Source organism: Pseudomonas sp. NPDC088444 (assembly GCF_044900175.1).
In the GTDB taxonomy this organism is placed as follows: domain Bacteria; phylum Pseudomonadota; class Gammaproteobacteria; order Pseudomonadales; family Pseudomonadaceae; genus Aquipseudomonas.
In genome coordinates this window covers 1-230,686 of the sequence record NZ_JBJDNK010000010.1, presented here as the reverse complement: position 1 = coordinate 230,686, position 230,686 = coordinate 1, and the positions used below count along the sequence as shown (strand labels likewise).

At 59.3% G+C, this 230,686-nt stretch carries 199 protein-coding genes, 1 tRNA gene and 1 pseudogene (1 of these 201 cut by a window edge); 83 read left to right on the top strand and 118 right to left on the bottom strand.

All coding sequences use genetic code 11. From position 1 onward, the window contains the following. The 7 genes from dsbC to ffh all read right to left on the bottom strand — a co-directional run. On the bottom strand, positions 1-619 hold the 5' portion of the coding sequence (gene dsbC / locus ACI2KB_RS20690) for a bifunctional protein-disulfide isomerase/oxidoreductase DsbC (protein WP_404637392.1). It extends 125 nt beyond the left edge of the window; the window shows 619 of its 744 coding nt (coding positions 1-619); it begins with the start codon at positions 617-619; the stop codon falls past the left edge of the window. A 168-nt stretch (positions 620-787) separates the two neighbouring features. After that, positions 788-1,684 carry a site-specific tyrosine recombinase XerD gene (gene xerD / locus ACI2KB_RS20685; RefSeq protein ID WP_404637390.1) on the bottom strand — a complete coding sequence of 299 codons (897 nt, stop codon included), beginning with the start codon at positions 1,682-1,684 and terminating at the stop codon, positions 788-790. Positions 1,685-1,941: 257 nt separating this feature from the next. Then, positions 1,942-2,292 carry a 50S ribosomal protein L19 gene (gene rplS / locus ACI2KB_RS20680; RefSeq protein ID WP_404637388.1) on the bottom strand — a complete coding sequence of 117 codons (351 nt, stop codon included), beginning with the start codon at positions 2,290-2,292 and terminating at the stop codon, positions 1,942-1,944. A gap of 43 nt (positions 2,293-2,335) precedes the next feature. After that, positions 2,336-3,088 carry a tRNA (guanosine(37)-N1)-methyltransferase TrmD gene (gene trmD / locus ACI2KB_RS20675; RefSeq protein ID WP_404637386.1) on the bottom strand — a complete coding sequence of 251 codons (753 nt, stop codon included), beginning with the start codon at positions 3,086-3,088 and terminating at the stop codon, positions 2,336-2,338. A gap of 3 nt (positions 3,089-3,091) precedes the next feature. Continuing rightward, positions 3,092-3,628, bottom strand: coding sequence for a ribosome maturation factor RimM (gene rimM / locus ACI2KB_RS20670; protein WP_404637384.1), 537 nt, complete (start codon positions 3,626-3,628; stop codon positions 3,092-3,094). A 5-nt stretch (positions 3,629-3,633) separates the two neighbouring features. Then, positions 3,634-3,885, bottom strand: coding sequence for a 30S ribosomal protein S16 (rpsP, locus tag ACI2KB_RS20665; protein WP_404637382.1), 252 nt, complete (start codon positions 3,883-3,885; stop codon positions 3,634-3,636). 246 nt (positions 3,886-4,131) lie between these two features. Next, positions 4,132-5,511, bottom strand: a complete 1,380-nt coding sequence (gene ffh, locus ACI2KB_RS20660; RefSeq protein ID WP_404637380.1) for a signal recognition particle protein — start codon at positions 5,509-5,511, stop codon at positions 4,132-4,134. A 252-nt stretch (positions 5,512-5,763) separates the two neighbouring features. On the opposite strand from ffh, the gene ACI2KB_RS20655 reads away from it, so the two are divergent. From ACI2KB_RS20655 to ACI2KB_RS20645, 3 genes are all read left to right on the top strand, one after another. Further along, positions 5,764-6,576 carry an inner membrane protein YpjD gene (locus ACI2KB_RS20655; RefSeq protein WP_404637378.1) on the top strand — a complete coding sequence of 271 codons (813 nt, stop codon included), beginning with the start codon at positions 5,764-5,766 and terminating at the stop codon, positions 6,574-6,576. A 12-nt stretch (positions 6,577-6,588) separates the two neighbouring features. Then, positions 6,589-7,827 (top strand): CNNM domain-containing protein, encoded by a 1,239-nt coding sequence (locus tag ACI2KB_RS20650; protein WP_404637376.1) that lies wholly within the window; start codon positions 6,589-6,591, stop codon positions 7,825-7,827. A gap of 302 nt (positions 7,828-8,129) precedes the next feature. Then, a complete protein-coding gene (locus ACI2KB_RS20645; protein ID WP_404637374.1) occupies positions 8,130-9,452 on the top strand; it encodes an MFS transporter in 1,323 nt (440 codons plus the stop codon). Between the two features lie 102 nt (positions 9,453-9,554). Here the strand turns inward: ACI2KB_RS20645 and purT are convergent, their stop codons facing one another. The 4 genes from purT to ACI2KB_RS20625 all read right to left on the bottom strand — a co-directional run bounded on the left by purT (position 9,555) and on the right by ACI2KB_RS20625 (position 12,306). After that, positions 9,555-10,736, bottom strand: a complete 1,182-nt coding sequence (gene purT, locus ACI2KB_RS20640; protein ID WP_404637372.1) for a formate-dependent phosphoribosylglycinamide formyltransferase — start codon at positions 10,734-10,736, stop codon at positions 9,555-9,557. A 159-nt stretch (positions 10,737-10,895) separates the two neighbouring features. Next, a complete protein-coding gene (locus ACI2KB_RS20635; RefSeq protein ID WP_404637370.1) occupies positions 10,896-11,114 on the bottom strand; it encodes a DUF1289 domain-containing protein in 219 nt (72 codons plus the stop codon). Then, positions 11,114-11,638 carry a gamma carbonic anhydrase family protein gene (locus ACI2KB_RS20630; RefSeq protein ID WP_404637368.1) on the bottom strand — a complete coding sequence of 175 codons (525 nt, stop codon included), beginning with the start codon at positions 11,636-11,638 and terminating at the stop codon, positions 11,114-11,116. Before ACI2KB_RS20630 ends, ACI2KB_RS20635 begins: the two co-directional genes overlap by 1 nt. Positions 11,639-11,694: 56 nt before the next feature. Then, positions 11,695-12,306: a CoA pyrophosphatase gene (locus ACI2KB_RS20625; protein WP_404637366.1), complete on the bottom strand. Its 612-nt coding sequence runs from the start codon at positions 12,304-12,306 to the stop codon at positions 11,695-11,697. Positions 12,307-12,453: 147 nt separating this feature from the next. Here ACI2KB_RS20625 and ACI2KB_RS20620 point away from each other — a divergent pair, with 147 nt between their 5' ends. The 7 genes from ACI2KB_RS20620 to ACI2KB_RS20590 all read left to right on the top strand — a co-directional run bounded on the left by ACI2KB_RS20620 (position 12,454) and on the right by ACI2KB_RS20590 (position 20,982). Continuing rightward, complete coding sequence (locus ACI2KB_RS20620; protein ID WP_404637364.1) at positions 12,454-13,005, top strand: NUDIX hydrolase; 552 nt, start codon at positions 12,454-12,456, stop codon at positions 13,003-13,005. A 52-nt stretch (positions 13,006-13,057) separates the two neighbouring features. Continuing rightward, positions 13,058-13,621, top strand: a complete 564-nt coding sequence (locus ACI2KB_RS20615) for a murein L,D-transpeptidase family protein (RefSeq protein WP_404637362.1) — start codon at positions 13,058-13,060, stop codon at positions 13,619-13,621. 212 nt (positions 13,622-13,833) lie between these two features. Next, a complete protein-coding gene (locus ACI2KB_RS20610; RefSeq protein ID WP_404637360.1) occupies positions 13,834-14,565 on the top strand; it encodes a GntR family transcriptional regulator in 732 nt (243 codons plus the stop codon). A gap of 17 nt (positions 14,566-14,582) precedes the next feature. Beyond that, positions 14,583-15,689 (top strand): N-acetylglucosamine-6-phosphate deacetylase, encoded by a 1,107-nt coding sequence (nagA, locus tag ACI2KB_RS20605; protein ID WP_404637358.1) that lies wholly within the window; start codon positions 14,583-14,585, stop codon positions 15,687-15,689. Continuing rightward, positions 15,682-16,692 carry an SIS domain-containing protein gene (locus ACI2KB_RS20600; protein WP_404637556.1) on the top strand — a complete coding sequence of 337 codons (1,011 nt, stop codon included), beginning with the start codon at positions 15,682-15,684 and terminating at the stop codon, positions 16,690-16,692. Before nagA ends, ACI2KB_RS20600 begins: the two co-directional genes overlap by 8 nt. Before the next feature lie 39 nt (positions 16,693-16,731). Further along, positions 16,732-19,263, top strand: a complete 2,532-nt coding sequence (gene ptsP / locus ACI2KB_RS20595) for a phosphoenolpyruvate--protein phosphotransferase (protein ID WP_404637356.1) — start codon at positions 16,732-16,734, stop codon at positions 19,261-19,263. An 81-nt stretch (positions 19,264-19,344) separates the two neighbouring features. After that, positions 19,345-20,982, top strand: coding sequence for a PTS transporter subunit EIIC (locus ACI2KB_RS20590; RefSeq protein ID WP_404637554.1), 1,638 nt, complete (start codon positions 19,345-19,347; stop codon positions 20,980-20,982). Between the two features lie 26 nt (positions 20,983-21,008). Here the strand turns inward: ACI2KB_RS20590 and ACI2KB_RS20585 are convergent, their stop codons facing one another. Further along, positions 21,009-21,320, bottom strand: coding sequence for an NGG1p interacting factor NIF3 (locus ACI2KB_RS20585; protein WP_404637354.1), 312 nt, complete (start codon positions 21,318-21,320; stop codon positions 21,009-21,011). Positions 21,321-21,326: 6 nt separating this feature from the next. Then, a complete protein-coding gene (purL, locus tag ACI2KB_RS20580; RefSeq protein ID WP_404637352.1) occupies positions 21,327-25,226 on the bottom strand; it encodes a phosphoribosylformylglycinamidine synthase in 3,900 nt (1,299 codons plus the stop codon). A gap of 214 nt (positions 25,227-25,440) precedes the next feature. On the opposite strand from purL, the gene mltF reads away from it, so the two are divergent. Beyond that, complete coding sequence (mltF, locus tag ACI2KB_RS20575) at positions 25,441-26,901, top strand: membrane-bound lytic murein transglycosylase MltF (protein ID WP_404637350.1); 1,461 nt, start codon at positions 25,441-25,443, stop codon at positions 26,899-26,901. A 145-nt stretch (positions 26,902-27,046) separates the two neighbouring features. Here the strand turns inward: mltF and tadA are convergent, their stop codons facing one another. The 6 genes from tadA to ACI2KB_RS20545 form a co-directional block, all read right to left on the bottom strand. Then, complete coding sequence (gene tadA / locus ACI2KB_RS20570; protein WP_404637348.1) at positions 27,047-27,529, bottom strand: tRNA adenosine(34) deaminase TadA; 483 nt, start codon at positions 27,527-27,529, stop codon at positions 27,047-27,049. Beyond that, positions 27,529-28,902 carry a multicopper oxidase family protein gene (locus tag ACI2KB_RS20565; RefSeq protein WP_404637346.1) on the bottom strand — a complete coding sequence of 458 codons (1,374 nt, stop codon included), beginning with the start codon at positions 28,900-28,902 and terminating at the stop codon, positions 27,529-27,531. The genes tadA and ACI2KB_RS20565 overlap by 1 nt, the downstream gene beginning before the upstream one ends. A gap of 259 nt (positions 28,903-29,161) precedes the next feature. Further along, complete coding sequence (gene guaA, locus ACI2KB_RS20560; RefSeq protein WP_404637344.1) at positions 29,162-30,739, bottom strand: glutamine-hydrolyzing GMP synthase; 1,578 nt, start codon at positions 30,737-30,739, stop codon at positions 29,162-29,164. A gap of 100 nt (positions 30,740-30,839) precedes the next feature. Then, positions 30,840-32,309 carry an IMP dehydrogenase gene (gene guaB / locus ACI2KB_RS20555; protein WP_404637342.1) on the bottom strand — a complete coding sequence of 490 codons (1,470 nt, stop codon included), beginning with the start codon at positions 32,307-32,309 and terminating at the stop codon, positions 30,840-30,842. 125 nt (positions 32,310-32,434) lie between these two features. Next, entirely contained in the window at positions 32,435-32,983 is a 549-nt protein-coding gene (locus ACI2KB_RS20550; RefSeq protein WP_404637340.1) for a sugar ABC transporter ATPase, read from the bottom strand. 71 nt (positions 32,984-33,054) lie between these two features. Then, positions 33,055-33,840 (bottom strand): sulfite exporter TauE/SafE family protein, encoded by a 786-nt coding sequence (locus tag ACI2KB_RS20545; protein ID WP_404637338.1) that lies wholly within the window; start codon positions 33,838-33,840, stop codon positions 33,055-33,057. 352 nt (positions 33,841-34,192) lie between these two features. Here ACI2KB_RS20545 and xseA point away from each other — a divergent pair, with 352 nt between their 5' ends. The 3 genes from xseA to leuA all read left to right on the top strand — a co-directional run bounded on the left by xseA (position 34,193) and on the right by leuA (position 38,450). After that, the gene (gene xseA, locus ACI2KB_RS20540) at positions 34,193-35,572 is read left to right on the top strand and encodes an exodeoxyribonuclease VII large subunit (protein ID WP_404637336.1); all 1,380 of its coding nucleotides are present in this window, start codon (positions 34,193-34,195) and stop codon (positions 35,570-35,572) included. A 3-nt stretch (positions 35,573-35,575) separates the two neighbouring features. Beyond that, the gene (locus tag ACI2KB_RS20535; RefSeq protein WP_404637334.1) at positions 35,576-36,418 is read left to right on the top strand and encodes a peptidoglycan DD-metalloendopeptidase family protein; all 843 of its coding nucleotides are present in this window, start codon (positions 35,576-35,578) and stop codon (positions 36,416-36,418) included. A gap of 349 nt (positions 36,419-36,767) precedes the next feature. Then, a complete protein-coding gene (leuA, locus tag ACI2KB_RS20530) occupies positions 36,768-38,450 on the top strand; it encodes a 2-isopropylmalate synthase (RefSeq protein WP_404637332.1) in 1,683 nt (560 codons plus the stop codon). Positions 38,451-38,669: 219 nt separating this feature from the next. Here the strand turns inward: leuA and ACI2KB_RS20525 are convergent, their stop codons facing one another. The 23 genes from ACI2KB_RS20525 to trmJ form a co-directional block, all read right to left on the bottom strand. After that, a complete protein-coding gene (locus ACI2KB_RS20525) occupies positions 38,670-39,059 on the bottom strand; it encodes a hypothetical protein (protein WP_404637330.1) in 390 nt (129 codons plus the stop codon). Between the two features lie 122 nt (positions 39,060-39,181). Beyond that, positions 39,182-39,622, bottom strand: coding sequence for a hypothetical protein (locus ACI2KB_RS20520; RefSeq protein ID WP_404637328.1), 441 nt, complete (start codon positions 39,620-39,622; stop codon positions 39,182-39,184). 59 nt (positions 39,623-39,681) lie between these two features. Next, a complete protein-coding gene (locus ACI2KB_RS20515; protein ID WP_404637326.1) occupies positions 39,682-40,473 on the bottom strand; it encodes an amidohydrolase in 792 nt (263 codons plus the stop codon). Beyond that, complete coding sequence (locus ACI2KB_RS20510) at positions 40,461-41,609, bottom strand: pyridoxal phosphate-dependent aminotransferase (RefSeq protein WP_404637324.1); 1,149 nt, start codon at positions 41,607-41,609, stop codon at positions 40,461-40,463. Before ACI2KB_RS20510 ends, ACI2KB_RS20515 begins: the two co-directional genes overlap by 13 nt. A 117-nt stretch (positions 41,610-41,726) precedes the next feature. Then, positions 41,727-43,196, bottom strand: a complete 1,470-nt coding sequence (gene der, locus ACI2KB_RS20505; RefSeq protein ID WP_404637322.1) for a ribosome biogenesis GTPase Der — start codon at positions 43,194-43,196, stop codon at positions 41,727-41,729. Positions 43,197-43,347: 151 nt separating this feature from the next. Further along, the gene (gene bamB / locus ACI2KB_RS20500; protein ID WP_404637320.1) at positions 43,348-44,499 is read right to left on the bottom strand and encodes an outer membrane protein assembly factor BamB; all 1,152 of its coding nucleotides are present in this window, start codon (positions 44,497-44,499) and stop codon (positions 43,348-43,350) included. Next, complete coding sequence (locus tag ACI2KB_RS20495) at positions 44,492-45,133, bottom strand: YfgM family protein (RefSeq protein ID WP_404637318.1); 642 nt, start codon at positions 45,131-45,133, stop codon at positions 44,492-44,494. Before ACI2KB_RS20495 ends, bamB begins: the two co-directional genes overlap by 8 nt. Positions 45,134-45,178: 45 nt before the next feature. Then, complete coding sequence (hisS, locus tag ACI2KB_RS20490) at positions 45,179-46,468, bottom strand: histidine--tRNA ligase (protein ID WP_404637316.1); 1,290 nt, start codon at positions 46,466-46,468, stop codon at positions 45,179-45,181. Positions 46,469-46,489: 21 nt separating this feature from the next. Next, positions 46,490-47,599 (bottom strand): flavodoxin-dependent (E)-4-hydroxy-3-methylbut-2-enyl-diphosphate synthase, encoded by a 1,110-nt coding sequence (ispG, locus tag ACI2KB_RS20485; protein ID WP_404637314.1) that lies wholly within the window; start codon positions 47,597-47,599, stop codon positions 46,490-46,492. 1 nt (position 47,600) lies between these two features. Continuing rightward, positions 47,601-48,566 (bottom strand): RodZ domain-containing protein, encoded by a 966-nt coding sequence (locus ACI2KB_RS20480; RefSeq protein WP_404637312.1) that lies wholly within the window; start codon positions 48,564-48,566, stop codon positions 47,601-47,603. Further along, positions 48,566-49,324, bottom strand: coding sequence for a type IV pilus biogenesis/stability protein PilW (gene pilW / locus ACI2KB_RS20475; RefSeq protein ID WP_404637310.1), 759 nt, complete (start codon positions 49,322-49,324; stop codon positions 48,566-48,568). The genes ACI2KB_RS20480 and pilW overlap by 1 nt, the downstream gene beginning before the upstream one ends. A gap of 26 nt (positions 49,325-49,350) precedes the next feature. After that, the gene (rlmN, locus tag ACI2KB_RS20470) at positions 49,351-50,499 is read right to left on the bottom strand and encodes a 23S rRNA (adenine(2503)-C(2))-methyltransferase RlmN (protein WP_404637308.1); all 1,149 of its coding nucleotides are present in this window, start codon (positions 50,497-50,499) and stop codon (positions 49,351-49,353) included. Positions 50,500-50,526: 27 nt separating this feature from the next. Further along, positions 50,527-50,952 (bottom strand): nucleoside-diphosphate kinase, encoded by a 426-nt coding sequence (ndk, locus tag ACI2KB_RS20465; RefSeq protein WP_404637306.1) that lies wholly within the window; start codon positions 50,950-50,952, stop codon positions 50,527-50,529. Between the two features lie 89 nt (positions 50,953-51,041). Next, a complete protein-coding gene (gene iscX, locus ACI2KB_RS20460; protein WP_404637304.1) occupies positions 51,042-51,242 on the bottom strand; it encodes a Fe-S cluster assembly protein IscX in 201 nt (66 codons plus the stop codon). Positions 51,243-51,255: 13 nt separating this feature from the next. Beyond that, positions 51,256-51,597, bottom strand: coding sequence for an ISC system 2Fe-2S type ferredoxin (fdx, locus tag ACI2KB_RS20455; protein ID WP_404637302.1), 342 nt, complete (start codon positions 51,595-51,597; stop codon positions 51,256-51,258). A gap of 3 nt (positions 51,598-51,600) precedes the next feature. Continuing rightward, entirely contained in the window at positions 51,601-53,463 is a 1,863-nt protein-coding gene (gene hscA / locus ACI2KB_RS20450; protein ID WP_404637300.1) for a Fe-S protein assembly chaperone HscA, read from the bottom strand. Between the two features lie 45 nt (positions 53,464-53,508). Continuing rightward, a complete protein-coding gene (hscB, locus tag ACI2KB_RS20445) occupies positions 53,509-54,027 on the bottom strand; it encodes a co-chaperone HscB (protein ID WP_404637298.1) in 519 nt (172 codons plus the stop codon). 8 nt (positions 54,028-54,035) lie between these two features. After that, a complete protein-coding gene (iscA, locus tag ACI2KB_RS20440) occupies positions 54,036-54,359 on the bottom strand; it encodes an iron-sulfur cluster assembly protein IscA (protein WP_400598025.1) in 324 nt (107 codons plus the stop codon). Between the two features lie 37 nt (positions 54,360-54,396). Then, positions 54,397-54,783 (bottom strand): Fe-S cluster assembly scaffold IscU, encoded by a 387-nt coding sequence (iscU, locus tag ACI2KB_RS20435; protein WP_062383507.1) that lies wholly within the window; start codon positions 54,781-54,783, stop codon positions 54,397-54,399. 83 nt (positions 54,784-54,866) lie between these two features. Continuing rightward, a complete protein-coding gene (locus ACI2KB_RS20430; protein WP_404637296.1) occupies positions 54,867-56,081 on the bottom strand; it encodes an IscS subfamily cysteine desulfurase in 1,215 nt (404 codons plus the stop codon). Between the two features lie 44 nt (positions 56,082-56,125). Further along, the gene (gene iscR, locus ACI2KB_RS20425) at positions 56,126-56,617 is read right to left on the bottom strand and encodes a Fe-S cluster assembly transcriptional regulator IscR (RefSeq protein WP_404637294.1); all 492 of its coding nucleotides are present in this window, start codon (positions 56,615-56,617) and stop codon (positions 56,126-56,128) included. Between the two features lie 170 nt (positions 56,618-56,787). Further along, a complete protein-coding gene (gene cysE / locus ACI2KB_RS20420) occupies positions 56,788-57,576 on the bottom strand; it encodes a serine O-acetyltransferase (protein WP_404637292.1) in 789 nt (262 codons plus the stop codon). Then, positions 57,576-58,337, bottom strand: coding sequence for a tRNA (cytosine(32)/uridine(32)-2'-O)-methyltransferase TrmJ (gene trmJ, locus ACI2KB_RS20415; protein ID WP_404637290.1), 762 nt, complete (start codon positions 58,335-58,337; stop codon positions 57,576-57,578). The genes cysE and trmJ overlap by 1 nt, the downstream gene beginning before the upstream one ends. Positions 58,338-58,563: 226 nt before the next feature. On the opposite strand from trmJ, the gene suhB reads away from it, so the two are divergent. Continuing rightward, positions 58,564-59,379, top strand: a complete 816-nt coding sequence (gene suhB, locus ACI2KB_RS20410; protein WP_404637288.1) for an inositol-phosphate phosphatase — start codon at positions 58,564-58,566, stop codon at positions 59,377-59,379. Positions 59,380-59,640: 261 nt separating this feature from the next. Here suhB and ACI2KB_RS20405 read toward each other — a convergent pair whose 3' ends face one another. Further along, positions 59,641-60,585, bottom strand: a complete 945-nt coding sequence (locus tag ACI2KB_RS20405) for a LysR substrate-binding domain-containing protein (RefSeq protein ID WP_404637286.1) — start codon at positions 60,583-60,585, stop codon at positions 59,641-59,643. 132 nt (positions 60,586-60,717) lie between these two features. Between ACI2KB_RS20405 and ACI2KB_RS20400 the strand changes: the two genes are divergently transcribed. Next, a complete protein-coding gene (locus tag ACI2KB_RS20400) occupies positions 60,718-61,971 on the top strand; it encodes a cation:dicarboxylate symporter family transporter (protein ID WP_404637284.1) in 1,254 nt (417 codons plus the stop codon). Positions 61,972-62,004: 33 nt separating this feature from the next. Here the strand turns inward: ACI2KB_RS20400 and ACI2KB_RS20395 are convergent, their stop codons facing one another. The 8 genes from ACI2KB_RS20395 to queA form a co-directional block, all read right to left on the bottom strand. Beyond that, positions 62,005-63,603, bottom strand: a complete 1,599-nt coding sequence (locus ACI2KB_RS20395; RefSeq protein WP_404637282.1) for an argininosuccinate lyase — start codon at positions 63,601-63,603, stop codon at positions 62,005-62,007. A gap of 66 nt (positions 63,604-63,669) precedes the next feature. Beyond that, positions 63,670-64,914, bottom strand: a complete 1,245-nt coding sequence (locus ACI2KB_RS20390; RefSeq protein ID WP_404637280.1) for an OprD family porin — start codon at positions 64,912-64,914, stop codon at positions 63,670-63,672. 292 nt (positions 64,915-65,206) lie between these two features. Then, complete coding sequence (locus ACI2KB_RS20385) at positions 65,207-65,752, bottom strand: glycine zipper 2TM domain-containing protein (RefSeq protein WP_404637278.1); 546 nt, start codon at positions 65,750-65,752, stop codon at positions 65,207-65,209. A 119-nt stretch (positions 65,753-65,871) separates the two neighbouring features. After that, a complete protein-coding gene (secF, locus tag ACI2KB_RS20380) occupies positions 65,872-66,783 on the bottom strand; it encodes a protein translocase subunit SecF (protein ID WP_404637276.1) in 912 nt (303 codons plus the stop codon). Between the two features lie 9 nt (positions 66,784-66,792). After that, positions 66,793-68,661: a protein translocase subunit SecD gene (secD, locus tag ACI2KB_RS20375; protein WP_404637274.1), complete on the bottom strand. Its 1,869-nt coding sequence runs from the start codon at positions 68,659-68,661 to the stop codon at positions 66,793-66,795. A gap of 62 nt (positions 68,662-68,723) precedes the next feature. Further along, positions 68,724-69,062, bottom strand: coding sequence for a preprotein translocase subunit YajC (gene yajC, locus ACI2KB_RS20370; RefSeq protein ID WP_108235905.1), 339 nt, complete (start codon positions 69,060-69,062; stop codon positions 68,724-68,726). A gap of 55 nt (positions 69,063-69,117) precedes the next feature. Further along, complete coding sequence (gene tgt / locus ACI2KB_RS20365) at positions 69,118-70,233, bottom strand: tRNA guanosine(34) transglycosylase Tgt (RefSeq protein WP_404637552.1); 1,116 nt, start codon at positions 70,231-70,233, stop codon at positions 69,118-69,120. Between the two features lie 14 nt (positions 70,234-70,247). Further along, entirely contained in the window at positions 70,248-71,318 is a 1,071-nt protein-coding gene (queA, locus tag ACI2KB_RS20360) for a tRNA preQ1(34) S-adenosylmethionine ribosyltransferase-isomerase QueA (RefSeq protein ID WP_404637272.1), read from the bottom strand. A 107-nt stretch (positions 71,319-71,425) separates the two neighbouring features. Between queA and ACI2KB_RS20355 the strand changes: the two genes are divergently transcribed. Then, positions 71,426-71,510, top strand: a tRNA-Leu gene (locus ACI2KB_RS20355). A gap of 178 nt (positions 71,511-71,688) precedes the next feature. Here ACI2KB_RS20355 and ACI2KB_RS20350 read toward each other — a convergent pair. After that, a complete protein-coding gene (locus ACI2KB_RS20350; RefSeq protein WP_404637270.1) occupies positions 71,689-72,132 on the bottom strand; it encodes a Bro-N domain-containing protein in 444 nt (147 codons plus the stop codon). 590 nt (positions 72,133-72,722) lie between these two features. After that, positions 72,723-73,466: an SDR family oxidoreductase gene (locus ACI2KB_RS20345; RefSeq protein WP_404637268.1), complete on the bottom strand. Its 744-nt coding sequence runs from the start codon at positions 73,464-73,466 to the stop codon at positions 72,723-72,725. A 137-nt stretch (positions 73,467-73,603) separates the two neighbouring features. Here ACI2KB_RS20345 and ACI2KB_RS20340 point away from each other — a divergent pair, with 137 nt between their 5' ends. The 5 genes from ACI2KB_RS20340 to ACI2KB_RS20320 all read left to right on the top strand — a co-directional run bounded on the left by ACI2KB_RS20340 (position 73,604) and on the right by ACI2KB_RS20320 (position 77,980). Next, positions 73,604-74,512, top strand: a complete 909-nt coding sequence (locus tag ACI2KB_RS20340; RefSeq protein ID WP_404637266.1) for a LysR family transcriptional regulator — start codon at positions 73,604-73,606, stop codon at positions 74,510-74,512. Positions 74,513-74,642: 130 nt separating this feature from the next. Then, entirely contained in the window at positions 74,643-75,305 is a 663-nt protein-coding gene (locus ACI2KB_RS20335; protein WP_404637264.1) for a hypothetical protein, read from the top strand. A 115-nt stretch (positions 75,306-75,420) separates the two neighbouring features. Next, on the top strand, positions 75,421-75,999 hold the full coding sequence (locus ACI2KB_RS20330; RefSeq protein WP_404637262.1) for a DedA family protein: 579 nt from the start codon (positions 75,421-75,423) through the stop codon (positions 75,997-75,999). A gap of 78 nt (positions 76,000-76,077) precedes the next feature. Then, on the top strand, positions 76,078-76,863 hold the full coding sequence (locus ACI2KB_RS20325) for a transporter substrate-binding domain-containing protein (RefSeq protein ID WP_404637260.1): 786 nt from the start codon (positions 76,078-76,080) through the stop codon (positions 76,861-76,863). Between the two features lie 148 nt (positions 76,864-77,011). Then, entirely contained in the window at positions 77,012-77,980 is a 969-nt protein-coding gene (locus tag ACI2KB_RS20320; RefSeq protein ID WP_404637258.1) for an ATPase, read from the top strand. Positions 77,981-78,003: 23 nt separating this feature from the next. On the opposite strand, the gene ACI2KB_RS20315 is transcribed toward ACI2KB_RS20320, so the two are convergent. The 9 genes from ACI2KB_RS20315 to hmpA all read right to left on the bottom strand — a co-directional run bounded on the left by ACI2KB_RS20315 (position 78,004) and on the right by hmpA (position 87,074). After that, positions 78,004-78,627 (bottom strand): CatB-related O-acetyltransferase, encoded by a 624-nt coding sequence (locus tag ACI2KB_RS20315; protein ID WP_404637256.1) that lies wholly within the window; start codon positions 78,625-78,627, stop codon positions 78,004-78,006. Between the two features lie 37 nt (positions 78,628-78,664). Further along, entirely contained in the window at positions 78,665-79,567 is a 903-nt protein-coding gene (locus ACI2KB_RS20310; protein WP_404637254.1) for a glycosyltransferase family 2 protein, read from the bottom strand. A gap of 240 nt (positions 79,568-79,807) precedes the next feature. After that, complete coding sequence (gene cyoE / locus ACI2KB_RS20305) at positions 79,808-80,698, bottom strand: heme o synthase (protein ID WP_404637252.1); 891 nt, start codon at positions 80,696-80,698, stop codon at positions 79,808-79,810. A 10-nt stretch (positions 80,699-80,708) separates the two neighbouring features. Continuing rightward, on the bottom strand, positions 80,709-81,041 hold the full coding sequence (cyoD, locus tag ACI2KB_RS20300) for a cytochrome o ubiquinol oxidase subunit IV (protein WP_404637250.1): 333 nt from the start codon (positions 81,039-81,041) through the stop codon (positions 80,709-80,711). Then, the gene (locus tag ACI2KB_RS20295; RefSeq protein ID WP_404637248.1) at positions 81,042-81,668 is read right to left on the bottom strand and encodes a cytochrome o ubiquinol oxidase subunit III; all 627 of its coding nucleotides are present in this window, start codon (positions 81,666-81,668) and stop codon (positions 81,042-81,044) included. 3 nt (positions 81,669-81,671) lie between these two features. After that, positions 81,672-83,690 (bottom strand): cytochrome o ubiquinol oxidase subunit I, encoded by a 2,019-nt coding sequence (cyoB, locus tag ACI2KB_RS20290; protein ID WP_404637246.1) that lies wholly within the window; start codon positions 83,688-83,690, stop codon positions 81,672-81,674. A gap of 3 nt (positions 83,691-83,693) precedes the next feature. After that, positions 83,694-84,629, bottom strand: a complete 936-nt coding sequence (gene cyoA, locus ACI2KB_RS20285; protein ID WP_404637244.1) for a ubiquinol oxidase subunit II — start codon at positions 84,627-84,629, stop codon at positions 83,694-83,696. Positions 84,630-85,097: 468 nt separating this feature from the next. Next, positions 85,098-85,607 (bottom strand): disulfide bond formation protein B, encoded by a 510-nt coding sequence (locus tag ACI2KB_RS20280; RefSeq protein WP_404637242.1) that lies wholly within the window; start codon positions 85,605-85,607, stop codon positions 85,098-85,100. 285 nt (positions 85,608-85,892) lie between these two features. Beyond that, positions 85,893-87,074, bottom strand: a complete 1,182-nt coding sequence (hmpA, locus tag ACI2KB_RS20275) for an NO-inducible flavohemoprotein (protein ID WP_404637240.1) — start codon at positions 87,072-87,074, stop codon at positions 85,893-85,895. A 291-nt stretch (positions 87,075-87,365) separates the two neighbouring features. On the opposite strand from hmpA, the gene ACI2KB_RS20270 reads away from it, so the two are divergent. From ACI2KB_RS20270 to ACI2KB_RS20255, 4 genes are all read left to right on the top strand, one after another. Beyond that, positions 87,366-88,262 (top strand): chemotaxis protein CheV, encoded by an 897-nt coding sequence (locus ACI2KB_RS20270; protein ID WP_404637238.1) that lies wholly within the window; start codon positions 87,366-87,368, stop codon positions 88,260-88,262. A 131-nt stretch (positions 88,263-88,393) separates the two neighbouring features. Next, on the top strand, positions 88,394-88,774 hold the full coding sequence (locus ACI2KB_RS20265; RefSeq protein ID WP_404637236.1) for a GNAT family N-acetyltransferase: 381 nt from the start codon (positions 88,394-88,396) through the stop codon (positions 88,772-88,774). Positions 88,775-88,818: 44 nt separating this feature from the next. Next, positions 88,819-89,142, top strand: coding sequence for a hypothetical protein (locus tag ACI2KB_RS20260; RefSeq protein WP_404637234.1), 324 nt, complete (start codon positions 88,819-88,821; stop codon positions 89,140-89,142). A 41-nt stretch (positions 89,143-89,183) separates the two neighbouring features. Further along, entirely contained in the window at positions 89,184-90,146 is a 963-nt protein-coding gene (locus tag ACI2KB_RS20255; protein ID WP_404637232.1) for a GlxA family transcriptional regulator, read from the top strand. A gap of 20 nt (positions 90,147-90,166) precedes the next feature. On the opposite strand, the gene ACI2KB_RS20250 is transcribed toward ACI2KB_RS20255, so the two are convergent. Genes ACI2KB_RS20250 through ACI2KB_RS20240 form a run of 3 tightly spaced genes read right to left on the bottom strand, consistent with a single transcriptional unit; the run spans position 90,167 to position 94,355 of the window. Further along, complete coding sequence (locus tag ACI2KB_RS20250; protein ID WP_404637230.1) at positions 90,167-91,159, bottom strand: fimbrial protein; 993 nt, start codon at positions 91,157-91,159, stop codon at positions 90,167-90,169. Between the two features lie 2 nt (positions 91,160-91,161). Further along, positions 91,162-91,923 carry a molecular chaperone gene (locus ACI2KB_RS20245; protein ID WP_404637228.1) on the bottom strand — a complete coding sequence of 254 codons (762 nt, stop codon included), beginning with the start codon at positions 91,921-91,923 and terminating at the stop codon, positions 91,162-91,164. After that, complete coding sequence (locus tag ACI2KB_RS20240; RefSeq protein WP_404637550.1) at positions 91,920-94,355, bottom strand: fimbria/pilus outer membrane usher protein; 2,436 nt, start codon at positions 94,353-94,355, stop codon at positions 91,920-91,922. Before ACI2KB_RS20240 ends, ACI2KB_RS20245 begins: the two co-directional genes overlap by 4 nt. Here ACI2KB_RS20240 and ACI2KB_RS20235 point away from each other — a divergent pair. Beyond that, the gene (locus ACI2KB_RS20235) at positions 94,294-94,485 is read left to right on the top strand and encodes a hypothetical protein (RefSeq protein WP_404637570.1); all 192 of its coding nucleotides are present in this window, start codon (positions 94,294-94,296) and stop codon (positions 94,483-94,485) included. The two genes, ACI2KB_RS20240 and ACI2KB_RS20235, sit on opposite strands and share 62 nt — an antisense overlap. A gap of 169 nt (positions 94,486-94,654) precedes the next feature. On the opposite strand, the gene ACI2KB_RS20230 is transcribed toward ACI2KB_RS20235, so the two are convergent. The 3 genes from ACI2KB_RS20230 to ACI2KB_RS20220 all read right to left on the bottom strand — a co-directional run bounded on the left by ACI2KB_RS20230 (position 94,655) and on the right by ACI2KB_RS20220 (position 96,704). Beyond that, on the bottom strand, positions 94,655-95,404 hold the full coding sequence (locus tag ACI2KB_RS20230; protein WP_404637226.1) for a molecular chaperone: 750 nt from the start codon (positions 95,402-95,404) through the stop codon (positions 94,655-94,657). A 58-nt stretch (positions 95,405-95,462) separates the two neighbouring features. After that, entirely contained in the window at positions 95,463-96,044 is a 582-nt protein-coding gene (locus tag ACI2KB_RS20225) for a fimbrial protein (protein ID WP_404637224.1), read from the bottom strand. Positions 96,045-96,374: 330 nt separating this feature from the next. Continuing rightward, entirely contained in the window at positions 96,375-96,704 is a 330-nt protein-coding gene (locus tag ACI2KB_RS20220) for a hypothetical protein (RefSeq protein ID WP_404637222.1), read from the bottom strand. Positions 96,705-96,970: 266 nt separating this feature from the next. Here ACI2KB_RS20220 and ACI2KB_RS20215 point away from each other — a divergent pair, with 266 nt between their 5' ends. The 4 genes from ACI2KB_RS20215 to ACI2KB_RS20200 are packed head-to-tail and all read left to right on the top strand — an operon-like array spanning position 96,971 to position 103,355. Next, positions 96,971-98,134, top strand: a complete 1,164-nt coding sequence (locus ACI2KB_RS20215) for an efflux RND transporter periplasmic adaptor subunit (protein WP_404637220.1) — start codon at positions 96,971-96,973, stop codon at positions 98,132-98,134. Further along, on the top strand, positions 98,131-101,265 hold the full coding sequence (locus ACI2KB_RS20210; protein ID WP_404637218.1) for a multidrug efflux RND transporter permease subunit: 3,135 nt from the start codon (positions 98,131-98,133) through the stop codon (positions 101,263-101,265). Before ACI2KB_RS20215 ends, ACI2KB_RS20210 begins: the two co-directional genes overlap by 4 nt. A 43-nt stretch (positions 101,266-101,308) precedes the next feature. Continuing rightward, on the top strand, positions 101,309-102,001 hold the full coding sequence (locus tag ACI2KB_RS20205) for a heavy metal response regulator transcription factor (RefSeq protein ID WP_404637216.1): 693 nt from the start codon (positions 101,309-101,311) through the stop codon (positions 101,999-102,001). After that, positions 101,991-103,355, top strand: a complete 1,365-nt coding sequence (locus ACI2KB_RS20200; protein ID WP_404637214.1) for a heavy metal sensor histidine kinase — start codon at positions 101,991-101,993, stop codon at positions 103,353-103,355. Before ACI2KB_RS20205 ends, ACI2KB_RS20200 begins: the two co-directional genes overlap by 11 nt. Before the next feature lie 154 nt (positions 103,356-103,509). Here ACI2KB_RS20200 and ACI2KB_RS20195 read toward each other — a convergent pair whose 3' ends face one another. The 7 genes from ACI2KB_RS20195 to pmbA all read right to left on the bottom strand — a co-directional run bounded on the left by ACI2KB_RS20195 (position 103,510) and on the right by pmbA (position 109,365). After that, the gene (locus tag ACI2KB_RS20195; protein ID WP_404637212.1) at positions 103,510-103,848 is read right to left on the bottom strand and encodes a zinc ribbon domain-containing protein YjdM; all 339 of its coding nucleotides are present in this window, start codon (positions 103,846-103,848) and stop codon (positions 103,510-103,512) included. 107 nt (positions 103,849-103,955) lie between these two features. Beyond that, the gene (locus ACI2KB_RS20190; RefSeq protein ID WP_404637210.1) at positions 103,956-104,843 is read right to left on the bottom strand and encodes a ZIP family metal transporter; all 888 of its coding nucleotides are present in this window, start codon (positions 104,841-104,843) and stop codon (positions 103,956-103,958) included. A gap of 26 nt (positions 104,844-104,869) precedes the next feature. Continuing rightward, positions 104,870-105,481, bottom strand: coding sequence for a superoxide dismutase (locus tag ACI2KB_RS20185; RefSeq protein WP_404637208.1), 612 nt, complete (start codon positions 105,479-105,481; stop codon positions 104,870-104,872). 1 nt (position 105,482) lies between these two features. Continuing rightward, positions 105,483-105,944 carry a hypothetical protein gene (locus ACI2KB_RS20180; protein ID WP_404637206.1) on the bottom strand — a complete coding sequence of 154 codons (462 nt, stop codon included), beginning with the start codon at positions 105,942-105,944 and terminating at the stop codon, positions 105,483-105,485. A 41-nt stretch (positions 105,945-105,985) separates the two neighbouring features. Further along, positions 105,986-107,362 carry a class II fumarate hydratase gene (locus ACI2KB_RS20175; protein WP_404637204.1) on the bottom strand — a complete coding sequence of 459 codons (1,377 nt, stop codon included), beginning with the start codon at positions 107,360-107,362 and terminating at the stop codon, positions 105,986-105,988. Continuing rightward, a complete protein-coding gene (locus ACI2KB_RS20170; protein ID WP_404637202.1) occupies positions 107,355-107,750 on the bottom strand; it encodes a FagA protein in 396 nt (131 codons plus the stop codon). The genes ACI2KB_RS20175 and ACI2KB_RS20170 overlap by 8 nt, the downstream gene beginning before the upstream one ends. Positions 107,751-108,018: 268 nt before the next feature. Then, positions 108,019-109,365 (bottom strand): metalloprotease PmbA, encoded by a 1,347-nt coding sequence (pmbA, locus tag ACI2KB_RS20165; protein ID WP_404637200.1) that lies wholly within the window; start codon positions 109,363-109,365, stop codon positions 108,019-108,021. Positions 109,366-109,458: 93 nt separating this feature from the next. On the opposite strand from pmbA, the gene yjgA reads away from it, so the two are divergent. Next, positions 109,459-109,980, top strand: a complete 522-nt coding sequence (gene yjgA / locus ACI2KB_RS20160) for a ribosome biogenesis factor YjgA (RefSeq protein ID WP_404637198.1) — start codon at positions 109,459-109,461, stop codon at positions 109,978-109,980. A 108-nt stretch (positions 109,981-110,088) separates the two neighbouring features. Here yjgA and tldD read toward each other — a convergent pair whose 3' ends face one another. The 8 genes from tldD to mreB form a co-directional block, all read right to left on the bottom strand. Continuing rightward, positions 110,089-111,528: a metalloprotease TldD gene (tldD, locus tag ACI2KB_RS20155; protein WP_404637196.1), complete on the bottom strand. Its 1,440-nt coding sequence runs from the start codon at positions 111,526-111,528 to the stop codon at positions 110,089-110,091. Positions 111,529-111,530: 2 nt separating this feature from the next. After that, the gene (locus tag ACI2KB_RS20150) at positions 111,531-112,382 is read right to left on the bottom strand and encodes a carbon-nitrogen hydrolase family protein (RefSeq protein ID WP_404637194.1); all 852 of its coding nucleotides are present in this window, start codon (positions 112,380-112,382) and stop codon (positions 111,531-111,533) included. Positions 112,383-112,530: 148 nt separating this feature from the next. After that, on the bottom strand, positions 112,531-116,346 hold the full coding sequence (locus ACI2KB_RS20145) for a YhdP family protein (RefSeq protein WP_404637192.1): 3,816 nt from the start codon (positions 116,344-116,346) through the stop codon (positions 112,531-112,533). A 200-nt stretch (positions 116,347-116,546) separates the two neighbouring features. Next, a complete protein-coding gene (gene rng / locus ACI2KB_RS20140; RefSeq protein ID WP_404637190.1) occupies positions 116,547-118,004 on the bottom strand; it encodes a ribonuclease G in 1,458 nt (485 codons plus the stop codon). Beyond that, complete coding sequence (locus ACI2KB_RS20135) at positions 118,001-118,612, bottom strand: Maf family protein (RefSeq protein WP_404637188.1); 612 nt, start codon at positions 118,610-118,612, stop codon at positions 118,001-118,003. Before ACI2KB_RS20135 ends, rng begins: the two co-directional genes overlap by 4 nt. Before the next feature lie 159 nt (positions 118,613-118,771). Next, positions 118,772-119,263 carry a rod shape-determining protein MreD gene (gene mreD / locus ACI2KB_RS20130; RefSeq protein ID WP_404637186.1) on the bottom strand — a complete coding sequence of 164 codons (492 nt, stop codon included), beginning with the start codon at positions 119,261-119,263 and terminating at the stop codon, positions 118,772-118,774. Beyond that, positions 119,263-120,390: a rod shape-determining protein MreC gene (mreC, locus tag ACI2KB_RS20125; RefSeq protein ID WP_404637548.1), complete on the bottom strand. Its 1,128-nt coding sequence runs from the start codon at positions 120,388-120,390 to the stop codon at positions 119,263-119,265. Before mreC ends, mreD begins: the two co-directional genes overlap by 1 nt. Positions 120,391-120,609: 219 nt before the next feature. Continuing rightward, a complete protein-coding gene (gene mreB, locus ACI2KB_RS20120) occupies positions 120,610-121,647 on the bottom strand; it encodes a rod shape-determining protein MreB (protein WP_020292894.1) in 1,038 nt (345 codons plus the stop codon). A gap of 207 nt (positions 121,648-121,854) precedes the next feature. Here mreB and gatC point away from each other — a divergent pair, with 207 nt between their 5' ends. The 5 genes from gatC to ACI2KB_RS20095 all read left to right on the top strand — a co-directional run bounded on the left by gatC (position 121,855) and on the right by ACI2KB_RS20095 (position 126,700). Then, positions 121,855-122,142, top strand: coding sequence for an Asp-tRNA(Asn)/Glu-tRNA(Gln) amidotransferase subunit GatC (gatC, locus tag ACI2KB_RS20115; protein ID WP_404637184.1), 288 nt, complete (start codon positions 121,855-121,857; stop codon positions 122,140-122,142). Between the two features lie 15 nt (positions 122,143-122,157). Beyond that, positions 122,158-123,609, top strand: a complete 1,452-nt coding sequence (gatA, locus tag ACI2KB_RS20110) for an Asp-tRNA(Asn)/Glu-tRNA(Gln) amidotransferase subunit GatA (RefSeq protein ID WP_404637182.1) — start codon at positions 122,158-122,160, stop codon at positions 123,607-123,609. 11 nt (positions 123,610-123,620) lie between these two features. Beyond that, positions 123,621-125,066 (top strand): Asp-tRNA(Asn)/Glu-tRNA(Gln) amidotransferase subunit GatB, encoded by a 1,446-nt coding sequence (gatB, locus tag ACI2KB_RS20105; protein WP_404637180.1) that lies wholly within the window; start codon positions 123,621-123,623, stop codon positions 125,064-125,066. 146 nt (positions 125,067-125,212) lie between these two features. Beyond that, positions 125,213-125,587 carry a septal ring lytic transglycosylase RlpA family protein gene (locus tag ACI2KB_RS20100; protein WP_404637178.1) on the top strand — a complete coding sequence of 125 codons (375 nt, stop codon included), beginning with the start codon at positions 125,213-125,215 and terminating at the stop codon, positions 125,585-125,587. A 60-nt stretch (positions 125,588-125,647) separates the two neighbouring features. Continuing rightward, positions 125,648-126,700 (top strand): calcium/sodium antiporter, encoded by a 1,053-nt coding sequence (locus ACI2KB_RS20095; RefSeq protein WP_404637546.1) that lies wholly within the window; start codon positions 125,648-125,650, stop codon positions 126,698-126,700. A gap of 73 nt (positions 126,701-126,773) precedes the next feature. Here the strand turns inward: ACI2KB_RS20095 and ACI2KB_RS20090 are convergent, their stop codons facing one another. From ACI2KB_RS20090 to ptsP (ACI2KB_RS20070), 5 genes and pseudogenes are all read right to left on the bottom strand, one after another. Then, a complete protein-coding gene (locus tag ACI2KB_RS20090; RefSeq protein WP_404637176.1) occupies positions 126,774-127,715 on the bottom strand; it encodes an AEC family transporter in 942 nt (313 codons plus the stop codon). Positions 127,716-127,945: 230 nt separating this feature from the next. Beyond that, positions 127,946-129,508: pseudogene (locus tag ACI2KB_RS20085) on the bottom strand (alkaline phosphatase D family protein). Between the two features lie 190 nt (positions 129,509-129,698). Continuing rightward, positions 129,699-131,432 (bottom strand): PTS fructose-like transporter subunit IIB, encoded by a 1,734-nt coding sequence (locus ACI2KB_RS20080; protein ID WP_404637174.1) that lies wholly within the window; start codon positions 131,430-131,432, stop codon positions 129,699-129,701. Positions 131,433-131,445: 13 nt separating this feature from the next. Then, positions 131,446-132,402, bottom strand: coding sequence for a 1-phosphofructokinase (gene pfkB, locus ACI2KB_RS20075; protein ID WP_404637172.1), 957 nt, complete (start codon positions 132,400-132,402; stop codon positions 131,446-131,448). After that, positions 132,402-135,278, bottom strand: coding sequence for a phosphoenolpyruvate--protein phosphotransferase (gene ptsP / locus ACI2KB_RS20070; protein ID WP_404637170.1), 2,877 nt, complete (start codon positions 135,276-135,278; stop codon positions 132,402-132,404). The genes pfkB and ptsP (ACI2KB_RS20070) overlap by 1 nt, the downstream gene beginning before the upstream one ends. Before the next feature lie 284 nt (positions 135,279-135,562). On the opposite strand from ptsP (ACI2KB_RS20070), the gene cra reads away from it, so the two are divergent. The 7 genes from cra (at position 135,563) to ACI2KB_RS20035 (ending at position 141,377) form a co-directional block, all read left to right on the top strand. Next, entirely contained in the window at positions 135,563-136,558 is a 996-nt protein-coding gene (cra, locus tag ACI2KB_RS20065) for a catabolite repressor/activator (RefSeq protein WP_404637168.1), read from the top strand. 3 nt (positions 136,559-136,561) lie between these two features. After that, a complete protein-coding gene (locus ACI2KB_RS20060; protein WP_404637166.1) occupies positions 136,562-137,341 on the top strand; it encodes a TatD family hydrolase in 780 nt (259 codons plus the stop codon). A gap of 165 nt (positions 137,342-137,506) precedes the next feature. Then, the gene (locus tag ACI2KB_RS20055) at positions 137,507-137,704 is read left to right on the top strand and encodes a hypothetical protein (RefSeq protein WP_404637568.1); all 198 of its coding nucleotides are present in this window, start codon (positions 137,507-137,509) and stop codon (positions 137,702-137,704) included. Then, the gene (locus ACI2KB_RS20050; RefSeq protein WP_404637544.1) at positions 137,695-138,681 is read left to right on the top strand and encodes a DUF6861 domain-containing protein; all 987 of its coding nucleotides are present in this window, start codon (positions 137,695-137,697) and stop codon (positions 138,679-138,681) included. Before ACI2KB_RS20055 ends, ACI2KB_RS20050 begins: the two co-directional genes overlap by 10 nt. An 8-nt stretch (positions 138,682-138,689) precedes the next feature. Beyond that, a complete protein-coding gene (locus tag ACI2KB_RS20045; protein ID WP_404637164.1) occupies positions 138,690-139,331 on the top strand; it encodes a GAD-like domain-containing protein in 642 nt (213 codons plus the stop codon). Positions 139,332-139,501: 170 nt separating this feature from the next. Then, the gene (locus tag ACI2KB_RS20040) at positions 139,502-140,623 is read left to right on the top strand and encodes a DUF3182 family protein (protein ID WP_404637162.1); all 1,122 of its coding nucleotides are present in this window, start codon (positions 139,502-139,504) and stop codon (positions 140,621-140,623) included. Further along, entirely contained in the window at positions 140,607-141,377 is a 771-nt protein-coding gene (locus ACI2KB_RS20035; RefSeq protein ID WP_404637160.1) for an alpha/beta hydrolase family protein, read from the top strand. Before ACI2KB_RS20040 ends, ACI2KB_RS20035 begins: the two co-directional genes overlap by 17 nt. 139 nt (positions 141,378-141,516) lie before the next feature. Here ACI2KB_RS20035 and ACI2KB_RS20030 read toward each other — a convergent pair whose 3' ends face one another. Beyond that, positions 141,517-142,728 carry a zinc-dependent alcohol dehydrogenase gene (locus ACI2KB_RS20030; RefSeq protein WP_404637158.1) on the bottom strand — a complete coding sequence of 404 codons (1,212 nt, stop codon included), beginning with the start codon at positions 142,726-142,728 and terminating at the stop codon, positions 141,517-141,519. Positions 142,729-142,944: 216 nt separating this feature from the next. Here ACI2KB_RS20030 and ACI2KB_RS20025 point away from each other — a divergent pair, with 216 nt between their 5' ends. Next, entirely contained in the window at positions 142,945-143,949 is a 1,005-nt protein-coding gene (locus tag ACI2KB_RS20025) for a ketopantoate reductase family protein (RefSeq protein ID WP_404637156.1), read from the top strand. A 173-nt stretch (positions 143,950-144,122) separates the two neighbouring features. Here ACI2KB_RS20025 and garD read toward each other — a convergent pair whose 3' ends face one another. The 7 genes from garD to ACI2KB_RS19990 form a co-directional block, all read right to left on the bottom strand. Next, positions 144,123-145,676, bottom strand: a complete 1,554-nt coding sequence (garD, locus tag ACI2KB_RS20020) for a galactarate dehydratase (RefSeq protein ID WP_404637154.1) — start codon at positions 145,674-145,676, stop codon at positions 144,123-144,125. Positions 145,677-145,686: 10 nt separating this feature from the next. After that, positions 145,687-147,063 carry an MFS transporter gene (locus ACI2KB_RS20015; protein ID WP_404637152.1) on the bottom strand — a complete coding sequence of 459 codons (1,377 nt, stop codon included), beginning with the start codon at positions 147,061-147,063 and terminating at the stop codon, positions 145,687-145,689. 251 nt (positions 147,064-147,314) lie between these two features. Continuing rightward, positions 147,315-148,226, bottom strand: coding sequence for a 5-dehydro-4-deoxyglucarate dehydratase (kdgD, locus tag ACI2KB_RS20010; protein ID WP_404637150.1), 912 nt, complete (start codon positions 148,224-148,226; stop codon positions 147,315-147,317). A gap of 367 nt (positions 148,227-148,593) precedes the next feature. Continuing rightward, positions 148,594-149,343, bottom strand: coding sequence for a FadR/GntR family transcriptional regulator (locus ACI2KB_RS20005; RefSeq protein ID WP_404637542.1), 750 nt, complete (start codon positions 149,341-149,343; stop codon positions 148,594-148,596). Positions 149,344-149,460: 117 nt separating this feature from the next. Further along, positions 149,461-151,197 (bottom strand): ABC transporter ATP-binding protein/permease, encoded by a 1,737-nt coding sequence (locus ACI2KB_RS20000; protein WP_404637148.1) that lies wholly within the window; start codon positions 151,195-151,197, stop codon positions 149,461-149,463. A 99-nt stretch (positions 151,198-151,296) separates the two neighbouring features. Next, a complete protein-coding gene (locus tag ACI2KB_RS19995) occupies positions 151,297-151,857 on the bottom strand; it encodes a response regulator transcription factor (protein WP_404637146.1) in 561 nt (186 codons plus the stop codon). After that, the gene (locus ACI2KB_RS19990) at positions 151,854-153,113 is read right to left on the bottom strand and encodes an ATP-binding protein (protein WP_404637144.1); all 1,260 of its coding nucleotides are present in this window, start codon (positions 153,111-153,113) and stop codon (positions 151,854-151,856) included. Before ACI2KB_RS19990 ends, ACI2KB_RS19995 begins: the two co-directional genes overlap by 4 nt. 233 nt (positions 153,114-153,346) lie before the next feature. Between ACI2KB_RS19990 and ACI2KB_RS19985 the strand changes: the two genes are divergently transcribed. The 12 genes from ACI2KB_RS19985 to ACI2KB_RS19930 all read left to right on the top strand — a co-directional run bounded on the left by ACI2KB_RS19985 (position 153,347) and on the right by ACI2KB_RS19930 (position 171,485). Beyond that, the gene (locus ACI2KB_RS19985) at positions 153,347-154,063 is read left to right on the top strand and encodes an SIMPL domain-containing protein (protein WP_404637142.1); all 717 of its coding nucleotides are present in this window, start codon (positions 153,347-153,349) and stop codon (positions 154,061-154,063) included. 253 nt (positions 154,064-154,316) lie between these two features. After that, a complete protein-coding gene (locus tag ACI2KB_RS19980; RefSeq protein WP_404637140.1) occupies positions 154,317-156,515 on the top strand; it encodes an HET-C-related protein in 2,199 nt (732 codons plus the stop codon). A gap of 29 nt (positions 156,516-156,544) precedes the next feature. Further along, positions 156,545-158,710, top strand: a complete 2,166-nt coding sequence (locus ACI2KB_RS19975; protein WP_404637138.1) for an HET-C-related protein — start codon at positions 156,545-156,547, stop codon at positions 158,708-158,710. A gap of 105 nt (positions 158,711-158,815) precedes the next feature. Then, positions 158,816-160,414, top strand: coding sequence for an ABC transporter substrate-binding protein (locus ACI2KB_RS19970; protein WP_404637136.1), 1,599 nt, complete (start codon positions 158,816-158,818; stop codon positions 160,412-160,414). 284 nt (positions 160,415-160,698) lie between these two features. Continuing rightward, positions 160,699-162,327, top strand: a complete 1,629-nt coding sequence (locus ACI2KB_RS19965) for an ABC transporter substrate-binding protein (RefSeq protein WP_404637134.1) — start codon at positions 160,699-160,701, stop codon at positions 162,325-162,327. Positions 162,328-162,661: 334 nt separating this feature from the next. After that, complete coding sequence (locus ACI2KB_RS19960; protein WP_404637132.1) at positions 162,662-164,263, top strand: ABC transporter substrate-binding protein; 1,602 nt, start codon at positions 162,662-162,664, stop codon at positions 164,261-164,263. A gap of 156 nt (positions 164,264-164,419) precedes the next feature. Further along, positions 164,420-165,802: an OprD family porin gene (locus ACI2KB_RS19955; protein WP_404637130.1), complete on the top strand. Its 1,383-nt coding sequence runs from the start codon at positions 164,420-164,422 to the stop codon at positions 165,800-165,802. Between the two features lie 157 nt (positions 165,803-165,959). Continuing rightward, a complete protein-coding gene (locus ACI2KB_RS19950) occupies positions 165,960-167,522 on the top strand; it encodes an ABC transporter substrate-binding protein (RefSeq protein WP_404637540.1) in 1,563 nt (520 codons plus the stop codon). 77 nt (positions 167,523-167,599) lie between these two features. Next, complete coding sequence (locus tag ACI2KB_RS19945) at positions 167,600-168,610, top strand: ABC transporter permease subunit (protein WP_404637128.1); 1,011 nt, start codon at positions 167,600-167,602, stop codon at positions 168,608-168,610. Between the two features lie 10 nt (positions 168,611-168,620). After that, positions 168,621-169,532: an ABC transporter permease subunit gene (locus ACI2KB_RS19940; RefSeq protein ID WP_404637126.1), complete on the top strand. Its 912-nt coding sequence runs from the start codon at positions 168,621-168,623 to the stop codon at positions 169,530-169,532. A gap of 10 nt (positions 169,533-169,542) precedes the next feature. Next, a complete protein-coding gene (locus ACI2KB_RS19935; protein WP_404637124.1) occupies positions 169,543-170,511 on the top strand; it encodes an ABC transporter ATP-binding protein in 969 nt (322 codons plus the stop codon). Beyond that, complete coding sequence (locus ACI2KB_RS19930) at positions 170,511-171,485, top strand: peptide ABC transporter ATP-binding protein (RefSeq protein ID WP_404637122.1); 975 nt, start codon at positions 170,511-170,513, stop codon at positions 171,483-171,485. The genes ACI2KB_RS19935 and ACI2KB_RS19930 overlap by 1 nt, the downstream gene beginning before the upstream one ends. 150 nt (positions 171,486-171,635) lie before the next feature. On the opposite strand, the gene ACI2KB_RS19925 is transcribed toward ACI2KB_RS19930, so the two are convergent. Continuing rightward, positions 171,636-174,197: a PepSY domain-containing protein gene (locus ACI2KB_RS19925; protein ID WP_404637538.1), complete on the bottom strand. Its 2,562-nt coding sequence runs from the start codon at positions 174,195-174,197 to the stop codon at positions 171,636-171,638. 305 nt (positions 174,198-174,502) lie between these two features. Continuing rightward, the gene (locus ACI2KB_RS19920; protein WP_404637120.1) at positions 174,503-176,833 is read right to left on the bottom strand and encodes a TonB-dependent receptor; all 2,331 of its coding nucleotides are present in this window, start codon (positions 176,831-176,833) and stop codon (positions 174,503-174,505) included. A gap of 199 nt (positions 176,834-177,032) precedes the next feature. On the opposite strand from ACI2KB_RS19920, the gene ACI2KB_RS19915 reads away from it, so the two are divergent. The 5 genes from ACI2KB_RS19915 to ACI2KB_RS19895 all read left to right on the top strand — a co-directional run bounded on the left by ACI2KB_RS19915 (position 177,033) and on the right by ACI2KB_RS19895 (position 181,873). Beyond that, complete coding sequence (locus ACI2KB_RS19915; protein WP_404637118.1) at positions 177,033-177,713, top strand: Fe2+-dependent dioxygenase; 681 nt, start codon at positions 177,033-177,035, stop codon at positions 177,711-177,713. A gap of 3 nt (positions 177,714-177,716) precedes the next feature. Then, complete coding sequence (locus ACI2KB_RS19910; RefSeq protein ID WP_404637116.1) at positions 177,717-178,511, top strand: tetratricopeptide repeat protein; 795 nt, start codon at positions 177,717-177,719, stop codon at positions 178,509-178,511. A gap of 278 nt (positions 178,512-178,789) precedes the next feature. Continuing rightward, positions 178,790-179,974 carry an alpha-xenorhabdolysin family binary toxin subunit A gene (locus ACI2KB_RS19905; RefSeq protein WP_404637114.1) on the top strand — a complete coding sequence of 395 codons (1,185 nt, stop codon included), beginning with the start codon at positions 178,790-178,792 and terminating at the stop codon, positions 179,972-179,974. Position 179,975: 1 nt separating this feature from the next. After that, positions 179,976-180,974, top strand: coding sequence for an alpha-xenorhabdolysin family binary toxin subunit B (locus ACI2KB_RS19900; RefSeq protein WP_404637112.1), 999 nt, complete (start codon positions 179,976-179,978; stop codon positions 180,972-180,974). Between the two features lie 89 nt (positions 180,975-181,063). Then, positions 181,064-181,873: a hypothetical protein gene (locus tag ACI2KB_RS19895; RefSeq protein WP_404637110.1), complete on the top strand. Its 810-nt coding sequence runs from the start codon at positions 181,064-181,066 to the stop codon at positions 181,871-181,873. Between the two features lie 64 nt (positions 181,874-181,937). Here the strand turns inward: ACI2KB_RS19895 and ACI2KB_RS19890 are convergent, their stop codons facing one another. The 5 genes from ACI2KB_RS19890 to ACI2KB_RS19870 all read right to left on the bottom strand — a co-directional run bounded on the left by ACI2KB_RS19890 (position 181,938) and on the right by ACI2KB_RS19870 (position 187,098). After that, entirely contained in the window at positions 181,938-183,101 is a 1,164-nt protein-coding gene (locus tag ACI2KB_RS19890; protein ID WP_404637108.1) for a type III PLP-dependent enzyme, read from the bottom strand. Positions 183,102-183,560: 459 nt separating this feature from the next. Continuing rightward, positions 183,561-184,727, bottom strand: coding sequence for a betaine/proline/choline family ABC transporter ATP-binding protein (locus tag ACI2KB_RS19885; protein WP_404637106.1), 1,167 nt, complete (start codon positions 184,725-184,727; stop codon positions 183,561-183,563). After that, positions 184,724-185,377, bottom strand: a complete 654-nt coding sequence (locus ACI2KB_RS19880) for an ABC transporter permease (protein WP_404637104.1) — start codon at positions 185,375-185,377, stop codon at positions 184,724-184,726. Before ACI2KB_RS19880 ends, ACI2KB_RS19885 begins: the two co-directional genes overlap by 4 nt. Next, a complete protein-coding gene (locus tag ACI2KB_RS19875) occupies positions 185,374-186,342 on the bottom strand; it encodes a glycine betaine ABC transporter substrate-binding protein (protein WP_404637102.1) in 969 nt (322 codons plus the stop codon). Before ACI2KB_RS19875 ends, ACI2KB_RS19880 begins: the two co-directional genes overlap by 4 nt. A 42-nt stretch (positions 186,343-186,384) precedes the next feature. After that, positions 186,385-187,098 carry an ABC transporter permease gene (locus ACI2KB_RS19870; protein WP_404637101.1) on the bottom strand — a complete coding sequence of 238 codons (714 nt, stop codon included), beginning with the start codon at positions 187,096-187,098 and terminating at the stop codon, positions 186,385-186,387. A gap of 331 nt (positions 187,099-187,429) precedes the next feature. On the opposite strand from ACI2KB_RS19870, the gene ACI2KB_RS19865 reads away from it, so the two are divergent. Continuing rightward, positions 187,430-189,013 (top strand): peptide chain release factor 3, encoded by a 1,584-nt coding sequence (locus tag ACI2KB_RS19865; RefSeq protein WP_404637099.1) that lies wholly within the window; start codon positions 187,430-187,432, stop codon positions 189,011-189,013. Positions 189,014-189,177: 164 nt separating this feature from the next. Here ACI2KB_RS19865 and ggt read toward each other — a convergent pair whose 3' ends face one another. The 3 genes from ggt to ACI2KB_RS19850 all read right to left on the bottom strand — a co-directional run bounded on the left by ggt (position 189,178) and on the right by ACI2KB_RS19850 (position 192,960). Further along, the gene (ggt, locus tag ACI2KB_RS19860) at positions 189,178-190,845 is read right to left on the bottom strand and encodes a gamma-glutamyltransferase (protein ID WP_404637097.1); all 1,668 of its coding nucleotides are present in this window, start codon (positions 190,843-190,845) and stop codon (positions 189,178-189,180) included. Positions 190,846-191,065: 220 nt separating this feature from the next. Beyond that, positions 191,066-191,965, bottom strand: a complete 900-nt coding sequence (locus ACI2KB_RS19855; protein ID WP_404637095.1) for an NAD-dependent epimerase/dehydratase family protein — start codon at positions 191,963-191,965, stop codon at positions 191,066-191,068. A 143-nt stretch (positions 191,966-192,108) separates the two neighbouring features. Next, positions 192,109-192,960, bottom strand: a complete 852-nt coding sequence (locus ACI2KB_RS19850; RefSeq protein WP_404637536.1) for a DMT family transporter — start codon at positions 192,958-192,960, stop codon at positions 192,109-192,111. Between the two features lie 194 nt (positions 192,961-193,154). Here ACI2KB_RS19850 and ACI2KB_RS19845 point away from each other — a divergent pair, with 194 nt between their 5' ends. After that, the gene (locus ACI2KB_RS19845; RefSeq protein WP_404637093.1) at positions 193,155-194,033 is read left to right on the top strand and encodes a LysR family transcriptional regulator; all 879 of its coding nucleotides are present in this window, start codon (positions 193,155-193,157) and stop codon (positions 194,031-194,033) included. 156 nt (positions 194,034-194,189) lie between these two features. On the opposite strand, the gene ACI2KB_RS19840 is transcribed toward ACI2KB_RS19845, so the two are convergent. Then, positions 194,190-195,086, bottom strand: coding sequence for a LysR substrate-binding domain-containing protein (locus ACI2KB_RS19840; protein WP_404637091.1), 897 nt, complete (start codon positions 195,084-195,086; stop codon positions 194,190-194,192). Between the two features lie 55 nt (positions 195,087-195,141). After that, positions 195,142-195,678: a TetR/AcrR family transcriptional regulator gene (locus ACI2KB_RS19835; protein WP_404637089.1), complete on the bottom strand. Its 537-nt coding sequence runs from the start codon at positions 195,676-195,678 to the stop codon at positions 195,142-195,144. A gap of 121 nt (positions 195,679-195,799) precedes the next feature. On the opposite strand from ACI2KB_RS19835, the gene ACI2KB_RS19830 reads away from it, so the two are divergent. Continuing rightward, on the top strand, positions 195,800-196,444 hold the full coding sequence (locus tag ACI2KB_RS19830; protein ID WP_404637087.1) for a glutathione S-transferase family protein: 645 nt from the start codon (positions 195,800-195,802) through the stop codon (positions 196,442-196,444). A gap of 47 nt (positions 196,445-196,491) precedes the next feature. Here ACI2KB_RS19830 and ACI2KB_RS19825 read toward each other — a convergent pair whose 3' ends face one another. Beyond that, on the bottom strand, positions 196,492-197,076 hold the full coding sequence (locus ACI2KB_RS19825) for an NAD(P)H-dependent oxidoreductase (protein WP_404637085.1): 585 nt from the start codon (positions 197,074-197,076) through the stop codon (positions 196,492-196,494). A 189-nt stretch (positions 197,077-197,265) separates the two neighbouring features. Next, positions 197,266-198,030 carry a sulfite exporter TauE/SafE family protein gene (locus tag ACI2KB_RS19820; protein ID WP_404637083.1) on the bottom strand — a complete coding sequence of 255 codons (765 nt, stop codon included), beginning with the start codon at positions 198,028-198,030 and terminating at the stop codon, positions 197,266-197,268. Between the two features lie 345 nt (positions 198,031-198,375). On the opposite strand from ACI2KB_RS19820, the gene ACI2KB_RS19815 reads away from it, so the two are divergent. Then, on the top strand, positions 198,376-199,299 hold the full coding sequence (locus ACI2KB_RS19815) for a LysR substrate-binding domain-containing protein (protein WP_404637081.1): 924 nt from the start codon (positions 198,376-198,378) through the stop codon (positions 199,297-199,299). 61 nt (positions 199,300-199,360) lie between these two features. Beyond that, a complete protein-coding gene (locus tag ACI2KB_RS19810) occupies positions 199,361-199,705 on the top strand; it encodes a cupin domain-containing protein (protein ID WP_404637079.1) in 345 nt (114 codons plus the stop codon). Between the two features lie 153 nt (positions 199,706-199,858). Here ACI2KB_RS19810 and cynR read toward each other — a convergent pair whose 3' ends face one another. Further along, on the bottom strand, positions 199,859-200,752 hold the full coding sequence (cynR, locus tag ACI2KB_RS19805; RefSeq protein WP_404637077.1) for a transcriptional regulator CynR: 894 nt from the start codon (positions 200,750-200,752) through the stop codon (positions 199,859-199,861). A 112-nt stretch (positions 200,753-200,864) separates the two neighbouring features. On the opposite strand from cynR, the gene ACI2KB_RS19800 reads away from it, so the two are divergent. Both ACI2KB_RS19800 and cynS read left to right on the top strand, forming a co-directional pair. Next, entirely contained in the window at positions 200,865-201,245 is a 381-nt protein-coding gene (locus ACI2KB_RS19800; RefSeq protein ID WP_404637075.1) for a carbonic anhydrase, read from the top strand. Between the two features lie 30 nt (positions 201,246-201,275). After that, positions 201,276-201,746 carry a cyanase gene (gene cynS, locus ACI2KB_RS19795; protein ID WP_404637073.1) on the top strand — a complete coding sequence of 157 codons (471 nt, stop codon included), beginning with the start codon at positions 201,276-201,278 and terminating at the stop codon, positions 201,744-201,746. Positions 201,747-201,995: 249 nt separating this feature from the next. On the opposite strand, the gene ACI2KB_RS19790 is transcribed toward cynS, so the two are convergent. Then, positions 201,996-202,814 carry an isocitrate lyase/phosphoenolpyruvate mutase family protein gene (locus ACI2KB_RS19790; RefSeq protein ID WP_404637071.1) on the bottom strand — a complete coding sequence of 273 codons (819 nt, stop codon included), beginning with the start codon at positions 202,812-202,814 and terminating at the stop codon, positions 201,996-201,998. A 146-nt stretch (positions 202,815-202,960) separates the two neighbouring features. On the opposite strand from ACI2KB_RS19790, the gene ACI2KB_RS19785 reads away from it, so the two are divergent. The 8 genes from ACI2KB_RS19785 (at position 202,961) to grxC (ending at position 210,583) form a co-directional block, all read left to right on the top strand. After that, a complete protein-coding gene (locus ACI2KB_RS19785; RefSeq protein ID WP_404637069.1) occupies positions 202,961-204,070 on the top strand; it encodes an alpha/beta hydrolase in 1,110 nt (369 codons plus the stop codon). A gap of 27 nt (positions 204,071-204,097) precedes the next feature. Then, positions 204,098-205,027, top strand: a complete 930-nt coding sequence (locus tag ACI2KB_RS19780) for a ThiF family adenylyltransferase (RefSeq protein WP_404637067.1) — start codon at positions 204,098-204,100, stop codon at positions 205,025-205,027. A gap of 45 nt (positions 205,028-205,072) precedes the next feature. Continuing rightward, positions 205,073-206,296 (top strand): MFS transporter, encoded by a 1,224-nt coding sequence (locus ACI2KB_RS19775; protein WP_404637065.1) that lies wholly within the window; start codon positions 205,073-205,075, stop codon positions 206,294-206,296. Then, positions 206,271-206,936: an N-acyl amino acid synthase FeeM domain-containing protein gene (locus ACI2KB_RS19770; protein ID WP_404637063.1), complete on the top strand. Its 666-nt coding sequence runs from the start codon at positions 206,271-206,273 to the stop codon at positions 206,934-206,936. Before ACI2KB_RS19775 ends, ACI2KB_RS19770 begins: the two co-directional genes overlap by 26 nt. A 20-nt stretch (positions 206,937-206,956) precedes the next feature. After that, the gene (ectB, locus tag ACI2KB_RS19765) at positions 206,957-208,270 is read left to right on the top strand and encodes a diaminobutyrate--2-oxoglutarate transaminase (RefSeq protein ID WP_404637061.1); all 1,314 of its coding nucleotides are present in this window, start codon (positions 206,957-206,959) and stop codon (positions 208,268-208,270) included. Then, positions 208,270-208,980, top strand: a complete 711-nt coding sequence (locus tag ACI2KB_RS19760; RefSeq protein ID WP_404637059.1) for a TenA family transcriptional regulator — start codon at positions 208,270-208,272, stop codon at positions 208,978-208,980. The genes ectB and ACI2KB_RS19760 overlap by 1 nt, the downstream gene beginning before the upstream one ends. A 261-nt stretch (positions 208,981-209,241) precedes the next feature. Further along, positions 209,242-210,165, top strand: coding sequence for a LysR family transcriptional regulator (locus ACI2KB_RS19755; RefSeq protein ID WP_404637057.1), 924 nt, complete (start codon positions 209,242-209,244; stop codon positions 210,163-210,165). 163 nt (positions 210,166-210,328) lie between these two features. Further along, positions 210,329-210,583, top strand: a complete 255-nt coding sequence (grxC, locus tag ACI2KB_RS19750) for a glutaredoxin 3 (protein WP_404637055.1) — start codon at positions 210,329-210,331, stop codon at positions 210,581-210,583. Between the two features lie 259 nt (positions 210,584-210,842). Here grxC and mmsB read toward each other — a convergent pair whose 3' ends face one another. From mmsB to ACI2KB_RS19735, 3 genes are all read right to left on the bottom strand, one after another. Continuing rightward, positions 210,843-211,727 carry a 3-hydroxyisobutyrate dehydrogenase gene (gene mmsB / locus ACI2KB_RS19745; protein WP_404637053.1) on the bottom strand — a complete coding sequence of 295 codons (885 nt, stop codon included), beginning with the start codon at positions 211,725-211,727 and terminating at the stop codon, positions 210,843-210,845. A gap of 64 nt (positions 211,728-211,791) precedes the next feature. Beyond that, a complete protein-coding gene (locus tag ACI2KB_RS19740) occupies positions 211,792-213,318 on the bottom strand; it encodes a CoA-acylating methylmalonate-semialdehyde dehydrogenase (protein ID WP_404637051.1) in 1,527 nt (508 codons plus the stop codon). Next, entirely contained in the window at positions 213,315-214,655 is a 1,341-nt protein-coding gene (locus ACI2KB_RS19735; RefSeq protein ID WP_404637049.1) for an MFS transporter, read from the bottom strand. The genes ACI2KB_RS19740 and ACI2KB_RS19735 overlap by 4 nt, the downstream gene beginning before the upstream one ends. Positions 214,656-214,919: 264 nt before the next feature. On the opposite strand from ACI2KB_RS19735, the gene ACI2KB_RS19730 reads away from it, so the two are divergent. The 6 genes from ACI2KB_RS19730 to ACI2KB_RS19705 all read left to right on the top strand — a co-directional run bounded on the left by ACI2KB_RS19730 (position 214,920) and on the right by ACI2KB_RS19705 (position 221,099). Beyond that, a complete protein-coding gene (locus tag ACI2KB_RS19730) occupies positions 214,920-215,867 on the top strand; it encodes a LysR family transcriptional regulator (RefSeq protein WP_404637047.1) in 948 nt (315 codons plus the stop codon). A 393-nt stretch (positions 215,868-216,260) separates the two neighbouring features. Beyond that, positions 216,261-217,112, top strand: a complete 852-nt coding sequence (locus tag ACI2KB_RS19725; protein ID WP_404637045.1) for a sugar phosphate isomerase/epimerase family protein — start codon at positions 216,261-216,263, stop codon at positions 217,110-217,112. 14 nt (positions 217,113-217,126) lie between these two features. Further along, positions 217,127-218,191, top strand: a complete 1,065-nt coding sequence (locus ACI2KB_RS19720; protein WP_404637043.1) for an isopenicillin N synthase family dioxygenase — start codon at positions 217,127-217,129, stop codon at positions 218,189-218,191. Between the two features lie 59 nt (positions 218,192-218,250). Next, positions 218,251-219,054 carry an ABC transporter substrate-binding protein gene (locus tag ACI2KB_RS19715; protein WP_404637041.1) on the top strand — a complete coding sequence of 268 codons (804 nt, stop codon included), beginning with the start codon at positions 218,251-218,253 and terminating at the stop codon, positions 219,052-219,054. 181 nt (positions 219,055-219,235) lie between these two features. Continuing rightward, on the top strand, positions 219,236-220,786 hold the full coding sequence (locus ACI2KB_RS19710) for an amino acid ABC transporter permease/ATP-binding protein (RefSeq protein WP_404637039.1): 1,551 nt from the start codon (positions 219,236-219,238) through the stop codon (positions 220,784-220,786). A gap of 40 nt (positions 220,787-220,826) precedes the next feature. Next, a complete protein-coding gene (locus ACI2KB_RS19705) occupies positions 220,827-221,099 on the top strand; it encodes a Rho-binding antiterminator (protein ID WP_404637037.1) in 273 nt (90 codons plus the stop codon). Between the two features lie 144 nt (positions 221,100-221,243). Here ACI2KB_RS19705 and recD read toward each other — a convergent pair whose 3' ends face one another. From recD to recC, 3 genes are read right to left on the bottom strand one after another with little or no spacing between them, the layout of a single operon-like run. Further along, positions 221,244-223,331: an exodeoxyribonuclease V subunit alpha gene (gene recD / locus ACI2KB_RS19700; RefSeq protein WP_404637035.1), complete on the bottom strand. Its 2,088-nt coding sequence runs from the start codon at positions 223,329-223,331 to the stop codon at positions 221,244-221,246. Further along, positions 223,328-227,026, bottom strand: coding sequence for an exodeoxyribonuclease V subunit beta (recB, locus tag ACI2KB_RS19695; RefSeq protein WP_404637033.1), 3,699 nt, complete (start codon positions 227,024-227,026; stop codon positions 223,328-223,330). The genes recD and recB overlap by 4 nt, the downstream gene beginning before the upstream one ends. After that, complete coding sequence (recC, locus tag ACI2KB_RS19690) at positions 227,023-230,508, bottom strand: exodeoxyribonuclease V subunit gamma (protein ID WP_404637031.1); 3,486 nt, start codon at positions 230,506-230,508, stop codon at positions 227,023-227,025. Before recC ends, recB begins: the two co-directional genes overlap by 4 nt. Positions 230,509-230,686: the final 178 nt, after the last annotated feature.

Below are 230,686 nucleotides of genomic sequence, written 5' to 3'. Positions count from 1 at the left end.
ACTGTTTGGTCACCGGGTTATCGCACTTGGGTGCCTTGATGTTCTTGCCATCGACCATGCGGTCCATGGCGTCACGGCGATCCTTGGAGCACCACACCGCCTGCAACTGCTCGTCACCCGGCGACCCCAGGCCCTGACGCGGGAAGGCGACATAGCGCACTTCGATGCCGCGCTTGTTCAGCTCCGGCACTTCGCCGTGCAGTTTGTGGCAATACGGGCAGGTGGTGTCGGTGAACACGGTGATGTGCGACTTGGTTTCGCCCACGGCCGGATAGACGACCATTTCAGCGGTCGGGATGCCGTTGATGGTCTTGGAAATCGCCAGACGCTCGACCTTTTCGGTCAGGTTGACCGGTTTGCCGCCTTGAATCTGATACAGGTTGCCCTGCATCACGAACTGACCGTCAGCACTGGCATACAGCACGCGACCGCCCTTCAGGTTGACCTCATACAGGCCGTTGAGAGGACTGCTGGAAATGCTCTCTACAGGGATTTCCAGGTTCAGTGATTCCAGTGTCTTGCGGATAGCCTTGTCGGACGCTTCGTCAGCAGAGGCAAACAGGCTGAAAGTACTGGCCAGCGCTACGACAGCAGCACCGATAAAACGAGTCACGCGCATGAAAACTCCTCGAGCGGTGGGCAGACGGGCGGAATTGAAAACGGCGGACGCGGACGTACCGGGAAATTTTCGGGGCTCCAATCTGCGAAACCGGCAAAGCCTATCACATTAGGCCCGCGAGGCCGACGCCGACTGATGTAAGACTCGTCGTAAATTCCTGCCCCCCGATCACCCACGAGGGTGGTGTTTGGCGTGCAATTCCTGCAAGCGGGCTCGCGCGATGTGGGTGTAGATCTGGGTCGTCGACAGGTCACTGTGGCCCAGCAACATTTGTACGACTCGAAGATCGGCGCCGTGATTGAGCAGATGAGTGGCGAAGGCGTGACGCAGCGTGTGGGGTGAAAGGCTTTTACCGATACCCGCGACCTTGGCCTGCAGCTTGATGCGGTGCCAGAAGGTCTGGCGCGTCATCTGCTCGCCTCGCAGGCTGGGAAAAAGCACATCGCTGGGGCGACCGCCCAACAGCTCTTGGCGAGCGTCTCGCAGATAACGCTCAACCCAGACAATGGCCTCCTCGCCCATCGGCACCAGGCGCTCCTTGCTACCCTTGCCCATGATGCGCAAGACACCTTGACGCAGATTGACCTGTTCAAGCGTCAAGCTGACCAGTTCCGTCACCCGCAGCCCACAGGCGTAAAGCACTTCCAGCATCGCTCGGTCGCGCTGGCCGATGGCTTCACTCAGATCCGGCGCCGCGAGCAGCGCCTCGACATCGGCCTCGGACAGCGATTTGGGCAATGGCTTACCGAGCTGAGGCATATCCACCTGGAGCGTCGGGTCGACGGAAATCAGCCTCTCTCGCAAAAGATAACGATAAAAACCTCTTACACCGGAAAGAAAACGTGCAGACGATCGTGCCTTGTAGCCGTTGTCCACACGCCAGGCCAGATGATCAAAAATCACCTCACGCCCCACCCCCATCAGATCAACACCCCTTTCCTGCAACCAGCCATTGAACAAGGCCAGATCGCTGCGGTACGAATCACGCGTATTATCCGACAGCCCCTTTTCCAGCCACAGGGCATCGAGGAAGCGGTCAATCATGGGGTGGTCTAAGGCGGGCATGGGATCAGGCTTGAGCGAAGGAAAACAGAGGAAGTCTTTCATATCTCCCAAGTCGACACAAAGCCCTCGGCTTTGCACATGAACTTGTGGGAGCGAGTTCATTCGCGAGAGGGTGCCACGACCAATCCTACTCCGTCGGCTGAAACACCGCTTCGCGAATGAATTCGCTCCCACAGATTCGGCGTGGCCTGAGCCTTTCATCCAGGCATAAAAAAAGCAGCCCGAAGGCTGCTTCCTTTTGAATCGAAAAACGGCGATTAAGCCAGTTTTTCCTTGATGCGTGCTGCTTTACCCGACAGGTCGCGCAGGTAGTACAGCTTGGCTTTACGTACGTCACCGCGACGTTTCACAGCCATGCTGTCGATAGTCGGGCTGTAGGTCTGGAAAGTACGTTCAACGCCAACACCGTTGGAGATTTTACGAACAGTGAAAGCACTGTTGATACCACGGTTGCGCTTGGCGATTACAACGCCTTCGAAGGCTTGCAGACGGGAACGGTCACCTTCCTTTACTTTCACCTGAACGACGATGGTGTCGCCCGGGGCAAAAGGAGGGATCTCTTTGGTCATCTGCTCTGCTTCGAGGGCCAGAATGATTTTGTTTGTCATGTTGTGCTCCTAAGGTAAATCAGTCGGATCTACCATCGATACGTTAACTATCGTCCCGCTCGCGGAGGTATTCCGCCAGCAGCTTGTTCTCTTCTCCAGAAAGCGAGCGCCTTTCCAGAAGATCGGCACGTCGTTCGTAGGTCCTGCCTAGGGACTGCTGCAAACGCCAACGCCGGATATGTGCATGGTTGCCACTCAGCAACACGTCGGGTACACGCTGATCCGCATACACCTCAGGTCGGGTGTAATGCGGGCAATCGAGCAGACCATCCGTGAAGGAATCTTCCTCCGCGGAGTCCGCATGCCCTAAAGCTCCGGGCAGCAGCCGTGTAACCGCATCGATCAGGACCATGGCCGGCAGCTCGCCGCCAGACAACACGTAATCCCCTATCGACCACTCTTCATCGACATGAGCCTCAATAAAGCGCTCGTCAATGCCTTCATAACGACCGGCAATCAGGATCAGTGCTTGCTCCTGCGCCAGTTCGCGTACCGCAGACTGTTCCAGTTTGCGGCCTTGTGGCGACAGGTAAATCACCTTCGCCGCATCCCCTGCTGCCTGCCTGGCCTGAACCAGAGCGTCTTCCAGAGGCTTGATCTTCATCACCATGCCGGGGCCGCCGCCAAAAGGGCGATCATCCACCGTGTGATGTCGATCCGTGGTGTAATCCCGCGGATTCCAGCACGTGAGCTGCAACAGCTCCTGCTTTACCGCACGGCTGGTAATGCCGTATTCGCTGATGGCGGAAAACATCTCGGGAAACAGCGTGATGACTTCAATGCGCAGGCTGGCCATTGCTTAGAAATCCGCGTCCCATTCCACCTTCATCTCGCCTGCAACCAGGTCGACGGCCAACACGCATTGATCCGTATAGGGCAACAGGCGTTCACGATCGTCCAGACTGCCTGCGCAGGGCTTGACCACCATTACATCGTTCGAACCGGTTTCCAGGAGGTGATCGATTTTCCCGAGCAATTGCCCGAGGTGGTCGATGACCTTCAAGCCGACAAGCTGGTACCAGTAGTACTCACCGTCGTCCAGACCCGGCAGCAGGTGGCTTGGCACGCAGATCTCGTAACCGGCCAGAAGACGAGCTTCTTCACGATCATCAAGACCCTTGAGCTTTGCGACCAGGAACTTGTCGCTCCCGCGCCCACTGACCAGCTCAACCTGCTTCACATTACCTTCGCGCTTGAGCGTCCAGGTTTTGTACTTCAACAGGTTTTCAGTTGGATCGGTAAAGGAATACACCTTCACTTCTCCACGCACGCCATGTACCGAATAGATCTTGCCGATAACGATCAGATCGTCGGCAGAAGCTGGCGTCGCGCTCATATTGCTCAGGCCGCAGCCTTCGCAGCTTCCTTCAACAGCTGAGCAACGCGCTCAGATGGCTGTGCACCAACGCTCAACCAGTAGTTGACGCGCTCTTGGTTCACGGACAGACGGATTTCCTGACCACGGGCAACCGGGTTGAAGAAACCGATTTGCTCTTTGTGCGAACCGTCGCGTGGGTTACGGCTGTCGGTCACAGTCAGGTGGTAGAACGGGCGCTTCTTGGAGCCGCCAAGGGCCAGACGGATTGTTAGCATTGAACAATTTCCTGTTAGTGTGCTGCAAATCTAAGGTGCACAAACGGGCACGGGTGCCCGAAAGGCCGCATATTCTAAGGAATATCCGGACGATTGCAAATGACTTTTTCCGGCGCGAGGCGCAGGGTCATTCGCATCTGCAAGGGTGCCATCGTTTTCAATGGCCTGTTTTCGCTCGTATTCACGAGCCTATGGGAGGTCATCCCAAAGAAGGTTGCGCGGACGAACGGTCCGCGTAGTGACCGATCAAAGGCGAGGCATGCCACCGCCGCCGGGCATCATGCCACCCAGGCCGCGCATCATTTTGGCCATGCCGCCCTTGGCGGAGAATTTCTTCATCATCTTCTGCATCTGTTTGTGCTGCTTGATCAGACGCCCGATGTCCTGCACCTGAGTGCCGGAACCCATCGCGATACGGCGCTTGCGTGAGCCGCTGATCAGCTCGGGATCGCGACGCTCGGCCGGGGTCATCGAGTTGATGATGGCTTCCATCTGTTTGAACTGCTTTTCTGCCGCGTTCTGCGCGTTGCCCATCTGCGACAGGTTGACGCCGCCGATGCTCGGCAGTTTGTCCATGAGGCCGCCCAAGCCGCCCATGTTCTTCATCTGTTGCAGCTGGTCACGGAAGTCTTCGAGGTCGAAGCCCTTTCCTTTCTTCAGCTTCTTGGCCAGTTTGTCGGCCTTTTCCTTGTCGAGGGTCTGCTCGGCCTGTTCGATCAGGCTGAGCACGTCGCCCATCCCGAGGATGCGCGATGCGATACGGTCCGGATGGAACGGCTCCAGCGCTTCGCTCTTCTCGCCCATACCGATGAACTTGATCGGCTTGCCGGTAATGGCGCGGACGGACAGCGCGGCACCGCCACGGGCATCACCATCGACCTTGGTCAGGATCACACCGGTGAGCGGCAGCGCATCACCAAAGGCCTTGGCCGTGTTGGCGGCGTCCTGACCGGTCATGGCGTCCACCACGAACAGCGTTTCGGCCGGTTTGACAGCGGCATGCAGTGCCTGAATCTCGCCCATCATCTCGGCGTCGATGTGCAGACGGCCGGCGGTGTCGAGAATCACGACATCGATGAATTTGAGTTTGGCTTCTTTGATGGCCGCTTCTGCAATGGCCACAGGCTTCTGACTGATATCGGAAGGGAAGAACGTCACACCGATGTCGTTGGCCAGGGTTTCAAGCTGCTTGATCGCCGCAGGGCGATACACGTCAGCCGACACCACCATCACGCTTTTCTTTTTGCGCTCTTTGAGAAACTTCGCCAGCTTGCCTGCGGTGGTGGTTTTACCCGCCCCCTGCAGACCCGCCATCAGCACCACTGCCGGAGGCGCAACATTGAGGGACAGCTCTTCATTGGCTGCCCCCATCATGTCTTCCAGCTCGGCCTGCACGATCTTCACGAACGCCTGACCTGGCGTCAGGCTGCGAGACACCTCAGTGCCGACCGCACGTTCCTTGATGCGATTGACGAACTCTTTGACAACCGGCAGGGCCACGTCGGCTTCGAGCAGCGCCATGCGCACTTCACGCAGCGTGTCCTTGATGTTGTCCTCGGTCAGCTTGGCTTTGCCGGTGACCTGGCGCAGCGTCTGCGAGAGACGTTCTGTCAGATTTTCAAACATGCGTGATCCTTTGAGTTCGCGGCGAACCCCAGTGGGTGCGGCCCTGTGCCCGTTGGCAAGCACCTGACGCGGTGTCGGCGTGCTGCCTATATAAAGAAGGAACAGTGCTCGGCAAGGCGTTGGCGTGAGCAGGTCGCGGATTATAGCGAAGACTCTGACGCACGGACACCATGACGTCTGCTTCTGTGGTCTTTCGTGCCGTGCCGGTTCTATGCCACACTCAGCGGCTTTCGGGCACGCCCATCAGGATCTATGTTCGCCTTGTCACCGAGTTTGCCATTCAGCCTCGCCGCCGCCGTGCTTTACGCCGCTGCGACCCTCTACCAAGGTATTCGCCTGCGCCAAGGCAAAAAGGCCGACAAATGGCTGCTGTGCCTGATCGGCACCCTCGCCGTCGCCTGCCAGGCCAGTGCGCTGTTCAGCCAGTTGGTGCGCCCGATCGGCCTGGGCCTGGATTTTTTCAGCGCCGCCAGCCTGATCGCCGTTGCGGTGATCATCGTGACCATGCTGGCCTGCATTCGCATTCCCGTGGAAATCCTGCTGGTTCTGTTGTTCCCGCTGGGCTTGCTCACCACCTTGATGGCGCAGTTCGCCCCGGCGGGCACGCTGCAACCGATCATCGGTGAACAGGGCTTGATCGGGCACATTCTGTTGTCGATCCTGGCCTATGGCATGTTCACCATCGCGGTGTTTCAGGCCTTGCTGCTTCTGCTGCAGAACCATCAGCTCAAGAACAAGCACCCCTCCGGGCTGATTCGCAGCTTCCCGCCCCTGCAAACCATGGAAAGTCTGTTGTTCGGCTTCCTCTGGGCGGGCTGGACATTGCTGTCGATGTCGCTGATTTCCGGCTGGCTGTTCGTCGAAAACCTGTTTGCCCAGCATCTGGTGCATAAAACGCTGCTGTCGATCCTCGCCTGGATCGTGTTCAGCGTCCTGCTGTGGGGCCGCACGCGCCTGGGCTGGCGTGGGCACAAAGCGATTCGCTGGACCTTGGGCGGCTTTCTGCTGCTGATGCTGGCCTACTTCGGCAGCAAGCTCGTCCGCGAATACATCCTGCACATCTGACAGGCGCTGACCATGGAAAACCTGCCCACCGGCACGATGCTCGCGCTCCTCGCCCTGCTCACCCTGTGGTCGGGGCTGTTTACCGCTGTCGAAGCGGCGCATCACAATCTGCGTGCCGCCCGCATCAATCCGCGCTCGACCGAGCCAGCCAAACCCACGCTGGGTTTTAATTTCAACAGCCTGGTGCTGGGCAATACCCTGCTGAAAACCCTGATCACCATTCTGGCGACCCTGCTCGCGATCGGGCAGTGGTATTCCCATGGCCCACTGATCGCATGGGTTGTCGTCGCCAGCTTGCTGATCATCGTCACCGAGTTCATTCCGCGCAAGCTGGCGGCACGGCGCCCGGAGGCGATTCTGCTGCTGGGGAACAACGTCCTGCGCATTCCCATGCGTCTGTTGCGCCCGTTGACGTGGTTCTACAAAAACCTCGCCAAACTGTTGTTGCGCCCCTTCCTGTCCAAACGCCGCCCCGACACGGCTGCCGATGACGACGATCAGGGCGCCCTGATCTATCAGGACAACGAAAGCCAGTTTGGCCGCTCCCGCGTTCTGTCCGGCATCCATGCGCTGGACAGCATGACCGTCAACGACATTCTGGTGCCGCGCAGCGAAGTGGACGGTATCAATCTGGACGAGACCATCGAAGAGATCACCGACAAGTTGATCATTTCCCGTCACACACGTCTGCCGGTCTATCACAACGACATCAACCAGGTCGAAGGCGTGCTCAACACACGCATGATCAGTCACCTGCTGCCTCGCGGACAGCTGACCAAAGAAGCGTTGAAAGCTGCCTGTTACGAACCCTATTTCGTGCCGGAGAGCACGCCGTTGCAACTGCAATTGCTGAACTTCCACAAACAACAGCGGCGCATGGGCGTGGTGGTGGACGAATACGGCGAGGTGCAAGGCATCGTCAGCCTTGAGGACATCCTTGAAGAAATCGTCGGTGAATTCGAAAGCGAACAAACCCTCGACAATCCGCACATTCATCCGCAGCCGGATGGACGTCTGGTGGTTGAAGGCGCGGCGTCGATTCGCGACCTGAACAAGAGCCTTGGCTGGCACCTGCCCGCCGATGGCCCGAAGACCGTCAACGGCCTGATCACCGAGGCGCTGGAAACGATTCCCGACAGCTCGGTGTGCCTGAAGATCGGGCCTTACCGGCTGGAAACCCTCGAAACCGAGGACAATCGGGTGACCCGCGTGCTGATGTGGCAGAACAGTCGGACCAAAGACGTGATCTAAAGCGCGCCAGCCTGTTTGAAACACTTGTTTCCGCGTTGACGCCCTTTCTATAATCGACCCGCTTACCCAGCCCCGCCGACCCGCGTGCTACCCGCACAATGCGAGCGTCGGCCAGTCACTCAGCCTGACGTCTTCACGCGACACCTCTGGCGCCTGCTCTCATCCCGAGCGATGCCAGCGCCCTCCCCCGCATCCGGGCTAGTCTGTTCAGCGCTGTACCCACAATAATTAACGTTTGCTTCAGCGCGCGCAGGACGTTTCGTCTCCCGCTGACAGGCAAGATGACTGCCAGGGATACTCGCATGACCAGTACCTCCACTTATCCATCCAGCGATGAGCAGGCGGCGCCGCCCGCCAATTCCGCCGCCCGTGTCGCCACCGCCAGTTTCATTGGCACCGCCATCGAGTTCTACGACTTCTACGTCTACGCCACCGCCGCCGCGCTGGTGATCGGCCCGGTGTTCTTTCCACAGACGTCCAGCACCGCACAGATGCTGTCGGCATTTCTGACCTTCGGGATCGCCTTTCTCGCGCGCCCACTGGGTTCGGCGCTGTTCGGTCACTTCGGTGATCGCATTGGTCGTAAATCGACACTGGTGGCGTCGCTGCTACTGATGGGCATCTGCACCACGTTGATTGGCGTGCTACCGGGCTATGAGACCATCGGTTCGTGGGCGCCGATTCTGTTGTGCGTGCTGCGCTTCGGCCAGGGTCTTGGGCTGGGGGGTGAATGGGGCGGTGCTGCATTGCTGGCCACTGAAAACGCCCCCAAAGGCAAGCGCGCGTGGTTCGGCATGTTCCCGCAGCTTGGCCCTTCGATTGGCTTTCTCGCAGCCAACGGCCTGTTTCTGACACTGGCAATGACACTGAATGACGAACAATTCCGCTCCTGGGGCTGGCGCATCCCGTTCCTGCTCAGTGCGGTGCTGGTCGTCATCGGTCTCTACGTGCGCCTGAAGCTGGAAGAAACACCGATTTTCGCCAAAGCCATTGCCCGTCACGAACGCCTCAAGATGCCGATTGCCGAGCTGTTCGCACAGTATTGGGCGCCAATGTTGCTGGGCGCTGCCTCGATGGTGGTGTGCTACGCGCTGTTCTACATCTCGACGGTGTTCTCGCTGAGCTATGGGGTCAAGAGCCTGGGTTACAGCCGGGAATCCTTCCTCGCCATGCTGTGCTTTGCGGTGTTGTTCATGGCGTTGGCAACCCCGTTGTCCGCGTGGGCGAGTGACCGTTTCGGGCGCAAGCCGGTGCTGATTGTCGGCGGCGTGCTGGCGATTTTGTCGGGCTTCCTGATGCACCCCCTGCTGACCCACGGCTCGACCTGGGCAGTGACGCTGTTTCTGTCCATCGAGCTGTTCCTGATGGGCGTCACGTTCGCACCGATGGGCGCAATGCTGCCTGAACTGTTTCCGACCCGCGTCCGTTACACCGGCGCGTCGGCGGCCTATAACATCGGCGGGATCGTCGGCGCCTCGGTCGCGCCATTTTTCGCTCAGCAATTGGTGGAAATGGGCGGTTTGAGCTGGGTGGGCGGTTATGTGTCGGCGGCCGCGCTGCTGAGCCTGATTGCCGTGTTGTGCCTGAAAGAAACGCGGAATGCGGATCTCGATGCCATCAAGTGATGCTTGATCGGTAGGAGCGTGGCTTGCCCGCTCCTACCGGGGTCGCATTGACAAATAAAAACGGCGCCTCCGAAGGCGCCGTTTTTTATTTGCGGCTGAGGCTTACAACTGCACCTTCACCGCCATCGACGCGCGGGTCGCCTTGCGACGGGCCGCTTCGATGGATTCGTCACGCGCCAGGGCCACACCCATGCGACGCTGGCCGTTGACTTCCGGCTTGCCGAACAGGCGCAGCGCGGTGTCTGGCTCGCTCAGAGCCTGTTCCAAGTTGGCGAAGGCGGTCTGGGTCGATTGGCCTTCCACCAGAATCACCGAAGACGCCGATGGGCCGAACTGGCGAATCAGCGGAATCGGCAGGCCCAGGATCGCGCGGGCGTGCAGTGCGAACTGCGACAGGTCTTGAGAAATCAGGGTCACCAGACCGGTGTCATGGGGACGCGGCGACACTTCGCTGAACCACACTTGATCGCCTTTGATGAACAGTTCGACGCCGAACAGACCCCGACCGCCCAGTGCCTCGGTCACCGCTTTGGCGACACGCTCGGATTCTGCCAGCGCCACTGGACTCATGGCCTGTGGCTGCCAGGATTCCTGGTAATCGCCCTTCTCCTGACGATGCCCCACAGGTGCACAGAAGGTGGTGCCACCGACATGGCGCACGGTCAGCAGGGTGATTTCGTAGTCGAAGTCGATGAAACCTTCAATGATCACGCGGCCTTTGCCCGCGCGACCGCCTTCCTGCGCGTACTCCCAGGCCTTCTGAACATCGGCCTCGGTTTTCAGCAGGCTCTGACCTTTGCCCGACGAACTCATGACCGGCTTGACCACGCACGGGAAGCCCAGGTCTTCGACGGCCTTTTTGTAGTCTTCGAAGGTGTCGGCAAAGTGGTACGGCGAGGTGGGCAGGTCCAACTCTTCAGCGGCCAGACGGCGAATGCCTTCGCGGTTCATGGTCAACTGTGCGGCACGTGCCGTCGGAATCACGGTAAAGCCTTCGGACTCCAGTTCCACCAGGGTCGCAGTGGCGATGGCTTCGATTTCCGGGACGATGTAATGCGGCTTCTCGGCCTCGATCACGGCACGCAGCGCGGCGCCGTCGAGCATGTTGATCACATGACTGCGGTGCGCGACCTGCATGGCCGGAGCATTGGCGTAACGGTCGACGGCAATCACCTCAACGCCCAGGCGTTGCAGTTCGATCACCACTTCCTTGCCAAGCTCGCCGCAACCGCAGAGCAAAACGCGGGTCGCGGTCGGCGACAGTGGAGTTCCGATTTGAGTCATCTCAGGTCCTCGTGGAGCAGATATCGAGGGCAACCCGCCACAGGCGAGCAACCGCAGGGGAGAAAGGCGCGCAATTTACCATGAAGGCGGGGGGATGGGGTGTGGCAGCGGACAGGTGATCCCGAGAATGACGCAATTGCCGGCTCCCACAAATCGGTGTCAGCCCCTCGGTACCGATAACATCATCCCACTGGCCTTCGCGCGCTCGTCGCACAGCGCCAGCACCGCACGACGCTCATCGTTGGTCATGCGGCTCCAGCCGGTGATTTCGGCGACCGTACGCTGGCAGCCGACACAGATGTCGGCCTCGTCCAATGCGCAAATGCTGACGCAAGGCGAACGCACCGGTTTTTCGCGAATAGGGAGTTCAGTGGACATCAATCTTCCTGCGGGGCCAGTTCCCGTGCATAACGCTGCGCATTGTGCACGTAATGAGCGGCGCTGGCTTCGAGCATCTTCTTTTGCGCGTCGCTCAGTTCACGCACGATCTTGCCCGGCGAGCCCATGACTAACGAGCCATCGGGAATGACCTTGCCTTCGCCAATCAGAGAATTGGCGCCAATGATGCAGTATTTGCCGATCTTCGCGCCATTGAGGATCACCGAGTTGATGCCGATCAGGGTGTTGTCGTCGACCGTGCAACCGTGAAGCATGACGTTATGACCGATGGTCACGTTCTTGCCGATGGTCAGCGGTGAACCCATGTCGGTGTGCATCACGGTGCCATCCTGCACGTTGCTGTTCTCGCCAATGTCGATCAGCTCGTTGTCGCCGCGCAGAACCGCGCCGAACCAAACGCTGGCATTGGCCTGCAAACGAACCTTGCCAATCAGCGTGGCGGTGGGGGCGATCCAGCTTTGCGAGTGGGCTTCGACACGGGCATCGCCCAGGCGGTATTTCATCTTGTTTTCCTCATGGCTCGGCTCTTTGGCCGTGGGTCGAGCGCGGGGGCTCACGGTCAGGATTTCAGCGTCAGAATGGCCGAACGCTGCGGTGGATGGTGCAAATTGATATTGCTGTCGAACAGCACGTTCATCAGTTCCACGATCATGATTGCCGTCAGGCCCCAGATCTTGTACTCGCCAAACCGATAGCTCGGCACATACCAGCTACGGCCCTGATAGTCGATGCGATGGGTATGTTCACGGGCGTCTTCGCGAAAGAACGCCAGTGGAACGCTGAAAACGGCAGCAATTTCGCCATCGTTGGGGGTGTACTCGACAAAATCCGGGATGACGCCAACGTAAGGCGTGACCCTGATGCCGTGTTTGGAAATCAGCGGACTCAGTGGCCCGACGATTTCGACAAGACCCGGCGCCAGACCGATTTCCTCTCGCGCCTCACGCAACGCAGTGAACACCAGATCAGGGTCTTCAGGGTCTCGCCGTCCTCCGGGAAATGCGACTTCGCCGCCATGGGTCGACAGGCCGCTGGCGCGCAGGGTCAACACCAGTTCAGGGTCGTCGCTACGGGTGATCGGCACCAGCACGGCCGCTTCAGGAAAGCGCCCGTCGTTCTCCAGGGTGCCTGGCGTGTGGCTGTTGATACGGCGAAGTAGCTCGTCCAGCATGGGCGTTCTCGATCTAATGCCTGTCCGGCATGATGCACCAAAGCCGCGACGCGCCCAACCCCTCCTCCGTCGGTCGAAACACGGGCCTTGCTCCACACCCGCGCGGCACGCCAAGATAGCCGCTGACTTCAAGAACGCGATCCGATCATGAAATTCTGCAGCCACTGCGGCGAACAGGTCACCCAGCGCATCCCCGAGGGCGACAGTCGCCCCCGTTACGTGTGCGATCACTGTCACACCATTCACTACCAGAACCCCAATATCGTCGCTGGGGTATTGCCGGTCTGGGAGGGCAAAGTGTTGTTGTGTCGCCGCGCCATCGAGCCTCGGCTGGGCTACTGGACCCTGCCTGCCGGTTTCATGGAAAACGGCGAAAGCGTCGAACAGGCCGCACGCCGGGAAACGGTCGAAGAAGCCTGCGCCGTGCTGGAGGACCTGCACCTTTACGCAATGATCGATGTGCCACACATCAGCCAGGTGCACATTTTCTACCGCGCCAACATGGCCAGCGCCGACTTCGCTGCCGGGGTGGAGAGCCTTGAGGTGAAACTGTTCGAGGAGGCGGATGTACCATGGTCCGAGCTGGCTTTCCAGACGGTCCGGCGTACCCTAGAATGCTTCTTCAGCGACCGGCGGCATCAAGAATTCCCCGTGCGGACCGATTGCCTGTCTATCACCCCTCCTCTTAAAACCACTTGATCAGATGATGACGCGCGTTCGCCGATGCGCAGGCTTCAGGGATATTGTTGAAATGCGTGTGTTGCTTGCTGCTCTGTGCCTGTCGTTCGTTCCGTTGTCGCACGCTGCGTTTACCCAGACTATCGTGCCCAAGGGCAGCGAGCAGAAGTTCGTCGACGGCAAGGTCGTGGACACCCAGGACATCGCCAACCGCACCATCGACAAGGTGCTGGTGCTCAAGTCGGCGCATCAACTGCAACTGATGAGCAAGGGCGAGGCATTGAAGACCTACCGCATCTCGCTGGGCAAATCCCCCAAAGGGCCGAAGTTGCAGGAAGGTGACCAGCGCACCCCTGAAGGTTTCTACTGGCTGGACTGGCGCAAGACCAGCGATGCCTTCAATCTGTCGATGCACATTTCTTACCCGAACATCTCCGATTCCGCCCGCGCCCGCCGCGAAGGCGTGAACCCCGGCAGCATGATCATGATCCACGGCACGCCGATCAACGAAGAGTACCCGGAATGGTATTTCCACACGCTGGACTGGACCAATGGCTGCATCGCCATGAAGAACAGCGACATTCGTGAGGTGTGGGATCTGGTCAAAGACGGCACGATGATCGAGATCCGGCCATAGGCCAGTTTAATACCACTCAACGCGATTCACTGCTGCCAACGGCATAAATACGCGCCCACCACCACCACCACCACCACCACCGCCACCAAAACGTCACCACCCTGTGACCAAAAACCCTCCCATCTGATACCAATCCCGTTGACGTGGTATTCAAGTGGTATTACTTTCGACTGCATCTCCGAACATAAAACCAACCCCTTCGGACTCTTTTCATGCCATCGATCCTCGCCCTGCGTCCCGACGACAGCCAGCCCACGCCGCTTTATCTGCAACTGGCGCGCAATCTGGAAGCGGCCATTCATGCCGGTCAGTGGAAAGCCGAACAGGCGCTGCCGTCCGAACGCAACCTCAGCGAAACCCTGAACATTTCCCGGGTCACCGCCCGCAAGGCGCTGGAAATCCTGCTGGAACAAGGCCTGATCCGCCGCAGCCAAGGGTCAGGCACCTTTATTACGCCACGCCTCGAACAACCGCTGTCGCGACTGTCCAGCTTCAGCGAAATGCTGCGCCTGAAGGGATTCACCCCCAGTTCGCAGTGGCTGGAACGCAACATCGCCCTGCCCACCCACGAAGAACTGATCCGTCTCAGCCTGTCGCCGACCGAGAAGGTCGCCCGCCTCAAGCGCCTGCGCAAAGCCGATGGCATCGTCATGGCCGTGGAGTTAAGCACGTTGCCTGCCGCGTTGTTGCCCGACCCGCAAGCCATTGGCGATTCGCTGTACGCCCATCTGGATGCCATTGGCCGCCCCGTGGTGCGCGCGCTGCAACACATTCGCGCCATCAACGCCTCAGAGGAAATGGCCGCACTGGTCGGCATCGAAACCGGCACCGCCATGTTGCTGATGACCCGGATCGGTTATCTGGCCGACAACACCCCCATCGAGCTGACCGACACCTACTGCCGCGACGATTACTACGATTTCGTCGCCGAGCTTCGTCGATGAGCCAGCACGGAGCCTCCATGCCCGATTTCAACATCCTCACCCCCACCGGCTGGATACTCGGCGAATTGCAGCACCGTGACGGTCGGGTGATGAGTATTCACGGCGTCCCCTGCGACCCACAGGACAATGATCGGCCCTATCTGCTGCCCGGCTTCATCGACCTGCACGTCCATGGCGGTGGCGGGCGCGACATCATGGAAGGCGCCGACAGCTTCGCCACCATTGCCCGCACCCACCTGCGCTTCGGCACAACGTCGATGCTGGCCACCACCATGACCGCGCCGTCCGCCGAAATCGCTCAGGTGCTCGAACAATTGGGTGGGTTTTGTCAGCAGCGCGCACCGGAAACCGCCCGCGTATTGGGCGTACACCTGGAAGGCCCCTACATCAATCCCGGAAAACTCGGTGCCCAACCCAACCATGCCCATGCCGCGTTGCTGAGCGAGGTCGAGGCGTACCTGCGTCTGGCGCCGATCAAGGTCATCACCATCGCCCCTGAGATTTCCGGGCATGTCGAACTGATCAAGACCCTGTCATCCCGTGGTGTGCGGCTGCAAATCGGCCACACCTTGGGCAGCTATGAAGAAGGCGTCAAAGCCCTCGACGCCGGGGCGACCAGCTTCACTCACCTGTACAACGCCATGAGCCCGCTGCACCACCGCGAGCCAGGGATCGTCGGTGCGGCGCTGGCCCACGCCCGCTACGCCGAACTGATTCCCGACCTGCTGCATGTTCACCCCGGTGCAATCCGTGTCGCTTTGCGCTCGATTCCCTGCCTTTACTGCGTCACCGATTCGACCGCCGCCACCGGTATGCCGGACGGCGAGTACAAGCTCGGCAGCCACACCGTGACCAAATGCCTGGGCGGCGTGCGCCTGCCCGACGGCACCCTGGCGGGCAGCACCCTGACCATGGACCAGGCGCTGCGCAATCTGGTGAAGATTGGCCTGCCCTTGGCCGAAGCCTCACAACGCCTGTCGCAATTCCCTGCGGATTATCTGGGCATCGAAGAACGCGGCCGCCTGCAAATCGGCAGTTGGGCCGACGCCGTTTACCTGGACCGCGATCTGAAACTCACTTCCGTCATGGTCGAAGGAGAGACCCTTGAACTCGAAAATGCTTGATGAGGCACTGGCCTCTGCGCACGCAGTTCAGCGCCAACTGGAGGTGCTGGAACCCCGCCTGATCGACCTGGCCGCGTGCCTGCGTGAGTCAAATCCGCAGGTGATCCTGACCGTGGCGCGGGGCAGCTCTGATCACGCCGCCAGCTACTTCGCCTACCTGGCCATGCAATTGACAGGCGTGCCGGTGGCGTCGCTGCCGATGTCAGTGGTCACACTGCACGACGCCCCCATGCAGGTAAAAAATCAGCCGGTCATCGGCTTCTCACAATCTGGCCAAAGCCCGGACCTGGTGGGCAGCCTGCGCACGTTGCGCGAACGCGGGGCATTGAGCATTGCGATGGTCAACGCTGAAGGCTCGCCACTGGAACACGCCTGTGAGTACGTGCTGCCCCTCAGTGCCGGACCCGAGTTGAGCGTTGCCGCGACCAAAAGCTTCATCGCCACCCTGAGCGCCAGCGCCCGTTTGGTGGCTCACTGGCAGCAAGATACCGACCTGCTCGACGCGGGCAACACCTTGCCCGAGCGCCTGCGCCACGCGGCGCGTCAGGACTGGTCGACCGCGATCAATACGTTGCGTGGCTGTCAGCGGCTGATGGTCATCGGCCGTGGCACCGGCTTCGCCATCGCTCAGGAAGCGGCACTCAAGTTCAAGGAAACCTCCGGCATTCAGGCCGAGGCGTTCAGCAGCGCTGAAGTGCGTCATGGCCCAATGGCCCTGGTGGACAATCACTACCCGATGCTGATTTTCGCGCCCCGTGGCGCCGAACAGGCCAGCCTGTTGGCCCTCGCTGTCGACATGCGCTCGCGCGGCGCGAGTGTGTTGCTGGCCGCGCCCGAGAACATCGCCGAGCGCGACCTGACGTTGAGCTGCGCCGATCACCCGGCCCTCGACCCGATCCTCGCCATCCAGAGCTTCTACGTGATGGCCGCAGGCCTCGCCCGCGCCCGAGGGCTGAACCCCGATCAACCCAGGCACCTGAGCAAAGTCACCAAAACCCATTGATTCCGCGCCGCCTCGACCGACGCCAGCAAGGACGATGTCATGCATAACAATAAACAAATGACGTTCAGCGCCCCGTTCAGCGGAGCCGTACTGAAACGGGCGCAGATTCCCGACCCGGTCTTCGCCGAGGGCGCCATGGGCGACGGCCTGGCCATCGACCCACTGGATGACGTGCTGCATGCGCCGTTCGCCGGGGTGGTGATCAACGTCGCGCGCACCCGCCATGCGGTCAATCTGCGCGCCGACAATGGCAGCGAATGGCTGCTGCATGTGGGCATCGACACCGTCGGACTCAACGGCGACGGATTTGAAGCGCTGGTGACGGACGGTCAGCGGGTCGAGCAAGGCCAGCCATTGCTGCGCTTCGATCTGGACAAGGTGGCTTGCAAAAGCCGCAGTCTGATCAGCCCCCTGATTCTGCTTAACGGCGATCAGTTCGCGCTGTCCCCCGTCCGTGGGCCAGGCGCAGCCAACGTCGGAGAGCCACTGCTGGTCGTCACTTCGTTGGCCCAAAACACACAAAACACCTCAGATAGCGGTGTTCAGGCCAGCCAGGCCCGCGGTCGTATTCGCGTGGCCCACTCCGGTGGCCTGCATGCCCGCCCGGCAGCTTTGGTGCGTCAGACCGCTCGCCAGTTTGCCAGCCAGGTCGAGCTGCACTTTGCCGGGGTCAGTGCATCCACCGACAGCGTGACCGGCCTGATGGGACTGGGCGTGGCGGAGCAGGATGAAGTGGAAGTGGTGTGCCTGGGGCATGACAGCGACATCGCGTTACAGGCGCTGCTCAAGGCACTGTCGACACCTTCCGCTGACGAAACATCCCACGCCCCGCTGGCAGCCATCCCTCCTCGTGCCCACCCGAATACCGAGCAAGGCGTCATGCACGGCGTCATTGCCTCCCCCGGCCTGATCAGCGGGCCGCTGTTTCGGCTGGACACAATCGAACTGGATGAAGACACCGGCGATCACCGACCAGAAGAACAACGCCAGATTCTGAGCCACGCACTGGTAGAGGTCCGCGCCGATATCAGCGCATCGGTCGACTCTGGTCATCACGAGCAAAGCGCGATTTTTGCCACCCATTTGGCAATGCTCGAAGACCCGGCCTTGCTCGACGCCGCGTACGATGCCATCGATCAAGGCCGCAGTGCCACCCATGCCTGGAGCCAGGCAGTATTGGCCCAGTGCACAATGCTGGAAAAACTCGACAACCCGTTGCTCGCCGAACGTGCCAACGACCTGCGCGATCTTCGCCAGCGGGTGCTGTTGAACTTGTTGGGTGACGCTCGCGATGTGGAGATACCACCAGGCGCCATCATCGTCGCCCATGAGCTGACACCCTCGGACCTGTTGATGCTGGAACGCTGCGGTATCGGCGGCATCTGCATGGCCAACGGCGGCGCCACATCCCACGTCGCCATTCTGGCTCGCGGCAAAGGTTTGCCCTGTCTGGTGGCGATGGGTCCCGAGTTGCTCAATGTCGCGCAAAACCATGAAACCGTACTGGATGCCGATAACGGGCGCCTTGAACTCAAGCCTGATGACGCTCGCCTGCGGGAAATTCAGACACTTCGTACACAACGTTTCGAGCGACGCCAGCTTCAGCAGCAACAGGCCCACCCACCTGCGCTGACGCGAGACAGCGTGATTATCGATGTCGCTGCCAACGTCGTGTCCCGTGCTGATGCCGAGAACGCTCAACTTAACGGCGCGGACGGCGTGGGCCTGCTGCGCACGGAATTCCTGTTCGTCGACCGCAGCACCGCCCCGACCGAAGAGGAGCAATTGTCGGCGTACCAATCGGTGCTCGACGCCATGCCCGAGAAGTCGGTGATCATTCGCACCATCGACATCGGCGGCGACAAGCAACTGGATTACCTGCCCCTCCCCGCCGAAGCCAATCCGGTGCTCGGCCTGCGCGGCATTCGTCTGGGCCAGGCACGTCCCGAACTGCTCGATCACCAACTGCGTGCGCTGCTGCGGGTTCGCCCCTTGGCGCGCTGCCGAATCCTGCTGCCGATGATCACCGAAGTCAGCGAGTTGCTGGCGGTGCGGGCGCGCATCGACGAACTCGCACAGGAAACGGGACTCACCGAACGTCCCGAACTGGGCGTGATGATCGAAGTGCCATCCGCTGCGCTGCTCGCCGAGCAATTGGCCGAACACGCTGATTTTCTTTCCATTGGCACCAACGACCTGTCGCAGTACACCTTGGCGATGGACCGTGATCACGCCGGGCTCGCCGCGCGTGTCGACGCTCTGCATCCGGCCTTGCTCAGATTGATCGCCATGACCTGCTCTGCCGCCGACGCGAAAAGCCGTTGGGTTGGCGTGTGTGGCGCGTTGGCGTCAGACCCGCTGGCAACGGCTGCGCTGATCGGGCTGGGCGTGCGCGAGTTGTCGGTCAGCCCGCCACACGTCGCTGAAATCAAGGCACAGGTGCGCAATCTGGACACCCGGCAATGTCAGGCACTGGCACAGCACCTGTTGACCCTGACCAGCGCGCAAGCCGTCCGCGAGGCCTGTCGGACGTTTCAGACTCAAGTCCTGCCTCGCGCAGTCATCGCCTGAATAACAAGAACGAACAACCCAAGGAGAGACGCCGTGTATCAACACTTCATCGAGGGGTTACAGCGACTGGGGCGCGCGTTGATGCTGCCCATCGCCATTCTGCCCATTGCCGGATTGCTGCTGCGCCTGGGCGACACTGACCTGCTGGACATCGCAATCATCCACTCGGCGGGCAATGCGATCTTCAGCAACCTGGCATTGATCTTTTCCATCGGAATCGCCGTGGGGTTTGCCCGCGACAACAACGGCACTGCCGGGCTGGCCGGCGCGATTGGCTATCTGGTGATGACCTCGACGCTCAAGGTGCTCGACCCGCACATCGACATGGGCATGCTCGCCGGGATCATTGCCGGGTTGCTGGGCGGCGCGATGTACAACCGCTTCAAGGACATCGCCCTGCCCGAGTACTTGGCATTCTTTGGCGGACGGCGCTTCGTGCCGATTGTCACGGGTCTTTCGGCGGTGGCACTGGGCCTGTTGTTCGGCCTGATCTGGCCGCCGGTTCAGCAGAGCATCAATGGGCTGGGCCAACTGATGCTGGAAAGCGGGAGCATCGGCGCGTTCTTCTTCGGGGTGATGAACCGCATTCTGATCATCACCGGCCTGCACCATATCCTGAACAATCTGGTGTGGTTCGTCTTCGGCACTTTCTCGGACCCGGACACCGGACGCGCGGTGACGGGCGATCTGGCGCGTTACTTCGCCGGCGATCCCCACGCAGGCCAGTTCATGACCGGCATGTTTCCCATGATGATTTTCGGCCTGCCTGCGGCTTGCCTGGCGATGTACCGCAACGCGCTGCCGGAGCAACGCAAGCTGATCGGCGGAATCCTGCTGTCGATGGCCCTGACCTCGGCGCTGACGGGTGTGACCGAACCCATCGAATTCGCCTTCATGTTCCTTGCGCCCCTGTTGTACGTACTGCATGCGCTGTTGACCGGCCTTTCGATGGCGCTGGCGAACCTGCTGAATATCCATTTGGGCTTCACGTTTTCCGGTGGCGCCATCGACATGGCGCTGGGCTGGGGCAAGTCCACCAATGGCTGGCTGGTCTTCCCGCTGGGGCTGGCCTACGCGCTGGTGTACTACGTGGTCTTCGATCAGTGCATCAAGCGCTTCAACCTGAAGACGCCGGGCCGCGAACAGGCGGCGACCAGCGCCTCTCATATGACGCAAAGTGATCGTGCAGGGGCGTATATCAAGGCGTTGGGCGGCGCCGACAACCTGCTGAGCATTGATGCCTGCACCACGCGCCTGCGCCTGCAACTGGTGGACCGCAGCAAGGCGCAGGACAGTGAGTTGAAAACCCTCGGCGCGATGGCGGTGGTGAGGCCAGGCAATGCAGGGAGCCTGCAGGTGGTGGTGGGGCCAATGGCGGATGGGCTGGCGGATGAACTGCGTAATGCCCTGCCGCATGCGACAGGAGCTTCGGTGACTATCCCGACCGTTGATGCTGCAACGGGCCAGTTCATCAACCGCGTTCAAGCAGAGCAATGGTTCACCGCACTGGGCGGCAAGGCGGTGATGAGTGTCGAATGCGTGGCCCTGACGCGCCTGCGCGTGCAATTAAAGGAAGGACAAACGCTAGCGGTCAATCAACTGGACGCACTGGGCTCTCAAGGGGTGAGAAATCTGGGGGATGGCGTGTGGCATGTGTTGGTAGGGAATGACGCTCAAGGGCTGAGCGAGGCGTTGCGGGGGATGGTTAACGGAAGGTGACTGCTACAGAGAATTTGCGGTGGACGCTAGAAATCCGCGAGCTTCCACACTTCATAAGCCGGGGTTTCGTAGGGGTGGGTGCTTTTGAGGGCCGCCACCGCCTGCTGAATCAACTCATCGGCCACCACAAGCTCGACCTTCCACTCGTCCACCGTCTCGACCTGGCCAGCCTGCCCAATGAACGGCTGGCTGCCGTCCAGCGGGCGGAACTGGCCTTGACCGAGCACCTGCCATGAGCAGCTGTCATACGCGCCGATTCGCCCTGCACCGGCGGCGAACAACGCGCTTTTGACCTGCTCCACATGGCTCGGCGGCACGAAGAAGGCGAGCTTGTACATCGCGTATCAGTTCACCCAGACGCGCGCGTTTCTGAACATACGCATCCACGCGCCGTCTTCGTTCCACTCATCCGGACGCCACGAGTTGTTCACGGCACGGAACACACGCTCAGGGTGCGGCATCATGATGGTGACGCGACCGTCGCGAGTGGTCAGGCCGGTGATACCGCGCGGCGAGCCGTTCGGGTTGGCCGGATAGGTTTCGGTAACCTTGCCGTGGTTGTCGACAAAACGCATGGCCACGGTGCCCGACACGTCGGTTTCCAGCAGCGCTTCTGGCGATTTGAATTCCGCATGGCCCTCGCCGTGGGCGATGGCGATCGGCATACGCGAACCGGCCATGCCTTGCAGGAAGATCGACGCCGACTTCTGGATTTCCACCATCGCCACACGCCCTTCGAACTGCTCCGAACGGTTGCGCACGAAGTGCGGCCAGAACTCACTGCCCGGAATCAATTCGCTGAGGTTCGACATCATCTGGCAACCGTTACACACGCCCAGGGCGAAGCTGTCGGTACGCTCGAAGAAGCCTTGGAACGCGTCACGTGCGCGAGCGTTGAACAGCGCGGACTTGGCCCAGCCTTCACCGGCACCCAGTACGTCGCCGTACGAGAAGCCACCGCATGCCACCAGACCTTTGAACGCGTTCAGGTCAACGCGGCCCGCCAGGATGTCGCTCATGTGCACATCAACCGAGGCGAAACCGGCGCGGTCGAACGCAGCAGCCATTTCCACTTGGCCGTTCACACCCTGCTCACGCAGGATCGCCACTTGTGGGCGCACACCTTTCTTGATGTAAGGCGCAGCGATGTTGTCGTTGACGTCATAGCCCAGCTTGACGTTCAGGCCCGGGTTGTCTTCTTCCAGCAGTGCGTCGAATTCCTGATCGGCGCAATCGGCGTTATCACGCAGACGCTGGATCTGGTAGCTGGTTTCCGCCCACTGGCGTTGCAGCAAACGACGGTCGCCCTTGAACAGTTCTTCGCCGTTCAGACTGATAGTGATTTCGCTGTTGTTGATTGGCTTGCCGATGACCGCCACGCAGTCTTCGCCCAGACCGGCTGCGCTGAACTGCGCGAGCACGACAGGGGTCGCGTCCTGACGCACCTGAATCACGGCACCCAGCTCTTCGTTGAACAGGATGGCAGCGGCTTTCTCAACCTTGCTGGTCAGGGTTTCCAGCTTCAGGTTCAGACCGCAGTGACCGGCGAAGGCCATTTCCAGCGCGGTGGTCATCAGACCGCCGTCGGAACGGTCGTGATAGGCCAGCAGATGGCCGTCGGCGTTCAGGCCCTGGATCACGGCGAAGAACGCTTTCAGGTCTTCGGCGTTGTCCACGTCCGGCGCAGCCTGGCCCAGCAGACCGTGGGTCTGCGCGAGAATCGACGCGCCCATGCGGTTCTTGCCACGGCCCAGGTCGATCAGGATCAGGTCCGTTTCGCCCTTGTCCATGCGCAGTTGCGGGGTCAGGGTCTTGCGCACGTCAGTCACCGGCGCAAAACCGGTGATGATCAGCGACAGCGGCGAGGTCACGGTTTTCTCGGTGCCTTCGTCGCTCCAGCGGGTTTTCATGGACATGGAGTCCTTGCCCACCGGAATGGTGATGCCCAACTCAGGGCACAGTTCCATACCCACAGCCTTGACGGTGTCGTACAGACGCGCGTCTTCGCCAGGGTGACCGGCAGCGGACATCCAGTTGGCCGACAATTTGATGTCGGAAATCTTCTCGATGCGCGACGCCGCGATGTTGGTGATGGTTTCACCAATCGCCATGCGCCCGGACGCCGGAGCATCCAGCAGCGCCAGTGGGGTACGCTCGCCCATCGCCATGGATTCGCCGGTGTACACGTCGAAGCTGGTGGCGGTTACGGCCACGTCCGCCACCGGCACCTGCCATGGACCGACCATCTGGTCGCGGTTGACCAGACCGGTAATGGTGCGGTCGCCGATCGTGATCAGGAAGCTCTTGCTGGCCACGGCGGGGTGACGCAATACGCGCTGAACGCTGTCTTCCAGATTCAGGGTATTCGGGTCGAAATCATCGCCCAGTTCAGCTTCGCGGGTGGCGCTGCGATGCATGCGTGGCGGCTTGCCCAGCAGCACTTCCAGCGGCATGTCCACCGGCGTGTTACTGAAGTGGCTGTCGGTCACGGTCAATTGCGGTTCTTCAGTGGCTTCACCGACAACGGCGAACGGGCAACGTTCGCGTTCGCAGATCGCCTGGAAACGCTCGAAATCGACGGCGCTGACGGCCAGCACGTAACGCTCCTGGGATTCGTTGCTCCAGATTTCGTGCGGCGCCATGCCCGGCTCGTCGTTCGGCACGTTGCGCAGTTCGAAGCGACCGCCACGGCCGCCATCGTTGACCAGTTCCGGGAAGGCGTTGGAGATACCACCAGCGCCGACGTCGTGGATGAACGCGATCGGGTTCTTGTCACCCAACTGCCAGCAACGGTCGATGACTTCCTGGCAACGACGCTCCATTTCCGGGTTTTCACGCTGGACCGAGGCGAAGTCCAAATCCGCCGAACTGGTGCCGGTGGCCATGGAAGACGCAGCGCCGCCGCCCAGCCCGATCAGCATCGCCGGGCCGCCGAGCACGATCAGCTTGGCGCCGACAGTGATTTCGCCCTTTTGCACGTGCTCTTCACGGATGTTGCCCATACCACCGGCCAGCATGATCGGCTTGTGGTAGCCACGGACTTCTTCGCCGCGCGGGGTCTTGATCGATTGCTCGAAGGTACGGAAATAGCCGGTCAGGGCTGGACGGCCGAATTCGTTGTTGAACGCAGCGCCGCCCAGCGGGCCTTCGATCATGATGTCCAGCGGCGTGACGATGCGCTCAGGCTTGCCGTACGGCTTTTCCCAAGGCTGCTCGAAACCCGGAATGTTCAGGTTGGAAACGGTGAAGCCGGTCAGACCCGCCTTCGGCTTGGCGCCACGACCGGTAGCACCTTCGTCGCGGATCTCGCCACCGGAACCGGTGGATGCGCCCGGGAACGGTGCAATGGCGGTCGGGTGGTTGTGGGTCTCGACCTTCATCAGGATGTGTACCGGCTCCTGCACCGCGCCGTACTGACGGGTTTCAGGGTTCGGGAAGAAACGACCGGCAACGCTACCCACGATGACCGAAGCGTTGTCTTTATAAGCCGACAACACGCCTTCGTTGTGCATCTGATAGGTGTTCTTGATCATGCCGAACAGGCTTTTTTCCTGGCTCTGGCCGTCGATGTCCCAACTGGCGTTGAAAATCTTGTGGCGGCAGTGCTCGGAGTTCGCCTGGGCGAACATCATCAGTTCGATGTCGTGCGGGTTGCGCTTGAGGCCAACGAAGGCGTTGACCAGATAATCGATTTCGTCTTCAGCCAGGGCCAGCCCCAGATCGACGTTGGCTTTTTCCAGTGCGGCGCGACCGCCACCCAACACGTCCACGGCGGTGAGTGGCTTGGGCTGCGCGTGGCTGAACAGGCCCGAGGCCTCTTCCAGCGCGGCGAGCACGACCTGAGTCATGCGGTCATGCAGCGCATCCGAGATGACTTGCGCGTCAGCGTCGCTGAACTGGCCTTCTACATAAAAGGCAATACCGCGCTCGATGCGCTGGATCTTGGTCAGGCTGCAGTTGCGCGCGATGTCCGTGGCCTTGCTCGACCATGGCGAGATGGTGCCGAAACGCGGCAACACCAGGAACAGACGACCGCGAGGCTCCTGAACCGGCACGCTCGGGCCGTATTTCAGCAGACGGGCAAGGACTTGTTGCTCCGTCTCGTCCAGAACGCCGGTTACTTCAGCGAAGTGAGCGAATTCAGCGTACAGGCCACTGACAGCCGGAACCTTGTCGGTCAGCTGCTCAAGTAATTTCTTGTGGCGGAAGGCGGAAAGGGCGGGAGCACCACGCAGGATCAACATCGTCGGGACAGCCTCGGGGAAGGGGGTGTGCTTTGAGGCCGTGCATTCTAGCCTAAACGCGACCTTTCGGCACCCGAAACGAAGGTCGCGCGACACCCGAATGTCGGTGCGAGACGGTTTGCCGGAAAAATCCATTAAAAAACTGTGTGCTCTATCAGACGCAACCTGCTCTGTCGAGATATGGCGCTCAACGCGCTTTGCGTATACTGCACCGATGTTTTCCCCATCGGATTTCCGCCCACGCTGTGCCAAGTGGCTCATCGCAACCGGAATCTTCCTGCTGCTCGGCGCCTGTGTTGAAAAACCCAACACACTGGAACGAGTCAAGGAGGATGGCGTGCTGCGCGTGGTCACCCGCAACAGCCCGGCTACCTACTTCCAGGATCGCAACGGTGAAACCGGTTTCGAGTACGAACTGGTGAAGCGTTTCGCCGACGATCTGGGCGTTGAACTGAAGATCGAAACCGCCGACAACCTCGACGACCTGTTCGACCAGATGAACAAACCCGGAGGGCCTGTGTTGGCGGCCGCCGGACTGGTCAGCACCGAGAACCGCGCCAAACAGGTGCGTTTCTCCCATTCGTATCTGGAAGTCACGCCCCAGGTCATTTACCGCAATGGCCAGTCCCGGCCCACCGACCCCGGCGATCTGGTGGGCAAGAAAATCCTCGTTCTCAAAGGCAGCAGCCACGCCGAACAACTGGCAGCGCTAAAGGTCAAGTACCCCGGCATCAATTACGAAGAGTCGGACCAGGTTGAAGTCGTTGACTTGTTGCGCATGGTGGATGAAGGCCAGATCGACCTGACACTGGTGGACTCCAACGAACTGGCGATGAACCAGGTGTATTTCCCTAACGTGCGCGTGGCGTTCGATCTGGGTGATGGCCGCGATCAACGTTGGGCCGTGGCACTGGGCGATGACAACAGCCTGCTGAACGAGATCAACGCCTTCCTCGACAAGATGCAGAAAAACGGCATGCTCCAGCGGCTCAAGGACCGCTACTACGGGCATGTGGACGTCCTTGGTTACGTCGGCGCCTACACCTTCGCTCAGCATTTGCAGGAACGTCTGCCCAAATATGAGAAGCACTTCCAGGCGGCGGCCAAGGAAGAACAGGTCGACTGGCGCCTTCTGGCTGCCATTGGTTACCAGGAATCGCTCTGGCAACCGGCTGTGACGTCCAAAACCGGCGTTCGTGGGCTGATGATGCTGACCCAAAGCACGGCGCAGGCCATGGGGGTTTCCAACCGGCTGGACGCCAAACAGAGCATTCAGGGCGGCGCCAAGTATTTTGCCTACGTGAAAGAACAACTCGACGATACGATTCAGGAACCGGATCGCACGTGGCTTGCGCTGGCGTCCTACAACATCGGCACCGGCCACCTCGATGACGCGCGTAAAATGGCCGAGAGCGAAGGGCTGAACCCGAACAAGTGGCTGGACGTGAAGAAAATGCTGCCACGTCTGTCACAGAAGAAGTGGTACAGCAAAACCCGTTATGGCTATGCGCGCGGCGGCGAGCCCGTCAGCTTCGTGGCCAACATCCGTCGCTATTACGACATTCTGACGTGGGTCACACAACCGCAGCTGGAAGGCAGCCAGATCGCCGAAGGTAATCTACATGTGCCGGGTGTGGACAAGACCAAACCGCCGGAAGACAAGGCGCCGCTTTAGTGTTTCCAGTCTGAATCGAACGCCGAGCCTTTGTGGGGCCGAATTCATTCGCGAGAGGCCGGTGCAAACGACGTATACCTATCGCCTGATACATCTATCGCGAATGAATTCGCTCCCACAGGGAAAGCGGTGACTTGATACACGCCTACCCCTTCGCCCTTCTCATCTTGAAAAACTCACTCAAAATCGTCCCGCACTCCTCCGCCAGCACGCCGCCCTCGAACAGCACGCGATGATTAAGGAACGGCTGGCTGAAGAACTGCCCCTGACTCTGCACCACCCCTGCCTTCGGCTCCGCTGCCCCATAAACCACTCGACCGATGCGCGAATGCACAATCAGCCCCGCACACATGCTGCACGGCTCCAGTGTGACGTACAGCGTGCTACCCGGCAGGCGATAATTGCTCACCGCCTGCGCCGCCGCTCGAATGGCGACCATCTCGGCGTGGGCGCTGGGGTCGCTGCCGCTGATCGGGCAGTTATAACCGCGGCCAATAATCACGCCGTCGTGAACCACTACAGCGCCCACCGGCACCTCGCCCAGCATCGCCCCTTCGGCGGCGAGCGCCAGGGCCTCACGCATGAAATGCTGATCGCGGCTGCGATCAATGATTTGCGGCTGCCGCATTAAGAAACCTCGATAGCTGCCATAAGACCGGTTTCCATGTGATCGATCACATGGCAGTGGAACATCCACACACCGGGATTATCCGCTACCAGCGCGACCCGTGCGCGCTCGTTTCGCCCTAAGAGGTAGGTGTCGGTGAAATACGGAATGACTTCTTTGCGATTCGACGCAATCACCTTGAAGCTCATGCCATGCAAATGAATCGGGTGCTGATACTGGGTCATATTCTTCAGTTCGAAGATGTAGCTCTTGCCCCTCTCCAGTTTGGCGATGGGTCTGTCGGCGCAGGTCTTGTCGGTGATGTCCCACGCCTGGCCGTTGATCTGCCAGAGGCTCGGCGGCTTGCCATTGTCGACGTTGACGGACACCGCGCCTGCCCACTCGAAATTGAAGTTGAGCTTCTCGGCGTTGGCCAGATCCGGTTCGGCCACCGGGTTGGCAGGCAGCTCGGGCGGCCAGTCACCCGGCGCGTCATTGCTGGCAACGGAGCGAAACGTGCCCAAACGGACGGGGCCGTTACGCAGGGACAACTCTTCGCCCACTGCCGGGGCCTTGATCGCCAGACAGATTCGCATCCCCGGCCCGAGCCAGTAATCCTTGCCCAGTGGGCGGGGCTTGACCGGGTTGCCGTCCAGCGCATAAATCATCGCGTTGGCATCCGGCAGGTTCAGCCGATAGGTGACGGTGTTATCGAGGTTGAGAATGCGCACGCGGGTGATCTGCCCCGCAGGCAACTCCACCACACCTTGAGGCACCCCGTTGATGGTCGAAAGCCGCCCGGCCGTGCCTTCGCGAGCGGCCTCGCGGGTGACGCTGAATTCTGTAAACGCGCCCTGCTCATCCACATGCCAGCTTTTCAGGCTGACGGTACGCTCATGGGCAAATCCGGTGGGCTCGCGCTCTTCGACAATCAGTGGCCCAACCAACCCGCGTCCCAGCTCTTCGCTGCTGCTGACGTGGGGGTGATACCAATAACTACCTGCGTCCGGTACGCGGAACTTGTAATCGAAGTATTCACCCGGCTTGACCGGCAGTTGGGACACATAAGGCACGCCGTCCATTTCCAGTGGCAGACGAATGCCGTGCCAGTGGATGGTGGTCTCGACCGGCAAACGGTTGATGAACCGCACCCGCAACCACTCTCCCTGACGCACTCGCAACTCGGTTCCCGGCGCTGTTGCGCCGAAGGCCCATGCAGGGGTGTTGAAACCGGGCACCAGCTCGACGTCCAGCGGCGCGGCGATCAGTTCGTAATCGTGGCCTTCTCCCGGCCCACGCTGGCCGAGCCAGTAGCGCGAAACACCGCCCGCACCTAAGCCGACGACGGCAAGACCGGCCAGCCCTCCGAGAATTTGTCGACGGGTAAAGGACATCCGATCGCGCACCTTCATGAAATCAAGTGAGGATAAAACGCTTGGCGAGAGGCCTTACGAGGGGTAAACACGATACACCTGCACTTGAGGAAAAATAAGCGAACTCTGGGCGCAGTACATATTTCGTAGCAATCGAACACACGAGCGGCAGGCAGCGCCCCACCGCATCTGGCGCCACCGTGCAGAAATGAAAAAGCCGGATGAAACCTGTAAGAGGCTGCATCCGGCTTTACTACTGCGCGAGGTTAGGCGCTCAGTATCATTCCCACTCGATCGTCGCTGGCGGCTTGCTCGACACGTCATACGTGACACGGGAGATGCCATCGATCTCGTTGATGATCCGGCCGCTGACGGTCTCCAGCAGTTCGTACGGCAGGTGTGCCCAGCGCGCGGTCATGAAGTCGATGGTTTCCACAGCACGCAGAGCCACAACCCAGGCGTAACGACGGCCGTCACCGACCACGCCAACCGATTTCACCGGCTGGAAAACGACGAAGGCCTGGCTGACTTTGTGATACCAGTCGGCTTTACGAAGTTCTTCGATGAAGATGTGGTCCGCACGGCGCAGCAGGTCGGCATATTCCTTCTTCACTTCACCCAGGATACGCACGCCCAGGCCCGGCCCCGGGAACGGGTGGCGATAGACCATGTCGTACGGCAGGCCCAACTCCAGACCCAGACGGCGGACTTCATCCTTGAACAGTTCGCGCAGTGGCTCGACCAGTTTCAGGTTCATTTCTTCCGGCAGGCCGCCCACGTTGTGGTGCGACTTGATGACGTGAGCCTTGCCGCTCTTGGCGCCAGCGGACTCGATCACGTCAGGATAAATGGTGCCCTGAGCCAGGAATTTGATGTTGTGCAGTTTCGCCGACTCGGCATCGAATACGTCGATGAACGTGCGGCCAATGATCTTGCGCTTCTTCTCTGGGTCGGCTTCACCGGCCAGATTGTTGAGGAACTGATCTTCGGCGTTGGCGCGAATCACTTTGACGCCCATGTTCTCGGCGAACATAGCCATCACTTGCTCGCCTTCGTGCAGGCGCAGCAGGCCGTTGTCGACGAACACGCAGGTCAGTTGATCGCCGATCGCTTTGTGCAGCAGCGCCGCAACCACCGAGGAGTCAACACCACCCGACAGGCCCAGCAGCACGTTGTCAGTACCCACTTGAGCGCGGACCTGAGCGATGGCGTCTTCAGCGATCTTCGACGGCGTCCACAGGGCTTCGCAACCGCAGATGTCGAGGATGAAACGCGACAGGATGCGACCGCCTTGCTTGGTGTGGGTCACTTCCGGGTGAAACTGCACGCCGTAGTAACCGCGAGCGTCGTCAGCCATGCCCGCGATCGGGCAGCTTGGGGTGCTGGCCAAAATGTGGAATTCGGAAGGCAGCTTGGTGACTTTGTCACCGTGGCTCATCCAGACGTCAAGGCCCAGCAGGCCGTCAGCATCGACATGGTCTTCGATACCGTCGAGCAGACGGCTCTTGCCGACGACGTCAACACGGGCATAGCCAAACTCACGCAGATCGGAGCCTTCAACCTTACCGCCCAGTTGCTCAGCCATGGTCTGCATGCCGTAGCAGATGCCGAAAACCGGCACGCCCAGGTCAAATACCGCTTGCGGGCAACGCGGGCTGTCGGCTTCGTGCACGGACTCGGGACCACCGGCGAGGATGACGCCTTTGGGAGCGAATTCGCGAATCGCTTCGTCGTCCATGTCGAACGGGTGCAGTTCGCAGTACACGCCGATTTCACGTACGCGACGGGCGATCAGTTGGGTGTATTGAGAACCGAAGTCCAGGATGAGGATACGGTGGGCGTGAATGTCGAGGGCCATGAGTCATTCTCGTCGAAAATCAGAAACAAGACGGGGCTGTAATGAACAGCCCCGCTACAGAATTCTTGAAACGCGCCCGAATCACCGGGCGCATTTCCAATCACCCTACGCGATAGTTCGGCGCTTCTTTGGTGATCTGCACGTCGTGAACGTGGGATTCGGCCATGCCTGCACCGGTGATGCGAACGAATTCAGGCTTGGTGCGCATTTCCTGAATGTTGGCGCTACCGGTGTAGCCCATGGAGGAACGCAGGCCGCCCATCAGTTGATGGATGATGGCAGACAGCGAGCCCTTGTAGGCAACGCGACCTTCGATACCTTCCGGTACCAGTTTCTCGGCACCTGCGGACGAATCCTGGAAATAGCGGTCGGAAGAGCCTTGCGCCTGGGACATCGCGCCCAGCGAACCCATGCCGCGGTAAGCCTTGTAGGAGCGACCCTGGAACAGTTCGATTTCGCCCGGCGCTTCTTCGGTACCGGCGAACATCGACCCCATCATCACGCTATAGGCGCCTGCAACGATGGCTTTGGACAAGTCACCGGAGAAACGGATGCCGCCATCGGCGATCAGAGGAACATCAGTGCCTTCCAGCGCAGCGGCGACGTTGGCAACGGCGCTGATTTGCGGCACGCCGACACCGGCAACGATACGGGTGGTGCAGATCGAACCTGGGCCGATACCGACTTTCACGCCGTCAGCGCCTGCTTCAACCAGTGCGCGAGCCGCTTCGCCGGTGGCGATGTTGCCGCCGATGACCTGAACCTCAGGGAAGTTCTGTTTGACCCAGCGAACGCGGTCGATCACGCCCTTGGAATGACCGTGAGCGGTGTCGACGACGATGACGTCAACGCCTGCTGCAACCAGCGCGGTGACGCGCTCGCCCGTGTCTTTGCCGGTGCCGACCGCAGCACCAACGCGCAGACGACCTTGATCATCCTTGCTGGCCAGCGGGTAGGCTTTGGCTTTCTCGATGTCCTTGACGGTCATCATGCCTTTGAGTGCGAACTTGCCGTCAACGATCAGCACTTTTTCCAGACGGTGCTTGTGCAGCAGCTCGCGGACTTCGTTCTTGTCAGCGCCTTCGCGGACGGTGACCAGACGCTCTTTGGGCGTCATCACTTCGCGGACAGGGACATCAAGACGATTTTCAAAACGCACATCACGGGAGGTCACGATGCCGACGAGCTCGCCGTCGTGCAGAACCGGAACGCCGGAAATGTTGTGTTGACGGGTCAGTTCGAACAGATCGCGAACAGTGGCGTCAGCCTCGATGGTGATCGGATCCTTGACCACACCCGCTTCGAACTTCTTGACCTTGCGTACTTCAGCGGCTTGCTGGTCGATGGTCATGTTCTTGTGGATGATGCCGATGCCGCCTTCCTGAGCCATGGCGATGGCCAGACGGGCTTCAGTGACGGTGTCCATAGCGGCAGAAACGAGGGGGATGTTCAGTTCGATGCCACGGGTCAATCGGGTTTTCAGACTGACTTCGTTGGGAAGCACCTCGGAATAACCGGGCACAAGGAGAATATCGTCGAATGTAAGGGCTTCTTGGCTGATACGCAGCATCGCTGGGCTCCCGAGCGGGAAAATGGAAGCGCGCCATTATACCCAGACACCTACCCTTGCTCAACGTAAAGATCAGGCTATTTCATAATCAATACGATGGAACGGCTCTATCGCACGTCCCTTCTTTATAAGCGCACTTTGACGAACGACACAGGACGATCAAGTCGCTCGGCAAATTCTTCGAGAAAGCTGGCTTTGAAGCCCGCATCCAGCCAGTCGTTGAAGATGAATCCCAGGTTGGAAAACCCACACGGGTCAAGAAACAGAAAGCCGTTGATGTCGTCTTCGAAGCGGCATTCGGGACAGATGAAGTTGTCGGTGTGCCCCGGCATCCATTCTTCCAGGCTGTCGAACAGCGCCTCGCCAATCTCGCGGCGGCACTCCGGGCACCCGGCCTCCTCCTTGAAACCCTGCTGGGGCGTGTAGATGCAACGCTTGAGCACGATTTCCAGACCATTGACCGGCTTGCCGTAGGGCAGCGCATCCGGGTGTTCGACGAAGCGCCGCGCACCGGGACCAATGGCGTAGGCCATGCGGTTGAAACTGCGCCCGCAGGTGCTCAGCGACTCTTCCACCACTTCCAGCTTCACCAGCCAACGCAAAATCGCTCGCGCCTTCACCTCATGGGCAGGAAAGCTGGAGATTTGCGGCACGATGATGCTTTGGGTGTTCATGACAAGGCCTGGCGGACACGGGATCGGGGGCGGCAGCTTAATGCCAACGCCGAGATCGTCAAGTATGGCGCTTAACCTGCCAGGTAGCGACCGATCAACGTGATGCCACTGATCAGCACCATCCAGGTCACCAGACGCACGAACATCTCTCGCGAGAGGCGCATCACCAAATGACGCCCGATCCACGACCCCACCAGCATCGCGGGCAACAGGCAGACCGCCATGACCAGCAGCGACAGTTGCGCGTAAACGCCCGTGATCACGAACAGGCTCAGCCGCACAATGGTGCTGCAACTGATGAGCGCATTCTGCGTGGCGCGGGCCTGTGCCTTATCAGTCAGACGACCATTGAGGTAGATCGCGTAGAGAAATCCGCCGCTGCCGAATAGGGCGCCAAACAAGCCACCTGTAGTGCCCATCGGAATCGACCAGGCGGCGGACAATTGCGTCGGGCGCACTTTCACCGCGAGGCTGTAGATCGAGTAGCCGACCAGAAACAGCCCCATTAAAAGCAGCAGCACGTCAGATTTTAGGTTGAGCAGGAATGACACACCCAAGGTACAACCGACCGCCATGCACGGCACCATGCGCATCAACTCGGCCCGCACGACGGATTGCCGCGACGGCAGCAGATGGCTGAAGGCGGCGAGAAAATCCAGCATCACCAGCAAGGGGATAATCCGCGACAGCGGCATGAAGTGGATGAGAACAGGACCTGCCACCAATGCAGTGCCGAATCCGGCGATGGCGAAGACCAGATAAGCAGCGATCACGCCGCCTTCGATGAGCAGCCAGTCCAGCGGGGTCAGCCCCAGTTGATCGAACGCAGTGGAAACATCGGCAAGAATCGCGAGCATTGTGTCCTCCATGGATGAGCGGCGGCGCCAAGCATACTCGAAATGCAAATGAACACCGCTGCAGTTGAGATCAGACGCCGCGCTTGGGGGAGATTCTATGTTGACGGGTCAACCGCATTCGCCACCAAGGCGGCTCCCACATTGACCGCGCCAGACCCAAGCCTTTTATTCGACGCCATACCTGTGGGAGCCGGCTTGCTGGCGAATGCGTTGTGTCAGCTACAAATGTGTTGGCTGACCCAGTGCTTTCGCCAGCAAGCCGGCTCCCACAGGTATATGTGTATCTCCAAAGAACGCACTGCCCTGCATCAACGGTGGTGACCCACGCCCCAATCCCTTTATCATGCCCGGCATGATCAAAGACCCCTTCGCAAGACTCGGCCTTGACCGGGAAGTCCTCACTGTCAGCCAGCTCAACGGCCGCGCGCGCGTGCTGCTGGAAGATGTGTTCTCCAGCATCTGGGTGGAGGGCGAAATTTCCAACCTGTCGCGCCCGGCCTCAGGCCACGTCTATTTCACCCTGAAAGACAGCGGTGCGCAGGTCCGTTGCGCGCTGTTCCGCAGTAACGCCGCACGCGTGCGTCAGGCACTGAAAGACGGCCTGGCGGTGAAAGTCCGGGGCAAGGTCTCATTGTTCGAAGGCCGTGGCGACTATCAGTTGATTCTCGACACGGTCGAGCCCGCGGGTGATGGCGCACTGCGCCTGGCCTTCGACGCGCTCAAGGACAAGCTCAACGCCGAAGGCCTGTTCAGCGCCGAACGCAAAGTCGCCCTGCCCTTGCATCCACAGCGTATCGGCATTGTCAGCTCGCCCACGGGCGCGGTGATTCGCGACATCATCAGCGTCTTCCAGCGCCGTGCCCCGCAGGTCGAACTGACACTGATCCCGACGGCTGTGCAGGGCCGCGAAGCGATCAACCAAATCGTGCGTGCGTTGAAGCTGGCCGATTCGCGAGGCTTCGACGCGCTGATCCTGGCCCGAGGCGGCGGTTCGCTCGAAGACCTCTGGTGCTTCAACGAAGAAGCCGTCGCGCGCGCCATCGATGCGTGTGTGACACCGATTGTCAGCGCCGTGGGCCACGAAACCGACGTTTCGATCAGTGACTTCGTGGCCGACGTACGTGCGCCCACGCCGTCCGCTGCCGCAGAGTTACTGGCACCCGATTCCAGCGACCTTCATCGTCGCGTGGAAAACCTGCAACGGCGACTGATCACGCGCATGCGCGACCGCCTGATGCGCGATCGGTTGCGTCTGGACGGCATATCCCGTCGCTTGCGTCATCCGGGCGAACGACTGCGTCAACGCGCGCAGCATCTGGATGATCTGGACATGCGTCTGCGTCGCGCCTTTGAGCTGCTGATGCACAAACGCGCTACACGCATGGCTCATCTGGAAAGCCGACTGGCCGCGCAGCATCCCGGCCGTACCCTCGCCTTTCTGCGTCAGCGGCTGGACGTGCTGGCCGAGCGCTTGCCCCGCGCGATCAAGGAAAACCTCAAGACCCGCCGCCTGCAACTGCAGAGTCAGGTGCAGACGCTGAATGTGGTCAGCCCGCTCGCCACCCTCGGTCGCGGCTACAGTATTTTGCTGGACGAACGCGGCAAGGCGGTTCGCAGCGCCGAGCAAACCCGCACCGGCCAGCGCCTCACGGCAAAACTCGCCGAGGGCGAATTGCAGGTGCGAGTGGAAGACAATCACCTGACGCCTGTCACCCTTTCCCTTCTGGACTGATCGATGCTGCCTTTTATCTCCCGTTCTCTGGCCGGTGCAGCGCTCGCTCTGTGCCTGGCCCTCCCCGCCCACGCTGACAGCTACCTCTCGCGTCTACTGAACAAGCCCGTGCCAGGCGGTGTAGCGGTGGTCGATCTGGGCCCCTCAGCGCAAGCGCCGAAAGCCACGTTTCAGGGCAAACCTGTATTGGTGGTGAAAGATCAGGATGCGCGCTGGCTGGCCATCGTCGGGATTCCTCTGACCATCAAACCGGGTACCTCACAACAGGTGACCAGCGGCGGTCGTACGCTGTCGTTCGCGGTGGGCAGCAAGAAATACCCCGAGCAGCACATCACCTTGAAGAACCAGCGCCAGGTCAACCCGAACCCGGACGACCTGAAACGCATCGAACAGGAACTGGACGTACAGGTCCGCGCCTACCGCACGTTCAGCCCGGTCACGCCGAGCAACCTGCTGCTGGACAAGCCTGTGGATGGCCCGCTGTCGTGCAAATTCGGCGTGCGTCGTTTTTTCAACGGTGAGGAGCGCAATCCCCACGCAGGTCTGGATTTCGCGGTTCCCGCTGGGACACCGATCAAATCTCCGGCAGCAGGCAGGGTGATTCTGATCGGCAACTATTTCTTCAACGGCAATACCGTGTTCGTGGATCACGGACAGGGCTTCATCAGCATGTTCTGCCATATGTCGAAGATCGATGTGAAAGTGGGCGACGCCGTGCCCCGAGGTGGCGTGGTGGGTCGTGTGGGTTCGACTGGCCGCGCGACAGGGCCGCACATGCACTGGAACGTGAGCTTGAATGATGCGCGCGTGGATCCGGCGATTTTCATCAATGCGTTTCAGCCCTGACGACGCATTCACTCCTAACAGGGATCGGGTTGCGCAGACCAAAAGTGTTGAGCAATAAAATCGCTTAAAGAGCGGACAAATCGCTACAAAATCTTTCAAACACAGCTCTACCGAGTTCCGCTACCAATTTTTCCCAACTGCTTGCCACCTTTCACCCCATTGGTTACGGTTGGACACATGAAAACGTCCCAAACCCTCATCCTGCTGCGTCAACATCGCTGCCTCAGTCTCGTCAGTGCACGACTGCCAGGCTGAATTGCGGTGCCTCGACGCTACACCTTCGCTGCATTCTCGTGACAAACCGGCCGGCCGCCTTCTTTCGGCCCTGCGTACAAAAAGGATTATTCAAATGACCATGCTCAAAGATCCCTCGAAGAAGTACCGCGCGTTTCCAACCATCGATCTGCCTGACCGTACCTGGCCTTCCAAGACCATTACCGAAGTGCCGATCTGGTGCAGTTCCGACCTGCGCGACGGTAACCAATCGCTGATCGAGCCAATGGATTCGGTCAAGAAACTGCGTTTCTGGAAAACCCTCGTTCAAGTGGGCGTGAAAGAAATCGAAGCCTCGTTCCCGGCGGCGTCGCAAACCGACTTCGACTTCGTGCGCACCCTGATCGAAGATGGCCACATCCCGGACGACACCACCATTCAGGTGCTGACCCAAGGCCGTGAAGACCTGATCGCCCGCACCTTCGAATCCCTGCGTGGCGCCAAAAAGGCCATCGTTCACCTGTACAACGCCACCTCGCCGTCTTTCCGTCGCATCGTCTTCAACCAGGACAAGGACGGCATCAAGGCTATCGCGGTCAACGCGGCCAAGCTGTTCGTCAAATACGCCGCACAACAGCCGGAAACCCAGTGGCAGTTCGAGTACTCGCCTGAAACGTTCAGTGCCACCGAACTGGACTTCGCCAAAGAAGTCTGTGACGCCGTGGTCGAAGTCTGGAACGCGACGCCGCAGAACAAGGTGATCCTCAACCTGCCTGCCACCGTTGAAGTCGCCACCCCGAACATCTACGCCGACCAGATCGAGTGGTTCTGCCGCAACATCAACCGCCGTGACAGTGTGATCATCAGCCTGCACACCCACAACGACCGGGGCACCGGCGTTGCCGCCACTGAACTGGGCCTGATGGCCGGTGCCGACCGCGTCGAAGGCTGCCTGTTCGGCAACGGCGAGCGCACCGGTAACGTCGATCTGGTGACCGTTGCTTTGAACATGTACACCCAGGGTCTGAACCCGCAACTGGACTTCTCCGACATCGACGGCGTGCGCAAAGTCGTCGAAGAGTGCAACCAGATTCCGGTGCATCCACGTCATCCGTATGTCGGCGATCTGGTTCACACTGCGTTCTCCGGCTCGCACCAGGACGCTATTCGCAAAGGCTTCGCCCAGCAGAAAGAAGACGCGCTGTGGGAAGTGCCTTACCTGCCAATCGACCCGGCCGACATCGGTCGCAGCTACGAGGCGGTGATTCGCGTCAACAGCCAATCGGGCAAAGGCGGCATCACCTATCTGCTGGAACAGGAGTACGGCATCTCCCTGCCGCGTCGCATGCAGATCGAGTTCAGTCAGGTGGTTCAGGGTGAAACCGACCGTCTGGGCCTGGAAATGACCGCTCAGCAGATCTACGCGCTGTTCAAGACCGAGTACCTGCAAGCCAACAAGCCGTATGCACTGGTCAGCCACCGTCTGCAGGAAGAAAACGGCCACAGCGCTGTAGAAGTCGAAGTCACCGGCAAGGGCGATGGCGAGAGCAACTTGCACTGGCGTGGCAAGGGCAACGGCGCATTGGAAGCGCTGGTGGCCGGCCTGCCGGTTCCCGTAGAAATCATGGATTACAACGAACACGCCATCGGCGCGGGCACCACGGCCAAGGCCGCTGCCTACATCGAACTGCGTGTGAATGGCGAGCGTGCAGTCCATGGCGTGGGCATCGACGAAAACATCACCACCGCCAGCTTCAAGGCCCTGTTCAGCGCGCTGAACCGTGGTCTGATTCAGGCCGAGATCGCTAAAGCCGCGTAACAGACTGCTTTGCCGGCACAGCACAACGCATGTGGGAGCCGGCTTGCTGGCGAATACGGTAGGCCTGCCAACGATGCGTTGACTGATCCACCCTATTCGCCAGCAAGCCGGCTCCCACAAGAATGTTTGACCGGCAATAGCGTATCGACAGGAATATGCGGAAGACAAAAAAGGCCCTGAAGTGAATGCTTCAGGGCCTTTTTCGTTGCAGCGCACTTATCAAGCCGTGGTGTTTACGGTGCCTTTCATCAACTCCAGCAGTGCCGCTTGCTGCGCTGCCAATCGCGCCGTAGTCCCGGCGATCTGCTGCTGAATGGCCATGACCTGCGTAGCCTTCTCTTCTTCCGAGACCTTGCTCGCCTGAGCTGCCGCCAGTTGCTGCTGTTGTTGCTCCAGCATCTTCTGGGTCTCTTTGATCTGCTCCTGCAACTGTTTGATCATCTGCTCGCGAGTCATACCGGAATCATCCGCCTTGGGCGGCTCGTACACGTTGCCCCGCAAATTCACGTTAACCGTGGTTGCCTCACTTTTCGTGGATTCGTCATTTCTGACAGCCGTCGTGAACGCAGTGGGATAAGGGCTCAACGAACTTGTATTGATGGTAGTCATAATGAACTCCTGTTCTGTGCGCTTTGTATCGGCCTGCTTACACAAAACTGAAGAACATTATGTCGCGCGCACGAAAACGCCCCACGGTGTGAACCATGGAGCGCTTTTGCGTGAACAACGAATTACGCAGTGGTGTTGATGCTGCCGGACTGCTGCAGTTGCGCCAGCGCCGCTTCTTGAGTGGCCAAGGTCGCGGTGGTCGTGGAAATCTGGCCCTGAATGGCCATGGCGCGCTGAGATTTCTCTTCGTCCGAGCCGCTGCCCGCTTGCGCGGCGGCCAGTTGCTGTTGCTGCTCTTGCAACTGCTTCTGGGTTTCCTTGATCTGTTGCTCCAGCTTCTCGATCGCTTGCTCGCTTTCGCTGGACGAGCTGGAACCGCCACCCGCGCCACCTGCGCCCGACGCACCGCTCGACGCCGACGTTTGCGAAGTAGAGGACGCAGTCGTGGCCGCGGCTGTGGTGGACGTGTCGCTGTCGGCGCCTGTGGTCTTGGTGTCTTTCTTGACCGTTACGGCGAAGGCGCTGGTGTAACTGCTGAGCGAGGATGTGCTGATACTGGTCATGACGGATCTCCTGTTTAGGTACATCGCTATCGACCGCACACCCCGTAAACTCTATGACTTTAGTGTATCTCGTATGTATCAGCGTCGAGATATGCCGGGAATTTCTGCCGGTACGCGGCCAGGCTGTCGGCGGACAGACTGACGTGAAACACGCCGTCGGCCTCGCCGATGTTCAGCAGGCTCTCGCCCTGGAAGTCCAGCACCTGACTGTCCCCGGTGTAGGACAGGCCTTTGCCATCGACCCCCACCCGATTGACCGCTGCCACATAACACAGGTTTTCGATGGCCCGTGCAGGCAACAACCGGTTCCAGTGCTGTCGGCGGGCCCCCGGCCAGTTGGCGGTGTACAGCAGTAGGTCGGTGTCACGGGCATCACGACTCCAGACCGGAAAGCGCAGGTCGTAGCAGATCAGCGGACGAATCCGCCACCCCTTGAGCTCGAACTGCACCTGGCGCTCGCCGGGGCTGTAATGCTCGTGCTCGCCAGCCATGCGGAACAGGTGGCGCTTGTCGTAATGCAGCAGCTCGCCATCAGGCCGCGCCCAGAGCAGGCGATTACGGTGGCTGCCATCGGCCGTGCGCGTAATGACACTGCCCGTGATAACGGCATTCAGGCGTTTGGCCTGACTCAACAACCACGTCGAGGTGACGCCGTTTTCAGGCTCAGCCAAGGTTTCAGAATCCATGGAGAAACCCGTGGTGAACATCTCCGGCAAGATCACCAGATCAGCGTCCTCGGCCTGAGACAACAGCTCTTCGAAATGAGCGTGATTGGCCGCGCTGTCGTGCCAGACCAGCGTGGTCTGAACCAAAGCGATGTTCAGGTTCGGCAGTTGACTCAGATCGCGCATAGTTTTTCCGCTGCCAGACGCAACGTCTCCTCTCGCTTGGGAAAGCACAGGCGAATCAGGCGCTGGCCTTCAGGCGGGTTCTGGTAGAACACCGAGGGCGGAATGCTCGCCACACCGTGTTCGCGGGTCATCCAGAGCGACATCTCGACATCATTCAGATCCGGGCGAATCTGCGAGTAATCGACCATCTGGAAATAGGTCCCTGCCGCGCGCGTGAACGTGAAGCGCGAGGACGCCAGACGATCACAGAAGAAGTCACGCTTGGCCTGATAGAACGCAGGCAGCTCTTCGACATGCTCAGGGCAGGCAGCCATGTAATCCGCCAGCGCCCACTGCAACGGGGTCACGCCGCAGAAGCCGACGAATTGGTGAATCTTGCGCATCTCGGCCGTCAGCGCAGGAGGCGCGACGAGATAGCCGGTTTTCCAGCCAGTGACGTGATAGGTCTTGCCAAAAGAGCTGACCACGAATGCACGTGCGTAGAGTTCTTCATGGGCCAGAACACTGGCGTGTTTCACACCGTCGAACACCAGATGCTCGTACACCTCATCGCTGACCAGATAAATATCGCGGTCACGAATCAGCGCCGCGAGTTGGTCCAGTTCGGCACGGGAAATCAAGGCACCACTGGGGTTGTGCGGCGTGTTGATGATGATCATGCGGGTCTTGGGGCTCAGTGCAGCGTTGAGCTGTTCCCAATCGATGGAGAAGTCGCCATTCTTCAATTGCACATGAACGCAGCGGCCACCGGCCAGCTCGACCGACGGCTCATAGCTGTCGTAACTCGGGTCGAAGACGATGACTTCGTCCCCTGCGCGTATAACGGTCTGGATGGCACAGAAGATCGCATGGGTCGCGCCGGGCGTAATGGTGATTTCGGTGTCGACGTTCACCTCGCGTCCGTAGCAACGCGCGATTTTCGCCGCTACTTGCTGACGCAATGCGGGCAGTCCGGCCATCGGTGCGTACTGGTTGTGGCCGTCCATGGTGTGGCGGCAGAGCGCTTCACGCAGCGCTTCGGGTCCGTCGAAATCAGGAAAGCCTTGGGACAGGTTGATCGCCCCGGTTTCGGTTGCAAGCTGGGACATCACGGTAAAAATGGTGGTGCCAACGTTCGGCAATTTGCTGGTGATCATGGGTCTTCCTGCTCTACACCCGGCTCCAGAACGGCAGGGGAACCGGCAGAATAGCCCAATAAACGGATACAAAAAAAGGCGCCAATGGCGCCTTTTCGAAGAAAGTCCGTTACCGAATCAGCGTTTATCCTTGCGCTTCTTCTCGGCTTTCTTGTGGTGCGACATCAAGCGACGCTTCTTGTTGACCTGGCGGTCGGTCAGCGTGTTCTTGTTGCCTTCGTACGGGTTTTCACCGCCCTTGAACTCGATGCGGATCGGCGTGCCGACCAGTTTGAGCACGCGACGGTAGGTGTTTTCCAGATAGCGCACGTAGGATTTCGGCACCTTCTCGACCTGGTTGCCGTGGATCACGATCAGCGGCGGGTTGGCGCCACCCAGGTGAGCGTAACGCAGCTTGATCCGACGGCCATTGACCATTGGCGGCTGGTGTTCGCTGATGGCGTCTTCGAGGATCTGGGTCAGACGGCTGGTCGGCCAGCGGGTTACCGCCGACTTGAACGAAGCCTGCACCGATTGATACAGGTTACCGACACCCGTGCCGTGCAACGCCGAGATGAAGTGAATATCGGCGAAGTCGACGAAGAAAAGACGACGCTCCAACTCGGTCTTTACGTAGTCGCGTTCGCTCGGCTGCATGCCATCCCACTTGTTCAGTGCAATGACAATGGCGCGCCCGGACTCCAGTGCGAAGCCCAACAGGTTCAGATCGTGATCCACGACGCCTTCGCGGGCGTCCATCACGAAGATCACCACGTTGGCGTCTTTGATGGCCTGAAGGGTCTTCACCACCGAGAACTTTTCGACTTCCTCGTGGATCTTGCCGCGCTTGCGCACACCGGCGGTGTCGATCAGCGTATACTTTTCTTCGTTGCGCTCGAACGGAATGTAGATACTGTCGCGGGTGGTGCCGGGCTGGTCATAGACGATGACCCGATCTTCACCCAGCATGCGGTTGACCAGCGTCGACTTGCCGACGTTGGGACGACCGATGATGGCGATCTTGATGCCGTCTTTCTCGCTCGGCCCAGGAATGCGCTTGGCTTCTTCGCCTTCAGCAACGTCTTCCTCTTCGCCCTCTTCTACTTCATCCGCATCTTTCGGGAATTCGCCCAAGGCAATTTCCATCATTTGCGAGATACCGCGACCATGTGCGCCCGCGATCGGGATCGCGTCGCCCATACCCAGCGGGCTGAACTCGGCGCGAGCCATGTCCGGGTCGATGTTGTCGACCTTGTTGGCCACGACATACGAGGTTTTGTTGCGCTTGCGCAGGTGCTCGCCAATCATCTGGTCGGCAGCGGTAAAACCTGCTTTGGCGTCCACCAGAAACAGCACGACATCGGCTTCTTCGATGGCCAGCAGCGACTGCTCGGCCATCTTCTCGTCCATGCCGTGTTCGTCACCGGAGATACCACCGGTGTCGATCACGATATAGGAACGCCCTTGCCACTTGGCCTCACCGTACTGGCGATCGCGGGTCAGACCGGACAGGTCGCCGACGATGGCGTCGCGACTGCGGGTCAGGCGGTTGAACAAGGTGGACTTGCCGACGTTCGGTCGACCCACCAGGGCGATTACGGGAACCATGCGGCTCTCCACTTCGTTATTTCAGAAAATACAAAAGCCGCTGCAAGGCAGCGGCCGGAGTTCGGAGCAGCACCCAAAAGTGCCGCAAGCCCCGTCAGGCGGGGCCGCGAGAGGAAAGCCGAAAGCCAGCCTCCTCAAGCATAGACAGCCACTACTTGATCGTCAGTGCTTCCAGCTTGCCGCTGTTGCCATAGACGTAAATGGTGTTGCCCGAGACCAGTGGACGAGCGCGCAGGCCGTCACCGTCGATTTTTTCACGCGCGACGAAATGACCGTCGACCTGGCTCAGCAGGTGCAGATAGCCTTCCATGTCGCCGACCGCCACGTAGCTGGAGAACACCTCAGGCGAACCCAACTGACGACGGGCCAGCGAATCGTTGCTCCACAGTGCAGTGGAGGAACGCTCGTCGACGCCTTCTACAGTACCGGTGGCCAGGGAAACGTAGACGCTGCCAAAGCCTTGGGCCACGCCCGAATAGCTCGATGCATCACGCTGCCACAGCACACGGCCGCTCTGCAGATCCAGCCCCGCAACACGACCCTGGTAGGTCGCGACATACAAGGTGCTGCCCGACAGCAGCAGGCCACCGTCGATGTCGACGACGCGGTCCAGCTCCGAGCGACCTTGGGGAATCGCAACCCGCTGTTCCCACACCGGCACACCATTGGTGGTGTCCAGTGCCACGACCTTGCCAGTCGACAGACCGGCGACCGCCAACTGGCTGGTCACCAGGGGTGCGCCCGTACCGCGCAGGGTCAGGACCGCCGGACTGCTTTCATAGATCCAGCGCTGATTGCCAGTGGCGGCGTCGTAGCCAATGACCCGGTCATCCTGAGTCTGGGCAACGACCACGTCACCGTTGGTGGCCGGAGCGGACAGCACTTCGCTGGTCGCCTTGGCCTTCCACTTCTGCTCGCCGGTAGATTCGTCGAGCACGATCACTTCGCCACGCAGGGTGCCGAGCATGACCAGACCGGAACCTACACCAACGGCGCCGGACACAGGCTGTTCGAGTTCTTTCTTCCAGACCACGTCACCGCTGCTGCGGTTAATGGCCATGACCAGACCATTGGCGTCGGCAGCGTAGATGTTCTCGCCATCGATGGCTGGAACCAACATGTTGTAGATGTCGCCCTGACCGTCACCGACCGAGCGGCTCCACAGCTTTTGCAGGGTCACTTCCTGTTTGAAGTCGACCAGTTCCGCCGGAGGCAATTCCTTTTTGCTGTTGCTGCTGCAACCCGCGGCCAGAACGGCCAGAGCCAGCAATGCTGCATGTTTCCAACGAATCACGTCACGCATCCCCTTTCGCCAGATCGTCGAGCTTCATTTGCAGGCCACCCACTGCCGATTGCTCGGACAGCGCAGCCTTGGCTTTCTTGTATGCCGCATACGCATCGTCGGTACGACCCAGTTGAACCAGCAGGTCGCCACGCAGTTCTTCACGGCTGGCTTCGAACGACTTGTCGACTTGACCGTCGAGCAGCTTCAGCGCGTCTTCCGCCTTGTTCTGTGCCGCCAGCACGCGAGCCAGACGTTGACGGGCGATCTCGCCCAGCGTCGGGTTGACCGGTTTGTCGGAAACGGCTTTCAGCTCGTTGGCTGCGTCGTCCAGCTTGCCGGTGTCCACCGCGACCTTGGCCACGAACAGACTGCCGTACTGGGCATACGCAGTGCCGCCGAATTCGCTTTTCAGCTTGCCAGCGATTTCAGCGACCTGACCGGCATCGGCCTGACCGCTTGGGGTCAGTGCCGTTTCAAGCAGTTGCTGGTACAGCGCCGAGGCACCTTGTGCCTGGTTGTTCTGATAGCGATGCCAGGCCTGCCAGCCCAACACCACGATCACTGCGAGCAGACCGCCGGTGACCAGAGGCTTGCCATTGCGCTGCCACCAGTCTTTAACCGCCGCCAGTTGTTCTTCGTCAGTACTCGACACCCCAATACTCCTATCCGCTTTCGCTTAAACGCTTGTTATCCAGCCTCAAGCCTGCGGAATGCAGGCGCCCAAGTGCTCGGAAAGAGCATCCCAGGCAACAGTCTGTTGTTCACCCTGACCACGCAGCGGCTTGACACCCACTTCCTGGCGCGCCAGTTCTTCATCACCCAGGATCAGCGCATACAGTGCACCGCTCTTGTCGGCTTTCTTGAACTGGCTCTTGAAGCTGCCTGCCCCGGCATTGACCTGCAGACGCAGGTTCGGTGCCTGATCGCGCAGACGCTCGGAAAGCGCCAGCGCCGCCAGCTCGGCTGCTTCACCGAATGCGCAGACGTACACGTCGAGGATACGGGAAATTTCTTCCGGGACCTGCTCCAGCGTTTCAAGCAGCAGCACCAGACGCTCGATGCCCATGGCGAAACCGACACCGCTGGTCGGCTTACCGCCCATCTGCTCCACCAGACCGTCATAACGACCGCCCGCGCAGACCGTACCCTGAGCACCCAGTTGGTCAGTGACCCATTCGAAAACGGTCTTGCTGTAGTAGTCCAGGCCACGCACCAGTTTGGGGTTGATCACGTAGGGAATGCCAGCCGCGTCCAGACGCGCTTTCAGGCCTTCGAAGTGAACCCGGGACTCTTCATCCAGATAATCCACCAGTTTTGGCGCGTCGACCAGCACCGCCTGGGTTTCAGGGTGCTTGGTGTCAAGCACGCGCAGCGGGTTGGTCTTCAGGCGACGCTGGCTGTCTTCGTCCAGTTGCTCGTGACGCGCCGAGAGGTACTCGACCAGCGCTTCACGGTAGCGACCACGGGCCTCACTGGTGCCCAGGCTGTTCAACTCCAGTTTGACCGCATCGCGAATGCCCAACAGGCCCCACAGACGCCAGGTCAGGACGATCAGCTCGGCATCGATGTCCGGACCGTCGAGGTTGAACACTTCGACGCCAATCTGGTGAAACTGGCGATAGCGGCCTTTCTGCGGGCGCTCGTGGCGGAACATCGGGCCGATGTACCAGAGTTTCTGCACTTGGCCGCCGCCCGTGATCCCGTGCTCCAGCACCGCGCGCACACAGGCAGCAGTGCCTTCAGGACGCAGGGTCAGCGAGTCGCCATTACGGTCGGCGAAGGTGTACATCTCTTTTTCGACGATGTCGGTGACTTCGCCGATCGAGCGCTTGAACAGATCGGTGAATTCAACGATCGGCATGCGGATCTGGCGATAGCCGTAGTTATCCAGCAGACGCGATACGGTGCCTTCGAAGTAGCGCCACAGCGGCGTCTGGTCCGGCAGGATGTCGTTCATGCCACGAATGGCTTGCAGGGACTTGCTCACAAAAATTCCTTGGAAAACGGGTTAGCCGCGAACGATCAGCGCTGCGTCGGCCTGGGCCTTTTCGGCCGCTTTATCGCGGATCAAGCGTTCGAGCTCGTCCACCAGGTTGTCATTGGTCAGCTTTTGCGACGGTTTGCCGTCGATGTAAATCAGGTTCGGCGTACCACCCGTGAGGCCGATGTGCGCCTCCTTGGCTTCACCCGGACCGTTGACCACACATCCGATGACCGCCACATCCATCGGCACGAGCAAATCTTCAAGGCGCCCTTCCAGCTCGTTCATGGTCTTGACCACATCGAAGTTCTGCCGCGAGCAACTCGGGCAGGCGATGAAGTTGATGCCACGGGAACGCAGGTGCAGCGACTTGAGGATGTCGTAACCGACCTTCACTTCTTCAACCGGATCGGCGGCCAAGGAAATTCGAATGGTATCGCCAATGCCTTCGGCCAGCAGCATACCTAGGCCGACGGCCGATTTCACTGTGCCTGAACGCAAACCACCGGCTTCGGTGATGCCCAGGTGCAACGGCTGGACGATTTGCTTGGCCAGCAAGCGGTACGCCTCAACGGCCATGAACACATCGGACGCCTTGACGCTGACCTTGAAATCCTGGAAATCCAACCGGTCGAGGTGCTCGACGTGGCGCAGCGCCGATTCCACCAGCGCAGCCGGGGTCGGTTCGCCGTATTTCTTCTGCAGGTCCTTTTCCAGCGAACCGGCGTTGACGCCGATGCGGATCGGAATGCCCCGGTCACGTGCAGCATCGACCACAGCGCGCACGCGGTCTTCACGACCGATGTTGCCCGGGTTGATACGCAGGCAATCGACGCCCAGTTCGGCGACGCGCAACGCGATCTTGTAATCGAAGTGGATGTCGGCGACCAGCGGCACCTTGACCAATTGCTTGATGCGGCCAAAGGCTTCGGCGGCGTCCATGTCCGGTACGGAGACGCGGACAATGTCCACGCCAGCGGCCTCCAGACGATTGATTTGCGCGACCGTCGCGGCGACATCATTGGTGTCGCTGTTGGTCATGCTCTGTACCGCGATCGGCGCATCACCGCCGACCGGCACTGAGCCGACCCAGATTTTGCGGGTTTCGCGACGTTTGATCGGAGATTCGCCGTGCATGTTATTGACCCAGCTTTATACGAGCCGTCAGGCCCTTGGTAAACGATGCGACATCGATGGGCTGGCCGTTGTAGCTGACCTGCGCAGCGCGCGCGACGCCTAGACGCAAAGCCAACGGCGGCTGGCCGCTGACATCGATGCTGTCGCCCGAATGTTTGACGCCGCTGCTCAGCACCTTGCCATTGCTGTCCCTGACTTCGAACCAGCACTCGCCGGTGAACTGGATCTGCACCTGACCAAAACCGGCCGGAACAGGTGTCGGCACTGGCACAACTGCAGTGGCCGAGGTAGAGGGTGCTGGCGCGGTATGCGCCGGTGCGGTCGGCGCAACGGGCGCGGTGGTCGCAGGGGCTGGCGTGGTTGGCACAGCAGCATTTGACGGTGCGGGTGCAGCCGGTTCGGTGTTGTTCAATGGCAGTGGTGCGTTGTTGCTCTGTCCTTCAGCGACGGCTTGATCTTCAGGCTCGTCCAGTGGATGAATCTGGGTGGTACCGTCGGCGCTTTCGACTTCCACGTGTTCCATGCCCAGACTGGTCGGCTCTTTGCCGCGCAGGGTCGACTGATCCTGCCACCAGACAAAACCACCGCCAATCAACGCCACCAACAGCAACAGACTGACAATGCGCAGGATGTTGTGGGACAGACGCACTGGCTCTTCGATACGGCCCAGCGCATGCACGTTGCTGCCTTTGCCGTCGGTGCCGGTGTACTGGTCGAACTGGCTGACCAGCGAATTCTGATCCAGCCCCATCAGTTTCGCGTAAGCACGGATATAGCCCCGAGCGAAGGTATGGCCCGGAAGCTTGTCAAAATCGCCCGACTCCACATAACCCAGGGAAGTCGCGGTGAGGTTCAGCCTCAAAGCCACATCTGGCAGCGACCAGTTTTTACTCTCGCGAGCCTGGCGCAACGTTTCACCAGGGTTCGTACGAGTGGCTGCTACAACTTCGGGATGCGCCGCTTTCATCATTGCTCCGACAGGTATTGCTGATATTCCGGCGTACCGGGATAGAGTCTTTTGAGTTGCAGGCCGTAACTGGCTGCCTTGTTGCGATCGTCATAAATCTTCGCCAGCCGCGTACCCAGCAGCAGGCTGCGTGCGTTCTGTTCGCTCAGTTGGCTGAACCGGTCGTAATAGTCACGCGCGGGCACATAATGCCTGTCTTCGTAAGACAACTCAGCCATTTCCAGCAAAGCGCGCGGTTGTTGACGGTCCAGCCTCAAGGCTTTGTCGAAATGCTCGCGGGCCACGTCACGATTGCCCAACATCAACGAGGTCATGCCCAGGTTTTCGAAGACCCTGGCACGCTCGGCATAGAGGTTATCATCGGCCGCCTGTTCAAAGCGCTCGTAAGCTTCCTTGTAGCGCTTCTGCTCGTAGAGAAAACTGCCGTAGTTATTGAGGATTCGCGCATCTTTCGGGCGCGAGGACAGCGCCTTGCGGTAATACTCGTCAGACAGTTTGGGTTCCGCTTCCGCCTGAAAGACCAACGCCAGCGCTGCGTTGGCGTCGGCATCGGAGCTGTCCAGCTCCAGTGCCTTTTTCAACGGAGCCTTGGCCCGCTCGGTCTGACCCTGCTGCAAATAGCCCAGGCCTAATTGGACGTAGGCCTGGCGAGCTTCTTCACGTCCCTTGCCGGTACTCAGCGGATTGACGTTGCCTGTGGACACGCAACCCACCAGCAATGTGGCAAAACACAGGAGCAGCGCCGCGCGCAGGGACATAGAGATCCTCTCAGTCAAATTCGCAATCAGGTGCGAGCCGCAGCGACCTGAGCCCCGTCGGCCTCGGCACTGAGCTCACGTACAGCGATGTAACGTTCGCTGCGGCGAGTGCGGTCCATTACCTGCCCGACCAACTGGCCACAGGCAGCATCGATGTCCTCACCGCGGGTGGTGCGCACGGTGACGTTGAATCCGGCGTGATGCAACGTGTCCTGGAAGCGCCGGATCGCATTGTTGCTCGGGCGTTCGTAGCCCGAATGCGGAAACGGGTTGAAGGGGATCAGGTTGATCTTGCACGGGGTGTCCTTGAGCAGCTCGATCATCTCGGCCGCATGCTCGGGACGGTCGTTGACGTCCTTGAGGAGCGTGTACTCGATGGTCAGAACACGCTTCTCGCCCAATGCCGACATATAGTTGCGGCAGGATTCGAGGAGCATCTGCAACGGGTACTTCTTGTTGATCGGTACCAGCTTGTTACGCAGCGCGTCATTTGGCGCGTGCAGCGACAGGGCCAGCGAGACGTCGATGTGCTGCGCGAGCACGTCGATCATCGGTACCACGCCGGAGGTGGACAGCGTCACCCGGCGTTTGGAAATGCCATAACCCAAATCGTCCATCATTAGACGCATGGCGGAAATGACATTGTCGAAGTTCAGCAATGGCTCGCCCATCCCCATCATCACCACGTTGGTGATGGCGCGGTCGATGGTGGCCGGGACACTGCCGAAGGATTTGTTGGCAATCCACACCTGCCCGATGACTTCGGCGGCGGTGAGGTTGCTGTTGAAGCCTTGCTTGCCCGTGGAGCAGAAACTGCAATCCAGCGCGCAGCCCGCCTGGGAGGAGACACACAGGGTGCCCCGCTTGCCTTGCGGAATGTAAACGGTCTCGACGCAGCTACCGGACTCAACGCGCACGACCCACTTGCGTGTGCCGTCGGCGGAAATGTCCTCGCTGACGACTTCAGGACCCCGAATTTCGGCACGACGCTCGAGTTTTTCCCGCAGCGCCTTGCCGACGTTCGTCATGGCTTCGAAATTATCGACGCCATAGTGGTGAATCCACTTCATGACCTGACCGGCACGGAAGCGTTTCTCCCCGATGGACTCGAAGAATTTTTCCATTTCCGGCTGGGTCAGACCCAACAGGTTGATTTTGCCAGTTGTTTCAGTCATGGATTCACCCTCACTCGCAGCAGCCGCTTAGCGAGTGGTTACCTCGGTAGCAGCGAAGAAGTAAGCGATTTCGCGAGCAGCAGCCGCTTCGGAGTCCGAACCGTGAACGGCGTTGGCGTCGATGGACTCGGCGAAGTCAGCACGGATGGTGCCTGGAGCAGCTTCTTTAGGGTTGGTAGCGCCCATCAGTTCGCGGTTTGCCAGGATGGCGTTTTCGCCTTCCAGAACCTGAACAACAACTGGACCGGAGGTCATGAAAGCAACCAGGTCGCCGAAGAAACCACGGGCGCTGTGCTCAGCGTAGAAACCTTCTGCTTCGGCTTTGGACAGTTGCTTCAGTTTCGAAGCGACGACGCGCAGACCGGCTTTTTCAAAGCGAGTGGTGATCTCACCGATGACGTTTTTTGCAACAGCGTCAGGCTTGATGATCGAGAAAGTACGTTGAACAGCCATGTGAAACTCCAGAAACGGTGATTGTTGCGAAAAATTAAACCCGCGAATTATACGCGGGTTCTGGTGTATTGCCTAACGTGCAAAGACGATCAGTCTATTTCAGCGGCCCAAAGGGGCTGGATCGCTTCCAGCACCTTCTCGCCGACCCGGCCCGACGTATCGTCGAAGCCCGGTAATTCCTTGATCATCTGTTGCAGTTTGACGAAGCCCACCGAATACGGATCGACGCCCGGATAGGCCTCGGCCAGTTCTTCGGCAATGCGTTGTACGTCATTCCAACCGTAGCTCATGACAATCCCTCGGTCAGTGCGGCGCTTCGGCTGCATGGTTTAGCGAATATTTCGGAATCTCGACGGTAAGATCCTCAGTACCGACCTTGGCCTGACAGGCCAGACGCGAGTGCGCTTCCAGCCCCCAGGCACGATCAAGGTAGTCTTCTTCCAGCTCATCCGCCTCCTCCAGCGAGTTGAAACCCTCGCGGATGATGCAGTGGCACGTGGTGCAGGCGCAGACGCCGCCGCAGGCACTTTCCATCTCGATATGGTGCTCATGCGCCAGTTCAAGGATCGACGTGCCTGGCTCGGCCTCAACCACCAGGCCCTCCGGGCAGAACTCGTGGTGGGGCAGAAAAATCACCTGCGGCATCAGTTATTCCTCAATCTCATTCAGGTTGCGTCCTGCCAGAGCGGCTTTCACCGTCGAGTCCAGACGACGGGCGGCGAACGCGTCGGTCACCTGCGACAGACGCTTGGTCTGCTGCTCGATAGCCGCACCGTCGGTGCCCTTGATCAATTCACGGAGTTCATCGACCTGCATGTCGATGACCATGCGCTCTTCGGCGTCGAGCAAACGCTCGCCATCAGCCTGCAAGGCCCCCTCGACAGCTTCGATCAGGCGCTGGGCATCAACCTGCTGCTCACGCAGCACGCGGGCCACTTTGTCATCACCGGCATACTGGAACGAATCCTTGAGCATGCGTGCGATCTCGCCATCGGTCAGGCCATAGGACGGCTTGACCTGAATGCTGGATTCGACGCCAGAGGCCAGTTCGCGAGCGGAAACGCTCAGCAGACCATCGGCATCGACCTGGAACGTCACGCGAATCTTCGCCGCACCCGCCACCATCGCAGGGATGCCGCGCAGGTCGAAACGCGCCAGCGAACGGCAGTCACTGATCAACTCACGCTCGCCCTGCAGGACGTGAATCATCATGGCGGACTGGCCATCTTTATAAGTGGTGAATTCCTGCGCACGCGCCACCGGAATCGTGGTGTTGCGCGGAATCACTTTCTCCATCAAGCCACCCATGGTTTCCAGCCCCAGGGACAGCGGAATGACGTCCAGCAACAACAGCTCGCCGCCGTCGCGCTTGTTACCTGCCAAGGTATCGGCCTGGATCGCTGCACCAATGGCAACCACTTGATCCGGGTCAATGGAGGTCAGCGGCTGACGACCGAACAGCTCGCCGACCGCTTCACGCACGCGAGGCACGCGAGTCGAACCGCCGACCATGACGACGGCTTCAACCTCGTCCAACTCAATACCGCAATCGCGCACGGCACGACGACAGGCCTTTAGGCTGCGAGCGATCATCGGCTCAATGAGCTCATTGAAACCCGCGCGCGTCAGCACGCCAGTCCAGGCGCCATGGACGACTTCAACCGATTCAGCATCGGTCAGCGCCTCTTTGGCGGCACAGGCCGTTTGCATAAGGCTGCGCTGCGCAGCCGGGTCCAGATCATCGGACAGCCCAGCCTCAGCGATGATCCAACTGGCGACGGCGTGGTCGAAATCGTCGCCACCCAGCGCGCTGTCGCCGCCCGTGGCCAAGACTTCGAAAACGCCGCCGGTCAGGCGCAGGATCGAGATATCGAACGTCCCGCCGCCCAGATCGTAGATTGCCACGACACCTTCGGCTTTCTGATCGAGACCATACGCCACGGCCGCAGCAGTCGGCTCATTGAGCAGGCGCAACACGGTCAGACCGGCCAGTTTGGCCGCATCTTTGGTGGCCTGGCGCTGAGCGTCGTCGAAATACGCAGGCACCGTGATGACAGCACCCACCAGATCGCCACCCAACGTGGCTTCTGCACGCTGGCGCAGCACCTTGAGGATGTCGGCAGACACCTCGACCGGGCTTTTCGCACCCTGCACGGTTTCGATGAACGGCATGTGTGACTCGCCACCGATGAAGCGGTAAGGCAGTTGCTCGCCCAAATGCTTCACATCGGCGACACCACGCCCCATCAGGCGCTTGACCGAAATAATGGTGTTCAGAGGATCAGTGGCCGCGGCGTCCTTGGCGGACTGACCCACTTCAACGCGGTCAGCGTGGTAGCGGACAGCCGACGGCAGGATCACCTGACCACTGGCGTCGGGCAGCGGCTCACTGATACCGCTGCGCAGGGCGGCGACCAGCGAGTTGGTGGTGCCGAGATCGATCCCGACGGCCAGACGGCGCTGATGAGGTTTTGGACTTTGGCCGGGTTCGGCGATCTGCAGTAGAGCCATTGCTGTTCTGATATCACTGGCGCGCCGCCCAGAGGCGGCGCGGGGTTAATCGTCGAGGCGCTCTTCCAGCTGGCGCACTTCGTAGGAGAGCTTGTCGAGGAACTGCATGCGGCGCATAAGGCGCTCCGCCTGCTCACGCTGTGCAGCATCATCCCAACAAGCCGCGAAGCTCTCGTTCAGTTCTTCCTGAGCCGCCTTGAGACGACGCTTGAATACCGCCACACCATCCAGATCCGCCTCATCCTGCAAGTCCTCGAGTTCCTCGCGCCATTGCATCTGCTGCATCAGGAAGTCAGGATCGTGCACCGTGACCTCAAGGGGCACTTCCCCCTTGAGCGCCAACAGATAACGCGCACGCTTGGGCGCGCTTTTCAGCGTCTGGTAGGCGTCGTTCAAGCTCGCCGAGCGCTCCAGCGCAACACGTTGCTCACGCTCGGGAGCGTCAGCGAAACGGTCGGGGTGCACGCTACGGGCAAGTTCACGATAACGCGAGGCCAGCAAGTCGAGATCCAGCAGGAAACCCGGCTGCAGGTCGAACAGAGCGAAATGACAAGGAGTACCCACGATAAGCCTCAGACGTTGAAGCTTTCGCCGCAGCCACACTCACCGCGCGAGTTGGGGTTGTTGAACTTGAAGCCTTCGTTCAACCCTTCCTTGACGAAATCGAGCTCGGTGCCGTCGAGATAAACCAGGCTCTTGGGATCGATGATCACCTTGACGCCGTGTTGTTCGAACACCGTATCTTCGCTTTCCGGCTCGTCGACGAACTCAAGTACGTACGCCAGGCCAGAGCAGCCTGTGGTGCGAACGCCCAGACGAATGCCATCACCCTTGCCGCGCCCCTCAAGGGAACGACGCACGTGGTTGGCGGCAGCTTCGGTCATGCTGATAGCCATCGTGACTCCTTACTGTTGCCAGCGGTGTAAAGACTGCTTAGAGCAGGCCTTTCTTCTGCTTGTAGTCGCGAACGGCAGCCTTGATGGCGTCCTCTGCGAGTACGGAGCAGTGGATTTTCACCGGCGGCAGCGCCAGTTCTTCGGCCAACTGGGTGTTTTTGATCGTTTCTGCCTCGTCCAGCGTCTTACCCTTCATCCACTCGGTGGCCAGGGAGCTGGAAGCGATGGCCGAACCGCAGCCGTAAGTCTTGAACTTGGCGTCTTCGATGATGCCTTGCTCGTTGACCTTGATTTGCAGGCGCATGACGTCGCCACACGCCGGAGCGCCGACCATGCCGGTGCCGACATCAGGATCTTCCGCGTTCATCTTGCCGACGTTGCGCGGGTTCTCGTAGTGGTCAATGACCTTTTCGCTGTAAGCCATGATGCAATCCTCATCAGTTTGCCGCTCTCACGGCACTTCAAAAACCCTGTTTTTAAAGCGCCGCGTTGGGTGGCGACTTTAAATTAGTGTGCAGCCCACTCGATCTTCGAGATGTCGACGCCGTCCTTGAACATGTCCCACAGCGGCGACAGAGCGCGCAGCTTGGTCACGGCTTCGCAGACTTTCTGCGCGGCGTAGTCGATTTCTTCTTCAGTGGTGAAGCGACCGAACGTGAAACGGATCGAGCTGTGTGCCAGTTCGTCGTTGCGGCCCAAGGCGCGCAGCACGTACGAAGGCTCCAGAGAGGCCGAGGTGCACGCGGAACCCGAAGAAACGGCGAGATCCTTGAGCGCCATGATCAGCGACTCACCTTCGACGTAGTTGAAGCTCAGGTTCAGGTTGTGCGGCACGCGAGCGGTCAGGCTGCCGTTGACGTACAGTTCTTCAAGGTGCTCGACCTGCTTGTAGAAGCGATCGCTGAGTGCCTTGATGCGCACGTTTTCAGCGACCATGTCTTCCTTCGCGATGCGGAACGCTTCACCCATGCCGACGATCTGGTGAGTGGCCAGGGTGCCGGAGCGCATGCCACGCTCGTGACCGCCACCGTGCATGGTGGCTTCAATGCGCACGCGAGGCTTGCGGCTGACGTACAGCGCGCCGATGCCCTTAGGGCCGTAGGTCTTGTGAGCCGAGAAAGACATCATGTCGACTTTCAGCTTCGACAGGTCGATGTCGACCTTGCCGGTGGACTGAGCAGCATCGACATGGAACAGCACGCCGCGCGAACGGGTCAGTTCGCCAATTGCAGCGATGTCGTTGACGGTGCCGATTTCGTTATTGACGTGCATGACCGAGACCAGAATGGTGTCGTCGCGCAGTGCGGCTTCGACCATCGCCGGAGTGATCAGACCGTCTTCGGTCGGCTCAAGGTAGGTGACTTCGAAACCTTCGCGCTCCAGTTGGCGCATGGTATCGAGAACCGCTTTGTGTTCGATCTTGCTGGTGATCAGGTGCTTGCCTTTGGTGGCATAGAAATGCGCTGCGCCTTTGATCGCCAGGTTGTCGGACTCGGTGGCCCCGGAAGTCCAGACGATTTCGCGCGGATCGGCATTGACCAGATCAGCCACTTGACGACGAGCATTCTCGACCGCCTCTTCCGCTTTCCAGCCGAAAACGTGGGAACGCGACGCCGGGTTACCGAAGTTGCCATCCACCAGCAGGCAATCGCTCATTTTCTGCGCAACACGCGGATCGACCGGGGTCGTCGCGGAATAATCGAGGTAAATCGGCAATCTCATTGAATATCTCCTATCGGGCAGGCGCGCCGCGCGTTCATCTGCGTTCACTCAACGGCGGATGTTTCAATCTTGTCCAGCATCTGCGTTTTGTTACCGCAACGACGCAGATCCTGACGTTGGGCGACTTCCTGCACTTCACGGCGAGTGACGAGGTCGGCCAGGCTGATACCGCTTAGAAATTCGTGAATCTGCTGGCTGAGGTCGCACCACAAATGGTGGGTCAAACAGGTATCGCCAGCATGACAATCACCGAGCCCCTGGCAGCGTGTTGCGTCGACCGATTCGTTGACCGCATCGATCACCTGCGCCACTTGAATCCCCTGCATGTTGCGGGACAGCTGGTAGCCACCGCCCGGCCCACGCACGCTGGAGACCAGATTGCTGCGGCGCAGCTTGGCGAACAGTTGCTCGAGGTAGGAAAGGGAAATGCCTTGCCGCTCGGAGATATCGGCCAGAGACACCGGCCCATGCTGCGCGTGCAACGCCAGATCCAGCATGGCAGTGACGGCGTATCGGCCCTTTGTAGTCAGTCGCATGACGTGTACCGCGGAGGTTCGGAATGAGAGCGAGTATGCTATTCCCGAGTATTTAAGTCAACTATAAGACCTAGTGAAACAGTCGGGATTACCCGCAAAGAGCGGGCGGCATAATAGCAAAACCGCAAGTCAAATAGTACGTTTCGACGACCCTTTTAGAGCCGTTTGCGTCAAATACCTTGACCGACCTTGGTCTCGTTGCGTTCCTTGATGCAATCGAATACTTCCTGGTGCAACTCCGGCAACTCTTTTTCCCGGTACTCACAACCCAGGCTTTTCAGGGCCTTGCCCATGTCTTCCATGCGCACATCGACGGCCTGCAAGTGATCGAGCAACTGGCCGATCGCACGGGCGACGGGATCCGGCATGTCCTCGCCAACACCGTAGGCATCGAAGCCGATTTTCTCGGCCATGGCCTTGCGTTTGGCTTCGGCGTCACTTTCATCGGTCTTGACGATGATTCGGCCCGGAATGCCCACAACGGTTGCGCCTGCTGGCACCGGCTTGGTCACCACGGCGTTCGATCCCACTTTCGCACCCGCACCGACGGTGAACGGACCGAGCACCTTGGCACCCGCCCCCACTACCACACCGGATTCCAGCGTCGGATGGCGCTTACCTTTGTTCCAACTGGTGCCGCCCAGGGTCACGCCCTGATACAGCGTCACGTCATCACCGATTTCGGCGGTCTCACCGATGACGATGCCCATGCCGTGGTCGATAAAGAAGCGTCGACCGACCTTGGCGCCGGGATGAATTTCGATTCCGGTCAACCAGCGACCGAAATTCGACACCATGCGCGCAGGCCACTTGAAATCCTTGTTCCACAACCAGCCAGACAACCGATGCAGCCAGATCGCGTGCATACCGGGGTAGCAGGTCAACACCTCGAAAGCGTTACGGGCCGCCGGGTCACGGTGAAATACACTTTGAATATCTTCTCGCAGACGCTCGAACATCACTGATCCTTCCGCTTGTAGGGCTCACCGTTGGCCGCTTTTTGGGTTTCGGTGAGGATGCCACGCAAAATGCTCATTTCGGATCGGTCGATTTCCGAGCGACCGTACAGGCGACGCAGTCTGGCCATCAGATGGCGCGGCTTGTCCGGATCGAGGAAACCAATGTTCACCAGAGTGGCCTCCAGATGCTCATAGAATTTTTCCATGTCATCCATTGTCACTCGCTCGGCAGTCGGCTCGACCTTCTCGACTTTGCTCACCTGCCCTTCCGTTGCCAGCCAGGCTACGCGCGTTTCGTAGCTGAGCACCTGCACCGCCGCCGCCAGATTCAATGAGCTGAAGTCAGGGTTTGACGGAATGTGGACGTGGTAATGACAACGCTGTAACTCGTCGTTGGTCAGGCCTGCGTATTCACGCCCGAACACCAGCGCGATCTCTTCGCCCTGCGCAGCGTGTTCAACACTCATGACGCCCGCTTCGCGGGGGTCGAGCATCGGCCAGGGGATCTTGCGGTCACGCGCACTGGTGCCCATGACCAACGTGCAGCCGACCAGCGCGTCTTCAAGGGTCGACACCACCTGCGCGGTTTCGAGGATATCGGTGGCACCTGATGCGCGCGCATCGGCATCGGCGTGGGGGAAATGAGCCGGATCGACCAGCACCAGCCGCGAAAGCCCCATGTTTTTCATGGCACGGGCCGCGCCACCGATATTGCCCGGATGACTGGTGCCGACCAGAACCACACGAATGTTTTGCAGCACGGCTGAAGTCTCGCTTGCAGGGGATAAAGGGGGACGAATCTTACAGAAGCACCGGCCCCAAGGCTATGAACCGCTGCTCCAAGGCCTTTACATACACCTTCAGGCGACGCACATCCACTCCCTCTGAGGCGACCGGACGCATGGGAAACGCAGCACTCGCGCTGGAAATCATCGACGAGAACCCCTAGAATGCCCGGCTCTCTTTAACGACCTAGGTGATTTATCCATGCAGCCCATGCTGAATATCGCGCTGCGCGCCGCACGCAGTGCCAGCGAACTGATTTTCCGCTCCATCGAGCGCCTGGATAGCATCAAGGTCGATGAAAAAGACGCGAAAGACTACGTAACCGAGATCGACCGTGCCGCCGAGAAGACCATCATCGATGCGTTGCTCAAGGCGTACCCGACCCACGGCATCCTGGGCGAAGAAAGCGGCCTGAAAGAAGGCACTGGCGAAGGCGCCGACTACCTGTGGATCATCGATCCGCTGGATGGCACCACCAACTTCGTACGTGGCGTACCTCACTTCGCCGTCAGCATTGCCTGTAAATACCGTGGCCGTCTGGAACACGCTGTCGTGCTGGACCCGGTTCGCCAGGAAGAATTCACCGCCACTCGCGGTCGCGGTGCACAGCTGAACGGTCGTCGTCTGCGCGTCAGCCCTCGCAAGAGCCTGGAAGGCGCCCTGCTCGGCACCGGCTTCCCGTTCCGTGAAAACCAGATGGATAATCTGGAAAACTATCTGAACATGTTCCGCTCGCTAGTCGGCCAGACCGCAGGCATCCGTCGCGCAGGCGCGGCCAGCCTGGACCTGGCTTATGTGGCTGCCGGTCGTTTCGACGCATTCTGGGAGTCGGGCCTGTCCGAATGGGACATGGCAGCAGGCGCTCTGCTGATTCAGGAAGCAGGCGGCCTGGTCAGCGACTTCAACGGTGGTCACGACTTCCTTGAAAAGGGTCACATCGTTGCGGGCAACACCAAGTGTTTCAAAGCGGTACTGACCTCGATCGCCCCGTTCGTACCTGCATCGCTGAAGCGCTAAGCTTCGCGATATCAAAAGAACCGGCCCTGTGCCGGTTTTTTTGTGCCTGCTCATCTGACAGCACAAAATCCTGTGGAAGATTCTATGGTGGCTGGCCAACCTTTTGCGCCACGCAGTTGGTTTCCACAAAGATCGTGCCGAATCCAAATTTTGTGTTGGACGCCAAACCTGTGGGAGCCGGCTTGCTGGCGAAAGCGATGGGTCAGTCACCGCTGCGATGTCAGATCTGACGCCTTCGCCAGCAAGCCCGCTCCCACCGGTTCACGCACGGCGATAATCTTGCGCACGTTTTCTCCCGCTCAATTCGCGGGACAGGTCAATAAAGTTCTGCAATGGCGGCAGTTGGTTGAAGCTGCGACACACCAGCGTAATCGGCGCATGCAACCGAGGCTTGGCTCCGGCGATCGGGCAGTAAACGACGCTTTCTTTGTGCACATCCCGCATGGACGCCGGGACAATGGAAATACCCGCCCCCGCCGCCACCAGGCTGACGTTGGTGAGCATTCGCTCGACCTCGAACGCGATCTTCAGGTTGAACCCTGCGTGCTGGCAGGCCGTGATCAGGTTGGCGTACATGCCCGGCGCACCCGGACGCCGGACCAGAATGAATTGCTCTTCGGCCAAATCCTGCAAGGCAATCGACGGCGCCTCCCCCGCCCCATCAAATCCTGCCAGCAAGCGATGCCCCACCGGCAGCGTCAGCAGCATTTCCTCGTTCAGCAAGCGATGAAACTCGATGCTCTGGTGACGACTCACCGGCGCCCGCAGAATCCCTACATCGACACTGCCATCGATGGTCGCTTCGGTGAGTTGCTGCGCGCTGCCTTCTTTCAGCGACACGGCTACAGCGGGAAAGCGCTCCCGATATGCCCGAATGATGCGCGGAATCAGCGGGTGTGCGGCCGCCGAACTGGTGAAGCCGACACTCAATTGTCCCTCGATGCCATGGGCCGCACGGGACGCTTTTTGCGAACCCTCTTTGACCCGAGCCAGAATGTCCTGAGCCTCTTGCAAAAACACCTGGCCGCCCGCCGTCAGATCCACGCCTTTGGGATGACGCTTGAACAGATCGAAACCCAGCTCTTCTTCAAGCGCACGAATCTGCTGACTCAGCGGCGGCTGTTGCATGTTCAAACGCGCTGCCGCACGGGTGAAATGACGCTCTTCGGCCACCATGACGAAATAACGCAGATGACGAAGCTCCATGGTGGTCTATCCCGCAACGAGGTTTTATGATTGCCGCCCGATCGATGCGACAGTGGTCGGCAAGCGTGCCCAATCCCCAAGAGGCTGACAAGGCGCGCTCATAACAATAAATACGCCAGTTCCGGAATGCCGATGCTCATCAGGCTTTTCAGCAGCACCACCTTGCAACTGCTCGTCGCTATCATCTGCGGCACGCTGCTGGGCGTGCTCGATCCTTATCTCGCAATCAATATGAAGCCATTGAGCGATGGGTTTATTCGCGTGATCGGCTGGTTGATGCCGTTCATGATGTTTCTGCTGATCGCATCGGGTGTCGCCGGTCTGCCTACTCGACAGAAAGGGCTGGCTGGCAGGATTCTGGTGTATTTCCAGAGCATGGCGCTGGTGTCACTGTTGCTGGGTGGCGTCATTGCCGAACTGACACATCCAGGCATCGGGGCGGTCACGCCTCATTTCTCGGCCCGCACCGTCGATGATGTTTTTTCCTGGCACGCAGCAGGTTCTGTGCTGGAGCGCGCCCTCACACAAAATCCCATCCTGCACGTCATGCTCGCGGGGCTTTTGACCGGCGTCGTCATGGGGCGATTCGGCAGCCATCCTCACGTTGAAGCCCTGCACAGGGTTCTGGAAAAGGCCGTCGAATGGCTTTTCAATGGGCTGCGATTGATCCTGAGATTCGCCCCCCTCGCTGCCTTTGGCGCTATCGCCTTCACCATCGGTAAATTCGGCCTGGCGTCAGCGCTCCCGCTGCTCAAGTTCGTGGCCGTGATGTATCTGGCGAGCGCAGCGTTCATCATCCTGGTGCTGGCGCCAATGGCCCACCTTTCGGGCATACCCGTGTGGTCGCTCGTCAAACACATCAAGGATGAACTGCTGCTCGTGACGTTTACCGGCTCATCGGTAGCCGCCTTGCCCGGCCTGATCGAGAAAATGCAAACGCTTGGCTGCGACCGTCAGCTCACACGACTGGTGCTGACCACGGGTTATACCTTCAACCTCAGCGGCTCGAATATCTACCTGATCACGGCGGTGGTGTTTTTGGCGCAGATGTCGGGCATCGAGCTGACGGGCGCAGAATGGCTGACGCTGCTGCTGATTTCGCTGGTGACCTCACTGGGGTCGACGAGCATGGCGGGGTCTGCGTTCTTCACCCTGATCGCGACACTCAATCTGCTGCACATCGTGCCGGTGGAAGGCGTCGGATTACTGCTAGGGGTCGAACGGCTGATGAAGTGCCGGGTGCTGACCAACGTGCTTGGCAACTGCGTGGCCTGCCTTGCGATTGCCCGTTGGCAGAATGCAGTACACCTGTGGGAGCGAATTCATTCGCAAGACGATGATGCCGGCGATAAATCTTCTGTGCCTGAACTACCGAATCGCGAATGAATTCGCTCCCACAGGGATATCGATCTATAGACCTCAGCCCTTGGAAGACAACAACTTCTCAAACGCCTGATCCAGCTTGCCTTCCGCCTGCGTCAGCTTTTCCCGACGTTCATGCAGCCAGGTCTGGTCGGCGTCCAGCGTCTTGTGCGCTTCGGCCAGCATGCGCTTGACCTCCTCGGGCTGCGGACCGCCAGTGCCTTTTCGGGTCTTGACCATATTTTCCGGCGACAGCGCCGCACGGAAGGTCGCCTCATCCAGCGGCAAAGTGTTCTGCTTCCACTGGTACTTGTCAGCGGCTTTGGTGAACAACTTCTGCGCGTCGGCATACGGGAAGGTCTTCGGCGTCAGGCCTTGATCCCGCGCCTGCTCGACGATCAGCGAAGCAAAGCTGTGGCCGATGCGAAACGGTACTTTCTGTGTACGTTCCAGGGTATCGGCCAGCTCCATGGACGTGGTCCACTCGTTCTCCAGCTCTTCGCGAGCGCGCTGCGGATTGACCTGCAAGGCGTCAAGCACCGCGTCCATCGCACCGAACATCTCTTTGGTCGAATCGAACACCCCCAACGAATCAAACGCGAACTTGTAATCGGTCATGCCCGTGGTGACGTTGTGGGCGCGCAAGGTCACGGTCTGGGCCAGTCCCACCACATCCGACGCTGATTCGCGAGCACGCATCAACAGACCCGGATTGCGCTTCTGCGGCATGGCGCTGCTGGTGTAGGTCTTTTCTTCGTCCAGCAGGAGCCACGGGCGAATCTGGTGGTACTGGGTGTGAATGTCGCCGATCAGAGCACCGATGCGAATGGCCGACGATGAAGCGATGTTTGCCGCCTCGATCGGGATGTCGTAAGTCGAGACCTGGCTGGAGTCCAGCGAGTTCTCACGCACGCCATCGAAGCCCAACAGCTCGGCCATACGCTCGCGGTTCAGCGGGTACGCCGAGTTGGCCAGCACGGCAGTGCCCATCGGGCTGAGATTCAGGCGCTGATACAACTCGCGAACGCGCTGCCCGTCACGATCAAATGCAGCCTCGAACGCCAGCAAGTAGTGGGCATAAGTGATCGGCATCGCCTGCACGCCATTGGTGTAGGCCGGGATCAGCGTATCGACGTTCTTGTCCGCCAGTTCCAACAGGCGCTTGCGGGTGGCGTTCAACGCTTCGCTGTAGGCGAGCACATCGGAACGCAGCTTCGCGAGGCGGTAGGTCGCGAGCATGTCCTGACGACTGCGCCCCGAGTGAATCAGCGAGGCTTCGGGGCCGATCTTGTCGGTCATGATCTGCTCAAGTTGCAGCACATCGCTGGGGCGCTTGCCGTTGGGCTGGTCGGCCTGATCAATGGCATACCGCACGCCAGTGGCGATCTTCTGACCCATGTCGGGTTTGACGATGCCTTCCTCGGTGAGCATGACGATCGAGGCTTTGTTGATCCGGTTCAGCCAGGAAAACTGGCTCTCGGTCTTGCTGCCTTTGGTTTTGGACTTGTCGACAGTCGCGCCGATTTTCGCGGCCTGAGCGGCGCATTGCTCAGTGGTCGCACACGGCAACTCGGCGGTGTTGGCCGCATAGGCGCCATAGCTGTTGAACAGTGCAAAAGCGACGGCCAGATGAATGAGTGTTTTTCGTGCAGGCATTTCAGGCTCCGTTGCGGCAATGGCCGAGGGTGAGCGTTGTCGGGAAAAGGTTGAACCGGGCGCGACTCATAACAACGGCAGTGTGTAGCTGACGATGACGCGGTTCTGGTCGATGTTGTTGCCGCCGTTGCTGCGGTAGGTGCCGTTGCGCCATTTCAATTCGAGGTTCTTGAGCAGGCCGCTCTGGAACACATAGGCGATGTCGGTGTTGCGTTCCCACTCGGTGCCCTCTTTATTACCACGGGCGAAGTTGTCGCCTTGTAGATAGCGGGTCATGAAGGTCAGACCGGGCAACCCAATGGCGGCGAAGTCGTAGTCGTAGCGCGCCTGCCACGAGCGCTCTTCGGGGTTGGCAAAGTCGGGAGAAATCATCACGTAGTTGACGAGAAAGGAGTCGGTGCCCGCCAGGTGCGGAAATCCGGTTTCCCCGCTCATTTTCTGGTAGGCCACGCCAAAACCGTGCCCGCTGATGTTGTAGGTAAAGCGCGCGCCCACGGCGGTGTTGTCGACGTTGGTGTTGCCGTCCTTGAGCGAGCGCGCATAGCGCAGATCACTCTTGATCGACTGGGACTCACCCAGTGGAAAACTGTGCAGCAGCGTCACGATGTGCTGCTTGTAGTTGTTCTCCAGACCGCCGTAGTTGTAAGAAGTGGTCAGGCCTTTGGTCCAGTTGTAGCTGGCGCTGGCAAAATCGAACTTGTCGCTGGGACGCCCGCCTTTGATGCCTTTGCCTTCCGCTTCGATGTCTTCATGGCCACTGTCGTTGCGCTCGGTATTGCTGGTCAGCCGACCGACATTGAGGGTCATGTCGGTGATGTCTTTGGAGGTCACCTGTGCGCCGCGAAACGTCTGCGGCAGCAAGCGCCCGTCGTTGGGCAGCACGGTAGGCAGCCTGGGCATGAGAGTGCCGACGCGCAGCACGCTCTTCGAAATCCTGGCCTTGGCCGTCACACCGGAGCGACCGTAATCGTCCGGCGCTTTCTCGTCGCCTACCGGAAGCAAACCGGTGTTGCGCCGCTCAGGCCCCGAATCCAGCTTCAAGCCGAACAGGCCGATGGCATCCACGCCGAAGCCAACCGTACCTTCGGTGAATCCGGATTCGTAATTGAGGATCAGGCCTTGTGCCCACTCGTCACGTTTGGACTGACTGGCGCCGTCCTGACGGTAATCGCTGTTGAAATAGAAATTGCGAAATTCGAGATCAGCCTTGCTGTCCTCGAAGAAGTCGGCTTCGGCAAAGCCGGGAAAGGTCAGGCTCAGTCCGAGGGCAGCCGCAGACGTGAGACCAAGAGATACAGGGCTCTTATGCATTTTTATTCCCGCATGGCGTGGCGTTTTTTATTGGATTTATTCAGGTGGCCGGATCAGGGAAAGGCCCCCGTCGACCACGAGCAAAAGCTTACGCGGCGGGAATTCAAATAAAAAATATATAGTTAATACCTATTCAAGATTTTTTAGATATTGAAATTTCCGTAGCAGTCCGGCTTGTCGGCGGTGGCGCCTTCGAGAGCGTCACCGCCGGCAAGCCGGGCTGCTATAGATCATTGGTTTTCCTCAGACAAAAAAAATACCCCTGCGAGAGGGGTATTTTTTTACAACCGACTTACTGAGCCGCTTGGCTCAACTCCAGTTGGCCGTCTTTGTTGACCGGGATTTGACTGCCCGGATCACGGTCCATACGTACCTGACCCACCTTGTCGTTCAGCTTGTACTTCACGTTGTAGCCCACGACTTTGTCGCTGATGTCATTGACGGTGTTGCAGCGGGTTTCGGTCGTGGTGTAAGTATCGCGGTTCTGCATGCCTTCCTGAACCTTGTTACCCGCATAACCACCGCCGACCGCACCGGCAACGGTCGCGATTTTCTTGCCGTTACCGCCACCGACCTGGTTGCCGAGCAGGCCACCTGCCAAGGCACCGACGACTGTACCGACGATTTGATGCTGATCCTTCACCGGAGCGCGGTGAGTCACGGCAACGTCCTTGCACACCTCACGTGGGGTCTTGATCTGTTCTTTGACAGGCTCGACGGCGAGCACGTCGGCGTACTCCGGACCGTTGTTTTTAACGAGGCTGTAGGTGGCCAAAGCACCACCGGCAGTCACACCGACAGCACCCAATACCGCACCAACGAGCAACGACTTGTTCACGATGAACCTCCTGACCATATTCAGCGTGATTGCTCACGCTACTCCCAGCCTTGGAGCACAAAAAAAGGCGCGAGTTCATACTCGCGCCCTTTAACGTGATGACCGGTCAGAACGGTTGGTTATGGACGGTCGTCAGCCTTCTCCGTGCTCACAGGTGGCAGCAGGTCTTCGGAACGCAGGTTCAGCCAGATCAACACCACGTTGGCGATGTAGATCGAGGAGTACGTACCCGCCAGAACACCGATGAACAATGCCACCGAGAAACCGTGCAGGCTGTCGCCGCCGAAGATCCAAAGCGCGATGATCGCCAGCAACGTGGAAATCGAGGTCGCCAGGGTCCGCAGCAGAGTCTGGGTGGTCGAGATGTTGATGTTCTCGATCAGCGAAGCCTTGCGCAGCAGTCGGAAGTTCTCACGCACCCGGTCGAACACGACGATGGTGTCGTTGAGCGAGTAACCGATGATCGCCAGCACCGCCGCCAACACCGTCAGGTCGAAGGTGATCTGGAAGAACGACAGGATACCCATGGTCACGACCACGTCGTGGATCAGGGAGATGATCGCACCGACCGCGAACTTCCACTGGAAGCGAAAGGCTACGTAGATCAGAACGCCGCCCAGTGCCAGCAACATGCCAATGCCGCCCTGGTCGCGCAGTTCTTCACCCACCTGCGGGCCGACGAACTCGACACGCTTCACGGTGGCCGGGTTATCGGCACCGGTCTTGCGCAGCGCTTCGGCGACTTGAGCTCCCAGCTGTGGATCCTCGCCCGGCATGCGCACCAGCAGGTCGGTGGTTGCACCGAAGCTCTGCACGATGGCTTCGTGATAACCGGCACTGGCCAGCTCTTCACGCACCTTGCCCAGATCGGCAGGACGCTCGTAGGTCAGCTCGATCAGCGTACCGCCAGTGAAGTCCAGACCGAAGTTCAGCCCTTTATGGAACCAGCTGAACAACGCCAGAACGGTAAGGAGCATCGTGAGGGCGAACGCAACGTTGCGCACGCCCATGAAGTTGATCGTACGTTTCATGGCAGCCCCTTAAATCCACAGCTTCTTGAAGTCACGGCCGCCGTAAATCAGGTTGACCATTGCGCGGGTCACCATGATGGCTGTGAACATCGAGGTAAAGATACCGAGGGACATGGTCACGGCGAAGCCTTTGACCGGGCCGGTGCCCATGGCGTAGAGAATGCCGCCGACCAGCAGCGAGGTCAGGTTGGCGTCGAGAATCGCGGTGTAGGCGCGATCGAAACCTTCGTTGATCGCACGCTGCACGCTCATGCCGTTGGCCAGTTCTTCACGAATCCGCGAGAAGATCAGTACGTTGGCGTCCACCGCCATCCCCATCGTCAACACGATACCCGCGATACCCGGCAAGGTCAGCGTCGCGCCCAGAATCGACATCAGGGCCAGCAGCATGACCATGTTGAAGGCCAGTGCCACAGTCGCGATCAGACCGAAGAAGCGGTAGATGGCAATGATGAACAGCGAGACGAAGAGCATGCCCCACAGCGACGCGTCGATACCCTTGGTGATGTTGTCGGCACCCAGGCTCGGGCCAATGGTGCGTTCTTCAGCGAAGTACATCGGTGCAGCCAGGCCACCGGCACGCAGCAGCAGCGCGAGTTCGGACGACTCACCCTGACCGTTCAGGCCGGTGATGCGGAACTGGCTACCCAGTGGCGACTGGATGGTCGCCAGGCTGATGATCTTCTTGTCTTCCTTGAAGGTCTGGACCGGCACTTCTTTCTCGACGCCGTCGACCGTCTGCTTCACGTAAGTCGTGATCGGACGCTGTTCGATGAAAATCACCGCCATGCTGCGACCCACGTTCGAACGGGTGGCACGGCTCATCAAGTCACCGCCGTGGCCATCAAGCTTGATGTTCACTTGAGGACGACCATGTTCGTCGTAGCTGGCCTGCGCGTCGGTGACCTGGTCACCGGTGATGATCAGACCACGCTCGACCGCCGCCGCCGGACGACCGCCTTCGCGGAACTCGAACATCTCGGTGGTGGCCTTGGAATCATCCGGGCCTGCGCCCAGACGGAACTCCAGGTTGGCAGTCTTGCCGAGAATACGCTTGGCTTCGGCAGTGTCTTGCACGCCAGGCAACTCGACCACGATGCGGTTGGCGCCTTGGCGCTGAACCAGCGGCTCGGCCACGCCCAGCTCGTTGACCCGGTTACGTACGGTGGTCAAGTTCTGCTTGATGGAATATTCGCGGATCTCGGTGATCTTGGCCGGGGTCATGGCCAGACGCAGGATCGGCATTTCGCCACGATCGCTGGTGGTGATTTCGAAATCGCTGTAATCCTTGCGAATCAAGGCACGGGCTTGCTCGCGGGAATCGGTGTCGCTGAAGCCCAACTGGATGGCGCCGTTGTCTTGCGGCAGGCTGCGATAACGCAGTTTTTCCTTGCGCAGCAGGCTCTTCACTTCGCCTTCATAGACATTCAGACGGGCGCTCAGCGCCTTGTCCATGTCGACTTCCAGCAGGAAGTGCACACCGCCGGAAAGGTCCAGACCCAGTTTCATCGGACGGGCGCCGATGTTGTGCAGCCACTTCGGTGTGGTCTGCGCCAGGTTCAGAGCCACGACATAGTCGTCGCCCAACGCTTTACGCGCGACATCCTTGGCCGGGAGCTGGTCTTCCTGTTTGGTCAGACGCAACAAACCGCCCTTGCCATTCTCGGCCAGAGACGCGCCCTTGACCGCGATGCCAGCATCGGTAAGCGCCTTGCTTACGCGATCCAGATCTGCCTGAGAAACCTGCAGCGCCGTGCTGGTGCCACTGACCTGAATGGCCGGGTCGTCAGGATAGAGATTGGGTGCGGAATAAATAAAACCGACCGCCAGCACTGCCAGGATCAGGATGTATTTCCACAGAGGGTATTTGTTCAACATCACGCCGCCTGCTTAGAACGCGGGGCGCCTTGCGCGCCCCGACGATGGAAAAAAAACTGAAATCAGATGGCCTTCAGAGTGCCTTTAGGCAGGGTGGCAGCGATCGCGCCCTTCTGGATTTTCAGTTCTACGGTGTCCGACACTTCAATCACGACGAAGTCATCGGTCACTTTGTTGATCTTGCCCGCGATACCGCCGGAAGTAACGACTTCGTCACCCTTCTGCAAGTTGTTCAGCAAGTTCTTCTGTTCCTTGGCACGTTTGGCCTGTGGGCGCCAGATCATCAGATAGAAGATGACCAGGAAACCGACCAGGAAAATCCACTCAAAGCCCGAACCCGCTGGGCCTGCCGCAGCAGGTGCAGCCGCGTCGGCCATGGCGTTGGAAATGAAAAAGCTCATTTAACACTCCAGTTGCATATTTTTAATAATAAGAAGCGGTAAGACCGGCTGTCTTTCAATCCAGTGGCGGCACAGGAAGCCCGCGTTTGGCATAGAAGGTTTCGACAAAGGCGGCCAATGTACCCTGTTGAATAGCCTCGCGCAAACCAGCCATAAGCAGCTGGTAATGCCGCAAATTGTGGATCGTATTGAGCATGCTCCCCAACATTTCACCGCACTTGTCCAAGTGATGCAGATAAGCGCGAGAGAAGTTCTTGCAGGTGTAGCAATCACAGGTTGGATCCAGCGGCGAATCATCGTGGCGATGAAACGCATTACGAATCTTCAGCACACCGGTGTCGATGAACAGATGACCGTTGCGAGCATTGCGCGTCGGCATGACGCAGTCGAACATGTCGACTCCGCGGCGCACACCTTCAACGAGGTCTTCCGGCTTGCCTACTCCCATAAGGTAACGAGGTTTGTCAGCGGGCATACGACCCGGCAGATAGTCCAGCACCTTGATCATCTCGTGCTTGGGCTCCCCCACCGACAGACCACCGATCGCCAGACCATCGAAGTCCAGCTCGTTCAGGCCCTCCAGCGAGCGCATGCGCAGATTTTCATGCATGCCACCTTGCACGATACCGAACAGCGCCGCCGTGTTGTCGCCGTGGGCGACCTTGGAACGCTTGGCCCAACGCAGCGACAGCTCCATCGAAGTACGTGCCACGTCTTCACTGGCCGGATACGGGGTGCACTCGTCGAAAATCATCACGATGTCCGAGCCCAGGTCACGCTGGACCTGCATCGACTCTTCCGGCCCCATGAACACCTTGGCGCCATCAACCGGAGAAGCAAAGGTCACGCCCTCCTCCTTGATCTTGCGCATAGCGCCCAGGCTGAACACCTGAAATCCGCCGGAATCCGTCAGGATCGGGCCTTTCCACTGCATGAAATCGTGCAGGTCACCATGGGCCTTGATTACTTCGGTGCCAGGACGCAGCCACAAGTGAAAGGTGTTGCCCAGAATGATCTCAGCGCCAATAGCCTCGATATCACGCGGCAACATCCCCTTGACCGTGCCATAGGTGCCCACAGGCATGAACGCCGGGGTCTCGACCGTGCCACGGGGAAAGGTCAAACGACCACGACGAGCCTTGCCATCAGTGGCAAGCAGCTCGAACGACATACGACAGGTGCGACTCATGCTTGATCCTCGGGGGCCGCATCTGATCCCAGAGGTGCAGTCGGCGCCGGATTGCGGGTGATGAACATGGCATCCCCGTAACTGAAGAAGCGGTAACCGTTTTCCACCGCAGCTTTATAGGCCGCCATGGTTTCCGGGTAACCGGCGAAGGCCGAAACCAGCATCAACAGCGTGGATTCAGGCAAATGAAAGTTGGTGACCAGGGCATCGATTACATGAAACGGCCGCCCCGGATAAATGAAGATGTCGGTGTCGCCACTGAACGGCTTGAGCACGCCGTCACGGGCCGCGCTCTCCAGCGAACGCACGCTGGTCGTTCCCACCGCAATGACCCTACCGCCCCGCGCACGGCACGCAGCCACGGCGTCGACCACCTCTTGAGTGACTTCCAGCCACTCGTTGTGCATATGGTGATCTTCGACCCGTTCCACACGCACCGGCTGGAAGGTCCCGGCCCCCACGTGCAGCGTGACGAAGGCCGTTTCGACGCCCTTCTCGGCGATCGCCTGCATCATTGGCTCATCAAAATGCAGCCCCGCCGTTGGCGCCGCCACCGCACCGGCACGCTGGGCGTACACGGTCTGGTAGCGCTCGCGATCAGCGTCCTCATCCGGACGGTCGATGTAAGGCGGCAGCGGCATATGTCCCACGCGCTCCAGCAACGGCAGCACCGGCTCGGCAAAACGCAGCTCGAACAACGCGTCATGGCGCGCGACCATCTCGGCTTCACCACCGCCATCGATCAGGATCGACGAACCCGGCTTCGGCGACTTGCTCGACCGCACATGGGCCAGCACCGAATGCTGATCCAGCACCCGCTCCACCAGAATCTCCAGCTTGCCGCCCGAGGCTTTCTGCCCGAACAGCCGCGCCGGAATCACCCGGGTATTGTTGAAAACCATGAGATCGCCGGGGCGCAAATGCTCCAGCAAATCAGTGAATTGGCGATGCGCCAGCGCACCGGTTGGCCCGTCGAGGGTCAGCAAACGGCTGCCACGACGCTCCGCCAACGGGTGGCGAGCGATCAGGGCATCAGGGAGGTCGAAGGTAAAGTCAGCAACGCGCATGATGGGGTTCGTCTAGCAGGGCCGGGAAGTTTAGCGGAGAAAGTGAAAATTGACCATGAAACGTGATTGACCAACGGTAGGGACGTCTCTATACTCCGCCGCCACAAGCCCTGATGGCGGAATTGGTAGACGCGGCGGATTCAAAATCCGTTTTCGAAAGGAGTGGGAGTTCGAGTCTCCCTCGGGGCACCAAACAGCAGTACCTTCAAGGGGTTACGCCTCTTGGGGATGAAAGAAACCGGCCATGTTTGAGCCGGTTTTTTTTTGGGTGAAATTCATCGGCTCTGTGTTCCAAGTGACGCTGAGCGTCAATCAATGCGTTACCACGCGGAGCGTGGGAACGATCAAAAACGATCAGACAGCGGCTGCATCATTCCTGCCTGGACCTCATGAAGCGGCACATGGCGTGCACGGGCTTTGAAACACTCGCCAGCCATCCTTTCAACGCTTGATCACTTCCCTCGCTCCAGAGAGCACCAGTACCAGCTGCGCCATGTCTAATACGCAGCGCTGGCAAGACCTCATGAGTCAGCCACTGCCGCAAAGCCCGGTTTTCCGGGACGTAATGGTGAACCAGCAGCGCGAACAGCGCCGACTCGCTAATCAGGAATTGTTTGCTCCAGCGGCCATCGCTGTTGAGCCAGGCAACGCGGTGTTGATCAGGGTCGAGTTTGCGAAGGGCGCGTTCGTCGAGGGCTTTGCCCATGAGGCGGGCGGTGTCTGCAAGGCAGAACCAGGCTTGGTGATCGAGTTGCAGAGCTCGGAGTTGGCGGTGGTGGCGGATGAAGATTTGGGGTTCGAAGCAGTCGATCATTGCCTTGTCCTCTGCTCAATGGGAATCAAGCCGGACCGAAGGAGGGTGAGATGCGATGCCTGCATAGAGGGAAGCTCCTTTAGGTAGAACCACCTCCCAATGGCGTCAAACATTAAAGGTGGCGACTGTACGACGGTTGACGAACCGGCCCCAAAGAAACCGGCAGACCCAGAGATCTCCGACGCACAGCCGCCATAACGCAGGCTTCAAGCTCTGAGCTTAACGCATGGTATGAAGGCTAACGCTCTTCGGGGTATCGGATCGTCAAATCCGGTCGCTGATCACAACGACGACCGGAAGACTAGCGTGGGTGTTTTAGGGGAACAAGACAGCAGGAGAAATTCGGAAAGCTCCTACAAATGCGAGATGCTCCTACGACCTTCGTTCACAATCAAGAGCAGACCAGGTTGATTAGCAGAACATTGAATGAACTGTGGGAGTGAGCTTGCTCACGAAAGCATTGTGTCAGTCACCTCAAGTGGCGCTGATACAACCATTCGTGAGCAAGCTCACTCCCAGAGGCGCCGTTTTTCAATTTCATTATCGGGATGCTGCGGTAAGCCATACCTGCCGCAACACTCCCTTCAGCCTTAGAAATCCTGCGAAGTTGGGCGCAGCACAATTTCGTTGATATCGACATCACTCGGTTGCTCGATGGCATAAGCAATCGCCCGCGCCACGGACTCAGCCGGAATGGCCTGCTTGTAGAACTCTTTCACGACATCCGCACTTGGCTGATGACCACTGCCCAATTTCAGCTCGGAATCCACAGCGCCCGGTTCGATGGTGGTGGTGCGGATCTTGCCGCCGACTTCGTGACGCAAGCCGTCGGAGATCGCGCGTACGGCGTATTTTGTGCCGCTGTAGACCGAGCCGCCCGGGCTGAAGACTTTGATCCCGGCCACCGACGAGATGTTGATGAAGTGGCCAAAACCCTGGGCTTCGAACTTGGGCAGTGCAGCGGCAATGCCGTAGAGAACGCCTTTGACGTTGATGTCGATCATCCGGTCCCACTCATCGACACGCCGTTCGGAGATCGGAGCGATAGCCATCAAACCTGCGTTGTTGATCATGACGTCGACTTTGCCGAAGTCCTGAACCGCGTGGGCGACCAGCGCTTCGAGGTCTTCACGACGGGTGACGTCGACGGTGTAGGCCGATGCCTCTCCGCCTGCGGCTTTGATCTCCTGGACGATGATGTCCATACGCCCCTGACGACGAGCGCCGAGAACGACTTTGGCGCCGAGTTTTGCCAAATGACGGGCAGTGGACTCGCCCAGACCGCTGCTTGCACCAGTGATGACGACGACTTTGCCTTGGATGCCATTGCTCATGATCGATTTCCTACGCATTTGAGGGGGGGGTGAGGTGTTGAGAGCAAGTTTGCAGTGGATATTCGCTTCATAAAATGGAAGAGTTTGGCTTTGAGAATTCCAATTTATGGAACATGCTTTCGAAGAGGAGCCATTCAATGCTCAACCGCATGGAGATGCTGCGGGTCTTTCTGGTGGCAGCAGAGGCACCGAGCTTTCGTGAAGCGGCGAACCGGCTGGGGACATCACCGCAGAAAGTGACACGGGCGGTACAGGAACTGGAACGCTTGTTCGCCGAGCCACTGTTTCATCGCAGCACACGGCAGGCGCAGCTCACGGCCTTCGGCGCCGAGATCGCCCAGCAGGCGCGAGAGACATTGGGCCAGTTTGACCGACTGTTCACCTCCCACACCCGGCAGCCAAGCGAGGGCATCGCGGGACGGGTCGGCATCACCGCCCCCCATGCCATCGGCAAACTGTATCTGGCAGGTTTTCTCAAACCGCTGATGCAGGCCAATCCGGGGCTGCGCATTGAATTGAGTCTGGATGACGAACTGACGGATGCCGTCGCGTCGAGAATCGATATTGGCATACGCGTGGGGGCCGTCAGAGACCGACGTTACATCGCGCGCTCGGCCTGTCCGGTGCGATTGAAGATCGTCGCAGCACCTTCGCTGATCGAATCAACCGGCGTACCGTCCAGCCTGGAAACGCTGAAGCAATTGCCGCTGTCGGTGCTGATCGACCGCAATAACGGCAGGCCCTGGCCGTGGTTCTTCGCCAACAGTCAGACCTATCTGCCACCCTCCCCTGCGTTCTGTTGCGACGATCCGGAAACCGAGCTGGAGTTCGTGCTGGCAGGGCTAGCGATTGGGCAGATGCCTACCTATCTGGCCGAGCCGGGTTTGAGCAACGGATCACTGCTAGAAATCTTGCCAGACATCGCGCCGCCGCCGATTGATCTGATGATTTACCGCACGCAATCAGGCCCTGTCCCGCCTCGTGTGCGATTGGTCTACGACCACCTGATGAAATGCTTGGGGGACGCGCAGATGTTCCCCCGATAAGCGGCGAACTTGTGTCAGGTTATTTCGTCCCTTTCCCCACACATCTCAAGGTTATCAACTAGCCTGAAAATTGACTGATCCAAAGCGAATGGACCAAACGTTTAACCTCGCTGATCGGATAAAAACAACAATGAAAGATCCCTACGCGTTCGGTTTCTACTGTGCCCTTTTCGCGCTTGCCGCGATGACAGGGTCTGTCTTCTACGAGTCCTACACAGGTGCCGGTGCCTCAGGTTCGGCCCGCGCGTACGACGTCATCAACTCCTGCTCTTCGCTGGTACAGGCTCTCGCAGCCATAGGTCTGGTGGGCCTGGCATTCAAAGCCTATCGCGCCTGGAAGAACGAGATCATCCACAACAAGGCGCTGGGCATCATCTGGGACGCCAATGTGGCGTTTCGCGAGATCGAGCTGAGCTTCAACGAATGGTTTTTTGGACCAAATGCCGTGGACAAGGCCAACAGCGAAGGGGCGCGCATTACCTCGCTACTGGCCGCCAGCCCGTTCGGCGTGAGCCTGCGTAGTTTCAAGAAGCAGTGCATTCTCATCGACAAGGTGGTGATCAAGGACAACTGGCAGTGGGTCAATCACGCCACCGAGCTGGACATGTTGGCCCGCGTGCTGAGCATGGACGCCTTTCGTCCGACCACCAAGGCCAAGGAAACCGCCAACGTTATCGACTTTTTGTATTCCCGCGAAGGCGAAGCGCTGAAACGGACACAGGCCGAGTGGGAAATGTTGATGAAGGTGATCGAGAAAGACCTCGCAGCGCTGGAAGCCGAATACAGCGAATGAGCTTTCCAAGGCAGTGCGAAACAGGATAGAACTGTTCGCCGACGTATTGGGTCGAACGGTATGCCTGCGCCGGACCATCCTGCGGCCGCCCCTTGCCTTGAGACCGCTGTTGCCCATGTTCGAACATATCGACGTCACTTCCCTGTTGGTCAATTACGGTTATTGGGCAGTCTTCATCGGCTGTCTGCTGGAAGGCGAAACCATTCTGATCCTCGGCGGCCTGGCGGCGCATCAGACGTCTCTGCGTCTGCTGGACGTGATCGCCGTCGCTACGCTCGGCGGGATGATTGGTGATCAGATCCTGTTCTGGGCCGGTCGCTACTTCGGCCCCCGCATCCTGCCACGCCTGCACCGCCAGAAAGCGGCGATTGATCGCGTTTCCGGACTGATCGAGCGTTACCCTACAGCGTCGATTTTTTCGGTGCGCTTTCTGTACGGCATGCGCCTTGTCGGGCCGCTGGTGATTGGCGCCAGCCGCCTGTCACCCATCCGTTTCTCGCTGATCAACCTGCTGGGTGCGGCGGTCTGGGCGACCCTGTTCGTCATGGCCGGGTACTGGGCAGGTGAGGCCCTGGAAAACCTGCTGGGCAACCTGAAGCCTTATCGTCTGCCAATATTCATCGGCGTGGTGGTCATTGCTGCGGGGGTGGCGTTGTATCGACATCATCGGGCGAAGGTTCGGGCGGGGCGGTAGCTCACACAGGCACTTCCCATCCCAGACCCCTTCCCTCTATAACCACGTATTGCAAGCCGACCCACAGGGAACGACACGATGAAGAAAACCATCACCTGCGCACTCTTTTTTGGCCTGTCTGGCCTCACTCAAGCACAAGCGGCTGAGGCAGTTTCGCATCTGGACACTGTATTGCAAAAAGGCGAATTGGCCGTTTGCACCACCGGGGATTACAAGCCGTACACCTTTCATAACGCGGACGGCTCATACGAAGGAATCGACATTGAGATGGGTCAGTCGCTCGCGCAGAGTCTCGGGGTGAAACTGGCGTGGGTGCCGACGACCTGGAAGACGCTGATGCCGGACCTCACAGCGGGCAAGTGTGATATCGCGATGGGCGGGATTTCAGTGACGTTGGAACGGCAGAAAAAGGCCTTTTTCAGCAACACGTTGGATGTCGACGGCAAGATTCCGCTGGTGCGCTGCGAAGACGAATCGAAGTACCAGACGATCGCACAAATCAACCAGCCGAACGTGCGTCTGATCGAGCCGCAGGGCGGTACCAACGAAGCGTTCGCACGAGCCTTTCTGCCCAACGCCAAGCTCGATTTTCACGATAACAAGACCATTTTCCAGCAACTGCTGGACAAGAAAGCCGACGTGATGATCACGGATGCCTCGGAAGCGCTGTACCAGCAAAAGCGCATGCCGGGCCTCTGTGCGGTGAACCCGACGCGCTACATGCAATACGGCGAGAAAGCGTATCTTTTGCCTCGCGACGATGTGAGCTGGAAGGCCTATGTCGATCAGTGGCTTCACTTGTCCAAGGCGACCGGCGCCTATCAAAAGGTGGTGGGTGAGTGGCTCGCGGTGCCGGGAGAATGATTCCCCTGGAAACACGACAAATGACCATTGGATGAATCGGCGCTCCCACAGAGGTGTCCTGCCTCGTCAGCGTATCAAGGCTTGTGCAAAACTCTGGCGATTAAGCATCATGGCATCATGATTCTTCGCCAGAGGACCCGGCCGCTTCATGAAGACCAGCAGGAGTATCACTCGCGCGTTCTGCGTGGAGTTGCAGCAGGAATTGTCGATCGTCGCGGCACGTCGGGAGTATTTCTCCCAGGAGCCTCCACGTGTCCGGTTCAATTTTCTGTGTTCGACTGAGGCCTGTCGCGCTCAGGGAGTGAAGATCACCGGGGTGCGTTATGACGTGAAACCTCAGGAAAACCCGACCTTTGTCGCGGCGCATTTTCGAGCCAATCCCAATTATGAACATCACCCGGACTGTGAGTGGGTCGACGAAGCTGACGCTACGGAGCAAACACCTGTCGTCGACGAGTCTGATTCACAAGCAGCGCTGCGCAAGGCCAAGCGCAAGCTGGACGACTACATTGACGTGTTCGATCCCACGCTCAGAGAACGAGCGAAGGCAGAATCTACAGAGAACAAGCCTGACAAGGCGCTCGATGAAAAGCCTGCCCTTGCCGCGCCGCCGTCTGACGCTCCGAAAGTCAAACAGACGACCGAAACCCGCACGAACAATCTGGAGCGACTGGTCGACAGCTTCCGTCAGGCTCAGGCCCAGCTTACCAAGGAAGAATTCGCGCTGCTGACACTGCGCATCCCTGGCCAGGGTGAAATGTCACTGCGCGCGTACTTTCGCCACATCAAATACGCTCAGCCAGGCGATGAAAAGCGCGTGCTGTATGGCGGCGGCCTGGTGGAACGTTATGGCACGGGGTTCAAGTTCAAGTTCTTCGATCGACTACAGGGCAAGCTCGTCACCCTCTACGTGTCGCCCGCACAAATGCAGGCGTATCGCTCCAGCCGTTACATCAGCGAATTGCTGAGCCATGCTGACGAGGTGCGATTTTTCACCGTGTTCGCGCTGGGGACTGTTGTCGCAAGCCCTTCGGGTAAGAGTTTCAGTGTGGAGATTGAGGACCTGCGCCATTTGGCCATTGTGCTGGGACCATCGAAGGAGCCGGTATCCCCCTGACATTTGACGCATGGTCACTGCCCTCACACGCTCTTGCGTGAACGCGCGTACTCCAGAAACGCATCGAGATCGGGCCCGGACAACGTGCGGGCAACAGACTTCACTTCAGCCATCGGCCAATCCCACCAGGCGGTCTCCAGTAATCGCTCGCGTGTTGTTTCGTCAAAGCGCCAGCGAATGAACTTGCACGGATTGCCCCCCACCACCGCGTAGGGAGGCACATCCCGAGTGACCACTGCCCCTGCAGCCACAACTGCCCCGTGACCGATAGTGACCCCAGACAGAATCGTGGCGTTGGTGCAGATCCAGCAATCGCTACCGATGACCACGTCCCCCTTGCTCGGAGCGTAGTCCGGAATGTCTTTGAGCTCCTTCATCATCGCAGGAAACGGGTAGGAGCTGATCCAGTCAATACGATGCCCGCCACCCAAGAGAATCTTCACGCCGCCAGCAATTGAGGTGTAGGAGCCAATTCGCAGTGTCGTTTCATCATCGAATTCGACGACCTCAGGAATGCCATAGGTACCCGTGCCGACGGTATAGCCGGGATAGCGCAACCGGATTTTTTCGGGGCCGCGTTCAAGCTTGTCCAAGCGGCGCAAACGCCTCTTGGTTTTCATTTCTTTGAGCAGTTCGAATAAATTCATGCAGAAGCCCGGGGAGCAAATACTCAACAGTGACCGATCAATTGCCCTGCCGGTGCAAGATCAGCCGCTTGAAGCGGCGGAAGGTCGTTCTGTTTATCTGACGGAACGGAATTGAACGCAGAAGCGTCCAGGCATACTTCTTGTCGTTGACGACGGCGTACTTCAACGCCTTGTTAATGATCGCGGTCAGCCCTTTGTCGTAAGCCGGATGCCAACGGTAAGGCGCGATGGTGCGCATATCGGCATCGAGCAACACTTTGTAGCGACGCGAGAGGTTGTTGGGATGACGGCGATAGCGGGTGACGCTGACAGGCAGCACATGGACTTCATAGCCCTTGCTGGCGATCTTAAGGGTCATCTGGAAATCCTGAACCCGGATATCAGGGTCATAAAATTCCACAGCCCTCAGCGCATCCATCCGGTATAGCGAAACAGGCGCGCCGACCACCACTGCGTCGGCCAGGATCTCATCGAAGCTCAGTTTCTGGATCACCGACAGCTTTTGCGCCTTGGTGTCATTGCCATCCGAGTCCATGTAGATGATCAGCGCCCCCACGCAACCGACCTCCGGATGCTGATCCAGGTAATCCGCACGCACCCGGACCGATGAAGGCAACATGATGTCGTCCAGATCCGGCGTGCAGACATATTGGCCGCGGGCATACTTCAACCCATGGTTCAGCGCAGCACTGACGCCCTGATTGACCTGAGAATAGAGCTGAAAGTCGTAGGTGCTCTGCAACGCCTGAAGCATCGCCACACTGTTATCACTCGACCCATCATCAACAATGATGACTTCGAAATTCGGATAGTCCTGCGCGAAGATGCTGGCCATTGCAACGTGCAGATACTTCTCTGCGTTGTAGCAAGGAGCAATGATCGATACGAGTGGCATCGAGTTGCGCGATGGGCGGTCTTCTGGCTTGATCTGCTCAGTCATAATTCCGATTGCTGCTCTACGGCTGGATCGTAAAGGTTTGGCTACGATCCCTGTACAAAACCCAAACATGATGCGGCAAAGCAGTGCGCTTTGTCATGGACTGATTGGGGACTTACGTACCAGTTGAACTGATTTGGCCTACAGCAAAGAGTAACTACAGCGTACGAACATTGAGATCGGCCAATAAAAAACCCCGTCGTTCTCGCGAACGACGGGGTTTTTTAAATTTCTTTCAGATGATCAAGGGGCCGCGTAAGTAACCAACAGTTCCTTGGTGACCTGAAAGTCCAGCGACATCGCCACGCTCAACGCCGTGATGGTGAAGATGGAGAACACGAACAGCTTGCGTGCCCAAACGGTGTCATCCTTCGCCTTGTAGCCCGTCCAGGCCATGTACAGCCAGTACATGCCCATTGCAGCGGCAACGGCCAGATAGTTGAGCCCTGCTGCGCCGCAGAACGTCAGCATCAGGGTCGCGACCAGGAAGGCCAGGATGTAGACCAGAATGTGCAGCTTGGCGACCCGGATACCACGCTTGACCGGCAGAACCGGAATCGAGGCAGCCAGGTAGTCATTGAAACGGAAAATCGCGATGGCATACGAGTGAGGCATCTGCCACAGGCTGAACATGACCAGCAAGGTCAGCGCTGCGAGATCGAAGCTGTTGGTGACTGCGACGTAACCGATGACCGGCGGCATCGCACCCGACAAGCTACCAACCAGCGTGCCGTGAACGGATTTGCGCTTCAGGTACAGGCTGTAGAAGCCTACGTAGATCACGAAGCCGATGACTGCGAACAGAGCGGCGAGCGGCGTGGCTTTGTAGTACAGCATGCCAACACCGACCACACCCAGCACCGTGGCGTAGGCCAAGGCCAGTTTCACCGAAACCAGCCCCTGAACCAACACTCGATTACGGGTGCGCTCCATCTTCAGATCGATATCGCGATCGATGCAATTGTTGAAGACACAACCAGAAGCGACGACCAGCGAAGTGCCGATCATCGCAATCAGGAACAGGCCGAAATCGACATGCCCCTTGGACGCCAGAAAAAAGCCACCCGCCACCGAAAGCACGTTACCGAAAATGATCCCCGGTTTGGTGATTTGGATAAAGTGCTTCAGCGACATCAGGGTTTCCTCACTTCGCCATCATGACGGTGTGAATGCTGAACATGATCCAGACAGACAGGCCGACCAGCAGGACGATAACCAGCGAAGCGAACGCGAAGGTGATCACGTTGTTGCGCTGAGCGATCGAGCGGTCCAAGTGCAGGAAGTACACCAGGTGAACCAGAACCTGCACGACGGCGAAGATCAGTACGATCCACAGAGTGGCGACTTTCGACAGCGTCGGGAACATCACCAGACCGAACGGAATCGCGGTCAGGATGATCGACAGTACGAAACCGACCATGTACGACTTGAAGCTGCCGTGGCTGGAATCGTCATGGGAGTGATGCGAATTAGCCATTTAAATGGTCCCCATCAGGTAGACAACGGTGAACACACAGATCCAGACCACGTCCAGGAAGTGCCAGAACAGGCTGAGCATGCTCAGGCGGGTCTGGTTGGTCGAAGTCAGGCCGTTCTTGCTGACCTGATACATCAGGATCGCCATCCAGATCAGACCGCTGGTCACGTGCACACCGTGGGTACCGACCAGCGTGAAGAACGCCGACAGGAAGCCGCTGCGGTTAGGGCCATAGCCTTCGGAGATCAGCAGATGGAATTCGTTGACTTCCATGCCGATAAAGCCCAGGCCGAACAGGAAGGTTACGAACAACCAGCCCAGAACGCCGGATTTGTTGCCTTTGTGCATCGCCAGCATGGCGAAGCCGTAGGTGATCGAGCTGAGCAACAGGCAGGCGGTTTCGCCCAGCACGTATGGCAGTTCGAAGATGTCGTGGCCCGAAGGACCACCTGCAACGTTGTTAACCAGTACGGCATAGATAGCGAAGATCGACGCAAACAGGATGCAGTCGGTCATCAGGTAGATCCAGAAGCCGTAGATTTTCATCTCGCCGGCATCGTGATGATCATGGGCGTGGTCATGATCGTGATCGTGACCTTTCGCCCCTTCGAATACTAAGTTGGACATTGTTTATGCCTGCTCCAGCTTGTTGACAGGAGTGTTTGCCTGGGCAGCACGTGCCGAAGCCAGGATCTTGTGGTGTTCGCCTTCGATGCGCGCTACTTCGGATGCAGGAACCATGTAGCCCTGATCGTCACGGGAAGCGTGGATCACGAAGTAGACGACAGTACCGATCAGGCTTGCAGCTGCCAGCCACCAGATGTGCCAGATCATCGCGAAACCGAAGACGGTCAGCAGGCCGCCCATGATCAGGCCGGTCGCAGTGTTGTTCGGCATGTGGATGTCGTGGTACTTGGCCGGAACCTTGTACGCCTCACCGTCACGCTTGGCTGCGTAGAACGCGTCGATTTCTTCCGCTTTCGGCAGTTCTGCGAAGTTGTAGAACGGCGGTGGCGAAGAGGTGGACCACTCCAGGGTGTGGCCATTCCATGGATCGCCAGTGACGTCCAGGTTCTGCTTGCGATCACGAATACTCACGTAGATCTGGATCAACTGGCAGGCAATACCGATCATGATCAGCGCCGCGCCCCAGAAAGCGACGTGCAGGTATGGCGTCCAGTCAGGGTTGTCAGTGGTGTTCAGACGACGGGTCATGCCCATGAAGCCCAGAGCGTAGAGCGGCATGAATGCTACGTAGAAGCCCGAGATCCAGAACCAGAACGCTGCCTTGCCCCACTTCTCGTTCAGTTTGAAGCCGAACGCTTTAGGGAACCAGAACGCGAAGCCCGCGATGTAACCGAATACAGCACCACCGATGATCACGTTGTGGAAGTGCGCGATCACGAACAGGCTGTTGTGCAGAACGAAGTCAGCACCCGGGATAGCCAGCAGAACGCCGGTCATACCACCGATGGAGAAGGTAATCATGAAGCCCAGGGTCCAGCACACTGGCGCGGTGAAACGCAGACGGCCCTGATAGATCGTGAACAACCAGTTGAACAGCTTCACACCCGTCGGGATGGAGATCAGCATCGTCGCCAGACCGAAGAAGGCGTTGACGCTGGCGCCCGAACCCATGGTGAAGAAGTGGTGCAACCAAACCATGAAGCCCAGTACGGAAATCGCGCCCGATGCGTAGATCATCGAGTGGTGACCGAACAGACGCTTGCCGGTGAAGGTCGAGATGACTTCGGAGAAGACACCGAACGCCGGCAGAATCAGGATGTAAACCTCAGGGTGACCCCATGCCCAGAACAGGTTCACGTACATCATTGGGTTACCACCCAATTCGTTCGTGAAGATGTGGAAGTCCAGGTAACGGTCGAGGGTCAGGAACGCCAGGGTGCCGGTCAGGATCGGGAAGGAAGCCACGATCAGGACGTTGGCCCAGGTGCAGGTCCAGGTGAAGATCGGCATGTCCATCAGTTTCATGCCAGGGGTGCGCATCTTCAGAACGGTAACCAGGAAGTTAACGCCCGTCAGTGTCGTACCCAGGCCCGACAGCTGCAGTGCCCAGATGTAGTAGTCCACACCCACGCCCGGGCTGTAGCCCAGTTCAGACAGCGGCGGATAGGCAACCCAACCGGTACGTGCGAACTCGCCGACGCCCAGGGACACGTTCACCAGCACCACGCCAGAGATCAGCAGGTACAGGGACAGGGAGTTCAAGAACGGGAAGGCAACGTCGCGAGCGCCGATCTGCAGAGGCAGAACGATGTTCATCAGACCGGTGAAGAACGGCATCGCCATGAAGATGATCATGATCACACCGTGAGCGGTGAAGATCTGGTCATAGTGTTCAGGCGGCAGGTAGCCGGGCGAACCCTCAGTGGCCAGAGCCAGCTGGGAACGCATCATGATGGCGTCAGCGAAACCACGCAGCAGCATGACCATGGCGATGATGATGTACATCACACCGATTTTCTTGTGGTCAACCGAAGTCAGCCACTCGGTCCACAGGTAGGTCCACTTTTTGAAATACGTGATCAGACCGAGAACCGCCGCACCGCCGATAGCGATCATCGCGAGCGTGATCATGACTATCGGTTCGTGAAACGGAACCGCGTCAAGCGTTAATTTACCAAACATCGTTTACTCCTCTGCCTGCGCAGCTGAATTCTTACCCATGTCCATCCCTTCCATACCGGCCACTTCTTTCTTCTCGTGGACAATCTTGCCCGGCTTCATACCTTCATACTTGTCGATGATGATCTGGAACAGGTTCGGAGTGACCGTGGAGTAGAGTTCAACCGGGTTACGTTCGCTAGGCTTGGCCAGAGCGGCGTATTCGTCGGTTGCCAGTTGTTTCGGAGAATTCTTGACCTCGGCGACCCAGGCGTCGAAACCAGCCTGATCGGTGGCCGTTGCCTTGAACTTCATACCGGTGAAGCCTGCGCCGCTGTAGTTCGCGGAGATACCGTCGAACTCGCCGTTTTCGTTGGCGATCAGGTGAAGCTTGGTCGTCATGCCGGCCATTGCGTAAATCTGGCCGCCCAGTGCAGGAATGAAGAACGAGTTCATGACCGAATCGGAAGTGATGCGGAAATTGATCGGGGTATGAGCCGGGAAGACGATCTTGTTGACGGTGGCGATACCCTGTTCCGGGTAGATGAACAGCCATTTCCAGTCAAGTGCGACCACTTCGATGGTCACAGGCTTCACGTCGGACTCAAGCGGACGGTAAGGGTCCAGCGCGTGGGTGGACTTGTAGGTCACGTAGCCCAGCACGATGATGATGGCCAGAGGCACCAGCCAGACAACCAGTTCGATCTTGGTCGAATGCGCCCAGTCAGGAGTGTAGGTTGCGCTCTTGTTCGAGGCGCGGTATTTCCAGGCGAAGATGATGGTCATGAAAATGACCGGCACCACGACCAGCAGCATGAGCAAGGTTGCCGTGACGATCAGGTCACGTTCCTGCATGCCGATGTGGCCCTTGGGATCCAGCAGGGTGTAATCGCACCCGCTGAGCAGGAGCATGCTGAAAAGGGCCAAGAAGCCAAAAAACCTGGGGTACCTTTTTTTACTCATCTCACGACCTCTAAAAGCAGCTTTCGCATCGCAGTTGGGTTTCGACCGCCAACACTTCACCCTGCCAGGTGCTGGCAAATTTTTGGATTGAACAGGGGCCTGTCAGGAAGCTTGTGGCCTCGTAACAAATCCGGTTTTGCTGTGGTTTCTTATTCGAATGGTGGCAACCGCCAACGCGGCCCAAATCCCTTGGCGCAGACATTCAGAATTTGACGCAAGAGGCCATCCAAACGGTGTCTACAAAGGCGTAAAAACGCTTTCTGACCTCGATTTCCGCCGCCCTTCAAGTGATGGGGGCGTTAAGTGGGGGCGATTGTAGATACGTAAAGTTTTATTGACTATGAGTTTCTGCGCAACAATTAATTTCCAAATCTGTAAGAATGCGCGCATATGACGCACCAGAAAAACCCTGGAAGGCCCCAAATTTCCTAAGGATTTTGGGGCACTTTTTTACGCAACACTTTGTAATCAACGCGCTTTCATTCGGTTCCGGATGATGCCCGCCGGTACCAGAATTACAGTGAGAACAAAAGCGATCAATGCCCATTGCGCGAGCGAAAGTCCGAAAACTGGCGGATATGGCGTCTCGCAGAAGCCTGCAACCTGAAAACCGAGGGGAAACAGATCGGCCAGTGGCAGCCCGTCCACGATGGGCTGCAGCACATCGATACCGCAACTCTCGGTCGGGTGGCTCTGAATCCAGACATGACGCCCCGCTGCAACAATCCCGCCCACGGCGCTGAGCATGACCAGCGCTTCGCACACCGTCAGGCTGCGTCGGCCGGGCATCGCCGCACCGATGAACGCGAAGACAGCGATGAACAGCAACGCGTAACGCTGCAGTATGCACAACGGGCATGGCGCCTCGCCCAATACGACCTGCATGTACAGCGCCCCACCGATCAGCGCCAGGCAGATGATGCCCAGCAGAACCAGGAACTGCTTTTCGCGTCGCAGGTAAATCATCTCGTCAGTCATTCACATACCCTTTGAATGTGGTGTCCATCCAGATCGGCCGATCTGTGCAGTGCGTGCCCGGCAAGGCCCGGAAAGCCGACAATTCTACCATCGTCGCAGCGTCACGCCGGGCAGATAGTGAACACGTCGGCATTACCCGAACATTAAGCAAAACACGCAACAATCCATGGTCACCCTTCTCAATCTCTTCCTTATATATAGAAGAGTGCGACGCTATGCCGCAGGGACCGTTCGCCGCACCCTTCCTTATATATAGAAGGATGCGTCTTTATGTCGCAGGCCGGTTCACTCCAGCGCCGAAGCTGGGCCGAAGAATTCGTACCGAGCCTGTGCATCCGGCACACCCGCCGCCTTCAGTTGACGCTTGACCGCCGCCATGAAGCCTTTAGGCCCCAGGAAGTAGGCATCCAGATCACGATCCGCGGGCAGCCACTGCTCCAGACGCGCCTGATCGAGCAACCCTACGCCGTCTGCCGCAGGGCTCACGCCGTCATCCTCGCCGTACAGGTAGAAACGCTTTAGTTGAGGGTGTTTGGCAGCCAGAGCATCGACCCACTCACGGAACGCATGCACTGAACCATTGCGCGCGCAGTGGATGAAGTGAATTGGACGTAAAGTTCCCAGCGCCGCTTCCAACATTGCCAAAGTAGGCGTGATGCCCACCCCGCCGCTGATCAGCACCAGCGGTTTATCGTTGTCGACCAAGGTAAACTCACCCGACGGTGCAAACAGGTTGATGCTGTCGCCGACGCTCATCTGATCATGCAGGTGATTGGAGGCCCGACCGCCTGGTTCACGCTTGACGCTGATGCGGTACTGGTTGTTGCCCGCCAGGGCAGACAGCGAGTAATTGCGACGGATTTCTTCCCCCCCCACGAAAAGCTGCATACCGATGTACTGGCCCGCTGCAAAATCGAGAATCGGCTGACCATCGGCGGGCGCGAAGTAGAACGAGGTGATTTCCGCACTTTCAGCCACCTTGGCCACAACCTTGAATTCACGAGCGCCACGCCAGCCACCTGGGGCCTGCTCCTTTTCTTCGTAGATCTGTTCTTCCGCGCCGATGAGAATCTGCGCCAGTTGGCCGTAAGCCTGCCCCCAGGCGGCGATAACTTCATCCGTCGCAACTTTAGCGCCCAGCACCTCACGAATGGCTTCCAGCAAACACTCCCCCACCAGTGGGTAGTGCTCGGGGAGAATTTGCAGGGCAACGTGTTTGTTGATGATTTTGGCGACCAGACCGCCCAGTTGCTCAAGCTGATCGATGTGTTTGGCGTACATCAATACACCGTTGGCCAAGGCGCGAGGCTGATCACCGCTGGCCTGGTGCGCCTGGTTGAACAACGGGCGAACCTGCGGGTAGCGGCTGAGCAGTTTCTTGTAGAAGTGAGTGGTCAGCGCTTCACCGCCGCTTTCCAGCAGAGGAACGGTGGACTTGACGATGGCACGATCCGAAGCATTCAACATGATGAACTCCTGTGACGCGATGAGTAAGGGACTGACTCATGTATTACAGAATGCGTGCCATATTTTATTTTCAATAATTTCAACCACTTAAAATACTTTTGTCATTTTGACCACGCCGTAAAAAGAGTCCTTATGACTACACAAAGTCATTTCGACAACACCACAGCACAGCCGCCGGGGCTGCTCAAACGTCATTAGCGCTAAAGCCTCCGTGCAGCGAGTCGATAAACCGTCATCGACAGCTGTTTGCACATTCAGACGCACGCAGCCACCGCAAGACAGAAGGTCCACATGTCCAAAAACGTCCGCGCAGATTCACTCTCGCTTCTGCTGTTCACGTTACGCAGCGGCAAGCTGATGGCGATCAACCTGCTCAAAGTCAGCGAAATCATCCCCTGCCCTCCCCTGACACGGCTGCCTGAATCGCACCCGCACGTCAAAGGCGTGGCCACGCTGCGTGGTAACTCGTTATCGGTCATCGACCTCAGCCGTGCCATTGGCGAACGTCCGTTGCTCGATCCTGACGGCGGATGCCTGATCGTCACCGATGTCAGCCGCTCCAAGCAGGGTCTGCACGTGCAGGCGGTGAGCAAGATCGTTCATTGCCTGACCACGGACATTCGTCCACCGCCCTTCGGCTCAGGCAATAAATCGTTCATCACCGGGGTCACTCAGGTGGATGGCACGTTGGTTCAGGTACTGGACATCGAGAAGGTGATTCACGGTATTTCCCCCGTGCAGATCGAAGCGGCTCCCGCCGAGTTGTCACCCGAAGAAGCTGAAGTGCTGGCCAAGGCCCGCATTTTAGTCGTCGACGACAGCCAGGTTGCACTCCAGCAATCCGTGATAACGCTGCGCAATCTGGGTATCGAGTGCCACACCGCGCGCAGTGCCCGGGAAGCCATCGATCAATTGCTCGACCTGCAAGGCACGGCCCAACAAATCAACGTGGTGGTGTCCGACATCGAGATGTCGGAAATGGACGGCTATGCTTTTACCCGCACGTTGCGTGAAACGCCTGATTTTCAGCAGCTCTACGTACTGCTGCACACCTCGCTAGATAGTGCGATGAACGCTGAAAAGGCCAAGCTGGCCGGTGCCAACGCCGTCCTGACCAAATTTTCGTCCCCCGAACTGACGCGATGCCTGATCGAAGCTGCACGAACCGTCGAAGCCCAGGGGATCTGAAACCCGGTCCTGACGACGCATCGACATGCCATTACTGGTTGATGCGTCGTCGCCTCGACCCGCCTGAAGCGCCTGTCTTATGGCCGATGCCACTGCGCTATGTGCCTTTCGAATACGGAAACGCAGAAGCCGTGCACCGACTTCTTGCGTTGGGGACAACCCTCGGTGGTGGTCACGTTCCGGATTTCGACACGTGGCTCACCGGCTTCAAAAACGATCCCGAGTTTGACCCGACATTGTGCTTTGTCGTCGTCGACGCTCAGGACGTCATCGCCGTCGCCCAATGTTGGACCAGTGCGTTCATCCGCAATCTGGTGGTCCATCCCCGCGGTCAGCGCCAAGGCATCGGTGAGCGGCTGTTGAGTCAGGTGTTTTCTGCCTTTGCCGGGCGCGAGGAAGGGCAGGTCGATCTCAAGGTCATGGAGAGTAATCTCACGGCCCGCCGCCTGTATGAGCGCGCAGGCATGCACTATGTGCAGCGCTGCGAACTCGACCTGCCTGAACCACTCTAAGTCGCTGTCACACCTCGTGATACCGATAAAAGAGGGAGATTCACATGAAAACGACCACCCTGCTCCTGCTTGCATTGAACGCCGTTGCGGGCCAGGCCAGCGCGTCGAGCACCGAAGCATGGAACGCGTTCGACAAGAAGTTGGTCGAGAGCTGCATCGCCGCCAGTTCCCTGAAAAACGCCAAACCGGCGGGCACATCAGCGATGTTCGATGACAGCGTGGGCTACAGCGCGTTGCTCATCAAAGGCCAGTACAAGCAGGCGTTCATGAAAAACAAGACCGGCACCGAACTGTGCCTGTACGACCGTAAGAACCAGAAAGCAGTGATCACCGAGTGGGATAACGTCACCACACTGCCGAAGAAATGAGCTATATGTTCATCCCTTTGCAGGGTGTCTGAGGCTCGTCGATGAGAAGCGTTGCGATCGTGCTGTTTCCCCATGTCCAGGCACTGGATGTTGCCGGGCCTCTGGATGTCTTCGCGGAAGCCAATCGCTTCGTCGCCGAGGGTGACGGCTACACGATCACAACCATTGGCGCAGCGCCCTACCCCATCATCGCGTCCAACGGCATGCCCTTGGGTGCTCGGCACGAACTCGATGACGCCCCCAAAGCGTTCGATATCCTGCTGATACCCGGGGGGCCCCTGTTGCCCGAAAGCCCTGAAATGCCCCACATAACCGCTTGGCTACACGACGTCACGCCGCTGGCCGGACGCTACGGTTCGATTTGTACCGGTGCGTTCATCCTCGGCCATGCCGGTCTATTGGACGACAAGCAGGCCGCCACCCACTGGAGCCACGCCCATCAATTGGCCGAACTTTTTCCAAAAGCACAGGTTGAGCCCGACCGGATCTACGTGCGCGACGGAAAGCTGATGACCTCCGCCGGAGTGACGGCGGGTATCGATATGGCCCTTTCGCTGGTGGCCGAGGATCACGGGCCGGCCATTGCGCTGGCAGTGGCCAAACGGTTGCTGGTGGTCGCACAGCGCCAGGGCGGGCAATCGCAGTTCAGCCCTTACCTCAACACGTCGGCGGATGATGACTCTCCCGTGGCAAAGATTCAGCGTTACGTCCTGGAGCACATCAGTGAGCCGTTTTCGGTGGAACGTCTGGCCGAAGTCGTCGCCATGAGCCCGCGCAGTTTCGCTCGGGTGTTCGCGCGGGACGCCAAAGTCACCCCGGCCGAGTTCGTGCAGCGAGCGAGGATCGACGCTGCGCGACGTTTGCTGGAAGGCAGCGAAAAAGCGATCAAGGCCGTGGCCTATGAATGCGGGTTTGGCAGCGCAGCACGCATGCGACTGATCTTCACCCAACGGCTGGGCGTCACGCCGACGCAGTACCGCGACAGTTTCCGCAAGGACAGCTAAGCGCCCCCTGACCTGCTGGCCTACTTGTAGAACAGGTCCACCATCACCTCGGCAGAAAACGGACCGGGTTTCGGCGTATCAGTCTGCCAGAGCAATTCGGCGTTGAAATCCGCCGTGGCCGAATAGTTTTCGCCCTGTAGATCCGTCACATGAAAGGGTTCGTGATAACGCACGGGAACGTTATTGCGCGCATTGGTGATACGAATGCCGACGCTGTCGTTGTTCACCGGCACCAGCACATCCCCGGACAGCACGCCGGACACGGGCGTGAAGCGTGCATTCAGACTGAAGGGCGAATCACAGATGCGGCTGGTTGCCAGGGCAAATCGCTGGAAGGTCGCCACTTCGCCCACCCTGACGTTCTTGATCGCTACATCACCGAACTCGACCGTTTCCGGCATCACACGCAGCTCGGCGTTACACGCGACGAAGCGCAGCCCGGTGAGGTTATTGATCACGTAGTTAAGGTTGTTGTCCGGCACCGGGTTCATGCCTTTCGTGCTGTCGATCTGAAACAGTCGATAATCGAGCAGGTCGCTGGCGACACCCGAGGGGGGTGTGGGACCGAACTTCTGGATGAACACTGAAAACGGCAGGCTAAAACTCACCTTGGGGCAGGCAGCCAGATTGTCAGCAGGCTCGCTGCACGCAGGCAACGTTTGCTGTGCAGGAATTTGCCCGCTGCTTTGCAGGTAATCGATGCCATTCAAGGTCAGCCCTGCGCGAATGCCTTGGCCGATCTGGAGGTTTTCGGGATTCAGATAAAGGGCGACAGACTCCGCGGGGCCGGGTTGATCCCGAACACATTCGACACCGATATTCAGGCGCTCGGAACGCCAGACCACGCTGGCATCCGGCAAGGTGGCGGGGATGGCGACGCTACTGCTCAGATCCGCGCGAATCACCGCCTCTCCCGAGCCTTGTGTTTTACACGACATGGCCAGGCCCGTGGCGGGTGCCATGAGCGCGATACAAAACGTTGAGCACCAACGTGAGAATGAGAAAGTCGTCATGATCAGCATTTCCCTATGGAGAGTGGGGTTCCCGGTGTCCGTAACCGGGCATGGAACGGTGCGCGATCCTTGGGCTGTGCGCAGAAATCTCGCTGACCGCCGTAATCGGTCAGCGCTTTGAACGTCAGGGTATCGACCCCGGACCGGTGGCCGAGCGATGCGGGTAAACGAAAGGTGAACGTCGAGAACGGCCCGAGCAGCAGGTCCTCACTGACCTCAACATCGCCCACCCTGATGTTGTGCAGCGACACATGAAAAGGGGTCGGGTTGGACAGGTTCAATAGCAGCGGATCATCCGGGCTGCGTTGCCAGGACAGCGCCTCCGGCGCCAGGGCCGGATCACCAACCAAAGCCTGTGGCCGATAGAACACGTTGATCCGCTGGCGTACCGCCAGGCTCAGTTGCTGGTTTGCAGCACTGCGCCAAGGCACCTCCAATACATAGAGATGCAGCAGGGATTCCCGATCTCGCGGTAGCCCCACCCCTTCATACAGCACCCGCAGCGTCTGCCTGCCCTGTGGGGGCAACTGAGCGAGCGGCGGGGTGACCACAAAAGGCAGGTTTGCCCGATCGTCCTCAACCGGCTCGACGCTTTCAAGCCACGTCTGAATCAGCACATCGCGGACACCGGGATTGCTGAGCTCGAAAGCGACCTCATGGAAGCGGCCATCGAAGATCAGTCGGGTGCCGCTCAGTGCGACGACGGCTTGAACGTCGCAACTGAACAGCGCAACAGCGAGGCAGACAGCACGCTCCCACCTCATTGGCAGACCACCTTAATACGATCGAAGGTCCGTTGCGGATCTCTGGGTGGTAAATGGTATTGCGCCTGGCACTGTTGATCGGACCATCTGGCAATCAGCGTGCCGCTGTCCTTCTCACTCAGTATCAGCGCACGACCCGTTGGATCGACAGCCCCCAACATCTTGCCCTGTTCATCGTCGACCATCGCCCCCAGCGGTAAATGGGTGCCGTCAGGCAGGGTCAGTTCGAGCTGCACCCGTCGCCCGACTTGCGCCTTGAAGCTGACCACAGGTACGGCGCCACGACGGGGAACGACCTGAGTCACGGCATTTTCCAGCTCGACATCAGCCCCTAGACCGCGCGTGTCGAGGCTGACCCAATTGGTGCGATAGGGTTGGGCGTACGGAAGCACGGCATAGCCGTTATCTGCGGTTTCGACGTTACTAAAGTTGGTCAGGCGTGCCCCCTGAACATTTTCAACCTCGACCAAGGCGAACGTTTCTCCCAACGGTTGCCCGACATTGACGCCCCCCGCGTGCGCGACGACAGATCCCGATGCCCCGATGCTAAACGCACGATAATCGGCGCCTTGGCCGTAACCGGCATCGAAGCGACCGTAAGGCTTCGTGGTGCTGAGTTTGCCGAAGCCCGAGGACCCGGACCGGTTATCACGCCCGGCCTGCAAGGAGTAAAACGTGTTGCGATCATCGAACACTTGTCCATTCAAACCGGCCTGCATGTCGTAGTCGCCACCGCTGTCGCGCACCGCGTTGAGGAACACGCGGGAGCTGCCGGGGCTGTCACCCAACGGAATACTCAGGGTCAGGGCAAAGCGGTTATCGCTTTGGCGCTGACCATCGCGCTCGAAGGTCTGATTACGCTCGACTGACAGGCTGTAACTGAGGCTGCGCCACGCCGCATTCCAGGACACATACAACTGCCGCGTCTTGCTGGTGTTGTCCCAATACCGCTGTTCGGAGCCAGTAATGCTCAACGACGCAGATTGCTCCGGCAGCGATTGGGTCAGGCTGAACTCCACACGATCCTTGGCCCTGCCGGTACCTGCCAGCGTGCGAAGCTCCCGCTCTTCAACGTGCTCATCAAGCGTTCGGTACTGGTCGGTGGAATAGCGATATCCGGCCACGGCAAGTGTGGTGTTAGTCACTTCCAGCGTGTTGGCGTAGCGCAATCGCAGGCTTTGGCCGCTGTAGGTCTTTTGTGGTTGCTGGCTGTTCGACTGAGTGACGTCCAGCGAAACAGCGCCCAGCCCGGTGTTGACGCCTGCCCCGATATTCCCCGCCTGATAGTCTTCAGACACCTGAGCGCCACCGGCGAGTGTCACGCGGTCGGTCAGGCCGTAGATCAGGGTCATGCTGCCCAGCGCGGGTGACTGGCCGCCATCCTCATAACTGTCGTACCGGCCTGCCGCGATGCTGTAGCGCAACGCCCCTTTTGGCACCATGATGGGCAGCGAGGCGTAGGCCTGAATAAATACACGCCTGCGACCGTCCGCCTCCACCACCGTCACTTCCAGATCACCGTTCGAACCGCTGGGGTAGATATCGGAAATTTCGAACGGCCCCGGTGAAACGTTGCCACTGAACAGCATGAAGCCGTTTTGACGGACCTCTACGGTGGCGTTGGTTTCTGCAATGCCACGAATGATCGGCGCGTAAATCCGCTCGTTGTCCGGCAGCATGCCGTCATCGGACGAAAGCATCGCACCGACAAAGCGGACGCTGTCGAAGACTTGGGCGTCGGTGAAGGTTTCACCCAGCGTCAGTTGGCTCTTGAGCGCCGTGATATCCCGCTGAGCAAAGGTCCGGTTGCTGCGAAACCGGTAAGGCTGACTGTCGCCATACACCAGCGACGATTCGTTACGCAGCCGCCACGCCCCGAGGTTCAAGCCATTGCGCAGGCCCAGGTAATATTGGTCCTGAGTCTGATGATTTCGCTCGCGACGCGCGCCGCTGAAGCTGTAATTCACAAACCCCGCGGAAGCCCCCTCATCCCAGAGCTCCGGAGCGACATACCCCCGCACGCTGCGCTGCATCATGGCTTGAGGAAGACTGATACTGAGCCGCAACCGGGTAGGTTCATACTCGACATGCGCGAACTCGACGTTCGCGGCCAGATCGAAGCACCCGCTGGACGAAGCAGCGTTATCTTTCAGGTCAGAAATGTTCATCCCCAACTGCCCCAGCATCTCCAGCGTCAGACACGCCTCAATCGCGCCCGTACGAGGATTGGCCACAAAGGTGATGTCGCGTCGACCGCTCAATGCGCGGTTGACGTAAATGTCCACCCGATAGGTCCCAGGCAGCACACTGTTGCCTTGCAGGAAGGTGTTGAGGTCTGCAGGTTGATCCGTTCCTTGAATGAATGCGGTGTTGAACTTCACCCCAGCCGTGGTGGAGGGCGGCCCGGTATCGTGGCCGGAGCCGTCTGTCATCGCCAACGCACACGGCCCGGTCATCCACACGGCACTCACCGCGATCCAGAATGACCATGACTGGCGTTTGAGCGTTCTGCGCGGTCTCGATGAGCGTTGGCTGCTGCTCGGCAGGGTTACCCTCGACTGACTTCCTTTGCTGTTTTTGTCTCGCCGTTCCATTAGCTGTTTTCACTCGTGTCCTGAGTGTCGATGCACTGCCGAGTCCCTTCATGCAGGCGTGCGACGCAAAGCCGGAAACGCGTCCGACTTTAAAAAATGGGTCAACGGAAAAACCCTGAAGGGCGTGTTTTCTGCCTTCAGGGTGAGCGATCGGCCTTGTTGGCCTGTGTCGTCCGGTCTGCTGTCACGGTGGCGCGATATGGCTCCTGGGCACCAAAATCGTTAATGCTGATAAAGGCCAGGTCCACTGAACCACGCCCGCCTGACGCGAGAGGCATCCGACGCCGTTCACCAGGCGCCAGCATCCTGCTGCCCTCCTGGATTACCACCCGCCCGTTTTGCCGCCCTTCCAGCTTGATCATCGAGACGTGGTAGTGACTCGTGTTAACCACTTCGATCTGACCATCGCGCACCTGCCATTGCAGTGCTTCGGCGGCTTTCAACGGATCGCCGATCAAGCCTTGTGGCCGATAGAACAATTTGATGCGCTGGCGAATGGCGATCTGCAATTCGTTGTCGCGGGCCGTCTGGGGGATTTCCTGAACGCTCAACCAGAGCACCGATTCGCGATCACCGGGCAGACCTTCACCCGAATACATGATCCTGATCAGTTGTCGGGCGTCACCGGGCATTCGCGCCAGCGCGGGTGTGATCGCGAACGGCGGTATGCTCAACCCAGCACCATTCGGGTCGCTCTCGATCCAGGACTGCGCGAGAATTTCAGATGCCCCGGTGTTGTGCACCTGCAGGCTGACTTCTTTGTCGGCTCCGGAATAAATGACACGCGTGGTATTGAGCACCACGCCTGCCTGGGCTTGAGCAGCCAGCGTCACGGCCAGTCCCGAGCACAGCCAGAGGGCCGATTTGCGGATAATCTTCGAAAACATGGGGGTGATTCCGGACAGGAAAGTGGCGAGATGAGCACTGCTCACCTCGCCAGGTGCATCACTTGTAATCCATCACAAACGGCAGGAAACCATCGGCGTTACCTGGATTGGTCGGAGTGCCGTTAAGCACGTATACAGCACCGAGATTGATCTCGGCCGTTGCGGTATCGCCGTCCTTGACCAGATCGGTGACGATCGTTTCAGTGCCGCTCAGGTCCATCAGGCGATTGGACGAGTTCAGCAGACCGATACCCACACCATCAGCCGCACCAGTGGTGCGCAACAGTTTTTGATCGTTGTTGTCCAGGCCGCTACCCTGGCGGGCAATGAAGCGCATGTCTACCGAGTCGTAGGCCGTGGCGCCACCGGTGCAGTTCACCAGCAACTGGATCGGCGACGCCGTCTCCAGTTTGGCTTGTGCGTAAGTCCCGATATCGGCGAACGATACGTTGCCCATATCAACGTTGATTTCACCGGGGTTAGAGCCTGGGCTCGCACCGGTTCCTGCATTGATGTCACACGTAATGTTGGTGAGCGTCCCGCTCAGGATCAATTTTCCGTTGTTCGCTGCGTTTGCAGTCCCAGCCATGCCCAGCCCCATTGCAGCCAAAATAGCGAGAGAAAGAGAGATCTTTTTCATGTTAACGACATTCCTTGTGTCAGTTCGTGTGTGCCCAGAGCACGGGTCGAACTATAAGCGGGCCGCTCAAGGCCGGATGTCAGGTTATCTACCTTGTACTTGCAGAAACGACAGTGAGACGTGAAGGAAATTTCCGTAGTCTCTGGGTGCAAATAGCCACACCCCGCGTAACTCCTGACGCTGCGCATCATCATCAAAAATAATAATGAGCCGATGTTTGTCGATACGCTGTAAGGGTGTACATCGATTCCGAGTGGAATGCATAAAAAAACCGCCTTGGCGAGGGAGGCCAAGGCGGCTTTTATTGACGAGATGTTTGAAGAATCGGCGTCACTGATAAGTCAGTGTCACGACGCCGTTATGAACCCCGGTCTCGATGGACGTCTGCTCGACATAAGCCGTGGAGACAGGCACGGTAGCGCCTTCGCAGGCATCATCATGAACAACCAGCCCGACGGTAACGTGTGCGTTGACCCTTATCGACTTCGGTTGATCCCGCTGAGCGCTGACATCCAGCACTCTGGCTTCACACCCCGCGTTGACGAGTTGACCGTGGAACGACAGTGCACCTTGCTGCGACGGGGCTGCTGACACCGCCTGAGCAAAAGCCCCGACAAACGCGATCGAAAAAAACATCGAAACTGTCTTTTTACTGTTCATCGCCACACTCCGGAGTGAAGACTCACGTGGATCAGTTAAGTCGAGCCAGGAACAATCGACCAGAGAACGCAGACATTTGTGTAGGAATTGTCGTGCTCTCTATCCATCTATCGCCCCATTACTTCTTTTCTTTATGCCCCTTCATCCTCCCCCCATCACCACCTGACAATATTGACAGGTAGCAGTCATTTTGCTGACCGGGTGCAGGAGGTATAAAGGAGGCTCTCAATTATCTGCCCTCCATTTTTTGCTGGCGTTATATCTGTATGCACAAAAAGAAAAAATCTGTGTTAGCGGCTGTAACCGTTCTCGCAGTATCGCTGGCAGTGGGTGCCTGGACGTTGACCCGCCCGGCCCCCAAGAAAACCACTGCGTCCATCGCCGTTCCAGTGCAAGTGATCAATGTGGTCCGGGAAGATGTGCCGCGTTACGTCACGGGTATCGGCTCGGTGCTTTCGCTGCAAAGCGTGGTGATCCGCACGCAGGTGGACGGCATTCTGACCAGGCTGATGGTGAAGGAAGGCCAGCAGGTCAAAATCGGGGATTTGTTGGCGACCATTGACGACCGCTCGATTCGTGCGGCCCTCGAACAGGCCAAGGCGCAGTTGAGCCAGAGCCAGGCCCAACTCGATGTGGCGGAAGTCGATCTCAAGCGCTACAAACTGCTGACTGTGGACAACAGTATTTCCAAGCAGCAGTTCGACCAGCAACAGGCGTTGGTCAATCAACTCAAGGCGACCGTGCTGGGCAATCAGGCGTCGATCAATGCCTCTCAAGTGCAGCTTTCCTACACCCAAATTCGTTCTCCGGTGACAGGCCGCGTCGGCATTCGTAATGTCGATGAGGGCAACTTTCTGCGCGTCACGGACGCCAATGGACTGTTCTCCGTAACGCAGATCGATCCCGTCTCCGTTGAGTTCTCACTGCCGCAGCAGATGCTTCCAACCCTGCATGACCTGCTCGCATCTCCTACACCCGCAAAGGTCAACGCCTATATGGGCGATGGCGTAACCGGCACCTTGCTAGGCGAAGGCAAACTGACCCTGATCGACAATCAGGTCGCTGCCACCACGGGCACCATTCGCGCCAAGGCCATTTTCGACAATGCCGCTGAAAAACTGTGGCCTGGCCAGTTGGTCAGCGTGCGCATCCAGACCGCCATCGAACGCGATGCGTTGAAAGTCCCGCCGCAGGTAGTCCAGCGCGGCATCGAGCAGCATTATGTGTTTCGGGTCATCGGCGACAAGGTTGAAGTGGTCCCTGTCAAAGTGCTTTACCAGAACAGTGATCTGGTGCTGATCAGCGGCGTGAGTGCCAATGACGTGCTGGTCAGCGACGGCCAGTCGCGCCTTAAGGACGGTGCGCACATTGAGGTGGTCAAGGCGGACCCAGCGGCCACTCTGGCGGATGCAGGAGGAACCGCGAAATGAAAGGCCACGGTTCGATTTCCGCATGGTGCGTGAATCACCCTATCGCCACCGTACTGCTGATATTCGCGCTGGTTTTGCTGGGTTGCATCGCTTTTCCGCGCCTGCCCGTCGCGCCGCTGCCAGAAGCTGAATTCCCCACGATTCAGGTGTCCGCCACACTGCCCGGCGCCAGTCCGCAAACCATGGCCTCCTCGGTCGCCACGCCCCTCGAAGTGCAGTTCAGCGCCATCCCCGGCATGACGCAGATGACCTCCAGCAGCGCCTTGGGTTCGACCAACCTGACCCTGCAATTCGTGCTGAACAAGAGCATCGACACTGCTGCGCAGGAAGTGCAGGCCGCGATCAACACCGCTTCGGGACGCCTGCCAGCTGACCTGCCAACGGCCCCCACCTGGCGCAAGGTCAACCCTGCCGACAGCCCGGTGCTGATCTTGAGCGTCAGTTCCAATCTGATGCCCAGCACCGAGCTGAGCGATGTCACCGAATCCCTGTTGGCCCGTCAGTTGAGCCAGATCAATGGCGTAGGCCAAGTCGCGATCACCGGCCAGCGGCGTCCGGCCATTCGCGTACAGGCCGCGCCGGAAAAGCTCGCGTCCATCGGGCTGACGTTGGGCGATTTGCGCACGAGCCTGCAACAAACCAGCCTCAACCTCGCCAAAGGTGCGTTGTATGGCAAAGACAGCGTGTCGACGCTGGCCTCCAACGACCAGTTGTTCCAGGCCAAGGACTACGACCAGTTGATCGTGTCCTACAAGGACGGCGCTCCGGTTCACCTGCGTGATGTAGCGAAAGTCATCGACGGTTCGGAAAACGCTTACGTCAATGCCTGGTCTGGCGATCAGCAAGGCGTGAACATCGTGGTCTTCCGTCAGCCCGGCGCCAACATCGTCGAGACCGTGGACCGCGTGCTCGGCGAGCTGCCTCGTTTGCAGGAAATGCTCCCGGCGTCCGTGGACGTTTCGGTGCTCAGCGACCGGACCAAGACCATTCGCGCGTCCCTGCATGAAGTGGAAATGACCCTGCTGATCGCCATCGTGCTGGTGATCGCGGTGATGGCACTGTTCCTGCGCCAGGTCTCTGCAACACTGATCGTGACCGCCGTACTCGGTGTCTCGCTGGTGGCCAGCTTTGCCCTGATGTACGTGCTCGGTTTCAGCCTCAACAACCTGACGCTGGTGGCCATTGTGGTGGCGGTCGGCTTCGTGGTCGACGATGCCATCGTGGTGGTGGAAAACATCCACCGCCATCTCGAAGCCGGTGAAAGCATGCGCGATGCCGCGATCAAGGGCGCGGGCGAGATCGGCTTCACAGTGGTGTCGATCAGCTTCTCGCTGATTGCAGCGTTCATCCCATTGCTGTTCATGGGCGGCGTGGTCGGACGCTTGTTCAAGGAATTTGCGCTGACGGCGACGTCAACCATTCTGATTTCGGTAATGGTCTCGCTGACCTTGGCGCCGACACTGGCCGCACTGTTCATGCGCGCGCCGAAACACGACGCCCATGCCAACCCCGGTTTTGGCGAAAAACTGCTGGCGCGCTACGCCCGTGGCGTGCGCTTCGCCCTCGCCCATCAACGCATGATGATGAGCATCTTTGGCCTGACACTGGTGCTGGCAGTGGTCGGTTACGTACTGATCCCCAAAGGCTTCTTTCCGGTTCAGGACACCGGTATGGTGCTCGGCACCAGTGAAGCGGCGGCGGACATTTCTTACCCGGACATGGTGGCCAAGCACAAGCAACTGGCGAAAATCATCGGCGAAGACCCTGCCGTCAAAGCCTTCTCCCATTCAGTGGGTGTTAGTGGCAGCAACCAGACCATCGCCAACGGCCGCGTGTGGATTGCGCTGAAGGACCGGGGTGATCGCGATGTTTCCGCCAGCGAGTTCATCGACCGGATCCGTCCGAAACTGGCGAAGATTCCCGGCATTGTCCTCTACCTGCGCGCAGGCCAGGACATCAACCTGAGTTCCGGCCCGAGCCGTGCCCAGTACCAATACGTACTCAAGAGCAACAACGGCGCTTTACTGAACGAGTGGACGCAGAAGCTCACTGAAAAACTCAAGACCATTCCGGCATTTCGTGACCTGTCCAACGACCTGCAACTGGGCGGCAGCGTCACGCACCTGGACATCGACCGCAGCGCCGCCGCGCGCTTCGGCCTGACCACCGCGGACGTCGATCAGGCACTGTACGACGCCTTCGGCCAGCGGCAGATCAACGAATACCAGACCGACATCAACCAGTACAAAGTCATCCTGGAGCTTGATCCGTCCCAGCGCGGCAAGGCCGAGAGCCTGAACTATTTCTACCTGCGCTCGCCATTGACCAACGAGATGGTGCCACTGTCGGCGTTGGCCAAAGTGGGGGCGCCAAAAATGGGGCCGTTGTCGATCAGTCACGACGGGATGTTCCCCGCTGCGAACCTGTCGTTCAACCTGTCAGCGGGCGTGGCGTTGGGCGATGCGGTGCAACTGCTGGATCAGGCCAAGAACGAAATCGGCATGCCTGCTTCAATCATCGGTAATTTTCAGGGCGCGGCCCAGGCATTCCAAAGCTCATTGGCCAACCAGCCGTGGCTGATTCTGGCGGCGCTGGTGGCGGTGTACATCATCCTAGGCGTGCTTTACGAGAGTTTCGTGCACCCGTTGACGATCATCTCGACACTGCCTTCGGCGGGCATCGGCGCACTGCTGTTGCTGTGGTTGATGGGCCAGGATTTCTCGATCATGGGCCTGATCGGTATCGTGCTGCTGATCGGCATCGTCAAGAAGAACGGTATCCTGTTGGTGGACTTTGCGCTGGAAGGCCAGCGTGATCGCGGGCTGTCGCCAGAAGAGGCGATTTACCAGGCCTGCGTCACCCGTTTCCGGCCAATCATCATGACCACGTTGGCGGCGTTGCTCGGCGCCCTGCCGTTGATGCTCGGCTATGGTGTAGGGGCTGAGTTGCGTCAGCCACTGGGCATTGCGGTCGTAGGCGGTTTGCTGGTGAGTCAGGCGTTGACGCTGTTCACCACGCCCGTGATTTACCTGCAACTGGAACGAATCTTTCATCGTCGGCAGCCGACCACGGCACCGACACCGCCCACGACAGACAGAAAAGCGGCGCCCCAGCTCGTGGCTGAAAAATAAGCATCAAAAAAGCAGTGAGCACAGAGAACGTGAGAGTGCACCCATGCGTGTCCTGATTATCGAAGACGAAGAAAAAACCGCCGACTACCTGCACCGGGGACTGACCGAACAGGGGTACACGACGGACGTTGCGCGGGATGGCATCGAAGGCCTGCACATGGCGCTGGAGAGCGACTACGCCGTGATCATTCTCGACGTCATGCTGCCCGGCCTGGACGGCTACGGCATCCTGCGGGCACTGCGCGCGCGCAAGCAGACGCCGGTGATCATGCTCACCGCCCGGGAAAACGTCGATGACCGGATTCGCGGCCTGCGCGAAGGCGCCGATGACTATCTGGGCAAGCCGTTTTCCTTCCTTGAACTGGTCGCACGTCTGCAAGCCCTGACCCGTCGCAGCGGCGGCCATGAACCGGTGCAGATCAGCATCGCCGATCTGTGGATCGACCTGATCAGCCGCAAGGCCACCCGCAACGGCGCCCGCCTGGACCTGACCGCCAAGGAGTTCTCGCTGCTCAGCGTGCTCGCGCGTCGGCATGGCGAGATCCTGTCCAAGACGTCGATTGCCGAGATGGTCTGGGACATCAATTTCGACAGCGACGCCAACGTTGTCGAAGTCGCGATCAAACGCCTGCGCGCCAAACTCGACGGGCCGTTCGAGCAGAAATTGCTGCACACCATTCGCGGCATGGGTTATGTGTTGGAGAGCCGTGCACTGGAGCACCGTCGTGGCGAGTAACTCCATCGCCCTGCGCCTGAGCGGCATGTTCGCCCTCGTGGCGCTGCTGGTGTTTCTGTTGATCGGCTGGGCCTTGTACCTGCAAGTGGACAAGGGCCTGGGCCTGTTGCCGGAAGCGGAAGTCGATGCCCGTTACAGCGTGCTGGAATCACAGGTGCAGCGCTTCGGTGATCTGGAGCATTGGGGCAAACTCAGCGGCAAGCTCAAGCTACTCAGCGAAGAGGACAAGCGGCTGCGCTTCTGGGTGGTCAGTGACAACCCTTCTTACGAATTCGGCAGCCCTGACCCCAAGATTCGCGCATTCGCCCAAGGCCCGTTGGGCATGCGCGACTTGTATCTGAACGATCACAACTATCCGTTCAAAGTGCGGGTCAGCGAGTTCCCGGCCAAAGATCAACGCCCTCCCCTGCGATTTCTGACGGCCATCGATACCGAAACATTCCGGCAAACCCAGCATTCGCTGGTGATCGCCCTGATCAGTCTGGCCGCCATCGGCATCGCCTTGGCCTCGGCGTTGGGTTATTGGGTGGCGCGTATCGGCCTCAAGCCGTTGCTGGATCTCTCGCTGGAGGCACGCAAACTGGCACCGCCCCGGCTGTCCGGTCGCTTGCAGTTGTCGTCACTGCCGCCTGAACTGGATCAGTTCGTGACCTCGTTCAACTCGACGCTGGAGCGAGTCGAACAAGCCTATTCGCGGCTGGAATCGTTCAACGCCGACGTCGCGCACGAACTGCGTTCACCACTGACCAACCTCATCGGTCAGACCCAGGTGGCGCTGACCCGAGGGCGCTCTGCCGAACATTACTTCGAGGTGCTGCAATCGAACCTTGAGGAGTTGGAGCGACTGCGCTCGATCATCAACGACATGCTGTTTCTGGCCAGCGCTGATCAGGGCAGCAAGGCCACTGAACTGACCGAAGTGTCGCTGGCCGAGGAAGTGGCGACCACGCTGGACTATCTGGATTTCATCCTTGAAGACGCTCAGGTGCAGGTTCAAGTACGCGGCGACGCGCAAGCGCCCATCGAGAAGGCCCATCTGCGGCGCGCCATGATCAATTTGCTGCACAACGCCGTGCAGCACACTGCGCCGGGGCGGGTGATTCACGTGGACATCAAGGACGAAGGCGATCACGTCAGCATTGGCGTCACCAACCCCGGTACGCTGATTTCCGGCGAGCATTTGCCGAAACTGTTCGAGCGCTTTTATCGGGTTGATGCGTCACGCACTAACAGCGGCGGGAATCATGGGTTGGGATTGGCGATTGTGAAGGCGATTGCGTTGATGCATGGCGGGACCGTGTTTGTTCGCAGCGAGCGTGGGGAGAACACGTTCGGGATCAACTTGCCGTGTTGAGGAATGGCGGCAGCCCGACCCGAGGTGCACCTCTGTGGGAGCCGGCTTGCTGGCGAAAGCGGTGGGTCAGCCAAGTCATCCGTATCTGACTCACCGATTTCGCCAGCAAGCCGGCTCCCACAAGGGTTGTGCTCGGCTTTGAAACCGGGACGAATCAACCCTTCTTCACGAACTCGGATTTCAGCTTCATCGCACCAATGCCATCGATCTTGCAATCGATGTCGTGATCGCCATCCACCAATCGAATGTTCTTCACCTTGGTGCCGACCTTCACCACCAGCGACGACCCTTTGACTTTCAGGTCCTTGATCACGGTCACAGTGTCGCCGTCCTGCAGCGTGTTGCCGACCGCATCCTTGATGATTTTCACGTCATCGTCCGCTTCAGCCACGCCGTTGGCGGACCACTCATGGGCGCATTCCGGGCAGACGAGTTGGGCGCCGTCTTCATAGGTGTATTCGGAATTGCATTTGGGGCACGGCGGTAAGCTCACGGCGGATCTCGCATCTGAGGAAAATAGGCGCGCGATTATAAGGGTTTTTATACAGAACGGGGACGTCCCCGCTCTGGATTCTTCCCGAAGAGCGTAAGCAATCTGCATTACGCCAACGCCGTATCCATCACCATCATCAGACAAAACCCGACCAACAGCCCGAAGCTGGCGATCTTGTCGTGTCCGTTGCGGCGTGATTCGGGAATGATTTCGTGAGTGACCACCAGCAACATCGCCCCCGCCGCCAGCGCCAACCCGACCGGCAACAACAGCGCGGCGATTTCCACCAGCCACGCACACAGCACGGCAAACACCGGCTCGACCAGCCCCGACGCTGCACCGATCAGAAAGGCATTGAGCCGCGACATGCCTGCCGCCGCCAGCACCAGCGCAATCACCAGACCTTCCGGCACATCTTGCAAGGCGATGCCCATGGCCAGACTGTCCGCGTGCGCCAGACCGCCGCCCGCTGACACGCCTACGGCCATGCCTTCCGGAATGTTGTGGGCGATGATGGCGATGACAAACAGCCAGATATTCGAAGGGATAGACGCTTTTTCCGCCACCTCGGACAACTGCGGCCCTTGTGAGACCAGCGTGTCGACGACGAACAAACCGACCGCGCCCGCGAGAATGCCGACGCTGACCAACGCGCCCGCGCCCCATGCCGAGAAGCCCAGGCTTTGGGCTGCATCAAGGCCCGGCACGATCAGGGAGAAGGCCGTGGCAGCGAGCATGATGCCCGCGCCAAAGCCCAGCAACCCGTCGGACACTGCCACCGGCATTCCGCGAATCACCAGCACGGGGACTGCGCCCAGTGCCGTTCCCAGCGCGCACAACGCTCCGCCTTCCAGCGCCCTCAACATGCGCGGTTCAAGGCTCAGCCAAGTGAGTCCTTGGGCAATCAGCAGTCCCGTGCCGACCAATAGCAAAATCGAACCAATGGCCAGACGAAACAAGCGTCCGCTGCTGAGGGTGAGGAAATCCGAAGGCATAGATCGTCTACTTCTTGTGATGGGCGTTAAGAAATTGCAGCCGAATATCGCTTGGCCACTTCATCCCAATTCACGACGTTGTAGAACGCGGCGATGTACTCAGGACGACGGTTTTGGTAGCGCAGGTAGTAGGCGTGCTCCCAAACGTCCAGACCGAGGATCGGCGTGTTGCCATTCATCAACGGGCTGTCCTGGTTGCCGCTGCTTTCCACGACCAGTTTCTTTTCCGGGGTGACGCTCAGCCAGGCCCACCCGCTGCCAAAACGGGTCAGTGCCGCTTTGGTGAAGGCTTCTTTGAAAGCGTCGATACCGCCCAATTGCTCATCGATGGCTTTGGCCAGCGCACCGCTTGGCAGGCCGCCGCCATTCGGGCTCATGACTTCCCAGAACAGCGAGTGGTTGGCGTGACCGCCACCCTGGTTGATCACCGCCGGGCGCAGTTTTTCCGGCAGTTGGCCGACACTGGCCACCAGTTTCTCGATTGGCCACTCAGCGTACTCAGTGCCCTCGACAGCGGCATTGAGGTTGTTGATGTAGGTCTGGTGATGTTTGGTGTAGTGGATTTCCATGGTCTGCGCATCGATGTGCGGCTCAAGGGCATCGTAGGCGTATGGCAAGGCAGGCAAGGTATACGGCATATCAATGGACTCCAAAGGACAATGTTCCGGCGGCAGCGGCATTACGCTGAAGCGCCGAACGTGTGTGTTCGCCGCTGCTATTGAGCAGGCGATGGGTACGTGGGTATTCACCGTGTTCGCTGATGAAGCCCAACAGTTCGCTGTAGGTTTTGTTGCTGTGGCGGAGCGCGGCCTGACGCAGCGCAGGTGCGAAACGGGTGTTCTGGATCACCTGTAACAACCGCTGGTGCGCCGCGCACAGGTACTCGGCGCTTTCTTCGGGCTGGTTCAGGCTCAGGTGCAGATCCGCCAGGTTGTGATGGGAAATCACGAACGCTGCCACCGCCTCGTCAGGGTCTTTCCAGCGCTCCAACAGCACTTGCGCCAGGGCGAGGGCTTGCAGATAGAGTTCGCGGGCGTCGACCAGATCGCCACGGTTGAAGCAGCTCTTGCCTTTCAAAATGGTGCTTTTCCAATGCTCCATGGCGCGTCTCCTCGACGTGTGACGTGGGCGGAAGCTGGCGGTCAGATGCCGCCGGCCGTGAGTTTTTCCGGGTTGAGCAGGGTTTCCAGCTGGTCGCGGTCCAGATCGGTGTGCTCCAGTGCGACATCGATGATCGGACGGCCTTCCTTGTAGGCGGTCTTGGCGATTTCGGCGGCCTTGAGGTAGCCGATGATCGGGTTCAGCGCGGTCACCAGAATCGGGTTGCGCGACAAGGCTTCCTTGAGCTTGGCGTCGTTGACCTTGAACGTGGCGATGGCTTTGTCTGCCAGCAGACGGCTGGAGTTGGCCAGCAATTCGATGCTTTCCAGCAGGTTGTGGGCGATGATCGGCAGCATCACGTTCAGCTCGAAGTTGCCCGACTGACCGGCGACGGTGATCGCGGCGTCGTTGCCGATCACTTGTGCGGCGACCATCGCGGTGGCTTCCGGGATCACCGGATTGACTTTGCCCGGCATGATCGACGAACCCGGTTGCAGGCCTTCCAATTCGATTTCACCCAAGCCAGCCAAAGGACCTGAGTTCATCCAGCGCAGGTCGTTGGCGATCTTCATCAGCGACACGGCAGTGGCCTTCAACTGGCCGGAAACGGCGACAGCGGTGTCTTGCGAGCCGATCAAGGCGAACAGGTCCTTGCCCGGCACGAAGCCGACCTCACTCAACTGGCTCAGCTTGGTGGCAAAACGCGACGCAAATTCAGGGTGGGCGTTGATCCCGGTGCCCACCGCCGTGCCGCCTTGGGCCAGTGCTTGCAGGCTCGGCAGCAGGTTTTCGATGTGCTCGACGTTGGCTTTGAGCTGCTGCGACCAACCGTTGAGCACCTGGCTCAGACGTACGGGCATGGCGTCCATCAGGTGAGTACGGCCAGTCTTCACGAACGGGTGCACCTGCACGGCTTTCTTCTCGGTGACCTGCACCAGATGCGCCAGCGCAGGCAGCAGTTGTTCGTGAATCGCCAGCGCAGCACTGACGTGGATGGTGGTCGGGATGATGTCGTTGCTGCTCTGACCACAGTTGACGTGGTCGTTGGCGTTCACCGGTTCGCCCAGAATGCGGGTCGCGAGGGTCGCGATGACTTCGTTGGCGTTCATGTTGGTGCTGGTGCCGGAGCCGGTCTGAAACACGTCCACCGGGAAATGCGCCATGTAATCGCCCTCCAGCAGCTCCTTGCACGCGGTGACGATGGCCTTGCTCTGGCCCTCGGTGATCTGTTTCAGCTCAAGGTTGGCCTGAGCGGCTGCGGCCTTGGCCAGCAGCAACGCACGCACGAACTGGCGCGGCATGCGCAACTGGCTGATCGGGAAGTTGTTCACCGCACGCTGGGTCTGCGCGCCGTACAGGGCCTCGGCCGGAACCTGCAACTCGCCCATGCTGTCGCGTTCAATACGGGTATTACTCATCGGTAGATCCTTGCATCAGTTCAGCGAGAGAAATCGAAGGCTGCAACACGCAGGTCGCCAGCTGATGGGCGAAGCTCTGCCAGCGTTGGCGTTGAATGACGGAATGAGCGAGGGCCTGCAGATCGCGCAGTGGACGCCAGGCTTGATCCAGACACAGGCAGCGCCAGTGCCAGGGCAAGGCGGTGTCACGGGCCGTGTCGATCAGCAGGCGGAAGGTGCTTTCAGCGATCAGCACCTGAGGCGTAGCGGTGAAACGCGCCAGATAGCGGCCTTCGGCAAGGTAGTGCTCAATGACACGTGGCTCGTCCGGGTCCAGGGCACAGCGAATCCGCAGACTCAACGCACGCCAGTTTTCCAGGTAAGGCGACTCGTGCAGAACAGCGGCCATGGCAGAGGCTCATCTAGCAAATGATATTCATTATTAAATGAGTTTAAGAATCAAAACAACCCCGACATTTGAATCAGCAGCGGACCTTGTGGGAGCCGGCTTGCTGGCGAATACGGTGGACCAATGGCAGATAAGGTGACTGACACGCCGCATTCGCCAGCAAGTCGGCTCCCAGAGGGGTTTAGCGGTATGGCGAGTTTTGCGGCCAACAAAAAGGCCCGCACCGATATCGGGGCAGGCCTTTGGGTGTTGCGTGGGGCTGGAGAAATCAGCTCCCCGCCACGGTCATCCGCTCGATCAACACAGAACCCGTGCGAATGTTGCTGCGCATCTCCAGATCGCTGCCAACGGCGACGATCTGCTTGAACATGTCGCGCATGTTGCCAGCAATGGTCACTTCCTGAACCGCGAACTGGATCTCGCCGTTCTCGACCCAGAACCCTGCCGCGCCACGTGAGTAATCGCCGGTCACCATGTTCAAACCGCTGCCCATCAGCTCAGTGACCAACAGACCGCGTCCCATGCGGCGGATCAGGGCCGCCTGATCTTCAGTGCCATGGGAAACGAACAGGTTGTGCACGCCACCCGCGTTGGCGGTGCTCGGCAGGCCCAGTTTGCGGCCCGAATAGGTGCTGAGGATGTACGACACCAGATCACCGTTTTCGACGAACGGCTTGGCATAGGTCGCCAAGCCATCGCCGTCGAACGCAGCGCTGCCCATGGCGCGCATCAGGTGAGGACGTTCATCGATGGTCATCCACTCTGGAAACAGGCGCTGGCCGATCGCACCTTCGAGGAACGACGACTTGCGGTACAGATTTCCACCGGAAATCGCCCCCAGGAAGCTGCCGAACAAACCACCCGCCAGCTCTGCCGAAAACAGCACCGGCACTTCGCAGGTCGGCACCGGACGCGCCCCCAAACGGCTCGCCGCACGCTCGGCAGCTTTCTGGCCGATCAGCCTGGCGTCCATCAGCAACTCACCCTGACGATTGACGTCGTACCAGTAATCGCGCTGCATCTGGCCGTCTTTTTCGGCGATCATCACGCAGCTGAGGCTATGACGGGTCGACGCGTAGCCCCCGATGAAACCGTGGCTGTTGCCGTATACGCGGCAGCCTTGGTGCACATTCAGCGTGGTGCCATCAGCGTTCTTGATCAACGGGTTGGCATCGAAAGCCGCTGCCTCGCAGATCAGCGCTTTTTCAATGGCCTCTTCGGGGGTGATGTGCCAAGGGTGGAACAGGTCGAAGTCTGGTTGCTCTTTGGCCATTAAGGCAGCATCGGCCAGGCCCGAGCTTTCGTCTTCAGACGTGTGTTTGGCGATGGCCAACGCGGCCGCGACGGTTTCACGAATCGCATCAGGCCCGCTGGCCGAGGTGCTGGCCGAGCCTTTGCGCTGCCCCACATACAAGGTGATACCAAAACCCTGATCGCGGTTGAACTCCACGGTCTCGACTTCACGCTGACGCACCGACGTCGACAGGCCCTGATCTACCGACACCGCGACCTCACACGCCGTCGCGCCCTGACGCTTGGCTTCTGCGACGATTTGCTCGACCTGCTGTTGTAGCGCTGGCAAGGCCTGTGGGCCGACGCTTTCTGATGCACTCATGACTTACTCCATCAAATTCCGATTTCGGCAGCCGGGCCGGACAATTGGTCCCCGACTGGTTATCATGGCGGCGTTTATTTGCGGACTGCCCCCATGGTTGATTCTTACGACGACTCCTTCGACGGAGAGAAAAGCAAATCCCAGGTCAAGCGAGAGCTTCACGCGCTGGTCGAACTGGGTGAACGCTTGACGACATTCAAGCCCGACGTGCTGGCCAAGCTGCCGTTGACCGACGAGTTGCGTCGGGCACTGGCCGATGCGCCCAAGCACACCGCGCACATCGCGCGTAAACGCCACATCTCGTTCATCGGCAGGCTGATGCGTGATCAGAGCCTGGATGAAATCCTGGTGCTGCTGGACCAGCTTGACGCCTCCACACGTCAGTACAACGAGCGTTTCCACAACCTGGAACGCTGGCGCGACCGTTTGATCGGCGGCACCGACGACGTCCTCGAACAATTCGTCAACGAGTACCCGGAGGCCGATCGCCAGCAACTGCGTTCGCTCATCCGTCAGGCCCAGCACGAAGCCAAGCAGAACAAGGCGCCCTCCGCGGCCCGTAAAATCTTCAAATACATCCGCGAACTGGACGAAACCAAGCGCGGGTTGCGGTAAGCCTCGTTGCGTCCCCTGTAGGAGCGCGCTTGCCCGCGATTGGAATCTGTCAGTGACAGATGTGGTGATTGACACACCGCAATCGCGGGCAAGCGCGCTACTACAGTATTAAGCGCCAGTACCACCCACAGTAATCGCATCAATCTTCAACGTCGGCTGCCCCACGCCCACCGGCACCGATTGCCCATCCTTGCCGCACGTCCCCACGCCGCTGTCCAGCGAAAGGTCGTTACCGACCATCGACACCCGGCTCATGCACTCAGGTCCATTGCCGATCAACGTCGCGCCCTTGACCGGCGCGGTGATCTTGCCGTCTTCGATGAGATACGCCTCACTGGTGGAAAACACGAACTTGCCGCTGGTGATGTCCACCTGACCGCCGCCGAGGTTGGCGCAATAGATGCCTTTTTTCACCGAGGCAATGATTTCTGCCGGATCGCTCTGGCCACCTAACATGTAGGTGTTGGTCATGCGTGGCATCGGCAGGTGCGCGTAGGACTCCCGACGACCGTTACCGGTGCGCGCAACACCCATCAGGCGCGCGTTTAGTTTGTCCTGCATGTAACCCTTGAGCACGCCGTTCTCGATCAGCGTGGTGCATTCGGTCGGCGTGCCTTCGTCATCGACGCTCAGCGAGCCACGACGCCCGGCCAGCGTGCCGTCGTCGACAATGGTGCAGAGTTTCGAGGCAACCATTTCGCCCATGCGACCGCTGTAGGCCGAACTGCCCTTGCGGTTGAAGTCACCTTCAAGGCCATGGCCCACGGCTTCATGCAGCAGAACACCGGACCAACCAGAGCCCAGCACCACCGGGAGCGTGCCAGCAGGCGCGGGAATGGCTTCCAGATTGACCAGTGCCTGGCGCAATGCCTCACGGGCATAGCCCATGGCGCGGTCTTCCTGAAGGAAATAGCGATAGTCGGTGCGCCCGCCGCCGCCATGACCGCCACGCTCGCGTCGGCCATTCTGCTCGACGATCACGCTGACGTTGAAGCGCACCAGCGGGCGCGTGTCTGCGGCCAGACCACCGTCAGTGGAGGCTACCAGAATGCGCTCCCAGACACCGGCCATGCTCACCGTGACCTGCTGAATGCGGGGGTCCAGCGCTCGGGTCGCCGCGTCGACGCGCTTGAGCAACTCGACCTTTTCAGCGCGGGTCATGACCTCCAGCGGGTTGTCCGGTGCGTACAACTGAGCGACGTCTTGGGTGGTAAACGCCTGCACGCGGCCATTCCGCCCTGCGCGGGAAATCGAACGGGCAGCCCGAGCGGCCTGGCTCAGGGCGTCGGGTGTGATCGCATTGCTGTAGGCAAAACCGGTTTTCTCACCGGACTGCGCACGCACGCCCACGCCTTGATCGAGGTTGAAGCTGCCTTCCTTGACGATGCCGTCTTCCAGCGCCCAAGACTCGGAAATCTGGCCCTGAAAATACAGGTCAGCCGCGTCGATCCCGGGACCGGCAAGCTCACCGAGCACCGATTGCAGGCTGTCGATACTCAGGCCGCCTGGTGCCAGAAGGTGTTCGCTGACAGAGGACAAGTCGCTCATATTCACTCCGGGGTATTAGCAGGCCGCAAGACGCCCTGCGAAAAAAATCGCCGGTGGTTCGATACCGGCATCCGCGCCCGTATGGACGCTTGTTCATCACTGTCTCGTTCGGCCAGCAGCACGGCTTCACCCTGTGCCTGCTCGGCCAACACGCGGCCCCATGGATCGATGATCGCCGCGTGCCCAAATGTCTCTCTCGGCCCCGGGTGTATTCCGCCTTGTGCGGCCGCCAGTAAGTAGCACTGGGTTTCAATGGCTCGCGCGCGCAACAGGACCTCCCAGTGCGCCGCGCCGGTCACGGCGGTAAAGGCCGACGGCGCGGTAATCAATTCAGCCCCGGCTTCCCGCAGGGCGGTGTACAGCTCCGGGAAACGCAGGTCGTAACACACCGTCAGACCGAGTTTTCCCACGGGGGTGTCAGCCACCACCACGTTGTTGCCATGAGCATAGTCGTCGGATTCACGATAGCGCCCGCGCGCATCGGCCACGTCCACGTCGAACAAGTGCAGCTTGTCGTAACGCGCCATGTGCTCGCCCTGATCATCGACCAGCAATGAACAGGCGGTCACCTTGCCATCAGGCTGATCTTGCGGCGGCAACGGAATGGTTCCGGCGACAATCCATAACTTGAGGTCGCGAGCGGCGAGTTTCAACCACGGAAGGATCGGACCTTCGCCCAAGGCTTCGGCACGCCCGATGGCAGCGACGTCGCGACGCCCCATCGCGGTGAAGTTTTCCGGCAGCACGGCCAGCTTCGCGCCCGATGCAGCAGCCTGCTCAAGCAATGCGCGAGCGCGGGCCAGGTTGGCTGCGATGTCGCTCTGACTGACCATCTGAATCACAGCGAAGGACATGGGTGCTCCTTGGGTGGGTGGGATGGCATTGTGGGCAAGACACGTCCAGATGCCCGATGCCGCCCCGTGGCAGTCCGGCTTGTCGGCGGCAGCGATCTCGAATACGCCACCGCCGGCAAGCCGTGCTGCTACGGATGCGTGGCGTAGATCATTGCGGCTTTTCGAACGGTTTGTCGAAGGTAATCTTAGGCTCTTTCCATGGCCCTTCGACCTTGTATTGCACGCTGGCGAAACGCGCCACGCGGTCGCCCAGCAGCTTATCGACCAGGAACAACGCACCGCCAATCGCAGGGGCGCCGACGATGAGCGCCGCGATCGGCAGGTTGTTGGTCACCGGCAAGGTCACCAACAACTTGGCGTCCACGCGGTCCTGCACCATGTCCAGCGTGCCGTTGAGTTCCAGATTGCTCGATGGGCCAATCAGCGTGATCGGATCGCGCGTCACGTAAACGCCATCACTGGCCACCAGCAGCCCTTTGACCTTGTCGTAGCTCAAGCCTTTGCTGAGCAAATCGGAGAAATCCAGCCGCAGGCGACGGCCAATGGAGTTGAAGTTCAGCAAGCCGAACACCCGCAGCGCCTGCGCGCCACCCTCCACTTCAACGAACTGACCGTTCTTCAGCGTCGCATCCAGGCTGCCGGAATACCGCTTGAGACCAACCCACGCAGGCGATCCCGGCCAGCGGCCATCGGCGTTCATTTCAAACTCCTGACTAGTCACCGTAGGCGCAAAGCCCCAGGCCTTCAGGACATCCGCCAGATTCTTGCCCGCCACTTGCCCCTTGAACCAACTGCTGGTCGCACCCGGCGTGCCTTCCCAGCCGCCATTGCCCACCAGGTTGATGCCTTTGAGGCCCAGGTCCATGTCGTTCAACAGAAGGCCGTTGGCGGTCGGGCGGGCCTTGAGCGACCAGGCACCCACCAATTGATCCCCCTGAAACAACTGAGTGATCTTGATGTTCATTGCCGGAATATTGTGTGGGTCGACGTCCGCCAGTGGGTCCGGCGCATTCTCCACCACCGCCGCGTTTGGATCCGGCGCAGGCAGGCGCACATAAAGCAGATTGATGTCCGCAGGCGTGGCCTTGTTGTCCGGCAGGGTCGCCGAGCCTTTGATCTTCTGACTGTCGAGCGCCACTGCCCAACTGGCGTCGTTGCGATTGAGCTGAACCCGTGCCTGATCCAGTGTCGTGCCGAACGCCGTCAACTTGCCGATTTGCAGGTCGACGCCACCGAGCATCTGCTTGGCGCTGCCGCCTGGATCATTACCGGCATAGCGCTGCACCATCGACTGCCAGGGTGCGATGTCGAGTTCGGACAGTGAACCGCGCACGCGCAGGCCCTTACCGTCCGGCACAATCGCCCCGCCTTCGCCGAGGAACAACTCGCCACGACCTTCAGCGAACTTGCCTGCCGGTGCCGCGAACGCCAGATTGGCGAGATTGCCGTAGCCCACGTTGATACGCCGCTCAGGCCCTTGCAGGTTCATGCGCAAGGCGGTGTCTCGGGTTTCATCGGCGCCCTTGCCGAATGGTGCGGGCAGATCGACCGTGACCCCTTTGAGGTTCGAATTGATCAGCAACTGGCTGTCGGTGCCGTTGAGGGTCAGTTGCAGTTGATACGGCAGATCCCCCGACACCGGCAGCGGCTGGGTCACGCTCAACCAGTCGGTCAGGCGCTTGGTGTTGATCTGGCTGGTAGCCGCAATCCGCGTCACCAGTGCACCCGGTTTACCCTCGGCGAAAATCTCGGCATTGAGCGGCTTGTCGAAGGCCATGGCCCGAATATTCTTGCCACTCAGTCCCTTGTTGTAATCGAAGCGAAAATTGCCCTTGAGCTGGGTCAGGTCAAGCACAGGATCCGGCAACCGCAGACGTGCGCTGTCGGTGTTGAAGTCCACGGCGACCTTGGGCTCCTGGCCCTTGACCAGCGGAACATCCAGATTGATGTGCCCCTGCAACGGGCCTTCAGCCTGCCAGCCCGCGAAGGTCGAACCGGTGCCAATGGGCGCCTCCTGCAAGATTTTCATGCCGTCTTGCAGACTGCCATTGAAATCGCCGTCCACCAGCAAATGGCTCGGCTGACCGCTCGGCACATGGGGTACATCCACGGCCACGTTGCTGACCTGGGTGCCCAGCAACTGGCCCTTGGTGGCACGAATGCGCACGCCGCTGTTTTCGACGAACACGTTGCCATCCACGCCGGTCAGTTGCGGCCAGCCCGGCTGGAACGCGAGGTTGGCGTTGTTCACCTTGAAGAACAGGCTGATCACCCGCGCCACATCTGGCGCGTCATGGTTGAGCGAGCCCTGATACTGGAAAAAGCTCTGCTCGACGTTACCGCTGAGAATGGCGGTGCGCAGCCAATTGTCCAGCGCAGGGCTGAGCACGGCGGGCAGGTATTTGGAGGTGTAGCGGCCGTCCGCGTCCACCAGACCGACGCGCAGGTCCATGTAATCTTCCTGGCTCTGGTCATAATGCAGGCGAATCAGAAAATCGCTGGCGATCTTGCCTTCATCCCCCAGCACCTTGATGTACGGCGCGATCAGCGTGAAGCCTTGATCGTCCAGCGCCCAGGTCAGGCGCGCATCGGCGTGGCGATAGCGCCATTCGTTCTTGAATATGGGGTCAAGGTGCAGCATGAAGTCGTCAGTGTTCAGGCGCAGCTCGCCGCCCGCCAGATCACCGCTGATTGCCCCGCTGACGTTCCCCGCCGCCGGCGCGCCGTGGTAGGCGTCAAATCCGACCTTGTCGAGGTTGGCCGCGAAGCTCAGACGCTTCGCGCCCTCAGCTTGCGGGCGGTAATCCACCAAGACATTGCGCAAGCCACCGGTGACCTTGAGGTGATCGAGCACCACCATCAGCTTGTCCGGCAGCGGCGCCAGAGAGTCGAGCAACGGCGTGATGGGGGTCAGATCCAGCCGGTCAGCCTGTACGTGCCATAACGCCTCACTCTCAGACGTCGCCGCCGTCTGCTTGAGCTGAAGATGGCTCTCCCAACGTTTGCTGGCGATGTCCATGGCCAGCGAGTTCAGCGACAGGGTGAAACCGCTGTCATCCCGCTGGAACCAGGCGTTGAGCGCGATATTGTCGAGCTTCGACGCCTTTCTGTCGGCATAGCCGCCCTTGAATTGTGGAGCGTTGACCCGCGCCACCCCCGACTGCAAATTGCCTTTGCCCCACGTCAGCCAGAATTCGCCACCGGCCTTGAACGTCTTGATCTTCCAGTCACGGGTCAAGCTGTTCGGTAGCCATTTTGCCCAGTCACTCTGCGGCAGGCTCAGGTAGGCCTCGGCTTCGGCGTCACGCCACGCTTCGGCGCGCATTTTCGAGCGAACGTTGAGGGACAACGGCTGGCCGTCAGGCAGCGTCAGGCGTGCGTCGAGGCGCTGGTGAAAGCGCCCGGTCCTGAGGGTCATGCTGACGTAGGTCAGCGTCAGTGGCGATTGTTCGTAGGGTTGCAGCGTGATCTGGCTGTCGAACAACGACAACTGCGAGATCATCTGCATTTGCGTCAGGGTCTGCTGCGGATCGAACGGTTTGTCGTCCTGCACCGGCAGCCCTTGAAGCGCCCAGTGACCGTCCTTGTCTTCCTTGAGGCCCAATTGCAGGCCGTCGAGTTCAAGCCGCGCGATGCGCACTTGTCGGGCCTTCAGGCTGGCCCACAGGTCAGGCACGGCACGGACGTGATCGAGGCGCACGGTGCCGGCGCCCTGCCCCACCATGACGTCCCGTGCCGTGAAGATCGGCGCAAAGCCGCTCCATGTCCCTTCCAGCTTGCCGATGCTGACGGGCATGCCCACCGCCTGCTGCGCCTTGAGTTCGACGTCAGCCCGATACTCGGCCACCATCGGCACCAGTTCGCGGCCCACGCTGACGTACAGCGCAATCAGTACCAGGACCAATGCACACAAGCTCAGGCCCCAGCGCGTCAGGGCAGCGAGGAAACGCGTCAGACGCTCCATGTCGTCGAGCCTCCGCATTGCACACCTGCACAGGGCATCCGGGTCAATAGAGCGGTTAACAGGTCAGGGAATTGCTCATTTGCCACGCATCAATCTCTTTGAAAGGCATCCATGCCGTCAGCCTGCACAGGCTCGGTTTACTGGGGTCAAGTAGCCGCGCAGTGCTCCGCGCAGCGCCTCAGGCAACGTTTCGAGCACAATCAGAGCAGCACAACATCATATTGTTCCTGGGAGTACATGGTTTCGACCTGAAAACGAATGGTCCGCCCGATGAACATCTCCAACTCTGCCACGTTACCGGATTCTTCATCCAGCAGTCGGTCGACCACCTTCTGATTGGCCAGCACGCGATAACCCAGCGCCTGATAGGCTCGGGCCTCGCGCAGGATCTCCCGGAAAATCTCGTAGCAGATGGTTTCCGGGGTCTTGAGCTTGCCACGCCCCTGGCAACTGATGCATGGCTCGCACAGCACTTGTTCCAGACTTTCGCGGGTGCGCTTGCGGGTCATCTGCACCAGCCCCAATTCGGTGATGCCGATGATGTTGGTCTTGGCGTGATCACGCTCCAGCTGCTTCTCCAGCGTGCGCAGAACCTGGCGCTGGTGCTCGCCATCCTCCATGTCGATGAAGTCGATGATGATGATGCCGCCGATGTTGCGCAGACGCAGTTGGCGCGCGATGGCGGTGGCCGCTTCCAGGTTGGTCTTGAAGATGGTTTCTTCGAGGTTGCGATGACCGACGAACGCCCCGGTGTTGACGTCGATGGTGGTCATCGCCTCTGCCGGGTCGATCACCAGATAGCCACCGGACTTGAGCGGCACCTTGCGCTCCAGGGCCTTCTGGATTTCGTCTTCGACGCCATACAGGTCGAAAATGGGCCGCTCGCCGGGGTAATGCTCAAGGCGGTCCGCGATTTCAGGCATCAGTTCGGCGACGAACTGGGTGGTCTTCTGGAAGGTTTCCCGGGAATCGATGCGAATCTTCTCGATACGTGGGCTGACCAGGTCGCGAAGGGTGCGCAAGGCCAGGCCCAGGTCTTCGTAAATAACGCTTGCGGGGCTGATGGTCTTGATCTGCTCGCCGATCTGGTCCCATAGGCGGCGCAGGTAGCGGATGTCCATCATGATCTCATCGGCCCCGGCGCCTTCGGCTGCCGTACGCAGGATGAAACCGCCCTTTTCCTTGATGCCTTCTTTGGCCACGCAGTCGCTGACAACCTGCTTGAGCCGCTCGCGCTCGGTTTCATCCTCGATTTTCAGCGAGATGCCGACGTGCGCCGTGCGCGGCATGTACACCAGATAGCGTGAAGGGATGGACAACTGGGTAGTCAGGCGCGCGCCTTTGCTGCCAATCGGGTCTTTGGTGACCTGCACCACCAGACTTTGGCCCTCGTGGACCAGCGAACTGATGGTCTCGACGGCCGGGCCTTCGCGCATGGAAATTTCCGATGCGTGAATGAACGCAGCGCGATCCAGACCAATGTCGATGAACGCCGCCTGCATGCCGGGCAATACGCGCACGACCTTGCCTTTGTAGATATTGCCGACGATCCCGCGACGCTGGGTCCGTTCGACGTGGACCTCTTGCAACACACCGTTTTCGACAACGGCCACGCGCGACTCCATCGGCGTGATGTTGATCAGGATTTCTTCACTCATGGCTTTTCACCTTCCAGGCATTGCCAGCAGGGTATGCCAAAACGCTGGAGAATTTCTGCGGTTTCGCACAAGGGCAGGCCAACGACTGCGGAATAGCTGCCACTGAGGTGTTCCACGAACACTGCGCCCAGCCCTTGGATGCCATAGCTGCCTGCTTTGTCGCGAGGCTCGCCACTGGCCCAGTAGGCCTTCGCCTCTTCGGGAGAAATTGCACGAAAGCGCACGCGGCTACTGACCACGCGGATTTCACAGTGCTGCTCGTCGACCACGGCGATGGCGGTCAGGACTTCGTGTTCGCGATTGGACAGTGCCGCGAGGGTGGCGAGGGCTTCGGCCTCGTCGGCGGGCTTGCCGAGAATACGGCCATCGAGAACGACGGCGGTGTCGGCGCCCAGTACGCAAGCGGTGGGATAAGCGGGATCATTGGCCAGTTGCAGCAGACCGGCATCGGCCTTGCCGCGAGCCAGACGCTCGACGTAAGCGGTCGGGGATTCGTCTTTGAGCGCGGTCTCGTCGATGTCGGCAATGAGCGTCGTGAAGGGCACTCCGATCTGAGTCAGCAATTCACGACGGCGCGGGGAGCCGGAGGCGAGCAGAAGTTGGGGCATGGGACGTCTCCGTGTCAGTGGTCTTCAACCTGGGCAGCGCCAATCCTGTGGGAGCGAATTCATTCGCGAGACGCCGGTAAAGCCGGTAGAGATGTGTCGCCGGACAAACCGCATCGCGAATGAATTCGCTCCCACAGGTCCTGCCCGCAACCTGCTATTTCAGTTGATCTTCAACCGCAACCGCAACCCGCGCAGGCCATAACTCACCCACGGCCAAAGCAAAGCGCTGACCAGTGCTGGCAAAACAAGCGCAAGCGTCGGCTGGCGATTACCGGTCAGGGCGCTGAGCCACAACTGGACCAACTGCGCCAGGCCGAAGATCACCAGAATCACCAGGCATTGCTGCCACATCGGGAACATACGCAGACGCTGTTGAAGCGACAGCACCAGGAAGGTGATCAACGTCAAAATCAGAGCGTTCTGCCCCAGCAATGTTCCATACAAAACGTCCTCGGCCAACCCCAGCATCCAGGCGGTGACCATGCCGATCTTGTGCGGCAACGCCAGCGCCCAGAACGCCAGCAAAAGCTCCAGCCAGAGCGGACGGAAGATTTCCATGAATTGCGGCAACGGCGAAACACTGAGCAACAGGCCGATGGCGAAGGTCAGCCAGACCACCCAGCCATTACGAGGAGGTGCGTGACGGGCCATTACTCTTCCCTCTCATGCGTTGTCACAGGCGTCGTCGGCGTGGGCGGTTTTGACGCCGCGGGCTTGGCGGGCTGGTGGGCGGGCGGTTTGCTCGCGGCAGGTTTCGCAGGCGCGGCGGCAGCAGGAGCAGTCGCGGGCGAGGCGGCAGGCGTTGTCGAGGTGCCGTGGGCAGTGGCTGCCGGTTTCGGCACGGTGGCCGGAACGACTGGCTTGTTCGGCGTCGCAGTGGGCGCTACGCCCGGTGCGGTGGCAGACGGAACGGCCGAGGGATCAGCCGACTGACGGTCCAGCGATTCCTGCTGCTGCGCGGCATCGGCAGCGCGCTCTTCCGGCGAGCGACCATCAGAGAACACCAGCAGCAGGTAACGGCTGCGGTTGAGAGCAGCGGTTGGCACAGCGCGAACGATCGCAAAAGGCTGGCCGGAATCGTGAATCACTTCCTTGACCGTCGCCACCGGGTAGCCTGCCGGGAAGCGCTGCCCCAGGCCGGAACTCACCAGCAGATCGCCTTCCTTGATGTCGGCAGTGTCCGCCACATGGCGCAGTTCCAGCCGCTCCGGGTTACCGGTGCCGCTGGCAATCGCGCGCAGGCCGTTGCGGTTCACTTGCACCGGAATGCTGTGGGTGGAGTCGGTCAGCAGCAGCACGCGGGAGGTGTACGGCATCAACTCGACCACCTGCCCCATCAGACCGCGGGCATCGAGCACCGGCTGGCCCAGCACCACACCGTCGCGCTCACCCTTGTTGATGATGATGCGATGGGTGAACGGATTGGGGTCCATGCCGATCAGCTCGGCGACTTCGACTTTCTCGTTGACCAGTGCCGACGAGTTCAGCAACTCACGCAGACGCACGTTCTGCTCGGTCAGCGCAGCCAGCTTTTGTAGGCGGCCCTGGAGCAGCAGGTTTTCGGTCTTGAGTTTTTCGTTCTCGGCGGCCAGTTCCGTGCGGCTGCCAAACTGGCTGGCAACGCCTTGATACAAACGCTCGGGCAGATCGGCAATCCAGTAAGACTGCATCAGCACCAGCGACATCTGGCTACGGACAGGCTTGAGCAGGGTGAAACGCGCGTCCACGACCATGACGGCCACAGACAGGACGACCAGCACCAACAGACGAACGCCCAGCGACGGGCCCTTTGAGAAAAGCGGTTTAATGGGCCGCTCCTTCCAGGGATGCTTGTGTTTGGCTGTGCTTATTCATGGGACATGAAAGGCCTGGTGCGGATTGACGGAAATAAGGTGTGCAAGCCTTGCAACATCGCGAGGCGACGTCAACAGGTCAGACACGAACAGGCAGCACCGTCAGATGCCGCCCGTCCAGCTCAACAGGGTACTTCCGGCGACTTATTCGCTGGAGAGCAGGTCCATGGTGTGCTTGTCCATCATTTCCAGCGCACGGCCACCGCCGCGAGCGACGCAGGTCAGCGGGTCTTCGGCGACGATCACTGGCAGGCCGGTTTCCTGTGCCAGCAACTTATCCAGGTCACGCAGCAATGCGCCACCACCGGTCAGAACCAGACCACGCTCGGCGATGTCCGAAGCCAGCTCAGGAGGCGATTGCTCCAGTGCGCTCTTGACCGCCTGAACGATGGTTGCCAGGGATTCCTGCAACGCTTCCAGCACTTCGTTGGAGTTCAGGGTGAAGGCACGTGGCACGCCTTCTGCCAGGTTACGACCGCGTACGTCGACTTCACGTACTTCGCCACCTGGATAGGCGGTGCCGATTTCCTGCTTGATGCGCTCCGCGGTGGACTCACCGATCAGGCTGCCGTAGTTACGGCGCACGTAGGTGATGATCGCTTCGTCGAAACGGTCGCCACCCACGCGAACGGATTCAGCGTAAACCACGCCATTGAGGGAGATCAGAGCGATTTCAGTGGTACCACCACCGATATCGACGACCATCGAACCACGGGCTTCTTCGACCGGCAGGCCTGCACCGATGGCAGCGGCCATTGGCTCTTCGATCAGGAACACTTCACGTGCACCAGCGCCCAGGGCCGACTCGCGAATGGCGCGGCGCTCAACCTGAGTGGATTTGCACGGAACGCAGATCAGCACGCGAGGGCTAGGCTGCAGAAAGCTGTTTTCATGCACTTTGTTGATGAAGTACTGGAGCATCTTTTCGCACACGCTGAAATCGGCGATCACGCCGTCTTTCATCGGACGAATGGCAGCGATGTTGCCCGGAGTACGGCCCAGCATGCGCTTGGCTTCCATCCCGACAGCAACGACGCTCTTCTGATTTCCGTGGGTCCGAATGGCCACAACCGATGGCTCGTTCAGGACAATACCGCGCTCACGCACGTAAATAAGGGTGTTGGCAGTGCCCAGATCGATGGAAAGATCGCTGGAAAACATGCCACGCAGTTTCTTGAACATGGGAAAAGGACCCTAGGGAACGCGTGGGTAAAAAAGTGCGGCAAACTCTAACAACGACAGGGATTTTGGGCAAGGAGCCAATATGTTAAATTGGCGGTTTTTCCGAGCACTACCCTCGACGATCGCGGCCCTTCGACCGTCAATCTTGGGGAGTGTTCCGTAATCTGACGTACGGTCGACACCGTATGCATTCCACTGGAGAACCCCATGGCGCTTGATCGCTCCGACGTGGAAAAAATCGCGCATCTGGCCCGTCTGGGCCTCAATGACGCCGATATCCCGCGTACCACCGAAGCACTGAACAGCATTCTCGGGCTGGTCGACCAGATGCAAGCCGTTGACACCACCGGTATCGAACCGCTCGCGCACCCGCTTGAAGCGTCGCAACGCCTGCGTGAAGACGTGGTCAGCGAAACCAATCATCGCGATTCCTACCAAGCCATCGCACCAGCGGTCGAAGACGGCCTTTATCTGGTTCCGAAAGTCATCGACTAAGGGAATGAGCCTGCAATGCATCAAATGACTCTGGCTGAGATCGCTCGCGGTCTGGCCGACAAAAAGTTTTCCTCTGAAGAACTGACCCGTTCGCTGTTGGCGCGCATCGCCCAGGTTGACCCTCAGCTCAACAGCTTCATTTCCGTCACCGAAGACCTGGCCATCACTCAGGCCCAGGCCGCTGACGCTCGTCGTGCCGCTGGCGAGAACGGCGCGCTGCTGGGCGCCCCGCTGGCGCACAAGGACCTGTTCTGCACCCAAGGCATCCGCACCAGCTGCGCGTCGAAGATGCTCGACAACTTCAAGGCCCCTTACGACGCCACCGTCGTTGCCAAACTGGCCGCTGCGGGCACCGTGACCCTGGGCAAGACCAACATGGACGAATTCGCCATGGGTTCGGCCAACGAATCCAGCCATTACGGCGCGGTGAAGAACCCGTGGAACCTGGAACACGTACCGGGCGGTTCGTCCGGTGGCTCGGCCGCCGCTGTTGCCGCACGTCTGCTGCCTGCCGCGACCGGCACTGACACGGGCGGTTCGATTCGCCAGCCTGCGGCGTTGACCAACCTGACCGGTCTGAAACCGACCTACGGTCGCGTATCGCGCTGGGGCATGATCGCCTACGCGTCGAGTCTCGATCAGGCAGGCCCCATGGCCCGCACCGCCGAAGACTGCGCGCTGCTGCTGCAAGGCATGGCCGGTTTCGACATCAATGACTCCACCAGCATCGACGAGCCGGTGCCGGATTACAGCGCCAGCCTGAACGGCTCGCTGCAGGGCCTGCGCATTGGTGTGCCGAAGGAATACTTCAGCGCCGGTCTGGACCCACGCATCGCCGATCTGGTCATGGCTAGCATTGAAGAGCTGAAAAAGCTCGGCGCCGTGGTCAAGGACGTCAGCCTGCCGAACCTACAACACGCGATCCCTGCTTATTATGTGATCGCCCCGGCAGAGGCCTCTTCGAACCTGTCACGTTTCGACGGCGTGCGTTTCGGCTATCGCTGCGAAGACCCGAAAGACCTGACCGACCTGTACAAGCGCTCCCGTGGCGAAGGCTTCGGCCCGGAAGTGCAGCGCCGGATCATGGTCGGTGCCTACGCGCTGTCCGCGGGCTACTACGACGCCTACTACCTGCAAGCGCAGAAGATTCGCCGCCTGATCAAGAACGACTTCATGAACGCGTTCAAGGACGTCGACGTGATCCTCGGCCCGACCACGCCAAACCCGGCCTGGAAAATCGGCGCCAAGAACGCCGATCCGATCGCTGAGTACCTGGAAGACTTCTACACCATCACCGCCAACCTCGCGGGCCTGCCGGGCCTGTCGATGCCAGCCGGTTTCGCCGACGGCTTGCCGGTCGGTGTGCAACTGCTCGCGCCGTACTTCCAGGAAGGCCGCCTGCTGAACGTCGCTCACCAATATCAATTGGTGACCGATTGGCACACTCGTTCGCCTGAAGGCTTCTAAGGAGAAAACACATGCAATGGGAAGTCGTCATCGGGCTGGAGATTCACACCCAGCTCACCACCCAATCGAAGATTTTCTCCGGTAGTGCCACCACGTTCGGCTCCGAACCGAACACTCAGGCCAGCCTGGTTGACTTGGGCATGCCCGGCACCCTGCCGGTGCTGAACAAGGAAGCCGTGCAGATGGCGGTCAAGTTCGGCCTGGCCATCGACGCCGAAATCGGCCAGCACAACGTGTTCGCGCGCAAGAACTACTTCTACCCGGATCTGCCGAAGGGCTATCAGATCAGCCAGATGGAACTGCCGATTGTCGGCAAGGGCCACCTGGACATCACCCTGGAAGACGGCACCATCAAGCGCATCGGCGTGACCCGTGCTCACCTGGAAGAAGATGCGGGCAAGAGCCTGCACGAAGACTTCAGTGGCATGACCGGTATCGACCTGAACCGCGCGGGCACCCCGTTGCTGGAAATCGTTTCCGAGCCGGACATGCGTTCGGCCAAGGAAGCGGTGGCCTACGTCAAAGCGATGCACGCGCTGGTCCGTTATCTGGGCATCTGCGACGGCAACATGGCCGAAGGTTCGCTGCGTTGCGACTGCAACGTGTCGGTACGCCCGAAAGGCCAAGTCGAATTCGGCACCCGCTGCGAGATCAAGAACGTCAACTCGTTCCGCTTCATCGAGAAGGCGATCAACAGCGAGATCCAGCGCCAGATCGACCTGATCGAAGACGGTGGCAAGGTCATTCAGCAGACCCGCCTGTACGACCCGAACACCAACGAAACCCGCGCCATGCGCAGCAAGGAAGAAGCCAACGACTACCGTTACTTCCCTGACCCTGACCTGCTGCCGGTGATCATCGAGGATTCGTTCCTCGAACAGACCCGCGCCAGCCTGCCAGAGCTGCCACCGCAGAAACGCGAGCGCTTCCAGTCGCAGTTCGGCCTGTCGCTGTACGACGCCAGCGTGCTGGCTTCCAGCCGCGAGCAGGCGGACTACTTCGAAAAAGTGGTCGGCATTGCCGGTGACGCGAAGCTGGCCGCCAACTGGGTCATGGTCGAGCTGGGTTCGCTGCTGAACAAGCAAGGCGTGGAAATCGACGAATCGCCGGTCAGCGCCGAGCAACTGGGCGGCATGCTGCAACGCATCACCGACAACACCATCTCCGGCAAGATCGCCAAGATGGTGTTCGAGGCCATGGCCAACGGCGAAGGCAGCGCGGACGAGATCATCGAGAAACGCGGCCTCAAGCAAGTGACCGACACGGGCGCCATCGAGTCGATCCTCGACGAGATGCTGGCCGCCAACGCCGAGCAGGTCGAGCAGTACCGCGCGGCGGACGAAGCCAAACGCGGCAAGATGTTCGGCTTCTTCGTCGGTCAAGCCATGAAGGCGTCGAAAGGCAAGGCCAACCCGCAGCAGGTCAACGAAGTGTTGAAGCGCAAGCTGGAAGGCTGAGGCCGCAGCGCTCTCGTGATTGTTCCCACGCGCTGCGTGGGAACATCTATTCGAACGCTCTGCGTTCGCCTTTTATGACGCGGAGCGTCACGGGCTGCATTCCCCACGCAGAGCGTGGGAACGATCAGGAAGAGGATTGTAAATCCATGTGGCGGCTCCTCGGCGCTTGCGCCCTGCTCTCCCTGCTGGCCGGTTGTGCCAGTGAAGGCATCATCGATCCACACGGCTACGACGCCACCGGCGGCGCCTCGTACTACGGCTCAAAACACCAAGGCAAGCGCACCGCCAGCGGTGAACGCTTCGACCAGAACTCCCTGACCGCCGCGCATCGCCAGCTACCCTTCGGCACCCGCGTGCAAGTCACCAACCTGGACAACGATCGCAAGGTCATCGTCCGCATCAACGATCGTGGCCCGCACAACCGTGGCCGGATCATCGACGTTTCCCGCTCAGCCGCCGAGCAATTGGGTATGCTGCGCAGCGGAACGGCCCAAGTCAGGGTTCAAGCCCTCGACGACTGACTCAGAATGAACTGTAAGGTGCCCTGAATTCTCGCCCTCTCGACTCTGCCACTGCCCACACTGATCGAACTGGTCTGTGGCCTCATCATGATGATCATCGGCGCCGAATTCTCGGTCCGTGCCGCTGTGGTTCTGGCTGCCCTGCTGAAAACCCGTCCGCTGTTTCTCGGTCTGACCGTCGTCGCCCTCGGCAGCAGCGCGCCACAGATGGCTGTCGGCCTGCAAGCCGCACTGACCGACAGCACTGACATCGCCGTGGGCAGCGTCATTGGCAGCAACATCTTCAATATCCTGGTGACCCTCGGCCTGTCGGCGCTGATCATCCCGCTGCGCGTGGCGCGGCAACTGGTGCGTGTTGATCTGCCGCTGATGATCGGCGCTACCGCGCTGGTAGCGGGCCTGGCGTGGAATGGCGTGCTAAGCACGTTCGACGGCGTGATTCTGCTGATCGGCATGGCGGTCTACCTGGCCGTGGTCATCCGCCAGTTCGCCCACGGTGCGCGGCATGTCAGCGCCTCGGAAGAACTACCCCGTCGCAAGGTCTGGCCCATCACCGGGCGCTTGATCCAGATGAGCTGCGGGCTGGCGTTGCTGATTCTGGGCAGCCATCTGTTGGTGGGTGCGGCCGTGATCGTGGCGCAGGATCTGGGGCTGTCGGAACGGGTCATCGGTCTGACCGTCATCGCCGTCGCCACCTCCCTTCCTGCGTTGATGACCTCACTGATCGCCGCCCTGCGTGGCGAGCGCGACATCGCGGTGGGCAACATCATCGGCAGCAACCTGTTCAACCTGCTTGGGGTGCTGGGCATCACTTCGCTGATCGCTTCGGGACCACTGTCAATTTCCCCCAACGCGCTGGATTTCGACCTGCCGGTGATGCTCGGCGTCGCACTGCTGTGTCTGCCGCTGTTTTATTCGGGTTATCGGATTACCCGGCTGGAAGGCTTGCTGCTGCTGGGGCTGTACGCGGTGTACGCGCTGCACATCGTCTCATTCACCACTGGCATGCCGCTGGCTGGGCGGCTGGAGCGGTTGATGATTCATTACGCGTTGCCGGTGTTGGGGATGGCGGTGTTAATCGGCACCGTTCGCGCATGGCGGCGACAACACTAAACTTGTGGGAGCGCCGCCCGGCCGTCTCCCACAGGTTTGAGTTCACGATTAGGTGCCGTGTCCGTTTCGACGATTAAATCCAGCCACCCCACTGCAAGATGAATATCCCGATATTGGTGGTCACTGCCGCCGCCAATGTGGTCATGACGATGATCGACGCCGCCAGTTCATGATTACCCTCCGCCGCCCGCGCCATGACGAAACTGGCTGATGCGGTCGGTGCGCCGAAGTACAAAAACAGAATTCCCAGTTCCGCATGGCGAAAGCCCAGCAACCACGCGCCCACGGTGCAGATCAACGGCAGCCAGACCATCTTCATCATGCTCGCGCTGATGGCCAGTGCGCCGCTTTCGCGCAACGACTTGAGCGACAGCGTGCCACCGATACACATCAAGGCCAGCGGCAACGTCATCTGCGCCAGATAGCTGCCGGAGGTGTCGAGCCATTTCGGCAGCGGGATTTGCCAATACGCGAACGGCGTTGCGGCCACGATACTGATGATCAGCGGGTTGGCCACCACGCTTTTGCAGATGCTCCACGGGTCGGACTTGATTACCGGGCTGTACACCGCCAGCACCACAGTGGACAGCGTGTTGTAGAACAGAATCACCAGCGCGGCGAGGATCGCGCCGAGGGAAATGCCGTAATCGCCATACATGCTCGCGGCCAGTGCGAGGCCAATCACACCGTTGTTACCGCGAAACGCGCCTTGCACGTATATGCCCCGCTCAACGTAAGGCACGCGATAGATCGCCCAGCCCCAGACCAGCGCAAAGCCCACCAGCGTGGCGACGATGAAGTAGATCAAAACGCCCGGCTGCAACGCCGCGTGCAGGTCGGCGTGGATGATGCCCAGGAACAGCAGCGCGGGCATTGTGCAGTTGAACACCAGCGAGGAAGCGGTATGGATGAAGCTGTCGTTGATCCAGCCAACGCGTTTGAGCACCACGCCCAGAAACAACATGGCGAACACAGGTGCCGTGATGTTCAGGGTTTCCCAAAATATTGCCAGCATGCACACCCAACCCTGAGCCGTCGTTAGGAGGCTAATGATAGGCCAGTGGCGGGTGAAGTGTTATCGGGAATTGCGTGGTGGTCGTACAACTTATCAATTTTTGAAAACACATAGCTGTGGGAGCCGGCTTGCTGGCGAATGCGATGGATCAGTGACAACAATGTGGCTGACACAACGCATTCGCCAGCTAGCCGGCCCACAGAGAATTGCATTTCAACAGGGAATTGATATCAGGCAGAAATCGCCGGTTGCAACTTCTTCTCAAACACCGACACCCCATCCAGATCCCGCAGCGTCACGGTCAACTCACCGCTCTGCCCTTCAATGTTCACTTCACCAAAGAACTGAAACCCGGCAAAGGGCGAGGTGTTCTGCGCAGGCGGGGCTTTCTGGAACACCAACTCCGGACCAAAGGTCTTGTCCAGCGTGTTGGGGCCGAAACTGCCCGCGTTCAAAGGTCCGGCGACGAACTCCCAGAAGGGGTCGAAATCCTGAAACACCGCCTGATCCGGGTGATAGTGATGGGCCGCGCAGTAGTGCACGTCGGCCGTCAACCACACGGTGTCGCGGATCTTCTGCTGGCGCATGAACGCCAATAACTCCGCCACCTCCAGCTCACGCCCTTTCGGCGCACCGTTGTCGGTGTTGGCGATCGCCTCCCAGCGCATCACGCCAGGGCTGATCTCACCATCCGGTACACCCAGGCTGATCGGCATGTCCGCTGCAATGACCTTCCACTGCGCGTTTGACGCCTGCAACTCGCGCTTGAGCCAATCCAGTTGTTCGCGCCCGAGAAACGCCGTGGTCGGCCCTGGTTTGTCTGCCAGATTGGCATCATTGCCATCGCGATAACTGCGCATGTCGAGCACGAACACGTCGAGCATCGGCCCGTAACTGAGTTTGCGATACACCCGCCCGCCGTTGTCGGCACTCTGCAGACGCATCGGTGCGTATTCCAGAAATGCCTGACGGCCCCGTGCGGTGAGCAACTGGATGTCCTTGACCTTGTAGCGATCATCGAGCTGCTTGCTCGGCGACCAGTTGGTGGTCACTTCGTGGTCGTCCCATTGCCAGATCTGCGGCACCTCGGCGTTGAAGCGGCGCAGGTTCTCGTCCATCAGGTTGTAGCGATAGGCGCCGCGATATTCGTCGAGGGTTTCGGCGACTTTGCTCTTAGCTTCGGTGGTGAGGTTGCGCCAGATGCGTCCGCCTTCGGTGACCACTTCGGCAGGCACCGGGCCGTCGGCGTAAATGGTGTCGCCGCTGTGGATGAAGAAGTCCGGCAAGCGCAGGCGCATGGCTTCATAGATGCGCATGCCGCCGATATCCGGGTTGATGCCGAAGCCTTGGCCCACGGTGTCGCCGCTCCACACGAAGCGAATGTCACGGCGGATTTGCGGCACGCTGCGCAGATGGCCGAACCAGGGTTCGCTGGCAACACCGGTCTGGGCGTCTTCGAAGAACACCCGATAGAAAATGGCTTGGTCGGTGGGCAGGCCGGTCAGTTCGACGCGAGCGGTGAAGTCGGTGCGTTAATCGGCCAGCAGAGAAACGGCACGACGCGGGTTGGTGAACGTGCTGCGGGTGTCCCATTCCACGACCATGCGCGAGGGACGATCACTGCGGCTCCAGACCATGGCGCGGTCGCCCAGCAGGTCGCCGGACTGTACGCCATCGGTCATCTTCGGACGATCCTTGACCGAAGCAATGACCGCAGGCGCCAGGCCCGGCAAGAGCAGGCCTGCGCCAGCGGCTTGAATGATGCGACGGCGAGTCGGGTCAAACTGAGTCATTTTTGTTCCTCTTAGGCGAATGGCGAAGAGAGGAACCTAGCAATGCAATGTTGGGTGAATGTGACAGGACACACGGAACCTGTGGGAGTGAGCTTGCTCGCGATGGCGTTGTGTCATTCAACATCAATTTGTCTGACACGGCGCCATCGCGAGCAAGCTCACTCCTACAGCGGTGATCGGCGCTATTGAATCAAGCCCCCGCAGGCACCGCATCCAGCTCAACGACCTCAGGCCGTTTCAGCACCGCATAAACAACCCCCGTCACCACACTGCCCGCAACAATCGCCAGCAAATACAGCAACGCATGGTTCATGGCATTCGGGATCAGCAGCACGAACAGCCCGCCATGGGGCGCCATCAGTTTGCAGCCGAAGAACATCGACAGCGCACCGGTCAGTGCACCACCGACGATGCTCGCCGGAATCACCCGCAGCGGGTCTTTGGCGGCGAACGGAATCGCGCCCTCCGAAATGAAGCACAAGCCCAATACGAAGGCCGCTTTCCCCGCCTCGCGCTCGCTCTGTGCAAACTTGCGACGAGCGATCAGCGCAGCGATACCCATGCCAATCGGCGGCACCATACCCGCTGCCATCGCAGCGGCCATCGGCGCATAACTTTGCGACGCCAACAGCCCGACCGAAAATGCATAAGACGCTTTGTTGATCGGCCCGCCGAGGTCGACGCACATCATCGCGCCGAGTAACACGCCCAACAGAATCGCGTTGGTGGTGCCCATGCTGTCGAGGAAATGGGTCAGCCCTTCGAGCATGCCGGCCACCGGCTTACCGACCACGTAGATCATCACAAGGCCGGTGAACAGACTCGCCAGCAGCGGGATGATCAGAATCGGCTTCAGCGCTTCGACACTGGCAGGCAGCTTCGCGTAACGATTGATCGCTGCCGCGCTGTAACCCGCCAGAAAGCCTGCGACGATGCCGCCGATGAACCCGGCCCCCAACGTACTCGCCAACAGCCCGCCGATCATGCCGGGCGCAAGCCCCGGACGGTCGGCGATGGAATAGGCGATGTAACCCGCCAGTAACGGCACCATCAGCTTGAACGCAGCATCGCCACCGATCTGCATCAGCGCCGCCGCCAGCGTGCCCTGCTCCTTGAACGCGGTGATGCCGAACACAAACGACAGGGCAATCAGCAGACCGCCCGCCACCACCATCGGCAGCATGAATGACACGCCGGTGAGCAGGTGTTTGTAAACGCCGGTTTTCTCTTTCTTCGCCGGAGCTTTCGAGGTTGTTGCAGAAGATTCGATTTCGCCTTCCGCCAGCGCTTTTTTCAGCGTGGCTTCGGACTGTTTCAGTGCGATACCGGTGCCGCAGCGATAGATGCGCTTACCGGCAAAACGCTCGGTGGCGACTTCGATGTCAGCGGCGAGCAACACCACGTCAGCGTCGGCAATTGCCTGGGCGCTGAGCGGGTTGCGTGCGCCCACCGAACCTTGGGTTTCCACTTGCAGGTCGTAGCCGAGCTTCTTCGCGGCCTGCTGAATGGCTTCGGCGGCCATGAAGGTATGCGCGACCCCGGTCGGGCAGGCGGTGACCGCCACCAGACGCGGCGTTTTATCGGCAACAGGCGCGCCCGCCTTCTCGCTGACGACATGAACTTTCGCCAGTTCATGGGCCGAATGCATGAACGTGTCGATGTCCTGCAACGCTTGCGACGGCGTGGATTGGTGCACGCGCTTACCCGCAAAACGGCTCAGGTCCAGCGGCCCGGTGTTGACAACCAGCACCCAGTCGGCGCTCTCGATGTCAGCGGCAGACAGTTGTGTTTCAGGATGACGCGGATCGTGCACTTCAACGCAGGTGCTCCAGCCGCGACGCTGCGCCGCCGCCTCGAGCAGGCGAGCGCTGAGGACACTGCTGATCTTGCCGTTCGGGCAAGCCGTGACAATGGCTAACTTCATCACACTTCCTCTCTTATTCTTCGATCCTGGAGCGTTCGGTCATGGCGCGTACATTGACGCCGCTTTCCAGCCGTTTGAGCTGCGTCGCGTCGTTGATACCAAAGCCGATCTGGGTCACGGCCATCGCCGCAATCGCCGTGGCAGTGCGTAGCACCTGCTCAGGTTTTTGGCCACTGAGCAGCCCATGAACCATGCCCGCCAACAGCGAGTCCCCCGCCCCCACCGTGCTCGCGACCGTGACCTTCGGCGGCAACGCCTGCAACGCCACGTCAGGGCTGAACCAGTGCACGCCCTCAGAGCCTTGGGAAATCACCACATGTTCGATGCCTCGCTGATGCAGAGCCTTCGCGGCCTCGGCTTGAGCGGCGATGGAAATGATCGGCGCGTCCAGCGCATCCGCCAGCTCTTCAGTGTTGGGTTTGATCAGCCATGGCGAGGCTTCAAGCCCGGCGCGCAAGGCTGCGCCGCTGCTGTCCAGAGCGACCTTCAATCCCTTTTCGGTGAGCATGAGCAGCAGCGTTTTCAGCCACTGTGGATCAACGCCCCGAGGCAAACTGCCCGCCACCACCACAGCGTCGAAGTCGCCCGCAATCTGCTCGACCCGCGCCGCCAGGGCCTGCTGCGCCTGCGCGCTGACTTCAGGACCGGGGCCGTTCAAATCGGTGATCCGGCCGCTGCTTTCCGCCAGTTTGATATTGCTGCGCGTCTCCCCGGCTACGCGGACGAATTCGTCAACGAAACCACGCTTCTCGAACAGCGCTTCAAAGGGCTGCTGATTGTCGACACCCAGAAATCCAGCAACGGTCAGTTCATGGCCGAGATCCGCCAACACTTGCGCCACGTTGAGGCCCTTGCCCGCCGCGTGGCTGAGCATGCATTCGCTGCGGTTGACCTGGCCGACCTGCAAAGGCCCCAACTGGACGGTCAGGTCCAGCGCCGGGTTCATGGTCAATGTCAGAATTTTTGCCATCACAGCTTCTCCACACACAGCCCCTCCACGAGGCCACGTACTTCAGCAGCAGTACCCACCGCCAGCGCGTTTTGCGCCAACTGCCGGGCACCGGTCAGATTCAACTCGCGAACGCAGGCTTTGACCTCGCCAATGCTGCGCGCCGCGACACTCAATTCATCCACACCCAAACCGACCAGTACTGGCACCGCCTGCGGGTCTGCGGCCAACTCACCACACACACCGACCCACTTGCCGTGGGCATGGGCCGCACGCACAGTGATGTCGATCAGTTGCAACACAGCGGGATGCAGGCCATCGGCCTGGACAGACAACGTCGGGTGACCACGGTCGATGGCCAAGGTGTATTGCGTCAGGTCGTTGGTCCCGACGCTGAAAAAATCGACCTCTTTGGCCAACACTGGCGCCAACAACGCGGCTGAGGGCACTTCGATCATGATCCCCAGTTGCAGATCCGCAACCGGGATTTCCTGAAGCAGGCGCGCGGTCATGTCTCGCGCCTGACGCCATTCTTCAACCGTGCCGACCATGGGGAACATGATGCGCAACGAGCGGCCATCGGCGGCGCGCAACAAGGCGCGCAACTGACTTTCCATGACGTCCGGACGTTGCAGGGTCAGACGAATGCCGCGCACGCCGAGGAAGGGGTTTTCTTCTTGGTCGATGGGCCAGTAAGGCAGCGGTTTATCGCCCCCCACATCGAGAGTGCGCACCACCAGTGGACGGCCCTTGAGGTCGTCCAGCACGCGGCGGTACTCGGCTTCTTGCGTGGCCTCATCGGGCGCGGAACTGTGGGCCATGAACAGCAATTCGGTGCGCAACAGACCAATGCCTTCAGCGCCCTGTTCCACAGCGCCAGACGTGCCGGTGCTGTCGCCGATATTGGCGAACACCTCGACGGCATGGCCGTCCTGGGTGATCGCCGGCTCCATGCGCAGGGCCGCCGCTGCCTTCAGGCGCAGTTCGCGCGTGTCGCGGTCAAGCAACGCGCGTTGCAACGTCTGCTCATCAGGCGCGACATCCAGACGCCCGCGCTGGCCGTCGATCAACAACACGGTCCCGGATTTGATCAACAGCACCGCATCGCCCGCCCCCACCAGCGCTGGAATGCCCAACGCACGGGCGACGATGGCGCTGTGGGCCGTAGCGCCGCCACGGGCGGTGAGAATCCCGGCAACGCGGGCGGGATCAAGGCGCGCCACGTCCGAGGGGCCGACTTCATCCATCACCAGAATGTAAGGTTCTTCCGGTTCGACCAGATCCTCGACACCGCAAATTTGCGCCAGCACTCGACGACCGACATCACGCAGGTCAGCGGCACGCTCAGCCAACAGCGGGTCATTAAGTTGTTCCTGCTGTTTCGCCGCCGCTTCGACCACATGGGCCCAAGCGGCCGCTGCACTTTCCCCGTCTTTGAGGCGCTGCGAGACTTCATCGACCAACTCGGGGTCGTCGAGCATTTCCTGGTGGGTGACGAAAATCTCGCGAATCGCTTTGGCGGTGCTTCGCTGAATCAACCGGCCAATGTCCTCGCGCACCTGCACCAGCGCGCCATGCAGACGTTCGCGCTCTGCCCGCTGGGATTCGCCACGCAACGGGTACTCGATCACCGGCAAGACATGAACGTGGGCCGGCCCCGTGGCGATGCCCGGCGAAGCAGGCACAGCGTGAACCTGTGCCCCGGCGATCGGCGCGCTCAGGGCTTTTTCCACCACAGCAGCGATAGGCGATGGTGCGTGTTCCGTGGGCAATGGCTCAATGTCTTCGCCCAAGCCTTCACGCACCGCGGCAATCAACGCTGGCAACGCATCGTTGGCAATCGAAGGCTCGGCGATAAACTCCAGCACCTGTCCGCGACGCACGCCCAGGCTCAACAATTTACTCAGGCTCTTGGCCGACACCGGATTTTCAGTGCTGTCGAGCACGCGCACGCGCACATCGCCTTCAAAGTTCTTGGCCAGTTGCGCGAGAATTTTCGCCGGGCGCGCGTGCAAACCGTGGGCGTTGGCCAGCGCGATACGTTCGCTCGGCCAGTCCGGTGGCACGTCACCGCCCAACGCCTGAAGCACCGCGCGGCTGCTGGTGGCCTGGCCCAGCTCGTGGCCGCGACCTTCGATGAGCAACGCGCACAAACGTTCGAGCAACGCCTGATGGGATTCGCCCAGACTGGCGAGGCAAAACAGCCCGTTCAGTGGCTGCCCCAAATGACGCATCGGTTTGTCGGGGGTAACGAACGCAAGGCCCGGTTTGTTGACCATTTGCTCGCTGTGCAGCCACCACAAGCCTTCGCCCAACGGCAGGGCGTCCACCTGCTGCAATACCGCCGCGAATCCGTTGCTCACGCATTCGGCGCGACGCAGCAGACGCGCGCCGCGCCAAACCAGTTCTTCGAAGTCATCCACCGACGCGCCGAGGCTGATCATCTGTGCGTCCAGCGCCAACTCCTGCGGCGCGCCTTGCAGCAGTTTGAGCAATGACTCGGGACTTTTCGCCTGACGCAGCGCTTCGCCCAGATCGGTCTCACCGAGGGCGCGGGTCAGCAGTTGCAGCAGACGCAAGTGTTCGTCGGATTTGGCGGCAATGCCGATGGCCAGATAAACAATCTGCCCGTCGCCCCAATCAACACCCTGTGGAAACTGCATCAGGCGCACGCCTGTGGCATGCACCTGGTCGCGCGTCTGTGGCGTGCCATGGGGAATCGCGATGCCTTGCCCCAGAAAGGTCGAGCCCTGCTGTTCGCGGGATTGCAGGCCATGCAGATAACCCGGCGCGACCAGGCCGTCGGCTACCAGACGATCAGCGAGCAATTGCAATGCGGCGGGTTTATCCACAGCCGACTGGCCCATGGAAATTTGCTCAACGGTCAGTTCGAGCATCGCGTTCTCCTGTGCGGCGCAGACGCGCCTGATTCTTGTTGTAGACCAACGGTTTTGCCCGATTACAGCAAGAAAATAGCTTGCTGAATCGTTTCATCTAGAATGGTGGGCACGTTACTCGATAATCTTCAACGTTTGAAGCTCATCCGATCAAATGCTGTAGGAGACGTCCTAAAAAACTTAAACCCGTCACTTCCCACCATGGTCTGCTGTAATCATGGCCGCGAATCGGTGAAAATCCCGAACGCATTTCGTCCGAGCCAAAGAATAAAAGGAAGGTCCGTTTGAAACTCAGCGATATTGCGCGTCTGGCCGGTGTGTCCGTGACCACCGCCAGCTACGTGATCAACGGCAAGGCCGAGCAACAGCGCATCAGCAATGCGACGGTCGAGCGCGTGCGTGCGGTGGTCCAGGCTCATGATTTCCGGCCCAACCCACAGGCGGCCGGATTGCGCAGCCGTCATACCCGCACCTTGGGCTTCATTCTGCCGGACCTGGAAAACCCCAGTTACGCGCGCATCGCCAAGCAGCTGGAACAAGGCGCTCGCGCCCGGGGCTACCAGTTGCTGATCGCCAGTTCCGACGACGATCCGGTCAGCGAGTTGCAGCTCATGCAGTTATTCCGCGCCCGCCGCTGTGACGCCCTGTTCGTCGCCAGTTGCCTGCCCGCCAGCGATGACAGCTACCGAGACCTGCAACAGCATGGCATCCCGGTCATCGCCATCGACCGGGAAATGGACCCGGCGCATTTCTGCTCCGTCGTCAGCGACGACCACGACGCCAGCCAGCAACTGACCCGCAGCCTGCTGGAGATCAACCCCAAGCACATCGCTTTGATCGGTGCCCGCCCCGAATTGAGCGTCAGTAAGGCCCGCGCCAGTGGCTTCGAGGATGCAGTGGAGGGTTTCAAAGGCTCGGTCATCATCGAGCACGGCGAGACCTTCAGCCGCGAATGTGGCCTGCGTGTGGCGGGTGAAATGCTTGATCGGCTGGGGTATTTCCCCGATGCGCTGATTACCACGTCCTATGTGTTGTTACAGGGGGTGTTTGACCTGTTGCACGAGCGGCGGCTGAACCCCGATCAGCTTCATCTGGGCACCTTTGGTGATACGCAGTTGCTGGATTTCCTGCCGTTGCCGGTCAACGCCATGGCCCAACAGCATCAATTGATCGCGGAAAAAGCACTGGCGCTGGCGTTGTCCGCCGTTGAGCAAAATCAGTACGAGCCTGGCGTGCATGCCATTGTTCGTACCTTCAAACAGCGCATTCACGGGGCCTGATACGTGACGCTGATCGACACCCACACCCATCTGGATTTCGACGACTTCGACGCCGACCGCCAGGCAGTGCTCAGCCGCTGCCAGCCATTGGGCGTCGAGCGCATGGTGGTGCTGGGGGTCTATCAGCGCAATCTGCAACGGGTGTGGGATTTGGCGCTGCAAGTGCCGTCGGTGTACGCCGCCTTGGGGCTGCACCCGATCTACCTCGATGAGCATCGCCCCGAACACCTTCAGGAGCTACGTGAACGGCTTTCCGCACTCGCCGGTCATCCCAAGCTTTGCGCGGTCGGCGAAATTGGTCTGGATTACTACGTCGAATCCCTGGACCGCCCCCGGCAACAAGCAGTGTTCGACAGCCAGTTGCAGATGGCCGCCGACTTCAATCTCCCCGCCCTCCTGCACGTGCGCCGCAGCCACGCCGACACCATCGCCGCCCTCAAGCGCTTCAAACTCAAGCGCGCCGGAATCGTCCACGCCTTCGCAGGCAGCCGGGAAGAAGCGAAGGAATACATCAAACTGGGTTTCAAGCTCGGCCTCGGCGGCGCACCGACCTGGCCACAAGCGCTGCGCATGCACCGGGTCATCGCCGAACTGCCGCTGGACTGCGTGGTGCTGGAAACCGACTCGCCCGACATGGCGCCTGCGATGTACCCCGGCATGCGTAACAGCCCGGAGCATTTGCCAGAGATTTGTGCGGCGTTGGCGACGTTGATGAATGTCTCTGCCGAGCGGTTGGCCGAGGTCAGTACGTTGAATGCCAGGGCGGTATTTGGCTGGTGTTGATACGGCGTTCGCCACACGTTTGATTCAACTCTTTGCGTAAGAAAAACCCTACTCCCACGACAGACTGCGAGCACCTTCCGGGCATCCGCACGCCCCTGTAACGCCCTCTCCCCCCACGCCTTGAATGGCGCCTTGTCCCGGCAAGGCTGGCGCCAGAGAGGCCACGTGTTCTTTCGCAACATCGTCCCGTCGTGGTTCGAATTCCAACGGCTGATCGCCGACACGCTCGCACGCCGAACCCATCAGCACTCGGACGGCCACACCCATTTGTCCGGGCCACCCGCGCACTCCCCGGCCAATCGCGCCCACCAGGTGCGCATGGCGTTTCATCAGGCGCTGTCGCAGGTTCCGCGATCGCTCTGAAAGCCAGCGGCTGGATTCTCGGCGTATTGGGGCTGGCGGCAGTGGCCGAGTTCTTCGTCGACGGCTTGCCGAAAATTGCCGGTTACTACTGGCACGGCATCAACATCGCCTGGGACGCCCCGCAACCCCACGATCCCTACTGCTGTGGCGACCCCATGGTCGTCACCCGCGCCGCCCGCGAAATCGCCCAGGGCCACGTCGCCATGGTCGCGCTGCTGCTCAGCGCCATCGTCGCCTACCTGACACGCGGACGTGGCCAGGCGCAGCTACTCGCCAGCGACATGCAGCAAAGCGCCAGAGGCGCGAAGCTCGGGCAGTGGATGCTCAAACACGAAGACGCCCTGAAACAGCGTCCGGATTTGCAGCCTCGCGGGCCAGTGAGTGGCGGTCGGGTTGATTCGGTGGAGGCACACAAACCTGCTCAGAATCACCAAAAGCCGGAACAGCCGCCCGTTAAAAAGCCATTGGGCATGCCCGAGCACAACGTGCCGTGCTTCAGCGCTGATAACCTGCCAGAGAAGAAGATTCCGGAGTTTGATCGGCAGTTGGGCGGGCAGCAGGGCGGGCTGAATGATTTGACGGTGGATGAGTATTTGAAGGGGCGGGAAGCGTTCAAGGCGGGGGATGGGGTGCGTGATCCGAAGGTGGCAATTGATGCACGTAAAAATCTGGAGAGAAATCTTATTGAGCGTCTGGCCAGCGAGTTACGAATAAAAGGCAGATCAGTTTCTGAAGCCAGGCAGATGGCTAAAATCGCTGCACGAAAAAAAATGAATATGATTGCTGCGCTTCATAACCCGGATCTGGTTGCCGGAGGAAAAGATAAAATTTCGGACTTCGGAGACAGGCAGGTGAATTCAAGCATAGGCGCACAATGGCGAGGGAGAATACAGGGGCTTGATGAGGCTGCTACCAGGATCGATCCCAATCAGCGCACCAAATTCAAGTTAAATGCGAGATTAACTCGTTGCAAGTAGGAGACATTATGGACGCTTATTTTGAGTGCTTCACCGAGAACATGGGACCGTCACACAACCGCGTTGATGTCGCTTATTCAACGGTACAAGCTTACCGAAACAAGCTACCTGATCAATTACTCACTTATTGGCAGCAGCACGGCTGGTCAGGTTACGCGAACGGTAATTTCTGGACAGTTAATCCTGGCGATTACGACGGAGTGGTACACCAATGGCTGTTGGATTCTGGCACTCCCGATCCAGACAAGCATTACGTCATCGCTAGAGGTGCATTCGGCGATCTTTATCTTTGGGCAGCTGCCAAGCAAAACCTACTCACTATAAATGTTAAATATGCTCGTTACACAGCAGGTTTTGAAGATTCCACGCCAGTCAGCGCAGATGAAAAAATCAGATCTTTTTTTACAACCATGAGTCCTGAGTACAACGACTTCGATGACCTGTTCGAAAAAGCCCTAAAAAAACTCGGCCCACTCAAATCAGACGAAATGTACGGATTCCTCCCTGCTTTAGCTTTGGGCGGTCCCAGTGAGTTGAAAAATCTACAGAAAGTGAAAATCATCGAGCACTTGGCGTTCCTATCCCAACTCTCCCCCCTGACCGACTGGGGCTTTCCGGACTTCGAGACGATCATGAAGCTGACGGAATGAGCCCCGCCGCCGACCATTGATCAGCCTCGCTGGAACTAACGTGGCCTGAGCCTCTTCTTAGCTGATGACACCCCAGCGCTGTCGATGATGGCTGCGTCACCCACGTCGCTACCGCTGGCAAGCCGGGCTGCTACACAAACGGCGGCGTGCGTTGCACAGGGAGTTCGCCCATGAGCGAATCATGCAGCACTGCAAAGTCTGAAGTCGTACTGCTGGCTACGCACAAGAAGCTGGCAACCCATGAAGTGGTGGTGCAGCAGGCTCTGGCCGAGCGCATCGCCGGGCTGTTGGGGGCGACGTTCGTCGGTGATTACGATCCGGCGTTACACAAGGGTCAAGCCCTCTATTACATCCCGTCCGACACGCTGATCGGCAAGAAAGCTGGCGATGCGCTGAGCATTCATACGGTCGATGACTTCTTCGGCGGCTTGATCGATTTCCCGTTCATGGCAACCAAGGCCATTTCTCATCCCCTGTTGAAAGACGCCACCGCTCAACCATCGGGCTGGTCAACACGCTTTTTTGAAGACGCGGGCGATTCGGTGCTCAACGGCTTTAGCGTGTTCAACGAGGCTGACGCACGACGCGCCGGTCGGCAGTTGCTTGAAGACGGCCCCGTGCGCATCAAACCCGTGTTGGCCACTGCGGGTCGTGGCCAGGTCGTGGTGACGTCCGAAAGCGAACTCGATCAGGCCCTCGCGCAGCAGAACATGACCGAGGTCAGCGAATGGGGCCTGGTGCTGGAAGAAGACTTGCATGACGTAATCACGTACAGCGTTGGCCAGGTTCAGGTGGCCGGCATGACCGTCAGCTACCACGGCACTCAACGCCTGACCAAAGACAACCACGGCGAACAGGTCTACGGGGGCTCGCAGTTGTGGCTGGTGCGCGGCGATTACGAGGCGCTGCTCACCCTCGACCTTGACGACGACGTGCGTCGCTCCGTGACTCAGGCCATGCGCTATGAAAAAGCCGCACTGACGTGCTTTCCCGACTTCCTCGCCTCGCGCCGCAATTACGACATCGCTCATGGCACCAACGCGCGGGGACAAGTCTGCTCAGGGGTGTTGGAGCAATCATGGCGCATCGGTGGCGCCAGCCCTGCGGAGATCGAGGCGCTGGTGGCCTTCGCGGCGGATCCCTCATTGCAGCGCATCGGCGCGTCCAGTCACGAAATCTACGGCCCCGCCACCCTGCCCGCTCAGGCCCATGTTCTGTACGAAGGCGACGATCCCGACGTCGGCCTTATCAGCAAATTCACACAGGTCCAGCCTTATGACCGTACGCAGTGAAACCATCGACATCCACGTCAGCGACGAAACCATTTCCGGCACCATCCTCACCCCCGGCGCGAAAATGCCCGGCATTCTGTTCGTCCACGGATGGGGCGGGAGCCAGCAACGCGACCTCGCTCGGGCGAAGAACATCACGGGGTTGGGCTGTGTGTGCCTGACCTTCGATTTACGCGGCCATGAACGCACGCACGAAATGCGCGCCTCGGTCTCTCGGGAACACAGCATGGAGGACTTACTGGCCGCCTATGACCGACTTGCCAGCCACCCGGCGGTGGATAACAACGCCATCGCGGTGATCGGCAGCAGCTACGGGGGATATTTGGCGACCATTCTCAGTGGAATGCGCCCGGTGAAGTGGCTGGCGCTGCGCGTACCCGCACTGTATTGGGACGCTGACTGGGACATGCCCAAACAGGCGCTGGACCGAGACAAGCTGGCCCATTACCGGCGCTCGGCGGTCACAGCGGCGGACAATCGCGCGTTGGCGGCGTGCAAGGAGTTTCAGGGGGATGTGCTGCTGGTCGAGTCCGAGCAGGACGACTACGTGCCCCATGCAACATTGATGAGTTATCGCACAGCGTTCGACCTGGCCCATTCGCTGACCTATCGGCTGCTCGACGGTGCGGATCATGGGTTGAGCAGCGACACCAGCCAGCATGCGTACACGACCTTGCTGACCGACTGGATCAGCGAGATGGTCATTGGTTCGCGGTTGGTGGATTACCCACATCATTCGCCGGCGTATTCCTGAGACCGAGTGATATTTCCTCAACAAACACCACTCCCCTGTGAGAGCCGACTTGCTGGCGAAAGCGTTGTGTCATTCAGAGCCATGCGCCCTGACACGCCGCACTCGCCAGCAAGCCGGCTCCCGGAAAGGTAATGCAGCGCTACAACTGCCCATCATTCGCCGACGCATCCACCCGGCTATCGAAACCCGGTGTAAGAATAATCTTGCGACAATCCTCTTCCTTCTTGTCGAAGATCGCATACCCGTCTGGGGCCTCTTCCAGCGACAGGCGATGGGTGATGATCGCTTCAGGGGCCAGTGCCCCCTCTTCAATCAACGACAGCAGCCCCGGCAAATGACGATGCACATGGGTCTGGCCCATTTTGAATGTCAGCCCTTTGTCGAACGCGTCGCCAAACATGAAGCCGTGAATGAACCCCGAGTAAACGCCCGCGACGCTGACCGTACCACCGCGTCGCACGGCCGCAATGCACTGGCGCAGGGCCTTACCGCTGCTGCCTTCGAGCTTGAGTGTGGCGAGAATGGTTTCGGTGGTGCTGCCTTTGGCTTCGAAGCCCACGGCATCGATCACCGCGTCGACGCCTCGCAGGCCTGACGTCTGACGCACGATGGTGTCCGCCGGGTCATCGTCTTCATCAAAATTGACCGGAATCGCGCCATAGGTGAATTGCGCGTACGCCAGCCGATACGCATGGTGATCAACCATGAAAATCTTTTCGGCTCCGAGCATTTTCGCGCAGGCAGCACTCAGCAGTCCGACAGGCCCCGCGCCATAAATTGCGACGCTTGAGCCTTTTCCCACCCCCGCATTGAGCACCGCCTGCCAGGCGGTGGGCAGAATGTCCGACAGGAACAGCACCTTTTCGTCCGCCAACGTGCCCGGCACCTTGAACGGTCCCACATTGCCCTTGGGCACTCGCACATATTCCGCCTGCCCGCCCGGCACCCCGCCGTACTGATGGCTGTAGCCAAACAAGGCAGCTCCGGGCGCAATCGACTTCTTGTTCAGAATCGCTCCGCGCCCGGTGTTGGTGGTTTCGCAGGCGGCGAACGCCTCCATCTGACAGAAGAAACAGCTCCCACAGGCGATCACGAACGGGATGACCACACGATCACCTGCCTTGACGGCGGTGACCTGCGGCCCGACCTCTTCAACGATGCCCATGAACTCATGCCCGAAAATATCGCCCTGTTCAGTGGCCGGAATCTTGCCGCGATACAGGTGCAGGTCCGAACCACAAATGGCCGTTGCGGTGACCTTCAACAACACGTCATCGGGTTCCTGGATGACCGGATCGGCGACGGTTTCGACCCGGACATCGTGGGCGCCGTGATACGTCAATGCACGCATGAACTTCTCCTTGGCCCGCAGGCCAGAGCGCTTCCAAGAGGCATGCAATAAGGATAGGCGGGCGTGGGGTGAAGTTCAGGTATCGAGGCAGCAAGTGACCAGCGGGCAAATCCATATCCGGATGCAAACCACCCTTCCACAGGGGCCTCGCTGTTTGTTTGGATTCAGGCAATATGGCGCAACGACCTGAAACAACTTCAATCGGCGGGAGCCCCTATGAATTCAGCCCCCTTGCGGATCTGCATCGCTGGCGCAGGCGCTATCGGTTGCACGCTGGCCGCGCGGATCGCCCTGACCGGGCGCCCCGTGAACGTTTTCGCCCGTGGCCGCACGCTTGAAGCGCTGCAACGCAACGGCATTCACCTTCAAGACTTACAGGGCCGCCATCACGTCAAAGTCAACGCCAGCGACAATGCGCAGACATTAGGCGAGCAGGACATTGTCTTTCTCTGCACCAAGGCCCCTTCTCTGAGCGGTTTGTTACCCAACATCGCCCCGTTGATCGGTCCGAATACCGTTGTGGTGCCCGTGATCAACGGCGTGCCATGGTGGTATTTCCATGGCGAGGGCGGTCAATTCGATGGCCATCGCGTTGAATCGGTCGACCCTGACGGCCGCATCACCGATACGCTGGATCTGCATCAGGTCATTGGCTGCGTCGTCTTTATCACCGCGCAAAGCTCGGCCCCGGCCGTGGTGAAAACCCACAACCCGTATCGCATCATTTTCGGTGAGCTGAACAACGAATTGACGCCACGTCTGGACGAACTGGTGGCGCTGATCGAAAGCGCAGGCATCGAGGCCCATGGCACCGACCGCATTCGTGATCAGCTCTGGACCAAGATCATCGCCAACCTGACGTCAAACCCCGTGTCAGTGGTGACCGGCGCCACGCTGGAGCAGATCTACGGCCTGCCGGACATGAAATATCTGGCGCTGGCGACGTTTACCGAAGCGATGCAGGTGGCGACGGCATACGACGCAAAACTGGGGATGGAGCCTGCGACGTTCATGCAGTTCGGCGCCAGCATGGGACCGGTGCGCACGTCAATGTTGCAGGATTTCGACAAGGGCTTGCCGCTGGAACTGGCAGCGATAGGGGACGCAGTGCTGGAATTGGCGGAGAAGGTGAATATTGCGATGCCGATCACCAGGACCGTGCTGACGCTGGCGCGATTTTGCGGGGAGCATCCGCACCATAAGGACCATGGGCGGCATTGAGTCCAGGCTGATGATCGTGTCCGCGCATGATCGTTCCCACGCTCTGCGTGGGAATGAATCACGTGACGCTCCGCGTCACCGGACGCAGAGCGTCCTGGACTGCATGCCCACGCAGAGCGTGGGCACGATCACATCGCGAATGAATTCGCTCCCACAGGGATCAACACTGAGCGTTATGTAATCGGCGCCGGGTTGAACAGGGTGATGTCGTTGTGCAAACGATAGTGCTCGGTCCAGGTCTTCTTCTTGCCGCTGGCGACATCGAGATAGAAATGGAACAGCTCCCAGCCCAGGTCCTCGATGCTCGCGCGACCGGTGGCGATGCGTCCGGCGTCGATGTCGATCAGGTCCGGCCAGCGATGGGCCAGCTCGGTCCGGGTCGACACTTTCACCACCGGTGACATGGCCAAGCCATACGGCGTACCCCGTCCAGTGGTGAACACGTGCAGGTTCATCCCGGCCGCCAGTTGCAGCGTGCCACAGACAAAGTCACTGGCAGGCGTCGCACAGAAGATCAAACCTTTGCGGCTCACCCGCTCGCCAGGGCCCAGCACCCCGTTGATCGCGCTGTTGCCGGATTTGACGATCGACCCCAAGGACTTCTCGACAATGTTCGACAACCCGCCCTTCTTGTTGCCCGGCGTGGTGTTGGCGCTGCGATCCGCTTCGCCGCGGGCCAGGTAACGGTCGTACCAGTCCATCTCACGCACCAGTTCTTCGGCCACTTGCGTGGTTTCGGCGCGGGAAGTGAGCAGGTAAATCGCGTCACGCACTTCGGTCACTTCCGAGAACATCACTGTGGCGCCCGCGCGCAGCAGCAAGTCCGAGGCATAACCCAAGGCCGGGTTGGCGGTGATGCCGGAGAAGGCGTCACTGCCGCCGCATTGCATGCCCAGAATCAGCTCGGACGCCGGAACGGTTTCCCGACGACGCTGGTCGAGCTTCTTCAAACGCACTTCGGCCAACTCCATGATCTGCTCGATCATTTCGTTGAAGCCGTGCTTGGAATCCTGCAACCGATACATCCACTCATCGCTCAGGTCGACCGACGGGTCGTTCTGATGCATCACTTGCTCGGCCTGCAACTTCTCGCAACCCAGACCAATCACCAACGCTTCGCCACCCAGGTTCGGGTTGCGCGCCAGGTTGCGCACGGTGCGAATCGGGATGTACGCGTCCTTGGCGGTGATCGCCACGCCACACCCGTAGGTGTGGGTGATGGCGACCACGTCGTCAACGTGCGGGTATTTGGGCAGCAGCTCTTCGCGAATGCGCTTGACCGCAAAGTCCAACACGCCCGTGACGCACTGAACGGTGGTAGTGATGCCGAGAATGTTGCGCGTACCGACGGTGCCGTCGGCGTTGCGATACCCCTCGAAGGTGAAGCCTTCCAGCGGCTCGCCACGCCCCGGCACATCAGTGGAAAGCGGCAAGCTGTCCAGCGGCGGCGCGCTCGGCATGCGCAATTGATCTTCCTTGACCCAACTGCCGCGCGGAATCGGTTGCAGGGCATACCCGATGGTTTGCCCGTAACGAATCACTTCCCCACCCTCGGGGATGTCCACGGTGTTGACTTTATGGCTCTGGGGCACGTTATCGATGGTCACCAGGCCATTATCGAATTCTGTCCCCGCCGGTACGCCCTGGTCATTGACCACGACGACAACGTTATCGCGCTCATGCAAGCGGATGTAACGCGGCGAGTCGGCATGTTGAATCAAGTTCATCACGGTTTCCTCAGGATTTTGCTTGAGAAAGTTCACTGGCTTCGCTGGCCAGTGAATCACCCTGCGCCGGGGTGTCTTTCAATTCCACACGTTTGATCTCGCCCACGATGAACACGTAGCTGATCACCGCTACCAGCGCGTTGGCGCCGACGAACACCAGTGCCCATTTGAACGAGCCAGTGGAACTGATGATGTAGCCGATGACGATCGGGGTGGTGATCGAAGCGATATTACCGAACATGTTGAACAGACCGCCGCTCAGACCGGCGATTTGTTTCGGCGAAGCGTCAGACATCACCGCCCAGCCCAGTGCGCCCACGCCCTTGCCGAAGAAAGCCAATGCCATGAAGCCCACCACGACCCATTCGATGTCCACGTAGTTGCAGGTCACGATGGAGGTCGACAGCAGCAGACCACCGATGATCGGCACTTTGCGCGAGAAGGTCAGCGAGTTGCCGCGACGCAGCAGCCAGTCGGAGATGACCCCACCGAGCACACCACCGACGAAGCCGCAGATCGCAGGCAACGAGGCGATGAAACCGGCCTTGAGGATGGTCATGCCGCGCTCTTGCACCAGGTACACCGGGAACCAGGTCAGGAAGAAGTAGGTGATGCCGTTGATGCAGTACTGAGCCAGATAGATACCCAGCATCATGCGATTGGTCAGCAGTTGCTTCACGTAGTCCCATTTCGGACCACCGGATTTCTTGCCCTTGCCCTGATCGTTGTCCATGTCGACCATGCCGCCGTTGTTGGCGATGTGGTCGAGTTCGGCCTTGTTGATCATTGGGTGGTTGCGCGGGCTGTGAATGATTTTCAGCCAGATCAGCGAGAACACGATACCCACGCCGCCCATCACCACGAACACGTGCTGCCAGCCGAAGGTGAAGACGATCCAGCCCATGATCGGGGCGAACAGCACGGTGGCGAAGTATTGCGCCGAGTTGAAGATCGCCGAGGCGGTGCCGCGCTCGGAGGTCGGGAACCAGGCCGCAACGATGCGCGCGTTGCCGGGGAACGATGGCGCTTCGGCCAGGCCCACTAAAAAGCGCAGCATGAACAGCGCAACGATGGCGGTGGAAAGGCCGAATTCACCGACATAGCCTTGCAGCACGGTAAACAGCGACCAGGTGAAAATGCTCAGTGCGTAGACTTTCTTCGAACCGAAACGGTCGAGCAGCCAGCCGCCTGGGATCTGGCCAGCCACGTAAGCCCAGCCAAAAGCAGAGAAGATGTAACCGAGGGTGACTGCGTCGATGCCGAGGCTTTTTTGCAGGCTGGAACCGGCGATAGCGATGGTGGCACGGTCGGCGTAGTTGATCGTGGTCACCAAGAACAGCATGAGCAAGATCAAATAGCGGACGTGCGTCGGCTTGGTTTTTTGCATGTTCGAAAACTCCCACTCATTATTTTTTTACGCGGGTTAAACGATTTTTTATGTGTGTGCCGCTCGCCTCTGCCCCTAAATTCAGACGCGATTGAAGCTATTTGTCACGGTGGTGCCTAGGGTAGAACTCACGCACGGGCGACCTTGCCAGCGCAGTGCTGCTCAAAAAGAGAAAGCCTGGACCTTGCGAAAACAAACCCCCGACGGCAAAAAACCGCTGATCGCTCAGCGGTTTTGCGAAAGGTCGGCGATTACTGCTGGCCTTGCTTGTCCATCAGCGCAGCGAGCATTTCGAACTCTTCTGCGGTCAGGTCGGTCAGCGGTGCGCGGACTGGGCCTGCGTCGTAGCCAGCGATTTTCGCGCCTGCTTTGACGATGCTGACGGCGTAACCAGCTTTACGGTTACGGATGTCCAGGTATGGCAGGAAGAAGTCGTCGATCAGTTTGCCAACGGTGGCGTGATCGTCTTTGGCGATGGCGTGGTAGAAGTCCATGGCCAGCTTCGGTACGAAGTTGAACACGGCGGACGAGTAAACCGGCACGCCCAGCGCCTTGTAAGCAGCGGCGTAGACTTCAGCGGTCGGCAGACCGCCCAGGTACGAGAAGCGGTCACCCATGCGACGGCGGATCGAAACCATCAGTTCGATGTCGCCCAGGCCGTCTTTGTAGCCGATCAGGTTCGGGCAACGCTCAGCCAGTTGCTCCAGCAGCGCTGGGGTCAGGCGGCAAACGTTACGGTTGTAGACAACAACGCCGATCTTGACTGATTTGCAGACCGCTTCAACGTGAGCGGCAACGCCGTCCTGGCTGGCTTCGGTCAGGTAGTGAGGCAGCAGCAGCAGGCCTTTGGCACCCAGACGCTCGGCTTCTTGAGCCTGTTGAATCGCTTGACGGGTCGGACCACCCACGCCAGCCAGAATTGGCACGCTCTTCTCGCAGGTATCAACGGCAGTTTTGATGATCTCGGAGTATTCGCTGCCCGACAGGGAGAAGAACTCACCGGTGCCGCCAGCGGCGAACAGGGCAGAGGCGCCGTACGGGGCCAGCCACTCCAGACGTTTGATGTAGCCAGCGCGGTGGAAATCGCCCTGGGCATTGAAATCGGTAACCGGGAAGGACAGCAGACCGTGGGAGAGGATGGACTTCAGTTCTTGTGGATTCATTATTCGAACACCCTGGGAAGCTAATTGTAAGAATGGATCACCAGACCTGCGCTGATGTCGTAAGTCATCGTACAACTAGGAATGACATCTCTCAATAGGGGAAGCGAATTATTTATCCAAGGAAGGGACGAGTGGTGAATGGGCTTGAGAAAGTGACGCCACAGCGCTTGATTCTGGCCAAAGGCCGTAGGAACGTGGCTTGCCCGCGATCTGGCGCGAAGCGGCAGCCAAGGCTGCGCACGCGGCGTGTCAGATGTACTGAGTGGTGAGGTTTTGCTCCTGCTGCGCAGAGGATCGTCAGCAAGCTGGACGCCTACGCCCTTCGGCCAGAACCAGACCTGCTGACTTCACATCAGGTCATACGACCTCAAGCCCGCTGCGACTCCGCTTCTTCATGCGCATGACGCAACCGCTCGCGGCTGTTGGTCAGGTGCAGACGCATGGCAGCACGGGCGGCATCGGAATCCTGACGCGCGATGGCGTCGTAGATTTCTTCGTGCTCGCGGCTCAGACGGGTCATGTAATGCTGCTGGTCATCATGGGCCAGGCGCGCCGAGTTCAGCCGCGTGCGCGGAATGATGCTGGTGCCCAGATGATTCATGATGTCGGTGAAATACCGGTTGCCCGTGGACAGCGCAATCGCCATGTGGAACTGGAAATCAGCACCGACGGCATCAGTGGCATGGGCCGCGCTTTCATTCAAGGCATCAAGGGCAGCGCGCATGTCGGCCAGTTGTTCAGTGGAACGACGCTGGGCGGCAAGACCGGCAGACTCCACTTCAAGGCTGATGCGCAACTCAAGAATCGCCAGAACATCACGCAAGGTGACAATGGTCGCCGGATCGATGCGGAAACCGCTGGTGCTGGGTACATCGAGTACGAAGGTGCCGATCCCGTGGCGGGTTTCGACCAGGCCGGAAGCCTGCAGGCGTGAAATGGCTTCACGGACGACAGTGCGACTGACACCCTGCTCTTCCATGATCGCGGACTCGGTGGGCAATTTGTCGCCACGCTTGAGTTCGCCGTTGCGAATGCGCTCGGAGAGTTCGGTCACCAACTCCTGCGCGAGGCTGCGGTGCTTTCTACGTGCGCGAGGCGGAGCACTCTGATTTTCCATATCCAACAGGCATCTCTAAATACGGTGAAAGGCTCATCATAGCTCACCGGGTTGTACGATCACATAACAAACCCGGCGACTTCGTAGGTTTTTGCGGCACTTTGGCTCAATCGGACCTCAGATGACCGCTTCAGGACGGGGCTGCTCCTGCAAATGACCGCCCTCGATGCGCACGTGGCGACGATGGAAACGCTTCAGGCTGCTGCGATGGCCGATGCTGAGCAGCGTCACGCCAGGCAACTCGTCGATCAGCGCCTGATACAGCGCGGCTTCGTCCTCTTCGTCCATGGCAGACGTGGCCTCGTCGAGGTACAGCCAATCGGGCGCAAACAAGAGTGCGCGGGCGAACGCCACACGTTGCTGCTCGCCTGGGGAAAGCACGCGCTGCCAGTGATTGCTTTCGTCCAGACGCGGCACCAGATGGCTCAGGCGGCAGGTGTCCAACACCTGAGCAAAGCGCTCGGCGGGATAAACGTCCGGCGTCAGGGGATAACTCAATGTTTCACGCAAGGTGCCAATCGGCAAATAGGGCTTTTGTGGCAGGAATAGATAGCGCCCTTCAGGCAATTTCACCTCGCCCGCGCCGTCACTCCACAACCCGCCCATGGCCCGTAGCAAGGTACTTTTACCACTGCCGGAACGGCCACTCAGCATCACGTGCTCACCTGCGGAGATGTTGATGCTGGCCTGATCCAGCAATTGTCGGTCACCCGCCAGATCCAGCGTCAGGCGCTCAAGCTTCAGCGTGTTGCCTGCATGATTGAGCTGGATCGTCGATACCCGCTCTTCGTTCTCGGCCATGGCATCACGGAATGCCAGCAGACGATCAGACGTCGCTCGCCACCCCGCCAGCGTCACATAGGCATCGATGAACCAACTGAAGCTCTCTTGAACATTGCCGAATGCCGAGTTGATCTGCATCAGCTCGCCCAATTCGATCTTGCCGGAGAAATAACGGGGAGCCGCAACCACGAACGGGAAAATGATCGCGATCTGGCCATAACCGGTCGTGAAGAATTTAAGACGCTTCTGCACGCCCATGATTTGCCAGAAATTGCCCCAGACCAACGCGAAACGGGATGTCAGCCTGCGGTTCTCATTGGCCTCGCCGTCATACAGGGCGATGCTTTCAGCGTTTTCACGAATACGGACCATGGCAAAACGCAGGTCCGCTTCATAACGTTGCTGCTTGTTGCTCAGCCCGATCAACCGCCGCCCGATGAGATGGGCCAGCCAACTGCCGACGCCCGCGTACAGCAACGCACACCAGAACATGTAGCCCGGAATCTCGATGCCGAACACTTCGATGCTGCCGGACACGCCCCACAAAATGATCGAAAAGGACACCAGACTGACCACCGTGCTGATCAACCCCAGTACCAGCGACAATGTCGAGGACGTGAAACTGTTGAGGTCTTCACTCAAACGCTGGTCGGGGTTGTCGGTATATCCACCCTGCTCCAGCCGGTAGTAATTCTTGTGGTCGAGCCAGCGAGCGAAGTGCTTTTCGGTCAGCCAGGTCCGCCAACGAATGGTGAGCATCTGCGTCAGGTACAACCGATAGACCGCAGCCAGAATGGCAACGGCAGCAATGCCGCAGAAATACAGCATCAAGTGAGTGAAGGCCGCCAGGTCCTTCTGTTGCAAGGCGTTATAGAAATCCTTGTACCAACTGTTGATCCACACCGAGACCGCCACATCGAACAGCACAAGGGCGATCACAACGATCAGCAACACCCAGGCGATACGCTTTTCTTCACTGCGCCAGTACGGCGTGATCAGGTGCCAGACCTTATTGAAAAACTGGCCACGGGACGTGTCGTTGGCCGCAGAATACTCAGCGTTTTGATTCATGTGATCACTCGGTGGCAGGCATTTAGTGGCGTTGGCACCAATGTGCCAGACGCCACACGCGATCTTCCATGAAGAAATCTTTAACTGGCGTTCCTCTGCTCAGCGGCGAACCGGGCGCTTCTGCAACTTGCGTTGAAGCGTTCGACGATGCATCCCGAGCGCCCGTGCCGTGGCCGAGATATTGCCCTCGTGCTCGGTCAACACCCGCTGAATGTGCTCCCACTGCAAACGGTCCACAGACATCGGGTTTTCTGGCACCAGGGTGTCCAGATCAGCGTGCTCGGACAGCAGCGCGGCCAGCACATCATCAGCATCGGCGGGTTTGCACAAATAGTTGCAAGCGCCGCGCTTGATGGCTTCGACCGCCGTGGCGATGCTCGAATAACCGGTCAGTATCAGGACACGCATTTCCGGGTCCAGTTCCAGCAGCTTGGGCAGCAGCACCAGACCGGAATCGCCCTCCATCTTCAGATCGACGGTCGCGTAATCGGGAATATCCTGCTGTGCAAGGGTCAGGCCCTCTTCGGCAGAACTGGCCGTGCTGACACGGAAGCCGCGACGCGCCATTGCGCGAGCCATTACGCGGGTGAAGGTGGCGTCGTCGTCCACCAGCAACAGGTGCGGCAACTCTTCGCCGTCGACCTGGGTTTCGTCAGTCATGCTTCATCTCCTGTTGCGTTCCGGGGCAGGCGCAGCTCGGTGAGCGTGCCGCCTTCCTCGTGAGGATAGAGTTTTACCGAGCCGCCTGCGCGGGTCACGCTGGCCTTGCTCAAAAACAGGCCCAGACCGAAGCCTTTGCCCTTGGTGGTGAAAAAGGGTTTGCCGATCTGTTCAGCGATGGCCAGCGGCACGCCTGCACCATGATCGCGAATGGTGATGCTGATTTCCGTGACGTCCCAGTCCAGTGTCACCTCCAGCCCTTCCGCGCAGGCATCGGCCGCGTTGTTCAGCAAGTTCAGCAGGGCCTGGGTCAGATCGGGCGGCGGCGCGACCATCGGTACGTCGCCCTGCCCCAGACGCTGAAAACGGTACGTGGATTCGGGGCGCATCAGGTGCCAGCGATTCAGGGCTTGATCCAGCCAGTGGCTGACGGTCTGCTCCTGCACGGCCATCCGGCGATTGGCCTCGGCGGCGCGCACCAGTTGTTGCAAGGTTTCCTTGCACAGCTTGACCTGATCCTGCAGCACCGACAGGTCCTCCCTCAGCGCCGGATCCTTGTTGTCCTGCTGCATCTCTTTGAGCAGCACGCTCATGGTCGCCAGCGGCGTGCCCAGTTCATGAGCCGCCCCGGCCGCTTCGGTGGCCACGGCCAGCAATTGCTGATCACGCGCGCCTTCTTCGCGGCGCAGCGCGCGCATTTGTTCCTGACGACGCAGCTCTTCGGCCATCCGTGCGGCAAAAAAGGTGATCACACCGGCGGCCAGCGCGAAACTCAGCCACATGCCATAAATCTGCATTTTCTCGCGAGCGATGGCGAAGGCCGCTACCGGGTAGAAATTGGCGAGCATCAGGGTATACAGCGCCAGTGCGATGCCGGACAGGATCAGCGAGTAGCGCCATGGCAACGTGACCGCTGCGATGGTCAGCGGCACCAGGTAATAGGACACGAACGGATTGGTCGAGCCGCCGGAGAAATACAGCAGCGCACTGTGGATAAACAGGTCGAACGCCAATTGCACGGCGTATTCCAGCTCGGTCACCGGCCATGAAGTGCGCAACCGGATTGCCGTCAACAGGCAGACAATGGCCGAGAAACCGAGGGTGATGTCCAGTTGCAGCCATGGCAGGGACAGCAGATTGAACAAGTACGCAAAGCCCACCGAACCGGCTTGGGCACCCAAGACGAGAATACGGACGAACGTCAGACGCCAGAGGTTCTGGCGGGTAGCAGAGGTCAATTGTACGGGGGCGAGCATGAGCTCTCCTGATGAGCGCTCCAGGCGGATCCGGGCGAGTATAACCAAAGCGGCGCGGCTTGCCCCTAAAGTGCGTCAAAGCGCCACAGCAATGCGGGCCGTTGCTCTTGCTCTTCGTACGCGATAGCTCAGACGCCACCGGAACAAGATCCCGGGATGACAGTCTCATGGGCATCCGTTTGCCCTGACACTTCTCGTGCGCAGCGGACGGTTTGCCAAACAAGGAGTTTTCCATGCTCAGTCTTCGCCCCATTGCCACCCTGCTCGCCTTGAGCACAACGGCTCTCGCCAGCGTTTCGGCTCTGGCCAACGACGTTCATTACAACCAGGTGTCCGTCCGCGCCGAGGTCAATCAGGAAGTCCAGCGCGATCTGATGACCGTCACCGTGTACACCGAATCGCAGAACACCGATCCGGCCAAGCTGGCCGCTGAAATCACCGAATCCCTTAACAAAGCACTGGGCGAAGCCCGGCAGGTCAAGGACGTGACCATCCGCCAGGGCAGTCGTAACAGCTACCCGATCTACGACGACAAAGGCCAGAAGATCACCGGCTGGCGTGAGCGCGCCGAGCTTCGTCTGGAAAGCCCCGACTTCGCGGCTTTGTCCAAGCTGACCGGCGAACTGCTGGGCGGCGACATGAAAATGGGCGGCATGGATTTCTCCATTTCCGACCCGGCGCGCAAAGCCAGCGAAGACACCCTGCTCAAAGACGCCGTCACGGCCTTCAAGGCTCGCGCCCAATTGGTCACCGACGCACTGGGCGGCAGCGGCTACAAACTGGTGAACCTTAACCTGAATACATCCGGCTACCCTCAGCCTTATATGCGCGCGCCAGTCATGATGATGAAAGCGGCACGCGCCGATGCAGCACCGACCCCGGACGTCGAAGCAGGGACCAGCCAGGTCAGCGTCACGGCGGACGGCGTGATCGAAATCGCAATACCTTGATTCAATGCGGCGTCAGCCAAAAGCTGACGCCGCTTGCGGCACTTGCCTACTTGTACTACGCCCGCCCTCGATAAAAACCTTGCCGGTCCTGCCGTCTAGTCCTACCTGCCATGCCGAACCGGCTGATTTTCTCGCGTTCGCAAACGCCTAAAATTCGACCTTGAAGCCCCAGTGGCATGCACAGAAGGCAGGCCTGCTCCGGACACACCACACATGGACAGACTGACTTACATCATTCAAGGAAGAATTCACCATGACATCCAATGTCCCCGCTCACCCGAGCGCTGGCCGCTCTCGCCAGTACCTGCACAGTACGCTGATCCTCAATCAGTTGGCCCGGACCACAGAACGCCTCGATGAAATCGACGGTATCAACGCCCTGCAACACATTTTTGGCTACGACATTTCGCCGCTAGCCTGCCAGGATCTGTGGCGTCGTCTGCGGCAAGGCACCCTGCAATCCCCTGCACTCTTCCTGACCGACGTTCCGGGCTTTCGCGCCGACTACGACAACCGGGACCGCATTATCCGTATCGACCGGACATTCTTTTCCAAGGCAACCGAACACCCCGACCATCACTGGGAGCTGCTATCGGTCCTGATACACGAATTCGGTCATCATCTGGACAATCTCTTGCGCCAGGACTTCAGCCGTCCCTTTGTCGGACTAGAAACGTTGTCTCAAGATGCCAAAGGCGAAGAGGGGCATCGCTTTTCCGCCTGGCTGATGTCGACGTGCGCCCCGGCTCAGGATCAGGTCACGATTGCGACACTGCACGAGGAGGCACATCCTGCGCGCGAGTACGCCGTCTCCTGGCAACAGGCACGGCAGGCCATCGAGGAGATGCTGGACGGCATTGACGACCGTATCGACAGTCAGCACCTGCTCCCCGACCGGGAGGGCTTCGAAGCAGGCAGCGACGATTCGCAAGGGCATACGCATCAAAACATCGAGTGGGTCCTGAGCGATCACGGCTTCAGTCGCAAGGAAGTGGACGCGGTCTACTTCGGCAATTGGCTACGCGATTATTCACAGGTGGTCGACCCCAAGATCACCCGAGGCGTCGATATGACCAAAGACTTCCCGGCCATCGTTTCGCGCCAGGCCTGGACAGATATTGTGGATGTTCTGGCGGCGAAAAAATTTATCGACCTGCGCATGGAATCCCCTGCCGAGATGAAAGTGACCACCGAACGCCTCGGTGTCTACCTGCCGCACGAACACCTCGACAATCCGTTAACCGTCTCCCCCGCCTTCCCGGACCCAAAAGAGCGAGACCCGGATTTCGAACCGTGGGTTTTGCCTGGAAACCCGCTGACAGAGATTGATCCCGAGACCTCGATGAAGCGCTATGTATCGCGGTCAGTGACCTACCTGCAGCAACAGATGCAACAGGCAATGAAGCATGGCCGCTCGCTGGAAGGTTTACGTCACTACGGCGCAGCATTGCATGTACTGGAAGACCTGTTCGCTCATTCGAACTTCGCCGAACTGAGCCTGATTCAACGCGGCCACGAGAACGTGATTCCCTGGACCGCAGCAGCGGCGAGTCGACACGATCTGGCACTGGTCACCGGCACGTTTGGCGGCAGCGATGTCATTGCGAGTCTGGCGGCACCTCTAGGGAAGATGCTGTTCTCCACCACCGATCTGGAATTTGAACTGACCCAGCCTGGCTACCGCTCTGATCGAGACAAGTTGATGGCGATCCTTCTGAGCGAGCATTCCAATCCGCAGTATCTGTCTGTCTTCAATGCCCTTCTGACCGTGCGCGACGAACTCATCAAACTCGCCAACGGATGGGGGCTGGACACGTTGAAATTCTATCGCTGGCTGATCTCCACACCGGCTGGGATTGTATTGAACGCCTACAACGGCGCGATGCGGGGCGTTTTCAGTTGGCTAGGAGACAGCATCGACGACGCTCAGACAGTGTTGGGCAGAGACCCGAATACCGATCCATCGGTCGAGCCTTCCCACTCGCAGTTGTCCAAGGATCACGCAGAACACCCGCTGCACGATCTGACAGCACAACTGGCACGTGAAGCAGTACGCCGTACGACCCTGGCCATGGTTGACCACTGGAACGACCACCCGACTGCCGACCCCATTGCCGTCGCGACGGCGTTTTTCTGTCATCCCGCCGACACCGATTGGCACCATGAGATCGTACGCACCTGGGTTGACGCTAATCCTGATCAACTGGAGCGGGCACAGTCCCGGACAGAACTCGACCGTGTGCACCAAAAGGCGGTTGAAGAGCTGCGCAGGCTCCACACCCAATTGGAGGCGGACAGCCAGCGATTCCTCGAACAAATGTTCGACCGCCAACATGGTGAGGCCAACGAACATTTATCGCTCGTTGAACAGGCATTTCTGAACGCCTTCTCCGCAACCCCGTGGGGCAAGGCACTGCTGGAACTGATCACCCCATCGACCCCTAAAACTTGACCCATTCCGATTCAAGGACGAATCCGACCATGACTGTTCAACCTCAAGCCATAACCTCTATCGCCTCAACCACCGTCCGGATCCAGAGCACGGTCGCGCTGGACATTTTGACCGGCATTGCTGCGAACCTGCCCCTGTCCGCCTTCACCGACGCCATGGCCCGCGTTTATAGCCAGGACATTCCTGAATGTGTCTATGCCGCGCTCCAGGGTGACCTGATCGCCGGCAAGATCCCGAATCCCGCAATTCTGCTCGACGCAGATGAGTATCTGGGCGATTACGACAACCGCCAGCGCGTCATCCGCATCCACCCCGAGCTTGTCCGCGATGCACTTAGCGGTGCTCGTTCTGATGTGTTGTTCGACGTCCTGCTGCACGAATTCGGCCATCACATCGATAACCTCCTGCGCCATGACTTCACTGACCTTCTCGACGGCGCCTCCCCTCTTCTGGCTGAGGATGCGTCGGGCGAAGAAGGCGCGCGGTTTTCACTGATGATGGCCTGCCTAGGCGCAAGTACCAGTGCGCGCCTGAAGATTGCCACCTGCCAGTACGCGCCGGACGCTGAGACCATCGACATCTCCGTAGGCTGGGAAGCGGCGCGCCAAAGCATCGTCCGACGCCACGACGCCAATACTGCCGACCATGATCATCGTCATGAAAACCCGAATCGTGAAGCCTTCGAAGCGGGGGATGGGCATGAGCAGAAAATGACCCACAGGGAAATCGAAAAGGTACTGAACAAGCATGGTTTCGATGAAGAGGCGCGTCAGTCGATCTACTTCGGTAACTGGCTGCGTGACTACTCGCAGCTGCTCGATCCCAAAATCGTTCGATCCGTCGACATGCCAAAAGATTTCCCAGACGTGCTGTCACGTGAGGCGCTGACGAAAATCGTCGATGTGCTGTCCATCAAGCACTTCGCCGATCTGCGCAAGGCCTCTGCACAGGACTACACCGTCACACCCGACAAACTTGGCGTCTACCGGCCCAGCGAGCATATCGACAACCCCAGGACAACCAACGCGAATGCCGTCGACCCCATCACGCGCGACCCCGATTTTGAACCCGTCGTTCAGGATGGTGACCCACTTTTGGACGTCGATTACGACACGTCCATGAAACGCTACATCGAGCGTTCCATTGCGTTCATGGAAAGTGAACTGAGGGTTGCAATAAAGCACGGTCTCAGGCCTGAAGGTTATCGTGCGTTCGGATCGGCGTTGCATGTGCTGGAAGACTTTTTTGCGCACTCGAACTTCGTCGAACTCGCTTTGATCAAGAATGGACACGCCGAGGTCTTGCCTTGGACGTCGCCAGCCGATTGCGCGGCCGGTTTGCCACTAGTGACCGGAATGTTCGGTCCCAGCGACGCGCTGGCAAGCATTGGCGGTACGTTGGGAGATATTCTGTTTTCGATCGAGGATGTGACCTACCAACCTCAAAAACCGGGAGATCGCAGTACACGCGAGCAGATCCTGTCGATTCTGCTGGCTGAACACCACAATCCACGGTATCTGGAAATCTTCGAGGCATACCTGTCTACCAGGGACGCCTGGGTCGGCTTGCCGTTCGCTGACTTTCTCCAGCGCTGCGCCGCCTATCTGCAAGGCGCCTCGGGGGTGACGGGCAACGCGGTGGCCATTGCCATGAAAGAAGTGCTCAACCGACTCAGCCACAACGTGGATGACTGGCAGACGCGCTACGGTCAGGACCCACATGAAAACGGCTCAACCAATCCGACCCATTCACAACTGGCAAAAGATCATGCGGAACACCCACTGCATACACTGGCCGGTTCTCTTGCGGCGCATGCAGTGGGCAATGTCGCCAAGGCGATGGTTGATCGCTGGTATGGCGACCCGCACGCTGATCCTGTTGCTGTCGCCCGCTCCTTTTTCAAACACCCGGCTGACAGCGAATGGCAAGACGCTCCGGTCAAGGAATGGGCAGAGCGCAATCCGGAAGGCATTCGTCGCAGTGCCTCGAAAACCGAACTTCTGGACATTCGTCGCCACGCCGCCGAAACCGGGTATAGAGTCGTTGAACAAATGGAGAAAGATGGTCTTGCGTACCTGAATTTCATGCGCGGAGAGTTTCTCGACAAAGACTCGCCCCTCTGGGTGGTACTGAGATTTACGCTCATCGGTCTGGTGACACGCGCGCTTCTGATCAAGCTCGAAGTCATCAAGTGACCCTACGGGACTGCTTGTAGTAAAACTCGGCAGTGCGGCATTCTCGACGCTCTATCATCCGTCAATGATGTTCAGGCACGACTGCCGCACTTGCATGAGGTTCACATGGAGAACACCTTTAAGCCGCTACTTCTGGCGACTGCGATCACGTTGTGCGCCCCTGCTGTTCACGCTGCCAGCACCCTGGTGTACTGCTCGGAAGCCAGCCCGGCGGGCTTCGACCCGAGCCAATACACCAGCGGCACCGAGTTCGACGCTTCGGCCGAAACGGTCTTCAATCGCCTGACTCAGTTCAAACGAGGCGGCACTGAAGTCGAACCGGGACTGGCCACGAAATGGGACGTGTCCGAGGATGGCCTCACGTACACGTTCCATCTTCGCCAGGGAGTGAAATTCCACACCACCGATTACTTCAAGCCCAGCCGCGAATTCAACGCTGACGACGTGCTGTTCACGTTCAATCGTCTGCTCAACGCCGATGACCCTTTCCGCAAGGCCTATCCGTCCGAGTCGCCGTACTTCACCGACATGGACATGAACACCACCATCAAACAGGTGGAAAAAGTCGACGAGTACACCGTCCGCTTTCACCTGAACAACATCGATGCCGCGTTCATCCAGAACCTGGCGATGAGCTTTGCGTCCATTCAGTCCGCTGAATACGCAGCGCAACTGCTCAAGGAGGGCAAAGCCGCCGAGATCAACCAGAAGCCGATCGGCACAGGCCCCTTCGTCTTCAAGCGCTACCAAAAGGATGCGCAAATTCGCTACGCCGGCAACAAGGATTACTGGAAGCCCGACGACGTGAAGCTCGACAACCTGATCTTCTCGATCAACACCGACGCCGCCACCCGCCTGCAGAAGCTCAAGACCGGTGAATGCCAGATCAGCGGCTACCCTCGCCCGCAGGACATCGAAGAAGCGCAGAAAGACCCGAATCTGAAAGTGCTGAGCCAGCCGGGTTTCAACCTCGGCTTTCTGGCCTACAACGTGACTCATCCACCGCTGGACCAGCTCAAGGTGCGACAGGCGCTGGACATGGCCATCGACAAGCCCGCAATCATCAAGGCGGTGTATCAGGGCGCAGGCCAACTGGCGCAGAACGCCTTGCCGCCCGCTCAATGGGGCTATGACCCGAATATCAAAGACGCGCCCTACGATCCCGAAAAAGCGAAGCAACTGCTCAAGGAGGCAGGCGTTGCACCAGGGACGCAAATCAATCTGTGGGCCATGACCGTGCAACGCGCCTCGAACCCGAATGCACGAATGTCAGCGCAGATGATTCAGTCCGACTGGGCGAAGATCGGCATCAAGGCCAACATCGTCAGTTACGAATGGGGTGAATACATCAAGCGCGCCAAGGCTGGCGAACACGACGTGATGATCTATGGTTGGACAGGCGACAACGGCGATCCGGACAACTGGCTCGGCGTGCTCTACAGCTGCGCGGCGGTCAAGGGCAGCAACTACGCAAAATGGTGCAACCCCGGTTACGACAAGCTGGTGACCCAGGCCAAGCTGACCAGCCAGCGTGACGAGCGCATCAAGCTGTATCAGCAAGCACAGAACATCCTGAAAAACGACGTGCCGATCACCCCGATCGCCAACTCCAAAGTGTTCCAGCCCATGCGCAAGGAGGTGCAGGACTTCAAACTCAGCCCGTTCGGCCTGACGCCCTTCTATGGGGTGAGTCTGGCGAAATAGCACCACAAAAAATCAGCAGCGAAGTAACACTGCAGATACAAACGGGTGCATTCGCAACTGGCGAATGCACCAAAAATGCTCACTAAACATGCCGATATGCGACACGCAAACGTTTAACCACGTCAGGAATTATAGTTTTGCGACATTCGTGTACGTTCGTGCCACTCTTTGACACTTGTTTGGCGCCAGCATCTTGCTTTGGGTATGGCGCCTGCATAAGTATCCGCGGGATCGACTCAAAAGGTCGTACCCTCAATTAAAAAATGACAACAACTGAGGCCACCATGCTCAAAAAAGCGGTCATTCCGTTTCTTCTCGGCGCAGGTTTGATCGCCAGCGCTCCCTTCGCTCATGCAGCATCGAATCTGGTGTTCTGCTCCGAAGGCAGCCCCGCTGGTTTCGACCCAGGTCAGTACACTACCGGCACCGACTTCGACGCTTCGGCCGAGACCGTTTTCAACCGTCTGAGCCAGTTCGAACGTGGCGGTACCGCCGTTATTCCAGGTTTGGCCACCAGCTGGGACGTGACCCCGGACGGCCTGACCTACACCTTCCACCTGCGCGAAGGTGTCAAGTTCCACACCACGCCTTACTTCAAGCCGACGCGCGAATTCAATGCCGATGACGTGCTGTTCACGTTCAACCGCATGATCAACAAGGACGACCCTTTCCGTAAGGCGTATCCGACCGAATTCCCGTACTTCACCGACATGGCGATGGACACCAACATCACCAAGATCGAGAAGGTCGACGATCACACCGTCAAGATGACGCTGGGCACCGTCGACGCCGCCTTCATCCAGAACCTGGCCATGAGCTTCGCATCGATTCAGTCCGCTGAATACGCCGCCCAACTGCTCAAGGAAGGCAAGCCGGAAGACATCAACCAGAAGCCGATCGGCACTGGCCCGTTCGTCTTCAAGAGCTACCAGAAAGACTCCAACATCCGCTTCACCGGCAACAAGGATTACTGGAAGCCTGACGACGTCAAAGTCGACAACCTGATTTTCGCCATCACCACCGACGCTTCGGTGCGTGCCCAGAAGCTGAAAAAAGGCGAATGCCAGATCACCGCTTACCCGCGCCCAGCCGACCTGGCGCCGCTGAAAGCTGACCCTGCGCTGAAGATGCCTGATCAGGCGGGCTTCAACCTGGGTTACATCGCCTACAACGTGATGCCGCAAATCAAGGGCGAGACCAAGCCTAACCCGCTGGCCAAGCTGGAAGTGCGTCAGGCGCTGGACATGGCTGTCGACAAGAAAGCCATCATCGACGCGGTTTATCAGGGCGCAGGCCAACTGGCCGTCAACGCCATGCCGCCGACCCAGTGGTCTTACGACACCACCATCAAGGACGCCCCGTACGACGTCGCCAAAGCCAAAGAATTGCTGAAAAAGGCGGGCGTGGCCGAAGGCACCGAGATCACCCTGTGGGCGATGCCGGTTCAGCGTCCATACAACCCGAACGCCAAACTGATGGCTGAAATGCTCCAGAACGACTGGAAGAAAATCGGCATCAACGCCAAGATCGTTTCCTACGAATGGGGCGAATACATCAAGCGTGCGAAGAATGGTGAAAACGGCGCGATGCTGATTGGCTGGAGTGGTGACAACGGTGACCCGGACAACTGGCTCGGCACCCTGTTCGGCTGCGACGCCATCAATGGCAACAACTTTGCCAAATGGTGTGACAAGCCGTTCGACACCCTGATTCACCAGGCCAAGGAAACCACCGACCAGGCCAAGCGCACCGAGCTGTACAAACAGGCTCAGCACTTGCTCAAGGACGCGGTTCCGATGACCCCCATTGCGCACTCGACCGTTTACCAGCCAATGCGTAAAGAGGTGCAGGACTTCAAGATCAGCCCATTCGGTCTGAACTCGTTCTACGGCGTGAGCGTTAGCGGCAAGTAATACCTCCCCATGACTTCACGGTCGCGATATTTCTGATATCGCGGCCGTGTCGTTCTGTGCGTGATAGATACATGAAAATGACTATCGTTAGATGAGTAATCCGCGACACTAAGAATTTGCCTACTAACGATATGCACTTTTCCTACAAACTTTGAAGTAATCAGAAGTCTTTACTGTCGGGCTTGGCGGACATACCGTTTCAGGCCCCGCCCTGAGATTTGCCATTTATCTGTCGGTCGGGTTTTCCTGTCCGGGAAACTTCGTTTGCGCAAACGATTGCCGCGAGTTTTCCGAATCATTCAGGCCATTCGAGTTCCAGACGATAAGGATTGTCATGCTTAAACATCGTGCTATTTCATCGCTGTTCGCTGTTGGGCTATTAGCCACTACTCCCGCTGTCCATGCGGCCACCAAAAGCCTGGTGTTCTGCTCCGAAGGCAGCCCTGCGGGTTTCGATATTGGCCAATTCACGTCGGGTACTGACAACGATGCTGCCGAGCCTATCTACAACCGGCTCGTCGAGTTCGAGCGAGGCCAGACCAGCGTCGTGCCTGCACTGGCGACCCGTTGGGATGTCTCACCTGACGGCCTGAGCTACACGTTTCACCTGCGCGAGGGTGTGAAGTTCCATAGCAACAAGGCCTTCCAACCCACTCGTGATTTAAATGCCGACGACGTGCTCTTTACTTTCAATCGAATGTTGAATAAAGAGCACCCGTTTCGTGTCGCTTATCCGACAGAATTCCCCTACTTCACCAGCATGGGACTGGACAAGAATATAAAATCGGTTGAAAAAACCGACTCAATGACGGTGGTGTTTACCCTCAATCAGGTCGATGCCGCATTCATTCAAAATATTGCGATGAACTTCGCGTCGATTCTTTCGGCGGAATATGCTGACAAACTGATGGCATCCGGCGAAGTTCGTGCAATCAATCAGGCACCGATCGGCACCGGCCCTTTCGCATTTCAGCGGTATCAAAAAGATTCGCAAATCCGCTACGTCGCCAATAAACAGTTCTGGGACCCGAAGCGGGTCAAAATCGATCAGTTGATCTTTGCGATCAACACCGATGCGTCAGTGCGCGTACAAAAACTCAAGAAAAACGAATGCCAGATCACCTACAACCCTCGTCCCGCTGACGTCGAGGCGTTGAAGGCGGACAAGCAGCTCAAGGTCGTAGAGAAGCCGGGGTTCAATCTCGGCTACATTTCCTACAACGTGCGTCACGCGCCACTGGATAATTTGCAGGTTCGCCAGGCGCTCGACATGGCCGTCGACAAGAAAGCCATCATCGACGCGGTGTATCAGGGCGCCGGCCAACTGGCGCAAAACGCCATGCCGCCGACGCAATGGTCCTACGACGAGACCGTCAAAGATGCGCCGTACAACCCCGAAAAAGCCCGTGAATTGCTGCGCGCGGCGGGCGTCAAGGAGGGCACCGAGCTGACGCTCTGGGCCATGCCGGTTCAGCGCCCTTACAACCCCAATGCCAAGCTGATGGCGCAAATGCTTCAAGCCGACTGGGCCAAGGTCGGTATCAAGGCGACCATCGTCAGTTACGAATGGGGCGAGTACCTCAAGCGCAGCAAGAACGGCGAACACGACATCTCGCTCATCGGCTGGACCGGCGACAACGGAGATCCGGACAACTGGCTGGGCACGTTGTATAGCTGCGCCTCCATCGGCGGCAACAACTACTCGATGTGGTGCGACGAAAAATACGACGCACTGGTCAAGGCGGCCATCGCGACGGCAGACAAAGATCAACGTATCGACCTGTACAAACAGGCCCAACACTACCTGAAACAGCAAGTGCCGATCACCCCAATCGCGCACTCGACGGTCAGCCAGCCATTGCGGGCCAGCGTCGAGGGCTTTGAGGTCAGTCCATTCGGCCGCAACAACTTCTCCGGCGTCAGCATCGTCGATTAACCCCAGAACACGTGCCTCAGGTGAACCCTCATCTTTGGCACGGCTTTATCCGCAATCCGCGGAACGAGCAAAAAAAGGCCCACAAGGCCGCAACACCCAAGCCGGCCACCCCAAAAAAGCCGGCCTTTATAAAGATGTCATCGGGAGCTTTAAAACGTGAGAAATGCCAGCACCGCTGTATTCGCCTTGTCCTTGCTCGCCGCCAGCGTAGCAGCACAGGCAGAGCCGACCAGTCAGGAATTCGTTCCGACCACACTGGCCACCACCAATGCCCAGAGCGAAGCCAAAGGCTTCCTGGAAGACTCGAAAATCACCGGTTCGACCAAGAACTGGTACTCCAACGAACTGCTGCGCCGCGGCGCCACCTGGTCGCGCAGCGAAAACGGCGTTGTCGTTGACCGCGATCCACGCCGCATCAACTGGGTTCAGGGCACCATCGTCGACTTCAGCTCGGGCTTCACTCAGGGCACCGTCGGGTTCTCTTCCGAGGTAGCGGTCTACAACGCCGTCGCGCTGGACCGTGACAAGGGCGACGTGATGGGCGGCGGCAACCGCACCCTGACCGAAAACAACGGCGACCCGGTTGGCCAGTGGAGCAAACTGGGCCTGGCCAACGTCAAGGCACGCATCTCCAACACCACGCTGACCGCAGGCCGCCAGTCGCTCAATACGCCGGTTCTGGCGTACATCGGCAACCGTGCGCTGCCGTCGAGCTTCGAGGGTGTGAGCATCCTCAGCGAAGAATTCAACAACCTGTCGTTCACTGCGGGCAGCTTCGACCGCGTCTCGCCGCGCTCCGAGCAAAGCCTGACCAAGTTCCGCTCCGAGTACACCGCCAACGCCAACATCGAGGCGGATCGCGTGGACATCGCAGGTGTCGACTACAAACCGTTCAAGAGCCTGACCACCAGCTTCTACGCTTCAAACGTTGAAGACTTCTGGCACCAGTACTACTTCTCGTTCCTGCACGAGATGGGCGACACCGACGTACTGGGCCTCTCCACCAACCTGAACTACTACAAGACCAAAGACTCGGGCGCCAAGAAGATGGGCCCGATCGACAACGACACCTACTCCCTGTCGTTGACCGCTACCCACAAGGCGCACAGCTTCAGCATTTCGTATCAGGAAGTGGAAGGCGACACCTACTTCGACTACATCCACGACAGCAACGCCATCTTCCTGGCCAACTCCCTGCTCTCGGACTTCAACGGCCCGAACGAGAAATCCGTGCAGTTGAGCTACCTGCTGAACATGGCTGACTACGGCGTGCCAGGCCTGAAGTTCAACATTTACCAGGCTCGCGGTTTCGACATCGACGGTACCCACTACAAAGGCACCGCCTATGACGTGCGCGGTATGGACGGCGAAACCCACTACGAATACGGCATCGGTGCCTCGTACACCATGCAGTCCGGCCCGCTGAAGGCCTCGACCATGCGTGGCACGTACACCACTCACCGTGCGAGCGCCAACCAGGCTGACGGCAACATCAACGAGTTCCGTCTGGTGACCACGATTCCGTTCAACATCCTGTAATCACTGACCCGTGGGTTGTTTCGGGCCATTGTTCACACAGAACCTAATGGCCCGAAACACCCACTCATTATCGGCTTCATCACTTGCGGAGGGCGTTTCCTTGAAATCGACATTCAAACTCGCAACATTGCGCAACGCAGTCGCGCTGGCACTGGGAATGACTTTGCTCAGCACCGCGGTCGGCGTTTCGGCCAAGCCTCTGGTGGTTTGCACCGAAGCCAGCCCGGAAGGGTTCGACACAGCGCTGTACACCACAGCAGTGACCGCCGACGCCGCAGCGGAAACCATTTACAACCGTCTGGTGGACTTCAAGCCGGGCACCACCGAGATCGAGCCCGCGCTGGCCGAGTCCTGGGACATCAGTGAAGACGGCCTTCATTACACGTTTCACCTGCGTAAAGGCGTCAAGTTCCACAGCACCGACTACTTCAAACCGACCCGCGACATGAACGCCGACGACGTGGTCTGGAGCTTCCAGCGTCAACTGGACCCGAACCATCCGTGGCACAAGCAATCCACCGTCGGTTTCCCTTATTTCGAGAGCATGGGTTTCAAAGAACTGCTCAAAAGCGTGGAAAAGGTGGACGACAGTACCGTCAAATTCACCCTGACCCGCCGCGAAGCACCCTTCCTGGCCGACGTGGCCATGGCCTTCGCTTCAATCTATTCGGCGGAATACGCCGACCAATTGCTCAAGACCAACAAGCTCGACGGCCTGAACAGCCAGCCGATCGGCACTGGCCCATTCATCTTCCAGCGCTACGCGAAAGACGCCCAGGTGCGCTTCAAGGCCAACCCGGATTACTTCCGCGGCAAGCCACCGGCCGACACGCTGGTGCTGGCTATCGCCACCGACAACAACGTGCGCCTGCAAAAGCTCAAGGCCAACGAATGCCAGATCGCGCTGTATCCCAAGCCTGACGACATTCCTAGCATCAAGAACGACCCCAACCTGAAGGTCGACGAACTGAACGCGATGACCACCGCTTACATCGCGATGAACACCACCAAGAAGTACATGAGCGACGTGCGGGTGCGTAAGGCCATCGACATCGCTTTCGACAAAGAAGCCTACGTCAACGCCCTGTTCGGCAAAGGCAACGCCACCGTTGGCGTCAACCCGTACCCGGACACCCTGCTGGGCTACAACAAACAGCTGAAAAACCCGGCCCACGATCTGGACAAGGCACGTGCCTTGCTTAAAGAAGCGGGCGTTCCGGAAGGCACCACCTTCACTCTGTTCACCCGCAACGGCGGCGGCCCGACCAACCCGAACCCCATGCTGGGCGCGCAAATGATGCAGGCTGACTTGGCAAAAGTCGGCATTAAGTTAGATATACGCGTCATGGAATGGGGCGAAATGCTCAAACGGGCGAAAAACGGCGAACACGACATGGTGTCGGCAGGCTGGGCAGGCGACAATGGCGACCCGGATAACTTCCTGACGCCGAACCTCAGCTGCGAAGCCGCCAAGAACGGCGAAAACTACGCACGCTGGTGCAATGAGAAGTTCCAGACGTTGATCGATCAGGCACGGGAAAAAACCGACCCGGCCGAGCGTGCCGCGCTTTATGAGCAGGCCCAGGCGATCTTCAACCAGGATCAGCCATGGATCAGCATGGCGCACACCAAAATGTTCACTGCAATGCGCAAGAACGTAGAGGGCTATCACATTAGCCCTCTGACCACTAATAACTTCGCCACTACCCAGGTGAAGTAGAAGAAGAATCCGGTGGGTTCATCATCCGATGAACCCAATCGGCATACGCCTAACCGGCTGATGAGGTACACAAGAAGATGTTTAGTTTTATCGCTCGCCGAGTGGGGTTACTGATACCCACCTTCTTCGGCATCACCTTGCTGACCTTCGCACTGATTCGCCTGATCCCGGGCGACCCGGTCGAAGTCATGATGGGTGAACGCCGGGTCGATCCGGAAATGCACGCCCAAGCCATGGAACGCCTTGGCCTGAACAAACCCCTGTATGCGCAGTACATTGACTACGTCGGCAAGCTCGCTCATGGCGACCTCGGCGAATCGCTGCGCACACGCACGAGCGTGTGGACCGAATTCACTTCGCTGTTCCCGGCGACCCTGGAACTGTCGATTGCGGCGCTGATATTCGCTGGCATCATCGGGCTTCTGGCCGGTGTCATTGCAGCCTTGCGGCGAGGGTCCCTGTTCGACCATGGGGTCATGGGGATCTCTCTTGCAGGCTATTCGATGCCGATCTTCTGGTGGGGCCTGATCCTGATCATGTTCTTCTCGGTATCGCTGGGCTGGACCCCGGTATCGGGTCGTATCGACCTGCTGTACGACATTCCACCGAAAACCGGCTTCATGCTGATCGACACCCTGCTCAGCGATGAAGAAGGTTCGTTCATGGACGCCCTGCGTCACCTGATTCTTCCGGCCATCGTGCTGGGCACCATTCCGCTGGCAGTGATCGCCCGGATGACCCGTTCCTCGATGCTCGAAGTGCTGCGCGAAGACTACGTGCGCACCGCCCGCGCCAAGGGCCTGTCGCCTGCCCGCGTGGTGTTCGTCCACGGCCTGCGCAACGCGCTGATTCCAGTGCTGACCGTGTTCGGCCTGCAAGTGGGCACCCTGCTCGCCGGTGCCGTGCTGACCGAAACGATCTTCTCCTGGCCGGGCATCGGCAAGTGGCTGATCGAGGCCATCGGCGCCCGTGACTATCCCGTCGTGCAAAACGGCATCCTGTTAATCGCCTGCCTGGTGATTCTGGTGAACTTCGTGGTGGACATCCTCTACGGCTTCGCCAACCCACGCATTCGTCACCAGCGCTGAGATCACGACCATGAATACACCTGCTCCTGTCACAGCGGTCGATCAAAGCCTGCTGTACCCCTCCGTCTACAAAGAGTTCTGGCAGCATTTCGCCAAAAACAAAGGTGCCGTCGCCGGTCTGGCTTTTATGGCCTTGATCGTGTTTTGCGCCATCTTCGCCCCATGGGTCGCCCCCCATGACCCGAGCGAACAATACCGTGACTTCCTGCTGACCCCACCGGTCTGGCTGGAAGGCGGCCAATGGCAATTCGTGTTGGGCACCGACGAACTGGGCCGTGACCTGCTGTCGCGCCTGATTCAAGGCTCGCGTCTGTCGCTGCTGATCGGTCTGTCGTCGGTGGTGATGTCGCTGATTCCGGGGATTCTGATGGGCCTGCTGGCCGGTTTCTTCCCGAAAATCCTCGGCCCGACCATCATGCGCTTGATGGACATCATGCTGGCCCTGCCGTCGCTGCTCCTGGCCGTGGCCATCGTCGCCATCCTCGGCCCAGGCCTGATCAACACCGTGATCGCCATCGCCATCGTCTCGCTGCCCTCCTACGTGCGCCTGACCCGCGCAGCGGTCATGGGCGAGCTGAACCGCGACTACGTGACCGCAGCCCGGCTGGCCGGTGCCACCCTGCCGCGCCTGATGTTCATCACCGTGCTGCCAAACTGCATGGCGCCGCTGATCGTTCAGGCGACCCTGAGTTTCTCCTCGGCCATCCTCGATGCCGCAGCATTGGGTTTCCTGGGTCTGGGCGTACAACCACCAACCCCTGAGTGGGGCACCATGCTCGCTTCGGCTCGCGATTACATCGAACGCGCCTGGTGGGTGGTGAGCCTGCCGGGTCTGACCATTTTGCTCAGCGTGCTGGCAATCAACCTGATGGGCGACGGCCTGCGCGATGCGCTGGACCCGAAACTCAAAAACGCCGCCTGAGGACGCCAGAATGCCATTGCTAGAAATCAACAATCTGAACGTCCGCTTCGGCGACGCCACCGCCACTCCGGTCGTCGACGGCCTGAGCCTGAGCGTGGACAAGGGCGAAGTGCTGGCCATCGTGGGCGAATCGGGCTCGGGTAAATCCGTGACGATGATGGCGCTGATGGGCCTGATTGATCACCCCGGCATCGTCACCGCCGACTCGCTGAGCTTCGACGGCAAGGACATGCTCAAACTGTCCCCGCGCCAGCGTCGCCAAATCGTTGGCAAGGACCTGTCGATGGTCTTCCAGGACCCGATGACCGCGCTGAACCCAAGCTACACCGTGGGTTTCCAGATCAAGGAAGTCCTGCGTCAGCACCTGGGTCTGAAAGGTAAAGCCGCTCACCAGCGCGCATTGGAACTGCTGCAAAAAGTGGAAATCCCGGGCGCAGCTCAGCGTCTGGAAGCCTACCCGCACCAGCTGTCTGGCGGCATGAGCCAGCGGGTTGCAATCGCCATGGCCATCGCCGGTGAGCCGAAACTGCTGATCGCCGACGAACCGACCACCGCTCTCGACGTGACCATTCAGGCGCAGATCATGGACCTGCTGCTGGCCCTGCAAAAAGAACAGGACATGGCGCTGGTGCTGATCACTCACGACCTGGCCGTGGTCGCCGAAACCGCGCAGCGCGTGTGCGTGATGTACGCCGGGCAAGCGGTGGAAGTGGGTCAGGTGCCTGGCCTGTTCGACGTGCCTGCGCACCCGTACAGCGAAGCGCTGCTGGCGGCGATTCCCGAGCACAGCATGGGCGCCGAGCGTCTGGCGACCTTGCCGGGCATCGTGCCCGGTCGCTATGACCGTCCAAGCGGCTGCCTGCTGTCGCCGCGCTGCCCTTACGTCCAGGACAAATGCCGTCAACAGCGCCCGACGCTGGACCCACAGGTCCACGGTCTGGTGCGTTGCTTCTACCCGCTGAATCAGGAGGTGGCGTGATGAGCGAGATCGTACTGACCGCCCGTGACCTCACCCGTCACTACGATGTATCCCAAGGCTTGTTCAAACCCCACGCGACCGTGCGCGCCCTCAATGGCGTGTCGTTCGAACTGGAAGCGGGCAAGACGCTGGCTGTGGTCGGTGAATCCGGCTGCGGCAAATCCACCCTCGCCCGCGCCCTGACGCTGATTGAAGAGCCGTCTTCTGGCTCGCTGAAAATCGCCGGTCAGGAAGTGGCGGGGGCCACCAAGGCGCAACGCAAGCAACTGCGCAAAGACGTGCAGATGGTGTTCCAGAGCCCGTATGCGTCGCTCAACCCGCGGCAGAAAATCGGTGACCAACTGGCCGAACCGTTGCTGATCAACACCAGCCTGTCGGCGGCTGAACGTCGTGAGAAAGTACAAGCGATGATCAAGCAGGTGGGGCTGCGCCCTGAGCACTATCAGCGCTATCCGCACATGTTCTCCGGTGGTCAGCGCCAGCGTATCGCGCTGGCCCGCGCCATGATGCTGCAGCCGAAAGTGCTGGTGGCGGACGAACCGACCTCGGCGCTGGACGTGTCGATTCAGGCACAGGTGCTGAACCTGTTCATGGACATGCAGCAGGAGTTCAATACCGGTTACGTGTTCATCTCCCACAACCTGGCGGTGGTGCGTCACGTCGCCGACAGCGTGTTGGTGATGTACCTCGGTCGCCCGGCGGAAATGGGGCCGAAGGAAGAAATCTACAGTCGTCCGCTGCATCCTTACACCCAGGCGCTGCTGTCGGCGACCCCGGCGATTCACCCGGACCCACTGAAGCCGAAGATCAAGATCGTCGGCGAACTGCCCAACCCGCTCAACCCGCCGAGCGGCTGCGCCTTCCATAAGCGCTGCCCCTACGCGACCGAGCGTTGCAGCAGTGAAGTGCCGGAGCTGAGGGCTGTGGATAACCGCCAGGTGGCTTGCCACTACGCGGAGCAGTTTGTGGCTTAAGAGGGTAATGATCGTGCCCACGCTCTGCGTGGGCATGCCTCCCGTGACGCTCCGCGTCACCGCCAAAACGGACGCGGGGCGTCCAGAGCAGCGTTACCACGCGGAGCGTGGGAACGATCAATCGGATTCACTGCTACGAGGACAGCAACATCAGTACACGTCGCGGCGATAGCGCCCTTGCTCAATCAGGCGTTGCACGACGTGTTCGCCCAACACTGCTTTCAACACCTCATCCACGCCGCCAGCCATCCCTTCCAGACTGCCGCAGATGTAAATAGCTGCGCCTTCATTGATCCAGACACGCAATTCATCGGCCGCTTCGCGCAACCGATCCTGGACATAGACCTTCTGCGCCTGATCACGGGAGAACGCCAGGTCCATTCGCGCCAGATCACCGGACGCCAACCAGTTATTCAACTCTTCGCCGCAATGGAAATCGTGAGCCACGTTGCGCTCGCCAAACAGTAGCCAGTTACGCGGTTCGCCTTGGGCGATACGCGCCTTGAGCAAGCTGCGCAGCCCCGCCAGCCCGGTGCCGTTACCGATCAGAATCATCGGCGCAGGCTCACTTGGCAGATGGAAACTGCTGTTGCGACGAATGCGCAGGCTAATCGTATCGCCTACTGCCGCATGCTCGGTCAACCAGCCAGACCCCAGGCCCAGGCTGCCGTCCGGGTGCACTTCCTGTCGCACGATCAGTTGCAGCGTGCCGTCTTCGGGAATCGATGCAATCGAGTATTCACGCATGGCCAATGGCACCAGCGCATCCACCAGCGCTTGCGCATGCAAGCCGACCAAGTGGCTACGGTTGGCAGGTAACTGACGACCGCCCAACGCTTGCGCAAGCGTTTCATGCAGACCATCGACCTTGACCTGTGTATCCGCAGCAATGCCCAGCCCGGCGAGGAACTGCTCGACGACAAACATCCCATTACGCGGCAACACTTCGATCAAGTCCCCCGCCTGCCATCGGGTGTCGGAAGCTGAAATCAGGCCCAGCAAAAACACCTTCGAGCCCACGCTGTCGGGGTTCAACCAATCTCGCTGAGACAGCACCCAATTCTCGTATTCCGGCGCTTTCCAGGGGCTGGCTGGCGTCGAACCAGTCAGTTCACCCAACTGTTGCTGCCAGTGTTGAAGCGCGGCGCTGTCCCCACTGTCCACTTCCACCGGGGCAAACAAGGTTTTGCCGCCTCGCTCGGACAGCCAGCCATGCAAACGCTGCGAGAAACCGCAGAAATGCGGGTACTGACGATCGCCCAACCCCAGAACGGCATAGTTCAGCTTGTCCAATGCCAACGGACGCCCCAGCAATTTGCGCTCGAAACCTCGGGCACTGTCCGGTGCTTCGCCGTCGCCAAACGTACTGACGACGAACAGTGCATTGCAGCTCTGATTGAGGTCTTGCTCGGTCACATCCGCCAGACGCTGCACTCGCACCGGCAAACCTGCCGACTGCAACTGACCCGCCGTCTGCCAGGCCAGTTGTTCGGCAAATCCGCTTTGACTCGCGAAGCCGATCAACCAGGCAGGCCCCTGACTGCCGTAGCCGCTGGCACTTGAAACCGCCACTTCGCCACGGGCGTTGCGGATTTCACGCTTCTTGCGGCGACGGTCCAGGTACAACAGCCATCCGGTAATGAAGAACAGTGGCATCAGCGCCGCCGCCACGGTGATGACGATCCGGCCCGTCATGCCCCAGTAGCCCCCGGTGTGCAACGAGTAGTTGCTGGTCAGTAGTTGCGCGCCATAACCCTTGTCGGCGTAACGCGAAACCGCCTTGAGCTTGCCGTTGGCCGGGTCTAGGGTGATCTGGTTGAGCGCACGCGGGTGCGGCGAGTCTTTGAGGATGTAGAACACGGTGGCCATCTGACCCGCCGCTTGAGGCAGGCGCAGGTTGTAGCTTTTCAGGTCCGGGCCTGCGGTTTTCTGGATGGTGTCCCAGATGGCCGGGTAATCGGCAACGAGGGGCTGCTCGGGCGCTCCGTCTTTTGGTCCGGAGCCGGGGCGCGGTCCGCCGCCGCGACGCTGCTCGCCCTGTAGGGGTGGGTCGCCGATCAACTTGTTCATGCCATTGTTGAACCAGTCGTAGGACCAGTTCAGGCCAGTGACCGCCAGCATCAGATACACGATCAGGCACCAGGTGCCGAACACCGAGTGCAGGTCCCAATTGAAACTGCGCCCCTTCTTCGCCCAGTCAAGCGTCAGCCAGACACGCCAGTTCAGCGCCTGACGCGGCCAGCGCAGGTATAGGCCCGACAGGCAAAAGAACACCAGAATCAGGGTGCAGGCTGCCGTCACTTGCTTGCCGTATTCACCGGCCGCGAGGAAGCGGTGCAGGTTGAGCATGAAACCAAAGAAGTCCTGCCCCACCGCATCCGGCTTGAACTCACCGGTGTAGGGGTCGAAGTTATGCATCTCGCCACGACGTTCACCCGGTGCAGGCTTGAACCACACCTGAGCGGCCCGATCGCCATCGACTTCGATGCGGAACATCGAGACGGTGTCCTTGCCCTGGGCTTCGAGCTTGCTGACCATTTCAGCCAGCGACAGTTGATGCTCGCGGGGCTGAACGAACAGCGCATCGGGATTGAGCGCATCCATGATCTCGTCTTCGAACGAATACAGCGCGCCTGTGATGCCCATCAGGGCCAACACCAGACCCGCCGTGATCCCGAAGAACCAATGCAATTGAAACAGGACTTTCTTCAACACCCTCAATCCCCTCGATAACCCGTCGCGACGCGCATTATGCGCATAAACGGATGCATTCTCATCCGTGGCTGATTCTTTATTCGGTTACAGACTGGACACAACAGCCGTCCTTGCTTCCAGGCAAAGCCCATAGGAGCGTGGCTTGTCTCTGGGCCGCACTCCTACGCCCTTTGCGCCTAATCAAAAGCGAGCCTGCGTCCAGCCGCCCAGCCCGACTGCTACACAATGAACACGCCCCCCCTCCCACACACAAAAGCCCCACCCGCCAAAGGCAAGTGGGGCTTCCTGATTCCGCTTCTTCATTAGAAGTGGAAGCTGGTGGTCACCAACGCCGTACGACCGGCTGCCTGGTTGGCGAAGTGCGCCGCATAGGCTTTGTCGTAATAGGTTTTGTCGGTCAGGTTCTGCACGTTCAATTGCAAATCGACGTTCTTGGTCAGCTTGTACGAAGCCATGGCGTCGTAACGGGTATAGGACGGCACGTACACGGTGTTGGCCGTGTCACCCCAGACCTGGCCGACATAGAACGCGCCGCCACCGATGGTCAGCTTTGGCGTGACGTCGTAAGTGGTCCACAGGCTGGCGCTGTGCTTGGCGGTGTTCGGCAGCTCATTGCCTTTGTTCGGGTTGGCACCGGCGATCACAGTGTTGGTACGGGTGTTGCCGTTGGCGCCCGGATCAACCAGTTCGCTGTCCAGGTAGCTGTAACCGGCGAACACTTGCCATTGGTCGGTGATCTTGCCGCTCGCCGACAGCTCGACACCGTCGACGCGGCTTTTACCGGCGTTCTCGTAGGTGTTGTTGCTCACCAGTACACGGGTGTTGGTCTTCTCGGTGCGGAACACCGCAGCCGTCAACGACAGACGATCATCGAGGAAGTCCCACTTGGTACCGACTTCATAGTTCTTGGTGGTTTCCGGCTCCAGATCGCTGCTCACGATGCTGCCGTCCGCGATCAAGCCGTTACCGTCGGTCCCCTCGTTCAGCATGCCGCCCGGTGGGGTGGCCGATGTGGCGAACGAGGTGTAGATACTGCCGTTCTCAACCGGCTTGTAGACGATACCCGCCTGCCAGTTCCAGAAATGGCTGTTGTTCTTGCTGCGAGTGGTCGCGGCAGTCAGGCTGTCGGTCTTGGCAGAAGTGTCGAAGTTATCGAAACGCGTCCCCAGGTTGACTTGCCACTGCGGGCTCAGCTCGATGGTGTCGAAGGCATAGACCGAACGGGTGAAACCGATGGTGTTGGTGCCTTTGTAGTTACGCGAGATGGTGCCGGTGTAATCGTCATCCGGATTCGGATTGCTCAGCGAGGTACAAGTGCCGCCGTAGACTTCACCGACCTGGCATCCCAATCCGCCAGGCGAGGTCGCCGCCGGGTTGCTGTTGGCCGGGTTGGCGAAGGTGTAACCGCTGACCTTGCTCACTTCACGGGTCAATTCGATGCCGGTGGAGTAACTGTTCTTGAACCCAGCCAGTTGGAACGTACCGAACAGATCAGTCTGGTTCGTGGTGGTTTCGGTGGTGCTGACACGGGCGTTCGCACGGCGCCACACAGTACCGCGCGTATTGACGTTGTGCTGACTGTCGTCAGGCTGGGTCAGGATATAGTCCTGGCCAGTGTTGCCGTGGCGGAAAGTGTTTTTCAGCGTCATGTCTTCATTGAAGTCATGTTCGAAGCTGATCGTGGAAATGTCGCTACGCGTCTTGCGGAAATCTCGGTCTTTCAGGCCGTAGAAGTTGTTGCTGTTGCCACCGTCTGTCGGCTTGTCATGCACATGCACAGCCGTTGCGGAGTTCGAGCTATAGCCATACGGAATCCCCGAATCCGGCAGGTCGTTGCCTTCAACGTGGTAGTAGCTCAGGTTCAGGCGATTCTCGGTGCCCAGACCGAAAGTCACCGACGGTGCCACGCCCCAGCGGTCATAGTTGATCGCATCACGACCAGCGACGTTCTGCTCGTGGCTCATCAGGTTCAGGCGAAACGCGGCGGTGTCGAGGAACTTGCGGTTGATGTCCAGGGTGTAACGACGGGTCTGGTCAGTGCCGTAAGTGAAACTGCCATTAGTGAAGTCATTGGCTTTTGGCAGTTTGCTGATCAGGTTGATGCTGCCGCCCGCCGAGCCACGGCCACCGATGGCGGAGTTCGGGCCTTTGCTCACTTCGATCGATTCAATGTCGAAGATTTCGCGAGACTGCGCGCCGGTATCACGCACGCCGTCGATGTAGGTATCGCCCTGAGCGTCGAAGCCGCGAATGAACGGTCGGTCGCCCTGCGGGTTGCCGCCTTCACCAGCGCCGAAGGTAATGCCCGGCACAGTACGCAATGCGTCCTGCAGCGAGGTGGCGGCGGTGTCTTTCAGGACTTGTTGAGGGATGACAGTGACCGAACGTGGCGTGTCCGACAGCGGAGCGGTGTATTTCTGCGACGCACTCTTCTCGGTCTTGTAGTCGGTGGATTCCTGAGCTTCTCCGGTAATACTGGTCGCGCCCAGTGAAATGGCGTTGCCGTTGGCTTTTTCAGCTTCGTCGGCAGCGTGGGCCATCTGCGATGCGGACATGGCAGTAACGGCCATGCCGATCGCCGAAGCGAGGAGCCGTGGTGAACTGACGGACGGTTGTAAAGACTGGCGCGACATAGTGATTTCCTTCCCCAAGGAATGTTGAGGTCGCGGAATATAGATGTGAATCATTTTTATTCGCATAAAACTTACATTCTTTACAATTTCGCTTTACGGCTTTTTCTTCCTCATCCGTCCACGCGCGCTCACGGGGGTTTTACACAGCCAATAAGAATCACTACCATTCGCTACCTTTTCGATACAGAGTGGCTGCGCCATGCTCCTACACATTCCCGGCCTGTTTACCCGCGAGGAAGTGCTGCGCATCCGCCAAGCGCTGGAGCAAACCGAATGGGCGGACGGCAAGATCACCGCCGGTCACCAGTCAGCCAAGGCTAAACACAACCTGCAACTGCCCGAAGGCCATCCGCTAGCAGTGGAAATCGGCGCAGCGATGCTTGAGCGTCTCTGGCAGAATCCGCTGTTCATGTCCGCCGCTCTGCCACACAAGGTGTTCCCGCCGCTGGTGAACTGCTACACCGGGGGCGGCAGTTTCGATTTCCACATCGACAACTCGGTCCGCCAGGCCAAGGGCAGCATCGAACGGGTGCGCACCGACCTGTCGTCGACGTTGTTCTTCAGCGACCCCGATGATTACGACGGCGGCGAACTGGTGATCCAGGACACCTTTGGCACTCGCGCCGTCAAGCTGCCTGCCGGTGACATGCTGCTTTACCCCGCCACCAGCCTGCACAAAGTTAACGCCGTCACGCGCGGCGCGCGCTATGCGTCGTTTTTCTGGACCCAAAGCCTGGTGCGCGACGATGGTCATCGCACGCTGCTGTTCGAAATGGACACAGCGATCCAGCAACTGAGTCGCGACGTGCCCGATCACCCCTCGCTGATTCAACTCACCGGCACCTATCACAACCTGCTGCGCCAGTGGGTGGAGGTCTGACTCATGAACTGGACGCTGCGGCGGGAAGACGTGCTCGACGGCCAACAACTGCGCGCCATGCTGGAAGAAAACCCGGCCAGTGCGGCGCGGGCGATCCTGACCGCGGCCCAGGAAAACATCATTGATGCACAAGCGCTGCTCGGCCAGATCCTGCTGGACGGCACCGGTATCGAACAGGACGCCGCCCTCGCGTTGACATGGTTTCAAATCGCTGCGCGCAACGGCCACGCCATGGCCACCAACATGGCCGGACGTTGCCATGAGCACGGCTGGGGCTGCGAGCCAGACGCAGCCAAGGCCGCCGGGTATTACCGCCAGGCTGCCGAAGCCGAGCTTGATTGGGGTTTCTACAATTACGGCAACCTGCTCGCCACAGGCCGCGGCGTGAACAAGGACCAGGCCCGCGCCCTGGCCTGCTACCGCAAGGCGGCACAATTGGGCCATGCCAAATCCATGAACATGCTGGGCCGCTACCTGGAAGAAGGCGTGTGCTGCGAGCGGGACTTGCCTGCCGCCCATGACTGGTATCGCCGCTCGGCAGAGGGTGGAGATTTCCGTGGGCAGTTCAGCCATGCCGCCGTGCTGGCTGATCATGGCCACATTGAGCAGGCTATCCACTGGTTCCAGACCGCGTTACGCATCGGCAACCTCAACTTCTTGCGTGTCAGTCGCAAGACCCTGTTGGACGCCGCTCATCCGGAAATCCAGGGGCTGGCCATAAGATATCACGAGCGCGCCGCCGAACTGGGCGACGACATCGACAAGGATGAATATCAACGTCTGCTGAAATCGGTTTGATCCCCCTTCAAAGCACTCTCTTCCTCCCCCTTACCGGCACAACCTGCGGCAGGTTTAGATAACTTCATATTTCAAACAATCCCGCCGCCCCTTTGTTTTCAGGGCCTGACAACTTGGAAACAATCAGTATTAGAAACTTCTTACAAGCCAAGACCCGTTTTCTTCTTTGACCTTCCGCTGTCAGCAACTTAATCTTCGCAGCGTGCGCTCGATATGTTCAACCACGTATTGATGCACTCACACAACGTAACACTCCTATCATTAAAGGATTAATGATCATGACTGCATCTATGGACGCTATTGCAAACAGTGCCGCGACCGATCCAGCGCTGCTCTTCAGTTCTTCGATTGGAACAGCTGACGGTGAGACCCGTGACAGCGGTCTTATTCTGACCAAAGAACAAATCATCCATATTAGAAAATACGAACTTAGAGGGCTGGCACTGCCAACGACGCTTGCCCGAACCATCGCGTATCTCGGTTATAAATCTGGTGCTGGCAAAGGTTTGGAGCCACCAGATTTCCTCAAGACATTCACGCTGATTCATGGCCATGCCAGCCTGTGGACGCCACTTCGCAATGACTTGGTAACGGTCAATGACCGGCTGGTTCTCTTCGCAGGCTACATGCAAGTCATGGGCGAAACCATGAACGAAGTTTTCAGCGAGATCGTGGCACTCGGCGCGGTGGAGAAATACGGCATCAAAACCCTCGAAGACCTGCGCAAATACCAGGCGCAAGGCGTCAAGTTCCCGGAAATCAGGGTGGATCAGCGAGATGAACTGGGTGAATACCTGAATGACGTCCTGAAAAAAGTCAAAGAGCGCCAGGCGGAAGCCAACAGTATCAAGGTTCGTCTCGATCATTTCGGCAAACAACTGGCCAACGAAGTGGCGCCAGAAATCAAACTCAAGCTGAAGCTCATCGACAACAACAAACTCGGTGATGAAGTCAAGGCACTGCGCGTAAGGATAGAAAACCGGGCTAAAGATATCGAGGAAAAAAACAAGGAATACTCGCAGTTGGTGAAAGACGCTGTTTCAAGCGCGCTGAGCAATATTGTCACGATGATCTACTCCAGCGTGCAGGCGGAAAAGGTTCGCAAAGAGCGCAAAAAACTGCGCGACCAGCAAGAAGCCGACATCAAAGCACTTGAACTGAAAGAAACGATCATCGGGTCGTTGGAACGTGTTCGCATGGACTTTCAGGATCTGGACATGATCGTGCTCGATGCTGACCTTGCCACCAAAAACCTGATCACGGTCTGGAGCACGATCAATACCTTCGTGACCGAATCCAGTGTTGAAGTCGATGCCATTCACGATGGATTGTCGATGCGCCGCTTCAAGAACAAATTCAATCTGGTTGTCGCCCCTTGGAAGACCATCGAAGCCGATACCCGTGAATTACAAAGAATTTTTGCCGAGGCCGATCAAGCGGCCCGGTCGATCAATGGAGTCTGATATGAACAACGTCACTTATTTTCCTTCTGTCGTAAACTACCCCGAAATCAACGTCGCACTGCTTCGCGAAGCATTCCGTACGACGCGCGAGGCCCGAATTGAAGTCGAGGCCCTCTACATCAAGACCGACTACCTTCCAACGGCCTACAACCATGTCATCCAAATGGCCAGTGTCCTTGAAGACGCAGAGCTTAAACTTCGTGAAGTCGTCCTGACCCTTGATAACAAGGTGCGGCTCCACGTCCCCCCTTTGAGAACCCTTCAAACGGAACTCAAGACGTCCACGGACGAAGACCGCGCTGAGATTCTGGAAGACATCGTGGAAGCGGCGTCTAAGATCATCAATGTCATCCGGGCCGAATACAGTACGTTGAATCATTTGCAAAAGCGTACAAATGTCGCACTGGACCGAGCGACGACCGCCAAATATCAAGAGCGACTGGAAAAAGATATTGCTCGGGTACCGCCAGAAATCGAGGAAATAAAGGAACGGCGTGCGACTCTGGACGAGAAACGTAACGTGTTGACCGAAGCTATGGCACTGATCGAAGCGAAAGGGTTTGCGCAGGTGGGCATGGAGACCATGCTCAACGCTCAGGAAATTCAGAAACTGGCGATGGCAGGCCCGGAAGTGGCCGTCGTCGAGAAGGCGATCGAACTGGCCCAGCAGGCCCTGGAAAAATTGGAATCGGTCATCAACTACAACAATTTGATGGAGGCGCGAAATGCGTTGCGCAAACAAATCAATCAGTTGAACGCCGTGATTCGGGACAAAAGCCAGCATCTGGGCATGATTGAGCTGAAAAAAGAGTTGATCATCGCCGCACATGACTTTGACAATCAACGGATGCGCTACAGCACCGAATTCAATAAATTCGTCGCCTCCACGCAGTCGTTCCTTGGTGTTTATCAAGCGATCGATGTGCAAGACGACAACACAATCTCTCAACTGGTGAATGACTCACTTGCCTTGGCAAAACATTTGAACGTATTGGCCTGATCAAGCACTCGTCGTGACGGTGGGTTGCTCCCATCGTCACAACACTGAACATATGACTGTTAATTCGATTCATGATGAAAGGAATCAGCATGAGCGTTACCTACATAGACCAACGTCAATATGACAGCATCGTCACCTGCATGGAATTTTTAAAACCGTCCTGGTCAAAGCTCCGCGAACTTTACAAACTCATGGGAGTTCAAAAAGTCGGGCTTGCTCCACCGCCAGACGAGGAAATGAACATAGCAAGAACCAGAGCTGAAGGGTGGTACAGTCGGATTTACCTACCGAGACACCAGAGCTATCAGGTCGCGATGCAGGACAGCATTCACTTTGTTGACTACTTGCTGGGTTATTTATCCCGTTTATCCACAGCGGCCAAGAAACGTCCATTTTCTTCGATCGCAGAGATTCCACGCCCTCCCGGCCCCAAACCTAATTTTGCATCATTACCCTTCTCGAATAGCTTGAATCAGTTCTTGTTTCATAAAAACTGGATTCACGCCATACACATGGATTCCAGTGGAGATGCAGGCGACTATTTTCCAATCCGTGAAGCGGTCTCCAAAGCGCTACCCAACATGATATACGCACTCAATTTCCACATCAATTCTATTGGCAAGAACAGACTGGGTGCTGCAAGAAACACTGTGCTCTCCGATTATTTAAAGCAGGCACAACACAATTATGAAGGGGCCGTTACCGCACTGGCCAACTATCAACTGCAGTCTCGACGTCTTGAGATGGCCACGCAAAGCGCTCATGAGATTTTTCAAACGCTGGACAAAGTACGTGACTTGCGCAAAATGCAAAGCCAATTGTCCATCGCCAGGATGTACCTCAAAGAAGCGCAACATCATAGAGAGCAAATAATTAGTGTCATCGCCAATCATCGATAAACCGTTTTCGAATGCATAAAAAAACCCGCGATCACTCGCGGGCTTTTTCGTTACAGCGTCAGCTTCAGATGTAGAACGACTTCAGTGGCGGGAAACCGTTGAATTCAACAGCGCTGTAGCTGGTGGTGTACGCACCGGTGGATAGCCAGTACAGGCGATCACCAATGGCCAGGTTCAGCGGCAGGCCGTATTTGTAGTTCTCATACATGATGTCGGCGCTGTCGCAGGTTGGACCGGCGATCACGACTTCTTCGACTTCACCTTTCTTCTCGGTCCAGATCGGGAACTTGATGGCTTCGTCCATGGTTTCGATCAGGCCGGAGAACTTGCCCACGTCGGTGTAAACCCAACGCTCGACGGCGGTACGCGACTTACGTGCGACCAGCACCACTTCGCTGACCAGAATACCGGCGTTGGCAATCAAAGAACGGCCTGGCTCCAGAATGATTTCCGGCAGGTCATCACCGAAGTCTTCTTTCAGGAAGCGAATGATTTCTTCGGCGTAGGTTTCCAGGCTGTTGGTACGGGTGATGTAGTTGGCCGGGAAGCCGCCACCCATGTTGATCAGCTTGAGTTCGATGCCGTCTTCTTCTTTCAGACGCTCGAAGATCACCTTCACTTTGGCGATCGCCGCATCCCACACGCTGATGTCGCGCTGTTGGGAACCGACGTGGAAGGAAATGCCGTAAGGCACCAGACCCAGGTCACGGGCCAGGATCAGCAGGTCCATGGCCATGTCGGTCTGGCAACCGAACTTGCGCGACAGCGGCCAGTCGGCGGTGGTCGAGCCTTCGGTCAGGATACGTACGTAGACTTTCGAGCCCGGCGCGGCCTTGGCGATGTTGCGCAGGTCGGCTTCGGAGTCGGTCGCGTACAGGCGCACTCCCTTGTCGTAGAAGTAGCGGATGTCCTTGGATTTCTTGATGGTGTTGCCGTAGCTGATGCGGTCCGGGCCAACGCCACGCCCCAGCACTTTGTCCAGCTCATAGATCGAGGCGATGTCGAAGCTCGAACCTTTCTCTTTGAGCAGGTCGATGATTTCGACGGCCGGGTTGGCCTTGACTGCGTAGTAAACCTTGGCGAACTCGAAACCGGCGCGCAGGTCATCGTAGGCCTGAGCGATCATCGCGGTGTCGATGAGCACGAATGGGGTTTCTTGCTTGTCGGCGAACGCCTTCATTTTGGCGAAGGTGTTTTTCTCGAAATAGTCTTCGACCTGAATCGACATGCGGCGGGTACTCCTGTTGGCAAACGGTTAAACACAATGGGTGCGAGCCCTCAAGCTCATGAACGTCCTCCGTATCCCCACTTTGGTTCGCCTACTTCCCAAGGCCGTTGACCAAAAGCAAAAAGGCCATGGGATACGAGTTCCCTTGGCCTTGCTGTCTCGTCGTCAGTACTTGAGCCGGATGGATCGTTTCCAGCATGGACGTTCGGCGCGAACTTTAGGACTTGAAGGGCTGGAGATCAACAAAAAATGTCGCGTTTCTGCCCGTTTTTGCCAGACGGGCATGTGCGCTCGTTCAATCACCCTGTAGTAACCGACCGATGTGACAGGACGATGTTCCCGCAGATCCAAATTGTAGGAGCGCGCTTGCCCGCGATTGCGGCGTGCCAGACAGAACATTCGTCACAGGCATAATGCAATCGCGGGCAAGCGCGCTCCTACAATATGTTCGGCGTCACATCACACCGATGCCTGCTCCGCCACCTCCGCAGGCGAAACGATGTTGGTTTTTTTACCCCGCGATTGCCCCGAACTCAGATAAGCCGCAATCGACTCTTGTGTCACCTCGCCAAGGAACACGTTCTCGGCATCCAGCACCGGCAGCCACGCTCTGTTGAATTCGTACATGCGTGACAGAAGAATCCGCAGATGCTCGTCATACGCTGCCGTGGCATTGAATGGGCGCAGGTATTGTTCACAGCTGCCAGTCTGGCGATGCAGATCGCGGCGGCGCACATAGCCCTTGGCCTTGTTCTCGGCATCGGTGACGACCACGTAACGACGGTCGTTCTCGTCCATCACTTCCAGTGCATCGGCCACCGGTGTTTCCGGGCTGACGGAAGGCGCGTTGTCGGCGGCGTCTTCGGCCTTGACCAGCAGCAGGCGTTTGAGCGTGCTGTCCTGGCCAACGAAGTTGCTGACGAACTCATCCGCCGGATGGGCCAGCAGCGTATCGGGATGGTCGATCTGCAAAAGCTTGCCTGCGCGGAAGATCGCGATTTTATCGCCCAGTTTGATCGCCTCGTCGATGTCATGGCTGACCATGATCACGGTCTTGTTCAGCGCCCGCTGCATCTCGAAGAATTCGTTCTGGATCATCTCGCGGTTGATCGGGTCCACGGCACCGAACGGCTCGTCCATCAACAGCAGCGGCGCATCCGCCGCCAACGCACGAATCACCCCGATTCGCTGTTGCTGGCCACCCGACAATTCACGCGGGTAGCGATGCAGGTATTGCTTGGGTTCCAGCTTGATCATGCTCATCAATTCGCGAGCGCGGTCGTGGCATTTCTGTTTGTCCCAGCCCAGCAGCTTGGGCACGACCACAATGTTTTCCTCGATGGTCATGTTGGGGAACAGGCCGATCTGCTGGATCACATAGCCGATGTTGCGACGCAGGGTCACTTCGTCCAGTTGGGTGGTGTCTTCGCCGTTGATCAGGACCTTGCCGGAGGTCGGCATGATCAGGCGGTTGATCATTTTCAGCGTGGTGCTCTTGCCGCAACCGGACGGACCGAGGAACACGCAGATTTCGCCTTCGTTGACGGTCAGGCTCACTGAGTCGACCGCCTTCACTTCCTTGCCGTTGCTTTGAAAAATCTTGGAGAGGTTCTGGAGTTCGATCATTTCAGGAGTCCTTTTGGAGTCAGCGAGCGTTGCAGCCATTGCAGAAGCAGGTCAGCGAAGATGGCCAGAATGCTGACCAGTACGGCGCCAACGATCAGCATCGACATGTCGCTGCGGCTAATGGAAGCGAGAATGAGGACGCCGAGACCACCGGCGCCAATGGTCGCGGCGATGGTCATGACGCCGATGTTCATGACCACGGCGGTGCGCACGCCTGCGAGAATCACTGGCACGGCAATCGGCAGTTCGACCATGCGCAGGCGTTGGCCGAAGGTCATGCCGATGCCCCGCGCGGCTTCGCGAATGCCGGGCTCAACGCCAGTCAATGCCAGGTAGGTGTTGCGCATGATCGGCAGCAGTGAATACAGGAACACGGCGGTGATGGCGGGCAACGGACCCAGTCCCTGACCGAACTTGGAGTAGAACGGCAGCAGCAAGCCGAACAGGGCAATCGACGGCACGGTCAGCAGCACCGTGGCGCTGGCTTGCAGGGGACCGGCGAGTGTGGGGAAGCGGGTCATGAGCACGCCCAGCGGCACGCCCACCAAAATCGCCAGCGACACCGCGATGCCGACGAGGGTGATGTGTTGCAGGGTCAGGTGCATGACCTGATTCCAGTCCAGATGGGAGAAAGCACTCAAGAAGCTCATAGTTTCTCCTCCTGTTTTTCCACAGGGGTTTGCTTGATCGGCACACTCTCAGCGGAAGGATTGATCGGATGAGTACGCAGAAAGTCTGCCGCCACAACAGTCGGACTTTCGTGATCGACGTCGATACGTGCGTTGAGGTCGATCATGGTCTGGTTATCCAGCAGCGCGGCCAGCGGCTTGAGTTGCTCGGCCAGTTGCGGATGCTTGTCCAGGTATTCTTTGCGAATCACTGGCGCGGCGGTGTAGTCCGGGAAGTAGTGCTTGTCGTCGTCCAGCACCTTGAGCTTGAAGGCGTTCAGGCGGCCATCGGTGGTGTAGACCAGTCCGGCAAAGACCTGCCCGTTTTTCAACGCGGTGTAGACCAGACCGGCGTCCATCTGACGAGTGTTTTCACGACCCAGGTTCATGTCGTAGTGCTTGACCAGCCCCACCAGGCCGTCGGAACGGTTGGCGAACTCAGTATCGAGCGCGACGATGTGACCCTCCTTTGCCTCCTCCTTGAGCAAGGTTGTCAGCCCGGAGATGTTGGTGATCTGCGGGTACTGCTTGGCGATCTTGTCCGGCAGCGCCAGCGCGTAGGTGTTGTTGAATTTGGACGGCGAAAGCCAGACCAGGCCCTTCTTCGCGTCCAGCTCCTTGACCCGCTGATAGGTCTGCTCGCTGTCGAGTTTTTCGTCGACATGGTTGTAGGCCACCAGCGACACCCCGGTGTATTCCCAGAGCATGTCCAGTTGGCCACTCTCCTGCGCACTGCGCGCCAGGTTGCTGCCCAAACCGCCGGTAATCTGGACCTGATAACCCTTGTCGCGCAGGTATTGCGCCGTCAGCTCGGCCAGAATTGTCTGCTCGGTGAAGACCCGCGCGCCGATGCGCAACACAGGCCGTTCGGCAGGCGCGTCAGACGCCTGGGCAAATCCGGACAACAGCAAGCCCGCGCCCACTATTAATGTGCATAACTTCTTCATCAAAATTCCTTTCTCTCGGTAGCTCGCCCCTCAGTGACGGGATCAGCGAGCCAGCCCTCGTTCCAGCCACAAGCGGCTTGCCAACGTCACGGCGCCGTCGAGCAGCAGTGCCAGCAAAGCGGTACACGCCGCACCCAGCACAAGCTGCGGCTGATTGTTCAGCGCGATACCGGGGAAGATCAGGCTGCCGAGGCTGTTGGCACCGATCAGAAACGCCAGAGGCGCCGTGCCGACGTTGATCGCCAGTGCGACCCGTACACCGCCGACAATGATTGGCACGGCATTGGGCAGCTCGACGCGCCACAGCACCTGACGCGGTGTCATGCCGATGCCGGTGGCGGCTTCTTTAAGGGAACCCTGAACGTTTTTCAGGCCTTCGTAGGTGTTGCGCACGATGGGCAACAGAGAGGCGAGGAACAGCGCGAAGATCGCAGGCCCACTGCCGATACCCAGGACACCCAGGGCAATGGCCAGTACTGCGAGGGGAGGAACGGTGTTACCGATGTTGAATATCTGCATGAAGCGTTCGGCGCGGCCAACCATGTTCGGTCGGCTGAGCACAATGCCGGTCGGGATTCCGACCACCAGTGCCGCCAGCATCGATGCCAGAACCAGCATCACGTGGGCTTGCAGATAAAACAGCAGATCGTCCTGATACTGCTTGAGCGTATCGATGCCGATCCAGTGGATCAGCAGGGCCAGGAGTACGATAGCGATCGCACCTCCCATCAGCCCCTTGCCATAGCGATTAGCCACGGGCGGACTCCTTATTTCAGTCGGCGAACGTATCACGTAGACGGGCCTTTTCAGGCCGCCAGCGAAGGTTCGCGAAGAGCAGCGGGTGGGTCGCCGGTAAGGGTTTAACCTCGGCGAAAACACGAGCCATGAGCGCAGCTTCGTCAAGCTAACTTGCTGATTTTGCGTCCCTTGGCGTTGGGTATAGCCAGGGAGTGGACGTCTCCGGAACCGCAAAGGTTCCCACGTGAGATGCTATTTGGCCACCCTTGATTGACTGAACGGTTCGGATATTGCTTTCGTTTGGGCTATAATCGCCGCCCTTTTTTGAATCACCTCTCGGGCGTTTCCCATGACTATACAGGCCGCCGAAGTCGCGAAGCGCCGCACTTTCGCCATTATTTCTCACCCCGACGCCGGTAAGACCACCATCACGGAAAAGCTGTTGCTGATGGGCAAGGCCATTGCCGTCGCCGGTACGGTTAAATCCCGCAAGTCCGACCGCCATGCCACGTCCGACTGGATGGAGATGGAGAAACAGCGGGGTATTTCCATTACCACGTCGGTCATGCAGTTCCCGTATCGCGAACACATGATCAACCTGCTCGACACCCCGGGCCACGAAGACTTCTCGGAAGACACCTACCGTACGCTGACGGCAGTGGACTCGGCCTTGATGGTGCTCGACGGCGGTAAAGGTGTAGAGCCACGGACCATCGCTCTGATGGACGTCTGCCGTCTGCGCGACACGCCGATCGTCAGTTTCATCAACAAACTCGACCGCGACATTCGCGACCCGATCGAGCTGCTGGACGAAATCGAAGCGGTCCTGAAGATCAAGGCAGCGCCGATCACCTGGCCAATCGGCTGCTATCGCGACTTCAAGGGCGTGTACCACCTGGCGGGCGACTACATCATCGTTTACACGCCAGGTCACGGTCACGAACGCACCGAAACCAAGATCATCCAGAAGCTGGCCTCCGACGAGGCCCGCGCGCACCTGGGTGACGAGTACGAGCGTTTCCTCGAACAGCTCGAGCTGGTGCAGGGTGCCTGCCATGAGTTCAATGAGCAGGAATTCCTCGACGGCCACATGACCCCGGTGTTCTTCGGTACCGCGCTGGGCAACTTCGGTGTTGACCACGTGCTGGACGCTGTTGTGGACTGGGCGCCGATGCCATTGGCGCGGGTTGCCAACGAGCGCACGGTGGAACCGGTCGAAGAGAAATTCAGCGGCTTCGTGTTCAAGATTCAGGCGAACATGGACCCCAAACACCGCGACCGTATCGCCTTCATGCGCATCTGCTCGGGCAAGTACGACAAGGGCATGAAAATGCGCCATGTCCGCACCGGTAAAGACGTGCGTATCGGTGACGCCCTGACGTTCTTCTCCAGCGAGCGTGAGCAACTGGAAGAAGCCTATGCGGGCGACATCATCGGTCTGCACAACCACGGCACCATCCAGATTGGCGACACCTTCACCGAAGGCGAAGCGCTGGGCTTCACCGGTATCCCGCACTTCGCGCCGGAGCTGTTCCGCCGTGTGCGTTTGAAGGACCCGCTGAAATCCAAGCAATTGCGTCAGGGGCTGCAACAACTGGCCGAAGAAGGCGCCACGCAGGTGTTCTTCCCGCTGCGCAGCAACGACATCATTCTCGGCGCGGTCGGTGTGCTGCAGTTCGATGTGGTCGCCAGCCGCCTGAAAGAGGAATACAAGGTGGAATGCTCCTACGAGCCGATCACCGTGTGGTCTGCGCGCTGGATCGATTGCGGCGACAAGAAGAAGCTCGAAGAATTCGAGAACAAGGCCGTGGAAAACCTCTCGGTGGACGGCGGCGGTCACCTGACCTACCTGGCGCCAACGCGGGTCAACCTGAGCCTGATGGAAGAGCGCTGGCCGGATGTGAAATTCCGCGCGACGCGGGAGCATCACTAAGCCGTAATGCAGTTGATCGTTCCCACGTCGAGGCGTCGAACCGTCCGCGTGGGAATGCATCCCGGGACGCTCCGCATTCCAACGTGGGATGACGCAGAGCGTCATGAGCGGCGTTCCCACGCGGAGCGTGGGAACGATCCCTCCAGTGACGCGTTCATCCCAAGTTACTTCACCACCCGCCCCACGCCCCGCCCTCTTGGATCGGACGCCGTTTCAATCTTCGTCCCGTCAATCCTGATCGCCTGCACATTACCCATCGACCAGCCCTGATCCTTCAACGTGTAGCCCATCGCCTTCAACTCAACGGCGGTCTTCTCGTTGAGCGGCGCAAAGGCCTCGGTGAAGATCGTATCCTTCGGCAACAACTGGTGGTGCACCCGCTGAGCCGCGACCGCGTCTTTCAGCGGCATGTGGAAGTCATACAGGTTGTTCAGCACCTGAAACACCGTGGTGAAAATCCGCGATCCCCCCGGCGTACCCAATACCAGCGTTACCGCCCCGTCTCGTGTCACCAGGCTCGGGCTCATCGACGACAGCATGCGCTTGCCTGGCTCGATGGCATTGGCATCGCCCCCCACCACGCCAAACGCATTGGCCACACCGGGCTTGGAGCTGAAATCATCCATCTCGTCGTTCATCAAGAAACCCGCGCCCTTGACCACCACGCCACTGCCGTAATCCCAGTTCAGCGTGTACGTATTACTGACCGCGTTGCCCTTGGCATCGACGATGGAGAAGTGCGTGGTCTGGTGCGACTCAAGCCCGGCCTTGATATTTTCTGTGGGCGAAATGGCCGTCGGATTGACTTCATGGGCGCGCATTGCCAGATACGCTTTGTCGGTCAACTGCTCGACCGGGGCCTTGGAGAAATCCGGGTCGCCCAGATAATTGGCGCGGTCGGCGAACACGCGCTTCTCGATCTCCGCCAACAGATGGATGTAACGCGCTGAATTGAAGGGCACGCCTTTGAAATCGTCGCTCAACTGCTGCTTCATGCCGATCAGTTGCGCCAGCGCCACACCGCCTGAACTGGGAAGCGGCGCGGTGTAGAGGGTGTTGCCGTTGAAGTTGACATGCAGCGGCTTGCGCCAGACCGCCTTGTAACCGGCCAGATCGTCTTTGGTGATCAGACCGTTGTCTTGCTGCATCTGCGCAACGAGAAGATCGGCCGTCTGGCCTTGATAGAACTCGCTGGCGCCTTTATCGGCGATGCGCTCAAGGGTCTTGGCCAACTCCGGCTGGCGAAAGGTCTCGCCGCTTTTCATGCTGGCGAAGTAGTCGCCGAAGTTGGTCTTGCCGTTGAGCTGTTTGACCCGCTCAGCGCCGTACATATATTGCTTGTCGGCCACGGTGAAGCCGTTTTTCGCGTAACCGATGGCGGGGGTCAGCAGTTCGGCCCATGGCAACTTGCCAAACTTCTGATGAGCCTCCCACAAGCCCATCACCGTGCCCGGCACCCCGGATGCGCGGGCGCCGACCAGGCTCATCCCTGGGATCACGTTGCCCTTGTCATCCAGATACATGTCGCGGGAGGCCGCTTTTGGCGCGGTTTCGCGGTAGTCGAGAAAGTACGGCCTGCCGTTCATGAACAACGTCATGAAGCCCCCGCCGCCAATGTTGCCGGCTTCGGGATAAGTCACGGCCAGGGTGAAGGCAGTGGCTACCGCTGCATCGACGGCGTTGCCGCCCTTTTTCAGAATCTGCGCGGCGACTTCGGCGCCGTACTGGTCGGGTGAAGCCACGGCGCCACCTTCCAGCGTGATGGCGTAAACAGGAGAGCTGGCGGCAAAGATCACCGACAAGGCGAGGGTCTTGAGGGTCACGATTCGCATGAGGCGTCCTTTGTGAGTAAAGGTGGCAGCATGTGACAGATGAGCTGTCGAAATGCTGACCAGACTAACGCCCTGCGCCTCGCGATGTTAGGTAAATGTTTGTGGAAGCCTTTGAGAAAGTCATGAGTCTATGCCACCAAACCTGTGGGAGCCGCCTTGGGGCGGGCGGCGCTCCGACGAAGGCGGTTGACCATGCAACATAGCGGCTCCCACAGAATGATCAGGCGCTGACCATATCCCGCTTGATCCACTCGATCACCGACGTGATCTTCGGCACCCAGCCCAGCAACTCCCGCGCATGCTTGCCGCGCACACGGCTGTTGGACCCCAGACCGTAGTTGGCCATCTCGTAGCCCCACTCCGCTTCGGCGTCTTTCAGTGGCCAGTCCTGTGCTTTGCCCAGGCCCATCGCCTCGGCAATGGCGTTGCTCATGTCAAGGAACGACGCCTCGCCGCTTTCGACAAAATAGAACGTGCCCGCCGGATTCTTTTCCAGTGCCAGCGCGTACAGCTCGACCACATCATTGATGTGCACGTTGGACCAGATGTTCCCGCCAGTGCCGACATGCCGAACGATCCCGCTCTTGCGTGCCTGCTTGACCAGACGCGGCAACTGCACGCTGTCGCGGTTCACGCCCAGGCTGTGGCCGTAGATCAGCGTGTTGCACAGCACCGCCGAGCGGACGCCGTCTTTGGCCGAGGCGAGCACCAGGTCGTCGATGGCCACGCGTGCCGCCTTGTCCGGCGTGGCAGCGGGCAAGTTGTCTTCGTAATAGATTTTGTCGGTGCCTTTGCCGCCCGACGCATCGCCCACGATGCTCGAACCACTGGTGTGAAGGAATGGCTTGTTCGAACCCTTGAGGCCTTCGATCAGCGCTTCAACCGCGCCTCGATGATCACTGCTGGCCGCGTTGATCACGGCGTCTGCCTTGTGCACCTGCTCGATCAGCAGGGCTTTGTCGTCCAGCGTACCGACGACGGGCACGATGCCCAATGCCTTGAGTTCCTCGGCCTGCTCGGCGCTACGCACCAGACCGGTGACGTGATGGCCCTTCTTGACCAGACCTGTCGCGATGGAGCCACCGATGAAACCTGCGGCGCCGGTAACGAAGATATTCATGAGATGACTCCCGTTGGGCTGTAAGGAATGGCGCCAGTATCGGCGTGTCGTTCCTTGCGAAAAACCGCTGCCAGACCAAAAGAATCTTGCGTCAGGATCACGAATCCTTGTTGCGGACTCACCGTAGCAGCAAGGCTACAGCGTCAGGCGTTGTTCTTGAGGTGCCGCAGATTCAACGCCAACACACTGCTCAGCACCACCACCGCCCCAACGATCACCATCAACGAAGGCATTTCCCCCAGCAGCACCGAGGCAATCGCAATCGCCATCGGCGGTGTCAGGTACAAACTCATGGACGCGCGGCTGACGTCCATGTGCTTGAGCACATAGGCCCACGCCAGGTACGCCAATGCACTCGGGAAAAAACCCAACGCCCCCACTGCCACGTTGACCCGTAGCGGCGCGTTGACGATTTCGCCCATCAGGCCCGGCGAGTAAATCAGCAGAAAGAACGTCCCGGCCCAGATCGTGTAACAGACCATGGTCAACCCGTCGTATCGATCGCTGTAGCGCTTTTGCAGCGAGAAATACACGCTCCAGGAAAACGCCGCGAGAAGCACCAATAGCCCCCTCGCGTCGACATGACCAAAATCGCGATCGCCCATGATCACGATCAACACGCCGATCAGCCCCCACGCCACGCAGATCCAGCGCCAGGCGCTGACGCGCTCCTTGAACACAAAGTGCGCGAGCAATGCTGTGAACAGCGGCATCGACTGAATCAGCACGCTGGACGCCCCCGCGGTGACACCCGGCTGGCCGAAATTTAGCGCGATGTGATGCAGGCTGACGGCGAAAAAGCCCAACACCGCGAGCAGCGGCAGGTCCTTGAGACGAGGCAGGGCGATTCTCATCGACGAGGCAATCAGCGCCATGAACGCCGACGCGATGATGAAGCGCAGCAGCGCCAAATGAGCGGGGGTGTAGCCTTCAAGGCCAATGCGAATGCCCGCAGGTGAATACCCCCAGCAGGCGATCACGAAAAAAGTCGCCATCGCGACCTTCACGCCCTGCCAACGGATGTTGGGCAGATCCACCTCACCCGCCAGAACAGCCGAATCGTTCACGACGCTCATCTTTGCACTCCTGCCCGCAGACCCGACGCCTGCTCGATGACAGCGAGTATCGAAACAACCTATGCTCACCACAACCGAACAATAATGACTCAACCATTCACTTTAGGTGATGCATGGAACTGGCCCAGATCCGCATGTTCAAGACCGTTGCCGACACCGGCAGCATTGCCCGGGCCGCCGAGGTGCTGCATTGCGTGCCATCGAACATCACGGCGCGGATCAAGGCGCTCGAGAGCGAATTAGGCGCAGAATTGTTCTTTCGCCATGGTCGGGGTTTGAAGATCAGCCCTGCCGGGGAAATCTTCCTGACGTACGCAGGGCGCATGCTCAGTCTCGCCGATGAGGCCAAGCGCGCAGTGCACCCCGATGCCTCGCCTTCGGGACCGCTGCGCATTGGCGCCATCGAGTCCTCAGCCACCTCTCGCCTGCCTCGCCTGCTCGCGCGCTTTCATGCGCGCTATCCCGAGGTGTCGCTGGAACTGACGACCGGCACCGGCCCGCAACTGCTCGATGCCACGCTCAACCACAAACTCGACGGCGCGATTGTCGCCATCGACGTCAAACGCCCTCGTCTCAAGCGCACGTCGATGTACCGGGAAGATCTGGTGCTGATCGCTGCCGAGTCGTTGGGACCCATTCACAGCGCGGCGGACCTGACTGGCAAATCCATTTTCATGTGGCCTGAAGGCTGCCCCTATCGCGCCGCCCTGGAGCGCTGGCTGCTGAACAACGGCCAGACGCAGCCGATCATCAGCATCGCCAGCTACGGCACGATTGTCGGGTGTGTCAGCGCAGGGGCAGGCGTCGCGCTGGTGCCCAAGGGCGTGTTTGAGCAATACCGCAAGGGATCGGGCTGGGTCGGTTATGAGTTTCCGGAACTGACGTCCGTCGACAACCTGTTCTACTGGCACGAAAACGCCGAACACCACCCGGCGCGAGAGGCGTTTGTGGAGATGTTGCGCGAGGAGTTTTCCGGAGTTCAAGCAAGCTGAATCGAACAATCCTGATGGCGACGATATCCCTGTGGGAGCGAATTCATTCGCGATGCGTTAGGACCGCCGACAGATATGCATCGGATGTATTGGCCTCTCGCGAATGAACTCGCTCCCACAGGGATTTGCGTTCAGCCAGATGAGCTCGCGGTGACTCTACGCGGCATACACCGCCAGCTTCTGCTGAATGAAATCCAGAAAGCACTGAATCCGCAGCGCCAGTTGCGAGTTGCGGTAGTACACCGCATGAATCGGCTGACGGTAGCCGTTGTTGGCATCGGCCAGGATCACGTTCAAACGCCCCTGGCGAATGTCTTCATGGGTCATGAAGTGCGACAGGCAAACAATCCCTTCACCCGCTAATGCCAGTTGGCGCAGGGTCTCGCCGCTGGACGCGGCCACCCTCGGCTGGATAAAAAACTGCTCGCCATCCGCATGCCGCAATGGCCAGTGGTTCAGGGTTTCGGTCTGGGTGAACCCCAATAACGCATGCCCGCTCAGGTCTTCGACGGTCTTGGGTGTGCCGTGCTTTTTCAAGTATTCGGGACTGGCGAGGATGTTCAGCGGGCTGGTGCCCAGCGAGCGCGCATGCAGGGTCGAGTCTGCCAGCGCGCCAATGCGGATCGCCACATCAGTGCTCTGTTCCAGCAGGTCGATGATGACATCGTTGCTGTTCAGCTCCAGTTGAATGTCGGGGTAAAGCGCCCGGAACTCGGCCACGTACGGCACGATAGAATGCAGCACGAAGGGGAACGCCGCGTTGATGCGCAACCGACCCGAAGGGGTTTGTTGGCGAAGCGACAGGCGCTCTTCCAAGTCTTCCATCTGCGCCAGAATCTGCCGGGCGCGTTCGAGGAAAAACTTGCCCTCTTCCGTCAGATCCATACGCCGCGTGGTGCGATTGATCAGCGTGGTGTCGAGCTTGGTTTCGAGCCGGGACAAGGTGCGACTGATCGCTGAAGGCGTCTGCCCCATCTGTTCGGCAGCAGCGGAAATCGAGCCGCTTTCAATCACGGACACGAACACCTGCAACTCATCGGATCTGGCTTTCACTGTTGTCCTCCGTTCCATGCACGCCGTTCCTCGACGCAAGCCAACACAACCCGCATCACGGTAACAGGCCGGCCGCTCGATAGGCGTCGATCGTGGTGTCGAAAACCGAGAGGTCGCTACGGCCACGCGCAACCAGTTGCGCCCCTTCCACGGCCGCATAAATCGCCAATGCCTGACGCTCTCGATCCTCTTCGCTCAACTGCGGGCGGCAGATCGACAGGACGTCGCTCAGCCACCGCACATTCACGGCCGTGAAGTTGTCTACTTCAACCCGCACTTCAGGAGGGAGGTCGTCGTACTCGGCCGCCATGATGCCGCACAAACACATGCGGTTATCGTTGACCAAGGCCATGCGAAAAATCTCGGTATAGCCCTTCATCCACAGATTCAGATCGTCCGAGTCGGCGCGCAAACCCGAAAGATAGGCCATCCCGTCTTCGGTGTAACGCTTGGCCAGCGCACTGCCCAAGTCGCCCTTGGTCGGGAAATGGTAGTGAATGCTCGCGCTCTTGATCCCGACTTCCTTGGCCAGTTCACGAAAGCTCAGCCCGTTATACCCGCGGGTTTGCACCATTTTTCGGGCGACCGACATGATCGTTTCCCGAGTATCCATCGTCATAAATTTACCTTCCTATCGATAGATAGACGTTGACAGGTGAAATCATCTGGGCGCAGTTTATACCTACCGATAGATAGACAGCTATGGAGCTTGCATGAAAGTTTTCGATATTCCTGGTTTCCCCAACCCTTTGCGCATTCGAATTGTTCTCGCCGAGAAGGGGCTGGCGTCGAACGTCGAGTTCATCAAAGTGGATTTGCCCGCCGCCGAGCACAAACAACCGCCGTTTCTGGCGATCAACCCGACCGGCACAGTGCCGGTGCTGCAACTGGACGACGGCACCTACATTTCCGAATGCACAGCGATTACCGAGTACCTCGACAACCTTGACGGCCAGCCGACCCTGACCGGCAAAACGCCGAAGGAAAAGGCGGTCGTCCACATGATGCAAAAACGCGCCGAGTCGGAACTTGCTGATCCTGTGGGGATTTACTTCCACCACGCGACTCCCGGATTGGGCGCCGGATTGCAGCCGTACAAAAGCCCGGAATGGGAAGGCCGCGTCGAATGGGGCAATCGCCAGCGCGACAAGGCGGTGGCCGGGATGAAATATTTCGATCAGGTCCTGCGCAGCCAGCCCTACGTGGCGGGCGAGCAGTTCTCGATGGCAGACATCACCGTGTTCGCGGGGCTGGTCTTTGCCGGTTTCGCCAGCATCGAAATCCCTGAAGATTGCACCGCGCTGAAATCATGGCAGAGCAACGTGCAGCAACGTCCAAGCGTCAGAAATCCCGCCTGAAACGCGTGAACGCCCGCTCGGCATCAACTACCGAGCGGGCGCTTTTTTTAAACACCAAACACCGACGCCAGATGCGCCTCGTAACGTTTCACGTCGTTTTCGATGTTTGGCACTTTCATAACGTCCACCGCCAGGAAAGTCGGCAAGCCGGTCATGCCCAGGAACTGGTTGGCTTTGTGGAACGGGAAGTAAACGGCGTCCACGCCCTTGGCTTCGAAGAAATCGGTCGGGTCGTCGAAGGCCTGCTGTGGAGCGTTCCAAGTGGCCGAAATCATGTATTGCTTGCCGTGCAGCAAACCGCCGCTGCCATATTTCTGCGAGCTGTCGGAACGGGTCCGACCATCGTTGGCGTACAGGCTGCCATAGCCTTCGGTGAAGACTTCGTCGATGTACTTTTTCACGGTCCACGGCGCGCCCATCCACCAGCCTGGCATCTGCCAGACGATCACATCGGCCCACAGGAATTTCTGCACTTCTTCGGCGACGTCGTAACCGCCGTCGATGAACGTTTGTTTCACGTCAAAACCGGCGCGGTCCATGAACGCGATGGCAGCGTCATGCAGGGTGGCGTTGTAGCGGCCATCGGAGTGCGCGAACTGTTTACCACCGTTCAGGAACAGGATTTTTTTCATGGAAAAGCCTCGTCATTGCCCAAGCGTCGACCGACTCGAAGTGGGCCAGGCGGGGCGTTTGTCATGGAAGGATTGGAATTTTGAATGGACGGCAGGATAACGACTCAGCGTCGGAGATATAAGCGCTGCCGATGCAAAATACATTTGCCTTGAAGTCACGAATCAACCGTTCATTATTGCCTTCGATGTTCAACCAGCGATCAGCAAATGCAACCCCAACAGCGCCATGCCAATGAAAAACACACGCTTGAAGGTCAGCGCGCTGATGCGCTGACGCAGCCACTGCCCCATCATCATGCCCAACAAAGCAGGAACCACAGCCAGCAACGATGCACTCATTTCGGCGCTGCCCAACGCATTGTTCCAGAACAGGCCCGCGCCCAATGCCAGAGTGGACACCGTGAACGACAGCCCCAAGGCCTGAACCAGTTGATTGCGATCCAGACCCAGCCCTTGAATGTAGGGCACTGCGGGAATCACGAAAACGCCGGTGGCCGAGGTGACCAGACCAGTGATCAGGCCACACAAAGGTCCCAACCAGACCTCGGCACGAGGTGGCACCTTGAGCGTCGGTAAAAACAACCCGCACAGCGCATAGACGAACAGCGCGCCGCCCAACGCCCGCCCCATGCTGTGAGCACTGCCCACGCCCAACACGTACGAGCCGATTCCCGTGCCCACGACAATCGCTGTCAGCAGGGGCCACAAGCGCTGCATTGAGCTGCGCAAATGTCCACCGGCTGCCAGTTGCCAGAGATTGGTGAAGGTCGAAGGAATCAACAACAGCGCCGCAGCCTGTGTTGGCAACATAGCCACACCGAGCAAGCCCATCGCAACCGTGGGCAGGCCCATGCCGATCAACCCCTTGACCGTGCCTGCCAGTAAAAAGGCAAATAGCACCAGTGCTGTCAGGCTCCAGCCGAGATTTTGGTACAGCGAGAAGAAGGTCGTCATGGGGTGATCATGAGCCTGTGCAGCGCGATTTTAAATCTGCGATATATTGAGCCAGCCTTCGTCTATAACAGAACCATCGCCCACGCCCCCGTCTACGTTGCGGCGGACTCCCATTCTTTGTGGGAGATTCTATGTTGATTGGTCAACCGCTTTCGCCACCAAGGCGGCTCCTACAAAGATTGCGCCGAATCCAAATCTCCAGTTCGACGCTGAATTTGTGGGAGCCGGCTTGCTGGCGAATGCGGTCAGCCAGGCAACCTCTTCATAACTGAACAACCGCCTTCGCCATCAAGGCGGCTTTCACAAAAAACCTTCTGTGCACTCTGTACTTAAGTAGAGCCAGCCATGCACTTCGACCTGATCGACCTCAAGCTTTTCCTCAACGTCACTGAAGCGGGCAACATCACCGCAGGCGCTACGCTCAGCCACTTGTCCCTGGCCTCGGCCAGCGCGCGGATTCGCGGGCTGGAATCTGCGCTTGCGGTGACGTTGCTGGAACGCGGCCGACGCGGTATCACACCCACCGCCGCAGGCAAGGCGCTGGCGCAGCACGCGCGGTTGATTCTGCAACAGGTCGAGCGCCTGCAAGCCGACCTCACCGATTACGCTCAAGGCTTCAAAGGCCAGATCCACCTGCTGTGCAACACCTCGGCGTTGAGCGAGTACCTGCCCGAGACGCTGGCTGAATTTCTCGCCCTGCACCCGAACATCGACATCCATCTGGAAGAACACCCCAGCCTGCGTATCCTGCACGCCGTGCGTCAGGGTACGGCCGACATCGGGATCATCTCTAACGCGGTCGATGCCAGCGACCTGCACACCCTGCCGTTCTGTGCCGACCCGCTGACCCTGATCGTGCCGCTCGACCATCCACTGGCAGCCCATACTTCGTTGCGTTTCAGCCAGGCCCTCTCCTACGAGTTCGTGGGTTTGGGGGTGAACAGCGCGATGGCGATTTACCTCGAAGAACAGGCGCTGCATCTGGGGCAACGAATCAAGACCCGCGTGCGCGCCGAGAGCTTCGACGGGGTGTTGCGCATGGTGTTGCGCGGGGCCGGATTGGGCGTCGTGCCTCAGGCAGCGGTCGAGCGTTTTCAGCACGCGTCGAATCTGAAAGCGCTCCCTTTAAGCGATCCTTGGGCCGATCGCCAGTTGCTGTTGTGCGCCACGGATTTCGATGCCCTGCCGGAATATGCTCGTTCATTGGTGCGCCATTTACGCGGAAAAACTGCGCTTCCAGACACCCCGATGTCGAGCACAGACAACTGACACGTTCCAGAGCCGCCTAAGGTGTGCGAGCGCAACTTTCGCCACCCCTTCTGGAGCTGTCATGAGCGACTCGATCATTCTTCTTCGCGACACCACCCCACTGCCCGTCGTTGACGCCTGCAAATGGGAGCGCATCGGCGGCGACCCACACACCGTCAACCTCAACGCCTACACCAGCGCCGACGGCGAAAAGATCATGGGCACCTGGATCTGCACACCGGGCAAGTGGTATGTCGAGTACGTGAAGTGGGAGTACTGCGACTTCCAGGAAGGCTACTGCATCATCACCCCGGAAGGTAAAGAGCCGATCCACCTGAAGGCCGGTGACAAGTTCATCATCGAGCCAGGCATGAAAGGCACCTGGGAAGTGGTTGAGACCGTGCGTAAGTATTTTGTGTTTGCGTGACGGCTGACATCCCAACCGCTCTAGCGGATCGGGGTGATACCTGATCTACCTATGGGAGCGAATGAACCGGCTCCCATAGTACTCGCATCGTCGTAGGTTCGAGTATCCCGGCGCCCTGCACTCGCCGATGATCGGCAAGATCGTGATCGGCAGTCAGGCTTGATTTCGCGCTTCGCACCAGTGCTTCAACATGCGTTCGAATTCCACCGACGCAGCGCTCTGCCAGACGTTGCGTCGGCGCAGAAGAGCCGCACTGCGTTGCGGAGCGTCGTCTTGGAAAGGAATTGCGAAAACCCCGCGCATTTGAGCTGCGGTGTCTTGCGGGAGTATCGTCGCCATCGGCATGTGCCGCACAATCTCCAGAATCGCACTGACCGAATTGGCCTGCATGTCCACCCTCGGCGTCACGCCGTGGGCGCGGCAATAATCGTCGATGCAGGTGCGCGTCACAAAGTCCTTGGTCAACAACACCAAGGGCAGCGTTGCCAGTTCATCGGCGGATAACGGATCCGCTCGACCGAACAGGGGATGCGACGCGCCCACCATTACGCTGAGCTGCTCCACGAATAAAGACACGCAGTCGATGTCTGGGTGGCGCACATCGGTGAACGCGATGGCCAGATCGAGGCTGTCGTCCGCCAGCCGTGATTCGATCTCATCCAGCGACAGCTCGAACACGCTCAACCGGATCGCCGGATGCCGATGGCTGAAATCCCGAATCAGCGGCCCTGCGAGATAGGCCATGAAGGTCGGCGTCATCGCCAACCGCAACGCGCCTCGCGACAAGTCCTTAACGTCATGAATCGCCCGTTGGCCCGCCTCCAGGTCGCGCATCACCTGACGTGCGTATTCGATGTAAACCGCCCCCGCATCCGTTGGACGCACCGTACGCGCCGACCGGTCGAGCAGCTCTGCCCCCAGGCTGTCCTCCAGTTGCCGGATCTGCTGCGAAAGCGTCGGCTGCGAAACGTGCAACGCCTGCGCAGCACGGCTGAAATTGCCGTGATCGGCCACGGCCAGCAAGTATTTCAAATGGCGCAGAAGCATGGCGAAACTCTATAGGCAGGGCTTATAGAAACTATTGTAGATCGGTCTTGGACGCTATAGCCAAGCCGGATCAGTATCGACGCCACAGCCACTGCTCATCAGGTTTTTCTGCATGAAAGCGCTCATCGACGGTCTGCTCAAATTTCAGAGTGAAGCCTTTCCCAAAAGGGCCGAACTGTTCAAAACCCTGGCCAGCGCACAAAGCCCGGCGACGTTGTTCATCACCTGCTCGGACAGCCGCGTGGTCCCGGAATTGTTGACTCAGCAAGAGCCGGGCGAGCTGTTCGTCATCGCGCAACTGGCCAATCTCCAGACACCCCCCAGCGTCCGGTTGGCGCTGGAACAGGGCCGTCTGAATCTGCATGGCTGGGTCTACGACATCGAAACCGGCTCGGTCGAAGCGCTCGATGGCGCAGCTCGTCGCTTCGTGTCGCTGACCGACCACCCCCACACCTACGCTCTACAGGCCCGGCGCAACCGCGACGCTGCCTGAATTTGATCCCTACCCCCGAGGAAAGACACCATGCAACAGTCCAACGCCTATCAAGACCCAAGCCTGGCCCTGACCGCCAAAATCATCGACATCAAGTCGCAGAAAGGCCTCTCGTTCGAGCAATTGGCCGAAGGCACCGGCCTGAGCCTGACGTACGTCACGGCCGCACTGTTGGGACAGCATCCCTTGCCTGCCAACGTCGCGCAGATCATCGGTCAGCGTCTGGAGCTCAACGACGATGATGTCCGCCAACTGCAATCCATCCCTCTGCGCGGCAGCATCGCCGGGGGCGTGCCGACCGACCCGACCATTTACCGTTTCTACGAAATGATTCAGGTCTACGGCACCACCCTCAAAGCGCTTGTTCATGAGCAGTTCGGCGACGGCATCATCAGCGCCATCAACTTCAAGATGGACATCAAGAAAGTGGAAGACCCGGAAGGCGGTTCTCGCGCGGTGATCACGCTGGACGGCAAGTTCCTGCCGTACAAGCCGTTCTGAAAAACGCCGTTGCTCTTCATACACAAAACGTCCGGCGGTGTTTGAACGATTTGTGTATGAAGGGCAGGCGCTTAGGCTGTGGGAGATTCTATGGCTGGGTGCAAATGCTCTGTATCCAACTTGCTGACGATGTTGACTGGCCTATGGTCTTCGCCACCAAGGCGGCTCCCACAAGAGCCGTGCCGACTCCGAATCTTGTGGTAGACGATGAACCTGTGGGAGCCGGCTTGCTGGCGAAAGCGATTACCTTCAGCGCATGATCTTTTCCAGATGCCCTGGCGGCAGCGCACGTTGCATGTAATCCATGCCGGTGACCTGATCCAGCTCTGCCAGCACCATCGCGATCTGCTTGTAAGCTGCGCGGAACAACGAACTGCCCAGACTCACCCGCTGAACCCCGGCCGTGCGCAACCGGTCGAGGGTCATGCGTTTGGCGGGTAGCACGTTGATGGGTTTGCTCAGCTCATTCTGAACCGTCAGCAGATCCTCCATGCTGCGCAACCCCGGCGCGAACAGGCAATCGGCGCCTGCGGCCTCAAAGGCGGTAAGGCGCTTGATGACTTCACTCAACGAATATTCATGCGGCCCGAGCAAATAATCGGTGCGCGCCGTCACCACGAAGTGCGGATTGCGTGTACGCACCGCTTCGCAGGCCGCCACCACCCGCTCTCGCGCCCGCTCCACGTCAAAAAATACCGGTCCTGACGCAGCGCTGTAGTCGGCGATGTCTTCGATAGACGCACCGCCACAGCCCATGTCGGAAATCTGCCGGAAGTTGTTCTCCACCCCTTCGCTGCTTTTCGCCAAGCCGTTTTCCAGGTCTGCACTCACCGGAATGCGCACCGCCCGCACGATGCGGTCGATGGCTTCGAACCTGAGTTGGTTGTCCATCGTCACCGATGAATCACTGTACCCGTGCGCGTACGCGATACCTGCGCTGGTGGTGCCCAGGCTCGGGTACTCCAGTTGTTCAATCAGCCGCGCACTGCCCTCGTCCCACGCGTTCGGCATCACGAACATGGGGCTGCCGGGGCGGTGCAGGTCGTTGAAACGCTTGCTTGCATTCATGAATGGCGTCCTCCCTGAGCGCAAGACTAAAGGGCCTTGCGCCCGGACCCCATTCAAAAAAATTGAATCGATTTCAAAAATCATGAAAAGACAGCACGGAACGATCATGAAAGTCTTGCCCCACCTAACGCCCTGGACGCACTTTCATGAAACGGACCGTAACCGCTTTATTGCTTTCGATCGCCTGCACAACGGCACTGGCTACACAAGTTGAGCCCAACAAAAGTTCAACTTCAGCCCTCACAGACACTTCAATACTCAGCACGTTCAAACTGCCTGACACGGCCATTAACGTCGCACTATGGCATGACCCCGCCAATGGCCCACAACGCTCAACACTTAAAGAATCGCAAGTGGTGTTGTTTATTCATGGCGCGACCATTTCCGGTAAGTTATCGGCGGGTTATCCGATTGATGGATATTCATGGTCACGAGATGTCGCCAACTCCGGCCGCGATGCCTGGGTCATCGACTTGCCCGGTTATGGCCGTTCCGACGATTACCCGGAAATGCGCAAGGCCGACGCCCACACCACCGCCGACCCCGTCGGCACTGCCAAAAGCCTGGTGCCAGTGCTGGACGCTGCCGTCGACTACATCCTCAAACAAAGCGGCGCGACGAAGCTGACCCTCATCGCCACCTCACGAGGCGCCATTCCTGCGGGCTACTACGCGACGGCACACCCTGAAAAGCTGGACAAGGTGGTGTTCAACTCGCCCATTGTGCGCCGCGACGACATTGATCCGGCGATCATCAAGGGCCTGTTCGGCAGCGCCGAGCGCCCCAGCCTGAACTTCTACGAAATCCCCATGGACAAGCGCCTGGCGATGCTCACCGATGACCGCCCGCAGGGCACCGCTGTGCAACTGGAAAACGACTTCATTGCCCATTGGCCAAAAGACTCATTATCAGAACGCGGCACTCAACAAGGCACGATCAAAGTACCGGGCGGATTTGCACAGGATATTTATGACGCCTGGCACGGTATTTATTGGGACCCGGCCAAAATCACCATACCGGTATTAATTACCCGTGGCGATTACGACCATGTTTTAACCACGCGCAATGACACCGACTGGTTATATAGCCACTTAACCAACGCCCCCAGCAAACGCTCGGTATTAATTGATAAAGGCACCCACGCCATGCTGTTTGAAAGGAAGCGCTTTGAACTGTATCGCGAAGTTCAACTGTTTCTCGAAGGCCCTTATACCCCACTGGCACTGACCTGCAATTTCTGCGGCGGCCGCAACTGAAACTCAACTGAAAAAAGGAGCAACACCATGCTGAAGAAAGCACGCATCGTCACCCTGCAAGGCGTCCTCAACGAACAGGTGTACCAGGAACGGGTTTCGCGCAGCGGTTGTTTTCTGGGGAACACGCCACTCGAACAAGTGGCCAATCAGGCCAAGCTGTCCAACGCCGTGGTTGGCGTGGCGGGGGCGGGTGGCATCGGCGGCGCGGTCGCGCTGGGTCTGGCACGCCTCGGTGTAAGACACATCAAGATCGCCGACCCGGACTCGTTCGAGATCAGCAACATCAACCGTCAGTTCGGCGCATCGCTGGCCACCGTGGGCCGCAACAAGGCGCTGGTGGTGGCCGAAGAAGTGCACAAGCTGGCCGGTGACGTGACCATCGAGGTGTATCCCGAAGGCATCCAGAAACACACCGCCGAAGCCTTCGTCGAGGGCTGCGATCTGGTGCTGGATCAGATGGATTTCTACAGCATCGGCGAGCGCTACGCCCTGCACCGCGCCTACCGCAAATCGGAGAAGTGCAAAGGCATGCTGGCCTCGTCCGTGGTCGGTTGGGGCGCCAACATCTACAAGTTCGAAAAGGACGGGCTGACCCTGGAGGACTTCTATGGCATCCCCGAGGACGTGCAGATGACGCCCGAGTTGGTGGACAAGCTGGTGAAGCTGCAAGCGTCCTATCAGCCGCGCTTTCCGAGCATTCCGGACATCTACGGCTGGATGCAGGACACCGGCAACGTGCCGATTCTGTCAATCGCACCGACAGCGTCCCATTACCTGATCCTGTGCCGCTCGACCCTGATGCTCTGCGACTTGGAAGGCGCGCCCTACAGCACGCCGCTGCCGGCGATGCCTAAATACTACTGGTTCGACGGCTCGACCTTCGACAACGGCATCTTCGAGTTCGATGGCCAGTGGGCCAACCCGGACGAACACCAAAAACACTTCAACGTCGCCTGACGCACCACGGCCCTCGCGTGCGGGGGCCGAACCGAGGTTTGTGCCTTGAACAACCCTATCCCTCCGAACGAAACCCGCGACATCACCCTGTTCCTCAGCGGTTCGGGCCTGTGGTTCATCGCGGTCGGCGTTCACAGCATCTTTCTGCCATGGGTGCTGATCAGCGTGCTCCACGCCTCGCCGTTTCAATTCGGCGTCGCGCAGATGTGCCTGATGCTGCCGGTGCTGTTGCTGGTGATGTACGGCGGCTATCTGGCTGATCGGCAACCGCTGCGCCGCTGGCTGGCGGGCATTTACCTGCTCGCCGGATTGGCTGCGTTGCTATTTGCCGGTTGGGTTGCGCACGGCTCGCTGAGCTATCTGATGGTGCTGATTTACTCGCTGCTGTTTGGCGTGCTCTCGGCCTTTTGCGCCCCGGCGCGGGAGGCTTGGTTGAACGTGCTCGGGCAACGGCAATTGCAGAAGTTCGTCACGCTCAACATCGGCATCGAGTTCGGCATTCAGGTCATCGGTTATGCCCTTGGCGGGCTGGTGTCATGGCTTGGGATCGGGCTGATGTTCGCCTTGCTGGCGCTGCTGTTCTTCTCGGCTTCGTTCGGCGTGTCACGGATTTCGAGCACCACACCAGCCAAGCCGCATTCAAATCTGCTGGCTGAAATCCGCGAGGCCTGGCGCTTCTCGATGCGGCATCCGGTGGTGTTTCCGGTGCTGCTGATCAACGGGCTGATCGGGGTGTTTTTCCTCGGATCGTATTTCGTGGTCATGCCGTTGCACCTGTCGCAATTACCGGGCTACGACGCCTCGCTGCTGGCCACCGCGAACATCGTGTTCATGGTCGGGCTGATCGCCGCAGTCGTGACGCTGGTGGTCACAGGAGGCGTGCGCCACAAGCAACGCACCTTGATCGTGAGCTGCCTGCTGGCCTCGCTGTGGCTGGCGCTCATGCCCTTCGTGTTCAGCCACTGGCTGTTGCTCTCGCTACTGTTCGCCTGGGGCTTTCTGGGTGGCATCGCGCTGAGCATGGGCCAGACGCTGATTCAGGAAAACGCCCCCGCACACAACAAAGCCCAAGTGCTGGCGCTGCTGATGCTGTTTTTCATGGGCGGCAACCCGCTCGGTTCGTTGCTGCTCGGCACGCTGCTCGAATACCAGACGGCCACCTCAGTGGGCATCGCCAGCGCGCTCGCCATGATGTCTGCCCTCGCTCTCATCTCCTACACCCATCATTTCTGGAGTCAACAGCATGACAACCTCAACGCTCCCGCTTGATTTTCCGGTGCCCGCTCGGCGCATCAACCCAGTCAGCATCGCCCACAGCGAAGCGGATCTGGCCAAGGTCCGCAGCGTCTGGGAAGAAGTTTACAAAGAAGAACTCGGCTGGCTCGACGCGCAGCACACCGACCCGCGCAACGATCGCTACCACGCCTCGTCGGTGTACCTGCTGGCCACCGACAGCGAAGGCGAACCGGTGGGCGTGATGCGCATGGTCATCGACAGCGATCAGGGCCTGCCGGTGGAGAACTTCATCGACATCACGGCGCTGCGCCAGGCCGCCCAAGGCAAGCTGGTGGAGTGCGCACGGCTGATGGTCCCGGCCCGTTACCGCGACCAGAAATTCGCCGCCTACCCCCACGGCGTGTTCGCCGCACTGGTCAAGGCCGCGTTGCATCACTGCCTGAAAGAGAAGAACTACAACGTGCTGGCCAACTGTTTTGTCGAGACCCGCACCACCCCGATCAAGGCCCTGACCCAGATGGGCTTTCGCGACCTGAACATTCGCTTTCGCGATGAGCTCAACGAAGCCTCGGAATGCACGGTGCTGCACCTGGACATCAAAGACATGCTGTCGATCTTTTATGGCCAGGACAGTGGACTCGGCAACTACATCATGATGCGCAACGCCGGCTGATGCCGCGCAGGACGGACCCTATGAACGCTCCCCTTCTCAAGCACAGCCCGACCTCCATTTATCACCTCGAATCCAACGTGCGCTCGTATTGCAGGGAATGCGACGTGGTCTTTGCCACGGCATCCGGCGCCACCCTCACCGACATCGACGGCCTGCGCTACATCGATTTCTTCGCCGGTGCAGGCTCACTGAACTATGGCCACAACAATCCGTACCTGAAAAAACATCTGTTGGCGTACATCGAACAGGACGGCGTGACCACCACGCTGGACTTTCACAGCGACGCCAAATCGCGCTTCATCGAGCGTTTCGAGCAGGTGATCCTCACCCCACGAAACATGCACTACAAACTGCAATTCACCGGCCCCACCGGCACCAACGCCGTAGAAGCCGCGTTGAAGCTGGCGCGCAAAGTCACCGGGCGCTCGACCGTGGCCGCCTTCACCCATGGCTTTCATGGTGTGTCCCTCGGCGCACTGGCCGCGACCGCCAACGCCGACAAACGAGGTGCAGCGGGGGTCGAGCTGTCCAACGTCGTGCGCTTGCCCTACGACGGCTTTTTTGGCCCGGACATCGACAGCGCCGACATCATCACCTCGCTCTACCAGACCGCAGGCAGCGGCTACGAAGCACCGGCCGCGCTCATTCTGGAAACGGTGCAAGGCGAAGGCGGCCTGAACTGCGCACAACCGGGCTGGCTGAAACGCATCGAGCAACTGTGCAAAGACCTCGGCGCCTTGCTCATCGTCGATGACATTCAGGCAGGCTGCGGGCGTGCCGGCACCTTCTTCAGCTTCGAACCGGCCGGGATTTCGCCGGACATCATCTGCCTGTCGAAATCCATCAGCGGCTACGGCCTGCCGATGTCACTGGTGTTGATCAAACCCGAACATGACCTGTGGGAGCCGGGCGAGCACAACGGTACTTTTCGCGGCAACAACCCGGCCTTCGTCACCGCCTGTGCCGCACTGGATTACTGGCAAAACACGCAGCTTCAAGACGCCATCGCCACGAACGCGGCCCTGATGCGCATACGCCTTGAGCAGATCATCGCCCGCCTCTCTCCCGGCGTCGCTCGCGTCGTGGGACGCGGCATGTTTCTGGGGCTGCGTTTTGACGATGCGAGCATTGCCGGGACGCTCGTCAGTGCCTGTCTCGAACAGGGGCTGCTGGTGGAAACCTGTGGCCCGCAAAGCGAAGTCCTGAAACTGATGCCGCCGCTGACCATCGACACACCAACATTGCAACAGGGCCTGGAACAACTTGAACGCGCCTGTTTCAGAGCCCTCTCCATCAACGCCACACCGACCGACGCTCTGCAAGGGATCGCCTGATGAACACCATGACTCACGGCTTCGACGCGCTACACACCCGCCCCAACGACAGCGATTTCATCCTTCAAGAGCTGGCCAGTCTGAAAGAAGAAATGATCAGGCAAATCTCCCGTCACCCGTTTCTGACCGGGTGCCGCAATGGCGAGATTTCACTGGATCGCCTCAAAGGTTTTCTGGTGCAACAGGGCAAGTACAGCCGCTACTTCACCCGTTACATCTGCCAGTTGATGGTCAACCTGGAATCCAACGACGACGTGCTGGAGGTCTTCGACAACCTGTTCGAAGAGCTGGGCTTTGGTGAAGTGACCGAGCCTCCGCATTCCGAAATCTATCGCGACATGCTGCGCAGCTTTGACCTGCATCTGGACTCGCAACCCACGCAACCGGCGACTCAGCGCCTGATCAACACCATAATGAATTTCTGCAAACAGCCGGAGGGCGTATACGGCTTGTCGGCCCTGTGCCTGGGTGCAGAAGCCATCGTGCCTGCGGTGTACAGCGACATCGTCAGCGGTTTCGTCAAACAGGGCGTCGAGCTGGAGCAGCTCAAGTTCTTCACCCTGCACATCGAATGCGACGACGGGCATGCCGACACCATGCTGGCGATCCTGTCGCGGCTGGTCATCGAAAGCCCGACGCTGTTCGAAGTGGTCCGCCATGCGGCGTTTCTGATGATTCAGGCGCGGCTGGCTTTTTTTGACGCGCTGTAACCGACGCGGCAGGCCGGATGCGCTCGGCCTGCCGCCACTTAATTCCCGTCGCGCCTCTTACGCGATGAAAGACGACCAAATGCCCTTCCTCCCATCTTGCTAGCACTTGCACATCACCGACCATTCAGCCCACCATGGGCGCGCTGAACCCACACGGCCAAACGCTCGGCGTAGACTGGCGCGATCACAATAACTTCTACATGAACGCGGGTAGTGAACTGATTTCAACCGCCGAAATCAGCCACTTCAGGAAAGAACTGCATGTCTCGAATTTTCGATGTTGATACCAACCTCTGGCGTACATTCAAGTCGGTCAGCGAAACCCGGAGCATCACCCGGTCTTCCGCCGTCCTGTGCAAGACGCCACCGGCCATCAGCATGCAAATCAAAAAGCTGGAAGAGTTGCTCGACTTGCAGTTGTTCGTGCGCGGCGACCACGGTTTCAGGCTGACGCCCATTGGCGAAGAAGTCCTGATGACCGCCGAGAAAATCCTGACCATGAACGACAACCTTTTCAGGCTCAAGGACAAGGTCAATTCCTACGAACTGCGTCTGGGGTTGCCGGACGATTATTCGCTGTTTTTCCTGCACGACATCATCCGCGCGCTGAACACGCTGGAGCCGACGATTCACCTGAACGTGACCTGCAAGACCTCGCAGTTGCTGATCACCGACGTCGAGCACGGCAACCTGGATCTGGTGATCATCGCCACGCCCGAAGGCCAGCACTTAACCAACGCCGACCATATTCGCTACGAGGAACTGCACTGGATCGGTGACCAATCGCTGATGCAACCGGGCCAGCCGCTGCCGCTGGTGCACTTCCCGGAAGGCTGCATTTGCCGCGAGATTTCGGTGAATGCCTTGCGAATGGCCGGAATCGAGGCGCGAGTGAGCTTCACTTCCGACTCCAACTTCTCGGTGTTCAACGCCATCAATGCAGGCGCGGGGATTGGCCTGAGCGAGCGCTCGCTGATTCCGAAAACCACCCCCATCATCAACAGCCCGCTGCTGCCCAGCCTGCCACGCATCGAGTTGCGAACCCTGTCCAACTACGAACGTATCCCGCGCTTCACCCTGTCCCAGGTGTCGGAAAAGATCAAAACCGCGATCAATGAGAGCTGTGATGTGCTCAACGCCAGCCGCGAGGAACCCGAGCCACGCCTTCGCCAGCAATTGTTTTGACGCGCATTTGGACGATCTGCCGCATATACGCGACGTTCAGACGCCAGCACGCAAGCGCACCGGCATAGTATGGGAACCGTCATGAATGGCTCTGCGCGCCGTGGAGCCGTTCCAACACTTGCCCAAGGCTGTCAGTCAGCAGCCACCCCGGAGCGTATCGACCATGTCTGAAGTCACTATTTACACCACCAACACCTGCCCCTACTGCGTGGCCGCCAAAAACCTGCTCAAAGCCAAAGGCGTGAGCTACAACGAAATCAACGTCCAGACCTCCATGGAACAGCGCACCATCATGATGGAGCGCAGCGGCCGCAGGACCGTGCCGCAGATTTTCATTGGCGAGCACCATGTCGGCGGGTTTGACGACATGGCGTTGCTGGAGCGCAAGGGTGAGTTGAATGGGTTGTTGGCGGGGTGATATCCACACGTTGCCAGTTTTAACGCAAATTTTCTGGCTTGCACGATCTGTGAGAGATTCTATGTTGCCTGGTCAACCGCCTTCGCCACCAAGGCGGCTCCCACAATGGTCGCACCGGATCTAGGACTTTTGTGCGACGCTCGAACCTGTGGGAGCCGGCTTGCTGGCGAAAACGGTCGATCAGCCAATGCAGAGGGGACTGATCTACCGCTTTCGCCAGCAAGCCGGCTCCCACAATTTGATCATTGCGCCAGGCCAGCTACTTCTTCAAATACCCCTCGATCACCGCCGAAAAATCCTTCCCGCCATCCCCGCGCAAACTCATCGCCTGATACAACTGATGGGCCAACGCCCCCAGAATCACAGGCTGCTTCGCCGCCTTAGCCGCGTCGGTCGCCAGCCCCAGGTCCTTGAGCATCAATTCTGCACCAAACCCTCCGGTGTACCCGCGCGAAGCCGGGGCAGTTTCGACGATCCCTGGCCAGGGGTTGTACATTTCCGAACTCCAGCAACGCCCAGTCGAGCTGTTGATAATGCTGGCCAGCACGCCGGTATCGATCCCCAAACGGTTGCCCAGCGCCATCGCCTCGGCCACGCCGATCATGGAAATCCCCAACAGCATGTTGTTGCAGATCTTGGCGATCTGCCCGGTACCAACATCGCCGCAATGCACGATGTTGCGGCCCATCTGCGCGAGGATCGGCTTGAGCACCGTGTAGTGCTCAAGGCTGGCGCCGACCATGAAGGTCAAGGTCCCGGCCTGCGCCCCGCCGGTGCCACCGGACACTGGCGCATCGCCCACTACCACACCTTGCTTGGCCGCAACCGCCGCCACGTCGCGGATGGTCTGCGGGTCGATGGTGCTGCAGTCCACGGCGGGTACACCCGCGGAAATCCCGGCCAGCACGCCGTCTTCATTCAAGTAGACCGCTTTCACATGGGCCGCTGCGGGCAGCATGGTAATCACCAACTCCGCGCCTTGCGCCGCGTGCTTGGGCGATTCACTGATTCGACTGCCCAACTCGGACAGTTCTGCCAGCACCTGCTTGTTGAGGTCGAACAGGTACAGTTGATGCCCGGCCCGGATGAGGTTACGCGCCATCGGCGCCCCCATGTTGCCCAGACCGATGAATGCGATTTTCATGGTGTTCTCCTTTTCAGATTCAAGCGCGCTTCTACAAGGGGTGCGTTAATTGCGCGTTATTGCCTTAACGCAAATTAATCGTCGTATTCACCCCGTCATTCACGCTGTCGTCGTCGAACCAACGGCTGGTGACGGTCTTGGTCTGAGTGTAGAACTGCACCACCTGTTTGCCGTATGGCCCCAGATCACCGAGCTTGGAACCCCGCGAACCGGTGAAGCTGAAAAACGGCACCGGCACCGGAATCGGGATGTTGATGCCCACCTGGCCAATGTCGATTTCATTCTGGAATTTGCGCGCTGCTGCACCACTTTGCGTGAACAACCCGACGCCATTGCCGAACGGGTTGGCGTTGACCAGTTCGATGGCTTGATCCAGCGTGTCGACCTCGATCACGGCCAGCACCGGGCCGAAGATTTCCTGGGTGTAGATCTGCATCTGCGTGGTCACGCCAGTGAACAGGGTCGGGCCAACAAAGTTGCCGTCCTCGTAACCGGTCACTTTGATGCCGCGCCCGTCCAGTTCCAGCTTGGCGCCTTCCTTCACGCCGCTTTCGATCAGGTCAAGAATCCGCTGTTTGGCGCGCTTGGAAATCACCGGCCCGACATCGGTCCCCGGCTCGCTCCCGGCGTTGACCTTGAGCTTCTGCGCCAGCGCCTTGAGGTCAGGAATCCACTGTTTCGATGCTCCGACCAGCACCACCACCGAGGTCGCCATGCAGCGCTGCCCTGCCGCGCCGAAACCGGCGCCGACCAAGGCGTTGAGCGTCTGTTCACGATTGGCGTCCGGTAGCACAACAGCGTGGTTCTTGGCGCCCATCATCGATTGCACGCGCTTGCCGTGCTTGCCCGCCAGGTCATAGACGTGGGTGCCGACCGCTGTCGAGCCAACGAACGAAACGGCCTTGATGTCCTTGTGGGTGCAGATCGCGTCAACCACGTCCTTGCCGCCATGGACGACGTTGAGCACGCCTTTTGGCACCCCGGCTTCGACCGCCAGCTCGACCAGCAGCATGGTGGACATCGGATCTTGCTCGGACGGTTTCAACACGAAGGTGTTGCCGCAGGCGATGGCCATCGGGAACATCCACAACGGAATCATCGCCGGGAAGTTGAACGGCGTGATGCCCGCGCAGACGCCGATAGGCTGGCGCAGCGTGTAGGTGTCGACGCCGGCTGCCACGTTCTCGGCAAACTCGCCCATTTGCAGGGTGCCAATGGAACAGGCGTGTTCGACCACTTCCAGCCCGCGAAAGATATCGCCCTCGGCGTCAGCCAGGGTCTTGCCCTGCTCGGCGCTGAGCACCGCAGCAATGCGTTTTGAGTGTTCGCGAATCAACGCCTGCAACTTGAGCATGATGCGCATGCGGGCGCCGATGGGCGTATCGCGCCAGGTTTTGAAAGCTTTCTGCGCAGCCGCCACAGCGGCATCGACTTCAGCGCTCGTGGCGAACGGCACCTTGGCCAGCACCTCTTGCGTGGCGGGGTTGACCACGTCCAGCCATTCTGTGGTTTGCGAGTCGACCCATTCGCCGTCGATCAGCAGTTTCACGTGAGCGACGGTGGTGTTGTTTTTATTGAGGGACACGTTCATTGCGGGGTTCTCCGTTCAAGACGCGACGGATCGCGTTTCATCAATGCGGTACAGACCAGCGCCACCAGCGCCATGCCCACCAGGTAAACGATCACGTAGTGCGGGTTGCCATCACCCATGGCCAGCAGCTGTGTGGCGATCATCGGTGCGAAACCACCGCCCAATACACCGGCCAATTGCACGGCCACCGAGATGCCGCTGTAGCGGATTTCAGCGGGGAATTGCCGGGCAAACAGCAGTGATTCCGGGGCATACAAAATGGGGAACACCACACCCACCGCCAGCACCATCGCCCACCAGACCAACACTGGATCGCGGGTGCCGAGCATGGCGAAGAACGGGTAGACGAAGGCGCAGAGCAGCAACAGTCCGATGAAGTACAGGCGCTTCTGGCCCACGCGATCCGAGATGTGTCCACACAGCGGCATCGTCACCAGCGACAGCGCCGCGCCCGCCGTGATCGCACCCAGCACATCGGCGCGAGGGATCTGCAATTGGTTGGCGGCATAGGCCAGGGCGAAGGTCACCGACATGTAAAACCATGCGTTTTCAGCAGTGCGCGCACCGATGATGGTCAAGGTTTCCCGTGGGTGGTCGCGGAAGACTTTGAACAGCGGCACCTTGACCGCGATGTTCTCTTTTTTAAGCTTCTCGAAATCAGGCGACTCCGGGACTTTCAGGCGAATCAGCCAGCCCACGCCAAGTAACACCACGCTGGCCAGAAACGGAATGCGCCAACCCCAACTGAGCATGTCGGCTTCCGGCAATTTCGCGACCATGGCCATTGCCAGCGAGGCCAGCACCAACCCTGCACCGACACCGGTTTGCGGCAGGCTGCCGTAGAAACCTTTCTTGCCTTCAGGCGCATGCTCGACGGCCATCAACACCGCGCCGCCCCACTCGCCGCCCACCGCCATGCCTTGGAGAAAACGCATCGCCACCAGAATCACGGCGGCCCAGTAGCCGATCTGCTGATAAGTGGGAATCAGGCCGATGATGATGGTGGGAATCCCCATCAGCATGAGGGTAAACAGCAGCATGGATTTGCGACCGATCTTGTCGCCAAAGTGCCCGAACACGATCCCGCCCAACGGCCGCCCCAGAAAGCCCACCGCGTAAGTGGCGAACGCCGCCAGTACACCAATGATCGGGTCTAGCGCAGGAAAGAAGATTTTGTTGAAGATCAGTGCGGCAGCCGTGCCGTAGAGGAAAAAGTCGTACCACTCGATAGTCGTGCCCGCCATGCTCGCCGCACCGGCAAGTCGATAGGCTTTGGTCTTGCTCTTGGCGGCGCTAGCGTCAGGTGCACCGGCGTTCGCCGTTATAGCGTTCTTCATAAACTCCTCCGCTTATTTATTGTTGTGCAGGGTGTTATGGCATGTGGGTGAAGCGGTTCTGGGTGTCTCCTTGAAAACGTGACTGTAGGAGTGAGCTTGCTCACGATCGCATTCTGTCAAACAAAACGATGCTGGCTGACACTACGCTATCGCGAGCAAGCTCACTCCTACAGGATCGGGGGCCCATAGGCATTGGATTGCTCCGTGCTTCGGAGTATAGATGTGCAAACTTCTAATAAGAACGCACATAAAAGCAGGTTCAACATGCAAAAAAACATCACCTCCCTGAGCGCATTGAACTGGGATGACCTGAAGTTTTTTCTCGAAGTGGCGCGCACGCGCAAAGCCAGTTCAGCGGCCAGACGGCTAGCGGTGGATTACACCACCGTGTCGCGCCGCATCAGTTCGCTGGAAGCTTCCCTTGGCACCCTGCTCTTCGAAAAGTCGCGCAACAACGGCTTCGTGCTGACCGCCGAAGGCCAGCGCTTATTGGGCTCGGCCGAATCCATCGAAAGCACCCTGCACATCGCCTGCGAGCAGGTCTCAGGCTCCGGCGTCGCGTTGTCGGGCCACGTGCGGATGGGGTGCACCGAAGGCTTTGGTAGTTTCTTCATCACCCCGCAGTTGAGCCACTTCACCGACACCTACCCCGCCATCTCGGTGGACATCCTGCCCCTGCCGCACTTCATCAGCCTGTCCAAGCGCGAAGCTGACATCGTCATCGCCCTGGAACGCCCGGAACACGGGCCTTACGTGTGCTGCAAGCTGTGCGACTACAACTTGCGTCTGTACGCCACTCAGGAATATCTGGACAACCACGTCGCCATCGAGCGGGTGGAAGACCTGGCCGATCATCTCTTCATCAGCTACGTCGACGACCTGGCGTTCAGCTCCGAATTGCTCTACCTGAGCAACCTGCTCCCCGGCGCCCATGCCCACCTGCGCAGCACCAGCGTTATCGCCCAATACGTCGCCGCATTACAGGGCCGCGCACTGGCCATCCTGCCGTGCTTTCTCGCCGAGCAGGATTCGCGGTTGTTGCCGGTACTGGAAAGTGAGGTGAACATCACGCGGCAGTTCTGGATGTACTGCCGGGAGGACCTGAGGAAGCTCAAGCGGATCACGTTGTTGTGGGATTACATCCGCGAAGTGACCGAGCAGAATCAGGCGTTTTTGTTGGGGAATACGAAGGTGATGACCTTCGTCGGCTGACGGTTTGCCGCAGGTCAAATTGTGGGAGCCGGCTTGCTGGCGAAGGCGTCGGGCCAGTCATAGCTGTATCGAACGACACACCGCTTTCGCCAGCAAGCCGGCTCCCACAAAAGCATTTCCCCCCCCCCTGTCCGGTAGACCTACGTCTAAATCGCACCTCGCCACCATAGTTTAGAAATCTCTGAACTATGCATTTGAGCTTTCCTATTCTTTCCGTTCATCGGCCGAACCTAAGATCGGCGCCAATAACGGAGCCCGTCCAGTAAGAGACACGGCCCGAAGATTGCCTTTTCTGTTGTGACTGCCGCTGTACCCCGTTCCGGCTTGCGCCGTAGCGGAGCCATGTCTTTAGTCATGCAGTGAGTCGTAAGACGCAATCTTTGGGGACGTTCGATGAAACTGGAAATCTTCCGCACGATGTGGGGCTACACCGCCAGCAAGGCCCAAGCGCTCGATGAGCTGCTGGAGGCCGGGTTCGATGGCATGGAAGCGCGCCTGCCGCTGACGCCGGTCGAACGTGCCGAGTTCGGTGCTTTTCTGCGGGCCAATCGTCTGCCTTACATCGCCACGGTGTTCACCGCCTACGACGTCCTCCCCGAACAATCGGCCACCCTCGCCGAGCACCTGACCGATCTGGAAAAGAAACTCGCCTGGTCCACCGAGCTGGCGCCGCGTTTCGTCAACGTGCTGGCCGGTAACGACCGCTGGCAGTTGCCACAACAGGTTGAATTCTTCGGCCAGGCGCTGGAGCTGGCGCGCAAACATGGCCAGACCGTCACCTTCGAAACCCACCGCGCCCGCTCGCTGTTCAACCCATGGGTGACGCTGGAGCTGATTCGTCAGTTGCCGGACCTGCGCTTCACCAGTGACATCAGCCACTGGATCGTCACCTGCGAGCGTTTGCTCAATGACCCGGAAGACGACCTCAGCGCCTTCGTCGAACGCGTTCACCACATTCAGGCCCGGGTCGGTTATGACCAGGGGCCGCAAGTCCCTCACCCCGCCGCCCCAGAGCGCGCCGCCGAGCTGGCCTTCCATCAGCAGCACTGGGAAGCGATCTGGAAATCCCAGCAGGCGCAAGGCTACCAAGTCACCACGCTGACCCCGGAATTCGGCGCTGACGGTTACCTGCATCACCTGCCCTTCACCAACGTGCCGGTGGCCGATCTGTGGTCGCTGAACGTGTGGATGGGCCAGGCCGAACGTGAACATTTTCAGCGCTTCACCCACACAACAAGCCGATAAGGAGCGTTTTCGCCATGCCTGATCAGTCTCAAGCGGCTGCACCGAAAGTCGCCAACTTCAACAGCATTCCGGTGGTCGACATCGCCGGTCTGTTCAGTGCAGATATCGCCGACCGCCAGGCCGTTGCCGATGATCTGGGCAAGGCCGCTCGCGAAGTCGGCTTTCTGTACGTCAAGAACCACGGCATCGACCCTGCGTTGATCGCCGGGTTGCGTCAGGCTGCCAAGGACCTGTTTGCCCAGTCCCTTGAGTACAAGATGCAGCATTACATCGGCACCTCGCGCAGCCACAAAGGCTTCGTGCCGGAAGGCGAAGAGGTGTATTCCAAGGGCAAGCCGGATCATAAGGAAGCCTTCGACATCGGTTTCGAAGTGGGCGACGAAGACCCGCTCGTGATCGCCAAAACCCCATTGATCGGCGCCAACGAGTGGCCGGATCTTCCTGGTTTCCGCCCTGCCGTCGAAGCGTATTACGCAGCAGTGTTCGCGCTGGGTCGCCGCCTGTTCGACGGCTTCGCGCTGGCGCTGGGCCTTGAGGAAGGCTACTTCGAGGCGATGGTCACCCGCCCGCCGTCCAAGCTGCGCCTGATCCATTACCCCTTCGACGACGCGGCGCAAGACGCGCCCGGTATTGGTGCACACACCGATTACGAGTGCTTCACCATGCTTCTGGCCGACAAGCCGGGGCTGGAAGTGATGAACGATCTGGGCCAATGGATCGATGCTCCGCCTGTGGAGGGCGCCTTTGTGGTCAACATTGGCGACATGCTGGAGGTGATGACCGCTGGTACGTTCGTTGCTACGGCTCACCGGGTGCGCACGGTCAGTGAGGAGCGTTATTCGTTCCCGCTGTTCTTCGCTTGCGACTTCCACACGCAGATCAAGCCATTGCCTCAATTCGATAACGGCAGCCAGGAATACGAAGAGATCACCATCGGCGAACACATGTTCGGCCAGGCACTGCAGACCTATTCCTACCTGCGGCGCAAGGTCGAGAGTGGCGAGCTGAAACTGTATGAAAAGGCCCGCAAGCCTTCGAGCTTCGGCCACTTGAAAAACCAGGCACAGGACGCGTCCTGATGCCCCAGAAAACATTCCAACACACCGTGCCTTACCTTCCTGACGTGGAGTCACCGACGATGCGCAACACTTTGAACACTGCTGTTCGCTTGACCGTTCTTGCCACCGCCGTACTGGGCGCGACGCTTGCTCACGCCGCCACCACCGTGACACCTGGCCAGTTCAAGGTCGGTATGGAAATCACCTACCCGCCATTCGAGTCCTATGACGAGAAGAAAAACGTCGTCGGCTCCGACCCGGACCTGTCGCGCCTGCTGGCCAAGCACATGGACCTGAAGGCTGAATTCGTCGACACCAAGTTCTCCAGCCTGATCCTGAGCCTGAACGCCGGTCACTACGACGCGATCATCTCGGGCATGTACATCACCCCTGAGCGTCAGACCCAGGCCCAGACCATCGCCTACGCCAAAACCGGTGCGGCGATCATGGTCCTGAAAGACAGCACGATCAAACCGAAGGTGCCGGAAGACCTCTGCGGCCTGAAAGTCGGTCTGGAAAAAGGCACAACGTGGGTCGCTCAGTTCAACAAACTCTCCACCGACTACTGCGTGCCGAACAACAAGGGCGCGATTTCGGTCAGCGAATTCCCGTCGGCCCCTGAGGTGACCCAAGCGCTGCTGTCCGGCAATGTGCAGGCACAGGTGGAAATCGACGGCGCGGCGGGCATGATCGCCGAACGCACCAAAGGCCGCGTGGTGGTCAGCACCGAGCACTCGATCTATCAGCAGACCCTTGGCATCTACGTGAAGAAGGGTAACGAAGAGCTATATCAGGCACTGCTCAAGGCGTTCGACGAGACCAAGAAATCCGGCGAGTACGCAGCGCTGCTGAAGAAGTACAACCTGGAAGAGCCAACGAACTGATGCTTTGAATAATGGGGCGTCTGGCTGACGCCCTGTCCCGTGGGAGCCGGCTTGCTGGCGAAGGCGGCAGATTTGTCGACATCGAGGTGTCTGGTCCGCCGCCTTCGCCAGCAAGCCGGCTCCCACAAGGTTTTGTGTTTGACGTAAGAATCCCGCTGGGCCTTGCCCCGCAGAGGTGTGTATGCAATTCGAATGGTCCTACTTTTTTTCGCTGTTCTCGGTCTCCGACTTCTGGGAATCCTGCATCACGGTGATCGAACTCAGCGCGCTGGGCTGGTTCATCGGCATGCTGCTGGGCTTCCTGCTGGCCTCGGCCAAACTCTCGACCCGGCGCTGGCTCAGTGTGCCTGCGTCGCTTTATATCTGGTTCTTCCGCAGTGTTCCGTTGCTGGTCATGGTGATCTTCACCTACAACCTGCCACAGATGCTTCCGGCCACCCGCGAGGTGCTGTCCAACCCCTTCTATTCCGGTTTGCTGGCGCTGGTCGTCACCGAAGCCGCCTACATGGCCGAGATTCACCGGGGCGGTCTGATCTCGGTCGCCAAAGGCCAGAAGGAAGCGGGCCGCGCGTTGGGCGTCGGTTTGATCGGCATGCAACGGCTGATCGTCATCCCGCAGGCATTTCGTATTTCCCTGCCGACGCTGATCAACGAATACATCACCGTGGTCAAACTGACCTCGCTGGTGTCGGTGATTTCCCTGACCGAACTGCTCACCATCGGCCAGCGCCTGTACGCGCAGAACTTCCTGGTGATGGAAACCCTGTCGGCGGTCGCGGTGTATTACGTGATGATCGTGACCGTGTTCGGCTGGCTGTTCCACTGGCTTGAACAGCATCTGGAACTGAACAACCGCAAGCCGCAAACCCTCGACGACAACGCACTGACTCGCCTGCGCTCGACACTCGTTGCGCAGCCTGTCAAAACGCGCCAACCCGAAACAGGGCCAGGCTCGGCGCCTGCGCTGCAACTGGTCAACATTCACAAAAGCTACGGCCAGCACGAGGTGCTCAAGGGCATCAGCCTGGACGTGAATCCGGGTCAGGTGATTTCGATCATCGGCCCGTCAGGCTCCGGCAAAACCTCGCTGATCCGTACCGTGAACAGCCTGGAAAGCATCGACAAGGGCGAGATCATTCTGTTTGGCGAAGGCTTCATTCACGCCGGAGACAGCCCCAACGCCCGGCAGATTCGCAAGGGCGTGCAACGCATTGGCATGGTGTTCCAGAACTTCAACCTGTTCCCGCATCGCACCATCCTCGACAACGTGACCCTGGCTCCGCGTTATCACGGCCGCGACAAGGCCATCAGCGAACAACGCGCCTACGCCTTGCTCGACAAAGTCGGCCTGCTGGCCCACGCGCACAAGTACCCGCACCAGCTCTCGGGCGGTCAGCAACAACGTGTGGCGATTGCCCGTGCGCTAGCGATGGACCCGGACATCATGCTGTTCGACGAACCGACCTCGGCGCTGGACCCGGAACTGGTGGGCGACGTGCTCAAAGTCATCAGCGACCTGGCCAAAGAAGGTATGACGATGCTCATCGTCACCCACGAAATGGACTTCGCCCTGTCGATTTCCGATCGGGTGATCTTCATGGAAAACGGCGTGGTGCAGGTCGATGCCGCGCCACAGGCGATTCGCGCCGATCAGTGCGGCGACCGGGTACGGCAATTCATGGGGCTGGAAAACGTCGCCGTTCAGCCAGAGCCAGTGCGCCGGGAAGCCTGAGCGGCTATCGTGGAAACACCACGCCGCTCGGGAGCCTGACATGGATCACTACACCCCACTCGCCTGCGATCTCTATGACTATCTGGAGATCGCCTGCATGCACGGTTATCGCCTGAAGGTCGAGTTGGTCGACGGCACGACCTTCGAAGGCAGACCGGTCACGACGCGCACCGCGCCGAGCAAGGAAGAGTTCCTGCAATTCGCCGACGGCCTTGACGAGATACGCCTGGACCAACTGGCCGCCATCACCCCGCTGGATGAAGGCGCCAGTTTTGGACGGGTGGAACTGGGGAATGCATTTTGTGCGACGTGAATAGCCGCACCGCAAACACGCCCCCCTTTGTAGGAGCGAATTCATTCGCGATGGGTTAAAGCATCCGAAGGAGATGTATCGGATGTGCCGGCCAATCGCGAATGAATTCGCTCCCACAGGGGGGCAACGCGTCGGGCAATGGTTTCACACTCCCAACATCAACCCGCTCAAGCGCTTGACCTTGCGCCGCAACGCCTCCTCAAACACACCCTGACGCGGTTCGATTAGGCTGAACCAGTGCTTGGCCCGCGTGATGCCGGTGTAGATCAGCTCCTTGGTCAGCACCGGGTTCAGCGCTTCAGGCAGGATCAACGCGGTGTGCGCAAACTCCGAGCCTTGAGACTTGTGCACAGTCATGGCGTACACCGTTTCCACGTCATTGAGCCGACTCGGCAACACGAAGCGCACCCCGCCTTCGCCGTCGTTGCGCGGGAAGGCCACGCGCAGGGCCGTGCGGTTTTCTTCCACCGGCCCTTCGGGCAAACGCAGCGCGATACCGATGTCGCCGTTCATCAAACCCAGCCCATAGTCGTTACGGGTCATCAGCACCGGGCGGCCTTCGTACCACTGCTGATCGCTGTCGATGAGGTCGGCGGCGAACAGCGTCTGGGTGATGCGCTGGTTCAGCCCTTCGACGCCCCACGGCCCCTTGCGCACCGCGCAGAGCAACTGGAATTCGTCGAAGGCGTTCAGTACCTTGCGCGCCCACTCCACACAGCGCGGGTCTTCGATGGACGTCAGATCCTGCGGACGCTGTGCTCGCATCAACGCCAGATAATGCCGATAGCCCTGTGGACCGTTGCCATGACCGTCGAGCAACAGCCGTGACAATGCCCGATCCTGCTCGCCCTTGAGCACCAGCGAGTACAAGTCCTTGAAGCCCCCATTGACCAACAGCGAACGCGCCTCCTGATCCTGTTGCTGATTGACCCGTTTGGCCAACTGCCCAATGCCGCTGCCCGCGCCGAAACGCCGGGAGTGGCGCAACATCACCACTTGCTGAGCCAGCGCATGATGCTGAGCATCGCCCTGCTGCAAACCGCTCTTGCTCAGGTCTTCACCACTGACCGACGACAACCACGCCTGCGTCTGAGCGCTGTACATTCCGGCTTCCGCGTCGCGGCACAGATCGCCCAGCACCGCGCCCGCTTCCACCGACGCCAACTGATCCTTGTCACCGAGCAAGACCATGCGCGCATGGGGTGGCAGCGCGTCCAGCAGGTTGGCCATCATTTCCAGGTCGATCATCGACGCTTCATCGACCACCAACACGTCCAGCGGCAACGGGTTGCCCGCGTGATGACGGAAGTGTCGTGTGCCAGGCCGGCTGCCGAGCAGACGGTGCACCGTGGTCACTTCGGCAGGGATTTTCTGCCGCACCTCTTCAGGCACTTTCAAGTCGCGCACCTGAACACTGATGGACTCGGTCAAACGCGCCGCCGCCTTGCCTGTGGGCGCGGCGAGTCGAATGCGCAACGGTTTGCCCTGCTCGACCGCTGGCGATTGCAGCAACGCCAACAAGCGCACGACCGTCGTGGTTTTGCCGGTGCCGGGGCCACCCGTGATGATGCTGAACGCGCCGCGAGTGGCGAGCGCACAGGCGAGCTTTTGCCAGTCGATCACGGCATCGGGGGCGGAACTGGCTTGACCGAACAGTCCATCCAGCCGTTGAGACAGATCACTCGGCGCAGGCTCCTGTTGGTTCAAGCGACGATGCAGCGCAGCATCGATCCTGCGCTCATACGTCCAGTAGCGACGCAGGTACAGGCGCCGATCAGACAGCACCAACGGTTTCTGCGCAGCCGCCTCGCTGTGATCCTCCGCCCTGGCCACCAATGGACTGTCCGCCAGCGCCTGGCACCACGACGCGCCATCCAGCGACTTGAGCAACGCAGACGGCAACAACATCGGCGTCGACAGCAAATCACCCTCAGGAGGCAACGACAGGGCGAAATCAGGCTCTTTCAACGTTTCGTACAAATCCAGACAGACGTGACCATGGCCAAGTTGATGACTGGTCAACGCTGCCGCCAACAGCACCAGCGAGTCGGCAGCGGGATCGAGATCCGCCAGAAACGCCACGAAGGCCTTGTCCAACGCGCGCAACCAGCCACGCTCGACCCAGCGCTCCAGCAACAGCAGCAGGTCGCCGACCCGGTTCAGCGGCTGGAGCGCCGCCAGGTTGTCGGCGTCCAATGGGGTCGGCAGCAAATGAGCGAAGGTGCGGTTCATGCCAAGTCTCCTGACAGCGCGTTGTCCTGCGTTACGGCTTTCCCTTGAAACAACCGATCGAGGCTTTCAATCAACTCGCGAGGGGGCCGGGTGAACCACGCGCCCTGGCTCGCAGCGCGGCTGCCGCGCACGAACAGATAGATCGCGCCGCCCATGTGCCGGTCGTAATCGTAGTCAGCCAGACGCGCCTTCAATTGGCGATGCAGGGCCAGCAGGTACAACACGTATTGCAGGTCGTAGCGGTTTTCCAGAATCGCGCTGTCCATCGCCGCGAGGGTGTACGCCTCGTCATCGGCGCCCAGCCAGTTGGATTTGTAATCGGCCACGTAATAGCGGCCTTCGTGCTCGAACGTCAGGTCGATGAAGCCCTTGAACATGCCATTGAGCGACACGGTTTCTGCCGCCGCGCGAGGGGCGCCATTGTGGGTGTAACGACGGACCAGCGCGTCCATTTGTGCCACATCGACCGCCGAGCAGGCGAACCAGAATTCCATCTCGACACGGTATTGGTTCGGTTGATCGAGTTGGCGCAGCGCGACCGGTTGAACATCAGGCCCCAAGTTCAGCGGCATGTTCAGCAGGTGCGCCAACCAATCGGTCAGTGTCTCGATCCACCCCGTCCAGTGACGACGACCACAACGTTGACCGACCACCTTTTTCAGAACTGCCGAGTCATTGGCCACTGCCGAAAAGCCCTTCTCTCCCGCCCACTCCAGCAGGCCATGAAGGAAGGTGCCGGGATTCGGGCCGCGAGGAAATCGATGGATGTCGCCACCGCTGACCAGCGTCTCGCGCGGCGCGTCCGGGTCGAGGCGTTCGTCGTCGAACAGTTTCTGCGCCTGAGGGCTGTCCGGAGATTGATCGCCGCTGTCGGTGATAGTGTCACCGATGCGCAAGGCGCTGTAGGAGGCAATCCACCAGTTCTCCCTGGCGCTGCGCCGAGGCATGCGCGGTTTGCTCAACGCCACCTCACTACGGGGCGCAACGAACACGTCCTCAGTCGGCGCGGGCACGGGTTCAACGTGCAGTGTCGCTTGGTCGTTCGCGAGGGACTGCAGCCACTGAACGAGTGCCGTGGATTCGGCCAACGCCTCGCCGCCGCCCAGCAGATAACCCAGCGCCGAGCGATGCAGAATCGAGCCTTTGGTGTTGCCGCGCTTGAGGTCCGCCACCCCCAGCCAGCAAGCGTGTTGTGCGCGCGTCAGAGCGACATAAAGCAAGCGCAGGTCTTCCGCGAGACGTTCGTCGTCGGCCTGCTCAATCAGCTCAGCGGTAGGATTGAGGCTGATCTGCGCCTGACCTTGGGCATCGTGAAAATGCAGCGGCAAACGGCTGCCATCGACAAGCTTGGTCGAACAGATGAAGGGCAGGAATACCAACGGGTATTCAAGGCCCTTGGACTTGTGAATGGTCACGACCTTGACCAATTGCTCGTCGCTTTCCAGACGCAGAATCTGCTCTTCGCCCGCCTGCCCGGACAACGCCAGATGCTCGCCCAGATGACGAATCAGCGCCTGCTCGCCATCGAGTTCGGCAGCGGCTTGCTGCATCAACTCGGAGAGGTGCAACAGGTTGGTCAGAATGCGCTCGCCATCGCTGCGCTGAATCAGTGTTTGCGGCAATTTGAAGTCGTGCAGCAGGCGACGCAACATCGGCAATACGCCTTGGGTGCGCCAGATGCGGCGATAATCACGGAACTGCATGACGCGGTTTTCCCACGCCAGTTCGTCCTGATTGAGCCGCTCAAGTTCGACCAAAGGCAAGTTCAGGGTGATACACGCCAACGCGGCCCGAAGGGTGCGCTCGGCATCAGGCTCTGCACAGGCTTTGAGCCAGGCCAGCAAGTCGTGGGCCTCTTGGGAGGCGAACACCGAATCCTTGTCAGACAGGTAAACACTGCGCACGCCACGGGCCGACAGTTCGCCTCGCACCGCCTGCGCTTCCTTGCCGTCGCGCACCAGAATGGCGATGTCGGCAGGTTTCACCCCCTTCAATGGCTCGTCATCTTTGACGAAGCCTGCACGGCCCTGCTGCCCCGCGTTGAGCAGGCGGACAATTTCACTCGCGCAACTGGCGGCCAGTTGCTGCCGATACAGCGCGCCCGAAACCGGTTGATCACTTTCCAGTTGCCAGACGTTCAGTGCGGCCAGCGTATCGCCGTTCACTTGAAAGTGCTCATTGCGACCTTGCGACCCCACCGGCAGGAAAGGCACCGGGTTGTCATCGGCCACACGAAACAGAAACGCGCCGCGCCCGATCGGATTGTTCTCGGCGCGTAGGAAAACATGGTTCACCGCTTCGACCATGGCATGGCTGGAGCGGAAGTTGGTCCCCAGCGTGTGCAGACGCCCGGTGGTGGCCGTGCGCGCCCGTAGGTAGGTGTAAATGTCGGCGCCGCGGAAGGCGTAAATCGCCTGCTTGGGGTCGCCGATCAGGAACAGGCCGGTGCTTTCGTCGTTGGCTTCCAGGTGATAGATGCTGTCGAAAATCCTGTACTGAATAGGGTCGGTGTCCTGGAACTCGTCGATCAGCGCGACCGGAAACTGCTCACGGATCAACGTCGCCAGACGCTCGCCACCGGAGCCGCGCAAGGCGGCATCCAGACGTAGCAACATGTCATCGAAGCCCATTTCGGCGCGACGGCGTTTTTCCTCTTCGAAACGCCCACTGACCCACTGTGCGGCATGTTCCAGTACGGCAGCGTCGGGAGTCGGGAGAGCGTCGAGGGACGCTTTCAAACCCACCATGGCATCGAGGGCCGGGTGTGAGGGCGGCGTGCCTTTCCAGGCTTCGGCCATGCCATCGGGGGTCAGCCGTGAAAAGCCGGTGCCCAGATCAAGCTGTTCCTGTTCGCCGTCATTCGCCCAAGCGATCAACTTGTCGAACCAGGGCTTGAAGTAGCGCTCCTGCATCTTACGCCCGTCGACGGTCTTGTTCTTCACGCCGTCGGAGCAGATCTGGTGCAACTCGGCAGCCCATTCGGCCCACGGTGCTTTCAGGGATGTCAGCGCCTGGCGGCGTTCATGAACGGCCGCTTCGATCAATTGCGTTGGTGTTTGGGTCACCGGGGCGCGGTCGTTGCCAAACATCGCGCGCACCCGTGGCAGCAACGCCGCCGGACCACCCCAGTTTTCGCGCACCCAGTTGAGCGCATCGCCGGTCATCGGGTAGCAGAACTTGCGCCAGTAATCGCGCAGCACTTCGCCGAGCAGATCGCTGTGGTCGGTTTCCAGACTTTGCGTGAACAGGCTGCCGCTGTCGAAAGCGTGCTCGCGCAACATGCGTTGACACCAACTGTGGATGGTCGACACGGCTGCCTCGTCCATCCACTGCGCGGCGATGTCCAGACGGCTCGCGCAACCGGCCCATTGCTCGGGTGCGAAGCTGTTGCGCAGGTCTTCGATCAAGGCGTCGGGCGCGTCTATCTCCTGGCGAAAGAAGCGTGCCGCTTCGGCCAGTCGCGTGCGGATGCGGTCGCGCAGTTCTTTGGTGGCAGCGTCGGTGAAGGTCACTACCAGAATTTGCGGAGGCAGCAGTTCGCGGCCGAAACCTGACAACTCGTCGCCATGACCCAATACCAAACGCAGGTACAACGCGGAAATGGTGAACGTCTTGCCGGTCCCGGCGCTGGCTTCGATCAGTTGACTGCCTTTCAGGGGAAAGCGCAACGCGAGTGGTGGTTGTGTGCGGCTCATGCTCCGGCCTCCTCGCTGGACAGGGATTGCCAGGGCGCGTCGAAAATCGGTTTGTACAACGCCTCGCACCAGCCTACGAACTCTTCGCTATCGAGCAGGGCATCAAAGTCGGGAAACTGTCGGGCCAGCGCAGTGCTCTCAGCGCATTCGCCACTGATGTTCTGGCCTTCGCCTTCATAGGTCTTGCGCGCAGCGGCTTCGGCTTTCTCTTCATCGCCTTGGCCGAGCCAGGCAAAGGCCGTTTTGATCGCGACGGGCAGCGGTCGTTGCATCCCATGCTGCCAAGCGAGCAGCAGGTCATTGAGGGTGTCGGTCGCGGTGGTTTTGGCCAACGGTGGCAACAGCAAGGTTTCGTCACTGGCCACCAGCGCGGTGGTCAGCGGCAGGTCACAGGCGCACGCCACCAGATGATTCACCCAAGGTTTGGTCAGGCGATGCCACTTGCGGGACTTCTTGCCGCCGATGGCGTTGGGAATCGCCGTCACACTGAGTAGCTCGCCCTCCGCGTTCTGGTACAGACCGTCAAGCCAGCCGTCCAGTGCGATGCCCTGATATTCGTGGCTCATCGGCAAGGCGCTGTGCAGACGCTCCGGCCATTTGAACAGCAAGTCGTGGTAACGCCGAATCAGATCCGGCAACGGCTCAATCAACTCATCTTGTAGGAGCGCGCCGAACCCGGCCATTGGCAACAACCCGCTAGCCTGTAGGCGAACAGCCTGTGCCTTGAGGGAATCGTCCGCTTGCTCGGGTTCCAGCAACGCCGCTTGCAGTAAGCTGTCGCTCAACCCGTAGCGTCCAAGGGCATTGAGCACGAAGGGTTCTTCATCGGCCAAAGGCGCTTCTGCCACTTCGAAGAAAATCTTCAGACGCTGACTGAAGAAATGTTTGACCGGGTTGCGCAAAAAGTCCTGCAACAGCATCAGGCTCAACGGCTCATCTGGGTGGTGCTTTTCCAGCGATTTGGCAGAGCCTGTTTCGATGGCCGCTTCGTGCAGCACCTGCCACTCGCGGGCGAAGCTGAAAAACTCCAGGTTCTCCTGAAAATACTTGGCGCTGAACGGCTGTAGCGGATGTTCCAACGTGAGCTTGTGCAGCAACTGCTGGCCGGGGTCGCGTTTCTTTTCATCCTCAGGCTCGATGGCATCCACCAGTCGCCAACCGCTGGCCAGGTGATCACGCAACTGACCGATGAGCACCGAAGCCGGGCGTTCCGAGTTGTCGCGAATGCTGCGTCCCACCCAACTGATGTAGAGCTGATCGCGCGCCGACAGCAGCGCTTCGAGCAACAGATAACGGTCGTCTTCTCGACGGGAACGGTCGCCGGGGCGGTAGTCGCTGCCCATGAGGTCGAAGTCCAACGGCGGTTGCGCACGGGGATAATCGCCGTCGTTCATGCCGAGCAAACACACGATTTTGAACGGAATGGCACGCATCGGCATTAAGGTGCAGAAGTTGACGGAGCCTGCCAGGAAGCGCTGAGACAACTTGCCCTGGTCCAGCCCGGCGAGCCAGGCTTCGCGAACGACGGTTAATGGGAGTTCTTCCTGCAACTCGACGACTTCACAGGTTTCCAGCCACGTCTCGCGAAGGGTTTCGAGCTGACCGAGCAGGTAGTCGTCGTGCTCACTCTCTGCGCTGAAAAATAGCTGCATCAAGGCCTGTAATCGCTCGCCCCAGACTGGCGGTGCGGCAGGTTGAGACAGCTCGGCGTGGGCAACTTGCAGTGCGTCGATCAGCGAAACCAAAGGGCCTATGAGGGCCGCGTCCAGCCCGCCAATTTCGTCATAAGGTTCGATGCCGTCATAGGCACTCCCGGCCCCCACTGCGTAACCCAGCAACATCCGGCGCAGGCCGAAGTGCCAGCTATTTTGTTCCAGTGCTTCGGGCAGTCCGAGGCCTTCACGTTGTTTGGCGTTCAGCCCCCAGCGTACGCCCGCGCCTTCGATCCAGCGGTGGAGAGTGGGCAAATCACGCTCGTTGACACCAAAACGTGCGCGCAGAGCCGGGACGTCGAGCAAGTCTAGAATTTCGCTGACCGGGAATCGGCTGGCGGGAATGTTCAGCAGATGCTCGACGGCGATTAGCAGCGGGTCACGACCGCGTTGGCCTTGGTCCGCCAGGGTGAAGGGGATGAAACGACGGTCGTCGCGATCCAGTTGCCCGAACACGGCACGAATATGGGGCGCGTAGCTGTCGATGTCCGGGACCATCACGATGATGTCTCGTGGGCGCAGATCCGGGTCTTTACTGAAGCGCGCGAGGAGTTGATCGTGCAGCACTTCCACTTCACGTTGTGCGCTGTGAGCCACATGGAAACGGATCGAGCGGTCGCTCTTGATATCGACAGCAGGCCAGCGCTCGCGGGTTTCATTCAGGGGACGCAGTTCAAGGATGTCGTCTTGTAGCTGGCTGAGTAGCGTCTGGGGTTCACTGTCGCTGAACAGATCAATGCGACCGTCGCGAAAAATAGAACGGTAGCTGTTCGGATCGTCATGGCTGTCGAGCAGGTTGATGTAGTCGCGACCTTGCTTGCCCCATGCGGCCAACAATGGATGGGCATGTTGATGCAGTGCGTCCGGGTCGAGCACGACCGGCATGCCAGCCTTGCGCGACTGCCGTTTGTATTCGTGACGCAGCAGATCCTTGTCAGCGACGATGTCCGCCCAATGGTGGCGACAGGGGTTGTGCACGCACAGCAGCACCTGACTGAAACGCGCCAGACCGGCCAAGGCTTCCAGTGCCTGGGCGGGCAATGAAGAAATACCGAAGACGATGACCCGAGCGGGCAGCCCCACGGGGGCTTCAGTGAGGTTGTTGATTCGCTCCATGTAACGCTGATGCACACCTGCACGGCTCTGAGCCATGCCCTCAGCACCGACATCGTCAAGCAACGCACGCCACAGCTCGGCTTGCCAGCAGTTCTCAGGCTTGAGAGGGCTGACCTCTCCCCGTACATTTTTCAGTTGATGTAGGCCCGCCGCCCAATCCTCCAGCCAATCAGCGCGATACACCTGATACTGGTCGAACAGGTCGGCCAGTCGCTCGGACAACTGATAGCGTTTGCGCAGGTCGGTGTCGGCGGTCAAGAAGCGTTGCAGAGGTTCGAAGTGAGGCTGATCGATCAACGCCGGGAGCAAACGCATCAGCCGCCAAGTCAGGGGGGCCTTGTCGAGCAACGAGGTTTCCGGGATCTCGTCTTTTCCCAGCACGGCTCGGTATAGCTGCCACATGAAGCTACCGGGTAACTGAACATCAATGGCCGCCGCGATTCCGCAGCCGCCAAGATCATCGTCCAATGCGTCTTCCGCCAATGCCATTTTCAGCCACTGGGCGATGCCGTTGCTCTGTACCAGAGCGATTTCGTTTTCCAGCGGAGTCAGCGGATAGCGTCGCATCCACGACACCACAAGACTACGCAGCTCATCCGGCCGATTGCCATGCACGACCATGAATCCCGGGTTGAGGCTGGATGTCACCGGCATAGCTGCTTCCTTGGCGTTTGAAGAGGGAGAAGACTAACAGAGGGAGAGGGTCTTGTTGCTCATGGACTTTTCCAAATCCCGGAAAAGACAAAACCCCGTCTGCTTTCGCAAACGGGGTTCTGCAATTGAATCTTGACGATGACCTACTCTCACATGGGGAAACCCCACACTACCATCG

Bases quoted from the DNA above. Each gene is read 5' to 3' on its own strand.
- xerD (WP_404637390.1), bottom strand. From the start codon at position 1,684: ATGCCCGCCTTAGACCACCCCATGATTGACCGCTTCCTCGATGCCCTG.
- rplS (WP_404637388.1), bottom strand. From the start codon at position 2,292: ATGACAAACAAAATCATTCTGGCCCTCGAAGCAGAGCAGATGACCAAA.
- trmD (WP_404637386.1), bottom strand. From the start codon at position 3,088: ATGGCCAGCCTGCGCATTGAAGTCATCACGCTGTTTCCCGAGATGTTT.
- rimM (WP_404637384.1), bottom strand. From the start codon at position 3,628: ATGAGCGCGACGCCAGCTTCTGCCGACGATCTGATCGTTATCGGCAAG.
- rpsP (WP_404637382.1), bottom strand. From the start codon at position 3,885: ATGCTAACAATCCGTCTGGCCCTTGGCGGCTCCAAGAAGCGCCCGTTC.
- ffh (WP_404637380.1), bottom strand. From the start codon at position 5,511: ATGTTTGAAAATCTGACAGAACGTCTCTCGCAGACGCTGCGCCAGGTC.
- ACI2KB_RS20655 (WP_404637378.1), top strand. From the start codon at position 5,764: ATGTTCGCCTTGTCACCGAGTTTGCCATTCAGCCTCGCCGCCGCCGTG.
- ACI2KB_RS20650 (WP_404637376.1), top strand. From the start codon at position 6,589: ATGGAAAACCTGCCCACCGGCACGATGCTCGCGCTCCTCGCCCTGCTC.
- ACI2KB_RS20645 (WP_404637374.1), top strand. From the start codon at position 8,130: ATGACCAGTACCTCCACTTATCCATCCAGCGATGAGCAGGCGGCGCCG.
- purT (WP_404637372.1), bottom strand. From the start codon at position 10,736: ATGACTCAAATCGGAACTCCACTGTCGCCGACCGCGACCCGCGTTTTG.
- ACI2KB_RS20635 (WP_404637370.1), bottom strand. From the start codon at position 11,114: ATGTCCACTGAACTCCCTATTCGCGAAAAACCGGTGCGTTCGCCTTGC.
- ACI2KB_RS20630 (WP_404637368.1), bottom strand. From the start codon at position 11,638: ATGAAATACCGCCTGGGCGATGCCCGTGTCGAAGCCCACTCGCAAAGC.
- ACI2KB_RS20625 (WP_404637366.1), bottom strand. From the start codon at position 12,306: ATGCTGGACGAGCTACTTCGCCGTATCAACAGCCACACGCCAGGCACC.
- ACI2KB_RS20620 (WP_404637364.1), top strand. From the start codon at position 12,454: ATGAAATTCTGCAGCCACTGCGGCGAACAGGTCACCCAGCGCATCCCC.
- ACI2KB_RS20615 (WP_404637362.1), top strand. From the start codon at position 13,058: ATGCGTGTGTTGCTTGCTGCTCTGTGCCTGTCGTTCGTTCCGTTGTCG.
- ACI2KB_RS20610 (WP_404637360.1), top strand. From the start codon at position 13,834: ATGCCATCGATCCTCGCCCTGCGTCCCGACGACAGCCAGCCCACGCCG.
- nagA (WP_404637358.1), top strand. From the start codon at position 14,583: ATGCCCGATTTCAACATCCTCACCCCCACCGGCTGGATACTCGGCGAA.
- ACI2KB_RS20600 (WP_404637556.1), top strand. From the start codon at position 15,682: ATGCTTGATGAGGCACTGGCCTCTGCGCACGCAGTTCAGCGCCAACTG.
- ptsP (WP_404637356.1), top strand. From the start codon at position 16,732: ATGCATAACAATAAACAAATGACGTTCAGCGCCCCGTTCAGCGGAGCC.
- ACI2KB_RS20590 (WP_404637554.1), top strand. From the start codon at position 19,345: ATGCTGCCCATCGCCATTCTGCCCATTGCCGGATTGCTGCTGCGCCTG.
- ACI2KB_RS20585 (WP_404637354.1), bottom strand. From the start codon at position 21,320: ATGTACAAGCTCGCCTTCTTCGTGCCGCCGAGCCATGTGGAGCAGGTC.
- purL (WP_404637352.1), bottom strand. From the start codon at position 25,226: ATGTTGATCCTGCGTGGTGCTCCCGCCCTTTCCGCCTTCCGCCACAAG.
- mltF (WP_404637350.1), top strand. From the start codon at position 25,441: ATGTTTTCCCCATCGGATTTCCGCCCACGCTGTGCCAAGTGGCTCATC.
- tadA (WP_404637348.1), bottom strand. From the start codon at position 27,529: ATGCGGCAGCCGCAAATCATTGATCGCAGCCGCGATCAGCATTTCATG.
- ACI2KB_RS20565 (WP_404637346.1), bottom strand. From the start codon at position 28,902: ATGTCCTTTACCCGTCGACAAATTCTCGGAGGGCTGGCCGGTCTTGCC.
- guaA (WP_404637344.1), bottom strand. From the start codon at position 30,739: ATGGCCCTCGACATTCACGCCCACCGTATCCTCATCCTGGACTTCGGT.
- guaB (WP_404637342.1), bottom strand. From the start codon at position 32,309: ATGCTGCGTATCAGCCAAGAAGCCCTTACATTCGACGATATTCTCCTT.
- ACI2KB_RS20550 (WP_404637340.1), bottom strand. From the start codon at position 32,983: ATGAACACCCAAAGCATCATCGTGCCGCAAATCTCCAGCTTTCCTGCC.
- ACI2KB_RS20545 (WP_404637338.1), bottom strand. From the start codon at position 33,840: ATGCTCGCGATTCTTGCCGATGTTTCCACTGCGTTCGATCAACTGGGG.
- xseA (WP_404637336.1), top strand. From the start codon at position 34,193: ATGATCAAAGACCCCTTCGCAAGACTCGGCCTTGACCGGGAAGTCCTC.
- ACI2KB_RS20535 (WP_404637334.1), top strand. From the start codon at position 35,576: ATGCTGCCTTTTATCTCCCGTTCTCTGGCCGGTGCAGCGCTCGCTCTG.
- leuA (WP_404637332.1), top strand. From the start codon at position 36,768: ATGACCATGCTCAAAGATCCCTCGAAGAAGTACCGCGCGTTTCCAACC.
- ACI2KB_RS20525 (WP_404637330.1), bottom strand. From the start codon at position 39,059: ATGACTACCATCAATACAAGTTCGTTGAGCCCTTATCCCACTGCGTTC.
- ACI2KB_RS20520 (WP_404637328.1), bottom strand. From the start codon at position 39,622: ATGACCAGTATCAGCACATCCTCGCTCAGCAGTTACACCAGCGCCTTC.
- ACI2KB_RS20515 (WP_404637326.1), bottom strand. From the start codon at position 40,473: ATGCGCGATCTGAGTCAACTGCCGAACCTGAACATCGCTTTGGTTCAG.
- ACI2KB_RS20510 (WP_404637324.1), bottom strand. From the start codon at position 41,609: ATGATCACCAGCAAATTGCCGAACGTTGGCACCACCATTTTTACCGTG.
- der (WP_404637322.1), bottom strand. From the start codon at position 43,196: ATGGTTCCCGTAATCGCCCTGGTGGGTCGACCGAACGTCGGCAAGTCC.
- bamB (WP_404637320.1), bottom strand. From the start codon at position 44,499: ATGCGTGACGTGATTCGTTGGAAACATGCAGCATTGCTGGCTCTGGCC.
- ispG (WP_404637314.1), bottom strand. From the start codon at position 47,599: ATGCACGGCGAATCTCCGATCAAACGTCGCGAAACCCGCAAAATCTGG.
- ACI2KB_RS20480 (WP_404637312.1), bottom strand. From the start codon at position 48,566: ATGAAAGCGGCGCATCCCGAAGTTGTAGCAGCCACTCGTACGAACCCT.
- pilW (WP_404637310.1), bottom strand. From the start codon at position 49,324: ATGTCCCTGCGCGCGGCGCTGCTCCTGTGTTTTGCCACATTGCTGGTG.
- rlmN (WP_404637308.1), bottom strand. From the start codon at position 50,499: ATGACTGAAACAACTGGCAAAATCAACCTGTTGGGTCTGACCCAGCCG.
- ndk (WP_404637306.1), bottom strand. From the start codon at position 50,952: ATGGCTGTTCAACGTACTTTCTCGATCATCAAGCCTGACGCTGTTGCA.
- iscX (WP_404637304.1), bottom strand. From the start codon at position 51,242: ATGAGCTACGGTTGGAATGACGTACAACGCATTGCCGAAGAACTGGCC.
- fdx (WP_404637302.1), bottom strand. From the start codon at position 51,597: ATGCCGCAGGTGATTTTTCTGCCCCACCACGAGTTCTGCCCGGAGGGC.
- hscA (WP_404637300.1), bottom strand. From the start codon at position 53,463: ATGGCTCTACTGCAGATCGCCGAACCCGGCCAAAGTCCAAAACCTCAT.
- iscA (WP_400598025.1), bottom strand. From the start codon at position 54,359: ATGGCTATCAGCATGACCGAAGCTGCCGCCAACCACGTGCGTCGTTCC.
- iscU (WP_062383507.1), bottom strand. From the start codon at position 54,783: ATGGCTTACAGCGAAAAGGTCATTGACCACTACGAGAACCCGCGCAAC.
- ACI2KB_RS20430 (WP_404637296.1), bottom strand. From the start codon at position 56,081: ATGAGATTGCCGATTTACCTCGATTATTCCGCGACGACCCCGGTCGAT.
- iscR (WP_404637294.1), bottom strand. From the start codon at position 56,617: ATGCGACTGACTACAAAGGGCCGATACGCCGTCACTGCCATGCTGGAT.
- cysE (WP_404637292.1), bottom strand. From the start codon at position 57,576: ATGTTCGAGCGTCTGCGAGAAGATATTCAAAGTGTATTTCACCGTGAC.
- suhB (WP_404637288.1), top strand. From the start codon at position 58,564: ATGCAGCCCATGCTGAATATCGCGCTGCGCGCCGCACGCAGTGCCAGC.
- ACI2KB_RS20405 (WP_404637286.1), bottom strand. From the start codon at position 60,585: ATGGAGCTTCGTCATCTGCGTTATTTCGTCATGGTGGCCGAAGAGCGT.
- ACI2KB_RS20400 (WP_404637284.1), top strand. From the start codon at position 60,718: ATGCTCATCAGGCTTTTCAGCAGCACCACCTTGCAACTGCTCGTCGCT.
- ACI2KB_RS20395 (WP_404637282.1), bottom strand. From the start codon at position 63,603: ATGCCTGCACGAAAAACACTCATTCATCTGGCCGTCGCTTTTGCACTG.
- ACI2KB_RS20390 (WP_404637280.1), bottom strand. From the start codon at position 64,914: ATGCATAAGAGCCCTGTATCTCTTGGTCTCACGTCTGCGGCTGCCCTC.
- secF (WP_404637276.1), bottom strand. From the start codon at position 66,783: ATGAAACGTACGATCAACTTCATGGGCGTGCGCAACGTTGCGTTCGCC.
- secD (WP_404637274.1), bottom strand. From the start codon at position 68,661: ATGTTGAACAAATACCCTCTGTGGAAATACATCCTGATCCTGGCAGTG.
- yajC (WP_108235905.1), bottom strand. From the start codon at position 69,062: ATGAGCTTTTTCATTTCCAACGCCATGGCCGACGCGGCTGCACCTGCT.
- tgt (WP_404637552.1), bottom strand. From the start codon at position 70,233: ATGTCGTTCGAGCTGCTTGCCACTGATGGCAAGGCTCGTCGTGGTCGT.
- queA (WP_404637272.1), bottom strand. From the start codon at position 71,318: ATGCGCGTTGCTGACTTTACCTTCGACCTCCCTGATGCCCTGATCGCT.
- ACI2KB_RS20350 (WP_404637270.1), bottom strand. From the start codon at position 72,132: ATGATCGACTGCTTCGAACCCCAAATCTTCATCCGCCACCACCGCCAA.
- ACI2KB_RS20345 (WP_404637268.1), bottom strand. From the start codon at position 73,466: ATGAGCAATGGCATCCAAGGCAAAGTCGTCGTCATCACTGGTGCAAGC.
- ACI2KB_RS20340 (WP_404637266.1), top strand. From the start codon at position 73,604: ATGCTCAACCGCATGGAGATGCTGCGGGTCTTTCTGGTGGCAGCAGAG.
- ACI2KB_RS20335 (WP_404637264.1), top strand. From the start codon at position 74,643: ATGAAAGATCCCTACGCGTTCGGTTTCTACTGTGCCCTTTTCGCGCTT.
- ACI2KB_RS20330 (WP_404637262.1), top strand. From the start codon at position 75,421: ATGTTCGAACATATCGACGTCACTTCCCTGTTGGTCAATTACGGTTAT.
- ACI2KB_RS20325 (WP_404637260.1), top strand. From the start codon at position 76,078: ATGAAGAAAACCATCACCTGCGCACTCTTTTTTGGCCTGTCTGGCCTC.
- ACI2KB_RS20320 (WP_404637258.1), top strand. From the start codon at position 77,012: ATGAAGACCAGCAGGAGTATCACTCGCGCGTTCTGCGTGGAGTTGCAG.
- ACI2KB_RS20315 (WP_404637256.1), bottom strand. From the start codon at position 78,627: ATGAATTTATTCGAACTGCTCAAAGAAATGAAAACCAAGAGGCGTTTG.
- ACI2KB_RS20310 (WP_404637254.1), bottom strand. From the start codon at position 79,567: ATGACTGAGCAGATCAAGCCAGAAGACCGCCCATCGCGCAACTCGATG.
- cyoE (WP_404637252.1), bottom strand. From the start codon at position 80,698: ATGTCGCTGAAGCACTTTATCCAAATCACCAAACCGGGGATCATTTTC.
- cyoD (WP_404637250.1), bottom strand. From the start codon at position 81,041: ATGGCTAATTCGCATCACTCCCATGACGATTCCAGCCACGGCAGCTTC.
- ACI2KB_RS20295 (WP_404637248.1), bottom strand. From the start codon at position 81,668: ATGTCCAACTTAGTATTCGAAGGGGCGAAAGGTCACGATCACGATCAT.
- cyoB (WP_404637246.1), bottom strand. From the start codon at position 83,690: ATGTTTGGTAAATTAACGCTTGACGCGGTTCCGTTTCACGAACCGATA.
- cyoA (WP_404637244.1), bottom strand. From the start codon at position 84,629: ATGAGTAAAAAAAGGTACCCCAGGTTTTTTGGCTTCTTGGCCCTTTTC.
- ACI2KB_RS20280 (WP_404637242.1), bottom strand. From the start codon at position 85,607: ATGACTGACGAGATGATTTACCTGCGACGCGAAAAGCAGTTCCTGGTT.
- hmpA (WP_404637240.1), bottom strand. From the start codon at position 87,074: ATGTTGAATGCTTCGGATCGTGCCATCGTCAAGTCCACCGTTCCTCTG.
- ACI2KB_RS20270 (WP_404637238.1), top strand. From the start codon at position 87,366: ATGTCCAAAAACGTCCGCGCAGATTCACTCTCGCTTCTGCTGTTCACG.
- ACI2KB_RS20260 (WP_404637234.1), top strand. From the start codon at position 88,819: ATGAAAACGACCACCCTGCTCCTGCTTGCATTGAACGCCGTTGCGGGC.
- ACI2KB_RS20255 (WP_404637232.1), top strand. From the start codon at position 89,184: ATGAGAAGCGTTGCGATCGTGCTGTTTCCCCATGTCCAGGCACTGGAT.
- ACI2KB_RS20250 (WP_404637230.1), bottom strand. From the start codon at position 91,159: ATGACGACTTTCTCATTCTCACGTTGGTGCTCAACGTTTTGTATCGCG.
- ACI2KB_RS20245 (WP_404637228.1), bottom strand. From the start codon at position 91,923: ATGAGGTGGGAGCGTGCTGTCTGCCTCGCTGTTGCGCTGTTCAGTTGC.
- ACI2KB_RS20240 (WP_404637550.1), bottom strand. From the start codon at position 94,355: ATGACAGACGGCTCCGGCCACGATACCGGGCCGCCCTCCACCACGGCT.
- ACI2KB_RS20230 (WP_404637226.1), bottom strand. From the start codon at position 95,404: ATGTTTTCGAAGATTATCCGCAAATCGGCCCTCTGGCTGTGCTCGGGA.
- ACI2KB_RS20225 (WP_404637224.1), bottom strand. From the start codon at position 96,044: ATGAAAAAGATCTCTCTTTCTCTCGCTATTTTGGCTGCAATGGGGCTG.
- ACI2KB_RS20220 (WP_404637222.1), bottom strand. From the start codon at position 96,704: ATGAACAGTAAAAAGACAGTTTCGATGTTTTTTTCGATCGCGTTTGTC.
- ACI2KB_RS20215 (WP_404637220.1), top strand. From the start codon at position 96,971: ATGCACAAAAAGAAAAAATCTGTGTTAGCGGCTGTAACCGTTCTCGCA.
- ACI2KB_RS20210 (WP_404637218.1), top strand. From the start codon at position 98,131: ATGAAAGGCCACGGTTCGATTTCCGCATGGTGCGTGAATCACCCTATC.
- ACI2KB_RS20205 (WP_404637216.1), top strand. From the start codon at position 101,309: ATGCGTGTCCTGATTATCGAAGACGAAGAAAAAACCGCCGACTACCTG.
- ACI2KB_RS20190 (WP_404637210.1), bottom strand. From the start codon at position 104,843: ATGCCTTCGGATTTCCTCACCCTCAGCAGCGGACGCTTGTTTCGTCTG.
- ACI2KB_RS20185 (WP_404637208.1), bottom strand. From the start codon at position 105,481: ATGCCGTATACCTTGCCTGCCTTGCCATACGCCTACGATGCCCTTGAG.
- ACI2KB_RS20180 (WP_404637206.1), bottom strand. From the start codon at position 105,944: ATGGAGCATTGGAAAAGCACCATTTTGAAAGGCAAGAGCTGCTTCAAC.
- ACI2KB_RS20175 (WP_404637204.1), bottom strand. From the start codon at position 107,362: ATGAGTAATACCCGTATTGAACGCGACAGCATGGGCGAGTTGCAGGTT.
- ACI2KB_RS20170 (WP_404637202.1), bottom strand. From the start codon at position 107,750: ATGGCCGCTGTTCTGCACGAGTCGCCTTACCTGGAAAACTGGCGTGCG.
- pmbA (WP_404637200.1), bottom strand. From the start codon at position 109,365: ATGAGTGCATCAGAAAGCGTCGGCCCACAGGCCTTGCCAGCGCTACAA.
- yjgA (WP_404637198.1), top strand. From the start codon at position 109,459: ATGGTTGATTCTTACGACGACTCCTTCGACGGAGAGAAAAGCAAATCC.
- tldD (WP_404637196.1), bottom strand. From the start codon at position 111,528: ATGAGCGACTTGTCCTCTGTCAGCGAACACCTTCTGGCACCAGGCGGC.
- ACI2KB_RS20150 (WP_404637194.1), bottom strand. From the start codon at position 112,382: ATGTCCTTCGCTGTGATTCAGATGGTCAGTCAGAGCGACATCGCAGCC.
- ACI2KB_RS20145 (WP_404637192.1), bottom strand. From the start codon at position 116,346: ATGGAGCGTCTGACGCGTTTCCTCGCTGCCCTGACGCGCTGGGGCCTG.
- rng (WP_404637190.1), bottom strand. From the start codon at position 118,004: ATGAGTGAAGAAATCCTGATCAACATCACGCCGATGGAGTCGCGCGTG.
- ACI2KB_RS20135 (WP_404637188.1), bottom strand. From the start codon at position 118,612: ATGCCCCAACTTCTGCTCGCCTCCGGCTCCCCGCGCCGTCGTGAATTG.
- mreD (WP_404637186.1), bottom strand. From the start codon at position 119,263: ATGGCCCGTCACGCACCTCCTCGTAATGGCTGGGTGGTCTGGCTGACC.
- mreB (WP_020292894.1), bottom strand. From the start codon at position 121,647: ATGTTCAAGAAACTGCGTGGCATGTTTTCCAGCGATCTTTCCATCGAT.
- gatC (WP_404637184.1), top strand. From the start codon at position 121,855: ATGGCGCTTGATCGCTCCGACGTGGAAAAAATCGCGCATCTGGCCCGT.
- gatA (WP_404637182.1), top strand. From the start codon at position 122,158: ATGCATCAAATGACTCTGGCTGAGATCGCTCGCGGTCTGGCCGACAAA.
- gatB (WP_404637180.1), top strand. From the start codon at position 123,621: ATGCAATGGGAAGTCGTCATCGGGCTGGAGATTCACACCCAGCTCACC.
- ACI2KB_RS20100 (WP_404637178.1), top strand. From the start codon at position 125,213: ATGTGGCGGCTCCTCGGCGCTTGCGCCCTGCTCTCCCTGCTGGCCGGT.
- ACI2KB_RS20090 (WP_404637176.1), bottom strand. From the start codon at position 127,715: ATGCTGGCAATATTTTGGGAAACCCTGAACATCACGGCACCTGTGTTC.
- ACI2KB_RS20080 (WP_404637174.1), bottom strand. From the start codon at position 131,432: ATGAAGTTAGCCATTGTCACGGCTTGCCCGAACGGCAAGATCAGCAGT.
- pfkB (WP_404637172.1), bottom strand. From the start codon at position 132,402: ATGGCAAAAATTCTGACATTGACCATGAACCCGGCGCTGGACCTGACC.
- ptsP (WP_404637170.1), bottom strand. From the start codon at position 135,278: ATGCTCGAACTGACCGTTGAGCAAATTTCCATGGGCCAGTCGGCTGTG.
- ACI2KB_RS20045 (WP_404637164.1), top strand. From the start codon at position 138,690: ATGGACGCTTATTTTGAGTGCTTCACCGAGAACATGGGACCGTCACAC.
- ACI2KB_RS20040 (WP_404637162.1), top strand. From the start codon at position 139,502: ATGAGCGAATCATGCAGCACTGCAAAGTCTGAAGTCGTACTGCTGGCT.
- ACI2KB_RS20035 (WP_404637160.1), top strand. From the start codon at position 140,607: ATGACCGTACGCAGTGAAACCATCGACATCCACGTCAGCGACGAAACC.
- ACI2KB_RS20030 (WP_404637158.1), bottom strand. From the start codon at position 142,728: ATGCGTGCATTGACGTATCACGGCGCCCACGATGTCCGGGTCGAAACC.
- ACI2KB_RS20025 (WP_404637156.1), top strand. From the start codon at position 142,945: ATGAATTCAGCCCCCTTGCGGATCTGCATCGCTGGCGCAGGCGCTATC.
- garD (WP_404637154.1), bottom strand. From the start codon at position 145,676: ATGAACTTGATTCAACATGCCGACTCGCCGCGTTACATCCGCTTGCAT.
- ACI2KB_RS20015 (WP_404637152.1), bottom strand. From the start codon at position 147,063: ATGCAAAAAACCAAGCCGACGCACGTCCGCTATTTGATCTTGCTCATG.
- kdgD (WP_404637150.1), bottom strand. From the start codon at position 148,226: ATGAATCCACAAGAACTGAAGTCCATCCTCTCCCACGGTCTGCTGTCC.
- ACI2KB_RS20005 (WP_404637542.1), bottom strand. From the start codon at position 149,343: ATGGAAAATCAGAGTGCTCCGCCTCGCGCACGTAGAAAGCACCGCAGC.
- ACI2KB_RS20000 (WP_404637148.1), bottom strand. From the start codon at position 151,197: ATGAATCAAAACGCTGAGTATTCTGCGGCCAACGACACGTCCCGTGGC.
- ACI2KB_RS19995 (WP_404637146.1), bottom strand. From the start codon at position 151,857: ATGACTGACGAAACCCAGGTCGACGGCGAAGAGTTGCCGCACCTGTTG.
- ACI2KB_RS19990 (WP_404637144.1), bottom strand. From the start codon at position 153,113: ATGCTCGCCCCCGTACAATTGACCTCTGCTACCCGCCAGAACCTCTGG.
- ACI2KB_RS19985 (WP_404637142.1), top strand. From the start codon at position 153,347: ATGCTCAGTCTTCGCCCCATTGCCACCCTGCTCGCCTTGAGCACAACG.
- ACI2KB_RS19980 (WP_404637140.1), top strand. From the start codon at position 154,317: ATGACATCCAATGTCCCCGCTCACCCGAGCGCTGGCCGCTCTCGCCAG.
- ACI2KB_RS19975 (WP_404637138.1), top strand. From the start codon at position 156,545: ATGACTGTTCAACCTCAAGCCATAACCTCTATCGCCTCAACCACCGTC.
- ACI2KB_RS19970 (WP_404637136.1), top strand. From the start codon at position 158,816: ATGGAGAACACCTTTAAGCCGCTACTTCTGGCGACTGCGATCACGTTG.
- ACI2KB_RS19965 (WP_404637134.1), top strand. From the start codon at position 160,699: ATGCTCAAAAAAGCGGTCATTCCGTTTCTTCTCGGCGCAGGTTTGATC.
- ACI2KB_RS19960 (WP_404637132.1), top strand. From the start codon at position 162,662: ATGCTTAAACATCGTGCTATTTCATCGCTGTTCGCTGTTGGGCTATTA.
- ACI2KB_RS19950 (WP_404637540.1), top strand. From the start codon at position 165,960: ATGACTTTGCTCAGCACCGCGGTCGGCGTTTCGGCCAAGCCTCTGGTG.
- ACI2KB_RS19945 (WP_404637128.1), top strand. From the start codon at position 167,600: ATGTTTAGTTTTATCGCTCGCCGAGTGGGGTTACTGATACCCACCTTC.
- ACI2KB_RS19940 (WP_404637126.1), top strand. From the start codon at position 168,621: ATGAATACACCTGCTCCTGTCACAGCGGTCGATCAAAGCCTGCTGTAC.
- ACI2KB_RS19935 (WP_404637124.1), top strand. From the start codon at position 169,543: ATGCCATTGCTAGAAATCAACAATCTGAACGTCCGCTTCGGCGACGCC.
- ACI2KB_RS19930 (WP_404637122.1), top strand. From the start codon at position 170,511: ATGAGCGAGATCGTACTGACCGCCCGTGACCTCACCCGTCACTACGAT.
- ACI2KB_RS19920 (WP_404637120.1), bottom strand. From the start codon at position 176,833: ATGTCGCGCCAGTCTTTACAACCGTCCGTCAGTTCACCACGGCTCCTC.
- ACI2KB_RS19915 (WP_404637118.1), top strand. From the start codon at position 177,033: ATGCTCCTACACATTCCCGGCCTGTTTACCCGCGAGGAAGTGCTGCGC.
- ACI2KB_RS19910 (WP_404637116.1), top strand. From the start codon at position 177,717: ATGAACTGGACGCTGCGGCGGGAAGACGTGCTCGACGGCCAACAACTG.
- ACI2KB_RS19905 (WP_404637114.1), top strand. From the start codon at position 178,790: ATGACTGCATCTATGGACGCTATTGCAAACAGTGCCGCGACCGATCCA.
- ACI2KB_RS19900 (WP_404637112.1), top strand. From the start codon at position 179,976: ATGAACAACGTCACTTATTTTCCTTCTGTCGTAAACTACCCCGAAATC.
- ACI2KB_RS19895 (WP_404637110.1), top strand. From the start codon at position 181,064: ATGAGCGTTACCTACATAGACCAACGTCAATATGACAGCATCGTCACC.
- ACI2KB_RS19890 (WP_404637108.1), bottom strand. From the start codon at position 183,101: ATGTCGATTCAGGTCGAAGACTATTTCGAGAAAAACACCTTCGCCAAA.
- ACI2KB_RS19885 (WP_404637106.1), bottom strand. From the start codon at position 184,727: ATGATCGAACTCCAGAACCTCTCCAAGATTTTTCAAAGCAACGGCAAG.
- ACI2KB_RS19880 (WP_404637104.1), bottom strand. From the start codon at position 185,377: ATGAGCTTCTTGAGTGCTTTCTCCCATCTGGACTGGAATCAGGTCATG.
- ACI2KB_RS19875 (WP_404637102.1), bottom strand. From the start codon at position 186,342: ATGAAGAAGTTATGCACATTAATAGTGGGCGCGGGCTTGCTGTTGTCC.
- ACI2KB_RS19865 (WP_404637099.1), top strand. From the start codon at position 187,430: ATGACTATACAGGCCGCCGAAGTCGCGAAGCGCCGCACTTTCGCCATT.
- ggt (WP_404637097.1), bottom strand. From the start codon at position 190,845: ATGCGAATCGTGACCCTCAAGACCCTCGCCTTGTCGGTGATCTTTGCC.
- ACI2KB_RS19855 (WP_404637095.1), bottom strand. From the start codon at position 191,965: ATGAATATCTTCGTTACCGGCGCCGCAGGTTTCATCGGTGGCTCCATC.
- ACI2KB_RS19850 (WP_404637536.1), bottom strand. From the start codon at position 192,960: ATGGCGACTTTTTTCGTGATCGCCTGCTGGGGGTATTCACCTGCGGGC.
- ACI2KB_RS19845 (WP_404637093.1), top strand. From the start codon at position 193,155: ATGGAACTGGCCCAGATCCGCATGTTCAAGACCGTTGCCGACACCGGC.
- ACI2KB_RS19835 (WP_404637089.1), bottom strand. From the start codon at position 195,678: ATGTCGGTCGCCCGAAAAATGGTGCAAACCCGCGGGTATAACGGGCTG.
- ACI2KB_RS19830 (WP_404637087.1), top strand. From the start codon at position 195,800: ATGAAAGTTTTCGATATTCCTGGTTTCCCCAACCCTTTGCGCATTCGA.
- ACI2KB_RS19825 (WP_404637085.1), bottom strand. From the start codon at position 197,076: ATGAAAAAAATCCTGTTCCTGAACGGTGGTAAACAGTTCGCGCACTCC.
- ACI2KB_RS19820 (WP_404637083.1), bottom strand. From the start codon at position 198,030: ATGACGACCTTCTTCTCGCTGTACCAAAATCTCGGCTGGAGCCTGACA.
- ACI2KB_RS19815 (WP_404637081.1), top strand. From the start codon at position 198,376: ATGCACTTCGACCTGATCGACCTCAAGCTTTTCCTCAACGTCACTGAA.
- ACI2KB_RS19810 (WP_404637079.1), top strand. From the start codon at position 199,361: ATGAGCGACTCGATCATTCTTCTTCGCGACACCACCCCACTGCCCGTC.
- cynR (WP_404637077.1), bottom strand. From the start codon at position 200,752: ATGCTTCTGCGCCATTTGAAATACTTGCTGGCCGTGGCCGATCACGGC.
- ACI2KB_RS19800 (WP_404637075.1), top strand. From the start codon at position 200,865: ATGAAAGCGCTCATCGACGGTCTGCTCAAATTTCAGAGTGAAGCCTTT.
- cynS (WP_404637073.1), top strand. From the start codon at position 201,276: ATGCAACAGTCCAACGCCTATCAAGACCCAAGCCTGGCCCTGACCGCC.
- ACI2KB_RS19790 (WP_404637071.1), bottom strand. From the start codon at position 202,814: ATGAATGCAAGCAAGCGTTTCAACGACCTGCACCGCCCCGGCAGCCCC.
- ACI2KB_RS19785 (WP_404637069.1), top strand. From the start codon at position 202,961: ATGAAACGGACCGTAACCGCTTTATTGCTTTCGATCGCCTGCACAACG.
- ACI2KB_RS19780 (WP_404637067.1), top strand. From the start codon at position 204,098: ATGCTGAAGAAAGCACGCATCGTCACCCTGCAAGGCGTCCTCAACGAA.
- ACI2KB_RS19770 (WP_404637063.1), top strand. From the start codon at position 206,271: ATGACAACCTCAACGCTCCCGCTTGATTTTCCGGTGCCCGCTCGGCGC.
- ectB (WP_404637061.1), top strand. From the start codon at position 206,957: ATGAACGCTCCCCTTCTCAAGCACAGCCCGACCTCCATTTATCACCTC.
- ACI2KB_RS19760 (WP_404637059.1), top strand. From the start codon at position 208,270: ATGAACACCATGACTCACGGCTTCGACGCGCTACACACCCGCCCCAAC.
- ACI2KB_RS19755 (WP_404637057.1), top strand. From the start codon at position 209,242: ATGTCTCGAATTTTCGATGTTGATACCAACCTCTGGCGTACATTCAAG.
- grxC (WP_404637055.1), top strand. From the start codon at position 210,329: ATGTCTGAAGTCACTATTTACACCACCAACACCTGCCCCTACTGCGTG.
- mmsB (WP_404637053.1), bottom strand. From the start codon at position 211,727: ATGAAAATCGCATTCATCGGTCTGGGCAACATGGGGGCGCCGATGGCG.
- ACI2KB_RS19740 (WP_404637051.1), bottom strand. From the start codon at position 213,318: ATGAACGTGTCCCTCAATAAAAACAACACCACCGTCGCTCACGTGAAA.
- ACI2KB_RS19735 (WP_404637049.1), bottom strand. From the start codon at position 214,655: ATGAAGAACGCTATAACGGCGAACGCCGGTGCACCTGACGCTAGCGCC.
- ACI2KB_RS19730 (WP_404637047.1), top strand. From the start codon at position 214,920: ATGCAAAAAAACATCACCTCCCTGAGCGCATTGAACTGGGATGACCTG.
- ACI2KB_RS19725 (WP_404637045.1), top strand. From the start codon at position 216,261: ATGAAACTGGAAATCTTCCGCACGATGTGGGGCTACACCGCCAGCAAG.
- ACI2KB_RS19720 (WP_404637043.1), top strand. From the start codon at position 217,127: ATGCCTGATCAGTCTCAAGCGGCTGCACCGAAAGTCGCCAACTTCAAC.
- ACI2KB_RS19715 (WP_404637041.1), top strand. From the start codon at position 218,251: ATGCGCAACACTTTGAACACTGCTGTTCGCTTGACCGTTCTTGCCACC.
- ACI2KB_RS19710 (WP_404637039.1), top strand. From the start codon at position 219,236: ATGCAATTCGAATGGTCCTACTTTTTTTCGCTGTTCTCGGTCTCCGAC.
- ACI2KB_RS19705 (WP_404637037.1), top strand. From the start codon at position 220,827: ATGGATCACTACACCCCACTCGCCTGCGATCTCTATGACTATCTGGAG.
- recD (WP_404637035.1), bottom strand. From the start codon at position 223,331: ATGAACCGCACCTTCGCTCATTTGCTGCCGACCCCATTGGACGCCGAC.
- recB (WP_404637033.1), bottom strand. From the start codon at position 227,026: ATGAGCCGCACACAACCACCACTCGCGTTGCGCTTTCCCCTGAAAGGC.
- recC (WP_404637031.1), bottom strand. From the start codon at position 230,508: ATGCCGGTGACATCCAGCCTCAACCCGGGATTCATGGTCGTGCATGGC.